This window comes from Nonomuraea sp. NPDC049725 (assembly GCF_040674795.1).
GTDB classification, from domain to species: Bacteria; Actinomycetota; Actinomycetes; order Streptosporangiales; family Streptosporangiaceae; genus Nonomuraea; species Nonomuraea ceibae.
In genome coordinates, this window is record NZ_JBFANJ010000004.1 from 57,380 (window position 1) to 283,662 (window position 226,283).

213 protein-coding genes, 1 tRNA gene, 1 pseudogene and 2 riboswitches (2 of these 217 running past the window's edge) are annotated in these 226,283 nt (G+C 71.3%); of the genes and pseudogenes, 130 read left to right on the forward strand and 85 right to left on the reverse strand.

Annotated elements, in window-relative coordinates; genetic code table 11:
• Positions 1-1,656 carry the 5' portion of a glycoside hydrolase family 15 protein gene (locus AB0J53_RS11405; protein ID WP_364171131.1) on the reverse strand. Its footprint begins 210 nt before the window's first position, so 1,656 of the gene's 1,866 nt are visible here — the first part of the coding sequence; the start codon lies at positions 1,654-1,656; the stop codon falls past the left edge of the window.
• A 127-nt stretch (positions 1,657-1,783) separates the two neighbouring features.
• On the opposite strand from AB0J53_RS11405, the gene AB0J53_RS11410 reads away from it, so the two are divergent.
• The 3 genes from AB0J53_RS11410 to AB0J53_RS11420 all read left to right on the forward strand — a co-directional run bounded on the left by AB0J53_RS11410 (position 1,784) and on the right by AB0J53_RS11420 (position 3,823).
• Positions 1,784-2,470 (forward strand): maleylpyruvate isomerase family mycothiol-dependent enzyme, encoded by a 687-nt coding sequence (locus tag AB0J53_RS11410; RefSeq protein WP_364171133.1) that lies wholly within the window; start codon positions 1,784-1,786, stop codon positions 2,468-2,470.
• Positions 2,471-2,540: 70 nt separating this feature from the next.
• A tRNA-Thr gene (locus tag AB0J53_RS11415) sits at positions 2,541-2,617 on the forward strand.
• Positions 2,618-2,800: 183 nt separating this feature from the next.
• Positions 2,801-3,823: a hypothetical protein gene (locus AB0J53_RS11420; RefSeq protein WP_364171135.1), complete on the forward strand. Its 1,023-nt coding sequence runs from the start codon at positions 2,801-2,803 to the stop codon at positions 3,821-3,823.
• A 118-nt stretch (positions 3,824-3,941) separates the two neighbouring features.
• Here AB0J53_RS11420 and AB0J53_RS11425 read toward each other — a convergent pair whose 3' ends face one another.
• Positions 3,942-4,622 (reverse strand): tyrosine-type recombinase/integrase, encoded by a 681-nt coding sequence (locus AB0J53_RS11425; RefSeq protein WP_364171137.1) that lies wholly within the window; start codon positions 4,620-4,622, stop codon positions 3,942-3,944.
• Between the two features lie 213 nt (positions 4,623-4,835).
• Here AB0J53_RS11425 and AB0J53_RS11430 point away from each other — a divergent pair, with 213 nt between their 5' ends.
• Positions 4,836-5,225: a hypothetical protein gene (locus AB0J53_RS11430; RefSeq protein WP_364171139.1), complete on the forward strand. Its 390-nt coding sequence runs from the start codon at positions 4,836-4,838 to the stop codon at positions 5,223-5,225.
• A gap of 75 nt (positions 5,226-5,300) precedes the next feature.
• Here AB0J53_RS11430 and AB0J53_RS11435 read toward each other — a convergent pair whose 3' ends face one another.
• Positions 5,301-5,636: a tyrosine-type recombinase/integrase gene (locus tag AB0J53_RS11435; protein ID WP_364171141.1), complete on the reverse strand. Its 336-nt coding sequence runs from the start codon at positions 5,634-5,636 to the stop codon at positions 5,301-5,303.
• 93 nt (positions 5,637-5,729) lie between these two features.
• Between AB0J53_RS11435 and AB0J53_RS11440 the strand changes: the two genes are divergently transcribed.
• Entirely contained in the window at positions 5,730-6,338 is a 609-nt protein-coding gene (locus AB0J53_RS11440; protein WP_364171980.1) for a DUF6461 domain-containing protein, read from the forward strand.
• 151 nt (positions 6,339-6,489) lie between these two features.
• Here the strand turns inward: AB0J53_RS11440 and AB0J53_RS11445 are convergent, their stop codons facing one another.
• Positions 6,490-6,840, reverse strand: coding sequence for a hypothetical protein (locus AB0J53_RS11445; protein ID WP_364171143.1), 351 nt, complete (start codon positions 6,838-6,840; stop codon positions 6,490-6,492).
• A gap of 65 nt (positions 6,841-6,905) precedes the next feature.
• Here AB0J53_RS11445 and AB0J53_RS11450 point away from each other — a divergent pair, with 65 nt between their 5' ends.
• The 6 genes from AB0J53_RS11450 (at position 6,906) to AB0J53_RS11475 (ending at position 10,893) form a co-directional block, all read left to right on the forward strand.
• Entirely contained in the window at positions 6,906-7,439 is a 534-nt protein-coding gene (locus AB0J53_RS11450) for a hypothetical protein (protein WP_364171145.1), read from the forward strand.
• Positions 7,440-7,493: 54 nt separating this feature from the next.
• Complete coding sequence (locus tag AB0J53_RS11455; protein WP_364171147.1) at positions 7,494-8,498, forward strand: hypothetical protein; 1,005 nt, start codon at positions 7,494-7,496, stop codon at positions 8,496-8,498.
• Positions 8,495-9,451, forward strand: a complete 957-nt coding sequence (locus tag AB0J53_RS11460) for a hypothetical protein (protein WP_364171148.1) — start codon at positions 8,495-8,497, stop codon at positions 9,449-9,451. Before AB0J53_RS11455 ends, AB0J53_RS11460 begins: the two co-directional genes overlap by 4 nt.
• A 145-nt stretch (positions 9,452-9,596) precedes the next feature.
• Entirely contained in the window at positions 9,597-9,830 is a 234-nt protein-coding gene (locus tag AB0J53_RS11465) for a hypothetical protein (protein ID WP_219501299.1), read from the forward strand.
• A 122-nt stretch (positions 9,831-9,952) separates the two neighbouring features.
• Positions 9,953-10,282: a hypothetical protein gene (locus tag AB0J53_RS11470; protein WP_246644216.1), complete on the forward strand. Its 330-nt coding sequence runs from the start codon at positions 9,953-9,955 to the stop codon at positions 10,280-10,282.
• Positions 10,279-10,893: a class I SAM-dependent methyltransferase gene (locus AB0J53_RS11475; protein ID WP_364171151.1), complete on the forward strand. Its 615-nt coding sequence runs from the start codon at positions 10,279-10,281 to the stop codon at positions 10,891-10,893. The genes AB0J53_RS11470 and AB0J53_RS11475 overlap by 4 nt, the downstream gene beginning before the upstream one ends.
• 15 nt (positions 10,894-10,908) lie before the next feature.
• Here the strand turns inward: AB0J53_RS11475 and AB0J53_RS11480 are convergent, their stop codons facing one another.
• Positions 10,909-11,301 (reverse strand): peptidase inhibitor family I36 protein, encoded by a 393-nt coding sequence (locus AB0J53_RS11480; RefSeq protein WP_219501304.1) that lies wholly within the window; start codon positions 11,299-11,301, stop codon positions 10,909-10,911.
• A 117-nt stretch (positions 11,302-11,418) separates the two neighbouring features.
• Between AB0J53_RS11480 and AB0J53_RS11485 the strand changes: the two genes are divergently transcribed.
• From AB0J53_RS11485 to AB0J53_RS11515, 7 genes are all read left to right on the forward strand, one after another.
• Positions 11,419-11,943: a DUF305 domain-containing protein gene (locus AB0J53_RS11485; RefSeq protein WP_364171153.1), complete on the forward strand. Its 525-nt coding sequence runs from the start codon at positions 11,419-11,421 to the stop codon at positions 11,941-11,943.
• Positions 11,944-12,006: 63 nt separating this feature from the next.
• The gene (locus AB0J53_RS11490; protein WP_219501308.1) at positions 12,007-12,708 is read left to right on the forward strand and encodes a FadR/GntR family transcriptional regulator; all 702 of its coding nucleotides are present in this window, start codon (positions 12,007-12,009) and stop codon (positions 12,706-12,708) included.
• A 17-nt stretch (positions 12,709-12,725) separates the two neighbouring features.
• Entirely contained in the window at positions 12,726-13,976 is a 1,251-nt protein-coding gene (locus tag AB0J53_RS11495; protein ID WP_364171156.1) for an ABC transporter substrate-binding protein, read from the forward strand.
• Positions 13,973-14,815: a sugar ABC transporter permease gene (locus tag AB0J53_RS11500; RefSeq protein ID WP_308125629.1), complete on the forward strand. Its 843-nt coding sequence runs from the start codon at positions 13,973-13,975 to the stop codon at positions 14,813-14,815. Before AB0J53_RS11495 ends, AB0J53_RS11500 begins: the two co-directional genes overlap by 4 nt.
• Positions 14,812-15,621 carry a carbohydrate ABC transporter permease gene (locus tag AB0J53_RS11505; RefSeq protein WP_364171158.1) on the forward strand — a complete coding sequence of 270 codons (810 nt, stop codon included), beginning with the start codon at positions 14,812-14,814 and terminating at the stop codon, positions 15,619-15,621. The genes AB0J53_RS11500 and AB0J53_RS11505 overlap by 4 nt, the downstream gene beginning before the upstream one ends.
• Entirely contained in the window at positions 15,621-18,626 is a 3,006-nt protein-coding gene (locus AB0J53_RS11510; protein WP_364171160.1) for a hypothetical protein, read from the forward strand. Before AB0J53_RS11505 ends, AB0J53_RS11510 begins: the two co-directional genes overlap by 1 nt.
• Positions 18,623-19,855, forward strand: a complete 1,233-nt coding sequence (locus AB0J53_RS11515; protein WP_219501322.1) for an enolase C-terminal domain-like protein — start codon at positions 18,623-18,625, stop codon at positions 19,853-19,855. The genes AB0J53_RS11510 and AB0J53_RS11515 overlap by 4 nt, the downstream gene beginning before the upstream one ends.
• A gap of 16 nt (positions 19,856-19,871) precedes the next feature.
• Here AB0J53_RS11515 and AB0J53_RS11520 read toward each other — a convergent pair whose 3' ends face one another.
• From AB0J53_RS11520 to AB0J53_RS11540, 5 genes are all read right to left on the reverse strand, one after another.
• Positions 19,872-20,663 (reverse strand): hypothetical protein, encoded by a 792-nt coding sequence (locus AB0J53_RS11520; protein WP_357583074.1) that lies wholly within the window; start codon positions 20,661-20,663, stop codon positions 19,872-19,874.
• A 65-nt stretch (positions 20,664-20,728) separates the two neighbouring features.
• Positions 20,729-21,148 carry a peptidase inhibitor family I36 protein gene (locus AB0J53_RS11525; protein WP_219501326.1) on the reverse strand — a complete coding sequence of 140 codons (420 nt, stop codon included), beginning with the start codon at positions 21,146-21,148 and terminating at the stop codon, positions 20,729-20,731.
• A gap of 110 nt (positions 21,149-21,258) precedes the next feature.
• On the reverse strand, positions 21,259-22,029 hold the full coding sequence (locus AB0J53_RS11530; protein WP_357583076.1) for an SDR family oxidoreductase: 771 nt from the start codon (positions 22,027-22,029) through the stop codon (positions 21,259-21,261).
• A complete protein-coding gene (locus AB0J53_RS11535; RefSeq protein WP_364171163.1) occupies positions 22,026-23,036 on the reverse strand; it encodes a DUF4432 family protein in 1,011 nt (336 codons plus the stop codon). Before AB0J53_RS11535 ends, AB0J53_RS11530 begins: the two co-directional genes overlap by 4 nt.
• Complete coding sequence (locus AB0J53_RS11540; protein WP_364171165.1) at positions 23,036-24,211, reverse strand: DUF4185 domain-containing protein; 1,176 nt, start codon at positions 24,209-24,211, stop codon at positions 23,036-23,038. Before AB0J53_RS11540 ends, AB0J53_RS11535 begins: the two co-directional genes overlap by 1 nt.
• A 110-nt stretch (positions 24,212-24,321) precedes the next feature.
• On the opposite strand from AB0J53_RS11540, the gene AB0J53_RS11545 reads away from it, so the two are divergent.
• The 6 genes from AB0J53_RS11545 (at position 24,322) to AB0J53_RS11570 (ending at position 31,555) form a co-directional block, all read left to right on the forward strand.
• Positions 24,322-24,885, forward strand: a complete 564-nt coding sequence (locus AB0J53_RS11545; RefSeq protein ID WP_364171167.1) for a hypothetical protein — start codon at positions 24,322-24,324, stop codon at positions 24,883-24,885.
• Between the two features lie 34 nt (positions 24,886-24,919).
• The gene (locus tag AB0J53_RS11550; RefSeq protein ID WP_364171169.1) at positions 24,920-26,323 is read left to right on the forward strand and encodes a serine hydrolase domain-containing protein; all 1,404 of its coding nucleotides are present in this window, start codon (positions 24,920-24,922) and stop codon (positions 26,321-26,323) included.
• A 61-nt stretch (positions 26,324-26,384) separates the two neighbouring features.
• Positions 26,385-27,995, forward strand: coding sequence for an ATP-binding cassette domain-containing protein (locus AB0J53_RS11555; protein ID WP_364171171.1), 1,611 nt, complete (start codon positions 26,385-26,387; stop codon positions 27,993-27,995).
• A 64-nt stretch (positions 27,996-28,059) separates the two neighbouring features.
• Entirely contained in the window at positions 28,060-28,860 is an 801-nt protein-coding gene (locus AB0J53_RS11560; RefSeq protein WP_364171173.1) for a hypothetical protein, read from the forward strand.
• 101 nt (positions 28,861-28,961) lie between these two features.
• On the forward strand, positions 28,962-30,398 hold the full coding sequence (locus AB0J53_RS11565) for a sigma-70 family RNA polymerase sigma factor (RefSeq protein WP_219501352.1): 1,437 nt from the start codon (positions 28,962-28,964) through the stop codon (positions 30,396-30,398).
• 59 nt (positions 30,399-30,457) lie between these two features.
• Positions 30,458-31,555 (forward strand): NlpC/P60 family protein, encoded by a 1,098-nt coding sequence (locus tag AB0J53_RS11570; RefSeq protein WP_364171175.1) that lies wholly within the window; start codon positions 30,458-30,460, stop codon positions 31,553-31,555.
• Between the two features lie 3 nt (positions 31,556-31,558).
• Here the strand turns inward: AB0J53_RS11570 and AB0J53_RS11575 are convergent, their stop codons facing one another.
• A complete protein-coding gene (locus AB0J53_RS11575; RefSeq protein WP_219501356.1) occupies positions 31,559-32,053 on the reverse strand; it encodes an inorganic diphosphatase in 495 nt (164 codons plus the stop codon).
• Between the two features lie 85 nt (positions 32,054-32,138).
• Here AB0J53_RS11575 and dacB point away from each other — a divergent pair, with 85 nt between their 5' ends.
• The 11 genes from dacB (at position 32,139) to AB0J53_RS11630 (ending at position 41,892) form a co-directional block, all read left to right on the forward strand.
• A complete protein-coding gene (dacB, locus tag AB0J53_RS11580) occupies positions 32,139-33,560 on the forward strand; it encodes a D-alanyl-D-alanine carboxypeptidase/D-alanyl-D-alanine-endopeptidase (RefSeq protein ID WP_364171177.1) in 1,422 nt (473 codons plus the stop codon).
• Between the two features lie 24 nt (positions 33,561-33,584).
• Entirely contained in the window at positions 33,585-34,661 is a 1,077-nt protein-coding gene (locus tag AB0J53_RS11585; RefSeq protein ID WP_219501360.1) for a zinc-dependent metalloprotease, read from the forward strand.
• Between the two features lie 201 nt (positions 34,662-34,862).
• Positions 34,863-35,819 carry a tRNA lysidine(34) synthetase TilS gene (tilS, locus tag AB0J53_RS11590; protein ID WP_364171180.1) on the forward strand — a complete coding sequence of 319 codons (957 nt, stop codon included), beginning with the start codon at positions 34,863-34,865 and terminating at the stop codon, positions 35,817-35,819.
• Positions 35,820-35,830: 11 nt separating this feature from the next.
• Positions 35,831-36,382, forward strand: a complete 552-nt coding sequence (gene hpt / locus AB0J53_RS11595; RefSeq protein ID WP_049568591.1) for a hypoxanthine phosphoribosyltransferase — start codon at positions 35,831-35,833, stop codon at positions 36,380-36,382.
• Positions 36,383-36,619: 237 nt separating this feature from the next.
• Positions 36,620-38,614 (forward strand): ATP-dependent zinc metalloprotease FtsH, encoded by a 1,995-nt coding sequence (gene ftsH, locus AB0J53_RS11600; RefSeq protein WP_219501365.1) that lies wholly within the window; start codon positions 36,620-36,622, stop codon positions 38,612-38,614.
• Positions 38,611-39,189: a GTP cyclohydrolase I FolE gene (gene folE, locus AB0J53_RS11605; RefSeq protein WP_219501367.1), complete on the forward strand. Its 579-nt coding sequence runs from the start codon at positions 38,611-38,613 to the stop codon at positions 39,187-39,189. Before ftsH ends, folE begins: the two co-directional genes overlap by 4 nt.
• 146 nt (positions 39,190-39,335) lie before the next feature.
• Entirely contained in the window at positions 39,336-40,142 is an 807-nt protein-coding gene (gene folP / locus AB0J53_RS11610) for a dihydropteroate synthase (protein ID WP_219501645.1), read from the forward strand.
• Positions 40,139-40,585, forward strand: a complete 447-nt coding sequence (locus AB0J53_RS11615; protein WP_219501370.1) for a nuclear transport factor 2 family protein — start codon at positions 40,139-40,141, stop codon at positions 40,583-40,585. The genes folP (AB0J53_RS11610) and AB0J53_RS11615 overlap by 4 nt, the downstream gene beginning before the upstream one ends.
• Complete coding sequence (gene folB / locus AB0J53_RS11620; RefSeq protein WP_364171183.1) at positions 40,548-40,940, forward strand: dihydroneopterin aldolase; 393 nt, start codon at positions 40,548-40,550, stop codon at positions 40,938-40,940. Before AB0J53_RS11615 ends, folB begins: the two co-directional genes overlap by 38 nt.
• Positions 40,937-41,440, forward strand: a complete 504-nt coding sequence (folK, locus tag AB0J53_RS11625; RefSeq protein ID WP_219501376.1) for a 2-amino-4-hydroxy-6-hydroxymethyldihydropteridine diphosphokinase — start codon at positions 40,937-40,939, stop codon at positions 41,438-41,440. The genes folB and folK overlap by 4 nt, the downstream gene beginning before the upstream one ends.
• Entirely contained in the window at positions 41,437-41,892 is a 456-nt protein-coding gene (locus tag AB0J53_RS11630) for a DUF3180 domain-containing protein (RefSeq protein WP_219501378.1), read from the forward strand. The genes folK and AB0J53_RS11630 overlap by 4 nt, the downstream gene beginning before the upstream one ends.
• On the opposite strand, the gene AB0J53_RS11635 is transcribed toward AB0J53_RS11630, so the two are convergent.
• A complete protein-coding gene (locus AB0J53_RS11635) occupies positions 41,889-42,581 on the reverse strand; it encodes a MarR family transcriptional regulator (protein WP_364171186.1) in 693 nt (230 codons plus the stop codon). The two genes, AB0J53_RS11630 and AB0J53_RS11635, sit on opposite strands and share 4 nt — an antisense overlap.
• Before the next feature lie 200 nt (positions 42,582-42,781).
• Between AB0J53_RS11635 and AB0J53_RS11640 the strand changes: the two genes are divergently transcribed.
• Entirely contained in the window at positions 42,782-43,834 is a 1,053-nt protein-coding gene (locus AB0J53_RS11640) for a serine hydrolase domain-containing protein (protein ID WP_364171188.1), read from the forward strand.
• Between the two features lie 7 nt (positions 43,835-43,841).
• On the opposite strand, the gene AB0J53_RS11645 is transcribed toward AB0J53_RS11640, so the two are convergent.
• Together AB0J53_RS11645 and AB0J53_RS11650 are read right to left on the reverse strand one after the other, a co-directional pair.
• Entirely contained in the window at positions 43,842-44,936 is a 1,095-nt protein-coding gene (locus AB0J53_RS11645) for an acyltransferase (RefSeq protein WP_219501382.1), read from the reverse strand.
• Entirely contained in the window at positions 44,933-46,078 is a 1,146-nt protein-coding gene (locus AB0J53_RS11650) for an NADH-quinone oxidoreductase subunit D (protein ID WP_364171190.1), read from the reverse strand. The genes AB0J53_RS11645 and AB0J53_RS11650 overlap by 4 nt, the downstream gene beginning before the upstream one ends.
• 101 nt (positions 46,079-46,179) lie before the next feature.
• Between AB0J53_RS11650 and AB0J53_RS11655 the strand changes: the two genes are divergently transcribed.
• Positions 46,180-46,884, forward strand: a complete 705-nt coding sequence (locus AB0J53_RS11655) for a DoxX family protein (protein ID WP_364171192.1) — start codon at positions 46,180-46,182, stop codon at positions 46,882-46,884.
• A 3-nt stretch (positions 46,885-46,887) separates the two neighbouring features.
• On the opposite strand, the gene AB0J53_RS11660 is transcribed toward AB0J53_RS11655, so the two are convergent.
• The gene (locus AB0J53_RS11660; RefSeq protein WP_364171194.1) at positions 46,888-48,177 is read right to left on the reverse strand and encodes an aminotransferase class V-fold PLP-dependent enzyme; all 1,290 of its coding nucleotides are present in this window, start codon (positions 48,175-48,177) and stop codon (positions 46,888-46,890) included.
• A 43-nt stretch (positions 48,178-48,220) separates the two neighbouring features.
• Positions 48,221-48,336, reverse strand: a riboswitch (SAM riboswitch).
• A gap of 106 nt (positions 48,337-48,442) precedes the next feature.
• Between AB0J53_RS11660 and AB0J53_RS11665 the strand changes: the two genes are divergently transcribed.
• A complete protein-coding gene (locus AB0J53_RS11665; RefSeq protein WP_364171196.1) occupies positions 48,443-49,171 on the forward strand; it encodes a TerC family protein in 729 nt (242 codons plus the stop codon).
• Positions 49,171-50,361, forward strand: coding sequence for a cytochrome P450 (locus tag AB0J53_RS11670; protein WP_364171198.1), 1,191 nt, complete (start codon positions 49,171-49,173; stop codon positions 50,359-50,361). Before AB0J53_RS11665 ends, AB0J53_RS11670 begins: the two co-directional genes overlap by 1 nt.
• Before the next feature lie 16 nt (positions 50,362-50,377).
• Here the strand turns inward: AB0J53_RS11670 and AB0J53_RS11675 are convergent, their stop codons facing one another.
• Positions 50,378-51,340 (reverse strand): SAM-dependent methyltransferase, encoded by a 963-nt coding sequence (locus tag AB0J53_RS11675; RefSeq protein ID WP_364171200.1) that lies wholly within the window; start codon positions 51,338-51,340, stop codon positions 50,378-50,380.
• A 146-nt stretch (positions 51,341-51,486) separates the two neighbouring features.
• Here AB0J53_RS11675 and AB0J53_RS11680 point away from each other — a divergent pair, with 146 nt between their 5' ends.
• The 5 genes from AB0J53_RS11680 to AB0J53_RS11700 all read left to right on the forward strand — a co-directional run bounded on the left by AB0J53_RS11680 (position 51,487) and on the right by AB0J53_RS11700 (position 57,195).
• Positions 51,487-51,720: a chaplin family protein gene (locus tag AB0J53_RS11680; RefSeq protein ID WP_364171202.1), complete on the forward strand. Its 234-nt coding sequence runs from the start codon at positions 51,487-51,489 to the stop codon at positions 51,718-51,720.
• A 321-nt stretch (positions 51,721-52,041) separates the two neighbouring features.
• Positions 52,042-52,932 carry a DUF2520 domain-containing protein gene (locus AB0J53_RS11685; protein WP_364171204.1) on the forward strand — a complete coding sequence of 297 codons (891 nt, stop codon included), beginning with the start codon at positions 52,042-52,044 and terminating at the stop codon, positions 52,930-52,932.
• A gap of 49 nt (positions 52,933-52,981) precedes the next feature.
• Positions 52,982-53,809, forward strand: a complete 828-nt coding sequence (gene panC / locus AB0J53_RS11690) for a pantoate--beta-alanine ligase (RefSeq protein WP_364171206.1) — start codon at positions 52,982-52,984, stop codon at positions 53,807-53,809.
• A gap of 77 nt (positions 53,810-53,886) precedes the next feature.
• On the forward strand, positions 53,887-56,409 hold the full coding sequence (locus AB0J53_RS11695) for an L-aspartate oxidase (protein ID WP_364171208.1): 2,523 nt from the start codon (positions 53,887-53,889) through the stop codon (positions 56,407-56,409).
• A gap of 3 nt (positions 56,410-56,412) precedes the next feature.
• Entirely contained in the window at positions 56,413-57,195 is a 783-nt protein-coding gene (locus tag AB0J53_RS11700) for a type III pantothenate kinase (RefSeq protein ID WP_219501408.1), read from the forward strand.
• A 51-nt stretch (positions 57,196-57,246) separates the two neighbouring features.
• On the opposite strand, the gene AB0J53_RS11705 is transcribed toward AB0J53_RS11700, so the two are convergent.
• Entirely contained in the window at positions 57,247-57,720 is a 474-nt protein-coding gene (locus AB0J53_RS11705; protein ID WP_364171211.1) for a hypothetical protein, read from the reverse strand.
• Positions 57,721-57,889: 169 nt separating this feature from the next.
• Here AB0J53_RS11705 and lysX point away from each other — a divergent pair, with 169 nt between their 5' ends.
• Positions 57,890-59,347: a bifunctional lysylphosphatidylglycerol synthetase/lysine--tRNA ligase LysX gene (lysX, locus tag AB0J53_RS11710; RefSeq protein WP_364171982.1), complete on the forward strand. Its 1,458-nt coding sequence runs from the start codon at positions 57,890-57,892 to the stop codon at positions 59,345-59,347.
• Here lysX and AB0J53_RS11715 read toward each other — a convergent pair.
• Complete coding sequence (locus AB0J53_RS11715) at positions 59,331-60,473, reverse strand: cytochrome P450 (RefSeq protein WP_364171213.1); 1,143 nt, start codon at positions 60,471-60,473, stop codon at positions 59,331-59,333. The genes lysX and AB0J53_RS11715 overlap by 17 nt on opposite strands.
• Before the next feature lie 222 nt (positions 60,474-60,695).
• On the opposite strand from AB0J53_RS11715, the gene AB0J53_RS11720 reads away from it, so the two are divergent.
• Positions 60,696-60,908: a LuxR C-terminal-related transcriptional regulator gene (locus tag AB0J53_RS11720; RefSeq protein ID WP_219501411.1), complete on the forward strand. Its 213-nt coding sequence runs from the start codon at positions 60,696-60,698 to the stop codon at positions 60,906-60,908.
• A gap of 24 nt (positions 60,909-60,932) precedes the next feature.
• On the opposite strand, the gene AB0J53_RS11725 is transcribed toward AB0J53_RS11720, so the two are convergent.
• On the reverse strand, positions 60,933-61,928 hold the full coding sequence (locus tag AB0J53_RS11725; protein WP_364171215.1) for an NlpC/P60 family protein: 996 nt from the start codon (positions 61,926-61,928) through the stop codon (positions 60,933-60,935).
• A 3-nt stretch (positions 61,929-61,931) separates the two neighbouring features.
• Positions 61,932-62,079, reverse strand: a riboswitch (cyclic di-AMP (ydaO/yuaA leader).
• 266 nt (positions 62,080-62,345) lie between these two features.
• On the opposite strand from AB0J53_RS11725, the gene AB0J53_RS11730 reads away from it, so the two are divergent.
• From AB0J53_RS11730 to AB0J53_RS11755, 6 genes are all read left to right on the forward strand, one after another.
• Positions 62,346-62,915 carry an amino-acid N-acetyltransferase gene (locus AB0J53_RS11730; RefSeq protein WP_364171217.1) on the forward strand — a complete coding sequence of 190 codons (570 nt, stop codon included), beginning with the start codon at positions 62,346-62,348 and terminating at the stop codon, positions 62,913-62,915.
• 85 nt (positions 62,916-63,000) lie between these two features.
• Positions 63,001-64,278: an RDD family protein gene (locus AB0J53_RS11735; protein WP_364171219.1), complete on the forward strand. Its 1,278-nt coding sequence runs from the start codon at positions 63,001-63,003 to the stop codon at positions 64,276-64,278.
• A gap of 112 nt (positions 64,279-64,390) precedes the next feature.
• The gene (locus AB0J53_RS11740) at positions 64,391-64,876 is read left to right on the forward strand and encodes an RDD family protein (protein ID WP_219501414.1); all 486 of its coding nucleotides are present in this window, start codon (positions 64,391-64,393) and stop codon (positions 64,874-64,876) included.
• 514 nt (positions 64,877-65,390) lie between these two features.
• On the forward strand, positions 65,391-65,723 hold the full coding sequence (locus AB0J53_RS11745) for an Lsr2 family protein (RefSeq protein ID WP_219501415.1): 333 nt from the start codon (positions 65,391-65,393) through the stop codon (positions 65,721-65,723).
• A 641-nt stretch (positions 65,724-66,364) separates the two neighbouring features.
• Positions 66,365-68,854 carry an ATP-dependent Clp protease ATP-binding subunit gene (locus AB0J53_RS11750; protein ID WP_219501418.1) on the forward strand — a complete coding sequence of 830 codons (2,490 nt, stop codon included), beginning with the start codon at positions 66,365-66,367 and terminating at the stop codon, positions 68,852-68,854.
• A gap of 353 nt (positions 68,855-69,207) precedes the next feature.
• The gene (locus AB0J53_RS11755; protein WP_219501420.1) at positions 69,208-70,146 is read left to right on the forward strand and encodes a TIM barrel protein; all 939 of its coding nucleotides are present in this window, start codon (positions 69,208-69,210) and stop codon (positions 70,144-70,146) included.
• A 14-nt stretch (positions 70,147-70,160) separates the two neighbouring features.
• On the opposite strand, the gene AB0J53_RS11760 is transcribed toward AB0J53_RS11755, so the two are convergent.
• Complete coding sequence (locus tag AB0J53_RS11760) at positions 70,161-70,631, reverse strand: MarR family winged helix-turn-helix transcriptional regulator (protein WP_219501422.1); 471 nt, start codon at positions 70,629-70,631, stop codon at positions 70,161-70,163.
• A 10-nt stretch (positions 70,632-70,641) separates the two neighbouring features.
• Complete coding sequence (locus AB0J53_RS11765; protein ID WP_364171984.1) at positions 70,642-71,400, reverse strand: A/G-specific adenine glycosylase; 759 nt, start codon at positions 71,398-71,400, stop codon at positions 70,642-70,644.
• Positions 71,401-71,596: 196 nt separating this feature from the next.
• On the opposite strand from AB0J53_RS11765, the gene AB0J53_RS11770 reads away from it, so the two are divergent.
• Positions 71,597-72,277, forward strand: a complete 681-nt coding sequence (locus AB0J53_RS11770) for a hypothetical protein (protein WP_219501426.1) — start codon at positions 71,597-71,599, stop codon at positions 72,275-72,277.
• A gap of 29 nt (positions 72,278-72,306) precedes the next feature.
• Here AB0J53_RS11770 and disA read toward each other — a convergent pair whose 3' ends face one another.
• The 6 genes from disA to AB0J53_RS11800 all read right to left on the reverse strand — a co-directional run bounded on the left by disA (position 72,307) and on the right by AB0J53_RS11800 (position 79,849).
• Positions 72,307-73,389 (reverse strand): DNA integrity scanning diadenylate cyclase DisA, encoded by a 1,083-nt coding sequence (gene disA / locus AB0J53_RS11775; protein WP_219501428.1) that lies wholly within the window; start codon positions 73,387-73,389, stop codon positions 72,307-72,309.
• 997 nt (positions 73,390-74,386) lie between these two features.
• On the reverse strand, positions 74,387-75,793 hold the full coding sequence (gene radA, locus AB0J53_RS11780; RefSeq protein ID WP_219501430.1) for a DNA repair protein RadA: 1,407 nt from the start codon (positions 75,791-75,793) through the stop codon (positions 74,387-74,389).
• Between the two features lie 358 nt (positions 75,794-76,151).
• Positions 76,152-78,362, reverse strand: a complete 2,211-nt coding sequence (locus tag AB0J53_RS11785; RefSeq protein ID WP_364171224.1) for a M28 family peptidase — start codon at positions 78,360-78,362, stop codon at positions 76,152-76,154.
• A 73-nt stretch (positions 78,363-78,435) separates the two neighbouring features.
• Positions 78,436-78,741 carry a thioredoxin gene (trxA, locus tag AB0J53_RS11790; RefSeq protein WP_219501434.1) on the reverse strand — a complete coding sequence of 102 codons (306 nt, stop codon included), beginning with the start codon at positions 78,739-78,741 and terminating at the stop codon, positions 78,436-78,438.
• Positions 78,738-79,106: a MerR family transcriptional regulator gene (locus AB0J53_RS11795; RefSeq protein ID WP_219501436.1), complete on the reverse strand. Its 369-nt coding sequence runs from the start codon at positions 79,104-79,106 to the stop codon at positions 78,738-78,740. The genes trxA and AB0J53_RS11795 overlap by 4 nt, the downstream gene beginning before the upstream one ends.
• 44 nt (positions 79,107-79,150) lie before the next feature.
• Entirely contained in the window at positions 79,151-79,849 is a 699-nt protein-coding gene (locus AB0J53_RS11800; RefSeq protein WP_364171227.1) for a class I SAM-dependent methyltransferase, read from the reverse strand.
• A 56-nt stretch (positions 79,850-79,905) separates the two neighbouring features.
• On the opposite strand from AB0J53_RS11800, the gene AB0J53_RS11805 reads away from it, so the two are divergent.
• The 7 genes from AB0J53_RS11805 to AB0J53_RS11835 all read left to right on the forward strand — a co-directional run bounded on the left by AB0J53_RS11805 (position 79,906) and on the right by AB0J53_RS11835 (position 86,587).
• The gene (locus AB0J53_RS11805; RefSeq protein WP_219501440.1) at positions 79,906-80,715 is read left to right on the forward strand and encodes a sugar phosphate isomerase/epimerase; all 810 of its coding nucleotides are present in this window, start codon (positions 79,906-79,908) and stop codon (positions 80,713-80,715) included.
• Positions 80,716-80,726: 11 nt separating this feature from the next.
• Positions 80,727-81,476, forward strand: coding sequence for a class I SAM-dependent methyltransferase (locus AB0J53_RS11810; RefSeq protein ID WP_364171229.1), 750 nt, complete (start codon positions 80,727-80,729; stop codon positions 81,474-81,476).
• Complete coding sequence (locus tag AB0J53_RS11815) at positions 81,473-82,054, forward strand: TetR family transcriptional regulator (protein ID WP_219501443.1); 582 nt, start codon at positions 81,473-81,475, stop codon at positions 82,052-82,054. The genes AB0J53_RS11810 and AB0J53_RS11815 overlap by 4 nt, the downstream gene beginning before the upstream one ends.
• Before the next feature lie 117 nt (positions 82,055-82,171).
• Positions 82,172-84,271, forward strand: coding sequence for a (Fe-S)-binding protein (locus tag AB0J53_RS11820; RefSeq protein ID WP_364171231.1), 2,100 nt, complete (start codon positions 82,172-82,174; stop codon positions 84,269-84,271).
• Between the two features lie 147 nt (positions 84,272-84,418).
• Positions 84,419-85,213: a hypothetical protein gene (locus tag AB0J53_RS11825; RefSeq protein WP_219501447.1), complete on the forward strand. Its 795-nt coding sequence runs from the start codon at positions 84,419-84,421 to the stop codon at positions 85,211-85,213.
• Positions 85,210-86,277: a glycosyltransferase gene (locus AB0J53_RS11830; RefSeq protein WP_364171234.1), complete on the forward strand. Its 1,068-nt coding sequence runs from the start codon at positions 85,210-85,212 to the stop codon at positions 86,275-86,277. Before AB0J53_RS11825 ends, AB0J53_RS11830 begins: the two co-directional genes overlap by 4 nt.
• 28 nt (positions 86,278-86,305) lie before the next feature.
• Positions 86,306-86,587: a metal-sensitive transcriptional regulator gene (locus AB0J53_RS11835; protein WP_049560737.1), complete on the forward strand. Its 282-nt coding sequence runs from the start codon at positions 86,306-86,308 to the stop codon at positions 86,585-86,587.
• An 82-nt stretch (positions 86,588-86,669) separates the two neighbouring features.
• Here the strand turns inward: AB0J53_RS11835 and AB0J53_RS11840 are convergent, their stop codons facing one another.
• Together AB0J53_RS11840 and AB0J53_RS11845 are read right to left on the reverse strand one after the other, a co-directional pair.
• Positions 86,670-86,831, reverse strand: coding sequence for a hypothetical protein (locus AB0J53_RS11840; RefSeq protein ID WP_020540796.1), 162 nt, complete (start codon positions 86,829-86,831; stop codon positions 86,670-86,672).
• 206 nt (positions 86,832-87,037) lie between these two features.
• Positions 87,038-88,375: a hypothetical protein gene (locus tag AB0J53_RS11845; RefSeq protein WP_364171236.1), complete on the reverse strand. Its 1,338-nt coding sequence runs from the start codon at positions 88,373-88,375 to the stop codon at positions 87,038-87,040.
• Positions 88,376-88,455: 80 nt separating this feature from the next.
• Here AB0J53_RS11845 and AB0J53_RS11850 point away from each other — a divergent pair, with 80 nt between their 5' ends.
• A complete protein-coding gene (locus tag AB0J53_RS11850; protein WP_364171238.1) occupies positions 88,456-89,331 on the forward strand; it encodes a hypothetical protein in 876 nt (291 codons plus the stop codon).
• Here AB0J53_RS11850 and AB0J53_RS11855 read toward each other — a convergent pair.
• A complete protein-coding gene (locus tag AB0J53_RS11855; RefSeq protein WP_219501455.1) occupies positions 89,303-89,824 on the reverse strand; it encodes a gamma carbonic anhydrase family protein in 522 nt (173 codons plus the stop codon). The two genes, AB0J53_RS11850 and AB0J53_RS11855, sit on opposite strands and share 29 nt — an antisense overlap.
• Before the next feature lie 177 nt (positions 89,825-90,001).
• Between AB0J53_RS11855 and AB0J53_RS11860 the strand changes: the two genes are divergently transcribed.
• Positions 90,002-90,964: a hypothetical protein gene (locus AB0J53_RS11860; protein WP_364171240.1), complete on the forward strand. Its 963-nt coding sequence runs from the start codon at positions 90,002-90,004 to the stop codon at positions 90,962-90,964.
• 155 nt (positions 90,965-91,119) lie between these two features.
• On the opposite strand, the gene AB0J53_RS11865 is transcribed toward AB0J53_RS11860, so the two are convergent.
• From AB0J53_RS11865 to AB0J53_RS11875, 3 genes are all read right to left on the reverse strand, one after another.
• Positions 91,120-91,350 carry a hypothetical protein gene (locus AB0J53_RS11865; RefSeq protein WP_219501459.1) on the reverse strand — a complete coding sequence of 77 codons (231 nt, stop codon included), beginning with the start codon at positions 91,348-91,350 and terminating at the stop codon, positions 91,120-91,122.
• 112 nt (positions 91,351-91,462) lie between these two features.
• Positions 91,463-92,215 (reverse strand): GntR family transcriptional regulator, encoded by a 753-nt coding sequence (locus tag AB0J53_RS11870; protein WP_308125632.1) that lies wholly within the window; start codon positions 92,213-92,215, stop codon positions 91,463-91,465.
• Positions 92,216-92,369: 154 nt separating this feature from the next.
• Positions 92,370-92,834: a VanZ family protein gene (locus tag AB0J53_RS11875; RefSeq protein WP_364171243.1), complete on the reverse strand. Its 465-nt coding sequence runs from the start codon at positions 92,832-92,834 to the stop codon at positions 92,370-92,372.
• Positions 92,835-93,018: 184 nt separating this feature from the next.
• Here AB0J53_RS11875 and AB0J53_RS11880 point away from each other — a divergent pair, with 184 nt between their 5' ends.
• The 8 genes from AB0J53_RS11880 to AB0J53_RS11915 all read left to right on the forward strand — a co-directional run bounded on the left by AB0J53_RS11880 (position 93,019) and on the right by AB0J53_RS11915 (position 100,197).
• Positions 93,019-94,455, forward strand: a complete 1,437-nt coding sequence (locus AB0J53_RS11880) for an aldehyde dehydrogenase family protein (protein WP_364171245.1) — start codon at positions 93,019-93,021, stop codon at positions 94,453-94,455.
• A complete protein-coding gene (locus tag AB0J53_RS11885) occupies positions 94,445-95,242 on the forward strand; it encodes a fumarylacetoacetate hydrolase family protein (RefSeq protein WP_364171247.1) in 798 nt (265 codons plus the stop codon). The genes AB0J53_RS11880 and AB0J53_RS11885 overlap by 11 nt, the downstream gene beginning before the upstream one ends.
• A 26-nt stretch (positions 95,243-95,268) precedes the next feature.
• Positions 95,269-95,673, forward strand: a complete 405-nt coding sequence (locus tag AB0J53_RS11890) for a RidA family protein (protein ID WP_308125642.1) — start codon at positions 95,269-95,271, stop codon at positions 95,671-95,673.
• Positions 95,670-96,185: a 3-hydroxyanthranilate 3,4-dioxygenase gene (locus tag AB0J53_RS11895; RefSeq protein WP_219501471.1), complete on the forward strand. Its 516-nt coding sequence runs from the start codon at positions 95,670-95,672 to the stop codon at positions 96,183-96,185. Before AB0J53_RS11890 ends, AB0J53_RS11895 begins: the two co-directional genes overlap by 4 nt.
• Positions 96,185-97,153 carry an amidohydrolase family protein gene (locus AB0J53_RS11900; protein WP_364171250.1) on the forward strand — a complete coding sequence of 323 codons (969 nt, stop codon included), beginning with the start codon at positions 96,185-96,187 and terminating at the stop codon, positions 97,151-97,153. Before AB0J53_RS11895 ends, AB0J53_RS11900 begins: the two co-directional genes overlap by 1 nt.
• 14 nt (positions 97,154-97,167) lie before the next feature.
• Positions 97,168-98,274 carry an ABC transporter substrate-binding protein gene (locus AB0J53_RS11905; RefSeq protein ID WP_364171252.1) on the forward strand — a complete coding sequence of 369 codons (1,107 nt, stop codon included), beginning with the start codon at positions 97,168-97,170 and terminating at the stop codon, positions 98,272-98,274.
• Between the two features lie 4 nt (positions 98,275-98,278).
• Positions 98,279-99,466 (forward strand): aminotransferase class V-fold PLP-dependent enzyme, encoded by a 1,188-nt coding sequence (locus AB0J53_RS11910; protein WP_364171254.1) that lies wholly within the window; start codon positions 98,279-98,281, stop codon positions 99,464-99,466.
• Between the two features lie 116 nt (positions 99,467-99,582).
• On the forward strand, positions 99,583-100,197 hold the full coding sequence (locus AB0J53_RS11915) for a LysE family translocator (RefSeq protein WP_364171256.1): 615 nt from the start codon (positions 99,583-99,585) through the stop codon (positions 100,195-100,197).
• Here the strand turns inward: AB0J53_RS11915 and AB0J53_RS11920 are convergent.
• A complete protein-coding gene (locus AB0J53_RS11920) occupies positions 100,177-100,551 on the reverse strand; it encodes an MmcQ/YjbR family DNA-binding protein (RefSeq protein ID WP_364171258.1) in 375 nt (124 codons plus the stop codon). The two genes, AB0J53_RS11915 and AB0J53_RS11920, sit on opposite strands and share 21 nt — an antisense overlap.
• The gene (locus AB0J53_RS11925) at positions 100,548-101,585 is read right to left on the reverse strand and encodes a DUF2293 domain-containing protein (RefSeq protein ID WP_219501484.1); all 1,038 of its coding nucleotides are present in this window, start codon (positions 101,583-101,585) and stop codon (positions 100,548-100,550) included. Before AB0J53_RS11925 ends, AB0J53_RS11920 begins: the two co-directional genes overlap by 4 nt.
• Before the next feature lie 92 nt (positions 101,586-101,677).
• Between AB0J53_RS11925 and AB0J53_RS11930 the strand changes: the two genes are divergently transcribed.
• Complete coding sequence (locus tag AB0J53_RS11930; protein WP_364171260.1) at positions 101,678-102,481, forward strand: FKBP-type peptidyl-prolyl cis-trans isomerase; 804 nt, start codon at positions 101,678-101,680, stop codon at positions 102,479-102,481.
• Here the strand turns inward: AB0J53_RS11930 and AB0J53_RS11935 are convergent.
• Complete coding sequence (locus AB0J53_RS11935) at positions 102,478-103,401, reverse strand: M23 family metallopeptidase (RefSeq protein WP_364171262.1); 924 nt, start codon at positions 103,399-103,401, stop codon at positions 102,478-102,480. The genes AB0J53_RS11930 and AB0J53_RS11935 overlap by 4 nt on opposite strands.
• Before the next feature lie 114 nt (positions 103,402-103,515).
• Here AB0J53_RS11935 and AB0J53_RS11940 point away from each other — a divergent pair, with 114 nt between their 5' ends.
• Positions 103,516-106,206, forward strand: a complete 2,691-nt coding sequence (locus tag AB0J53_RS11940; protein ID WP_364171264.1) for a BTAD domain-containing putative transcriptional regulator — start codon at positions 103,516-103,518, stop codon at positions 106,204-106,206.
• 556 nt (positions 106,207-106,762) lie between these two features.
• Here AB0J53_RS11940 and bla read toward each other — a convergent pair.
• Together bla and AB0J53_RS11950 are read right to left on the reverse strand one after the other, a co-directional pair.
• A complete protein-coding gene (bla, locus tag AB0J53_RS11945; protein WP_364171266.1) occupies positions 106,763-107,689 on the reverse strand; it encodes a class A beta-lactamase in 927 nt (308 codons plus the stop codon).
• A 113-nt stretch (positions 107,690-107,802) separates the two neighbouring features.
• Complete coding sequence (locus tag AB0J53_RS11950; protein ID WP_219501494.1) at positions 107,803-109,155, reverse strand: NERD domain-containing protein kinase family protein; 1,353 nt, start codon at positions 109,153-109,155, stop codon at positions 107,803-107,805.
• 60 nt (positions 109,156-109,215) lie between these two features.
• On the opposite strand from AB0J53_RS11950, the gene AB0J53_RS11955 reads away from it, so the two are divergent.
• Together AB0J53_RS11955 and AB0J53_RS11960 are read left to right on the forward strand one after the other, a co-directional pair.
• Entirely contained in the window at positions 109,216-109,842 is a 627-nt protein-coding gene (locus tag AB0J53_RS11955) for a type 1 glutamine amidotransferase family protein (protein WP_364171269.1), read from the forward strand.
• Positions 109,839-110,279, forward strand: coding sequence for a MarR family transcriptional regulator (locus AB0J53_RS11960; RefSeq protein ID WP_364171271.1), 441 nt, complete (start codon positions 109,839-109,841; stop codon positions 110,277-110,279). Before AB0J53_RS11955 ends, AB0J53_RS11960 begins: the two co-directional genes overlap by 4 nt.
• A gap of 290 nt (positions 110,280-110,569) precedes the next feature.
• Here AB0J53_RS11960 and AB0J53_RS11965 read toward each other — a convergent pair whose 3' ends face one another.
• Together AB0J53_RS11965 and AB0J53_RS11970 are read right to left on the reverse strand one after the other, a co-directional pair.
• Complete coding sequence (locus tag AB0J53_RS11965) at positions 110,570-111,127, reverse strand: class I SAM-dependent methyltransferase (protein WP_364171273.1); 558 nt, start codon at positions 111,125-111,127, stop codon at positions 110,570-110,572.
• Positions 111,128-111,136: 9 nt separating this feature from the next.
• A complete protein-coding gene (locus AB0J53_RS11970) occupies positions 111,137-111,628 on the reverse strand; it encodes a hypothetical protein (RefSeq protein ID WP_219501503.1) in 492 nt (163 codons plus the stop codon).
• A 408-nt stretch (positions 111,629-112,036) separates the two neighbouring features.
• Here AB0J53_RS11970 and AB0J53_RS11975 point away from each other — a divergent pair, with 408 nt between their 5' ends.
• Complete coding sequence (locus AB0J53_RS11975) at positions 112,037-112,288, forward strand: hypothetical protein (protein WP_219501505.1); 252 nt, start codon at positions 112,037-112,039, stop codon at positions 112,286-112,288.
• Positions 112,289-112,501: 213 nt separating this feature from the next.
• On the opposite strand, the gene AB0J53_RS11980 is transcribed toward AB0J53_RS11975, so the two are convergent.
• Positions 112,502-113,071, reverse strand: a complete 570-nt coding sequence (locus tag AB0J53_RS11980; protein ID WP_364171276.1) for a C40 family peptidase — start codon at positions 113,069-113,071, stop codon at positions 112,502-112,504.
• A 359-nt stretch (positions 113,072-113,430) separates the two neighbouring features.
• Between AB0J53_RS11980 and AB0J53_RS11985 the strand changes: the two genes are divergently transcribed.
• Complete coding sequence (locus AB0J53_RS11985; protein WP_219501509.1) at positions 113,431-113,682, forward strand: hypothetical protein; 252 nt, start codon at positions 113,431-113,433, stop codon at positions 113,680-113,682.
• A 341-nt stretch (positions 113,683-114,023) separates the two neighbouring features.
• Positions 114,024-114,356: an STAS domain-containing protein gene (locus AB0J53_RS11990; RefSeq protein ID WP_364171278.1), complete on the forward strand. Its 333-nt coding sequence runs from the start codon at positions 114,024-114,026 to the stop codon at positions 114,354-114,356.
• A 19-nt stretch (positions 114,357-114,375) separates the two neighbouring features.
• Here AB0J53_RS11990 and AB0J53_RS11995 read toward each other — a convergent pair whose 3' ends face one another.
• From AB0J53_RS11995 to AB0J53_RS12010, 4 genes are all read right to left on the reverse strand, one after another.
• Positions 114,376-116,526: a terpene synthase family protein gene (locus AB0J53_RS11995; RefSeq protein WP_364171280.1), complete on the reverse strand. Its 2,151-nt coding sequence runs from the start codon at positions 116,524-116,526 to the stop codon at positions 114,376-114,378.
• A 35-nt stretch (positions 116,527-116,561) separates the two neighbouring features.
• The gene (locus AB0J53_RS12000; RefSeq protein ID WP_364171282.1) at positions 116,562-117,926 is read right to left on the reverse strand and encodes a family 2B encapsulin nanocompartment shell protein; all 1,365 of its coding nucleotides are present in this window, start codon (positions 117,924-117,926) and stop codon (positions 116,562-116,564) included.
• Positions 117,927-117,962: 36 nt separating this feature from the next.
• The gene (locus AB0J53_RS12005) at positions 117,963-119,375 is read right to left on the reverse strand and encodes a family 2B encapsulin nanocompartment shell protein (protein ID WP_364171284.1); all 1,413 of its coding nucleotides are present in this window, start codon (positions 119,373-119,375) and stop codon (positions 117,963-117,965) included.
• A gap of 107 nt (positions 119,376-119,482) precedes the next feature.
• A complete protein-coding gene (locus AB0J53_RS12010; protein WP_364171286.1) occupies positions 119,483-120,532 on the reverse strand; it encodes a polyprenyl synthetase family protein in 1,050 nt (349 codons plus the stop codon).
• A gap of 211 nt (positions 120,533-120,743) precedes the next feature.
• Between AB0J53_RS12010 and AB0J53_RS12015 the strand changes: the two genes are divergently transcribed.
• The 6 genes from AB0J53_RS12015 (at position 120,744) to AB0J53_RS12040 (ending at position 124,985) form a co-directional block, all read left to right on the forward strand.
• Complete coding sequence (locus tag AB0J53_RS12015) at positions 120,744-121,925, forward strand: zinc-dependent alcohol dehydrogenase (protein WP_219501519.1); 1,182 nt, start codon at positions 120,744-120,746, stop codon at positions 121,923-121,925.
• Between the two features lie 42 nt (positions 121,926-121,967).
• A complete protein-coding gene (locus AB0J53_RS12020; RefSeq protein WP_219501521.1) occupies positions 121,968-123,020 on the forward strand; it encodes an NAD-dependent epimerase/dehydratase family protein in 1,053 nt (350 codons plus the stop codon).
• Between the two features lie 87 nt (positions 123,021-123,107).
• Positions 123,108-123,575, forward strand: coding sequence for an ATP-binding protein (locus AB0J53_RS12025; RefSeq protein ID WP_364171289.1), 468 nt, complete (start codon positions 123,108-123,110; stop codon positions 123,573-123,575).
• A 101-nt stretch (positions 123,576-123,676) separates the two neighbouring features.
• Positions 123,677-124,570 carry a dihydropteroate synthase gene (gene folP, locus AB0J53_RS12030; protein ID WP_364171291.1) on the forward strand — a complete coding sequence of 298 codons (894 nt, stop codon included), beginning with the start codon at positions 123,677-123,679 and terminating at the stop codon, positions 124,568-124,570.
• 16 nt (positions 124,571-124,586) lie between these two features.
• Complete coding sequence (locus tag AB0J53_RS12035) at positions 124,587-124,745, forward strand: DUF1992 domain-containing protein (RefSeq protein ID WP_364171293.1); 159 nt, start codon at positions 124,587-124,589, stop codon at positions 124,743-124,745.
• A gap of 24 nt (positions 124,746-124,769) precedes the next feature.
• Positions 124,770-124,985, forward strand: a complete 216-nt coding sequence (locus tag AB0J53_RS12040) for a hypothetical protein (protein ID WP_364171295.1) — start codon at positions 124,770-124,772, stop codon at positions 124,983-124,985.
• 61 nt (positions 124,986-125,046) lie between these two features.
• Here the strand turns inward: AB0J53_RS12040 and AB0J53_RS12045 are convergent, their stop codons facing one another.
• The gene (locus AB0J53_RS12045; protein ID WP_364171296.1) at positions 125,047-127,398 is read right to left on the reverse strand and encodes a glycoside hydrolase family 6 protein; all 2,352 of its coding nucleotides are present in this window, start codon (positions 127,396-127,398) and stop codon (positions 125,047-125,049) included.
• 266 nt (positions 127,399-127,664) lie between these two features.
• Here AB0J53_RS12045 and AB0J53_RS12050 point away from each other — a divergent pair, with 266 nt between their 5' ends.
• From AB0J53_RS12050 to AB0J53_RS12060, 3 genes are read left to right on the forward strand one after another with little or no spacing between them, the layout of a single operon-like run.
• Positions 127,665-130,616 (forward strand): glycoside hydrolase family 48 protein, encoded by a 2,952-nt coding sequence (locus AB0J53_RS12050; RefSeq protein ID WP_364171298.1) that lies wholly within the window; start codon positions 127,665-127,667, stop codon positions 130,614-130,616.
• A gap of 11 nt (positions 130,617-130,627) precedes the next feature.
• Positions 130,628-133,126 (forward strand): glycoside hydrolase family 9 protein, encoded by a 2,499-nt coding sequence (locus AB0J53_RS12055; protein WP_364171300.1) that lies wholly within the window; start codon positions 130,628-130,630, stop codon positions 133,124-133,126.
• A gap of 57 nt (positions 133,127-133,183) precedes the next feature.
• Complete coding sequence (locus AB0J53_RS12060; RefSeq protein WP_364171302.1) at positions 133,184-134,746, forward strand: cellulase family glycosylhydrolase; 1,563 nt, start codon at positions 133,184-133,186, stop codon at positions 134,744-134,746.
• Positions 134,747-134,888: 142 nt separating this feature from the next.
• On the opposite strand, the gene AB0J53_RS12065 is transcribed toward AB0J53_RS12060, so the two are convergent.
• On the reverse strand, positions 134,889-135,425 hold the full coding sequence (locus tag AB0J53_RS12065; RefSeq protein WP_364171304.1) for a hypothetical protein: 537 nt from the start codon (positions 135,423-135,425) through the stop codon (positions 134,889-134,891).
• A 21-nt stretch (positions 135,426-135,446) separates the two neighbouring features.
• Positions 135,447-136,514, reverse strand: a complete 1,068-nt coding sequence (locus AB0J53_RS12070) for a lytic polysaccharide monooxygenase (RefSeq protein WP_219501549.1) — start codon at positions 136,512-136,514, stop codon at positions 135,447-135,449.
• 222 nt (positions 136,515-136,736) lie between these two features.
• On the opposite strand from AB0J53_RS12070, the gene AB0J53_RS12075 reads away from it, so the two are divergent.
• On the forward strand, positions 136,737-138,107 hold the full coding sequence (locus AB0J53_RS12075) for a cellulose binding domain-containing protein (RefSeq protein ID WP_364171307.1): 1,371 nt from the start codon (positions 136,737-136,739) through the stop codon (positions 138,105-138,107).
• On the opposite strand, the gene AB0J53_RS12080 is transcribed toward AB0J53_RS12075, so the two are convergent.
• The 3 genes from AB0J53_RS12080 to AB0J53_RS12090 form a co-directional block, all read right to left on the reverse strand.
• On the reverse strand, positions 138,104-139,411 hold the full coding sequence (locus tag AB0J53_RS12080; RefSeq protein WP_364171309.1) for a serine/threonine-protein kinase: 1,308 nt from the start codon (positions 139,409-139,411) through the stop codon (positions 138,104-138,106). The genes AB0J53_RS12075 and AB0J53_RS12080 overlap by 4 nt on opposite strands.
• Complete coding sequence (locus AB0J53_RS12085) at positions 139,398-140,369, reverse strand: LacI family DNA-binding transcriptional regulator (protein WP_219501552.1); 972 nt, start codon at positions 140,367-140,369, stop codon at positions 139,398-139,400. The genes AB0J53_RS12080 and AB0J53_RS12085 overlap by 14 nt, the downstream gene beginning before the upstream one ends.
• A gap of 115 nt (positions 140,370-140,484) precedes the next feature.
• Positions 140,485-142,641, reverse strand: a complete 2,157-nt coding sequence (locus AB0J53_RS12090; RefSeq protein WP_364171311.1) for a transglycosylase domain-containing protein — start codon at positions 142,639-142,641, stop codon at positions 140,485-140,487.
• Positions 142,642-142,757: 116 nt separating this feature from the next.
• Between AB0J53_RS12090 and AB0J53_RS12095 the strand changes: the two genes are divergently transcribed.
• The 3 genes from AB0J53_RS12095 (at position 142,758) to AB0J53_RS12105 (ending at position 144,724) form a co-directional block, all read left to right on the forward strand.
• Positions 142,758-143,282: a MarR family transcriptional regulator gene (locus tag AB0J53_RS12095; RefSeq protein WP_364171313.1), complete on the forward strand. Its 525-nt coding sequence runs from the start codon at positions 142,758-142,760 to the stop codon at positions 143,280-143,282.
• 73 nt (positions 143,283-143,355) lie between these two features.
• Complete coding sequence (locus AB0J53_RS12100; protein ID WP_219501555.1) at positions 143,356-143,724, forward strand: STAS domain-containing protein; 369 nt, start codon at positions 143,356-143,358, stop codon at positions 143,722-143,724.
• Between the two features lie 67 nt (positions 143,725-143,791).
• Complete coding sequence (locus AB0J53_RS12105) at positions 143,792-144,724, forward strand: sporulation protein (RefSeq protein WP_364171315.1); 933 nt, start codon at positions 143,792-143,794, stop codon at positions 144,722-144,724.
• A gap of 12 nt (positions 144,725-144,736) precedes the next feature.
• Here AB0J53_RS12105 and AB0J53_RS12110 read toward each other — a convergent pair whose 3' ends face one another.
• Together AB0J53_RS12110 and AB0J53_RS12115 are read right to left on the reverse strand one after the other, a co-directional pair.
• Positions 144,737-145,894, reverse strand: a complete 1,158-nt coding sequence (locus AB0J53_RS12110) for a glycosyltransferase family 4 protein (protein ID WP_219501567.1) — start codon at positions 145,892-145,894, stop codon at positions 144,737-144,739.
• A complete protein-coding gene (locus AB0J53_RS12115) occupies positions 145,891-146,763 on the reverse strand; it encodes a sulfotransferase (protein WP_364171318.1) in 873 nt (290 codons plus the stop codon). The genes AB0J53_RS12110 and AB0J53_RS12115 overlap by 4 nt, the downstream gene beginning before the upstream one ends.
• A 120-nt stretch (positions 146,764-146,883) precedes the next feature.
• Here AB0J53_RS12115 and AB0J53_RS12120 point away from each other — a divergent pair, with 120 nt between their 5' ends.
• From AB0J53_RS12120 to AB0J53_RS12130, 3 genes are read left to right on the forward strand one after another with little or no spacing between them, the layout of a single operon-like run.
• On the forward strand, positions 146,884-148,242 hold the full coding sequence (locus AB0J53_RS12120; RefSeq protein ID WP_364171320.1) for a potassium transporter TrkG: 1,359 nt from the start codon (positions 146,884-146,886) through the stop codon (positions 148,240-148,242).
• Positions 148,235-148,894 carry a TrkA family potassium uptake protein gene (locus tag AB0J53_RS12125; RefSeq protein WP_364171322.1) on the forward strand — a complete coding sequence of 220 codons (660 nt, stop codon included), beginning with the start codon at positions 148,235-148,237 and terminating at the stop codon, positions 148,892-148,894. The genes AB0J53_RS12120 and AB0J53_RS12125 overlap by 8 nt, the downstream gene beginning before the upstream one ends.
• 40 nt (positions 148,895-148,934) lie before the next feature.
• On the forward strand, positions 148,935-150,026 hold the full coding sequence (locus AB0J53_RS12130; RefSeq protein ID WP_364171324.1) for a sialidase family protein: 1,092 nt from the start codon (positions 148,935-148,937) through the stop codon (positions 150,024-150,026).
• A 1-nt stretch (position 150,027) separates the two neighbouring features.
• Here the strand turns inward: AB0J53_RS12130 and AB0J53_RS12135 are convergent, their stop codons facing one another.
• The 5 genes and pseudogenes from AB0J53_RS12135 to AB0J53_RS12155 all read right to left on the reverse strand — a co-directional run bounded on the left by AB0J53_RS12135 (position 150,028) and on the right by AB0J53_RS12155 (position 154,331).
• Positions 150,028-150,864 (reverse strand): hypothetical protein, encoded by an 837-nt coding sequence (locus tag AB0J53_RS12135; RefSeq protein WP_364171326.1) that lies wholly within the window; start codon positions 150,862-150,864, stop codon positions 150,028-150,030.
• 28 nt (positions 150,865-150,892) lie between these two features.
• Complete coding sequence (locus tag AB0J53_RS12140; RefSeq protein ID WP_364171328.1) at positions 150,893-151,939, reverse strand: CU044_5270 family protein; 1,047 nt, start codon at positions 151,937-151,939, stop codon at positions 150,893-150,895.
• Positions 151,932-152,093 (reverse strand): sigma factor-like helix-turn-helix DNA-binding protein, encoded by a 162-nt coding sequence (locus AB0J53_RS12145; protein ID WP_364171330.1) that lies wholly within the window; start codon positions 152,091-152,093, stop codon positions 151,932-151,934. Before AB0J53_RS12145 ends, AB0J53_RS12140 begins: the two co-directional genes overlap by 8 nt.
• Positions 152,094-152,296: 203 nt before the next feature.
• Positions 152,297-152,536, reverse strand: a pseudogene (locus AB0J53_RS12150) (sigma factor); the annotation flags it as partial.
• A 73-nt stretch (positions 152,537-152,609) separates the two neighbouring features.
• On the reverse strand, positions 152,610-154,331 hold the full coding sequence (locus tag AB0J53_RS12155; RefSeq protein ID WP_364171332.1) for an HAD-IIB family hydrolase: 1,722 nt from the start codon (positions 154,329-154,331) through the stop codon (positions 152,610-152,612).
• 280 nt (positions 154,332-154,611) lie between these two features.
• Between AB0J53_RS12155 and AB0J53_RS12160 the strand changes: the two genes are divergently transcribed.
• Positions 154,612-155,745 (forward strand): esterase-like activity of phytase family protein, encoded by a 1,134-nt coding sequence (locus AB0J53_RS12160; RefSeq protein ID WP_357583173.1) that lies wholly within the window; start codon positions 154,612-154,614, stop codon positions 155,743-155,745.
• Positions 155,746-155,781: 36 nt separating this feature from the next.
• Here the strand turns inward: AB0J53_RS12160 and AB0J53_RS12165 are convergent, their stop codons facing one another.
• Positions 155,782-156,933 carry an MFS transporter gene (locus tag AB0J53_RS12165; protein ID WP_364171986.1) on the reverse strand — a complete coding sequence of 384 codons (1,152 nt, stop codon included), beginning with the start codon at positions 156,931-156,933 and terminating at the stop codon, positions 155,782-155,784.
• A 52-nt stretch (positions 156,934-156,985) separates the two neighbouring features.
• On the reverse strand, positions 156,986-157,975 hold the full coding sequence (locus AB0J53_RS12170; protein ID WP_364171334.1) for an endonuclease/exonuclease/phosphatase family protein: 990 nt from the start codon (positions 157,973-157,975) through the stop codon (positions 156,986-156,988).
• 189 nt (positions 157,976-158,164) lie between these two features.
• Here AB0J53_RS12170 and AB0J53_RS12175 point away from each other — a divergent pair, with 189 nt between their 5' ends.
• The 5 genes from AB0J53_RS12175 (at position 158,165) to AB0J53_RS12195 (ending at position 161,880) form a co-directional block, all read left to right on the forward strand.
• Positions 158,165-158,818, forward strand: a complete 654-nt coding sequence (locus AB0J53_RS12175; RefSeq protein ID WP_364171336.1) for a YdcF family protein — start codon at positions 158,165-158,167, stop codon at positions 158,816-158,818.
• A gap of 122 nt (positions 158,819-158,940) precedes the next feature.
• Entirely contained in the window at positions 158,941-159,498 is a 558-nt protein-coding gene (locus AB0J53_RS12180) for a sigma-70 family RNA polymerase sigma factor (protein WP_364171338.1), read from the forward strand.
• Positions 159,495-160,112, forward strand: coding sequence for a hypothetical protein (locus AB0J53_RS12185; RefSeq protein WP_364171340.1), 618 nt, complete (start codon positions 159,495-159,497; stop codon positions 160,110-160,112). The genes AB0J53_RS12180 and AB0J53_RS12185 overlap by 4 nt, the downstream gene beginning before the upstream one ends.
• Positions 160,113-160,795: 683 nt before the next feature.
• Positions 160,796-161,278 carry a metallophosphoesterase family protein gene (locus tag AB0J53_RS12190; RefSeq protein WP_364171342.1) on the forward strand — a complete coding sequence of 161 codons (483 nt, stop codon included), beginning with the start codon at positions 160,796-160,798 and terminating at the stop codon, positions 161,276-161,278.
• Positions 161,279-161,346: 68 nt separating this feature from the next.
• On the forward strand, positions 161,347-161,880 hold the full coding sequence (locus AB0J53_RS12195; RefSeq protein WP_364171344.1) for a hypothetical protein: 534 nt from the start codon (positions 161,347-161,349) through the stop codon (positions 161,878-161,880).
• A 338-nt stretch (positions 161,881-162,218) separates the two neighbouring features.
• Here AB0J53_RS12195 and AB0J53_RS12200 read toward each other — a convergent pair whose 3' ends face one another.
• Together AB0J53_RS12200 and ctaD are read right to left on the reverse strand one after the other, a co-directional pair.
• Positions 162,219-162,446 (reverse strand): hypothetical protein, encoded by a 228-nt coding sequence (locus AB0J53_RS12200; RefSeq protein ID WP_364171346.1) that lies wholly within the window; start codon positions 162,444-162,446, stop codon positions 162,219-162,221.
• A 74-nt stretch (positions 162,447-162,520) separates the two neighbouring features.
• Positions 162,521-164,095 carry a cytochrome c oxidase subunit I gene (gene ctaD / locus AB0J53_RS12205; RefSeq protein ID WP_364171988.1) on the reverse strand — a complete coding sequence of 525 codons (1,575 nt, stop codon included), beginning with the start codon at positions 164,093-164,095 and terminating at the stop codon, positions 162,521-162,523.
• Positions 164,096-164,329: 234 nt separating this feature from the next.
• Between ctaD and AB0J53_RS12210 the strand changes: the two genes are divergently transcribed.
• Genes AB0J53_RS12210 through AB0J53_RS12220 form a run of 3 tightly spaced genes read left to right on the forward strand, consistent with a single transcriptional unit; the run spans position 164,330 to position 166,871 of the window.
• Complete coding sequence (locus tag AB0J53_RS12210) at positions 164,330-164,839, forward strand: SigE family RNA polymerase sigma factor (protein ID WP_364171348.1); 510 nt, start codon at positions 164,330-164,332, stop codon at positions 164,837-164,839.
• Complete coding sequence (locus AB0J53_RS12215; RefSeq protein ID WP_364171350.1) at positions 164,836-166,017, forward strand: hypothetical protein; 1,182 nt, start codon at positions 164,836-164,838, stop codon at positions 166,015-166,017. Before AB0J53_RS12210 ends, AB0J53_RS12215 begins: the two co-directional genes overlap by 4 nt.
• A gap of 47 nt (positions 166,018-166,064) precedes the next feature.
• Complete coding sequence (locus AB0J53_RS12220; RefSeq protein ID WP_364171352.1) at positions 166,065-166,871, forward strand: DUF1206 domain-containing protein; 807 nt, start codon at positions 166,065-166,067, stop codon at positions 166,869-166,871.
• A gap of 6 nt (positions 166,872-166,877) precedes the next feature.
• Here AB0J53_RS12220 and AB0J53_RS12225 read toward each other — a convergent pair whose 3' ends face one another.
• The 4 genes from AB0J53_RS12225 to AB0J53_RS12240 form a co-directional block, all read right to left on the reverse strand.
• Positions 166,878-167,789, reverse strand: coding sequence for a D-ribose ABC transporter substrate-binding protein (locus tag AB0J53_RS12225; RefSeq protein ID WP_308125639.1), 912 nt, complete (start codon positions 167,787-167,789; stop codon positions 166,878-166,880).
• Between the two features lie 12 nt (positions 167,790-167,801).
• On the reverse strand, positions 167,802-168,764 hold the full coding sequence (locus AB0J53_RS12230; protein ID WP_357583190.1) for an ABC transporter permease: 963 nt from the start codon (positions 168,762-168,764) through the stop codon (positions 167,802-167,804).
• The gene (locus AB0J53_RS12235; protein WP_364171355.1) at positions 168,754-170,256 is read right to left on the reverse strand and encodes a sugar ABC transporter ATP-binding protein; all 1,503 of its coding nucleotides are present in this window, start codon (positions 170,254-170,256) and stop codon (positions 168,754-168,756) included. Before AB0J53_RS12235 ends, AB0J53_RS12230 begins: the two co-directional genes overlap by 11 nt.
• 96 nt (positions 170,257-170,352) lie before the next feature.
• Complete coding sequence (locus AB0J53_RS12240) at positions 170,353-171,867, reverse strand: N-acetylmuramoyl-L-alanine amidase (RefSeq protein ID WP_364171357.1); 1,515 nt, start codon at positions 171,865-171,867, stop codon at positions 170,353-170,355.
• Positions 171,868-172,056: 189 nt separating this feature from the next.
• Between AB0J53_RS12240 and AB0J53_RS12245 the strand changes: the two genes are divergently transcribed.
• Positions 172,057-174,006 (forward strand): family 10 glycosylhydrolase, encoded by a 1,950-nt coding sequence (locus AB0J53_RS12245; RefSeq protein ID WP_364171359.1) that lies wholly within the window; start codon positions 172,057-172,059, stop codon positions 174,004-174,006.
• A 26-nt stretch (positions 174,007-174,032) separates the two neighbouring features.
• A complete protein-coding gene (locus tag AB0J53_RS12250; RefSeq protein WP_219501617.1) occupies positions 174,033-174,179 on the forward strand; it encodes a hypothetical protein in 147 nt (48 codons plus the stop codon).
• Between the two features lie 12 nt (positions 174,180-174,191).
• Here the strand turns inward: AB0J53_RS12250 and AB0J53_RS12255 are convergent, their stop codons facing one another.
• Genes AB0J53_RS12255 through AB0J53_RS12280 form a run of 6 tightly spaced genes read right to left on the reverse strand, consistent with a single transcriptional unit; the run spans position 174,192 to position 180,166 of the window.
• Complete coding sequence (locus AB0J53_RS12255) at positions 174,192-174,782, reverse strand: ATP-binding cassette domain-containing protein (RefSeq protein ID WP_364171361.1); 591 nt, start codon at positions 174,780-174,782, stop codon at positions 174,192-174,194.
• 45 nt (positions 174,783-174,827) lie between these two features.
• Positions 174,828-176,183, reverse strand: a complete 1,356-nt coding sequence (locus tag AB0J53_RS12260) for a sulfatase-like hydrolase/transferase (RefSeq protein ID WP_364171363.1) — start codon at positions 176,181-176,183, stop codon at positions 174,828-174,830.
• Positions 176,184-176,193: 10 nt separating this feature from the next.
• Positions 176,194-177,000 (reverse strand): carbohydrate ABC transporter permease, encoded by an 807-nt coding sequence (locus tag AB0J53_RS12265; protein WP_364171365.1) that lies wholly within the window; start codon positions 176,998-177,000, stop codon positions 176,194-176,196.
• Positions 177,000-177,881 carry a sugar ABC transporter permease gene (locus AB0J53_RS12270; protein ID WP_219501623.1) on the reverse strand — a complete coding sequence of 294 codons (882 nt, stop codon included), beginning with the start codon at positions 177,879-177,881 and terminating at the stop codon, positions 177,000-177,002. The genes AB0J53_RS12265 and AB0J53_RS12270 overlap by 1 nt, the downstream gene beginning before the upstream one ends.
• Positions 177,878-179,143 (reverse strand): sugar ABC transporter substrate-binding protein, encoded by a 1,266-nt coding sequence (locus tag AB0J53_RS12275; RefSeq protein ID WP_364171368.1) that lies wholly within the window; start codon positions 179,141-179,143, stop codon positions 177,878-177,880. Before AB0J53_RS12275 ends, AB0J53_RS12270 begins: the two co-directional genes overlap by 4 nt.
• 15 nt (positions 179,144-179,158) lie before the next feature.
• Positions 179,159-180,166, reverse strand: a complete 1,008-nt coding sequence (locus AB0J53_RS12280) for a LacI family DNA-binding transcriptional regulator (RefSeq protein WP_357583200.1) — start codon at positions 180,164-180,166, stop codon at positions 179,159-179,161.
• Positions 180,167-180,356: 190 nt separating this feature from the next.
• On the opposite strand from AB0J53_RS12280, the gene AB0J53_RS12285 reads away from it, so the two are divergent.
• From AB0J53_RS12285 to AB0J53_RS12305, 5 genes are all read left to right on the forward strand, one after another.
• A complete protein-coding gene (locus AB0J53_RS12285; protein WP_219509780.1) occupies positions 180,357-180,956 on the forward strand; it encodes a TetR/AcrR family transcriptional regulator in 600 nt (199 codons plus the stop codon).
• The gene (locus tag AB0J53_RS12290; RefSeq protein ID WP_364171371.1) at positions 180,956-181,684 is read left to right on the forward strand and encodes a phytanoyl-CoA dioxygenase family protein; all 729 of its coding nucleotides are present in this window, start codon (positions 180,956-180,958) and stop codon (positions 181,682-181,684) included. Before AB0J53_RS12285 ends, AB0J53_RS12290 begins: the two co-directional genes overlap by 1 nt.
• A gap of 85 nt (positions 181,685-181,769) precedes the next feature.
• The gene (locus tag AB0J53_RS12295) at positions 181,770-182,117 is read left to right on the forward strand and encodes a DoxX family protein (protein ID WP_364171373.1); all 348 of its coding nucleotides are present in this window, start codon (positions 181,770-181,772) and stop codon (positions 182,115-182,117) included.
• Between the two features lie 98 nt (positions 182,118-182,215).
• Entirely contained in the window at positions 182,216-182,824 is a 609-nt protein-coding gene (locus tag AB0J53_RS12300; protein ID WP_364171375.1) for a dihydrofolate reductase family protein, read from the forward strand.
• A 33-nt stretch (positions 182,825-182,857) separates the two neighbouring features.
• Positions 182,858-183,736 carry an acyltransferase domain-containing protein gene (locus AB0J53_RS12305; RefSeq protein ID WP_364171377.1) on the forward strand — a complete coding sequence of 293 codons (879 nt, stop codon included), beginning with the start codon at positions 182,858-182,860 and terminating at the stop codon, positions 183,734-183,736.
• 5 nt (positions 183,737-183,741) lie between these two features.
• On the opposite strand, the gene AB0J53_RS12310 is transcribed toward AB0J53_RS12305, so the two are convergent.
• A complete protein-coding gene (locus tag AB0J53_RS12310; RefSeq protein WP_364171379.1) occupies positions 183,742-184,761 on the reverse strand; it encodes a LacI family DNA-binding transcriptional regulator in 1,020 nt (339 codons plus the stop codon).
• Positions 184,762-185,084: 323 nt separating this feature from the next.
• Between AB0J53_RS12310 and AB0J53_RS12315 the strand changes: the two genes are divergently transcribed.
• The 6 genes from AB0J53_RS12315 (at position 185,085) to AB0J53_RS12340 (ending at position 192,975) form a co-directional block, all read left to right on the forward strand.
• Positions 185,085-186,842 (forward strand): ABC transporter substrate-binding protein, encoded by a 1,758-nt coding sequence (locus AB0J53_RS12315; RefSeq protein ID WP_364171381.1) that lies wholly within the window; start codon positions 185,085-185,087, stop codon positions 186,840-186,842.
• A gap of 63 nt (positions 186,843-186,905) precedes the next feature.
• Positions 186,906-187,898, forward strand: a complete 993-nt coding sequence (locus AB0J53_RS12320) for an ABC transporter permease (RefSeq protein ID WP_364171383.1) — start codon at positions 186,906-186,908, stop codon at positions 187,896-187,898.
• Positions 187,895-188,779 carry an ABC transporter permease gene (locus AB0J53_RS12325; RefSeq protein WP_364171385.1) on the forward strand — a complete coding sequence of 295 codons (885 nt, stop codon included), beginning with the start codon at positions 187,895-187,897 and terminating at the stop codon, positions 188,777-188,779. Before AB0J53_RS12320 ends, AB0J53_RS12325 begins: the two co-directional genes overlap by 4 nt.
• Positions 188,776-189,717 (forward strand): ABC transporter ATP-binding protein, encoded by a 942-nt coding sequence (locus AB0J53_RS12330; RefSeq protein ID WP_364171387.1) that lies wholly within the window; start codon positions 188,776-188,778, stop codon positions 189,715-189,717. Before AB0J53_RS12325 ends, AB0J53_RS12330 begins: the two co-directional genes overlap by 4 nt.
• Positions 189,717-190,592, forward strand: coding sequence for an ATP-binding cassette domain-containing protein (locus AB0J53_RS12335; RefSeq protein ID WP_364171389.1), 876 nt, complete (start codon positions 189,717-189,719; stop codon positions 190,590-190,592). Before AB0J53_RS12330 ends, AB0J53_RS12335 begins: the two co-directional genes overlap by 1 nt.
• A 10-nt stretch (positions 190,593-190,602) precedes the next feature.
• Complete coding sequence (locus AB0J53_RS12340) at positions 190,603-192,975, forward strand: glycoside hydrolase family 2 protein (protein ID WP_364171391.1); 2,373 nt, start codon at positions 190,603-190,605, stop codon at positions 192,973-192,975.
• Here AB0J53_RS12340 and AB0J53_RS12345 read toward each other — a convergent pair.
• The 4 genes from AB0J53_RS12345 to AB0J53_RS12360 all read right to left on the reverse strand — a co-directional run bounded on the left by AB0J53_RS12345 (position 192,940) and on the right by AB0J53_RS12360 (position 196,830).
• Positions 192,940-193,416 carry a Clp protease N-terminal domain-containing protein gene (locus tag AB0J53_RS12345; protein WP_364171393.1) on the reverse strand — a complete coding sequence of 159 codons (477 nt, stop codon included), beginning with the start codon at positions 193,414-193,416 and terminating at the stop codon, positions 192,940-192,942. The two genes, AB0J53_RS12340 and AB0J53_RS12345, sit on opposite strands and share 36 nt — an antisense overlap.
• 62 nt (positions 193,417-193,478) lie before the next feature.
• Positions 193,479-194,897, reverse strand: coding sequence for an aspartate aminotransferase family protein (locus tag AB0J53_RS12350; RefSeq protein WP_364171395.1), 1,419 nt, complete (start codon positions 194,895-194,897; stop codon positions 193,479-193,481).
• Positions 194,894-196,216, reverse strand: coding sequence for an MFS transporter (locus AB0J53_RS12355; protein ID WP_364171397.1), 1,323 nt, complete (start codon positions 196,214-196,216; stop codon positions 194,894-194,896). The genes AB0J53_RS12350 and AB0J53_RS12355 overlap by 4 nt, the downstream gene beginning before the upstream one ends.
• Positions 196,213-196,830: a helix-turn-helix domain-containing protein gene (locus AB0J53_RS12360; protein ID WP_364171398.1), complete on the reverse strand. Its 618-nt coding sequence runs from the start codon at positions 196,828-196,830 to the stop codon at positions 196,213-196,215. Before AB0J53_RS12360 ends, AB0J53_RS12355 begins: the two co-directional genes overlap by 4 nt.
• A gap of 90 nt (positions 196,831-196,920) precedes the next feature.
• On the opposite strand from AB0J53_RS12360, the gene AB0J53_RS12365 reads away from it, so the two are divergent.
• A complete protein-coding gene (locus AB0J53_RS12365) occupies positions 196,921-197,952 on the forward strand; it encodes a LacI family DNA-binding transcriptional regulator (RefSeq protein ID WP_357583225.1) in 1,032 nt (343 codons plus the stop codon).
• Here AB0J53_RS12365 and AB0J53_RS12370 read toward each other — a convergent pair.
• Positions 197,949-199,439 carry an alpha-N-arabinofuranosidase gene (locus tag AB0J53_RS12370; protein ID WP_364171399.1) on the reverse strand — a complete coding sequence of 497 codons (1,491 nt, stop codon included), beginning with the start codon at positions 199,437-199,439 and terminating at the stop codon, positions 197,949-197,951. The genes AB0J53_RS12365 and AB0J53_RS12370 overlap by 4 nt on opposite strands.
• Positions 199,440-199,672: 233 nt before the next feature.
• Between AB0J53_RS12370 and AB0J53_RS12375 the strand changes: the two genes are divergently transcribed.
• Positions 199,673-200,095 (forward strand): ATP-binding protein, encoded by a 423-nt coding sequence (locus AB0J53_RS12375; protein ID WP_219509803.1) that lies wholly within the window; start codon positions 199,673-199,675, stop codon positions 200,093-200,095.
• 12 nt (positions 200,096-200,107) lie between these two features.
• On the opposite strand, the gene AB0J53_RS12380 is transcribed toward AB0J53_RS12375, so the two are convergent.
• Positions 200,108-200,608 (reverse strand): EF-hand domain-containing protein, encoded by a 501-nt coding sequence (locus AB0J53_RS12380; RefSeq protein WP_364171401.1) that lies wholly within the window; start codon positions 200,606-200,608, stop codon positions 200,108-200,110.
• A gap of 90 nt (positions 200,609-200,698) precedes the next feature.
• Here AB0J53_RS12380 and AB0J53_RS12385 point away from each other — a divergent pair, with 90 nt between their 5' ends.
• From AB0J53_RS12385 to AB0J53_RS12410, 6 genes are all read left to right on the forward strand, one after another.
• On the forward strand, positions 200,699-201,163 hold the full coding sequence (locus AB0J53_RS12385) for a hypothetical protein (RefSeq protein ID WP_364171403.1): 465 nt from the start codon (positions 200,699-200,701) through the stop codon (positions 201,161-201,163).
• A 132-nt stretch (positions 201,164-201,295) separates the two neighbouring features.
• On the forward strand, positions 201,296-202,843 hold the full coding sequence (locus AB0J53_RS12390) for an alkaline phosphatase D family protein (protein ID WP_357583233.1): 1,548 nt from the start codon (positions 201,296-201,298) through the stop codon (positions 202,841-202,843).
• Positions 202,844-202,850: 7 nt separating this feature from the next.
• The gene (locus AB0J53_RS12395; protein ID WP_364171405.1) at positions 202,851-204,458 is read left to right on the forward strand and encodes a discoidin domain-containing protein; all 1,608 of its coding nucleotides are present in this window, start codon (positions 202,851-202,853) and stop codon (positions 204,456-204,458) included.
• Between the two features lie 95 nt (positions 204,459-204,553).
• Complete coding sequence (locus AB0J53_RS12400) at positions 204,554-205,549, forward strand: ABC transporter substrate-binding protein (RefSeq protein ID WP_357583237.1); 996 nt, start codon at positions 204,554-204,556, stop codon at positions 205,547-205,549.
• Entirely contained in the window at positions 205,546-206,604 is a 1,059-nt protein-coding gene (locus AB0J53_RS12405) for an iron ABC transporter permease (RefSeq protein WP_364171408.1), read from the forward strand. Before AB0J53_RS12400 ends, AB0J53_RS12405 begins: the two co-directional genes overlap by 4 nt.
• A complete protein-coding gene (locus AB0J53_RS12410) occupies positions 206,601-207,362 on the forward strand; it encodes an ABC transporter ATP-binding protein (protein ID WP_364171410.1) in 762 nt (253 codons plus the stop codon). Before AB0J53_RS12405 ends, AB0J53_RS12410 begins: the two co-directional genes overlap by 4 nt.
• Before the next feature lie 363 nt (positions 207,363-207,725).
• Here the strand turns inward: AB0J53_RS12410 and AB0J53_RS12415 are convergent, their stop codons facing one another.
• The 4 genes from AB0J53_RS12415 to AB0J53_RS12430 all read right to left on the reverse strand — a co-directional run bounded on the left by AB0J53_RS12415 (position 207,726) and on the right by AB0J53_RS12430 (position 211,278).
• The gene (locus AB0J53_RS12415; RefSeq protein ID WP_364171412.1) at positions 207,726-208,634 is read right to left on the reverse strand and encodes a sigma-70 family RNA polymerase sigma factor; all 909 of its coding nucleotides are present in this window, start codon (positions 208,632-208,634) and stop codon (positions 207,726-207,728) included.
• Positions 208,635-208,668: 34 nt separating this feature from the next.
• Positions 208,669-209,052: a VOC family protein gene (locus AB0J53_RS12420; protein ID WP_364171414.1), complete on the reverse strand. Its 384-nt coding sequence runs from the start codon at positions 209,050-209,052 to the stop codon at positions 208,669-208,671.
• Positions 209,053-209,152: 100 nt separating this feature from the next.
• Positions 209,153-210,640 carry an ATP-binding protein gene (locus tag AB0J53_RS12425; protein WP_364171416.1) on the reverse strand — a complete coding sequence of 496 codons (1,488 nt, stop codon included), beginning with the start codon at positions 210,638-210,640 and terminating at the stop codon, positions 209,153-209,155.
• 65 nt (positions 210,641-210,705) lie between these two features.
• Positions 210,706-211,278: a DinB family protein gene (locus AB0J53_RS12430; RefSeq protein WP_364171418.1), complete on the reverse strand. Its 573-nt coding sequence runs from the start codon at positions 211,276-211,278 to the stop codon at positions 210,706-210,708.
• Positions 211,279-211,379: 101 nt separating this feature from the next.
• Between AB0J53_RS12430 and AB0J53_RS12435 the strand changes: the two genes are divergently transcribed.
• On the forward strand, positions 211,380-212,429 hold the full coding sequence (locus AB0J53_RS12435; protein ID WP_364171420.1) for a YafY family protein: 1,050 nt from the start codon (positions 211,380-211,382) through the stop codon (positions 212,427-212,429).
• On the opposite strand, the gene AB0J53_RS12440 is transcribed toward AB0J53_RS12435, so the two are convergent.
• Complete coding sequence (locus AB0J53_RS12440; protein ID WP_357583249.1) at positions 212,368-213,477, reverse strand: class I SAM-dependent methyltransferase; 1,110 nt, start codon at positions 213,475-213,477, stop codon at positions 212,368-212,370. The genes AB0J53_RS12435 and AB0J53_RS12440 overlap by 62 nt on opposite strands.
• A 265-nt stretch (positions 213,478-213,742) precedes the next feature.
• Here AB0J53_RS12440 and AB0J53_RS12445 point away from each other — a divergent pair, with 265 nt between their 5' ends.
• On the forward strand, positions 213,743-217,471 hold the full coding sequence (locus AB0J53_RS12445; protein WP_364171423.1) for a S8 family serine peptidase: 3,729 nt from the start codon (positions 213,743-213,745) through the stop codon (positions 217,469-217,471).
• On the opposite strand, the gene AB0J53_RS12450 is transcribed toward AB0J53_RS12445, so the two are convergent.
• The gene (locus AB0J53_RS12450; RefSeq protein ID WP_364171425.1) at positions 217,456-219,645 is read right to left on the reverse strand and encodes a glycoside hydrolase family 95 protein; all 2,190 of its coding nucleotides are present in this window, start codon (positions 219,643-219,645) and stop codon (positions 217,456-217,458) included. The two genes, AB0J53_RS12445 and AB0J53_RS12450, sit on opposite strands and share 16 nt — an antisense overlap.
• Positions 219,646-219,744: 99 nt before the next feature.
• On the opposite strand from AB0J53_RS12450, the gene AB0J53_RS12455 reads away from it, so the two are divergent.
• The 5 genes in view from AB0J53_RS12455 to AB0J53_RS12475 are tightly spaced (at most 12 nt apart) and all read left to right on the forward strand, a layout consistent with a single transcriptional unit that may run on beyond the window.
• The gene (locus tag AB0J53_RS12455) at positions 219,745-220,248 is read left to right on the forward strand and encodes a hypothetical protein (protein WP_364171427.1); all 504 of its coding nucleotides are present in this window, start codon (positions 219,745-219,747) and stop codon (positions 220,246-220,248) included.
• Positions 220,248-221,648, forward strand: a complete 1,401-nt coding sequence (locus AB0J53_RS12460) for a hypothetical protein (RefSeq protein ID WP_364171429.1) — start codon at positions 220,248-220,250, stop codon at positions 221,646-221,648. Before AB0J53_RS12455 ends, AB0J53_RS12460 begins: the two co-directional genes overlap by 1 nt.
• The gene (locus AB0J53_RS12465) at positions 221,645-222,946 is read left to right on the forward strand and encodes a VWA domain-containing protein (RefSeq protein ID WP_364171431.1); all 1,302 of its coding nucleotides are present in this window, start codon (positions 221,645-221,647) and stop codon (positions 222,944-222,946) included. The genes AB0J53_RS12460 and AB0J53_RS12465 overlap by 4 nt, the downstream gene beginning before the upstream one ends.
• A 12-nt stretch (positions 222,947-222,958) precedes the next feature.
• Positions 222,959-224,074 carry an AAA family ATPase gene (locus AB0J53_RS12470; protein ID WP_364171433.1) on the forward strand — a complete coding sequence of 372 codons (1,116 nt, stop codon included), beginning with the start codon at positions 222,959-222,961 and terminating at the stop codon, positions 224,072-224,074.
• A protein-coding gene (locus AB0J53_RS12475; protein WP_364171435.1) for a hypothetical protein crosses the window boundary here: on the forward strand, positions 224,071-226,283 show its 5' portion. Its footprint extends 571 nt past the window's final position; 2,213 of the gene's 2,784 nt are visible here — the first part of the coding sequence; its start codon is at positions 224,071-224,073; its stop codon lies off the right edge, out of view. Before AB0J53_RS12470 ends, AB0J53_RS12475 begins: the two co-directional genes overlap by 4 nt.

The following is a 226,283-nucleotide window of genomic DNA, read 5'->3' on the forward strand; positions in this document are numbered from 1 at the left end:
GGCCTCGACGTACAGGAAGCTGCACAGGTTGAACGTGCCCTCCGAGCCGAGCAGCCCGTCGGGGGAGGCGGCGGGATCGTACCGGTAGACGAGGCTGTCGCTGACCAGCTCCTTCTCCATCGCGTCGAGCGTGCTCAGCCAGGCCGGGTCGCGGGGCGAGATGAACCCGACGCGCGGCATGAGCAGCAGCGACGCGTCCAGCACGTCGGTGCCGTAGTGCTGGACGAAGGCCTGCCGCCGGGGGCTCCAACCGCGGTCGACGATCTGGTCGAAGACGGTGTCGCGAACGCTCGTCCAGCGGGTGACGTCGCCGGGACGCGAGTAGGCGGTCGCCATCCGGATGCCCCGGTCGAAGGCGACCCAGGTCATCAGGCGGCTGTAGGTGAAGTCCTGGCGCCCGCCACGGGTCTCCCAGATCCCCTCGTCGGGGCGGTCCCAGGTGTCGGCCAGCCAGTCCAGCAGCCCGGCGAACGACCGCCAGCCGCGGATGCCGCCGATCTCCTGCGCCTGGGCCAGGGCGTCGGCGGCCTCGCCGTAGATGTCGAGCTGGAGCTGCCCGGCGGCGGCGTTCCCGGCCCGTACCGGCTTCGAGCCCTGGTAGCCCTCCAGGTGGCCGAGGACCTCCTCGGTCAGGTGCGGGTCCCCGTCGACCCGGTACATGATCTGCAACGGCTCCTCCGCGTCGCCGGCGGCGTCCAGGCGTTCGCGCAGCCACGTACGGAACGCCTGGGCCTCCTCGACGAAGCCGAGGTCGATCAGGGCCCGGACGGACAGGGAGGCGTCACGGATCCAGGTGTAGCGGTAGTCCCAGTTGCGCTCGCCGCCGATCTGCTCCGGCAGGCCCATCGTGGCGGCGGCGATCGGCGCGCCCGTGGGCGCGTACGTGAGGAGCTTGAGGGTGATCGCCGACCGGGTGACCATGTCGTGCCAGCGGCCGCGATACCGGGACGAGCGCAGCCAGTCGTGCCAGAAGGCGCGGCAGGCGTCGAAGCTGTCGCGCACCCCGTCGAGGGTCAGCGGCGGCACCGGCGGGCCGGCCTCACCGTCGCTGTCGCTGGTCAGGACGATCGCGGCGATCTCGTCGGCCTGGAGGGTGAAGTCGGCGACCACGTCCTGGCGGTCCTGCCCGTCCTGGCTGTCCTGGCTGTCCTGGCGCAGGACGAGCGGCCCGGCGGCCTGGAGGTGCAGGCTCGTGCCGGGGCCTTCGAAGACGGCTGACCGGTCGTCCAGGATTCTGAGAGCGTGCGGCGCCCGGCCGTAGTCGAAGCGCGGACGGCAGACCAGCGTGAACGGCAGGCTGCCGCGGACCACCCGGGCGACCCGGACGAGGCGATGCCGGGCCGACGGGGTGGCGGAGGTGTCCGGCACCATGAAGTCGGCGACCTCGCCGACGCCTCCGGGAGCCATGTAGCGGGTGACCAGGATGGCGGTGTCGGGCAGGTAGAGCTGCCGGACGGTCGCCCCCTCGATCCGGTCCACGTCGGCTGCCAGCCGGCAGTGCCCGCCGCGTTCGCTGTCGAGAATGGACGAGAAGAGGCTCGGGGAGTCGAACCTGGGCGTGCACCACCAGTCGACGGTGCCCGCCCCGGACACGAGCGCGGCGGTCTGCAGGTCACCGATCATGCCGTGGTCCGCGATCTGCGGGTAGCCGTTCATGATCCCTCCGTTGTGCGCCGGACATACCGAGCGACTGCTCCCCGAGGGGATGGAGCAGCCATTTCAGGCTAGCTCCCGGCATATCCCCCCATGTCATCAGGGGTGACCCGGCCACTAGAGTGCTCGCATGCGCCCCGCCGAACTCCTCCACCACCTGCGCCGCGAGTCAGCCGCCTTCCGCGCCTGCCTCGACGGCGACCTGTCCGCCCCGGTCGAGCACTGCGGCGACTGGACGCTGTACGACCTGGCCGACCACCTCGGCGGCGGCAACCTGTGGGCGGCCACGGCCGTGACCGAACGCCACGGCGACCACCAGGCCCCGCCCGCCCCGCGCGACGACCTCGGCGCCTGGTTCGACCAGACCACCGCGACGCTGCTCGACGTCCTGGACCGCGACCCGTCAGCCGAGGCGTGGACCTTCTACCCGCCCCACACGGTCGGCTTCTGGCAACGCCGCCGCCCGCTGGAGACGCTCATCCACCGCTGGGACGCCGAACACGCCCTCGGCCTGACCCCGGCCCTCGACCCGACGCTGGCCGGCGAGGGAGTGGCGGAGGTGTTCGACACGATGGCCTACCGCATGATCAACCGAGGCATGGCGAAGCCGCCCGCGCACGCCATCCGCGTCCGCGCCACGGACACCGAGCTGACCTGCGTCTACGGCCCCGGCGAACCGGTCGCCGAGATCGCCGGCCCGGCCGCCGACCTGCTGCTGATGCTGTGGGGCCGGCTGCCCCGCACCCACCCCGGACTGTCCTGGGAAGGCGACACCCCCGCCGCCCAGGCCGTGCTCGACGGACCGCTGACCCCCTGAGCCGATTCGGGGGTTTCCGGGGAGCGAGGACCCCTTGGGCTCCTGTAGACTCTTTCAAGCTGTACGGCACGCCGCCTTAGCTCAGTCGGCCAGAGCACTTCACTCGTAATGAAGGGGTCTGGGGTTCGAATCCCCAAGGCGGCTCCAGGTCAGAGGCCCTTCGCGATCGCGCGGAGGGCCTCTGAGCGTCTAACTGGGTGACTAAGAGGCCCAGGACCGTGAGATGCATGCGGCTACGTGAGTCAGATCGGGTCTCACTGTCTGTGGAAGCTCGGGTCATGTGGGATAAATGGGAGCGACGGGGCGAGCCCTCTGGCTAGGATTACCTAGGTGGGGGACGTTACCTTTCTTTCTCAGCGGGAGCCCGTAGATGAGTACGGGCGCGCTTTGTATGCCGTGGCTCGGTCGATAATCCGTGCCCAGCTTGACCAGCTCACAAACGACGACCTTGCCGATCTGAACTGTGATCGGATTGAAGTCACCATGCGGCAGCTTTCCAAGGTTGCTCGCCTTGAGCGTGACAAAGGTATGAGGGGGGACGGCTTCGAATGGGCAGTCCATGAGGCTGTCCTGGGGAAGGAACCTACAACTCTCGATCTACTTGCAACGGCTCTGGCGAGGACATCACCTCGGCTCTTCAAGGGAGCATCTGAGCCCACCTCGCTGCTGTTTGGCTACGAGCGCGCCAAGTATCTGGGATTTCTAGATGCGGTGGTCGAGAACGCCGGCGACGAGGCTGTTCTTCTGCCGGACGGGAGCGGGAGGCCCTTCGCCTTCGGCCCCTGGGTCACTGTGGCTGCGGAGGGTAAGCTCGCGGAGCCGCGTCTGCCTGAGCGTGTGCAACAGGTGTGGAAGACTGATCTGTTCTTGAGTAATGCCGAGTCGCTCAAGTACGCAGCTACCACCATCAAGAGTAATTGGAGGCAGCTGGAGCCTGGTCGTGGGCTGCGCATCGGCATTGTTCCGGAGGCCAGGGATCTTCCCCCTGGCGTTCGCTACGATACTAAGCTGCGAATGTGGATTGCGGCATTCCCTGACCCTAATGGCTTCATGGGTCTGTTCAACGATGCTTACGCAGCTGTGGCAGCTGCAGTGTGCACCTTGGGAAAGCATGAGCGCCCGCCATATTATTTGAAGCCGACTGCTAAGGGACAGCGGCTGCAAGCGCAGATAGAGAAGTATCCGACAGCTAAAGTGATTGATATTGAGGGTGCCCTGAACGAGGCGGCGCAGCAAAACCTGGTGGGTGTCGAACACAAGCTTGTTTCGGTTGAGGCGCCGCCGTGGCTGCACATGAACGAGAAGAGGACGGCCGTGATCGCGCCGCGTCCGAGTTTCGAGCCGCTTGACTGAGCCTGGCTTGTGGGGGACAGTACGGCTCCACAAGCCAGTCATGTCTTGAAGATTCTGTCCATGGCCACCGCGCCCTCCTGGAGCACGGGACGGATCTGCTTGCGGTAGACCAGCTCGGTCACCGCCGTGCTGCTGTGCCCGACCAGCCGTGAGATCTCCTCCAGAGGGATGCCTTGGTCTGAAAGCAGGGACACGAAGCTGTGCCGCAGCTCTCGGGGGTCCACTTGTCGGGGTCGAGGTCAGTCTTGGCGATGACCGCGCGGAACGCGCGTCGCACGTTGTGGGAGTCGAGAGGCGTGCCCACGGTCGAGGCGAACACGAGCCCGTGTTCCGTCCACCGATCGCCTGCCGCCTGCTTGTCCGCCTCCTGCTGTGCCCTCTGGACTTTGAGCGCTTCCACGCAGCGCTGCGGGAGCGCCAGAGTGCGCCGGGACTTTAGGGTCTTGGTGTCCCCGCCGGTACGGACCGACCGCCACACGGCCACGTACGGCGGTACGGCCGGGTCAGCGTCAGGAGCGCCTTCCAGGTCCACGTGGTCCCAGGTCAGCGCGCGGAGTTCTTCGGTGCGTGCGCCGGTGAGCAGGGCCAGCACCAGATACCCATGCATCCGGGTCCCTTCGGCTGCCTTGAGCACCGCGTCCGCCTGAGCCAGCGTGAGCGCCTTTGACGGGCGGCCTTCCTTGCCGCGAGGGACTGAGCAGAGGTCCACCACGTTGCGCTTCACCAGGTCACGGGCCATCGCACGCTTGACGGACCGGTTGAGGTAGGACCTGATCAGGCGAAGCGTGCTCGTGCTCAACGTCTTGGCTTTGTCCGCCAGCCACTTACCCACATCCTGTGCACTGAGTTCGCGACGCTTCCGCTTGCCGTGCCGCTCCCTTCGCGAGGGTCAGGCCGTCCTCGTAGTCCCTGAGCACCTCCTTCCGGATGATTCGGGAGGGCCTTTTTGATCTCCGTACAACAGCGCCAGACAGCCGATACCTATCGATGGACTACGGATTAGGCTGATCCGGTGGATGTGACTGCCCTGGAGAGCCTGCGCTTGGCGGGCGTGGTGGCAAGTCAGTTCACACATCGATCCGAAGCCCCGGTCATAGGCGAGGTCTGGCTCAGATTCGAGACGCTGACTGTCAACCTAGGTGTTGCCGCTGGCTGGGAACTCAGGATCGCCCCCGCGGAGCCCGGGGAGGGCTACGTGATGGAGGAGCTGGGCAGTCGCATGGATGTGATTACCGCTCCCGATGACGTTCCCTTCGTGAGGTATATCGGTCAGCGGTTGCGGTGCTTGGTCGAGGAGTTCGATGACTTCTCCGGCCAACGCATGCGCATGGCCTTCGAGTTCGAGGGTGGAGCTGTCATCGCCCGGAGTTGGGGAGGCGACTTGCAGATAACCCACGCCTAGAGCTTCGGCGGAGATCATCCACAAGCCGTGGGAATGACCCCCGCTGATGTGTTGCATGGCCAGGGTTCTGTGAGGCTAGAAATCCAGGCTGGCGTTGAGCTGGTCGAGCGCCGTGCGGGTCTCCGGGCTGGCGATCTGGGTGTAGACGTTCATGGTCACGGAGATCTGCGAGTGGCTCAGGATGCGCATGGCGACGCGTGAGTGGACGCCGCGGGCGGCCAGCATCGAGGCGCAGGTGCGCCGGATGTCGTGGACACGGATGTTCGGGACTCCGGCGGCCTTGGCGCGCAAACTTGAACATGCGGTTGCCACAACCAAGGCGCAGGACGCGACCTGGCGGTCTTCTACGCTCGCCACCGTATCTTCGCCTCTGGCCGGCTCGAAGGTGGCGCGGGCAGCTGGCCGTCCCATGCCTTCTGGGTCAGAATCCGCAACGGTGCACCACCGTCATAGCTGGGAGAGGGCCTCGCCCTTTCCCGGCTCCTCCACCATCGGAAGGTGAGCATGCAGTCGCCGACGCACCTGCACGATCTTCTGGCCTCGACCATCTTCACCGAGGGGCTCGATGACGAGATGGACCTATGGACGCTGGGATTCAGCGCCCTCTGGGTCAAAGGAATGGATCGCGACGCCGTCGCCAAGGCCTTCTCCCTGGACCTCGCCACCAGCACGCCGAGCCACCTGAACAAATTGCTCGACAACAGCGAGGAAGGCGGGCCCACCTGGGTGGGCGAGGCCGGAGGGTGGACCTGCGTCATTCCGGGGCCGACCGACGACGATTTCCTGGTGCCATTGACGGCGGGTGGGCGGGAGGCGCTCTGCTTCAGTATGGATATGGGTGGCCATGACCATTTCAAGTATTTGAAGGACGGGGAGGTGGTTGTCGCCTTCCAGCCCACCTGGCCCGACCCCGTGCACGGGAGCGATCCGCACGCGCTCGACCACCTCATGGCAGGGCTGCGTTTCCAGACCAGTGGTGACGACGTCATCGAGGATCGCGTGGACGAGGGCGAGAGCATCAGCTCCGTCCTGACGCTGATCGGCCGGATCACGGGGACGGACATCGCCGCTGACTGGCTCGAGGCGACGCACTCGCTCATCCACCCTCGCTAGTGCGTTGACCACGATGGTCCGCCAGGTGCGGATGAGCAAGCTGCTCAGGACGGCCCCAGTGTTGCCGGCGTTCGCTGCGGATGCGGGCTCGTCCGATGGCCGTGGACAGCGGTGGACTGGCAGCTTGGCTCCAGCTTGAAGCGGGTGTGCGCTAGTAGCTGTCGCTCCAGTGGTACCAAGGGCCCTGGATGTGCTCGAAGGTGGAAGCGACCGCCGGGTTGGAGTCATCGACCGGAACGTGCTTGGGGCTCCATACGTAGCCGTAGGGGTCCACACTGGGCCCGTTCTCGCCCACCTTGAAATAGACGCGGTCGCCTTCTCGGTAGACAGCTTGGAACTCAGCCTCTCCGATCTCCAGCGGCCCATTCGTCAGGCTGCTTTCTGGCCTCATCGTCTGGGCGACCTGTTCCATCTTGGCGAATGAACGCGTGACGCGCTGCTCCCCGCCCCACCCGCAGGACGTCAGCGATGCCAGGGCAACGAAGATGATCAGTAATCTCACGCCCCGATTGTCCCTGCCCGCGGGCGTCGCGGGGCGTGTGCTTCCATGACGCTATGGGAGCGGTTGTGACAAGCATCGTCGCGGTACTGGGCACTCTTCTCGGAGCCACACTGAACCACCTGTTAGCCGCACGAACGGCGAACCGGGCGGAACACCTGGCGAGGGCCGACAGGCTCAGGGCGGAACGAATGGACGCGTACTGCACTCTCGGGGGCGCACTCACCAACTACCGGCGCGGGCAGCTTGATCTTTGGTACGCGAGGCAGGAGAGCCCGGAGCAGTCGAGCTGGATCGAGCTGCGCCGGGAGGAGCAGCGGCTGCGGTCCGCGGCTCTGGAGGCGCTGTACCGGATGGAGCTCCTGACGGACGACGAGTCGCTCATCGCCAAGGGCTGGGAGGCGCTGCAGGCCGTCGACCGCATGAACGAGCTGGAAACCGGTGAGGAGCTGGATCGGCAACGGGCCGTTTCCAGGACGCTCATCGCTGCCTTCATCCGTGCTTCGAAGCCGTTCGTCGCCCTTCGGATCGATGGCCCGAAGAAGATCGATGGGTCGAAGAAGATCGAAGGGTCGAAGAAGATCGAAGGGCCGAAGAAATAAGCCTTGCGGTGGTCGGCATACCGGGAACATACCGGGCTCTCATAGGGTCCTCCGGTGCGCCTGATGATCGCCCTGATGCTGTGGCTCAGCCCGCTGCCGCCGGGGACGCAGCCGAGGTTCCCCGCGCCGCTCGACCTGTGCGCGATGGTCGACGCGGACCTGGTCAAGCGGCTCGTGCCCGGCGGTGGGAGCAGGCTGGAGGGACGGCACTGCGTCTGGACGAAGCCGGGCAGCGAGCTGGTGGTCAGGTGGGTCAACGACGACGGGGAGCCCTGGGACTACACCTCCGCGCAGGCTCATGAGGAGTATCGCAGGAGCCTGGCCCGCGACCTCAGCCCGGACACGTCACCCCGTTCCCTCTGGGTCAACGGCGAGTTCCGCGACCTGCTCGGCGGGCGGGCGCGGGTGGTGCGGGGCGTGGGGGACGAGGGCTATCTGCTCGACCACGTCGCGGCGAGCACGGAACGGGTGGAGCTCGTCAAGGTGGTCTTCCGGGTCGGCAACCTGCTGGTGGAGGTCGAGCACTTCGGGCCGGCGCCGGGCGCCCGGCGGCTGCGTCAGGGGGCGGTGGCGGTGGCCCGCCGGATGGCGGACGCGCTGGTCCGGGCGAGCCCGGCCGATCCGGCTGCCGCTCCGGTCGCGCCCGGCACGTACGCGGAGCCGCCGATCGCGTGTGCTGTGCTCAGCCCCGCGCAGGTGCGGCAGCTCGTCGAGCCGTCGACGTACGCGCGGGCCGGGAACTCGGCGACCTGTTCGTGGGAGAAGCCGAACGAGTCCTCGGACCGGCTGCAGCTGAGGCTGGAGTTCTGGGCGCCGCGGCGCGGCCCGGCGGGTGACGGCGTCGCCCAGGCGAAGGAGATGTTCGCCGGATGGCGGGACGACGACACGCGGGCTCTGGACCTCGCGGACGAGGCGCTGGCGTTCCGCGAAGGGACGCCGCAGGTTCCCGGCCCGCCGGTGGTGGTCTTCAGGAAGGCGAACCTGCTCGGGTACGTGCGGGCGGGCGACGAGGCCAAGGCCGAGCGGGCCGCCCGGTGGATCCTGGAGGCGCTGTCGTGATCAGGGTCGTGCTGGCCGTACTCGTGCTGCTCACCGCCGCCGCCTGCTCGGCGGAGCCGGCGCCGCCTCGCCCGACCCGGGCGGCGAGCCCGCCGCCGTCGGGGCCCGGCAGGTTCACCGGGGTCGTCGACCCCTGCTCGCTGCTCACGGCCGAGCAGGTGGAGCAGCTTGTCACGCTCGCCGAGCAGAAGTACGACGAGGGCGGGTGCACCTGGACCACCTCCGGCCTGTCGCTGAAAGGGCAGGCGGTCCACGAGCTCAGCGTCGGCGTCCACCTGGCCGCGGACGTCGCGGCGGCACACGCCTTCTTCGTCAGGCCCCCGGACTCCGCCTTCCCCGCGATGGCGGTCAGGGATCGGCCCGAACCCCACGTCGACGCGCAGGTGGGCGACGAGTCGTTCGTCCAGGCCCCGGCATTGGGGAGGCACGCCACGGTCCTGGCCTTCCGGCTCGGCAACGCGGTGGTCAACATCAACTACGGCTGGCGGGCGAAGCCAGGGCCCCGGCATCAGGAGGGGGCGCTGAAGGCCGCGCGGTGGATCGCCGAGGCGATGGACCGGCCCGCCCCCGCCGTCGCGGACCCGGCGGACGGGCGGTTCGCGGTGGCACCGTACGCCTGCTCGCTGCTGCCGGAGGGGGTTCCCGAGTCGGCGACCCAGTGCGGCGGGCTCAAGCTGCGGCTCGGTCGGGCATGGCAGGGGCGGAGCGGGATCGCCGTGGCCAAGGACATCTTCGCCTACTACCGGAGAACGCAGTGGCCCGAGAAGCCGGCCAAGCCGGTGAAGGGCCTGGGGGACGAGGCGTTCGCGGAACGCGACGGGGCCCGGTTGACGGTGTGGGTGCGGGTGAGCAATCTTGTCCTGGAGATCCCGTTCACGAAGGAGGACGGCAGGCTCACGCCGGAGATGCGGGACGAGGTCGCCAACGTGCTGAGCCGCCTGCCCGCCCGATAAAGCCGGCTGGTCGAGGGGCAACCGCGAGCCGGACTGGGCGCGTACATGGGAGCTTTCTAATGCCCGTGCCATGTACTGAGTGTTACTTGAAAACTACCATCAGTGCTGAACGATGGTCGTTCACGTACACACCCATGGAGGTTCAGTGCGTACATCTCCCCGCAAGCTCGCCGCAGTCGTCGTGGTCGCCGGTGGGCTGGTGCTGCCGGCGTCGGCCGCGCACGCGGTCGTCGACCCGAAAAAGATCTCGGTCCTGGATTCGGTCCAGCGGATCGATCCCGTGCTGATGGCCAACTGCACCACGGGGGGCGCCGCCGATCCGCTCGGAGCCGTGGTCATTCCGCCCGAAGTCCCGCTCGTGGGCTGCCTGACGCTCTGATCGTCCGCCTGGGCCCCTCGCGGTTGCCCGCGGGGGGTCGCTTCGCGTCCGGGGGCAATCTCGTTGATCGCCGAGTGGGTGGAGCCTAGGATGACGACTGCTCCGGGAGGTGAGCCGACCACATGTCTCATGCGAAGACGTCCTTCGTCTGTCTCCCGTGCCGCGCCTCGTACAAGCAGCCCTATGCCGGCGGCTCCGAGCGGCGCTGCCCGCGCTGCGCGGGGGTGCTGATCCACGTCGGGACGGCGTTCGCGGCGCCGAGGCGGCGTGACGTCGCGGCGTGGCGGGTGCTGTCGGTGCTGCTGCACGCGGGCGTGCGCTTCCCCCGGAGCTGCTGTGGCGGGCCCGGCTACCGGCCGCGCACGCTCGGGGAGGTGAAGGCGCGGATGGTGTACGCGCGCCGCACCGGGGAGCCGTTCGCGCAGGCGCTGGTGCGTCCCGACCTGCCATGAGCGCGCGTTACGACGACGTGCTCGGGCCGCTGCGCGAGGCGTACGACCGCAGCGCGCGGCAGCGGGACGCGAGCGGCAAGGCGGCGTGGAAGCAGGCCGAGCGGGAGGCGTTCCTGGGCCGGCTGCCGGACGGCGGCAGGCTGCTGGAGATCGGCGCGGGCACCGGCCAGGACAGCGTCTACTTCCGTGACCACGGCCTGGACGTGGTGGCCGTCGACCTGTCGCCGGAGATGGTCGCGCGGTGCCGGGAGAAGGGGCTCGACGCCCGGGTCATGGACTTTCTGGGCCTGGACTTCGCGCCCGCCTCGTTCGACGCCGTCTATGCGCTCAACTGCCTGCTGCACGTGCCCGACCGCGACCTGCCCGCGGTGCTGGAGGCGATCCACCGGGTGATGCGGCCGGGCGGGCTGTTCTTTCTCGGGGTCTACGGCGGGGGCAGCCTGACCGGGGAGGGGGAGTTCGCGGACGACGAGCAGTGGCCGCCCCGGTTCTTCTCGTTCCGGAGCGACGAGGAGCTGGTGGAGCGGGCGAGCCGGGTCTTCGAGGTCGTGGACTTCCATGCCGTCGGTGCGGACCACTCCCGGTTCCAGTCGCTGACCTTGCGTGCGTGAAGACCCGGCCCGGCGTCAGCAGGCGCTGTGGAGGGCCACCGCGTCGATGCGCTTGCCGAAGTTGGTGTCGTACGCCTGCGCGTAGTCGCCGATGTTGACCTTGCGGAACTCGCGGGGGTCGTAGTCGATGAAGCAGCCCCGGACGTTGGCGTAGAAGGAATAGACGTGGTCGTGGAGGTTGGGCGGCATGTCGCGGTAGCCGTTGGAGGGCATCCAGCGCCAGGGGGTGCCCCGGTAGTCGCGGTCGTGCCAGAAGCAGATCTCGCCGGCCGCGCACTGGGCCGCGGCGCGCTGGAGCGCCGCTGCCTGCTGGACGGCGGCGTTGGCGGGGGCGGCGACGCCGCTGGCGGGCAGCGCGACGGCGGCGCAGAGCGCGACGGCGGCGGCTCGCTTGGTGAATGCCTTCATCAGAGACCCTTTCGGTCCGGGGACGACCTCTAACACCCTCAGTAAGGCAGTGATTACTTATCGTAGTCAAGCCCTGCCCGTGGACGGAGGGCTGCCGGCGTGTAAGGCTGGCGTGACATGAGGTACGTCTTAGCGGCCCTGGGACTCCTGCTGGCGGTCGCCTGCGGGCCGGGTGAGGCCGCGGCGCCTCCGGTCAACGCCGACGACGTGATGTTCGTGCAGATGATGGTGCAGCACCACCGGCAGGGCATCGAGATCGCCAAGGTCGGCGCCGACAGGGCGACCACGCCGGAGCTGAAGACGCTGACCGAGGCCATCGCCACCACGCAGCAGAGCGAGGTCGAGATGATGCTGCGCTGGCTGCACGCCTGGGGGCAGCCGCTGACGCCGCCCGACGGGGCGCACGACCATCACGGCGGGCTGCCGGAGACCGAGCAGAAGAAGATCGACGCGCTCCGGAGGGCGAAGGATCCGGAGCCGGAGTTGATGGCGCTGCTGATCGCGCATCAGGGCGACGCGGCGCGGATGGCCGGGACCGAGGTGCTCGACGGCGCCAATCCCGAGGTCATGCGGTGGGCGGCGCAGGTGCAGGCGTCACGCAGGGAGCAGATCGAGCAGTTGCGCAAGCTGCTCGAACGCTGAGAACCGGAAAAGTCGGCACTCCGTCATAGACGCCGTCCCGGAAAAGTGATTAGATCACTTGATATGTCCGAGGTAGCACGGCCCACTCTCTCCGACGCTCTCACCGAGCGCATGCTGGAGCTCATCCACGCGGGCGGGCACCGGCCGGGTGACCGGCTGCCATCCACCAGGGAGCTCTCCCAGCGCTTCGCCGTCACCACCCCGACGCTGCGCGAGGCGCTGCGCAGGCTGGAGGCCACCGGGGCCATCGAGCTGCGGCACGGCTCCGGCATCTATGTCGGGGCGGCGATCGAGCGGCTCGTGCTGCCCAACCCCAACATGCGCGAGATGCACGGCGCCCAGCTCCTCGACCTGCTGGACGCCCGGATCGTCATCGAGCCGCCGCTGGCGGCGATGGCGGCCGAACGCGGCTCGCCCGAGGAACTGGCCGCGCTCAAGCGGGTGCTCGCCGCCGCCGGCGACCACCTGCGCGGCCAGGACGCCGAGCTGCACGACGCCAACATGACCTTCCATCGGGCCGCCGCCCGGATGGCGGGCAACAGCGTGCTGCACGAGGTCGTGGACTCGCTGCTCACGATCCACGGGCCGGAGCAGCGCCAGATCCTGCAGATCTTCGACGACCGCCGCCGCGACTACGACGAGCACCTGTCGATCCTGGAGGCCATCGAGGCGGGCGACGCCGCGCTGGCCGGGGAGCGCATGCGGGCCCATCTGGTGGACGTGAAGACGGTCATCGAGCAGCGGTTGCACAACCCCCCCAAATGATCAAGGAGGCCGGGAACATGGTCCGGTCACGAGTGGCCACGCTCGGCGTGGCGGCCGTCCTTCTCGCCGCCTGTGGCGGGAACGGCGCCGAGACGGCGCAGAAGAAGACAGAGCTCACCCTCTACAACGACAAGGGCGCGTGGAGCAAGTACTTCGAGGAGATGGGCGCTGCCTCCAAGCAGAGCATCGGCCTGTCCGTGAAGCCCACCGGCTACACCGACTCCGCGCAGTATCAGGCGTTCATCAAGGCCACGTTCCGCACGAACGTCAAGCCTGACCTCTTCACCTGGCAGACCGGGGGGATGCTGCAGGAGATCGTCAAGCAGAAGCAGGTGGCCGACACCACGGCCGTCTGGCAGGAGGCCATCAAGGCCGGCGACCTGTCGCAGGACCTGGCGCCCTATTACACGATCGACGGCAAGCAGTACTGCGTGCCGATGAACGTCGCGTACTGGGGCATGTTCTACAACAAGAAGATCTTCGACGAGCACGACCTGAAGCCCCCGGCCACCTGGGAGGACCTGGTCAAGATCGCCGAGACGCTGAAGCGGCACGACGTGAAGGCGTTCTACCACACCAGCGTGCTGTTCTCGTTCGTCTGGTTCGAGCAGATCATGGCCGGGATGGACCCCGACCTGTACGACCGGCTGTCCACGGGTCAGGCGAAGTACACCGATCCGGGCGTGGTCGCGGTGATGGAGAAGTGGAAAGAGCTCATCGACGCCGGATATTTCATGAATCCGGGCGATAAAACAGACCCCGGCGACGTGCTGAAGACCGGCAAGGCCGCGATGGTCTCGTTCGGCACCTGGTTCAACACCAGCATGACCCAGCGCGACATGAAAGCCGGCGCCGACTACGGCTTCTTCGTCATCCCCAACGTGAACGCGAGCCTGCCCAAGACCTCGATGATCTTCGAGAGCGGCCCGCTGTGCTCCCTCGCCAAGGCCGCCGACCCCGACGCGAGCATGAAGTACCTCAAGTGGTGGACCACCGCCGAAGCCCAGAAGAAGTGGGCCGGCATCCGCGGCGACGTGAGCGCCAACCCCAAGGTCACCATCGAGGACGAGGCGCTCGGCCAGGTCACCAAGGACGCGGGCAGCGGCGAGTACCGCCTGGTCAACCGCTACTTCGAGGCCACCCCGCCGCCCATCCTGACAGCCGCCCTGGACGGTTTCAGCAAGTTCGTCACCGAGCCCGGGACGTACATGGAGGTGCTGGAGACGATCCAGAAGGAGGCCGACGAGTACTGGAGCACGCATCAGTGACGCGCGCCCCGATCCTCGGCAGGTTCAGGCACGGGTACGTCGCCCCCGCCGCGCTGCTCGTCGCCGGGCTGCTCTACGCGCCGTTCGTGTGGACCGCGTACCTGAGCCTGACCCGGTACGACGGGCTGGCGCCGCCCGAATGGGCGGGCCTGGCCAACTTCGCCAAGCTCTTCGACGACCCCGTGCTGCTGTCCTCGGCCGGCAACACGCTGATCTGGGTCGTCGGCACGATGGCGCTGCCCGTGGGCCTCGGCCTGCTGGTGGCGGTGCTGTCCTACGACATCAGGGGCGGCGCCTGGTACCGGGTGCCGTTCATGCTCCCGTACGCGCTCAGCGGCGCCGGGCTGGCCATGGTGTGGAGCCCGGTGCTGTCGCACGGCGGCGTCGCCAATCTGCTCCTCGGCGTCGACACCGCGTTCCTGCAGAAGGCGCCGCACAACACGATCGCGATGCTGCTCGTGTGGACGTGGCAGCAGCTCGGCGTCAACACGCTGCTGTTCGTGGTCGGGCTGCAGTCGATCCCGAAGGGGCCGATCGAGGCGGCCCGGCTCGACGGGGCATCCGGCTGGCGGCTGTTCCGCCACGTCATCTGGCCGCTGATGCGCCCGCTCACCGCGGTCGTGGTGGGGCTGGCGCTGGTGGCGAGCCTGAAGACGTTCGACATCGTCTGGGTCCTGACGCAGGGCGGCCCAGGGCGCAACTCCGAGACGCTCGCCGTGACCATGTACAAGGAGACGTTCGTGGCCGGCGACTACGGTTACGGCTCCACGGTCGCGGTGGCGCTCACCGTGGTCGCGGGGCTGGCGTCCTACCTCTACCTGAAGAGGCAGGTGCGATGATCCGGCGCGCCGTCCTCGTCGTGCTCGGGCTGATCTGGCTCGGGCCCACCTACCTGCTCATCGTCAACGCCTCCAGACCGGCCGAGTCGTACGACCCGGCGCGGGCCTGGGCGCCGCCGGGCGACTTCGCGCTGCTGGACAACTTCGCCCGCGCGCTGGAGGGCGCCGACCTGGGCGCCAGCCTGGCCAGCACCGCCCTCTACAGCGTCGTGTCACCCGCGCTCGGCGTGCTCATCGGCGCGCTGGCCGGTTACACGATCGTGGTGCTGCGGCTGCGGCACGGCTTCTGGTGGTTCCTGCTGCTGTTCGGCGGCACCGTCTTCCCGTCGCAGATGCTGCTCGTGCCGCTGTTCGTCGGCTACAGCGACGCCGGGCTGTACGACAGCCGCCTCGGCATGATCCTGATCTACACGGCGATCAACGTGCCGCTGGCCGCGTTCGTGCTGCGCAACTTCTACAGCGGGGTGGCGTTCTCGATCTTCGAGGCCGCCCGCATGGACGGGGCCTCCACCTGGCGCGTCTTCTGGCGGATCTACCTGCCGCTGGCCACCAGCGCGCTGGCCGCCGTGTTCATCCTGGAGTTCACCTTCATCTGGAACGACCTGATCTTCGGCCTGACGCTGACGCAGACGGCCGAGGTGCGGCCCGTCATGACCGCGCTCGCCGGCCTGATGACCGACGTGTACGCCGGGACGCCCGTCCCGGTCGGCCTGGCGGCGGGCCTGGTCGTGTCGCTGCCCACGGTCGTGCTGTTCCTCGCCACCCAGCGCCTCTTCGCACGGGGCCTGTCTCTAGGGAGTGTTTGATGACGAGCCGGTTGCTGCAGCGCAGCCTCGGATCCCCGGACTACGACGGGATCAGGCAGGCGCTGCGCGACGACACCTCGACGCCGGTGATCAGCGTGCGCGGGCTGGAGGTGCGGGTGGCGGTGCTGCCGCTGTTCACCCACGACGGCCGGCAGGCGGTGCGGGTGTCGAGCACGCGGGCGCTCACGCACGTGCTGGTGGGCGTCGACAGCGCCTCAGGGACCGACGTGACGCTGCTGGTGCCGGAGGTGAGCGCGCCGCGCGCGTTGACGCTGGAGTGCCGCGACGACGCCGGCGTGGTCGGCACCGCGCAGATCACGGTCGGGCCGCAGCGCAAGTGGAACGTGTTCGTCGTGCACCACTCGCACCTGGACATCGGCTACACCGACCCGCAGGGCACGGTGCTGCGCCACCACCTGGACTACCTGGACGCGGCCGTCCGGCTGGGCGAGGAGACCGCCTCCTGGCCCGATGACGCGAAGTTCCGCTGGTCGGTCGAGTCGTCCATGCCCGCGCTGAAGTGGCTGGAGGCCCGGCCCGCTGAGCAGGTCGAGAAGTTCGCCGCGCTGGCCCGCGCCGGGATCATCGAGGTCACGGCGCTGCCGTTCCAGCTCCACACCGAGGCGTGCTCGACCGAGGAGCTCTACCGGCAGCTCCGCTTCACCGGCGAGCTGCGGCAGGCGTACGGCATCCCGGCCCGCTCGGCCATGCACACCGACGTGCCGGGCGCGGTCGTCGGGCTGATCGACGCGCTGAACGCGGCCGGCGTGCGCTACCTGGCCGCCGCGCACAACTGGGCCGGGCGTTCGGTGCCGTACCTGCACGGCGGCGACAAGCTGACCAGGCCGTTCCGGTGGCGGGCGCCGAGCGGGAACGAACTGCTCGTGTGGTTCACCGACACGCCCCACGGCATGGCGTACATGGAGGGCAACACGGTCGGGCTGACCGACTCCTACGAGCTGGCCGACGACCTGCTGCCGCGCTACCTGGCCGCGCTCGCCTCGCGCGGCTACCCGTACGGGCCGGGCACGTTCGGGTGGCAGGGGCCGGACGCGCCGCGCGAGCCGTACGAGCTGGACGTGCTGCACCTGCGGGTGCAGGGCGCGCACGCCGACAACGCCGGGCCGTCGATCGTGCCCGCGTCGATCGCGCGGCGCTGGAACGAGCAGTGGGCCTGGCCCCGGTTGCGCTCGGCGGTCAACAGCGACTTCTTCGACCACGTGGCCGAGCGCTACCACGACCGGCTGGCCGTGCACGAGGGCGACTGGACCGACTGGTGGGCCGACGGGCTCGGGTCGGGGGCGCGCCCGCTCGGGTACGTGCGGCGGGCGCAGTCGGCGTTGCGGACGGCCGAGACGCTGCACACGCTGGCCGGGGTGGACGCGGGGGAGCGGATCGGGCTCGCCTACGACAAGGTGGCGCTGTTCAACGAGCACACCTGGGGCGCGGCCAACCCGTGGGAGGACGCCGAGGAGGCGGGCGACTCGGGCGGGCTGCAGTGGACGCGCAAGTCGTCGGGCGCCTACGACGCGCAGGACGACGCGGCGGACCTGCTCCAGGCGGGCGTGCGCAGGTTCGCGGCGGCGTTGTCGGCCGAGGGCTCGGGTGGCGAGGCGCTGGCGGCGTTCGCGGTGTTCAACCCGGGGACGGCGACGCGGACGGACGTGGTGCGGACGTTCCTGCCCAGGGACGTGGTGCCGGTGGACGTGCCGATCGCGCTGGTGGACGCGCGCACCGGGGAGACGGTGCCGCACCACGAGGAGTACGTCGATCCGGTGGACTGGCCGACGCGGCCGATCGGGCGGCACATCCACGCCGTCGTGCCGGATATTTCGGGATTCGGATACGTACGACTCGACGTCGTGCGCGGCGAGCGGCAGGCCCCCGAGCCCGTCGCCCTCGACCCCGGCGGCGTCATCGAGAACGAGTTCTACCGGGTCGCCTACGACGTCCGCGAGGGCTACATCGGCTCGGTGTTCGACAAGGTCGCCGGCCGCGAGCTGGTCAACCAGGACGCCGCCGCCGGATTCGGCCAGTACGTCTACGACCGCTACGCCACCGCCCCGCACTTCAACCACCTGTCCGGGCACGTCGGCGCGCACGACCGCACCCTGCTCGGCGACCGCGCCATCGCGGGCAACGCCACGATCGTCAGGGCCGAGCGCACCGCCGTCGGCGAGAAGCTGGTCGTCGAGCTGCGCGGCAAGGGCGTCGACTGGCTGCGCACCACCGTCGAGCTGCACCACGGCGTCGCCCGTCTCGACCTGACCTACCAGCTCGCCAAGCAGGGCACCCCGGCCAAGGAGGCGGTGTTCCTGGCCTTCCCGCTGGCCGCCGGGATGCCCACGGCCTGGGAGCTGACCGGCGGCGTCGGCGGGCCTGACGTGCCGCGCGTGCCCGGCTCGGCCGAGTACATGCTGCCGATCCGGCACTGGATCGCCTTCGAGGACCCGGAGCTGACCGTCGCCTGGGCCACCCTGGAAGCGCCGCTGGTGCAGCTCGGCACCATCCACATGCCGTACGCGCCGTTCCCCCCGACGCTCGACCAGGAGGACGGCACGGTCTACTCGTGGGCGCTCAACAACATCTGGGACACCAACTTCCCGGCGCAGCAGCAGGGCGAGACCACGTTCCGCTACGCCGTCAGGTCCGAGGCGGGCGCCCCGGGCAGGCGGCTCGGCGCGCTGGCCGCCGCCGGGCTGACCGACCCGTTCGTGGGCGCGCTGCTCACCGGGCCTGCCGGCGAGGCGGCCAGGACGTACGTGTCGGCCGACCACCCGGACGTGCTGGTGACCTCGCTGGGCAGGGACGGGGAGTCCACGCTGGTACGGCTGCAGTCGCTGGCCCCCGAGCCCGTCGAGGTGACGGTCACCCTGCCGGGCCTGCGCCGCGCGAGCGTGAGCGCCGGCCTGGGCCACGACGTGCGGCCTGCCGACGTGGACGGGGAATCGGTCAAGGTACGGCTCCCGGCCTGCGGGGTCGCCGTCGTCTGGGGGGACCTGTGAAGATCGTTGACATCCGGGCCACGACGGTCGCCGTGCCCCTGGAAGCGCCGCTGCGGCACAGCAACGGCGCGCACTGGGGCCGGTTCGTCCGCACGATCGTCGAGGTCGAGGCCGACAACGGGCTCGTCGGCCTGGGCGAGATGGGCGGCGGCGGCGAGAGCGCCGAGGCGGCGTTCCGCGCGCTCGTGCCCTACCTGAAGGACCACGATCCGTTCCAGCTCGAAGCGCTCCGCTTCAAGATCGCGAACCCGACGGCCTCGCTCTACAACAACCGGACGCAGCTCCTGGCCGCCGTCGAGTTCGCCTGCCTCGACCTGATCGGGCAGCACCTCGGCGTGCCGGTGTGCGACCTGCTGGGCGGCCGGGTGCGCGACGCCGTCCCGTTCGCCTCCTACCTGTTCTACCGCTACGCCGCCGACGGCTACGCCGAGGTGCGCACGCCGGACCAGCTCGTCGAGCAGACCCGCGCGCTCAAGGCGGCCCACGGGTTCACCGTCCACAAGCTCAAGGGCGGCGTGTTCCCGCCGGACTACGAGCTGGAGTGCTACCGGGCGCTGGCCGAGGCGTTCCCCGGCGACCGGTTCCGCTACGACCCGAACGCGGTGCTGTCGATGGCCGAGGCCGTCCGGTTCGGCCGGGCCATCGAGCACCTGGACAACGACTACCTGGAGGACCCGGTCTTCGGGCTGGAAGGGCTGCGGCTGGTCCGCGAGCAGGTCAGGGTGCCGATCGCGACCAACACCGTGGTGGTCAACTTCGAGCAGCTCGCCGCGAACGTGCTGCGCCGGGGCGCCGACGTGGTGCTGCTGGACACCACGTTCTGGGGCGGCATCAGGCCGTGCGTCAAGGCGGCGGGGGTGTGCGAGACGTTCCAGGTGGACGTGGCCGTGCACTCCTCCGGCGAGCTGGGCATCCAGCTCGCGACCATGCTGCACCTCGGCGCGGTGCTGCCCAACCTGACGTACGCGGCCGACGCCCACTACCACCAGCTGCGGGACGACGTGATCGAGGGCGGCCGGATGGCGTACGCGGAGGGCGCCATCGCGGTGCCGCAGGGGCCCGGGCTGGGCGTGCGGCTGGACCGGGAGCGGGTGGCCCGCTACGCCGAGCTCTACCGGGAGACCGGCGGCTACCCGTACGACCGCGACCCGGGCCGGCCCGGCTGGTTCGCCCGGGTGCCGAACGAGCGCTTCGCCGACCCCTCCGTGTCGGTCGAGGTCGCCGTCTGACGGTCGAGCGGGGCGGTCACTTGAGCAGGGCGGTCGCCCGGTCGAGCCGCCGGCCCAGGTTGTCGCGGAAGGCGGCGAAGCGGCGGTCGTTGTCGCGCACGACGGCCCGCTGCAGGTCGGCGTCGGCCGCGTACCAGGCGGCGACCAGGCCGGAGGACCACTTGCAGGCCACGTCCGCGCTCGCGGTCTGCTTCTCCTCGTCGCTGACCTCGGGCTTCTCCAGGTTCCAGCGCCGGTCGGCGATGGCGGCCTCCGGCGACGGGTAGGGGTGGCCGGCCCGTTCCATGCACGCCTTCCAGCGGTCGACGGCCTGCGACACGGCGGGCTCCCTGGCGGCCTGCTCCAGCGTGAGCGAGTCCTGGAGGGCCAGCCATGACCAGTCGGCCTTCGGGGTGTCGCGGCTGAGCTGGGCGTCGGCCCGGTCGAGGCAGCCCTGGCGGCCGTTGAGCTGCCTGCGCGCGGCCTTGGTCAGCTTGGCCGTCCACGGCTTGGCGGGCGAGCCGCCGGCCAGGTGGTAGCCGTGCTCGGCGGCCTGGCGCGGGTCGGCGACGCCGTAGCGGCGGGTGTTGCCGGGGTCGGCCGCCGCGATGGCCTCCTCGTCCTCGGCGGGCGGGTTCACGGTGACGCCGTGGCGGCGCATGCACCGCACGACCAGCAGGTTGTGCGCGTTGGCCAGGACCGCCCGCTGGCCGGGGGTGGGCTTGTAGGCGTCGAACGGCAGCACCAGGTCGGCCACCGAGGTGACGCCGGGCGGCGGCTCCGGGGTGGCGCAGCCGGTCAGGAGGAGGGCGGCGAGGAGTAGGGGCACGCGGCGCCCGGTTTCCGGAAAAATCCGGAAACCGGCGCTGCTTCGGCTCAGTGACACCGGAAAGCTCAGCGGCACCAGATGTCGACCGAGCTGGCGCGGTTGTTGCCGACCGCGTTGTTGGCCAGGAAGCCGTCGTTGGAGTTGTGCAGGAACGTGCTGTGCGCACCCGTGTAGTACGCGTGCTGCCACAGGGTCACCGGGCAGCCGACGCGGTTGCGGACCGAGCTGGTCTCGTTGTCCATGCTGTGCCAGGAGTTGCTGTAGTCCCAGGTCAGCCAGTTGTTGTCGGCGAAGTTGGCGTCGTCGTGGACGAAGTCGCGCCAGTGGTCGACCTGCCCGCGGTTGTAGTCGAAGCCCGCGTACAGGCAGAGCCTGCCGCCGTAGCAGGTGGAGCGGGGGCTCGCCGAGGCGGTGGCCGCGGGGGCGACGACGGTGAGCAGAGCCGCGGCGGCGACGGCGCCGGCGAAACGCTTGGACAGCCTCACAGGGGTCTCCTTGATCGGGGTGAGTCCTTCGGAACACCCGTAACCTAGCGTGAGGCTTCGCGTGCGCTGTGTTATCGACGCGCGTCCGAGGGTAAAAGTGAGCGGCGCCGCTATTCCGGCAGCGCGGCCGGGTTCCTGGCCAGCAGCCCGCCGTCCACCCGGTGCTCCGCGCCGGTGATGAACGACGAACGCGGCCCGGCCAGGAAGGCCACCAGCTCGGCGACCTCCTCGGCTCTGGCCACCCGGCCGAGCGGGTGCGCCCGGCCCCACTCGGCGACCTGCTCCTCCTGCGAAAGGCCGCCGCGCCACAGGTCGGCCGCCCACCGCAGCATCGGCGTGTCGACCGACCCCGGGCAGACCACGTTGACGCGGATGCCGTCGGCGGCGTGGTCGAGCGCCATCGCCCTGGTCAGCCCGTTGAGCGCCGACTTGCTCGCGGTGTAGGCGGCCACCTGCGCCTGCGAGGCGAACGCCTGCACCGACGACATCACCACGATCGACCCGCCGCCGCGCGCCTTCAGCCGGGGCACGGCCGCCTTGCAGGTCAGGAAGACACCCTTGAGGTTGACGTCCATCACCTCGTCCCAGACGTCCTCCGGCGTGTCGACCACCGTGCCGTAACGCTGCACGCCCGCGCACGTCACCACGACGTCCAGGCCGCCGTGCCTGGCCACGGCCAGGTCCACCAGGTCGCGCATGTCGCCCGCCCGGCGCACGTCCGCGACCACGCCCGTGACCTGCTCGCTCTCGAACGCCGACTCCGCGTCGGCCCCGCAGAACACCACCGACGCGCCGCCGTCGGCCAGCCGGTCCACGACCGCCCGCCCGATGCCCGTCGAACCGCCGGTGACCAGCGCCACCTTCCCGTCGAACTCCCTCACGCAAGCACCTCCGCGCGCCACTTCAGCGTCTTGGTCTCGTACGGCTCCAGGACGAGCGCGGTGCCGTTGGCCACGGCCGCCGCCAGCCCGTCGGTCGGCAGACCGGCGAACGGCTCCAGGCCGAGCACGCAGGCCCGGCCCCACCAGGGGTAGTCCGCGCTCGCGCCGAGCTCCTGCCACATCCACAGATACGGCAGCAGCGTGGCGTCCCAGGCGACCCGGATGCCGGGCCCGGCCCCGAGCTCGTACCACCCGTCGTCGCCGAACCCGGTCAGGTAGACGATGTCGCTCGGTCCGCCCCGCGCGGGCACGACGCTCAGGTCGGTGGTGCCGCCGCCGTCGGCCGGGACCACCGGCCACTCCCACGGCCCGCCCGCGCGCACCCGCCGCCCGAGCGGGTTGATCGGCGTGTCGTGCGGAATCACGCGCACCACCTCCGGCAGCCGGATCCGGGCGCCCGCCTTGAGGAACGGCGCCCCGTACACGAGGTGCTGTCCCCACATCGCGTGCAGCGCCACGCCGGACTCGTTCGCCGCCCGCCCCTCGACCTCCAGCGCGGCCCTGCCCGGCCGCAGCCGCATCGTCCGCTCCATCCGGTACGGCAGCCGCCTGGTGCGCACGGTCAGGCGGATCGCGACCTCCTGCTCGGAGTCGGCCACGACCTCGCAGCGCCACGGCAGGCCGGAGACCTCGCCGTGCTGGGCCAGCCGGGCGCCCCGGTACGTGCTGGGCGCGCCGCCGTTGGGGAACGCCTCCTGCCAGCCGCCCTCGTAGTGGTCGGCGAACGGGGCCACGTCGTCGGCGGCGCCCTGGAGGTGCTCGCGCGGGTCGCGCAGACCCTGCGGCGACAGCCAGACGAAGTCGGTGTCGGTCGGCTTGTGCAGGAACTCGACCACGTCGCCGCCCTTGCCGGGCAGCACGGTCACGCGCAGCAGCTCGTTCTCCAGCGTGACGCAGTCGATGCCGTCGAGCGTGCCCTGGCGCAGCCGCGCCGCCCAGTTGCGCATCAGCCGAACTTCACGTTGAGGAAGCGCGGCCGGTAGATGGACACGTCGCGGTAGTGGTCGGTGTTGACGAAGCTGTTGACGTTGTAGGAGACCACCAGGCCGTCTCCCTCGATGGCGGGGTGGGCGTGGGCGTTGTAGGTGAAGATGTTGCCGTTTGTCTCGGGGGTCGTGTAGACGACCTGCTTGCCGGTGAACGGGCCGGTCGGGGAGCAGGAGGCGTACGCGACGATCTTGGCGCTGAGTGCCTCGGTCGTGTCATGAGTTATCAGGACATAGCCGTTGCCGACCTTGCTGACGCTGTACTCGTTCGCCACGCCCGCCATCAGCCTCGCCGAATCCGCCTCGTCCCTCGACCAGGAGCCGCCGGCCGTGCGGAACTCCCACTCGCCGAGCAGGCTCTGCCCCTTCACCCTGGCCAGGTGCATGTACTTGGTGCCGCCCAGGTCCTCCACGCCGTAGACGTAGGTGTGGCCGCCGTCCTTCAGGATCGCCGAGGCCCACGCCACGCCGTGCCCTGACGGCAGGTCGTGCACGCTGACCGGGCGCTCCAACCGGCCCTGCGGGAAGCGCGCCACCACGTTGCGATGCCAGCGCCAGTCCCACGCGCCGGGGCCGAAGCGCTCGTACTCCTGGTAGGTGACCTCCAGCAGGCCGCCCGCGAGCGTCGCGTCACCGGCCCAGAACCAGTGGTCGCCGTCGCGGGGCTTCATCACGGCGGTGGGTGCGGCCGCCGTGCCGTCGTGGATGGTGCGCAGCCTGCCGTCGCGCTCGACGGCGAAGGAGTTGTTGAGGAAGACCGTCGTGCCGCCCTCCTCCACGACCGGCGGGCGGCTGCCGTCGGGGTTGACCCGGCCCAGGAACGTGTCGGAGAACACCCACACCTCCCGGCCGTTCGGCAGCCGCACCGAGTAGGTGCCGTCGGCGCCGGTCCAGTCGTCCAGGCGGCTGTTGTCGTTGCCGTAGTTGGTGAACAGGCTGGTCAGCCGCTGGTCGATCGTCGTCCCCCGGAACGCGGGGGCGCACGGGGAGGGCGTGGCCGGCTGCTCGGGGACGGCGGCGGCCGTCGACGGCACCGGCTTCGGCGGCGCCGCCACGGCCTGCTGCGGCGCGATCGCCAGGGCCGTCACGGCGACGAGGGACAGGAGGGCAGATCTGGCTGAACGCAGTCGCGCCATCGCACACGTCCTTGGGGGTGGGGGCTCCCGTACAGTTCTAGTGATTAGATCACTTGTTGTCTAGGCCCGGCTAGGCTCCTGGCAGATCCCCCGACCGCGCCGGAGCCGCGATGTCCCGCACCACCGCCGTCCTCCGCAGTGCCGCCGTGCTCGCCGCCGCCGTCCCTACCCTGCTGGGCAGCCTGATGCCGAGGCCGGAGTCGTTCGGCTGGTTCGCCTACGCGCCCCTCACCCCGGCGCTCGCCGGCGAGCAGGTGCGCCCCTGGCTCGCTCCGGCACTGCCGGTGGCGCTCGCGCTGCTCGCCCTCTGGGCGCCCCGGCTGCTGCGCCCCGCCGGTGTCGTCCTCGTCCTCGTGGGCCTCGCCGCCAGGCTGGGCCTTCCGCGCGGGCCCTTCGAGGACGACGCCGTCCACTGGGCGTCGGCGGGCGCGCTGGCGCTCGCGGCGCTGCTGCTCCTGGCCGCCCGGGGCGCGCCGCCTGACCGCCAGGCCGTCCTGCCCGCGCTCGCGTGGACGGGTGCGCTGCTGATCCTGCTGGTCCGGCCGGTGGCCGCCGGGACGACACCGCTGGGGCTGCAGACCCTCCTGGCCGCCGAGGCCACGCCGCTGGTCGTGGTCGCCTGGCTGGCCACGGTGGCGGTTCCCCGTAAGGAAGACGGCGGGGTTCCGCAATAGTCGCGGGGCAGGGGGCGTACCAAGCTTTCTGTACGTGTCAGTAAATTTCGTCATCGCGCTCTGTCTCGCCCTTTCGCCGGTGCCGCCGCCCGGCCAGGTCACACCGGCGGCCGTGGACGCGTTCGTGACGCGCTACCAGGAGGCGACGGGGCTGCCCGGCGTCGCCGTCGCCGTCACCAGGGGCGAGCGGGTCGTGCACGCCGCCGGGTACGGCCGGACCGCGGCCGGTGAGCCGGTCACGGCCGACACCCCGATGGCCGTCGCGTCGGTCAGCAAGTCGTTCACCTCGCTGGCCGTGATGCAGCTCGTCGAACGGGGCCTGGTCGAGCTCGACAGGCCGGTGCGCGGCTATCTGCCCGAGTTCGCGATGGCGGACCCGAGGGCGGCGAAGATCACCGTCAGGCAGTTGCTCGACCAGACGTCGGGCATGGCCGACTCGGCCTTCCGGGAGAAGAGCCTGCCGCAGCCCGGCACGCTGGAGGGCGCCGTGGCGCGGCTCAGGACGGCCCGCCTCGCCGCCGAGCCGGGCACGCGCTACAGCTACCACAACACCAACTACCAGGTCGCCGCCCGGCTCGTCGAGGTGGTCAGCGGCCGGCCGTTCGCCGGCTACCTGCGCGAGCGGGTGTTCGAGCCGCTCGGCATGCGCAACAGCACGACCATCGACACCGACCGCGACCTGCCCGGCAGCGCCCGCGGCCACCTGATGGTCCTCGGCCGGGCGGTCCCGGCGCCGGAGCCGGCCGGGTTCGGCAACGGCTCGGGCGGCGTCCTCAGCACCGCCGCCGACATGGCCCGCTGGCTGATCGCGCAGCAGGGCGGCATCCTGTCGCCCGGGAGCGTCAAGGAGATGCGCACCCCCTCCCGCCTGAACGACTCGTACGCGCTCGGCTGGTCGCTCGGCCGGACCGGGCGCGGCACGCCCGTCCTCGAGCACGGCGGCGACCTGTTCACCTCGACGGCCTACCAGCTCCTCATGCCCGGCTCCGGCTACGGCGTCGCGGTCATGGCCAACACCGGCATGGCCTTCGGCGACGCCCGCGCGCTCCTGGACGGGCTCGTCGCCCTCGTCGAGGGAGGCACGCCCGAGGTTCCCCCGATGCCGCCGACCCTGGTCACGGACGCGCTCTTCCTGCTGGCCGGCGCGGGGGCCGCGGCCCTGGCGGCGCGGGGCGTGGCGCGCTCCCGCCGCTGGGCGGCGCGGCGCAGGGGACGGCAGCGGTGGCGGCTGCTGCCCTACCTGGCGCCGATCGCGCTGTGCGCGGCGCTGGCCCCGATCTTCCGGGTGCTGGCCCGGGGCGCCGACATCATGTGGATCCAGGTGGCCTACCTCTACCCGACGTTCACGCTCTGCCTGGTGATCACCGCGATCGGCTGCGCGGTGGTCGTGGCCGCCCGGCTGGTCAGCGCGGTACGGCTCCGGGGGGCGGGGAAATAGGGATGACCGGTGCTGAAACCGGCGTGTAACCTGCGCGGGGATCCGTAGGAGGGGAAATGCCATGGGACACGTCGAGGTCGGCCACCTGACGTATGTGCTGCCCGACGGGCGGCCGCTGCTCAACGACGTGTCCTTCCGGATCGGCGAGGGGGTCAAGGCCGCGCTCGTCGGGCCCAACGGGGCGGGCAAGACCACGCTCATGCGCCTGGTCGCGGGGGACCTGCAGCCGGTCGAGGGGAGCGTCGCCAGCTCCGGCGGGCTCGGGGTGATGCGGCAGTTCGTGGGCAGCGTGCGTGACGGCAGCACGGTGCACGACCTGCTGCTGAGCGTGGCCCCGCCGGCGGTGCGGGAGGCGGCGGCGCGGCTGGAGAAGGCCGAGCTGGTCATGATGGAGCGCGACGACGAGAAGGCGCAGCTCCGCTACGCCCAGGCGATCAGCGACTACACCGACGCCGGTGGTTACGAGATCGAGGTGCTCTGGGACACGTGCACGGTGGCCGCGCTCGGCGCGCCGTACGACAACGTGAAATATCGCGACGTGTCCACCCTGTCCGGCGGCGAGCAGAAGAGGCTCGTCCTGGAGGCGCTGCTGCGCGGCCCCGACCAGACGCTGCTGCTCGACGAGCCCGACAACTACCTCGACGTGCCGGGCAAGGAGTGGCTGGAGGCCCAGCTCCGCGAGACGCCCAAGACCGTGCTGCTGGTCAGCCACGACCGGCAGCTGCTCGCCAACGCGGCCGACCGGATCGTCACCGTCGAGTCGGGCAACATCTGGATCCACGGCGGCGGCTTCGGCACCTACGCCGAGGCCCGCAGGGCCCGCAACGAGCGCCTCGACGAGCTGCGCCGCCGCTGGGACGAGGAGCACGCCAAGCTCAAGGCCCTGGTCAACATGCTGAAGAACAAGGCGCGCTACAACGACGGCATGGCCGCCCCCTACCACGCGGCCCAGACGCGGCTGCGCAGGTTCGAGGAGGCGGGGCCGCCCGAGCAGGCGCCCAGCGACCAGAACATCAGCATGCGCCTGCGGGGCGGCCGCACCGGCAAGCGCGCGGTCATCTGCGAGCGGCTGGAGCTGACCGGCCTGATGCGGCCGTTCGACCTGGAGATCTGGTACGGCGAGCGGGTCGCGGTGCTCGGCTCCAACGGCTCGGGCAAGTCCCACTTCCTGCGCCTGGTCGCCGGCGAGCCGGTCGCCCACACGGGCGTCGCCAGGCTCGGCGCCCGCGTGGTGCCCGGCCACTTCGCCCAGACGCACGCCAGGCCCGACCTGCTCGGCCGCACCCCGGTCGAGATCGTGATGACCGAGCACGCCAAGCTCAAGAACGAGGCCATGAAGGCGCTGGCCCGCTACGAGCTGGCCGGGCTGGTCGCCGAGCAGCGCTTCGACACGCTGTCCGGCGGCCAGCAGGCCCGGCTGCAGATCCTGCTGCTGGAGCTGTCCGGCGCCACGCTGCTGCTGCTGGACGAGCCGACCGACAACCTCGACCTGGCCAGCGCCGAGGCGCTGCAGGACGGCCTGAACGCCTTCGACGGCACGGTGCTGGCGGTCACCCACGACCGCTGGTTCGCCGCGGATTTCGACCGTTACCTGGTGTTCGGGTCCGACGGGGTGGTGTACGAGGCGCCGGAGCCGGTCTGGGATGAAAAGCGGGTCGTACGGGCGCGTTAAAGCTTTGGTACGGCAGGCGCGTGTCCCGGACCTGCCGTACCCATGAACGGGTTATCACGGCAAAGTGATCCCGCGTAGCCGAACCGTCAGCCTCCTCGCACTCGGGGCGATCTGCCTCACCGGGTGCTCGTCGGAGGAACGTCCGCAACAGCAGCTCAAGCCGCTCACGCTCAAGGAGCAGGCGTCGAACGTGGTCAAGTCCGCCGGCGGCTACACCGTCAACTGGGCGGGCGTGCTGACCAACCGCAACCCGTGGCACTTCGGCGAGCACGTGGTGGCCACGGTCGTCGGCAAGGACGCCGCCGGGCGCGAGGTCGTGCGGATGGACCAGCCGCTGGACGCGGTGCCGCCGGGCGGCTCGCTGGTGTTCACCGGCGAGGCCGGGGCGTCGGAGAAGCCGGTCAAGGTGAGCATCGACTACCGGCCGGCCCAGTGGCGGATGGCGGCCAGGATCGCCTCGGCGTTCCGGCCGTTCCCGGTGTCGCGGGTGCAGACGCTGCGCCAGAAGGACGGCTCGTACCTGATCACCGGGTACGTGTCGAACCCGTACCAGGTGCCGGCGGGCAGCCTGGTGGTGAACGCGCTGCTGCGGGACAAGGCGGGCAAGCTGCTCGGCGGCGGGAGCACGTTCGTGGACGACGTGAAGGCGGGCAGCCCGCCGCGCTTCATCCTGACGATCACCGGGCTCCCGCAGGGCAGCGCCGTGGGGCGGACCGAGGTGACGGCCCGCACGTGGGGCTCGACCGGCAGGCCGTACGAGGATCTGGCGCTCGGCGGGATCGTGCCGATGCACACGGTCAAGCCGACCACGGAGCCGTTCCAGATCGACCGGGGCAGCCAGGCGTTGAAAGCCCGGGCGCAATAACCCAATTAATGCGATAAATCGTAAAAGCGGCTGGCGACAACCTATGTTTATCCCGCGGAATCGGTAGAACTACAAGTTACCAATCCATTACCTTCGGTTACATGAGTGACCGTGACCTGGTCGAGGCCCTGCGCTCCGGTGACCCGGGCGCCGTGGCCGTCCTGTACGACACCTACGCCGAAGGCATCTACCGCTACTGCTGGACCCTTCTGCGCAATACCGACAGCGCCCAGGTCGCGCTCCGCGACGCCCTGATCGCCGCCGAGGCGCACGCCGCCGCGCTGTCCGACCCCGACCTGCTGCGGCCCTGGCTCTACGCGCTGGCCCGCGGCGAGTGCCTGCGCAGGCGCATGGCCGACCTGCCCGACGCCGGCGAGACGCTGGCCGAGGCGCCCGAGATCACCGACCCCGACGACGCCGACCTGCGGGTCGTGGCCTGGAACGCCGTCCAGAGCCTGCCCACGGCCGACCGCGAGACGCTGGAGCTGAACGCCCGGCACGGGCTGCCGATGCCGCACGTCGCCGCCGTCCTCGGCGTCACCGCCCGCCAGGCTGAGACGGCCCACGAAGCCGCCCGCGACCGGCTGCGCGACGCCATCACCGTGGAGTTCCTGGCCAGGAAGGGCCCCTACGACTGCCCGCGCCGGGCCCGCATCCTCACCGGCTTCGCCGGCGAGCTGACCGCCGGCATGCGCGAGCAGCTCGTCGCCCACGTGGCCCGCTGCGAGACCTGCGCCCCGCACCGCAACCGCCAGGTGTCGGCCGCCAAGGTCTACGAGCTGCTGCCGCAGATCACGCTGCCCGACGTGCTCAGGGTCCGGGTGCTGAGCTGCTTCGTCGACCCCGAGCTGCACCTCTACCGGCGCTACGTGGCCAGGCGCTCGGAGGCGCTGGACGCCGCCGGGTTTCCCGTTGCCGTCGAGCGGGGGCCGCGCAAGTGGCCTCGGGCGCTGGCAGGCGCGCTGGCGGCGGTCGCGACCCTGGTGGCGATAGCGACGATCTTCGACTACTTCGGCAAGGAGGTCGGCGGGTTGCCCGGCGTCGCCTCCGTCGCGTTTCCGCCGCAGGGCGAGCCGCCCGGCCTCACCCTGCCCTGGTCCGACCGGCGGCAGGTGCCCGGCAGCGTGGAGGTCGACAGCACGGCCACCCGCCCGCTCGGCGTGACCCCCGCGACGGCCGGGCAGCAGACGCCCAGCCCGCAGCCGCCCGTCTTCACCCCGATCGGCGGCGACCCCGAGCCCGTGCCGAGCACCCCGCCCCCGACCGGCCCCGACCTCGGCGACCCCACGCTCGACCCGGTCCACCCCGTCGACCCGGTGACCCCGCCGCCCGGCAAGCCGCGTCCCTCCGGCAAGCCGCCGGTGATGCCGTCACCGCAGCCCGACCCCACCCCGGCGCCCACGCCGACGACGCCCACGCCGTCGCCCAAACCGTCCCCGAAACCGACGGCGAAACCGACGGGCAAGCCGACGAGCACCGCCACGCCGCCCGCCACGGCGACCCCCACCGAGTCGGTATCACCCTCTGTAACGAGCTGAGAGTGTGGCATTCGTTACTGTTGGGAAGTGTGTGCATAGAGTGACCGCAGGGGGATTCTATGCACGTCAGAGCCGGATTCCTGGTCGCCACCCTGGTCGTCGCGCTGTGCCCGCCGGTTCACGCCGAACCGGGGCCGCGTGACGTCGCCAGAGCGCGGCAGGCCGTACGGGATCGTGCGAAGGAGCTCGGCACGGCAAGCGCCGAGCTGGCCGAGGCGCAGGGGCGGCTCGACCGGCTCGCGGCCGAGGCCGAGCGGCTGGTGGAGGCGTACAACGGGGAGGTCGTCCGGCTCCGCCAGGCCGAGCAGGCGCACCGGGAGGCCGCCGCGCGGCAGGGCGCCGCGACCACGGAGGTCGAGCGGGCCCGGCAGGCGGTGGCGATGCTCGCCGCCCAGAGCTACGGCGGGCTGCCGCTGCCCGCCGAATACCTCGGCATGCTCAACGACCACGGCGACCACGACGGCTACCTGCACCGGGCCGGGCTGCTGCGGCAGCTCGGCGGCGAGCGCGGCCTGCTGCTCACCCGGCTGCGCGACGCCGAGGAGGTCGCCGAGATCCTGACCACGCACGCCGCGAGCGTGCACGCCGCCCAGCAGTACGCCGCCGAGGCGGCCGAACGCGCCAAGATCGCCGCCCGGGAGGCGGTCGCCCGGCAGCGGCGCGAGACCAAGGAGCTCAGAGCCAGGCGCGACGAGCTGCAACGGCTCGTCGACGCCGCCCGCACCCGCGCCGAACTGCTCGCCAGGCGGCGGCAGACCCGCATCGGGCACGTGCCGCTCTCCAGCGGCTCCTCGATGGGCGACGTGGCCGCCAACTGGGCGCTGACCCAGCTCGGCAAGCCCTACCTGTGGGCCGCCGACGGGCCCGCCAGCTACGACTGCTCCGGCCTGACCATGCGGGCCTGGGAGCGGGCCGGCGTGCGGCTCGACCACTGGACGGGCACCCAGTGGACGTCCGGGCCGCACGTGCCGCTCGACCAGCTGCGCCGCGGCGACCTGCTGTTCTTCGGCTACGACAAGAACGACCCGTCGACCATCCACCACGTGGGCATGTACGTCGCGCCGGGGCTCATGGTGCACGCCCCGCAGACCGGCGACGTCGTGCGGATCGCGTCGATGTGGCGAGGGGACCTGGTGGGCGCCACCAGGCCCCGCTGAAGGTCAGTGGCCGTGGCCCTCGTCCTTGGCCCGCTGGAAGGAGCGCTCGATCTCGGCCTGCGCCTCCATGCGGCCCACCCAGTTGGCGCCCTCGACCGACTTGCCCGGCTCCAGGTCCTTGTAGACCTCGAAGAAGTGCTGGATCTCCAGCCGGTCGAACTCCGGGACATGGTGGATGTCCTGGATGTGCGCCATGCGCGGGTCGGTGGCGGGGACGCACAGGACCTTGTCGTCGCCGCCCTTCTCGTCGGTCATCCGGAACATGCCGACCGCCCGGCAGGTGATGTAGCAGCCCGGGAACGTCGGCTCCTGCAGCAGCACCAGCGCGTCCAGCGGGTCGCCGTCCTCACCGAGGGTGTTCTCGATGAAGCCGTAGTCGGCGGGGTACTGCGTGGAGGTGAACAGCAGCCGGTCCAGCCTGATCTTGCCGGACTCGTGGTCCACTTCATACTTGTTCCGTTGCCCCTTGGGAATCTCAACGACAACGTCGAACTCCACCGCGGTTCCTCCGCTCGGCCCCCCGGGCACCCCCGGGCGGGCGTTAATGTCTCGTAGGCGAACACCAGGAGAGAGGTCAGGCGACGTGGCGCGGCACGAGCGGTGGGTGATGCTGACCACTCTCGTCATGCTGCAGGTCGTGACCATCGTCACCGGCGTCTATGCGATGAACAACGACCTCGACCTGAGCGCGCTGACGAGGCGGCCGTCACCGGCCGAGACGAGCGCGTCTCCCGAAGGGGTTCCCCCCGTCCCCGTGGTCACCGCCGGGCCTGTGCTGGCCCAGCTTCCGGCGAGGTCAGGAGACGGACCTCTCCCGACTAAGGGTACTTTGACGCAGCAGCTCACCGATGCGCTGGGTGACGAAGCGCTCGGCAAGCGCGTCGGCGCCGTCGTCGTCGACGTCACGACCGGCGAGCAGATCTTCGCCGCCGACCCCGATACCGGCATCACCCCCGCCTCCACCACCAAGGTCGTCACCGGCGCCGCCGCGCTCGCCTCCCTCGGCCCCGACACCCGCCTGGCCACCCGCGTCCTCCAGGGCGGCTCCGCGAACGCGATCGTGCTCGTCGGCGGCGGCGACCCGATGCTGCGCGGCCCCCAGGCCAGGCCCGGCGACTTCACCGACCAGGCGTCGCTCACCACGCTCGCCTCCCGCACCGCCGCCGCGCTCAAGGCCCGCGGCGTCACCAAGGTCACGCTCACCTACGACGCCTCCCTGTTCACCGGGCCCGTCCAGGCGCCCGGCTGGAAGCCCAACTACGTGCCCGACGGCGAGGTCGCCCCCGTCCACGCCCTCACCATCGACGAGGGCCGCCAGATCCCCGGCCAGCGCCAGCCCCGCGTCGCCGACCCGGCCGCCCACGCCGCCGCCGCCTTCGCCGGCGTCCTGCGCAAGCACGGCATCAGCGCCGCCAGGTCCGTACGCCCCGGCAAGGCCCCCGCCGGAGCAGCCGAGCTGGCCAGGGTCGAATCCGCGCCGATCTACGCCCTCGTCGAGCACACCCTCACCTTCAGCGACAACGACCTCGCCGAGGCCCTCGCCCGGCACGTCGCCATCAAGGAAGGCCAGCCGGGCTCGTTCGCCGGGCTCGCCAAGGCCGTCCCCCAGGTGCTCCACCGGCTCGGCATCACCAAGGGCGTCCAGGTGTCCGACGGCAGCGGCCTGTCCATCCGCAACCGCATCAGCGCCTCCGCCATGGCCCGCGCCATCGCCCTCGCCGGCTCACCCCAGCACCCCGAGCTGCGCGCCGTCGCCTCCGGCATGCCCATCGCCGGCTTCACCGGCACCCTCGGCAACGGCCGCCGCTTCACCGGCGCCGACAGCAAAGGCCAGGTCGGCCTGGTCAGGGCCAAGACCGGCACCCTCAACCACGTCAACACGCTCGCCGGACTCGCCACCACCAAGGACGGCAGGCTGGTCACCTTCGCCTTCCTGGCCGACCGCGTCCCCGTCTACGCCGAACCCGTGCTCGACAGGCTGGCCGCCATCGTCGCGCGGTCTTGACGAGAAACACGTACGGTGGACGTTATGCAGGTGATCGACTGGGATCTGGCCGTCACGACCGGCACGCGCCTGGTGCGCCCCGGTCCCCAAGTGAGCCGGGAGGAGGCCAGGCAGGCCGTCGCCGAGCTCCGCACGCTTTCGCGCGAGGCCGAAGGCCACGTACGCGAGTTCACCAAGATCCACACCGAGACCGCGCCACAGCCCGCGACCATCGTCGACCGGCCCGGCTGGATCCGGGCCAACGTCGAAGGCTTCCGCGTCGTGCTGGAGCCCCTCACGCAGAAGGTCGCCAACGGCGCCAACCCGCCGCCCGCGATCATCTCCGCCGTCGGCTCCCGCATCACCGGCGTCGAGGTCGGCGCCGTCCTCGCCTTCCTTGCCACCCGGGTCCTCGGCCAGTACGAGCTGTTCCTGCCGCCCGACCCCAGCGGACGCGAGCCCGCCGGCCGCCTCACGCTCGTCGCGCCCAACATCGTCAACGCCGAGCGCGAGATGAACGTCAACCCGCACGACTTCCGCCTGTGGGTCTGCCTGCACGAAGAGACCCACCGGGTCCAGTTCACCGGCGTCTCCTGGCTGCGCGAGTACGTCCGGTCCCAGATGACCGACTTCCTGCTCGCCTCCGACCTCGACCTGCCCACGCTCGTCGACCGCCTGCGCGGCGCCGCCGACACCGTCGCCGACGTCGTCCGCGGCGGCGAGGGCAACCTCATCGACGTCATCCAGTCGCCCCAGCAGAAGGAGATCCTCGACCGGCTCACGGCCGTCATGACCCTCGTCGAAGGGCACGGCGACTATGTGATGGACGCCGTCGGGCCCTCCGTCGTGCCGTCGGTCGCCGACATCCGCGCCAAGTTCGCCCAGCGCCGCGAAGGCGGCTCCCGCCTCGACCGCACCATCCGCCGCCTGCTCGGCATCGAGCTCAAGATGAAGCAGTACGCCGAAGGCTCCGCCTTCGTCCACCGCGTCGTCGGCCAGGCCGGCATGGACGGCTTCAACCGCGTCTGGACCTCACCCAACACGCTGCCCACCCCGGCGGAGATCTCCGACCCGGACGCCTGGATCCGCCGCGTAATCGGCACCCCCGCCCTCCCCAGCTAACCCCCGGCGCGGCCGCCTGACGGCAGCCGGTCGTCCATTGGGAAGGGCGTGCCTTCAGTGGCGCACCCTCGAACGGCCCTCCGCCCTCCCCTCCGGCGCCGGGTCGGTGGGGTGGTGGTCGGCGCACTCGTACGGGTTGACGGTCCGGGCGGGGAGAATGGGGACGTGGGACCGCATCCGGCTGTAGCCGATGTTCGCAGGATGGTGCGTGAGGCGCTGGCGGACGTGCCCGAGGGGGCGCTGGTGCTCGTGGCGTGCAGTGGGGGCGCCGATTCGCTGGCGTTGGCGGCGGCGACGGGGTTCGTGGGGCCGAGGGCGGGGCTGCGTACGGGGCTCGTGAGCGTCGATCACCAGCTTCAGGAGGGCTCCGGGGAGCGGGCGGCGCGGGTGGCGGCGCTGGCGGGGGAGCTGGGCCTGGGGTTCGGTGAGGTGCGGGCCGTGGTGGTGGGCACGGCGGGCGGGCCCGAGGCGGCGGCCAGGGATGCGCGTTATGCCGCGCTGGGAGAGGCGGCCGAGGCTCATGGGGCGGCGGCGGTGCTGCTGGGGCACACGCGTGACGATCAGGCGGAGACCGTGCTGCTGGGCCTGGCGAGGGGGAGCGGGCTGCGCTCGATCGCGGGGATGGCGGCGGTGTCGGGCGTCTATCGGCGGCCGTTCCTGGAGCTTTCGCGGGCGACGACGGTGGCGGCGTGCGAGGCGCTGGGGCTGGCTCCGTGGCAGGATCCGCACAACGACGATCCGCGGTTCACGCGGGTGCGGGTGCGGGCGGTGGCGCTGCCGGTTCTGGAGAGGGAGCTGGGGCCGGGGGTGGCGGAGGCGTTGGCGCGTACGGCGGGGCTGGCGCGTGAGGACGCGGACGCGCTCGATCAGTGGGCCGAATCGGTGTACCAGGATTGCGCTCTAAGCGATATCGCCGGAAACGTGACGCTGGCCGTACGGGCTCTGGAAGGGGTCCCCGGGGCCGTACGGACACGAGTGCTGCGGCGGGCGGCGCTCGCGGCGGGAGCGCCCTCCGGGGCGCTCTCGGCGGGGCACGTGCGGGCGGTGGAGCGGCTGATCACGCGGTGGCACGGGCAGAAGGCGGTGGACCTGCCCGGGGGTCTGAGCGCCGTCCGGCGGTATGGCACCCTGATAGTCGCCATCCGTCCCATCGCGTAAGGAACCAACAGGTGGACGCTGCCGACATGGGCAAGGATCTGGAGAAGGTCCTCATCCCGGAGGACGAGCTCCAGGCCAAGATCAAGCAGCTGGCCGGGCGCATCGACGAGGACTACGCGGGCCAGGAGCTGCTGCTCGTGGGCGTGCTCAAGGGCGCCGTCATGGTGATGGCCGACCTGGCCAGGGCGTTGCACGTGCCGGTGCAGATGGACTGGATGGCGGTGTCGTCCTACGGGGCCGGCACCAAGTCGTCGGGCGTCGTGCGGGTGCTGAAGGACCTCGACACCGACATCATGAACCGCCACGTGCTCATCGTTGAGGACATCATCGACTCCGGCCTGACCCTCCACTGGCTGCTGGAGAACCTCAAATCGCGCAACCCGGCCTCGCTGGAGATCTGCACGGCGCTGCGCAAGCCCGACGCGGTCAAGGTGCCGATCGACGTCAAGTACGTGGGCTTCGACATCCCCAACGAGTTCGTGATCGGCTACGGCCTCGACTACGCCGAGCGATACCGGAACCTTCCGTTCATCGGGACCCTCGCGCCGCACGTTTACCGCTAGCAATCCTGACTGTGGCCGGGAACACCGCGTGCCTTGACGTACGTTGGTAGGGCAAGACCGGTGTAGCGGGCGGTCCCTCCGTGCGCTCCTCCGGTGTACCTTCTGACTCCGGGAGGGTGACCCTGCGTCCCCTTCGGGTAGTCAGAAGTCGCGGTGTCGGATGCCGCGGCCCCGGGATTTCCCGGGGTTCCAGGCCATGGTCAGGAAGGGACGGGCCCGCAAGGGGTTCCGCATCGGATGGATCTCAAGCGATTTACACGTGGGCCACTGCTGTGGATCCTGGGCATCGTCGTGCTGCTCCTGCTCGTCACCCAGCTCTGGAGCGGCGGCGGCAACTACAAGCAGGCCGACACGTCAACGGTGCTCCAGCAGATCCGCACCGGCAATGTCAGCAATGCCAAGATCATCGACAAGGATCAGCGGATCGAGCTGACGCTGCACAGCCCGATCCAGGTCGGCGGCAGCGGCACGCCGACGAAGACGATCCAGTCTGACTGGGTCACCGGCTACGGCGCAAAGCTGACCGACGAGCTGCAGGCGCAGGTCGACGCCAAGAAGACCAAGAGCTTCGCGACCGACGTGCCCCAGGAGAGCTTCCTGGTGAGCCTCCTGCTCAGCTTCCTGCCGATCGTCATCATCGTGCTGATCTTCCTGTTCATCATGAACCAGATGCAGGGCGGCGGCAGCCGGGTGATGAACTTCGGCAAGTCCAAGGCCAAGCTGATCACCAAGGACACCCCCAAGACCACGTTCGCCGACGTCGCAGGCGCGGACGAGGCCATCGAGGAGCTTCAGGAGATCAAGGAGTTCCTGCAGGCCCCGGCCAAGTTCCAGGCGATCGGCGCCAAGATCCCCAAGGGCGTGCTGCTCTACGGCCCGCCCGGCACCGGCAAGACCCTGCTCGCCCGCGCGGTCGCGGGTGAGGCGGGCGTGCCGTTCTACTCGATCTCCGGCTCCGACTTCGTCGAGATGTTCGTCGGCGTCGGCGCCTCCCGGGTGCGTGACCTGTTCGAGCAGGCGAAGGCCAACGCCCCGGCGATCATCTTCATCGACGAGATCGACGCCGTCGGCCGCCACCGCGGCGCCGGCCTGGGCGGCGGTCACGACGAGCGCGAGCAGACGCTCAACCAGCTCCTCGTCGAGATGGACGGCTTCGACGTCAAGGGCGGCGTGATCCTCATCGCCGCGACCAACCGGCCCGACATCCTCGACCCGGCGCTGCTGCGTCCGGGCCGGTTCGACCGGCAGGTCACCGTCGACCGTCCCGACCTGGAGGGCCGTAAGGGCATCCTCAAGGTGCACGGGCGCGGCAAGCCGTTCGCGCCGGGCGTCGACCTCGACGTCATCGCCCGCCGCACCCCCGGGTTCACCGGCGCCGACCTGGCCAACGTGATCAACGAGGCCGCGCTGCTCACCGCGCGCGCCGACGAGAAGCTGATCACGATGGACATGCTGGAGGAGTCGATCGACCGTGTCATGGCAGGGCCCGAGCGCAAGACGCGGGTCATGTCTGACAAGGAGAAGAAGATGATCGCCTACCACGAGGGCGGTCACGCGCTGGTGGCGCACGCGCTGCCGAACTCCGACCCGGTGCACAAGATCACGATCCTGTCCCGGGGCCGTGCGCTCGGCTACACGATGACGCTGCCGATGGAGGACAAGTTCCTGGCCACCAGGTCGGAGATGATGGACCAGCTCGCGATGCTGCTGGGCGGCCGCGCGGCGGAGGAGCTCGTCTTCCACGAGCCCACCACCGGCGCCTCCAACGACATCGAGAAGGCCACGGCCGTCGCCCGCCGCATGGTGACCGAATACGGCATGAGCGAGCAGCTCGGCGCCCGTAAGTTCGGCAGCGGCCAGGCCGAGGTGTTCCTGGGCCGCGAGATGGGCCACGAGCGCGACTACTCCGAGAAGATCGCCTCCACGATCGACGAGGAAGTCCGCCGGATGATCGAGACGGCGCATGACCAGGCGTGGGACATCCTGGTCGAATACCGCGACGTGCTCGACAACCTGGTGCTCGAGCTCATGGAGAAGGAGACGCTCTCCCGCGCCCAGGTGCTGGAGATCTTCTCCCCGGTGGTCGTCAAGGAGCACCGCCCCTCCTACGCGGGCTACGGCAAGCGGCTGCCCTCCGACCGGCCGCCGATCCTGACGCCGAAGGAGCAGTCGGCCAACGGCTCGCTCACCTCGGGCCACCAGGACGCGCTGCCATCCGGGGACAGTGCGTGAAGCCGCACGACGTAGATTTCGGCCGGATCGAGAAGGCCGTCCGCGAGATCCTGTACGCCATCGGCGAGGATCCCGACCGCGACGGCCTTCTCGAGACGCCCGCCCGTGTCGCCCGCGCCTACGCCGAGCAGTTCTCCGGCCTGCACCAGACCCCGGAAGACGTGCTCAACAAGGTCTTCGACGTCGACCACGACGAGATGGTGCTGGTCAAGGACATCGAGGTCTACTCAACCTGTGAGCACCATTTGGTGCCTTTTTACGGGTCGGCCCACGTCGGCTACATCCCGAACGACCAGGGTCAGGTGACGGGCCTGTCGAAGCTGGCCAGGCTGGTCGACGTGTTCGCCCGCCGGCCGCAGGTCCAGGAGCGGATGACGTCGCAGATCGCCGACGCGATCATGCGGGTGCTGGAGCCGCGCGGCGTCATCGTCGTGGTCGAGGCCGAGCACCTGTGCATGACCATGCGGGGCGTGCGCAAGCCCGGCGCCAAGACCGTCACGTCGGCCGTCCGGGGCGACTTCCGCACCAGCGACAAGACCCGCGCCGAGGCGATGGCGCTGATCCTGGGACGCTGACGCCTGACCGCGCCGCATGCATTCCGCCGGGGATGGATCGTTATCCACAACCAGGGACCCGCGATATCACCAGGTATGGGCGAGCGCCTAGGCTTGGCCTCATGACGAGAGTGCCGGGGCTGGGCGACGAGGACCGGTGCCTTGTCATGGGCGTCGTCAACGTGACCCCTGACTCGTTCTCCGACGGCGGCCTCTGGTTCGACGAGGGCGTGGCGATCCGCCGCGGCCTGGAGCTGGTCGCCGAGGGGGCCGACATCGTCGACGTGGGCGGCGAGTCCACCAGGCCGGGCGCCGCCAGGGTGTCGCTGGAGGAAGAGCTGGCCCGCGTGGTGCCCGTGATCAGGGCGCTCAACGCGGAGGGCGTGGCCGTCAGCGTCGACACGATGCGCGCCGAGGTGGCCAGGGCCGCCGTCGAGGCAGGCGCGCGGCTGGTCAACGACGTGAGCGGCGGCCTGGCCGATCCCGCCATGCCGCGCGTGGTCGCCGCCACCGGCGTCCCCTACGTGGTGATGCACTGGCGCGGCCACAGCCAGGACATGGACAGCCGCGCCGTCTACCACGACGTGGTCACCGAGGTGCGCGAGGAGCTCGCCAAGCGGGTCGACCTGGTGCTCGCCGAGGGCGTGTCCGAGGAGCAGATCGTGCTCGACCCCGGCCTCGGCTTCGCCAAGAACGCGGCGCACAACTGGGCGCTGCTGGCCGGCACGCAGCAACTCGCCGAGCTCGGCTATCCGCTGCTCATCGGGGCCTCGCGCAAGAGGTTCCTGGGGCGGCTGCTGGCCGGCGCCGACGGCACCCCCCGCCCGTTCAGCGGCAGCGACGACGCGACCCTGGCCGTGACCGCGCTGGCGGCCCGTGAGGGCGCCTGGTGCGTACGGGTCCACCACGTAGGTCCCAACGCCGACGCCGTGCGCGTGGCCGCAGCATGGAAGAGAGCCGGAGCCAACACATGAGCGTCGACACCGCCGCCATCGAGACGGTCAACCAGGACTTCTACACCGCGATCGAGGACGGCAACCTCGACAGGATGACCGAGATCTGGGCCGAGGACACTGCCGACGACCAGGTGAGCTGCGTGCATCCCGGCTGGACCCTGCTGACGGGCCGCTCGGAGGTGCTGAGGTCGTGGGCGCTGATCATGGCCAACACGACCTATATCCAGTTCGTGCTCACCGACGTCAACACCACGGTGCTGGGCGACGTGGCCGTGCTCACCTGCGTGGAGAACATCCTCACCGCGGGCGAGGAGGGCGAGTCGAGTTTCGCCGCCGGCAAGGTGGTGGCCAGCAACGTCTACATCCGCACGGGTCAGGGCTGGCGGCTGTGGATGCACCACGGCTCGCCGGTGCTGCAGGGCGATGACGACGAGGAGGAGGAAGGCGAGCTTGAGCGCTGACCGGATCGCGCTGAAGGGCCTGCGGGCCCGGGGGAGACACGGGGTGCTCGCGGCCGAGCGTGAGCTGGGGCAGGAGTTCGTCGTCGACGTGACGCTGTTCCTCGACACCGCGCCGGCCGCGGCCGGTGACGACCTGGCCAGGACCGTCGACTACGGCGAGCTGGCCCAGGACCTGGTCAAGGTGGTCGAGGGCGAGCCGGTCGACCTGATCGAGACGCTCGCGCAGCGGCTGGCCGACGTCTGCCTGGCCCGGGAGCTCGTCGAGTCGGTCGAGGTGAGTGTGCACAAGCCGGCGGCGCCGATCCCGCTGCCGTTCGGCGACGTGGTGGTGACGATCGAGCGGAGGCGCGCATGAAGGTCGTCCTCGCCCTGGGCGGCAACCTGGGGCGGCGGTTCCTGACGTTGCAGGGGGCCGTCGACACGCTGTTCGACGCGCCGGGGCTGGAGTTCGTCGCGGCGTCGCCGGTCTACGAGACCGATCCGGTGGGCGGCCCGGGGGGCCAGCGCCCTTATCTGAACGCGGTGGTCGTGGCGGAGACCACGCTGCCGCCGCGCACGCTGCTGGAGCGGGCGCAGAGCGTGGAGAACGCGTTCGGGCGGGTGCGCCAGGAGCGGTGGGGGCCGCGCACGCTCGACGTCGATCTGATCATGGTGGGTGACACGGTCAGCGACGACCCGGAGCTGACGCTGCCGCATCCCCGGGCGCACGAGCGGGCGTTCGTGCTGGTGCCGTGGGCGGCGGCCGACCCTGACGGTGAGCTGCCGGGGCGGGGCCGGGTGGCCGACCTGCTCGTGGGCCTGGACCGGCGGGGTGTGCGGTTGCGCGAGGACCTGAAGCTGCAGAGGCCGGATTGAGGCCGACCCGGCCCGGCGTGCTCGTCGGGCTCATCGTCGTGGTCGCGCTGATCGCCTGGGGCGTGGTGCGGCTGGTCTACGTCGATCTGGTGCTGGTGCCGTGGACGGCGATCCCGACGATGCTGCTGCTGGCGATCGGCGAGGCCTACACCGCCTGGATGACGAAGGCGCGGATCGCCCGCAAGCCGGGCACCAAGCCGGTCGAGCCGCTGGCGGTGGCCCGGCTGGCGGCCCTGGGCAAGGCGTCGGCCTACGGCGGCGCGGTGTTCGCGGGGCTGTTCGGCGGCTTCGCGCTGCACACGGTGCAGCTCTTCGCCAAGGAGACGCCGCGGTCGGAGTTCTTCGTCTCGACGGGGTCGTTCCTGTCGTGCGTGGCGTTGATCGTGGCGGCGCTCTTCCTGGAGCACGCCTGCCGCGTCCCGAAGGATCCGGAGGATCAGCGGCCCGGCTAGCCGCTCGTCCTCCTGGCGTTGTAGGTCTGGCGCCACTGTTCGGCGGCCTGCAGCATCGCCTGGCCGACGTGGTCGAAGAAGTCGCCGATGTCGCCTAGCCGGGCTCCGGCGGGCGAGGTGGCGCCGAGTGTCGCCGCTCCCCGGCGGGCGAAGTCGGCCAGCAGCGTGTTCTGGCGGGCGCTGGCCAGCCAGCCGCGGAACCAGGCGTCGGCGTCGATGACGTAGCGGTCGCGCCGCCGGCGGGGGTCGCGTTCGCGGCGGATGAGCTCCTGCTGTTCGAGCTCGCCGATGGCCTTGGAGATGGACGCGGGGCTGACCTGCAGCTTGTGGGCGAGCTCCGCCGCGGTGAGGCTGCCGCTGTCGGTGAGGTAGAGGCTGGTGAGCACGCGGGCGGTCATCCGCGACAGCCCGGTGTTGATCATGAGTTCGGTGAACTGCTCCTCCAGCTCGCTGACCGTCGCGTGGTCGCCGCCCTCGGGAGCCGGCGGACGTCTGCGGGCGCGCTCCCGGGTGGCCTGGTGGGCCCGGTCGGCCTGGTAGCGCTCGGGGCCGCCGTTGCGGGCGATCTCCCGGGTGACGGTGGACAGCGGCCGGTCCAGGCGCGTGGCGATCTCGGTGGGGGTGAGCCCCGCGGCCAGTCCGCCGGCGATCTGCCGGCGGTCCTCGTGGGTCAGCCTGCCTCCTGGCATGGGCGGCGCCTTTCCTGGTCGTACGCGCTGCGGTCGGGTGCAGTCTTGCATTCGTGCTCATCTCATTGCAAGTCAGTGGCTTGCATTCATGCTCACTGTCATTGCAATTACGCCTTCTATCTGGGCTTTAATGATTGACAGATTCACGAATGCAAATTAGCGTTTCGCATATCGTAAACAGTCTCTCGAAGGGAACTGACGTGATCGCAGACGTGCAGCGGGTGCTCGACCGGACGGTGGCGGCCGAGCTCGCGCCCGGCATGGTCGCCGAGGTCCGCGACGGCGACCGCTCCTGGTTCGGCTCGGCGGGGGTGTCGGACACCGCGACCGGACGCGAGCGACGGCAGGACGAGCGGTTCCGCATCGGCAGCGCCTCCAAGGCCTTCACCGCCACGGTGGTGCTCAAGCTCGTGGCCGAAGGCAGGCTGAGCCTCGACGACACCCTGGACAAGCACCTTCCCGGCCTGTTCGACGGCAGCGCCTACGAGCCCGGCAGGATCACCATCAGGCAGCTGCTCAACCAGACCAGCGGCCTCTACGCCTACTCCAACGACGAGAAGTTCTTCGCCAAGGGTGTCGGCGCGGAGTGGTTCCAGCACCGCGACGACGCCTACACGCCCGAGCAGCTCGTCCGGATCGCCCTGGCCCACCCGCCCGTCGACGAGCCGGGCCGGCGGTTCGGCTACTCCAACACCAACTACGTCCTGGCCGCGATGATCGTCGAAAGGGTGACGGGCCGGACGTTCGACCAGGAGCTCGTCCGTAACGTCAGCCGGCCCCTGCGCCTGACCGGCACGTCCCTGCCCGTCGCCGACCCCGGGATCGCCGGCCCGCACCCGGTGCACTACTCCACCCTGTTCTCCGCCGACCCCAAGCCCGAGATCCACGACGCGACCCGGATGAACCAGTCCTTCGCCTGGGCCGCCGGAGGCGTCATCTCCACCACCACCGACCTCAACCAGTTCTTCGCCGCCCTGTTCGGCGGGCACGTCCTGCCGGCCGAGCTGCTGCGCGAGATGCTGACCACCGTGCCCACCGAGGGCTGGATCCCCGGCACCCGCTACGGCCTGGGCGTCTTCGAGCAGGAGCTGCCCTGCGGCGCCACCGTCTGGGGCAACGGCGGCGCCACCTACGGCTCCTGGTGCTACAGCATGGGCGCCCGCGACGGCGGACACCGCCTCACCGCCCAGGTCAACGGCGACTGGGCGCCGCTCAGCGTCTTCGACGACGTGCTCGCCGCCGAATTCTGCTGACAGGCCCTCAGCCGGTGTCCGGCCGTCCGGCGCGGGGGCGGCGGCCGAAGAGATAGATGACCGGGAGGGTGCAGATCAGCGGTCCGGCGACGGCCAGGGGGCGCTCCAGCCACCACCACACGTCCGGCGGCACCTCGGGCGTGAGGCTGCCGAAGAGCCACCAGGACAGGCCGAGCGCGATGGCCATGCCGGTCGTGTGGAAGAGGAACAGCGGCAGCGCGAAACGGTTGATGACGGCGTTGACCCGGTTCCAGCCCGGCCGTTCCAGGACCCGTTCCATGGCCGGGCGCAGCACCTCCACCAGCCCGATCTGGAAGATGAGCAGCGCGACGATGACGAACGTCGGCGGCGCCATGTTGGACCACTTGTCCCCCGGCACGCCCACCATGGAGCCCGGGTAGATGCCCGAGTAGACGAGCCCGAACAGGGCGAACAGCCCGGTCCACAGGATGCCGACGTCGTAGCGGCGGGGCAGGGCGACGATGCGGTCGTAGAAGAAGCCGGCCTGGTGCGCCAGCCCCCACACGATGACCATGTTGAGCCAGCCGGCCCACTCGACGTCGTAGCGGAACCGGACCACGTCGACGACCAGCGCCGCCCCGCCCAGCCAGACGAGGGCCAGCACGTCGTACTTGCGATGCAGGAGGAGCGCGACGGGGAGGAGCGCGATGAGCACCAGGTAGACGCCGAGGAACCACAGCGGGCTGAGCACGAGCAGCACCACCCGCCACATCCACGGCACGTCGAACAGCCAGGTGACGACGGCGCCGACGGCGACCCACACGCCGATCAGGCCGAGCGCCGGGATCGACAGCGACCGCAGGCGGCGCCAGACGAAGCGGCCGAGGCCGGTGCCGCGCTCGCACGCCCGGCCCCACGACAGCAGGTGGACGTGCCCGCCGACGTAGAAGAACAGGGGTAAGACCTGGAGCAGCCAGGTCAGGATCCACAGCCCGGAGGTGAAGCCGAGCGGGCTGGTGGGCTCGGGGCCGTGCGGTTTCCACTGCAGGATGGTGAAGGCCCAGTGCCAGACCACCACCACGATCAGGCTCAGCGCCCGCAGCCAGTCGACGTACCTGTCGCGTCGCGGAGGGGAGGTCACTTGTCGATGTCACCCACCACGAAGAACATCGACCCGAGGATCGCCACCATGTCCGAGACCAGCTGCCCGGGCAGCATCTCGCGCAGCACCTGGATGTTGTTGTAGGAGGCGGAGCGCAGCTTCATCCGCCACGGCGTCTTGTCGCCCTTGGACACCAGGTAGTAGCCGTTGATGCCGAGCGGGTTCTCGGTCCAGGCGTACGTGTGGCCTTCGGGGACCTTGAGCACCTTGGGCAGGCGCTGGTTGATCGGGCCCTGGGGGAGCTCGCGCAGCCGCTGGACGCAGGCGTCGGCCAGGTCGAGCGAGACCTTGACCTGCTCCAGCAGCACCTCGAAGCGGGAGTGGCAGTCGCCGGCGGTGCGGGTGACGACGGTGACGGGCAGCTCGGGGTAGGCCAGGTAGGGCTGGTCGCGGCGCAGGTCGATGTCGACCCCGGAGGCGCGGGCGATGGGGCCGCTGACCCCGTACTGCAGGATCTGCTCGCGCGAGAGCACGCCGACGCCCTTGGTGCGGGCCTGGAAGATCTCGTTGCCGTGGATGAGGTTCTCGATGTCGGGGACGCGGCGGCGGGTGTCGGCGACGGCCTGGGCGACCCGGTCGAGCCAGCCGAGCGGCAGGTCCTCCTTGAGGCCGCCGACGCGGTTGAACATGTAGTGCATGCGCCCGCCGGAGATCTCCTCCATGACGGCCTGGATGCGTTCGCGCTCGTCGAAGGCGTAGAAGATGGGCGTCATCGCGCCCAGCTCCAGCGGGTACGAGCCGAGGAACATCAGGTGGTTGAGCACCCGGTTGAGCTCGGCCAGCAGCGTGCGCGCCCAGACGGCGCGGACGGGCGGCTCCATGCCGAGCATGCGTTCGGCGGCCAGCACCACGCCGAGCTCGTTGGCGAACGCCGACAGCCAGTCGTGCCGGTTGGCCAGCACGATGATCTGCCGGTAGTCGCGCACCTCGAACAGTTTCTCCGCGCCCCGGTGCATGTAGCCGATGATCGGCTCGGCGCCGGAGATGCGCTCACCGTCAAGAGTGAGCCGCAGGCGCAGAACTCCGTGAGTCGACGGGTGCTGCGGCCCGATATTCAGGATCATGTCCTCGGTGGCCAGCTCCTTGGCCCCGGCACCGATTCCGACCACGCGTTCCGTCATACGGCCCATGCTGCCACCGGCGGGTCGGTCAAGGAACGGTATGGGGGCGCATCGCTGGTCCAGCCAGGGGGATGAGTACTGGAAACGGGGGAGAAAAGACCATGAAAAGGGTTGTGTTCGACATCGCCGCCCTGATCGCACGGGTGGTGATCGGCGTCATCTTCCTGGCGCACGGGCTGCAGAAGTGGCAGGCCGGGCTGGGCGCCACGAGCGGCATGTTCGCCGAGTCGGGCGTGCCGATGCCGCAGCTCGCCGCCGCGTTCGTCACGGTGGCCGAGACGGTCGGCGGCATCCTGCTGATCCTCGGCCTGCTGGTACGGCCGGCCGCGCTGGTGCTGCTCATCGGCATGATCGGCGCGGCTGTGTTCGTGCACGCGCCGAACGGCATCTTCGTCCAGCAGGGCGGCTGGGAGCTCGTCGGAGCGCTCGGCGCGGCGTCGCTGCTGTTCCTGGCGCTGGGCGGGGGACGCTTCGGCCTCGACGGGATTCTCGGCGCCGTGTACAAGCGCCGGGCCGAGCGGCGGGCGGCCGAGCGGGACGCGGCGGCGGGCGCCACGACGACCGTGGACCGGCCGGCGCCCGACACGAAGGCCGCCTATCCGGACGAACGGCACTCGGTGCCCCGGCAGCCCGCCGAGCACGAGCGCACGCAGGCGGCCGACTACGACCGCACGCAGGCCGCCGAGCCCGCCGAGCGTCCGCACCCGGCCGAGCACCGGCCGGGCGGGCTGAGCGAGGAGGACATGCGCGACGTGGACGCGGTGGTGAACGACCAGCCGACGCGCCCGAAGCCGCCGAACCGCTGAGACCTAGCGGCTGACCAGGTCACGCAGCGCGCCGACCAGCCGGTCGACGTGCTCCTGGGTGGTGCCGATGCCGATGGAGGCGCGCACCGCCGAGGCCGTGTCGTCCTCGCAGCCGCCGTCGGCGGTGCCGAGCAGGTGCCGGACGAACGGGTGGGCGCAGAACTTCCCGTCCCGCACGCCGATGCCGTACTCGCTCGACAGCGCCTCGGCGACCTCGCGCGCGCTGTAGCCGTCGACGGTGAACGACACGATGCCCACGCGCGGGTGCTCCGGCCCCCACAGCGACAGCTCCCGTACGCCCTCGATGCCGGCGAGGCCGGCGCGCAGCCGGGCGATCAGCCGCTCCTCCTCGCGCAGCAGCGGCGTCCAGCCGGTGGCGGTGAGGGCGTCGCAGGCGGCGGCCAGCGCGATCGCGCCGAGCACGTTCGGGGTCCCGGCCTCGTGCCGGGGCTCGGCGTCGTCGTGCCACTCGGTGCTCTCCCCGACCGAGCGCACCGCGCCGCCGCCCTTCAGGTACGGCGTGCCCGCCGACAGCCAGTCGCGCCGGCCGACCAGCACCCCGGCGCCGAACGGCGCGTACAGCTTGTGGCCGGAGAAGGCCACGTAGTCGAGGTCGAGCGCGGTCAGGTTGACCGGCCGGTGCGGCACGAGCTGGGCGGCGTCGACGAGGATGCGGGCGCCGTGCCGGTGCGCGATGTGGGCCAGCGCGGCGATGGGCCACAGCTCGCCGGTGACGTTGGAGGCGGCGGTGACGACGAGCAGCTTGGGCCCGTCGATCGCGGCCAGCGCGTCGTCGGCGGCGCGCACGGCCTCGCCGGGGAAGGCGGGCGGGGCCAGCCGCACGGCGTCCGGCCAGGGCAGCAGCGAGGCGTGGTGCTCGGTGTCGAAGACGACCACGGTGGTGCCCTCCGGCAGGCAGCCGGCCAGCAGGTTCGTGGCGTCGGTGGTGTTGCGGGTGAAGATGACGGCGTCGTCGGTGCGGGCGCCGACGAAGGCCCGTACGGTGTGGCGGGCCTGCTCGTAGCGGGCGGTGGTGAGCTGGGAGGCGTAGCCCGCGCCGCGGTGGACGCTGGAGTAGGCCGGGAGCGCGGCGGCGACGGCGGCGCTGACCGGCTCCAGACAGGGGGCGCTGGCCGCGTAGTCGAGGTTGGCGTAGCCGACGAGCTTGCCGCCCTTGACCGGCACTTCCAGGTCGGCGCCGACGACGGCGGGGATGGCGCGGGCCTGCTGGACGGGGGCCGGCTTCTCGGCGGCGGTGGGGCGGGCGGCGTTGAAGATCGTCAGGGTGGACACGGCGAACCTCCTCGGGGTCATCGGACCCCTGGAGCAGCCAGTGAGCCCGCGCTTGCCCGCCACACCTCGTGACGGACCAGGTCTTCACCCGGGGCACCCCGCCGCGGACGCGAGGGTTGCCGGCCAGCGAGCCGGGGCTTGGCGCTGGCACTCATGACCTACGTCGGCACTATAACCGACACCCACCCGTAAAACGCAACCGCGAACTTATCGGCCCGTTGACTCGTTGCTTCCTCGGACATCCCCCGATAGCAGGAGGTAATCGATGTTGGACTGGGTGGCAGATCCCCAGATCTGGATAGGGTTCTTCACCCTTGTGGCCCTGGAGATCGTGCTGGGCATCGACAACATCATCTTCATTTCCATCCTGGCAGGGAAGCTGCCGCCGGAGCAGCGGGACAGGGCGCGGGTGCTCGGCCTGGCGGCGGCTCTGATCAGCCGGCTGCTCCTGCTGCTGGCCCTGTCGTGGGTGGTGCGGCTCACGGAGCCGCTGTTCGAGGTGCTGGGGCAGGAGATATCGGGACGGGACCTGATCCTGCTGCTGGGCGGGCTGTTCCTGCTCGCCAAGAGCGTCACCGAGATCGGCCACACGATGGACGTGGGCGAGAAGGACGGCAAGAAGGCCGTCGCGGCGTCGTTCGCCTCGGTGATCGTGCAGATCATGGTGCTGGACGTGGTGTTCTCGCTCGACTCGGTGATCACCGCGGTCGGCATGGTGGACGAGCTCGGCGTGATGATCGCGGCGGTGGTCGTGGCGGTGCTGGTGATGCTGTTCGCCTCCGGGCCGATCAGCCGGTTCGTCGACACGCATCCGAGCATCAAGATGCTGGCGCTGGCGTTCCTGGTGCTGATCGGCGTGGTGCTCATCGCCGAGGGGCTGGACCAGCACATCCCGAAGGGCTACATCTACTTCGCGATGGCGTTCTCGGTCATCGTGGAGCTGCTCAACATCCGGGTGAGGAGCAGGCGGGCGAAAGCTTCTAGTATTGAATAGTGCGCTTTGACCCGTGGAATCCGGATTTCGTCGCTCACCCGTACGGCGTCTACGCCGACCTGAGGCGCGAGGCGCCGGTGAGCTTCTTCGAGCCGACCGGCCAGTGGCTGGTCGCCCGGCACGCCGACGTGAACGCCCTGCTCAGGGATCGCCGCCTGGGCAGGTCGTACCTGCACGTGGCGACGCACGAGGAGTTCGGCAAGGAGCCCGAGCCGGAGTTCCAGGAGCCGTTCTGGCGGGTGATCCGCGCCGGCATGCTCGACGTGGAGCCGCCGGTGCACACCCGGCTGCGCCGCCTGGTCTCCAAGGCGTTCACGCCCCGCATGGTCGAGTCGCTGCGCCCCCGGGTGCGGGCGATCGCCGAGGGCCTGGTCGACGCGTACGTGGAGCGGGGCGGCGGTGACCTGATCGCCGAGGTCGCCGAGCCGCTGCCGGTGACGGTGATCGCCGAGATGCTCGGCATCCCCGACGCCGACCGCCACCTGCTGCGCCCCTGGTCGGCCGACATCTGCGGGATGTACGAGCTGAACCCGTCGGAGCAGGCGCAGCACACCGCGGTCAGGGCGGCGTCGGAGTTCGCGGCGTATCTGAAGGAGCTGGCCCGCGGGCGCAAGGAGCGGCCCGGCGACGACCTGATCAGCGCGCTCGCGGCGATCGACGAGCTGACCGAGGACGAGCTGGTCGGCACCTGCGTGCTGCTGCTCAACGCCGGTCACGAGGCCACGGTGAACGTGACGGGCAACGGCTGGTGGTCGCTGTTCCGCAACCCGGGCGAGCTGGCGCGGCTGCGCGCCGACCGCTCGCTGCTGCCGACGGCCGTCGAGGAGCTGATGCGCTGGGACACGCCGCTGCAGATGTTCGAGCGCTGGGTGCTGGAGGACATCGAGGTCGGCGGCGTCGCCATCCCGCGCGGCGTGGAGGTGGCGCTGCTGTTCGGCTCGGCCAACCGCGACCCCGAGGTGTTCGACGACCCGGACCGGCTGGACGTGGGCCGGGTGGACAACCCGCACATCTCCTTCGGTGCGGGCATCCACTTCTGCCTGGGCGCGCCGCTGGCCAGGATCGAGCTCATCGAGTCGTTCGGCGCCCTGCTGGAGCGGGCGCCGAAGCTGGAGCTGGTCCGCGAGCCGGTGTGGAAGCCGGGGTACGTGATCCGCGGCCTGGAGTCGCTGGACCTCAGTGTGACGTGACCGGTTCTGGCCGTTTTCACCGGCTCTGGCTGAGCCAGCCGAACCCGCCGAGGCCCCCCGGATCGATCAGCTCCGCCTCCTCGGAGGCGCGGGCCAGCGCGCGCAGATAACCCCGCGGATCGGTGCGGGCCAGGTCGAGGGGCGGGCGGTCGCCGGTGATGCCCAGAGCGCGCAGCGCGGCCCGCTGTGTGGACAAGCCTGTGGATATCCCGCCGGCCTTGCGGCCCGCCTCGGCGCACGCGTCGAGCGCGACGTGTGCCGTGATGTCGCAGGTGCCGTCGGGTACGGGCGAGACGACCGCTCCGTCACGGTATCCGGTGAGCGTGCCATGCATCGGCCGGTTATCCACAGGGTGTGCATAATCGATGGCGATCGCCCGGCCTCTGGAAAGCCGGTTCAGCACCGCCGCCCAGGCGGCGTCGCGCGGCCAGCCGATCTCCGCCCGCGAGCCCACGCACGACAGCGGCCACCATCGCGCCAGCCACTCCAGGTCGGCCCCCTGCGGCGGGTCGCCGAGCCGCTCCTCGCCGGTCTCGGTGTCGACCATCACCAGTCTCGGCCCGTCGGACGTCTGCTCGGCCACGTCCAGCGGCACGTTGTCGAGCCACTCGTTGGCGATCGCCAGGCCCTGGATGCCGGACGGCAGCCGCGGCTGCCAGGCGATCCGCTCGGGCAGCTCGTCGGGCCGGGGCGACAGGTCGACGGCGGTGATGCGCAGCCGGTCGCGCAGCGAGGGGCCGGCCGCGTCGAGCACGCGGCGGACCAGCGTGCCCTCGCCGGCGCCGATGTCGACCAGGTCGAGCCGGTCGGGCGAGCCGAGCCCGGCGTCGACCTCCTCCAGCAGGGCCAGGACCGCGTCGGCGAAGGCCGCCGAGGCGCTGACCGAGGTGCGGAAGTGCCCGGAGGGGCGTTCGCGCAGGTAGAAGCCGCTCTCGCCATAGAGCGCGCGTTGCATGGCGGCGCGCCAGGTGAGCCACATCCCAGGACTATCTCACGACTCCGGGCGAACACGTGGCGCGATTTCTTTACTACGCGGTGTTGCGATCTTGCGCTACCGTTTACATACAGTAGTCGAGTGACTGCTGATTGTCATCATCCGGCAGTCGTCCCGAAAAGGAGTCCCTCGTGTTCAAGAAAGCGATCGTCGTCGCGGGTGCGTTCGGCATGCTCTCGGTGGCCGCCCCGGCCTACGCTCACGGCCCCGGCGACATCACCAGCGGACGCAGCGGCGTGCTGTCCGGCAACCAGCTCTTCCTGCCCATCACCGCGCCGATCAACGCCTGCGGCAACGGGGTGGGGGTCGCCGGTGTCGGCATCGCCGGCTGCAAGGGGGGCTCCAGCGCTCACGTGCATCGCTGACATGCCGGAGCTCGGACCGGTTCGAGAGTGAACCGGTCCGAGCCCCGTACCCGGGCCGGCCAGTCGGCGATGGCGGCCAGGGTGCACCTCCAAGGAGTTCGTCACAGTGCGGGCGTCGGGTCCAGCTCAGGACTCGGCGCCCGCTGAATGCGATGTACCCCTCTCCTCATCATCATTCCCGACAGGGGGTGCACGGTTTATATGCCCTTGTCCGTTTTGTCGCTAACGCAACATGCGGCAAAGCCCAGGTCACGCCCCCGTGGTAACTCGGCCGTTACGCTGGGCGGCAGCGTCTTCCGGGGTGCTCGACAGGGGTGGGACATGGACGCAGCAGATCGCCCGGCACGGCTGGCCGTCGGCGTGCTGGGATCGGGCAAGGTCGGCTCCGCGCTCGGGGCTGCCCTGGCGCAGGCCGGGCACCGGATCGTGGCCGCCAGCGGGGTGTCCGACGCCTCCCGGCGGTGGGCCGCCGACCGGCTCGGCGTCGAGCCCGTCCGCCCCGAGGAGGTCGTCGAGGCGGCGGAGCTCATCCTGCTCACCGTCCCCGACGACGCGTTGCCCGACCTCGTCAGCGGCCTGGCCGCCACCGGCGCCGGCCTCCAGGGCAAGCTGCTCGTCCACACCAGCGGCGCCTACGGCCTGTCCGTGCTGCGACCGGCCGCCGAGGCGGGCGCGCTGCCGTTCGCCCTGCACCCGGTCATGACGTTCACCGGCAGGGACGACGACCTCAACCGGATCACCGGCTGCTCCTTCGGCGTCACCGCGCCCGAGCCGCTGCGTCCCATCGCCGAGGCGCTGGTCATCGAGATGGGCGGCGAGCCGGTGTGGATCGCCGACGCCGACCGCGCCCTCTACCACGCGGCCCTGGCCAGCGCCGCCAACCATATGGTCACGCTCATCGCCGAGTCGTCCGACCTGCTGGGCCGCATCGGCGTCGAGCACCCGGGCCGCATGCTCGGGCCGCTGCTCGGCGCCGCCCTCGACAACGTGCTGCGGCTCGGCATCGGCGGGCTGACCGGCCCGGTGGTGCGGGGCGACGCGGGCACCGTGCGCAAGCACGTCGACGCGCTCATCCTGGCCGCGCCGGAGGCGGCCGACGCCTACGTCGCGCTGGCCCGGCTCACCGCTGACCGGGCGCTGGCCGCCGGCCTGCTCAAGCCGGAGGAGGCCGAACGCTTGCTCGACGCCCTGGGTGGCAACATATGGACGTGACCGTGACCGGCATGGCACGGATCCGCATGACGCCCCCGGAGGCCGCCTCATGGACCCCATCGTCGCCAGGAACCGCACCGACCTGATCAAGGCTCGCGGTGACGGCTCCGTCGCCCTCGTGCCCACCATGGGCGCCCTGCACGAGGGGCACCGCTCCCTCATCAGGGCGGCCCGCTCGCGCGCCGACCACGTGGTGGTCAGCATCTTCGTCAACCCGCTGCAGTTCGGCCCGGGCGAGGACTTCTCCCGCTATCCCCGTACGTTCGAGGCCGACCTGGAGGTGTGCCGCGCCGAGGGGGTCGAGGTGGTGTTCGCCCCGGCCGCCGAGGACATGTACCACCCGGATCGGCAGGTGAGCCTGCGGTCCGGCGAGATGGGCCGGGTCGTCGAGGGCGCGGTGCGGCCGGGGCACTTCGACGGGATGCTGACGGTGGTGCTCAAGCTGTTCAACCTGGTCCAGCCGGACCTCGCGGTGTTCGGGCAGAAGGACGCCCAGCAGCTCGCGCTGATCCGCCGCATGGTGGCCGACCTCGACGTGCCGGTGGAGATCGTGGGCGCGCCGACGGTGCGCGAGCCCGACGGGCTGGCGCTGTCGAGCCGCAACCGCTACCTGTCGCCGGCCGACCGGGAGGTGGCCCTGGCGCTGTCCCGGGCGCTGCGCGCGGGCGCGGCCGAGAGCGCGCCGTCGCGCGTGGTCGCCGCCGCCCGCGAGGTGCTGGAGGCCGCCGCCCCCGAGCTGGCGCTGGACTACGTGGTGCTGGTCGATCCGGCCACGTTCGCCGAGGTCGCGGAGCCGTACAGGGGTGAGGCGGTGCTCGCGGTGGCCGGCCGGGTGGGCACCACCCGGCTGATCGACAACGCGGTGCTGTCGTTCTAGGCGAACCCCGGGGAAGGGAAGCGACGGCCGGGGCGTTATCGTCATATTGACGATATTCCCTCCTCCGAGGAGACCCCATGAGTGCACCGGCCATTCCCCTGCGGCTGGCGGCGCCCGAACCCGGGTGGAACGTCGAGGCCGACCTGGTCGTGGTGGGCTCCGGCATCGCCGGACTGACAGTTGCGCTGCACTACGCCGAGCTCGAACCCAGGGCCAGGGTCCTGGTCGTCACCAAGGACGTGCTGTCGGCCGGGTCCACCCGGTGGGCCCAGGGCGGGATCGCCGCCGTGCTGGACCCGGCCGACACCCCCGACGAGCACCTCGGCGACACCCTGGTCGCCGGGGTGGGGCTGTGCGACGCCGAGGCGGTCCGCGCGCTGGTGACCGAGGGCCCGGGCGCGCTGCGGCGGCTGATGGGCCGGGGCGCCGAGTTCGACCGCACCCCCGACGGGCACCTCCAGCTCACCCGCGAGGGCGGCCACCGGCGCGACCGCATCGTGCACGCGGGCGGCGACGCCACGGGCGCGGAGGTGCAGCGGGCGCTGGTCGAGGCGGTGCGGGCGAGCGGGATCGAGGTGATCGAGCACGCGCTGGTGCTCGACCTGCTGAAGGACGCGAACGGCCGGGCCAGGGGCGTGACGCTGCACGTGATGGGCGAGGGCGCCGTCGACGGGGTCGGCGCGGTGCGCGCCCGCGCGGTCGTGCTGGCCACCGGCGGCATGGGCCAGGTCTACTCCTCCACCACGAACCCGGTGGTGTCCACCGGCGACGGCGTGGCGCTGGCGCTGCGGGCCGGTGCCGTGGTGCGGGACCTGGAGTTCGTCCAGTTCCACCCGACCGTGCTGTGGCTGGGCGCGGGCGCGACCGGCCAGCAGCCGCTGATCTCCGAGGCCGTACGCGGCGAGGGCGCGTTCCTGATCGACCACGAGGGCAACCGGTTCATGACCGGCGTGCACGAGCTGGCCGACCTGGCGCCGCGCGACGTCGTGGCCAAGGCCATCACCCGGACGATGCGCGAGAGCGGGCGCGAGCACGTCTACCTGGACGGCCGCCACTTCGGCGAGGACAAGTGGCGCACCCGGTTCCCGACGATCTACGCGGTCTGCCGCGAGCACGGCATAGACCCGGCCGCCGAGCCGATCCCGGTGGCTCCCGCCGCCCACTACGCCAGCGGCGGCATCCGTACCGACCTGCGGGGCCGCACCAGCATCGAGGGCCTGTACGCGTGCGGCGAGGCGGCGTGCACGGGCGTGCACGGCGCGAACCGGCTGGCCTCGAACTCGCTGCTCGAAGGGCTCGTCTTCGCCGAGCGCATCGCCGAGGACATCCATCGCGTACGGCCCGAACCGGGCGAGCCGGTGGTGTCCGGAGCGCCCGCCGGGCTGATCGACCCGAGGGCGCGCGGCCGGATCCAGGCGCACATGAGCGCCGGGGCGGGTGTGCTGCGCAGCCGCGCGTCGCTCACCGCCACCGCCAAGGCGCTGCACGACGCCCGGTGGACCCCGGTCCACGTGGCGTCGTGCACCGAGTCGTGGGAGACGACGAACCTGCTCACCGTCGCGACCGTGCTGACCGGCGCGGCGGCGGCGCGGCAGGAGACGCGCGGCTCCCACTGGCGGGAGGATTTCCCCGACCTCGACGACGAATGGCTGGGGCACCTGGACGTGACCCTGACGGAGGAGGGCGTGCACATGACCTACACCCCGCACGGTGACGCGATGCCGCGGCGCCTGGCGCAGGAGCTGGCCGCCGCCGGCGTGGACCCGGCCGAGACCGACGCGGTGATCGACCGGGCGCTGGCGGAGGACCTGCAGGCGGCGGGCGACGTGACGAGCCTGGCGACGATCCCGGCCGGGCACCGCTCGGTGGCCGACGTGGTGGCGCGGGCCGACGGCGTGGTGGCCGGGCTGGCGGTGGCCGAGGCGGTGTTCGCGCGGCTGGGCGCGGGCCAGGCCGAGCGGCGGGTCAAGGACGGCGAGCGGGTGCGCAGGGGCGACGTGCTGATGACGGTGGAGGGTCCGACCAGGACCCTGCTGACCGCCGAGCGCACCGCGCTGAACCTGCTCACCCACCTGTCGGGCATCGCCACGCTGACCGGGCGCTGGGTGGCGGCGATCAGCGGCACCGGGGCGCGGGTGCGCGACAGCCGCAAGACGCTGCCGGGGCTGCGGGCGCTGGAGAAGTACGCGGTACGCTGCGGCGGCGGCGTCAACCACCGGATGTCGCTGTCGGACGCGGCACTGATCAAGGACAACCACGTGGTGGCGGCCGGCGGGGTCGCCGAGGCGTTCCGCGCGGTGCGCGAGCGCTACCCGGACGTGCCGATCGAGGTGGAGGTCGACAGCGTCGAGCAGCTTGAGGAGGTGCTCGCCGAGGGGGCCGACCTGATCCTGCTGGACAACTTCACGGTGGAGCAGACCGCTCAGGCCGTACAAATCGCTAAAAATGGGGCGAAAAACGCGGTTGCGCTGGAGTCCAGCGGGGGATTGACCTTGGAATTGGCGCGTGATGTGGCCGAAACTGGCGTGGACTACCTTGCGGTGGGAGCGCTGACCCACTCGGCGCCCGCCCTGGACGTCGCACTGGATCTACGGGGGTAATCGATGCTGCTCACGATCGACGTCGGCAACACGCACACGGTGCTCGGGCTCTTCGAGGGCGAGGACGTCATCGAGCACTGGCGGCTGGCCACCGACGCCCGCCGCACCGCCGACGAGATCGCCGTCGTCCTGCAGGGGCTGCTCGGCCAGTCGCCCCTGCTCAAGGGCGCCGACGTGGGCGGCATCGCGATCTGTTCCACCGTGCCCAGCGTGCTCAACGAGATGCGCGAGATGTGCCGCCGCTACTACGGCGACGTCACCGCCGTGGTCGTCGAGCCCGGCGTCCGCACCGGGGTGCCGGTGCGGATGGACAACCCCAAGGAGGTCGGCAGCGACCGCATCGTCAACGCGCTGGCCGCCATCGACCAGTACGGCGGGCCGTGCATCATCGTCGACTTCGGCACCGCGACCTCGTTCGACGCCGTGTCGGCCAAGGGCGAGTACGTCGGCGCCGTCACCGCGCCCGGCATCGAGATCTCCGTCGACGCCCTCGCCGCGGCCGGGGCGCAACTGCACAAGGTCGAGCTGATCCGCCCCCGCTCGGTGATCGCCAAGAACACCGTCGAGGCGCTCCAGGCCGGCATCATCTACGGCTTCGCCGGCCAGGTCGACGGCATCGTCGAGCGGATGGCCGCCGAGCTGGCCGACGACCCCGACGACGTGACCGTGGTCGCCACCGGCGGCCACGCCGCGCTCGTGGTGGGCGAGTCGCGCTGCATCGACGTGCACGAGCCCTGGCTGACGCTCATCGGCCTGCGCCTGATCTACCAGCGCAACACCGCGTGAAAGCGGGCGGCCCCCCGCTCGGGAAGGGAGCCGCCCGCCGTCCGGGGTGGATCACTCGCTCTCGGCCGCGTACAGGTGGTCCCAGTGGCCGCACTTGCTCACCCAGTGCTTGTACGGGTGCACCTGGCAGACCTTGACCCGCAGCGCGGAGACGTCGTCGACGCTGAAGCCGAACTTCTTCGAGCCCGGGTAGCCGCAGTGCTTCCTGCTGTAGACCTCGTCCCACTCGTGGTCGAAGCCGGCGGCCTGGAACTTGACGTAGGCGCACCTGCCGCCCTGCCCGTAGCCGCGCGGGTCCAGGTCGTACAGCCGGCCCTTGACGTGGACGGTGTTGGACTCCTGGTGCTCGTCCCACTCGACGCCCACCCAGCCCTTGGCTTTGGCCAGGTGGTGCCTGGCGTGGACGGGGCCCCACTGGTCGCTCTGGTCGTAGGGGCCCGGCGAGGCGGCGGCGGCCGGCGCGGTCAGAGCCAGCGTGCCGGTCGCGGCGGCGGCGAGGAGCGCGATCGCGATCTTCTTGAACATGATCTCTCCTTGAGCTCCTTCCCGACCCGGCGCCCTACCGGTTCCGCTGAGCTCGTGAGTCATGGGTAACTCCGCGTGGTTGCAGCACCCCTTCACCGGACCGACGAGAACTTGCAGGCGGCCGTATCCCCTACGCTTTGATGCTGTGAGCGACGAACTTCCCGAGCAGATGCGCATCCGGAGGGAGAAGCTCGACCGCCTTCGCAGCGAAGGCGTCGACCCTTACCCGGTGAACTTTCCCCGTACGGCCACCAACGCCGAGGTCCGGGAGAAATACCAGGGCCTGGAGCCCGACACCCAGACCGGTGACCGGGTGGGCGTCGCCGGGCGCGTCATGCTCAACCGCGTCGGCGGCAAACTCTGCTTCGCCACGCTGCGCGACGGCAGCGGCGACCTGCAGGTGATGATCTCGCTCGACAAGGTGGGCGAGGAGTCGCTGGCGGCCTGGAAGCGCGACGTCGACCTCGGCGACCACGTCGGCGTCGAGGGCGAGGTGATCACCTCACGGCGCGGCGAGCTGTCGATCCTCGCCGACAGCTGGCAGATCACCGCCAAGTGCCTGCGCCCGCTGCCGGAGAAGCACGTCGGCCTCACCGACCCCGAGGCGCGGGTCCGCCAGCGCTACGTCGACCTCATCGTCAACGACGAGGCCCGCGAGATGGCGCGCATCCGCAGCGCCACCGTGCGCGCGGTCCGCGACTTCTGGCACGAGGAGGGCTACCTGGAGGTCGAGACGCCGATGCTCCAGCCGATCCACGGCGGCGCGGCGGCCCGGCCCTTCAAGACCCACATCAACGCCTACGACATGGAGCTCTACCTTCGCATCGCGATCGAGCTCTACCTCAAGCGGCTCGTCGTGGGCGGCATCGAGAAGGTCTTCGAGATCAACCGCAACTTCCGCAACGAGGGCGCGGACTCCACGCACAACCCCGAGTTCACCATGATCGAGGCCTACGGGACCTACCTCGACTACAACGACATGGCCGACCTGACCCAGCGCATGTACCAGAAGGCCGTGGTGGCCGCGCTGGGCACGACCGTGGTGGTGCACGACGGCGTCGAGGTCGACCTGGGGCTGCCCGAATGGCCTCGGGTGAAGCTCTACGACCTGGTGTCCGGCGCGGTGGGCGAGGAGATCACCACCGAGACGCCGCTGGAGCGGGTGCGCGCGCTGGCCGACAAGCACGAGGTGCACTGGGACGCCAAGTGGGGCCAGGGCAAGCTGGTCCAGGAGCTGTTCGAGGAGCTGGTCGAGCACACGCTGATCCAGCCCACGTTCGTCATGGACTACCCGCTGGAGACCTCCCCGCTGACCCGGCAGCACCGCGACAACCCGCTGCTCACCGAGAAGTGGGACCTGATCGGGTTCGGCACCGAGCTGGGCACCGCCTACTCGGAGCTGGTCGACCCGATCGAGCAGCGCCGCCGCCTGGTCGAGCAGTCGCTGCTGGCGGCCGGCGGCGACCCGGAGGCCATGCAGCTCGACGAGGACTTCCTCCAGGCGCTGGAGTACGCCATGCCGCCGACGGGCGGCATGGGCGCCGGCATCGACCGGATGATCATGGCTTTCACCGGCAAGAACATCCGCGAGACGATCCTCTTCCCGCTGGTCAAGCCCTCCCGTTGAGCCGCACCGGCAGGGTGGCGAGCCCGCGCAGCACCAGGTTTCCCTTGTACGGCGGCGCGGGGTCGGCCAGCTCCAGCTTCGGGGCCGCCTGAGCCAGGGCGCGCAGCGCGATCTCGCCCTCCAGCCTGGCCAGCGGCGCCCCGAGGCAGAAGTGGATGCCCAGCCCGAACGCCAGATGCCGGCCCGGCGTCCGCTCCACGTCGAAGCGGTCCGGGTCGGCGAACGCGGCGGGGTCGCGGTTGGCGGCCCCGACCAGCGCCAGCACCGCGCTGCCGGCGGGCACGGCGGTCCCGGCCAGCTCCACGTCCTCCAGCGTCACGCGCATGGTGAGCTGCACGGGCGGGTCGTACCTGAGCACCTCCTCGACCACCTGCTGGGGCGCGTCGGCGGCGCGCCCGAGCACGCCGTGCCTGACCAGGTTGAGCACGCCGTTGCCGATGAGGTTGACGGTCGTCTCGTGCCCGGCCACGAGCAGCAGCACGCAGGTGCCCAGCAGTTCCTGCTCGGTCAGCTCCTCGACCTGGGCGAGCGCGCTGAGCAGGTCGTCGCCGGGCCGCTCGCGCCGCAGCGCGATGAGGCGGCGGAAATACGCGCGGAACTCCTCCCGGTCGTGCTCGGTCCGGGAGATCAGGTCCGGCGGCACGATCGGGTCGAGGCTCCTGGCGAGCGTCTCGCTCCAGCCGCGGAAGCGCTCGTGGTCCTCGGGCGGCACGCCGAGCATCTCGCTGATCACCATGACGGGCAGCGGGTAGGCGAACGCGCTCATCAGGTCGGCCTCGTCGGGCAGCGCGTCGAGGAGCCCGGCGGTGATGGCCTCGATCCGCGGGCGCAGCCGCCTGATCATGCCCGGGGTGAAGGCCCGGCTGACCAGGCCGCGCAGCCGGGTGTGGTCCGGCGGGTTCATCATCAGGAACGAGCGGGGCGGCTCGCCGTCGGGCGGGGGGCCGTGGCCGAACCGGGCGTCACGCAGCACCGCGGAGCAGAGCTCGTGCGTGGTGGCGACGAGGAGCCCGCCGCGGGTCCGCAGCAGCGCGTCGCTCTCGCGCAGCTCGCGGTAACGGGTGTACGGGTCGCGCAGGAAGCCGGGGTCGGATGGATCGAACCCGAGCATGTCCGTTGGCGTCAAAGGAGCGTAGTCAGGATCGCTGTGATCGATCATCATGCTCCGATAAGTGCCGACATATGGCGAGTACTTCACATACAACGGATCATGTCAACGGAGGAGGTCAAGTGCGGCGAATTTCGTGCTTGACGACCTTTCCTGGATGCGTTTACCGTCTGCGAGGATGTGCCGCTCCGGTCGGGCCCTAGACGTCTCCGGGTGGTGCTGGTGGGGGGAGGGCTCCCGATGGATGTGCTCACAGAAGGCGTTGAACTGAGCCGTGCCGACCTGGCGTTGCTGGCCGAACTGGCCAAGGGCGTCACCGTGGACCGGGTCGGCCGACGCCTTGACATCAGCGGTCGCACCGTGCGGCGAAGACTGCGCGGCATCTGCGACCGCATAGGCGTGGCCACCGCGATCGAGGCGGTGGCCTGGGCCGCCCGCAGGCAGCTCATCTAACGCCGCTGGCCGGCTCTGGCGCCGCTAGTCGGCGATGCGGACGGCTCCGGCGAAGGGGCGCCGGGCGATGGACGCGATCCGCACCACGTCGCCGGTGCGCGGCGCGTGCACCATCATGCCGCCGCCCAGGTAGATGCCCACGTGGTGCAGGTCGTTGTAGAAGAACACCAGGTCGCCCGCGCGCAGCTCCTCCTTGGAGATGTGCCGGCCGGCGGTCCACTGGTCACCGGTGTAGTGCGGCAGCGAGATGCCCACCTGCTGGTAGGCGGCCATCACCAGACCGGAGCAGTCGTAGCCGCGCGGCCCTTCGGCGCCCCAGATGTACGGCTTGAGCTGCTGGGTGAGCGCCCACTTGGCGGCCTGGGCAGCCTTGCCCGAGCCGGGGATCGGCAGGTTGACCTTGACCGCCGGGGTGCCCGGCCGGCCGGCCTCGCCGAGTGCGCGCCTGAACAGGCTGCTCTCGACCTTGCCGACGAGCTTGACGATCCGGTCGCGCTTGGCGTCGAGGTCCTTGACGATCTTCGAGACCTCGGTGATGCGGGCCTTGGCGCCGGCGCGGGCCCGCTCGGCCGCCTGCATCGCCTTGGTGAGCTGGAGGATCTCCTCGCCCTGCTGCTGCTGGATCGCGTAGTTGGTGGCCGCCAGGTCGAGGTAGCCCTCGGGGTCGTCGGAGTTGACGAACGCCAGGGTGCCCGACAGGCCGCCGTTGATGTAGGTGGTCTGCGCGAGCAGGATCGCCTTGGAGCGCTTGTCGGCCAGCTCGGCCTCGCTGGCGGCCAGCGTCTTCTTGGCGTTGTCGGCGGCCTTCTGGGCCGTCTTGAGCTTCTCCCGCTGGCCGTTGTACTGCTCGGCCAGCGTCTCGATCTCCAGGTGCATCTCCTCGACCTGCTCGGAGAGCTCCTTGAGCGAAGGCTTGGGGTCGGCGGAGGCTGGTGAGCCCAAGGGCAGAGCGAGGACCAGTGCGGCCACGGCGGCCAAGCCGACGACACCGAATCGCTTCTTGCCAGAGCGCCTGTCCAACCAAGCTCCTTCCGTTGACGCCTACCGGGTTAGCTGACGGGTTCGGGCCGGAGCAGCCCTACCGAGCGTGGCTCGGATTCACCCCTGGCAGCGGGTTGACGCCGCCGGCGGGTCCCCGGCTCCCCTCGCGGGGATTGGGCGTGTCGACCGCGCGGTGTGCGCGGGTGACATCGTCGCTGGACACTAATGCACTCCTGGTTCCTGCTCAACCGGAACTGCCGAGTCTGTAGAGGTTTCACAACCGACGGGTCACAAGGTGATCTCGTGGCGAGCCGTACAGAAAAGACTTTATGCCCTCTTTGCCCCAAGTTCGCCCGATCGTGAAACTGTAGGAATCGTGCAATCCGGAGCGTGCACGCACAGTGACGGTCCGGGAGTTTGGGTCGAGCCGTAATGGGGTCTGTACTCTGGATGGCCATGGAGCAGGTCGCCGAGCTAGCGGTCCCCGAGACCGAAGTGCTCGTCAGGCGCGCGCGGACCAGGGACGTCAGGGCGATCAAGCTCCTGGTCGACACCTACGCCGGCGTCGGGCGCAAGATGCTGGAGAAGGCCACCGTCACGCTGTACGAGGACGTCCAGGAGTTCTGGGTGGCCGAGCGGGGCGGCGAGGTCGTCGGCTGTGGCGCGCTGCACGTGCTCTGGGAGGATCTGGCCGAGATCCGCACCGTGGCCGTGCACCCCTCGGCCCGGGGTTTCGGCATCGGCCATCGCGTGGTCTCGGCTCTCATCAGGACCGCTCGGGAGCTTGGGCTGGAACGTGTATTTTGTCTCACTTTCGAGGTGGACTTCTTCGCGAGGCACGGGTTCCGTACGATCCAGGGCACGCCCGTCTCACCCGAGGTGTACGCCGAACTCCTGGCCTCGTACGACGAGGGCGTCGCGGAGTTCCTCGACCTCGAACACGTCAAGCCGAACACCCTGGGCAACACACGCATGCTGCTCCACTTGACAGCGGGTGACGCGGACCTTGACTGCCGAGAAAGGTGATTGTTGATACCTATGTCGATACGTTGGGCAGGACAGGCATGTGCCCTGACACGTGCCACATGCGCACTCGAAGCGAGGTGACACGGTGAGCACAGGACAGCCGCCGTATCCACAGGACGATTCCCCCGAGAACTCCCCTGAATACGGCCAGAACGCAGGACGCCCCCAAGGGCAGCCCGACCCCGACGCGACGGTCGTCGGCTACCGCGTGGACGACCCCTACGGCCAGCAGCCCCCCTACGGTCAGCAGCAGGGTTACGGCCAGCAGCCCCAGTACGGCCAGCAGCCCCAGCAGGGCTACGGCCAGCAGCAGGGTTACGGTCAGCAGCCGCAGTACGGCCAGCCGGACTACGGTCAGCAGCAGGGCTACGGCCAGCAGCCGCAGTACGGTCAGCAGCCGCAGTCCCAGCCGGGTTATGGCCAGCAGCCCCCGTCGGGTCAGCAGCCCCAGTACGGCCAGCCCGACTACGGCCAGCAGCAGCAATATGGTCAGCAGCCGCAGTCGCAGCCCGACTACGGCCAGGGTTACGCCCAGCAGCCGCAGTCGCAGCCGGGTTACGGCCAGCAGCCGCAGTACGGCCAGCCGGACTACGGTCAGCAGCAGGCTTACGGCCAGCAGCCCCAGTCCCAGCCTGGCTACGGCCAGCAGCCGCAGTCGCAGCCGGGCTACGGCCAGCAGCAGTACGGTCAGCCCGACTACGGCCAGCAGCAGGGCTACGGGCAGCAGCAGTACGGTCAGCAGCCCCAGTACGGGCAGCAGCAGTACGGCCAGCCCGCCTACGGTCAGCAGCAGGGTTACGGCCAGCCCCAGTACGGGCAGCAGTACGGCCAGCCGGTGGGCATCCAGCCGCCCGGCGCCCCCGCGCCGCTGGCGGAGTGGTGGCAGCGCCTGGTGGCGAGGATCGTCGACGGCCTGATCTTCGGCGTCGTCTACTTCATCATCAACCTCATCCTGGGCATCTTCTTCGTCGTCAGCTACAACTCGGTCACCGGCGTCACGACGGGTATCGCGAGCTCCTTCTTCGTCGGCGTCATCCAGTACCTCCTCCTGGCCGCGCTCTACGTGGCCTACGACTTCTTCATGACGAAGATGAGCGGCCAGACCGTCGGCAAGATGGTCATGGGCATCAAGGTCGTCCAGGTGGGTCATGCGATGCCGTCCGGCGGGCTGCCCAACGACGCCGCGCTCAAGCGGGCCGGCGGGACCTGGGGCGGCTACGTCCTGGGCGTCATCCCGCTTCTCGGTCCGCTTCTCGGTGGCGTCCTCGTTCTGCTGAACGCGGCTTCCCAGCTCTGGGACAAGCCGCTGCAGCAGACGTTCGCCGACAAGTTCGCGAACACCGTGGTGGTCAAGATCAAGTAAGTCTCAGCAACAGCGAAACAGGGGCCGGCATCCCGCCGGCCTCTGTTTTGTGTGTACGAGCCGTACCAGAATGGGGGGACGCCGAGGGCCGCCGAACGGACGAGGTGAGGTTATGGCCGCGACACCCGAGACCGGCGTGCTGCCGGCGGAATGGTGGGAACGGCTCGTCGCCCGCCTCATTGAAGCGCTCGTGTTCGGAGTCTTCTATTACATTCTGTTCATTGCGCTATGGGGCGTCTTCCGGACTGTCGGGGTGCTGGACGCGTTCGAGGGGCGGCTGCCCGGCGTGTTCGCGTGGGTGGGCGCCGGCCTGGGTTATACGGTCTATGACTGGGTCGCACTTTCCCGGGGTGGGCGCACCTTCGGCAAGGCGATCATGGGGATTCGGGTGGACCCGGAGGGTCTTCCGGCGCGGGTCCGGCTGAAACGCGCCCTGCTCTATCCGGCGCCTGCCATGCTGATGGGCATTCCGGTGGCCAATCTGCTGGCCGGAATGTTCGTGTTTGGTGTCGGCCTGCTCATCTTGATCGACAAGCCGCTCCAGCGCGGGCCGCATGACAGGCTGGCCGGAACGCTGGTCGTAAAAGATCTTCGTTGAGGGTTCCGTACCTGCGCTGATGGCTTTTCGCAAAATTTCCGCTTGATCCGGTAAGGAGCCTGGAGAGACTGGCATTAGGCTATGAGGCGTCCGGGTTGCCGGATGTTGGGGCGCCTGCCAGGCTATGGGCATCTCTGTGCCGCTATGGTCGTGTGTGGGCGTCTGTCGCCTCGAGTGACACGAGGTCCGCCAGGCTCGCGCCGGCCCTGCAGCCTGTGTATAAAGCGCCCCTGAAACCCCGTCAGCCGTGGAGGCGAGGCCGAATGGAAGCCGTAACAGAGGTATTGTCAGCGCTCATCCCGCCCGTCGTCGTGGGCGGCGCCTTCATCTTTGGCGTCGTGAAGTTGGTGCGGCACGAGGGCTCCGGCCGGCGGCCAAACCGCCAGGATCAGGCCGAGAACCGCAACTGATCGGCCGCTCAGCCGAATCCCGTGGCGCTGAATTGTCTTAACGTCTTTCCGGGTATATGTTTGGGCGAGCGAATGAAACAATGCTCCGGGAAAGGATTGCGTAGATGGCCAAGCAGATCCAGGAGATTCTCATCGATGACCTCGATGGGGGCGAGGCCAATGAGACGGTCAGCTTCGCTATTGACGGCTCCACCTATGAGATTGACCTCAGCGACCTTAACGCCAAGAAGCTGAGGGACGCTCTGACGCCTTTCGTGCAGCACGCCCGCAGGGCGGGCGCCGTATCCACGCGCCGTCGCGGGCGTGGCGGGCAGCGGGCGATGAGCCGCGAGAAGAGCGCCGAGATCCGTCAGTGGGCCAAGGCCCACGGCCTTCCGGTCAGCGAGCGGGGCCGCATCGCCTCCACCGTCGTCGAGAAGTACGAAGCGGCTCACTAAGGAGCCGATCTCCTGACCATGCGCTTATGCCGTTCGCCTAGGACCCCGGCGGCCGCCATAAGCGCATGATCATTTCTACCATTATCTCAAATGGTGGACATCGGGATTTGTTGATCTTCTGATCCGCCCCTTAAGTGGGCGTTTGGGTCCATTTACGCGGGCGTGGTGCCGGTTATGTCCCGGCTCCGCGCCCGTACTGATCGGTAACGCGGCTGACCAGATGCCCCGTTCCGGTCATGCCCTGCCCGGCATTGCGCCCCCTGTTCCGGTCACGCTTGGCCTGGCATTGGAGCAGGACATACGATGGAAGACAGGACGCGGCGTCCACCGCGATCGGGCGCGGCCGCCCCTGGCTCGCCCCCGCGTCCGCAGCCGATCCGTGCCGTTCCGGTCGCGCCGCTCCCGGCGAATTTCGAGCCACTTCACCCGGGCGCCCTAAACCTCGTTCGCTGGTGGCGTATCGGGAACACGTGACCCCCGAACAGTAGTTGGATGGAGGGTGAACGCCCTGCTCTCGGGGAACGTGTCTGCTATAGAGCGCGTCAGCGGCAGTGGGCACGGTTCGCCGAGCCAGGGCTAGCATGCGGGATGACGGGACCGGATTTACCGGCCTGACTGACCGCTCTGTGAGGAGCGACGAGATGTTCGAGAGGTTCACCGACCGAGCAAGGCGTGTTGTCGTCCTGGCCCAAGAAGAGGCCAGGATGCTCAACCACAACTACATCGGCACTGAGCACATTCTTCTTGGTTTGATCCATGAAGGTGAAGGCGTAGCCGCCAAGGCTCTGGAGAGCCTGGGCATCAGCCTTGAGGGTGTGCGTCAGCAGGTCGAGGAGATCATCGGCCAGGGCCAGTCGGCTCCGTCGGGGCACATTCCGTTCACCCCGCGGGCCAAGAAGGTCCTCGAGCTGTCGCTCCGTGAGGCTTTGCAACTGGGTCACAACTACATCGGCACCGAGCACATCCTGCTCGGGCTCATCCGTGAGGGTGAGGGTGTGGCGGCTCAGGTGCTGGTCAAGCTTGGAGCTGATCTCAACCGTGTCCGGCAGCAGGTCATCCAGTTGCTTCACGGTTACCAGGGCAAGGAGCCGGCCGCAGCGGGTGGCCCGCAGGAGTCGGCCCCGTCGACCTCCCTGGTGCTCGACCAGTTCGGCCGCAACCTGACCCAGGCCGCCCGTGAGGGCAAGCTGGATCCGGTCATCGGCCGTGAGAAGGAGATCGAGCGGGTCATGCAGGTCCTCTCCCGGAGGACCAAGAACAACCCGGTTCTGATCGGCGAGCCCGGCGTCGGCAAGACCGCCGTCGTCGAGGGCCTGTCGCAGAAGATCGTCAGGGGCGAGGTGCCCGAGACGCTGAAGGACAAGCAGCTCTACACGCTTGACCTCGGTGCCCTGGTCGCCGGCTCGCGCTACCGCGGTGACTTCGAGGAGCGCCTGAAGAAGGTGCTCAAGGAGATCCGCACGCGCGGCGACATCATCCTGTTCATCGACGAGCTGCACACGCTCGTGGGTGCGGGCGCCGCGGAGGGCGCGATCGACGCCGCCAGCATCCTCAAGCCGATGCTGGCCCGCGGCGAGCTGCAGACCATCGGCGCCACCACGCTCGACGAATACCGCAAGTACCTCGAGAAGGACGCGGCGCTCGAGCGCCGGTTCCAGCCGATCCAGGTGGCCGAGCCGTCGCTCAGCCACACGATCGAGATCCTCAAGGGTCTGCGCGACCGCTACGAGGCGCACCACCGCGTGTCGATCACCGATGGCGCGCTGGTCGCCGCCGCGCAGCTGGCCGACCGCTACATCAGCGACCGCTACCTGCCCGACAAGGCGATCGACCTCATCGACGAGGCCGGTTCGCGGATGCGCATCCGCCGGATGACCGCTCCGCCGGACCTGCGCGAGTACGACGAGAAGATCGCCAACGTCCGCCGCGACAAGGAGTCCGCGATCGACGCGCAGGACTTCGAGAAGGCGGCTGCGCTCCGCGACCAGGAGAAGCAGCTCCAGCTCAAGCGCGAGCGGCGGGAGAAGGAGTGGAAGGCCGGCGACATGGACGTCGTCGCCGAGGTCACCGAGGAGCTCATCGCCGAGGTCCTCGCCACGGCCACCGGCATCCCGGTCTTCAAGCTCACCGAGGAGGAGTCGCAGCGCCTGCTCCGCATGGAGGACGAGCTCCACAAGCGGATCATCGGCCAGGACGACGCCATCAAGGGCCTGTCGCGCTCCATCCGGCGCACCCGCGCCGGTCTGAAGGACCCGCGGCGTCCCGGTGGCTCGTTCATCTTCGCGGGCCCGTCCGGTGTCGGTAAGACCGAGCTGGCCAGGACCCTCGCGGAGTTCCTGTTCGGTGACGAGGACGCGCTGATCTCGCTGGACATGTCCGAGTTCATGGAGAAGCACACCGTCTCCAGGCTGTTCGGCTCGCCTCCCGGCTACGTCGGCTACGAGGAGGGCGGCCAGCTCACCGAGAAGGTGCGGCGCAAGCCGTTCTCCGTGGTGCTCTTCGACGAGATCGAGAAGGCGCACGCCGACATCTTCAACTCGCTGCTGCAGATCCTGGAAGACGGTCGCCTGACCGACGCCCAGGGTCGCGTGGTCGACTTCAAGAACACGGTCATCATCATGACCACCAACCTCGGCACCCGCGACATCTCCAAGGGGATCGGGGTCGGGTTCGCGAAGTCCAACGACGCCGACTCCAACTACGACCGGATGAAGGCCAAGGTCCAGGAAGAGCTCAAGCAGCACTTCCGGCCCGAGTTCCTCAACCGTGTCGACGACATCGTGGTCTTCCACCAGCTGACGCCGAAGGAGATCATCCAGATCGTCGATCTGATGCTCACCCAGGTCAGCGCCCGGCTGAAGGACCGCGACATGGGGCTCGAGGTCTCCCCGGAGGCCAAGCAGCTGCTGGCGGACCGCGGTTACGACCCGGTCATGGGCGCCCGGCCGCTGCGCCGGACCATCCAGCGCGAGCTGGAGGACTCCCTGTCGGAGAAGATCCTCTACGGCGACCTCCGTCCCGGTCAGACCGTCAAGGTGACGATCGAGGGCGAGGGCGACGACGCCAAGTTCATCTTCACCGGCGAGAACACCGCCAAGGTGCCCGACTCGGCCGCGGCGATCGCGGGCTGACGTCACAGGTTCGCGCAGAACCCCTCGTGTGATCTCTCACACGAGGGGTTCTTCGTTTTCCGGGGCTTCGCCGGACAAAAATTCAAGATCAGGGCTACTGTTGCCGAATTGTTGAGCGGCCGGGTGTACCGCCACCAAGAGTAGTACTACACTACGTAGAGCAGAGTCGAAGTCCCCTCCAAGTGACCCGCAAGAGCGCGTCCCTACGGTGGGGCCTGCTCCCTGAGGTGTAGGAGGCAATCAACTCAGGGCTGACGCGTGAGCCCACCGGAAGCAGCCATGCTCGTCCGGGTCCGCGCGACACACCGCGCGGGCGGGGGCCGAACAACCAGTGCAAGCCGTGGAGGAAGTCGATGCGCCTGCGTCACGATGACGGAACGCTCGTTCACCTCGCCTACAACGCAGGCGTTCACCCCGCAGAAGACCTGGAGAACCTGATCGCCCACCTCACCCGTTACGCCGTGCCGGTGCGCAAGCGGCTCGGCGTGGACCGGATGGGCATCGGCCTGTGGCTCTCTCCCGCCGTCGCCGACCACCTCACCGCCGACCGCATCGAGCTCGTACGCCTGCGCCGCTCGCTGGACGAGCGCGGTCTCGAGGTCGTCAGCCTCAACGGCACCGGCGGCCGCAACCAGGACGTGCCCGGCCCCGACTGGGCCAAGCCCGAGCGCTACCGCTACACGATGGCGCTGGCCAAGATCCTGGCCTTCCTGCTGCCCGACGACGTACGGTTCGGCAGTATCTCGACGATACCGATCGGCTGGCGGCGCGACTGGCCCGCCGACCTGCACGCCATCGCCACCCGGCGGCTGGAGAGGCTGGCCCGCGAGCTGCGCGGCATCTACAGCGTCACCGGCAAGACCATCCGGGTCGGGTTCGAGCCGTGGCCCGGCTGCGTCCTGGAGACGACCGAGCAGGCGCTGGAGCGCGTCGGCGGCATCGACTCCGAGCACCTGGGCGTCTGTCTGGACGCCTGCCACCTGGCGGGCGGCGCCGAGGAGGCCGGCGAGGCCCTGCGCGGCCTGGCGGCGGCCGGCGCGCCGGTGGTCAAGCTCGGCCACGTGCACAACCACGGCGCCGGCACGCCCAACACCGGCGCGGTGCTGCACGACACCCTCGCCGCGATGCTGTCGGGAGCCGTCAGCGGCAGCGCCCACATCGAGGTCGAGACGCACAACCTGGCCGTCCCCGGCCGGGCCAAGGGGCCGGGCGCGCTCGTGTCGATGCTCGCCCAGGAGCTCGACTGGGCCCGCACCAGCCTGACCGGCCTCGGGCTGCAGCTCGCCGCCTGACCCGCTGATTCGCCCTACATCGTGCCGAACCAGCCCGGCACGTCCAGCCGCCACAGGCCCTCGGGGGTGACCTTGCGCAGGTCGTCCTCCAGGGCCTCCAGGCGGTCCTGGCCCAGCTCCTCCGCCCAGCGGGCGCGCAGCGCGTCGAAGATGCGGGCCGACCTGGCCAGCGCGTCGACGCCGAACGGGGTCAGCCGGACGATCTTGCGCCGCGTGTCGTCCGGGTCGCGGGTGCGCTCCACGTAGCCGGCGCGCTCCAGGGTCTCGATCGTCTTGCCCGCCGCCTGCTTGGACACGCCCAGGACCCGCCCCAGGTCGACCGCCGTGGTGCCCCGGGAGCCGATCGCCTGCATGACGAAACCGTGCATGGGACGCATGTCCGGATGGCCCTGACGGGCCAGCTCCGCGTGCAGCTCGTCGATGAGCACACGGAAGGCCAGGAAGAGGCGGAGCGGCAGCTCGAAGCCCGGGGTCGCGCTTGGCACGCTGGACAGCCTATGCGTGGGGCAGCCGGTACGTCCCGTCGGGCAGGGGCTCCGCGAGCCCGTCAGCCACCAGGCCGTCCAGGGCCCGCTCCCGCTGCACCGCGTCGTCCCACACCACGTCCAGCGCCGCCTTCGGCACCGGCCCGTGGGCGTCCCGCAACACGGCCAGCAGACGGCCCCGGCACTGCCGGTCCGTCCCCGCGTACGTCTGCCCCTTGCGCGGCGGCCCGTCGTGCGGCGGCTTGCCCGCCAGCCGCCACGCGCACGCCGACGCGATCGGGCAGTCGGCGCACCGCGGCGCGCGGGCCGTGCACACCAGCGCGCCCAGCTCCATCACCGCCACACCCCACCGGGCCGCGCCCAGCTCAGGCAGCAGCGACTCCGCCAGCCGGCGCTCCGCCGCCGAGGTCGCGGTAGGCGGGTACTCCTCCGCCCGCACCGCCCTGGCGAACACCCGGCGCACGTTGGTGTCGAGCACCGCGTGCCGCCCCCCGTACGCGAAACTGGCCACGGCGGCGGCCGTGTACTCGCCGATGCCCGGCAGCCCGAGCAGCGTCGCGTGATCACTCGGCACCTCGCCGCCGTGCTCCTCCGTGATGGCCCGCGCGCACGCGTGCAGCCGCAGCGCCCGCCGCGGGTAGCCGAGCCTGCCCCAATGGCGTACGGCCTCCCCGGGAAGCTCGGCAGCCAGATCCTTCGGGGTCGGCCAGCGGGCCATCCACTCCAGCCACACCGGCAGCACCCTCGCCACCGGCGTCTGCTGCAACATGATCTCGCTGACGAGCACGCCCCACGGCGTCGCGTCCGCCGCCCGCCAAGGGAGTTCTCGGGCGTTGTTTTCGTACCACTCCAGAATGGGAATGTGTAGGAGTTTCGGCTCAACCACGGGCCCCAGCGTATGCCGAGATGGCAAGGTGCGGCGTGTCGTCACGCTAGGTGGCCGCACCAATGAACATGCTGTGCGTATGGACCCGGATGCGATGCGTGACGACCCTGGATTCGGAGGCGACGTCTACTGGCGGCGGCGCATGAGCGTGCTCGTCGCGGTGCTCGTGGTGGTCGCCGTGGTGGCGTGGGCCTGTTCGAGCAGCGCCGGAGGGCCGGAACGCGCCTCCAGCGCCCAGACCTCGCAGACCCCGGCCCCGGCCGCCGACCCGCTCCTCGCGGGCCTGCGCACGCTGGCCCTCGGCACCGCCACGCCCACGCCGACACCCAGCCCGGCCAAGGCCACCGAACAGGCGCGCACCCAGCGCCCCGGCGAACCCTGCGCCGAACGCGACCTGGTGCTGGGCCTCCAGGGCAAGCAGGAGATCTACGCCGGCGCCGCCCGCCCGAACTTCCTCATCACCGTCGTCAACACCGGCGACGTCATGTGCAAGGCCGACGTCGGCCCGCGCGCCATGGAGATTCGCATCACCTCCGGCGAGGACCGCATCTGGTCCACCTCCGACTGCGTCAGCGGCCCCGGCACCGAGGTCAAGGAGCTGCAGCGCGGCGTCCCGTACGTGCGCTCGCTCGACTGGGACCGCCGCCGCTCCAGCGGCGACTGCCGCGCCGACCCGCCCACCGCCCTGCCGGGCACGTACGTCGCGGTGGCCCGCATGGGCAAGCTCAAGAGCCCCAAGGGCGTCTTCCACCTGCGCTGACCCGCACGGCCGCGCCCCAGGAGACCGGGTCAGACGTAGCGCTCCAGGATCGACGACTCCGCCAGCCGCGACAGGCCCTCGCGCACGCTCCGGGCCCGCGACTCGCCGACGCCGCCCACCTCCTGGAGGTCGTCGATGCTCGCCGCCAGCAGCTTCTGCAGGCTGCCGAAGTGGTTGACCAGCCGGTCCACCACCGTCGCTGGCAGCCTCGGCACCTTCGCCAGCAGCCGGAACCCGCGCGGGCTCACCGGGCTGTCGAGCTTGTCCGTGCCGCCGTGCCCCAGCACGTTCGCCACCACCGAGAGGTCCAGCAGCTCGCTGCCCGACAACGCGTCCAGCTCCTGCATCGCCTCCGACAGCCGCCGCTGCCGCCGCCCCGCCGGAGCCGGCAGGTAGTCGCGGATCACCAACTCCCGATCGGAGTCGACCCCCGCCACCAGCTCGTCGAGCTGCAACGACAGCAGCCTGCCGTCGGTGCCCAGCTCCACCACGTAGCCCTTGATCTCGTCGGAGATGCGCCGGACCATCTCCAGCCGCTGCGCCACCGCCGCCACGTCGCGGACCGTCACCAGATCCTCGATCTCCAGCGCCGACAGCGTGCCGGACACCTCGTCGAGCCGATGCTTGTAGCGCTCCAGCGTCGCCAAAGCCTGATTGGCCTTGGACATGATCGCCGCCGACTCCTCCAGCACGTAACGGATGCCGTCGAGATAGAGGGCGATGATCCGCATGGACTTGCTGATCGCGATGATCGGCAGCCCCGTCTCCTTGGCCACACGCTGCGCCGTACGGTGCCGCGTGCCGGACTCGTCCGTCGGAATCGCCGGATCCGGCACCAGATGCACCGCCGCCCGGACGATCTTGTGGTCGTCGCTGACCACGATCGCCCCGTCCATCTTCGCGAGCTCCCGCAGCCTCGTGGCCGAGAACTCCACATCCAGCTCGAACCCGCCGCTGCACACCTGCTCGACGACCCTGTTGTAACCGAGCACGATCAGGCCGCCGGTCTGACCGCGCAGGATTCGCTCCAGGCCGTCGCGCAGTGGAGTGCCCGGGGCCACAGCCGCCAGGGCTTCGCGACGGCGGTCGTCAAGACTCCTGTCGTTAGGCACCTGACCCCCGTGTCGAATAGTCAAGCCCAGCTTATCCCCGCCGCCCGAGATCCATCCCCCCTCTTCCACCCCAACCACCCCACCCACCCCGGCCTCCGGCACCCTCCAACCACCCCACCCACCCTCACCTCTGACCCCCTCCAACGCTCCTCACGCCCTCCCCCTCCAACCGACTCGGACGCCCCTCCCCACCCCGGCCGCCACCGCCTACGGTGCCCCTCCCGCTCCCTGTGCGGATCCCATCCGCGGCGCGCCCGCCTCCCGCCGTAGGGGTCTCCCGGACGACCGGTCAATCCAACGACCACCCCTGAACGGCCGCCCTCCTGGAACCCGCCATCGCTGTGGCGACGTCCGCCTTTGGCGAGGTTTGGTGCAGCGGAGCCCGGCTGCCGGCGAGGCCAGGTGCAGCGGACCCGCCTTGCGGCGACGCGAACCGCTCGTCGAGCCGCTCGGCTGACAGGCTCCCGCCTGCAGGGAGGGGGCGCTGCGGGAGCGGCCCCGCTACGGACGGCTGCGCCTCCGAGGCGGCCGACGGCTCAACAGACCCGACGCCTCCCAGGCCCCCAGCACCCTCGGGGCGGTCGCCCCTGCGTCAGCCGCCGCGCGCCGCCGCCTCGCAGGTGGCTGGCGTCGCAGGGCTGACGCCCTCGGGAGTGTCTGCATCGCGCCGGGGCCGCCGGAGGAGGCCGACGCCTCTGAGATGGCGCGGCCGACGTCCCTAGAGGGTGGGCGTCGCGGGGCTGACGCCTCCGGAGGGCCGGTGTCACGCCGGAGGGTTGGCGTGGAGGGCTGGCGCTCCCGAGGTGGTGGGGGCGACTCCGCCGAAGGGGCGGCGTCGCGTCAGGGGTGGCGCCGCGCCGGCGCCTCCGGCGCGGCGGGCGCCCCACAGCGGGCTGGCCCTCGGCGGGGGGCCGGGGCCGACGAAGCGTCCTGGCCCTTGGGAGGGCCGGAGCCTGGAGGGCGCGGATCACGTACGGGCCGGACCGTGGAAATGGGGTCAGGTCACGTGGGTCAGGGCGTCCCAGACGTTTTCGGCTTCGACGACTTCGAAGCCCGGGGCGAAGGCGACCGGGCCGACCGGGACGAGGGAACGTTGGCCGTTCGGCTTGCGGGTGCCTTCGTTGAGGGAGCCGGCCGGGACGAGGCCGCGTTTGAAGCCCATGCGGGCGGCCTCCGAGAGGCGGCGGCGGACGTCCTTGACCGGGCGGAGCTCGCCCGCGAGGCCGACTTCGCCCAGGGCGACGAGGCCGGCGGGGAGGGGCTTGTCCCCGGCGGCGCTGGCGACGGCGAGCATGACGGACAGGTCCACGGCCGGGTCGGCGAGTTTGATGCCGCCGACCGTGGCGGTGAACACGTCGCAGCCGCCGAGCCGGGCGTTGAGCCGGCGCTCCAGGACGGCGAGGATCATCTGCACCCGGTAGGTGTCGAGGCCCGAGGAGGTGCGGCGGGGCTGCTGGGCCTCGGTGCGGGCGACCAGGGCCTGGACCTCGGCGGGGAGGGGGCGGGTGCCTTCGACGGTGACGGTCACGCAGGTGCCGGGCACGGGGCTGCTGCGCCGGGAGACGAACAGGCCGCTCGGGTCCGTGATGCCTTCGATGCCGCGTTCGTGCAGGTCGAAGCAGCCGACCTCGTCGGTGGGGCCGAACCGGTTCTTGATCGCGCGCACCATGCGGAGCCGCGAGTGGCGGTCGCCCTCGAAGTTCAGCACCACGTCGACCAGGTGCTCCAGCGTGCGGGGGCCGGCGATCGAGCCTTCCTTGGTGACGTGGCCGACGAGCACGGTGGACATGTTGCGCTCCTTGGCGAGGCGGACCAGGTTGGCCGCCACCTCGCGCACCTGCGTGACGCCGCCCGGGACGCCGGTGGCCTGGGCCGAGCCGACCGTCTGGACCGAGTCGACCACGAGCATCCGGGGCTGGACCTTCTCGACGTGGGCGATCAGGGCCGACAGCTCGGTCTCGGCGGCCAGGTAGAGGTGGTCGCGGATGGCGCCGATGCGGTCGGCGCGCAGCCGCACCTGAGCGGCGGACTCCTCGCCCGTCACGTAGAGGACGGTGTCGCGCTCGGCGATGCGGGCCGCGGCCTCCAGCAGCAGCGTCGACTTGCCGATGCCGGGCTCCCCGGCCAGCAGCACGACGGCGCCGGGCACCAGGCCGCCGCCGAGCACGCGGTCGAGCTCGCCGACGCCCGTCGTGCGCGCGGCCGCGATCTCGGCCTTGACCTGGCCGATCGGCATCGCCGGGGCGGTGGTGGCGCCGGCCTGGACGACGTGCGCGCCGCCCCGGGCGCCTTCCTCGTCGACCGTGCCCCACGCCTGGCACTCGCCGCACCGGCCCACCCACTTGGTGGTACGCCACCCGCATTCGGCACAGCGGTAACCGGGCTTCTGCGCTGTCTTGGCCATGCCGAGCAGGGTAGCGGCCAAGACCGACAATCGTCCCGGGTGGCGGGGCCGCCGACCGGCCTGCGGCGTCCGGTCCGCGACCGTCCCGCGGTGCCCGGCCGCCGACCGCCCCGCGCCGCCAGCCCCACGACGGGCCTGCGCTGCCGGCCCACGACCGCCCCGCGCCCCCGGGAGCCCGCGACCGTTCCGCACCGCCCGGGGAGTTGAGGCTGGCGGCTCGTACGGGGCGCGGGCCGCCGCCCCCAACGACGACAGGGCGGCCCAGGGCGTTGAGGGCCCTGGGCCGGGTGAGGGGGAGTCGGTGGGGTCATCAGGGTCGTTGAGGTCAGTGGGGCTGGTGGGGGCGGTGGGGCCGTGGTTAGAGGGGGTGGTCTTGGAAGACGGTGGCCAAGGGGTTCATGACGACGGTGTCGGGGGTGGGTTGGTAGCCGGGGAGGGACGGGAGGTTGTGGCTCTGCTCGAAGGCGCGGAGGCGGGCCGGGCCGGGGGGCAGGGTGAGGGTGACGCGCAGTTCGCCGGGTGGGGCGTGGTAGGCGAAGCCGGTGCTGGTCAGGTCGCGGCCGTTGACGGTCATGCGGGCGGGGGCGGCGCCGGGGGGCAGGCTGAGGCCGGTGACGGGGGCGTCGCCGGTCGGGGTCAGGCGCAGGGTGAGGGTGCGGCCGGTGGGGGTGGTCTGGTCGTCGAGCACCGACAGGGCCGGGGCGCGCAGGGGGGCGGGCTGGGCGGTGGTGGTCGTCCAGGCGCCCGTGGGGAAGAAGTGCTCGCTGCCGGGGGTGGCGGTGTCGGTGCGGGTGCCCCAGACGGCCCGCTTCTCGCCGGCGTCCATGGCGTACGCGAGCCGGAGCTGCCGGGGATGCGCGGCGTCGAAGCGGTCGGCGTACAGTCCGGCGGCCAGGAGGGCGACGGCGGCGGCCACGGCTACGAGCGGCGGCAGGAAGGCCCGGCCGCGCCGCCCGGAGCGGTCGGCGGGAGGAGTCTGCTTGAGGAGGGGGAGGAGGAGCAGGGCGAAGAGGGCGAAGTGGGGGGCGGCGATCATGCCGCCGACGCCGAGGCCGATGTCCAGGGAGGTCACGGCGTTGGCGGCGAGCAGGAGGACGGCGGGCGCCAGGCAGAGGGTGAGGGCGACGGTGGGCAGGGCGGTGCCCGGGAGGCGGCGGGCGATCAGCCAGCCGGCGGCGGCGAACAGGGCGGGCCAGGTGAACGTGTGGGAGCCGCCGGGGAGCAGCAGCGCCGAGAGCGTGCCCAGGACGGCGACCAGCAGCAGGGCGCCGGCGGCGAGCGCGGTGGCGCCGAGGCGGCGCAGGATCGCCCGCCAGGCCAGGACGACGGCGACGGTGAAGGTGAGCAGGGCCGCCTGGTAGAGCCAGGGGCGGTAGGGGTCGCCGGTGAACATCTGGTCGTATTCGGGCCTGATGAGGCCGAGCAGCGGCATCACGGCGAAGCCGGCGGCGGCCGACAGCAGGACGGGCACCAGCGCGAGCAGGGCGCCGGCCAGGGTCCGGGGCAGCGAGGCGGAGCCATCTCCGGCAGGGGAACGGGCTGGGCGGCGCAGGGTCCAGGTGAGGGCGACGGTCAGGGCGAGGGCGAGTGCGGCGATGGGGAGTTCGAGCCAGAGCGGGTAGCGGATCAGGGTGCCCGGAATCGTGAAATAGGCCGAATCGTCCCCGGTCCGCAGCTTGGTGAGGTCGGCGTCGCCGAGGGCGGCGGCGACGCCGAGGGTGTTGTCGCCCATCTGCTGCAGGCTGCTCAGGCTCAGGTGGGCGGGGTCGTCGAGCGGCGAGTGGTAGTAGGCGCCGCCGCCGACGAAGGCGGAGTCGAGGCCCAGCCAGCCCGCCTCGTCGAAGACGTGGAAGTCGGTGTTGTTGGGCAGGATGCTGAGCAGCGCGGCGAAGGCCGAGTCGGCCGACGGGTGCGGCGCGGCGGCGCCGTAGAGGTCGATGAGGGGTGCGGAGCCCGGCGAGGCGCGGAACATCTGGACGGCGCCGCGCACACCGCGGGCCTCGTTGTTGACGACGACGACGGTGCCCTTGGCCAGCGGGTCGTCGCGGGCGAACGTCTCGGCGCCGAGCAGGCCCTGCTCCTCGCCGTCGGTGAGCAGGACGACGAGGTCGTTGCGCTGGCCGGGCGGCAGTGACCCGACGACCTCCAGGATGGTGGCCACGCCGGCCCCGTCGTCGGCGGCGCCGGGCGCGGCCGGGACGGAGTCGTAGTGGGCGGCCAGGATGACGCGGCCGGTCGGGTCGGTGCCGGGGCGGACGGCGACGATGTTGCGCATCGTGCCCATCGGGGTGACGCCGTCGATGTCGAGCGGCAGGACGCCGACGCCTTCCTGGACGCGGGTCTCCAGGCCGAGGGCGCGCAGCTCCGTGAGCAGGTGGTCGCGCACGCGGGTGTGCTCGGCGGAGCCGGTGGGGTGGGGTGCGCGGGCGATGGCCTTGACGTGCTCGTGTGCCCTGACGGCCTGGAAGCCTTCGCCGGAGTCGCGTGGCGATGGAGGTGCGAGGCCCGCGATGGCGAGCGCGAGCAGGGCGGCCAGCGTGAGCAGGCCGATCAGGGCGGAGCGGATCATGCGGCCAACCTAGGCCGCGGGGGTGGGGCGGCGAATCAGTCCAGGGAACGATTCGCCGCGTAGATCCTTGTGATTACGCGAGCCCCAGCTCGTTGACGAGCAGGCGCTTGGGCTTGGCGCCGATCACCTGCTTGACCGGCTCGCCGCCGTCGAAGAGCAGCAGCGTGGGGATGCTCATGACGCCGTAGCGGGCCATGATCTCGGGGTGCTCGTCGGTGTTGAGCTTGCCGATGGTCAGGCCGTGCTCGGCCTCGATCTCGGCCAGGACCGGCGCGACCATGCGGCAGGGCCCGCACCATTCGGCCCAGAAGTCGACGAGCACCGGCTTGTCGGCCTTGAGCACCTGCTCCTCGAAGTTGTCCGTGGTCAGGGTGATCATCGCTTACCTCCAGAGAACGTGCAGGCGTCGGCGAGCTGGGCCGACACCTCGGCGCGGCGGGTGAGCAGGACGCGGATCTGCTCGTCGATCTCCGCCAGCTTGCGCTGGTAGACGGCGACCGACTCGGGACAGGACCCGCCCGTGCTGTGCCCGGCGCGCAGGCACGCGACGAACGGGCGGGTGTCGTCCAGCGTCAGCCCGACGGACAGCAGCATGCGGATCTCCGACACGAGCTTGACGTCGTCCTCGGAGTAGTCGCGGTAGCCGTTGGCGCTGCGGCGGGCGCTGAGCAGCCCCTGCTGCTCGTAGTAGCGGAGCGAGCGGGTGCTCACCCCGGTCCGTTCGGCCAGCTCTCCGATGCGCATGCCCTCAAGGTAAACGTTGACACTGACGTCAGGGTCAAGCCCGGTCAGTAGTAGCGCCAGCGCAGCACGTTCGGATAGGCCAGCTCCAGGCCGGGCGTCTCGGCGATGGCCTGCTCGGCCACCTCGGGCGCGAACTCGATGCGCAGCACGGCCTCCAGATCGGCCCGCCGTTCGAAGACCATCCGCAGGTCGAGCTCCTGCCGCTGCCATCCGTGGCGGACCCAGAAGTCCTCCACGGCCCTCGCCGAATAGGCCGGCACCGTCCGCTGGAACCACCGGCCGAACGCGCCCCTGGTGGCGTCGAGGTCCACGACGAAGGCCGCCCCGCCGCGCCGTACGACCCGTGAGAGCTCGCGCAGGCCCGGCTCGCAGCCGGGCCCGAAGAAGTACGCCCAGCGCGCGACGGCGACGTCGGCCGAGGCGTCGGGGAGCGGCAGGTCCTGGGCGCCGGCGGCGTGCACCTGGACGGAGGGGAGCGCCGCGCAGCGGCGGCGGGCCATAGCGGCCAGGTCGCCGTGGGGCTCGACGCCGATCACCCGGGCGGCGTGGCGCGCGTAGATCGGCAGGTGGAAGCCGGTGCCGCAGCCGATGTCGAGCACGGTGGCGCCCTCCCACGGGCGCAGCGCGCGCATGGCCGCGTCGGCGGCGCCTTCGGGATCGACGGCGCGATTCTCCAGCTCGTACACCTGCGGGGTGTTCCAGATGTTGGGACTGGGAATGGCGCCTTTCGCGATCCTGGGCATGGCCCAACCGTAGGGGGCGGCGCGCCATATCGCGTCAACCGGCTTAGGCTGGCAGCGTGGCTGATGTCATCCGCGTGCCCAATGCGAAGATCGCATTGTCCACCGCTTCGGTATATCCGGAACGCACTCCCGATGCGTTCGAGCTGGCGGCCCGCCTGGGCTACGACGGCGTCGAGATCATGGTCGGCGCAGACCCGGTGAGCCAGGACATCGACGTGATCGAGCGGCTTTCCGAGCACTACCAGGTGCCGGTCCTGGCCATCCACGCGCCCTGCCTGCTCGTCACGCAGCGGGTGTGGGGGCGTGACCCGTGGGCCAAGCTGGTCAAGGCGCAGAAGGCGGCCGAGCGGCTGGGCGCCTCGACGGTCGTGGTGCACCCGCCGTTCCGCTGGCAGCGGGATTACGCGCGCGAGTTCGAGACCGGTCTGGCCCGCATGCGCGACGAGACCGACATCACGTTCGCGGTCGAGAACATGTTCCCGCTGCGGGCCCGGGGCAACGACGTGGTGCCCTATTCGCCCGACTGGAACCCGACCGACTACGACTTCCCGCACGTCACGCTCGACCTGTCGCACACGGCGGTGTCCGGCAGCGACGCGATGGAGATGGCCACCAAGCTCGGCGACCGGCTGGCCCACGTTCACCTGGCCGACGGCCTCGGCGTCACCAACAAGGACGAGCACCTGGTCCCCGGCAGGGGCAACCAGCCGTGCGCGCCGCTGCTGGAGCGGCTGGCGGGCTCCGGCTACGACGGCCTGGTCGTGCTGGAGGTCAACACGCGCAAGGCGTCCAGCCGCACCGAGCGGATCGACGACCTGGCCGAGGGGCTGGCCTTCGCCCGGCTCCATTTGGCGGCCACGCGATGAGCGTGGGGCCGATGCGCGAGCTCGGCAAGGTGTTCGACCGGGTCGCCGACGCCTATGACGCGGCCCGCCCGACCTATCCGGATGAGCTGTTCCAGGCGCTGTCGGAGGTGTCGGGCGTCGACCTCGACGGCGCGACGGCGGTCGACGTGGGCGCCGGCACGGGCATCCTGACGCGCGCCCTGCGGGCCCGCGGCTCGCGGGTGGTGGCGGTCGACCCGGGCGCGGAGATGCTGGCCCGGCTGCGCTCGCGGGCCGGGTCAGGCGGTACGGCGGCCGTGCTGGCCGACGGCAACGCGCTGCCGCTGGCCGGCGGCGTGGCCGATCTGGTGACCTATGCCCAGTCCTGGCACTGGCTCGACCCGGTGGCGTCGATCGCCGAGGCCAGGCGGGTGCTGCGGCCCGGCGGCGCGATCGCCGGCTGCTGGAACCTGGCGCACGCCGCGCAGGCGGGCTGGCTGGCGGCCTACGAGGAGCGGCTGGCCAGGTCGTGCCCGACGTATTGGGGTCCGGCGCTGGAGGAGTGGTCGGTGCCGCCGATCGCGGCCGCGTTCGAGGTGGTCGCGGAGCGGTGGATCCCGTGGACCCGGCTGGTGCGCGTCGAGGACTTCCTGCTCGACCTGCGCTCCCACTCCTACATGGCGGCGCTGTCCGCGGGGGCGGCCGACGAGCTGGTCGAGCGGCAGCGGGCGGAACTGACGAGGGAGTTCCCCGGCGGCGTGCTGTCGGTGCCGATGCGCGTCTACCTGGCGGTGGGCCGGTGACGGTCAGGCGGGGGCCGGGGCGCAGGCCCGGGTCGGCCGACACGCGGGGTGAGATCCTCAGCGCGGCCAGGAAGGTGTTCGCGGAGAAGGGGTTCGACAAGGCGACGGTGCGCGGGATCGCGAGGGAGGCGCAGGTCGACCCGGCTCTCGTGCATCACTATTTCGACACCAAGGAGGGCATGTTCGCGGCGGCGATGCGGCTGCCGATCACGCCTGACGTGGTGATCCCGACGCTGCTCGACGGTCCGCGCGAGGATCTGGGCAAGCGGCTGGTCACGCTGATCCTGAGCGTGACGGCCGAGCCCGACACGCGCGAGCCGATGATCGCCCTGGTGCGCTCGGCCATGACGAACGAGCAGGCCGTGCCGATGTTCCGCGAGTTCATCACCAACGCGCTGCTGTTCAGGGTGGCCGACCAGCTCGACGTGCCGCATCTGCGGATCGAGGCGGCCTTCGCGCAGATGTTCGGCGTGCTCATGGCCCGGTACGTGCTCAAGCTGGAGCCGATGGCGAGCGCCGATCCCGAGGAGCTGGCCGAGCTGCTGGGGCCGACGATTCAACGCTACTTCACCGGGTAGAGCATTGTTCTGGACGCGGGCCTGACCGTAAGGTGAGTAGCGGGTTACCCTGTGAATGTTACCGGCGGGTAGGATTCTGGGGAGGCCGGTCAATACGCTGAGGTGTTGGGAGGATCCGTGCTCTGGGTAGCCATCATCGGGCTCGTGATGACCGTCGCGGCGGTCGCCATGGCGGGCCGCCGGGCGCTGTTCCTGGTCAAGCTCGCCACAGTGGGCCCGCCCGCGCCCGAGCGGATCGCCTACGCCAAGGCCAACGTCGGGCAGGAGATCAAGGCCCAGCTCGTCGAGGTGTTCGGGCAGAAGAAGCTGCTCAAGTGGACGCCGTCGGGCGTCGCGCACTTCTTCGTCATGTGGGCGTTCTTCATCCTGCTGACTGTCTACATCGAGGCGTACGGCGCGATCATCCAGGGCGCCATCACCGGCAGGCCGAACTTCCACATCCCGCTGATCGGCACCTGGGGGGTCCTGGGCTTCCTCCAGGACTTCATCGCGGTCGCCTGTCTGCTCGGCGTGGTCGCCTTCGCCGTCATCCGGGTGAAGAACTCGCCGAAGACGCTCGGCCGGGACTCCCGCTTCTCCGGGTCGCACCTGGGCGGCGCGTGGCTCGTGCTGTTCATGATCTTCAACATCATCTGGACGCTCTTCCTGGCCAGGGGCGCGGCGGCGGCCAACGGCAACTTCCCCTACTCCTCGGGCGCGTTCGTCTCGCTGGCGCTCGGCGACGTGCTGCCGCACAGCGAGCTGCTCGAGGAGATCGGGCTGCTGCTGCACATCGGCTTCATGCTGGTGTTCCTCGTCATCGTGATGAACTCCAAGCACCTGCACATCTTCACGGCGCCGCTCAACGTGCTGTTCTCCCGCCGCCCCGACGCCATGGGCGCGGCCCCCGAGCTGCGGGTCGACGGCAAGACCGTCGACTTCGAGGACGAGGACCTCGACCCGGAGAAGCTCGGCCGGGGCAAGATCGGCGACACCACGTGGAAGGGCTTCCTCGACTTCTACTCCTGCACCGAGTGCGGACGCTGCCAGTCGCAGTGCCCGGCGTGGAACACCGACAAGCCGCTGTCGCCGAAGATGCTCATCATCGACCAGCGTGACCACGCCTTCGCGGTGGCCCCGTACCTGATGGCGGCGAGCAACGAGCACGCCGGGCAGGACGTGCTGGCGCTGCTGGAGAAGCCGCTGGTCGGCGAGGACGGCGTGATCCACCCCGACGTGCTCTGGTCGTGCACCAACTGCGGCGCCTGTGTCGAGCAGTGCCCCGTCGACATCGAGCACATCGACCACATCCTCGACATGCGCCGCTACCAGGTGATGGTGGAGTCGTCGTTCCCGTCCGAGGCGGGAGTGATGGTGAAGAACCTGGAGAACAAGGGCAACCCGTGGGGCATGTCCGAGATGAAGCGGGCCGACTGGATCGAGGAGCTGGACTTCGAGGTCGAGCTCGTCGAGGACAAGATGCCCGAGGACGCCGAATACCTGTTCTGGGTGGGCTGCGCGGGCGCGCTGGAGGACCGGGCCAAGAAGACCACCAAGGCCGTGGCCGAGCTGCTGCACATCGCGGGCGTCAAGTTCGCGGTGCTCGGCCCGATGGAGGCGTGCACCGGTGACCCGGCCCGCCGCCTGGGCATGGAGTACCTGTTCAACATGCTGGCCCAGCAGAACATCGAGACGCTGAACGAGGCCGGCGTCAAGAAGATCGTCGCCACCTGCCCCCACTGCTTCAACACGCTGGCCAACGAATATCCGCAGCTCGGCGGCACGTACGAGGTCGTGCACCACACGCAGTTGCTGGCCAAGCTGGTGGACGAGGGGCTGCTCACGCCGATCACGCCGATCGAGGAGAAGATCACCTACCACGACCCGTGCTTCCTCGGCCGCCACAACAAGGTCTATTCGCAGCCGCGCGACATCATGTCGAAGGTGCCCGGCGTGCAGACCCAGGAAATGCACCGGCACAAGGATCGCGGCTTCTGCTGCGGCGCCGGCGGCGCCCGGATGTGGATGGAGGAGCGCATCGGCAAGCGCATCAACACCGAGCGGGTGGACGAGGCGCTGACCACGAATCCCGACACGGTGTCGACCGCGTGCCCGTTCTGCATGGTGATGCTCGGCGACGCCATCAACGAGAAGAAGAACAGCGGCGAGGCCAAGGAGTCGCTGGAGGTCGTGGACGTGGCCCAGCTCTTGATCAAATCGGTCAAGAGCCCTTCCTGACCGGGATAGTCGGACTCCTCCACAGTCGTCTGTGGAGGAGTTTCGCACGTCAGAAGGGGCGATCCCCGTAAATCTGCCATCCACATAACGGGAAAATCACGGTAACCTCAACGTCGCATGGCTCTATTCGACGGGGAGGGGGCACGCATGAGCGTCGTCGTGACGGATGCGGAAGTCACCCTGGCCGACGTGCTCTCCCTGCGCCTGGCCATGCGCGAGCCGCTGAAGGCCGGCACCGAGCTGGTGCTGCGCCACCGCACCAGCGGCGTCGAGCGTGACGTGCTGCTCGGCACCCCGGGAGCCGTGGCCCGCGAGGCCAGCCTGGCCGTGTCGCTGGCCCCGTTGCTGCTCAGCGCCGGACGCTGGGACGCCTACCTGCGCCACGACGGCAAGCGGGTGCGGCTGCGCAGCATCGATCCGGGCTTCTCGCTCGACCACCTCGACGCGTACGCGCTGTGCAAGCGCACGCTCGCCTACCGCTCCTACCGCACCCGCAACGGCTATCTCGCGCTGAAGATCGACGACGCCGAGCCGGTGGCCGAGGTGCGCGCGGTCTGGTTCAGGGAAGGCCGCTTCGAGGTCACCGGCCTGCTCGCCTACACCGGGCTGGAGGACGACGACTCCCGCCACGAGGCCATGCTGGCCCTGCAGCGCAGGCAGACGGGCGCGCGGGTGTGCGCCACCGCCACCGTGCAGGGGGTGCGCTTCCACGCCGCGTTCTCGCTGGTGGACGTGCTCGCGGCCGACCCCGAGGGGTCCGGCACCTGGGAGCCGTCGCTGGAGGTCGACGGCGTGCCCGAGCCGCTGCGGCTCGGCGCCTGGCTCGACGACGTCGACGGCAAGCGCCGCCGCCTGCACTACCCGTCGGCGCGGGTCGACGGCATCCCGATCCGGCCCTCCTACACGGCCGACGACGAGCTCCGCATCGAGGTGGGCGGGTGAGAGTCAGCCTGATCCTCTCCTCCGCGTACGGCATGCGCGGCGACGTCCGGTCCACGCTCAACCTGGCCACGGCGCTCGCCCAGCGGCACGAGGTGGAGGTGATCAGCCTCAGGCGGCAGAAGGAGAAGCCGTTCTTCCCCGTGGGCCCGAACGTGACCATGCGCTCGGTCATCGACGCCAGGCCCGGCGTGCGCCACCTGCTGCCGCGCGGGCAGGTGCGCACCGAGGTGGCGCTGTGGCGGGCGCTGCGCGGGCTCAAGAGTGACGTTCTCATCACCACCAGGCCCGGACTGAGTGTCCAGGCCGCCAGGCACGCGCCGCGCGAGATCCTGCGCATCGCCCGCGAGTGGGCCCGCCCCGCCGTCCCCGGTCCGGTCAGGAAGCTCTACCCGCGCCTCGACGCCGTCGTCACCGCCACCGAGTCGGCGCAGGAGGAGTGGCGCAGGCTGCTCGACGGCGGCCCGTCCGTGCACAGCGTGCCCGACGCGCTGCCCATCGCGCCCTGGCCGCGCTCCCGGATGGACAACCGCATCGTGGCGGCCGGCGGGCGCTGGGTGCCCGCCAAGGCGTACGACCGGCTGATCAACGCCTTCGCCATCGTCGCCGACAAGCGCCCCGACTGGAGGCTCAGGCTGTACGGCGGCGGTCCGGAGGAACGCAGGCTCCGCGCCCTGGTCAGCGAGCTGGGCCTGCACAACCACGTCTACTTCATGGGCACCACGCCCGACCTGGCGGGGGAGTTCGCCAAGGCGTCGATCGTGGCCAACAGCTCCCGCAGCGCCGACCTGGGCATGACCGTGCTGGAGGCGATGGGCTGCGGGGTGCCGGTCGTGGCGTTCGAGGGAGCCAGGGGGCCGGCCGAGTTCGTGGCGACCGGCTACAACGGCGTGCTCGTGCCCGAGTCGGCCGGCGAGGCCGAGATGCTGGCCGCCGCGCTGCTGTCGCTCATCGACGACGAGCGCAGGCGGCGCTCGCTCGCGGCGGGCGCGCTCGACACCGCGATCAGGCACGCGGCCGACGAGGTCAGCGTGCAGTGGGAGAAGCTGATCGCGGACCTCCGCTGACCATACGGGTAACGGGTACCGTAGAACCATGCATGGGTACAGCGGAGACAAGCAGGCTTATCTCACCCGGCTCAGGCGCATCGAAGGCCAGATCAGGGGCCTGCAGCGGATGGTTGACGACGACGCCTACTGCATCGACGTCCTCACCCAGGTCTCCGCCGCCACACGCGCGCTGCAGGCCGTGGCGCTCGGGCTGCTGGAGGAGCACATCTCCCACTGCGTGGCCGACGCCATCGCCACCGGCGGGCCGGAGGCCGACGCCAAGGTCAAGGAAGCGTCGGCGGCCATCGCGCGGCTCGTACGGTCCTGAAAGAACTAGTCAGGATGAGCCATTCCAGATAAGCACTGTCCCGGACCCCTGGGGAGTCCGGGACCAGGTCATGTCATCTTCTTCAGCGGCTCGCCGAAGTCCGCAATCCGAGCGCGTCGTCGAGCTCATCCAAGGTAAGCCGCCGCTCGCTTACAGCGACGGCGGTGAGCACCTCGGCGTAGAGCGCAATCTCGTCCAACGCGACACGGTCGTGGACCCGAGAGTCCAGGTCATCGTGCCCCACCGCGTCGTCCTTCCTTCCGCAGCCCACACCCTCTTCGAGGTTACGGTGCGGTCCCTTCGGGCGACATGGCCCATCGGAGTCATTCCTTCCGGCGCCACCCGGGCCACAGGAGGGTCATTTCCCCAAACCCAGATCACAATTCAGCGAATGGGCGGTTCGATGGAGTGATTGCGGGATATGGGCGGGGTTGGAGTGAAAAATTGGGATTAGTGGTTTTGGGGTGGTTCGTCGTCCCGTTCGTGGATGAGCCTGCGCACCAGCGCCGCCGCCCCCGCGAACCCCCGCTCCGGCACCCGCGCCCCCGACACCCTGCTCCAGGCGAGCCCCACGGCGTACGCCGCCCCCAGCACCGCCGCCACCCGCCCCCGATCCCCGCTCTCCCCCAGCACGGCGTACGGGCCCGTCCCGGTGGCATGCCCCAAAGCGGGCGGGCGGATGGGGAAGCCGTCGGGCTGGGTGCGCTCGGCGGCCGAGGTGCTGGTGAGGCCGGCGCGGTGGAGGTCGTCGTAGGCCCGGCGCAGGCGGTGGTCGAGACGGCCTGGCAGCAGGCCGCGCGAGTCGGACAGGTCGGCCAGGTGGGCGGCGGCGGCCCGGGCCGGGTCGGGGGTGTGGGCCAGGGCTTCGAGCAGGTCGTAGACGGTGTGGGCGAGGTGCGCCTCGGGGTCGGTGTCGCACAGGAGGGCGCGGGCCAGGCGGGGCGGGCAGCGGGCGAGCCAGGCGCTCCGCAGGGCCTGGTCGTCGAGGAGGTGGTCGTCGAGGCCGGGCTGTTGCAGGGCGGGCTCGGTCATGGTGAGCAGCGCGAGCGCGCGGGGCCGGAAGCGGGCGTCGGCGAGCAGGAACTGGGCGGTGTCGGCGATGAGCGCGGTCAGGCGGAGGGCGGCGCGCGGGTGGCCGGCGCGCTGGCGTTCGGCGACGAGGTGGACGAGGTCGGCGAGCGGCGGCGCGGGCAGCCAGCGCACCCACTCGTCGCCGGGCAGCGGCCGGCGCAGGAACTCCCCGAAGGCCGTGAGCAGCCGCTCGTTGCCGTCGAACGCGGGCGCGTAGGCGCACCACATGATCGTGCCCCAGACGGCGGCCACGGTGCTGGGCACGTCGGCGGCGAAGATCTCGCCGAAGGCGGTCAGCGGGTATTCGGGCTCGGACTTGCCGCAGTTGGCCCGCAGCAGCTCGCGGATGTGCCCGCACAGCCGGTCGGGCACGTCGGGGCCGACGAACGCCTGGGTGGAGCCGGGCTCGGCGGCGAAGTCGGGGCCGCGCGGGACGAGGTCGGCGGGCAGCGCGGCGGCGGCGTGCTTGACCCGGCGGGCGGGCAGGTGGCGGGGCGGCGGCGCGGGGTGCCAGCGGCCTCCTGCCGGGTCGTGCAGGTGCCAGCGGGCGTGGGCGGCGAACAGCCATCGGTCGCCGTCGGCGGTGACGAGGGCGCGGGAGGCGATCTGGTGGGCGCGTGCGGGCTCCGGGAGCTCCGGCCAGCGCGGGCCGGTGACCACCGCGCGGACCTCCGCCTCCACGGCGGTGAACGCATTCCACGGGCGCACGGCGGCCATCGTACTGGGCGAACTCGAATCAACCACGTCCGGAACACGGCAGAATGGCCGCTATGAGGGCAAAGATGGCGGGGAGCGTGATGGCCTTGTGTGTCCTGGCGGGGTGCGGCACGGCGACGACGGCACAGCCGCCGACGCCCACCCTCGGGGTCCTCACCCTCGCCAAGGCCTCGCCCCCGGCGCCCGGCGGTGAGGTGGGCGGAGCCTCGACCGAGTTCGGGGCCGCCACCGACCTGTCGATGTGGACCAAGCTGAGCGACACCGAGAAGGACGTCGACCGGATCGCCGTCCTCGACGTGAACAAGACCGCCAAGGGCGCCCTCTACCTGGAGCCGAAGACGTCCGCCTGGTTCGACGGCTTCCGCGGCCCGTTCGTCTACCAGGAGCTGGCCGGCGACATCGTCATGCACGCCCGGGTCAAGGTCGAGGGCAAGCGGGGCGGCAAGCCCAAGCGCAAGTTCTCGCTCGGCGGCCTGATGGCCCGGGTGCCGGGCTCGTACGAGAACCCGAACTGGATGTCCGTCACCACCGGCACGGGCGACAAGAGCAGCCAGGTCGAGGTGAAGTTCACCAGGGACGGCAGCTCCAAGCCGCAGGAGCTGGCCGTCAAGGGCGCCTGGGTGGAGCTGGTGCTGGCCCGCGTGGGCCGGGTCGCGGTCGCCCTCTACAAGGACGAGGGCGGCGCGTGGAAGGTGGGCAGCCGCTGGCCGTCGGAGCTGCCCGAGGTGCTGCAGTGGGGCGTGACCGCCTACACGGACTGGGACAGCTACAGCACGCTCAAGAAGGACGTGACCAAGGGCAACGCCAAGCAGGTCAGGGGGCTGCCCGATCTGAAGCTGACCGTGGACTACGTCCGCTTCCTGCGGCCGGAGATGCCCGAGTACGCCGACCCGCTCAACACCGCCTCGGTGTCGGACGAGGTCCTGATCAAACTGCTGACGCCTGCCGGTGCCTGAGAGCCTTGGCCATGTAGTTGTCCGGCGTGCGGGCGAAGGACGCCCGGTCGTCGTCGGTGAGCTCGCGCACGATCTTTCCGGGCACGCCGGCGACCAGCACGCCGGACGGGATCTTCTTGCCGGGGCCCACGAGGGCTCCGGCGGCCACCAGCGTGCCCGCGCCGATGCGGGCGCCGCCCAGCACGATGGCCCCGATGCCGATCAGCGCGCCCGACTCCACGTGGGCGCCGTGGACCATCGCCTTGTGCCCCAGGCTGACCCGCGACTCCAGGATCGCGGGCTCGCCCGGATCGGAGTGCAGGCAGCACAGGTCCTGCACGTTGCACTCCTCGCCGATCTCTATCCGCTCGTCGTCACCTCGCAGAACGGAGCCGTACCAGATGCTCGACGCCCTGCCGATCGAGACCCTGCCGACCACGACCGCACCGGGGGCGATGTAGGCCTGAGAATGGATGTCCGGAACAGCGTCGCCGTCCAATGCCGCGATGTACATCTGCCCCATCGTAATTCCCGTCTCTCCTCAGGCGTTCCGGTTGCGGAGGGGGGCAGATGGCAGGAAAGTCGATTCTTAACGTCTCGTCGTCAGACCCTCACAACCCGCAGTTTTCCCCGCCTTACGCAACCCCTTAGGTAGAGCATGACAAACCGGCACGAGAGCATTCCCGATCTGATGCAAGAGGACACGTTCGAAGTCGTGATGCGCGGCTACAACCGCCGTCAGGTCCACGACTACATGATCCGCACCCGTAACCAAATCAGGGATCTCGAAGAGCGGCTGGCGCGCGCGATCGACCAGGCCGAGCAGGGCCGGATCGAGCTCGCTGAGGCCAGGCGGCAGATCGCCGAGGTGCCGCAGAACTTCAATCCCAGCACCCGGCTGGAGCAGATCCTGAAGCTGGGCCAGGAAGAGGCGACGGCGATGCGCGAGGAGGCCGAGGCCGAGGCCAAGGCGCTGCGCGACGCCGCCAGGTCGGAGTCCGAGCGGATGACGAGCACGGCCCGCGAGACGGCAGACAAGATCCTCACCTCGGCGCAGGCCGAGGCCGAGCGGCGCGTTGGCGAGGCCACCGAGGCCGCCGAGCGGATGCTGGCCCAGGCGGGCGCCGACGCCGAGGAGACCCGCGGCACCGCCCGCGCCGAGGCCGAGAGCCGGCTCCGCGAGGCGCACGCCGAGGCCGAGCGCATGGTGACATCGGCGCAGGCCGAGGCCGAGCAGACGGTCGGCGGCGCGCGCGCCGAGGCGGAGCGGCTGATCACCACCGCCCAGGCGGAGGCGGACAAGCTGGTCAAGGCCGCGAACGCGGAGGCCGAGGCGGCGCTCCAGGCCGCGCAGCAGCGGGTCGCCGCGCTGGACGAGCACGCCGGCCGGCGGGTGGAGTATCTGACCAACACCCACACCGAGGTGGTGCGCCGGCTCAACGAGGTCACCAGCGTGCTGGGCGACCTCATGCGCAACGAGGCCGCCGCAGGCGCCCTCATCGCCGACGCCACCCAGCCGGCGGTGGGCCCGGCCCCGCAGGACGACGTGCGGATCGTCGTCGAGCGGGAGGACGTTCGGGAGGACGTTCAGGAGCCGCAGAACGCCGACGACACGGACGTGAACCTCGGCCGGCTCTCCGAGGCCCGCAAGTAGGACAGAAGGATCGAAGTGGAAGCCTCCGCCCCCGATCGGGTCGGAGGCTTCCACGTCAGTGGCCCCGTTTGGTTGCCCGGTGCCGGGGCCGCCGAGACGCTGGACCCGGCACCGGGCGGCTCTAGGGCGTGGACCGGCCAGCACCGGCCCACGCCTCAGGGAGGGGCGCGCCCCTCCTCCTCGCCTGCGCGCCTCTCCTGGTCCCGGAGCTGCTCACGGAGTTGCTCCGGGTCGTCCGCGTCGATGGTCATCGCGCATCCGGCGTCGCGCTGGGCCGCGTCCAGCGGGTGGTGACGGGTGGCCCACCAGCGGCCGGCGTCGCTACGCCAGATGGTCCACTTCGGGTACTCCCGGGCGATCTCTGCTAGATGCCGGTCAAAGGTCATCCGGTTCAACCTTCCAGGGGCCCCTGTACGAGGTTCCATCTCCTTCGAAGGTGCGCCACATCTCTAGAGACGTCAATGATCGGGAAGGACAGGTCAGCGTTGCCTTCTTGACTCAGGCGTCGAAGTCGTACTGGAGTACGTAAGCCGCCGAGTCGAGGACCATCTCGTTGAGCTCGACGGGGAGGCCGCCGGCGGTGTAGGCGGTGCGGTCGATGACGATGACGGGGGTGCCGCCGGGCAGGCCGAGCATGACGCTCTCGCGGGGGCGGGGCATGCGGGCGCGGACCTCCTCGGTGAAGTGGGCGGGGGGCAGGCCGAGGTCGCCCAGCCTGGCGTAGACGCCGCCGGGCCCGGTCTCGGCGGCGGTGATGGCGCTGCCCTCGACGAGCTGCGCCGGGAAGTAGGAGGTGGCGAGCTGCACGGGCCGCGAGTCGACGGAGTAGCGCCGGCGGCGCACCCAGACCTCGCGGCTCTCCAGCACGCCGGCTATCTCGTCGGGGGCCTGTTCGCGGGCCACCTCGACCTCGTCGACGGTGAAGGGGCGGCCGCGGGTGTCGGCCTCCCAGATGGATCGTCCCTGGCCCCACTGCTCGCGCGCCAGACGGCGGGAGCCGTGCCGGCGGATCGGTTTGAACAGTCTCACGTAGACCCCCGAGCCTCGCTTCGGCACCGCCAGCCCTTCGTTGATCAGTACCGCAAGCGCCTGCCTGGCGGTGGCCCGTGCGATTGCGTAGTCGGCCATGAGCGCGTTCTCGCCCGGCAGCCGTTCCCCGTCGCGCAATTCGCCGGACAGGATCCGGGAGCGGAGGCCGTCGGCGATGCGTCGATAGATAGGGGGCTCGTGGGGTACCGGGGATTCAGACACTGTTTGATCACCCTCTGTCACCAAGCGGGTTTGGCGTCTCCAGAGAACTTGCCCCGTCTTGTCCACGATCGCACAGATACGGAGGTTGGTCCCGAGCATTCTTTTGAGCGGTGTGTGCCTGTGTGTCGATTAGTGCCCGTTTTTAGTTGCCTATTTATCGGGAAATCGGGCTGACCGAAATATGAGACGCCCACCAGCGGCGAGTAACCAAAGCCGCCGCCACCGCGCCGAGCGTGTTGATCAGCACGTCGTCCACGGACGAGAACCTGCCGAGCCGCAGCGCGTACTGGAGCACCTCCACGAGCGCCGAGGCTCCGGCCGCGACGGCGGCCACGCGGGCCGCGGAGGCCATCCTGGCGGTGCGCACGGGCAGCAGCGCCCCCAGCGCCGCGAACACCAGCAGATTGCCCCCGACCTGCACGAACACCGTCTCCCACGGCGCGCTCGCGATCCAGGCGAGGTCTCTGAACGGGACGAGACTGACACCTTCCTGACCGGTGGCCGGGGTGAGGATCATCCAGATCCACGGCGCCGTGCCGACCACGATCCCCACGTCGGCGAGCGCGGTGCGCAGCGGCGCGGGGTGGCCTCGGCGGGTGCGGCGCCGGGCGAGGAGCATGATGGCGAGCACGCCGAAAAACAGCGCAAAGGTACCAGCAATAATGACGTTTCCCCACAAAACCCACGTCTGCCTCACCGGACCATGATGTCGGCCGATTCGTGGCTACGAGAAGATGACTCCCAGGACAGGTCTCCGCGATCATGCAGGAGCGGCATGGCGCGGCGCCCGCCGGCGAGAGACGATGCAGAGCGAGGAGGCGAGCTCGGTGCTGAACCACTTCATCGGCGGCCGGCGGGTGGCCCAGGGGCCGGCGTTCGGCGTCCATGACCCGATGACGGGCGCGCGGGCCGGGGAGGCGCGCGAGGCGGACGAGGAGGTCGTCCGGCAGGCCGTCGAGGCCGCCGCCGCGGCCGCGCCCGGCTGGGCGGCGCTGCCCGCGGCCGAGCGCGCCGGGTGGATGCGCAGGCTCGCCGACGGCATCGAGGCCCGCTTCGACGACCTGGTGGCCGCCGAGATCGCCGACACCGGCAAGCCGCTGGAGCAGACCCGCACGCTCGACATCCCGCGCGGCGCCGCCAACTTCCGGGCGTTCGCCGAGATCGCCGCGCAGCGCCCCGACGAGGCGTTCCACCTGCCCGGCGTGCTCAGCTACACGATCCGCAGGCCGCTCGGCGTGGTCGCGGTGGTCGTGCCGTGGAACCTGCCGTTCCTGCTCATGACCTGGAAGCTCGCGCCCGCGCTGATGGCGGGCAACACCGTGGTGGTCAAACCGTCGGAGAACACCCCCGGCTCGGCGTCGCTGTTCGCCGACATCTGCGCCGACGCCGGCCTGCCCGACGGCGTGGTCAACGTGATCTTCGGGTACGGGACCAGCGGCCGGCTCCTGGTCGAGCACCCCGGCATCGACGGCGTGACGTTCACCGGCTCCACCCGCACCGGCACGGCCATCATGCGCTCGGTGTCGGACCGGGTCAGGCCGGTCTCCTTCGAGCTCGGCGGCAAGAACGCGGGCCTGGTGTTCGCCGACGCCGACCTCGACAGGGCGGTCGAGGGCTGCGCCAGGTCGGTGTTCACCAACGGCGGCCAGGTCTGCCTGTGCACCGAGCGGCTCTACGTCGAGCGGCCGGTGTTCGAGGAGTTCTGCGCGCGGCTGGCGGCGCGGGCGCGCGAGGTTGAGCCGCAGCCGATGATCTCGGCCGAGCACCGGGACAAGGTGCTCGGCGCCTACACGCTGGCCCGGGACGAGGGGGCCAAGTTCGTGACCGGCGGCGGCGTGCCGGAGTTCGGCGACGCGCGCGACGGGGGCTACTTCGTGGAGCCGACCGTGGTGACCGGGCTGCCGGAGTCGTCGGCGTTCAACCGCGAGGAGATCTTCGGGCCGGTCTGCCACGTCGCGCCGTTCGACACCGAGGGCGAGGCGGTGGCGCTGGCCAACGACAGCGACTACGGGCTCGCGGCCACCGTGTGGACGGCGAACCTCGACCGGGCGCACCGGGTGGCGCAGCGGATCGAGGCCGGGCTCGTCTGGGTCAACACCTGGTATCTGCGCGACCTGCGCACCCCGTTCGGCGGCGTCAAGCTGTCGGGCATTGGCAGGGAAGGTGGGACACGGTCGCTCGACTTCTATTCCGAGCCCACCACGATTACGATCAAGCTGGAGTACCCCGATGCACGATGAATGGTCGCAGGCAGTCGATGCGCGTGGCCAGGCCGCCGACCGACTGCTGGAGGCGGCCCGGTCGGGCAAGCCGTGCGCGCCCATCCGGGACCTGGTCAGCACCCTGGCCCAGGGCTACGCCGTACAGGAGATCAACACGACCCGGGCGCTGGACGAGGGGCGGCGGCTGGTCGGGCGGAAGATCGGCGTGACGAATCCGCTGATGCAGAAGCAGTTCGGGATCGACACACCCACCTACGGCATGCTTTTTGCGGATATGTCCTACCTTGATGGGCTGCCCGTGCCGGTGAGCAGGTTCCTGCAGCCCCGGGCCGAGGCGGAGATCGCCTTCGTCATGGGCGCCGACCTGGTGGGCGGGCCGTTCACCGTCGCGGAGGTCATCCGGGCGATCGACTTCGTGCTGCCCGCCGTCGAGATCGCCGACTCGCGCGTGGCCGACTGGGACATCACGCCGGCCGACACCGTCGCCGACAACGCCTCCGCGGGCGCGTTCGTGCTGGGCAACACGCCCGTCCCGCTGGCCGGGACCGACCTGCGGCTGGCCGTCATGCGGATGACGCGCGCCGGGCAGGAGGTGTCGGCCGGGTCCGGCGCGGCCTGCATGGGCCACCCGCTCAACGCCGCCGTGTGGCTGGCCGGGGCGCTCGGCCGCACCGCGCACCCGCTGCGCGCCGGTGACGTCGTGCTGACGGGCGCGCTCGGCCCCGTCGTGCCGGTGGAGCCCGGCGACGCCTTCGAGGCGCACATCGACGGGCTGGGCTCGGTGCGGGCGGTGTTCTCCCAGTGAGCCTTGATCGGGGCGAGGCACTGCAGGTGCGTGGCAAGGCGACACCGCTCGGCAGGTTCCCGCACGTGAAGCGGGCAGGCGACTTCCTGTACGTGTCGGGCACGAGCTCGCGGCGGCCCGACAACACCTTCGTCGGCGTGCGCGTCGACAAGCACGGCGCGCCGGAGCTCGACATCCGCGAGCAGACCAGGGCGGTCATCGAGAACATCGGCGACATCCTCAAGGCTGCCGGAGGCTCGCTGGCCGACCTCGTACAGATCACCACGTACCTGGTCAACATGAACGACTTCAAGGGCTACAACGAGGTCTACGCCGAGTTCTTCGACGAGGAGGGCCCGACGCGGACCACGGTCGCGGTGCACCAGCTGCCGCACCCCCACCTGCTGATCGAGATGCAAGCCGTCGCCTACCACCCCCAGGAGCGATCATGATCCCGCCCATCGACTTCACCAAGTGGATCGACGAGCACGCCCATCTGCTCAAGCCCCCGGTCGGGAACAAGGTGGTGTTCGAGGGGGCCGAGGACTTCATCGTGATGGTCGTCGGCGGGCCCAACGCCCGCACCGACTTCCACATCGACCCGTACGAGGAGCTGTTCTACCAGGTCCGCGGCAACATGCACGTGAACGTGATGACCGACGACGGGCCCGACACCGTGCACATCCGGGAGGGGCAGATGTGGCTGCTGCCGCCCGGGATGCCCCACTCGCCGCAGCGGCCCGAGGAGGGCTCGGTCGGGCTGGTGGTGGAACGGGTGCGGCCGGAGGGGGTCCTGGAGCGGTTCCAGTGGTACTGCCCGCAGTGCGCCGCGCTGGTGCACGAGGTCGAGCTGCAGGTGCGCGACATCGTCAAGGACCTGCCGCCGGTCTTCAACGCCTTCTACACCGACGAGAAGGCGCGTACCTGTGACTCCTGCGGCACGCTCCATCCTGGCAAGGGCTGATGATCACCGACATCCACACGCACTACGTGCCCCGAGGCTGGCCGGAGCTGGGCTGGCCGGGGGCGCCCCGGTTGCGGATCGAGTCGGAGCGCGAGGCGACCATCCTCGTCAACGACCGGAACTTCCGGAAGATCCAGGATGACTGCTGGAACGCCGACGTCCGCCTGGCCGCGATGGACCGCGACGGCGTGGACCGGCAGGTCGTCTCGCCGACGCCGGTGTTCTTCGCCTACGACAGGCCCGCCGCCGAGGCCGTACGGGTCGCGAAGATCTTCAACGACCTCGCGCTGGAGATCTGCGACGGCGACCGGCTGATCCCGTTCTGCCAGGTGCCGCTCCAGGACCCCGACCTGGCCTGCGCGGAGCTCGACCGGAGCATCGCGGCCGGGCACCGGGGCGTGGAGATCGGCAACCACGTCGGCGACCGCGACCTCGACGACGCCGGGATCGTGCAGTTCCTCCAGCACTGCGCCGAACGCGGCGTGCCGGTCTTCGTGCACCCGTGGGACATGCCCGGCGGCCCGCGCGTCGAGCGGTGGATGGCGCAGTGGCTGGTGGGGATGCCCGCCGAGACGCACCTGTCGATCCTGGCGCTGATCCTCGGCGGCGTCTTCGACCGGGTGCCGGAGACGCTGCGGATCTGCTTCGCACACGGCGGCGGGTCGTTCGCGTTCTGGCTGGGCCGGTTCGAGAACGCCTGGCACCGGCGCGACGACCTGGTCGGCGTCTCGGAGCGGCCGCCGTCGGCCTACCTCGGCAGGTTCGCGGTCGACACCGTGGTCTTCGACGAGCGGGCGCTGCGGCTGCTCGTCGACACGATCGGCGAGGACCACGTGATGCTCGGCTCCGACTACCCCTACCCGCTCGGCGAGTCGCCCGTCGGCGCGCTGGTCCGCAAGGCGGGCTTCCTGTCCGACGAGGCGCGGGCCAAGCTGCTCGGCGGCAACGCCGGAGCGTTCCTGGGCTGACGAAGGGAGCACCCATGCGCCTGCCCGTGGCCGGGTTGCTGGTGCTGCTGGCCGCCGGCTGCGGCGGGCCGGCCCCGACCGAGGCCCGCGACGACGGCGAGCTCACGGTGGGCGCGATCATCTCCCAGACCGGCGTGTACGCGATGCTCGGCGACGAGATGGAGGCCGCCATGCGCCTCTACCTGGACGAGCACGGCGGCAGGCTGGGCGGCAGGCCGGCCCGGCTGGTCGTGGCCGACGACGCGGGCGCCGCCGACCGGGGCGGGCGCGAGGCCCGGCGGCTGGTGAGCCAGGAGCGCGCTGACGTGATCACCGGCCTGCTGGCCTCGCCGGTCGCCGTGTCGGTCGCCGAAGCGGCGGACGGCACGCCGGTGGTGATCGCCAACGCGGGCGCCGACGAGCTGGGCGGCCCCGGCGTCTTCCGCGTCTCCTACACCAACCGCGAGCACGGCGAGGCGGCCGGCCGCTACGCCGCCGAGCGCTACGGGCGGACCGGCGTGGTGCTCATGGCCTCCGACTACTCGGCGGGCGTGGAGACGCTCGACGGGTTCGAGGAGGGGTACGGCGCGGGCCCGCTCACGCGCATCCTGACGCCGTACGGGAAGGTCGGGGACCTGGAGCCGTACCTGGAGAGGATCCCGCCGGAGGCGGAGCTGCTGTACGCGTTCTACGCGGGCGGGGAGGCGGTCACGTTCGTCAAGGCGTTCAGGCAGCTCGGCTACGACGCCCGGATCGAGCTGCTGGCCTGCCAGCAGCTCGTGGACGAGGACGTGCTGGCGGCGATCGGCCGGGACGCCGAGGGCATCACCAGCGTCGGCAGCTACTCGCCGGCGCTGGACAACCCGGCCAACACCGCGTTCGTCGCCACCTGGCGGGCGCGTACCGGCAAGAACCCGTCGGTGGTGGCGTTGCAGAGCTGGGACGCGATGCGGCTCATCGACCGGGCGGCGGCGCGCGGCGGCGACCTGGGGGAGGCGCTGGCCGGGGTGGAGGAGCTGGAGAGCCCGCGCGGCAAGCTCAGGCTCGACGACACCTCGCACAACCCGGTCCAGAACTGGTATGCCAGACAGTACGAAAATGGCATCAATCGGGTGATTGCCACAATCCCCCCGAAGGAGTGACGCGTTGCAGGACCGTGACCGCTGCCTCGCCCTGGACGCCGACGACCCGCTGCGCGACTTCAGGGACGAGTTCGCGCTGCCCGAAGGCGTCATCTACCTCGTGGGCAACTCGCTGGGCGCGCTGCCGCGCCGCACTCCGGAACGGGTGAACCAGGCCGTGACCGACGAATGGGGCGTCCAGCTCGTCGGCGGCTGGAACAGCGCGGGCTGGTACGACCAGCCGCTGCGCGTGGGCGACCGCATCGCGCCGCTCATCGGCGCCGGGCCCGGCCAGGTCGTGGCCGGCAACACCACGTCCATCGCGGTCCACCAGGCCGTCTCGGCGGCCCTGCGGCTGCGCCCGGACCGCCGCGTGATCGTCTCCGACGTCAACAACTTCCCCACCGACCACTACATGATCGAAGGGCTGGCCGGCGGCTACGAGATCCGCGACTTCGCCGAGGGCCGCTTCGACGACGCCGCCGTGGTGCTGCTGTCGGAGGTCGACTACCGCACGGCGGAACGGCACGACGTCGCCGAGGTGACTGCCCGGGTGCAGGCGGCGGGCGCGCTCATGGTGTGGGACGTGTGCCACAGCGTCGGCGCCCTGCGCGTGGACGTCTCGGCCGCCGACTTCGCCGTCGGCTGCACGTACAAGTACCTGAACGGCGGCCCCGGCGCCCCCGCCTTCCTGTACGTGAACCCGCGCCACCACGCGACGGCCGTGAACACGCTGTCCGGATGGCACGGCCACGCCGACCCGTTCGCGTTCGAGAGCGGATACCGCCCGGCCGAGGGCATCAGGCGGTTCGCGATCAGCACGCCGCACGTGCTGTCGTTCGCGGCGCTGGAGGCCGCCCTCGACATCTGGGACCGGGTGCCGCTCGACCAGCTGCGGGCCAAGAGCGTGGCGCTCGGCGAGCTGTTCGTCGAGCTCGTCGGCGACGCGCTGGAGCTCGCCTCGCCCGCCGACCCGGAACGGCGCGGCAGCCACGTCAGCTTCCGCCACCCCGACGGCTACCCGGTCATGCGGGCGCTCATCGACCGGGGCGTGCAGGGCGACTTCCGCGCCCCCGACATCCTGCGCTTCGGCCTCGCGCCGCTCTACACGCGCTACACCGACGTGTACGACGCGGCCACCACGCTGCTGGAGGTGCTGGAGAAGGAGCTCTGGCGCGACGACCGATACGCGCGGCGGCTCGCGGTCACCTGACCAGGTAACATCGGCTTGCCCACAAGGCACTTCACCGATGTTCGCCCGCGTCACCGTGCGGCCTGCGCACGAGCGGGTCGACCGGAGCGCGCCTCCAGCTCCGGGAGACCCCCGCCATGCTGCTGACCTTCGTGGTCACCACGCTTGTCATGATCATGATCCCCGGGCCCGACGCGGCCCTGATCATGCGCAGTTCGCTCGCCCACGGCCGGATGGCCGGGCTGCTCACCATGCTCGGCGGCCTGCTCGGCCTGTCCGTACACGCCGCCGCCGCCGCGATCGGCCTGTCGGCGCTGCTCGTGGCCTCGCCTACGGCCTTCACCGTGGTGCGCGGGCTGGGCATCTGCTACCTGCTCTGGCTCGGCGTCCACGCACTGCTGTCGAGCCGCGGCAAGACCGCCGAGACCGCCGAGGCGGCCGAGTCGGCGCCCGGCGGCTCGCCGCTCGTCCACGTGCGCAGGGGCCTGCTGTCCAACCTGCTCAACCCCAAGGTGCTGCTGCTGTTCGTGACGTGGCTGCCGCAGTTTCTCCCGTCGCACGGCGACACGCTGAGCAGCGCGCTGCTGCTGTCGGGCATCATCGCCGTGCTCTACGCGCTCTGGTTCAGCCTCTACAACCTGATCGTCGACCGGGTCGGCGCGCTGCTGCGCACGCCCCGGGTGCGCGCCCGGGTCGAGCGGGTCACCGGCGTGCTGCTGGTCGGCTTCGCGCTACGGCTGGCCGTCCAGTAGCTTGACCGCCCGCTTGGGGGCGATGGCCCGGTAGCTCTCCTCGACCCAGTCGAGCAGCACCTCGGTCTCCGGCAGCTCGGCCAGGAACGGCACCGTCACCCAGCCGGCCTTGCCCAGCCCGTAGCCGCTCGGCGCCGCCCCCGGCACGGTCAGCGCGTGCCCGTGCGTCTCCGACAGCAGCTTGACGCCGAAGGTCGGGTCCCACTTCTCGGTCTGCTCGTCGATGCCGAGGAACAGGAACACCTTCTTGTTCACCTTGATCACGGTCTCGCCCCACGGGTGGTCCTCGTGGGTCTCGGGGAGGCCGAGCGCGAACGCGCGCAGCTCCTCGCGGACGTCGTGCCAGTCGGTCATGTCCGGAACTCCTCAAGCTTGCGGTCGATCGCGGCCCTGATCCGGTCTCGGGCCACCATACGAGGCACCCCCGACATAAGCAGCTCGTCGTAGTCGGTGTCGCGATGACGGATGGACGCGATCACGGCCAGCGTGATCGCGTTCTCGTCCAGGACCTTGGCCGCCGCCGTGCGGCCCACCCGGCCGCTGCCGCGCAGCCCCGCGTGCTCGGCGATCTCCCGCGCCCTGTCCGGCGGGCAGCCGGGGAACAACCGGGCGATCTCCGCCGCCATCCGCGCCTGGAACTCCACGTCCTGCTCGGCGCGGCGCACCGCGTCACGCTCGCGGCGGCGCAGCCGCACCTCCTCGTCGGCCAGGCAGCGCTCCTCGGCCCGCGCCAGCGCCTCCTCCTCCACCAGCAGCCCGGCCCGCTGGTAGACCTTGCGCCGCCGGTTGTAGCGGACGACCACCGCCGACAGCCGGCTCTCCTGCTTGGCCCGGCGGCTCAGCGCCGCGTCACCCGACGGCAGGAACGTCAGATGATCCAGATCCGCGCACGTCAGGCAGTGCGGCCGGTCGTCCTCCATGATCAGATAAGGCCCGGTGTCGCGGCACGACGCGCACGTCCACGCCTCCAGCGGCGCGACCACCACCAGATCCGGCGCCTTGCTCTGCCGCTCGGTGAGCTGCCGCACCCGCGCCTCGCTCAGGTCCGGCGACAGCCAGTGCACCCGGAACGCCTCCTGCCCGCCCCCGCCCGTGAACCGCAACGGCCGCCGGTCACGACTGCCCGACACGTACGGCGTCTCCACCGGGCGCAGCCCCCTGGCCCGCGCCCAGTCGCCGAGCAGCGCGGCCGTGGCCACCAGGCGGTCCTCGTCGACGGCGGCCAGCTCCGCCAGCGTGGCCGCCCGGCCCTGCCGCCAGGTGTCGACATGACGCGAATGCAGCCAGCGCAGACCCGTCACCACGTCCAGGAACGTCACGTACTTGTTGCGGGTCAGCGCGAGCTCGGCGGCTTCGGCGACCCTGCGGGCCAGGTTCGGCTTGCTCACGCCCCTTAGTGTGCCGCGCCTTTGTCAGCAGGTGGGCATGCCTTGTGGTGATCCCGGCAAGGAAGCGGGCGGATCTCGCACCGGGAGGAATCGTGCGCCTGCTCTGGCCCGCCGTACTCGTGCTCGCCACCTCCTGTGGCGTCGCCGACAGCGGCACGCTGCCCGTCGTCGCCGGCCCCTTCGGCGCCCCGCCCGACGTCACCATCCCGCCCGGCAAACCCGGACGTACGCCTCGGGTGGTTCTGATCTCCCACGGCGCCGGACGGCGCACGATGCCCGGGGACGTGGTGCTCGCCGACGTCGAGATCCGCCGCTGGTCGGGCAACGAGCCGCACCTGAGCACGTACGAGGTCAACCAGCCCGTCACCGTCGTCTTCGACGGGCGCGCGGTGCCCCGCACCTGGCAGGAGGCCCTCATCGGGCGGGCGGCGGGCAGCCGGGTGCTGCTTGTCGGCCCCGCCGTCCAGACGCTCGGACCCGACATGCGCCTCGACGGCGTCCCGCCCGCCGAAACACTCGTCGTGGTCTTCGACATCATCGGCGGCTACCCGCCGGACGCCCGCCTGGTGGGCCGGCCGCTGCCCACCGTCCCCGCCGACCTCACGCCGGCGGCCCCGGCCCGCACGCTCATCGGCGGGTCCGGGGCCGAGGTCATGCCCGGGGACAAGATCGTCATCCAATACGTGGCGGCCTCCTGGCCCACACGCGAAGTCGTGGACTCCTCCTACAAGCGCGGCGGCCCGAGCGCCTACCGGCTGACCCCCGACACGGTGCCGCCCGGCTGGGTCGACGGCCTGCGCGGCCAGCGGGTCGGCGGCCGGGTCGCCATCGGCTCGCCCACCAGCTCACGGGGCGAGCCGACGCTCTACGTCATCGACATCCTCGACGCGCTCTAGGAGCCGCAGTGCTCGAACGGGCTGTCGTACGTGGACGAGCCCGCCTTGCCGCCCCACCGGACGCACTTGCCCGGCGCGTACGCGTACACCGGACCCGCATAGTAGGAGTAGCTGCCCGAATCGGTCTTCCGGGTGCTGCCCTGCACCTCCAGATACGCGGTGGTGGCCGTGGGCGTGCCCAGCGAGGTGTGCTTCATCGTGACGACGCAGTTGTTGCCGTTGCCGTTGTTGTACAGCAGGTAGACCGTGCCCGACGTGCCCAGCCCGGCCGAGTCGATCACGTCGTAGCCCGATCCGCACGCCTCCTGCGGCGTGTACGGGTTGCTGGAGCCGCCGCAGTTGCGCGAGGTCAGCGTCTGGACCGGATAGCCGAACGTGACGCCGTTGAAGACCGCCTTGCGGATGTTGTCCGGGTAGCCGGTGCCCTGCCGCACCTCGTAGTGCAGGTGCGGGCTGATGTTGTTGCCCGGCTTGCTGGTGTTGCCGACCGTGCCGATCTTCTGGCCCTGCGAGACCGACTGGCCCGCGCTGACCGACCGCGTGTTGAGGTGCGCGTAGTAGGTGGACCAGCCGCTGCCGTGGTCGATCCTGACCAGGTTGCCATAGCCGTTCGCCGAGCCCTGGTGCGCCGAGATGCCCACCGTGCCCGACGCCGCCGCCACCACCGTGTCGCCGAGGTCGGCGCCGGCCGTGCTGCCCCGGTTGAAGTCGATCTCCCACGACTGGTGCGCGCTGCTCGCGCTGGAGTTGCCGTTCCAGGACTGCCCGCAGGGGAACGGCAGCTGGAAGTTGGTGGCCAGAATCCCGACGCTGTCGGACGACGGCTCCGGGTCGAGCGACGGGTCGGCCGAGGCCGTGGACGCCGTTCCGATGCTGAGTAAGAGTGCGACACCCGCGACCATTGCTCCGCTGAACCTCATCGGGTGATCCTTTCCGGGAGGGGCTCTGAACCCAGGGTCGAGATTCACCGCACAAAGAACATCCAGAACCGATACAAAAAGCTGTCAGGCCTCCAAAGAGGAGCTGATGCGGTCATGACGGTCACTTTTCACGTGCTCGGGCCGCTGGAAGTCCGGTCAGCGGGACGTCCCGTCCGGATCTCCGGCAGGAAGCCACGGCTGCTGCTCGCCACCCTGCTGCTGGACGCCGGCCGGGTCGTCGGCGGCGACCAGCTCGCCGAGGTCCTCTGGCCGCAGCGCCCGCCCCGCTCCGCCCAGGCCAACCTGCGCACCTACGTCAGCTCCCTGCGCGCCGACCTGTCCCGCGCCGCCCGCGCCGGCGACGCCCTGCGCGGCGCCGGATCCGGCTACGCCATCGACGTCCCCGCCGGCGCGCTCGACCTGCTCGTCTTCCAGGACCACGTCGAACACGGCCGCTACGCCGACGCCCTCGCCCTCTGGCGCGGCGCCCCCCTCGCCGACCTGCCCGGCAGCCCCCTGTGGGAACGCCGCCTCGACCCCCTCCACGAAGCACGGCTCCGCGCCGCCGAACAACTCATCGCCCAGCGCCTCGACCGGGCCGACCACGCCGGAGCCGTCCGCGAACTGCGCGCCCTCCTCGCCGAACACCCCTACCGCGAGGACCTGTGGGGCCGCCTCATCCTCGCCCTCCACGCCGGCGGACGCAAAGCCGAGGCGTTACGCGCCTACGCCGGCATCCGCGCCCGCCTCGTCGACGAACTCGGCGTCGAACCCGGCATCGAGCTCCGCCGCGCCTACGAGACCGCCCTCGCCGACGACTCCCTCCCCACCACCCCGCACCAGCTCCCCCCGGACATCCCCGACTTCACCGGCCGCGAGCCCGAACTCGCCGCACTCACCCGCCCGCGCCCCGCCGCCGTCGCCGTGATCACCGGCCCGCCCGGCGCCGGGAAGAGCGCCCTCGCCGTACGCGCCGCGCACCTCCTCCGGCCCCGCTTCCCCCACGGACAGCTCCACCTCGACCTCGGCGGCAGACACCCCGCCGACCTGCTCGCCGAAGCCCTCCGCGCCCTCGGCGCCGAACGCCCCCCGCCCACCCTCCACGAACGCTCCGCCCTCCTCCGCTCCCTGCTCGCCGAACGCCCCATGCTCATCCTGCTCGACGACGCCCTCGACGCCGCCCAGGTACGCCCCCTGCTCCCCGGCAACGACAGCGCCGTCATCATCACCAGCAGACGCCGCATCACCGAACTGCCGGGCGCCCGCCACGTCACCCTCGCCGAACTGCCCGAGGACGACGCCCTGCGCCTCCTCGCCCGGATCGCCGGCCCCGACCGGGTCGCCCGCGAACGCGCCGACGCGCTCGCCATCGTCACCGCCTGCGGCCGGCTGCCCCTCGCCCTCCGCAGCGCCGGCGCCCGCCTCGCCGGACGCCCCGGCTGGTCCCTGTCCGTCCTGCGGCAACGCCTCCAGGACGACCGCCTCGGCGAGCTCGAAGAAGTACGCGCCCGCCTCGACCGCAGCTACAGCCACCTGCCCGCCGAGGCCGCCCGCACCCTCGCCACCCTCGGCCTGCTCGGCGCCGCGCCCCAGCCCGGCTGGGTCGTCGCCGCCGCCCTCGACCGGCACCGCGCCGACGACGTCACCGACCTGCTCGTGGACGTCAACCTCCTCGAACTCGTCGGCACCGACCCCGTCGGCCAGCCCCGCTACCGCCTGCCCGATCTCATCCGCCAGCACTCCACCTCACGCACCCCCCACCGCGACGGGCTCGCCCGCGTCCTCGCCGCCTGGACCGCCACCACCGAACACGCCCGAGCCCGCCTGCCCACCACCGTCTTCGGCCTCACCGCCGCCGACGCCCCCCGCTGGCGGCTCCCCGAACCCCTCCTCGACCGGCTCACCGCCGACCCGCTCTCCTGGTTCGAAGCCGAACACGACACACTCGCCGCCGCCGTCACCGTCGCCGCCCGCACCGGCCTCGCCGCCTCCGCCTGGGGCCTGGCCGCCGCCATGGTCCCCTACCTCGACCTGCGCTGCCACCTCGACACCTGGCAGCGCACCCACACCGCCGCCCTGGCCGCCGCCCGCGCCGCCGGCGACACGTACGGCGAAGCCGCCATGCTCCGCGGCCTCGCCCAGGTCGCCCTCTACCGCGACCGGTACGAGGAGGCCGCCGACGGCTTCACCCGCTCCCGCCGTCTCTTCCACGACCTCGGCGACCTTCGCGCCGAAGCCACCTCCGTCTGCGGGCTCGGCGCCGTCCACCAGTTCCGCGGCCGCCACGCCCGCTCCCTCGGCCACTTCCGCCGCGCCCTCGCCATGTTCCTCGCCGCCGGCGACCAGCACGGCGAGGCGTTCGCCCGCCAGGCCATCGGCCGCGCCTGCCTGCGCGCCGGTGACCTCGCCCAGGCGTCCGAATCCCTCACCCAGGCCATGCGCCTCGCCCAGGAGCTCGGCGACTCCCACCGCGAAGGCTGCGTCTGCCTCCAGATGGGCCACCTCCACCAGGCCATGTCCTTCCACCGCCACGCCCTGGAGATCTTCGAGTCCCTCGGCGACCGGCACTGCGGCGCCTACGCCCTGCAAAGCCTCGCCGGCCTCCAGGTCGCCCGCGGCGACCTCGCCCCCGCCTCCGCCGGCCTCGAACGCTCCCTCCTCGTCTTCCGCGAACTCGGCGACCGCAGCGGCGAAGCCTCCACCACCCAACTGCTCGCCGACCTCCACCTCTCCGCCGGCCGCACCGGCCTCGCCCTCGACTACCAGGCCCACGCCACCGCCCTCCGCCGCACCCTCCCCGCCTAACCCGTACGACCCACCGCCCAACGCCCCAGCCCCGACGCGGCCACCCCGCCGACGCGGCCACCCCCGCCGAAGTGGCGCACGTTCCCGAAAGGGCCACCACCCGCCCACGCACACCCTCGGCCCCACCCGGCCCCCACGGGAGCGCGCGACCCAACGGGACAGCCCGCCCTTCCACGAGGGCGAGCCGCCGCCCAAGGCGCGGCGCCCGCCCTCCCGGGGGTCGTACCGGCCCTCCCGGGGGCGTGGCTCCACCATCTCCGCGGGGCATGCGGCCCTTCCGGCAGGGGCCCCTTCGGGGAGGTGGCCCGTCGCCCGCCCTCCCGAGGGCCGCGTCCGTCCCTCCCGGGCGCGCTGCCCCACCATCTCCGCGGGGGCATGCGGCCCTTCGGGCAGGGGCCCTTTCGGGGAGGTGGCCCGTCGCCCTTAGGCACGGCACCCGCTTCTCCCGGGGGCGCGCCCGCCCTTGCGGGGGCGCTCGCCTCTCCCGGGGGCGCCTGCCCTCCCTCGGGCGCGGCGCCGCGCCTCCGGGGGTACGGGGCCCCTTGTCGGCCAGGGGTCAGAGGGTGTTGAGGGCGCGGGCGAGGATGGTGGCCGTGGAGGCGATGACCTTGTCGTCCACCGGGTCGGCCGGGTCGGTGCGGTTGGTGTAGATGGTCATGATGATCGGCGCGGAAGCCTTGGCGGGCCAGATGACGGCGATGTCGTTGGCGAGCCCGCGGGACCCGTTGGTGCCGGTCTTGTCGCCGATGCGCCACGTCTTGGGGAGGCCGGCGCGGATGCGGGTGTCGCCGGTCTGGTTGGCGATCAGCCAGGCGTTGAGCTGGTGCCGGTCCTTGGGGTGCAGGGCGTCGCCGACGGTGAGGGCGCGCAGGTCGCGGGCGGCGGCGGCGGGGGTGGTGGTGTCGCGCTTCTCCTTGGGCGTCCAGTCGTTGAGCGTGGGCTCCGTACGGTCGAGCCGCGAGATGGGGTCCTTGAGCGTGCGCAGGTAGCGGGTGACGGCTGCGGGGCCGCCGATCTCCTTGAGGAGCATGTTGGCGGCGGTGTTGTCGCTGTTGGTGATGGTGGCTTCGCACAGGGCGGCCACGGTCAGGCCGTCCTTGACGTGCTTCTCGGTGACGGGGGAGTGCGTCACGAGGTCGTCGGCGGTCCAGTGGAGGCGCTTAGTGAGCAGCCCGGGCTCGGCGGTGCGCGCCTGGTGGAGGACGGCGCCGCAGAGCAGGGCCTTGAACGTGGACAGCAGCGGGAAGCGTTCGCCCGAGCGGTAGGCGACGGTCCGGCCGGTGGCGGTGTCGACGGCGTACGCGCCGATGCGTCCCTGGAAGGCGGCTTCCAGGGCGCGCAGTTCCTTCTTGGCCGTCGCGCCGGGTGCGAGGTGCACGGCGGCGGCGGTCGCGGGCGCGGCGGTGGCCGGGAGGGTGGCGCCGCCGGCGAGGAGGGAGAGCGCCAGGGCGGCCGATCGCAGGGCCTGCCGGGAACGGAGCATGTCAAGTCCTTCGCGGTTCGCTGTCAGAGGGCAGGAGCAAACCAGACGTGATCAGCTCATGTCTAATAGCGATATCGCGAACGTACGAATATCAGGAAATGTATGTATGCAGGTCAAGAGCCCGGGACGAAGCGGCGGACGAGGCGTCTGAGCCGGGATTCGGGGGCGGGCGCCGGCGGGTGGCGGAGGATGTCGAGCGCCTCGGCGGCGGTGGGGCGCTTGGCCGGGGTGTGGTCGAGCATCCGCCGCACCACGTCGGGCACGTCGGGCCCGTGCGCGTCGGGGCCGGCGGGCAGGTCGCCGGTGAGGAGCTGGTAGGCGATCACGCCGGCGGCGTAGACGTCGGAGGCGGCCGTCATCCGGTCGGGCCGTTCGTGGCATTCGGGCGCGACGTAGTGGGCGTCGAGCACGTTGTGCAGCTCGTGGGCGACGGTGTAGTTGCGCGGCCCCGGCTTGGCGTAGTCGAACCCGGTGAGCACCGCGTGCCCGTCGTCGGTCACCAGCACGCTGGCCGGGGTGAGCGCGCGGTGGATGACGCCGTGGGCGTGCGCGTGGGCCAGGCCGCTCAGCATGTCCTGGATCACGGTCAGGCGTACGCCTTGACCGAGCCGCAGGTGGAGGGCCTGGCCGTGGACGTCGTCGAGCACCAGCACGAACCGGCTCTCGTCGTCGATGGCGAAGAAGTCGCGCGGGCGCACCAGGCTCGGGTGGGGCGGGATGCGGGCCAGCGACTGGTAGGCGTTGGCGATGCGCTGCCGCTCGGCGGCCCGTGACTCCTGGTCGGCCAGCGGGTCGGCCTGGTAGACGCGCAGCAGCACGGTCTCGCTGCCGGGCAGGGTGGCGTTGAAGGCGCGGTATTCGGTGATCCTGGCGTCGCCGCCGAGCTGCTCCTCGACCTCCCAGTTGCCGTAGCGCGGGGGCGCGGTGCTGCGCCGTACGGTCTGGTTGAGCGCGTCGAGGATCGCGGCGAAGTAGGGCTTGGCGTCGGGGCTGCACCCGCGCCTGACCCGGGAGACGTCGCTCAGCGTGGCGATGAGCCGGGGCAGGTCGGTGACGTTGACGGCGTCGCGCCCGGCGGGGTCGACGAGCTGGGCGTCGGGCGAGGTGAGCACCACGAGGCTGTCGACGTAGACGCGTTCGAGCTGTGTGGCTCTGGAGACGAGCAGTCCCTTGAGCGCCTTGGCGGTGCCGCGCAGCTTGGCCACCGGCGAGCCGAACGCCTCCCGCCGCGGCGGGAACCACCGCGAACCCGACACCTCGATGCGGCCGCGGGTGCCTTTGACGTCGACGACGACGAGCGAGTGGCCGGTGAGCACGAGGAGGTCGACCTCGAAGACGTCGTCTCCGCGCGGAACCTCGACGTTGTGCAGCAGCAGCCAGTCGGCCGGCGCGTGATCCCGGAGGTAGGTGATCACCCGCCGCTCGGCGTCGTTGACCGGAGGTCCCCCGCCGACGATCTCTGCCATGCGCCTATCCTCGCACGGGTTAGAGTTGACAGCATGTTGTCGTTATGACAGTATGTTGTCATGACGACGAAGACAAAGCCCGTGCATGTAGCCGTTTACGACACCCTGGCCGACTGGGAGACCGGGCACGCCACCGCCCACCTGCGCAGTGGCCGCTTCCACCGGGAGTCCGGCAGTTATGAGATCGTCACGGTCGGGCTCACCGGCGAGCCCGTGACCACCGCCGGCGGCATGCGGATCGTCCCCGACCTGACGCTCGACGCGCTCACGCCGCAGGACAGCAGCCTGCTCATCCTGCCCGGCGCCGACCTGTGGGACGCCGGCGACGACCTCGCTCCCTACGCCCGCAAGGCACGCGCGTTCCTCGACGCCGGGGTGCCCGTCGCCGCCATCTGCGGCGCCGTCGCCGGGATCGCCCGCGAAGGGCTGCTCGACGACCGCGACCACACGAGCGCCGTGGTGCAGTACCTGGAGGCCCAGCAGGGGTACGGGGGCGCCAAGCGCTACCAGGACCGCGACGCGGTGCTCGACGGCGACCTGATCACCGCCGGGCCCACCGAGCCAGTCGCCTTCGCCCGCGAGATCTTCCGCCGGCTCGACGTCTACACGCCCGAGGTGCTCGACGCCTGGTACCGGCTCTTCGCCAAGAGCGACGCGTCGGCGTACGAGGTGCTGATGGCGGCATGAGCGAAACGGGCGAGCTGCTGTCGGGCAGCGCGTTGACGGTCTTCCGGCTCAACGGCCAGTTCCTCGACGTCGCCGAGAAGCTGGCCAGGCCCGCCGGGCTCACCGCCGCCTGGTGGCAGGTGCTGGGCGCCATCCTGCACGAGCCGCTGCCGGTCTCCGGGGTGGCCAGGGTGATGGGCATGAGCCGTCAGGGCGTCCAGCGGATCGCCGACCTGCTGGTGGAGAAGGGGCTGGCCGAATACCTGCCCAACCCGGCGCACCGGCGGGCCAAGCTGCTCAACCCCACCCCGGAGGGGCGGGCCGCCATCGCCCGTATCGATCCCGCCCACCAGGAGCTCGCCGACCGGCTGGTGGCCGAGCTGGGGCTGCCCGCCGCCCGCGACACCCTCGCCGCCCTCCGCCGCCTCTCCGAAGCCCTCGACCACCTCTCCGACTGACCCCGGACGGCTTCCGCGCGGCTTCCGGGCGGGCTCCCCGGGCGGCTCCCGGGCGGCTCCCGGGCGGTTCCAGGGCGGCACCCAGGCGGCTCCGGGGCGGCTCCGGGGCGGCTCCGGGGCGGCTCCGGGGCGGGGTTCCGGGCGGGCTTCCCGGGAGGCTCCCAGGCGGTTCCCGGGCGGCACCCAGGCGGCTCCCGGGCGGCCCGCCGGGGGTGTGGGCCGCTCCCCACCCGCACTCCGGCTTCTCGGCTGAGCGGCGAGTGCCGCGCAGGGGAGGCGGGTGGCAAGGGTCAGCGGGCGGTGGCGAGGACGAGGCCGGAGGCGTGGTCGAGTTCGACCGCCACGAGCCGTTCGTGGGCGAGCAGGGCGTCGCGGACGGCGCGCTGCTTGCGGATGAGGTCGTCGTCCCAGCCGGGTGCCGGGGCGAGGTCGTCGACGAGGAGGATGCCGCGCGGGCGGAGGGCGGCGATGGTGCGGTCGAGGCCGACGTGCTTGCCGCCCGTGGCGTCGGCGAAGATCAGGTCGAAGGCGCCGAGCCGACCGAGCAGGTCCAGGGCGTCGCCCGTACGGAGGTCGACGAAGGGGGGCCAGCCGTCGCGGGCGGCGAGTGCGGCGCGGTCGGGGTCGCGTTCGACGCTCGTGACCGTGACGTCGGTGCGCGGCAGGAGGCCGCTGACGAGCCAGGCGAGCCCGACGCCGGCGCCGGTGCCGAGCTCCAGGACGCGCCCGCCTTCGGGGACGGCGGCGGCGAGTGCGGCGAGGAGGCGGCCGACGCCCGGATCGCACGAGTAGGCGAACGACGCCTCTTCGGCCCGGGCCACGGCCGCCGTGACCAGATCGGTTTCCATGGTCCTGTCCTACCTCGCGGGGCGCAGCCGGGGCATCCGGGTTCGCGGCTTGAAGACGGACAGGCCGGTCGCGAGCATCAGCATCGCGAGCTGGCAGCCGAGCGAGGCCACCTGGGCCCACTGCCGTGAGGAGGCCACCTGGGCGGCGCCTTCGGTGGCGGCGGCCATGCCCTCGGGGTCGAACAGGAACATCCCCGCGCAGATCGTGGCGAGCAGCAGCGCCAGCTTGGCCGCGACCCAGACGTGGCGCAGCACCCCCCAGTGGCTCGTCAGCCCGAGCAGGACGCCGGTGACGAGCGACAGCATGCTGAGCGGTATTCCGCCCGCGAAAACGAGCGCGGGCATCAACCGGTAGGCGGCGTGCGCCAAAGCGAGGTCATTCGTGAGTGTCGCCGCAGTATTGAGCACCACGAGTCCCCATACCTCGCCCAGCAGCGCGACCGAGGCGACGATGTGGATGACCAGCAGTGACTTGCGGGTACGCGGTCGTATCGCAGTCATCTTTACCTCCGGTTCCCGAACGAACTCCTGGCCATCGTGACCCGCGTCCCGGGCGGTGCGCGTCGGACCAGAGGCGGCACCGCCGCTACACCTCACGGCGTATTGCGGGCGCGCGCGATTCCCAAGCGGCGGGTGATCGTCGGTTTCCCGCTGGTGCGTGAACGGCTACGTCATCACCGGGTGAGGCCAAAAGAAATGCCGTTTCGATTGCGCGGATCGGCCGTGGCATTTGTGTTCGACGGCGGTGTCGATCGCCAAGAAACCGAGGCCGCCCCTTGACCTCGGTCTGAGAAGATCCGGTTGCGGTTCCGGCGCGCTGCCGCAATTGTTATCCGCGGCACCTCACAGCCCTGCAGAAACGACTAAGGCGCTGGAATTCTCAGGCGCCGATCAATGGAGGAACGAAACATGATCCGTCGCATTCTTGCCGGTGCAGCCATCGTGGGCGCCGCGCTGGGCTTCTGTGCCGGCGCCGCTTCGGCCGACGTCGGCCCGAGCGCGAGCAACACGGGCCAGAGCATCATCGGCCAGTTCAGCGTCATCGACGACGTCACCGCGCTGAACAACGTCCTGAACGACTCGGTCAAGTACATCGACCTGGGCACCGTCGGTCACCTGCAGGACGTCGAGCTGAACCTGCTGGCCAACGTCGAGGACTAGGAGCGACGGGAAATCGGCGCTCGACCTGAAAAGCTCGCCGGCAAAAGCCGGTGAACCGTCACCCCGCCCGGGTCCCGGTTGAAACGCCGGGACGTTTCCCGGAAGGGCGGCCGTGGATACTCGAGGCCACGGCAGCCCGGTGCGCACCGACGGGCCGGGTGGCGGGCGGCCCGGAGGGCCTGCTCCATCGAGCAGGCCGTCCGGGGCCGCGCGTCAGAGGCCGGCGTCCGCCGCTCTTTCCTCGGTCGGCCGGACGGCTCCCATGAACGTCGGCCGGTCCAGCGGGTCGAGCCGGACGAACGCGCCCGTATAGGGGGCGTGGACCATACGCTCGCGATCGACGGCCAGGCCGACGTGCTCGGGGCCGGAGCGCCGCGGATCGTTGTCGTAAAAGACGAGGTCCCCGGGCCGCACCTGTTCCTTGGGCACGCGGGCACCTGATCGCCACTGCTCCTTCGTGGTGCGGCCGATCAGTTCCCCGGCCGAGGCCCACGCGTACTGCGTGAGGCCGGAGCAGTCGAATCCTTTGGTCTTCGCACCCTTTCCGATGCCGAATCCGGGGCCGTCCACCCCGCCGCCGCCCCATGAGTACGGGACGCCGATCATCTCGATCGCGGCCCGCACCGCGATGGCGCCCGCGGCGGCCCGGTCCACGTGAAAGGTTTCGGAATAACGCGGCCCGCATTCAGGGCCGCAGTCGCGAGCCACTGCCGGCGCGCAATCCAGCGTGCCGGTGAACACACACGCCAGGGCCATCACGATAAATGTGCGTCTTGCCTCCATGGTCAATCCACCGCTTCTGCGACTCGTTTCACCGGCTCTCGATGCCGGCGCTGCTGTCCCAGAGCTTTCCTCTCGACCGATGGGGACAAAACACCCTTTTGGGGAGGCGAGAGGCGCATATGGCCATAACGTGAAAGAAAATCCGTCAAAGCCACCAGACGAATCCTGATAAATCCGGACATATGGTGGCGCGATGCCCACGACGATTCTCGTGAATCGGTTTTGACCTAGGTTTAGGCGCCTCGCCTTGCCCGTCGAAGCCGCGATACACGATCGTTGTCCGAGGCATCTCGAAAGCACAGCGAACACAATCGCGATGACGCGCTTTCCGCGCCGATTCCTACGAAGGAGTTCTACAAATGATGCGTCGCATTCTCGCCGGTGCCGCCATCTGCGGTCTCGCGCTCGGCTTCTCCGCGGGCGTGGCCTCGGCCGACGTCGGCCCGAACGTCAGCAACACCGGCCAGCAGATCCTCAGCCAGTTCTCCATCATCGACGACGTGGCGCTGGCCAACGACGTCCTCAACGACTCGGTCAAGTACATCGACGTGCTGACCTTCCTGCACCTGCAGGACGTCGAGGGCAACGTCCTGAGCAACGTCGAGGACTGATCCCGCGGCGCCGGTGGCGCGTACGGCCCGGCCGGCCCGCACCTCCCCGGACGCGGGGAGCCCCGGAGCCGCCGGGTCGTGGCACCAGCGTGTGACAGGCGTACGGGCAATCTGATCGGCCCCGGCACCACCAGTGCCGGGGCTTTCGCATGCCCGGCCCCGATCAGCGGTCCGATGGGGGTGAAACGCTCATCGGACCATTCCTTCTATAAAAGTGCTGTAAACGGTCATTTTTCTCGCGAACATTACAAAGAGAAACATAGTTCGTGTAACCTGGTTCTCGGTTGCCGCTGCTGCGGTGACCGACCCCCGGACTCGGAGCGATGGGGGGTGTGCACCAGATGGAGCGACTGCTCTACCAGGACCAGCAGCTACGGATCGTCGTGCTGGCCGCGCCGCCGGACCCGGCCGTCAGCCTCTGCGGCGAGGTCGACATCACCAACAGCCCCGCGCTCGCCCGCGCGCTGGCCCTGTGGCGTGACGGGTGCCCGCATCTGACCGTCGACACCGCCGCCCTCACGTTCGTCGACCTGTCGGGCATCCGGGTGCTGGCCCTGCCCGCGCTGCCCCCGGCCGAGCGGTGGATCCGCCTGCGCAACGTCACGCCGTGCCAGCGCCGCATGCTGGAGCTGATGGGCTGGTTCGACGGATCCCACCCGGTGGCCGTGCCCTGAAGACCACTCCAAGGACCGGCTAGACGATCAGCGCGGCCGACGTGCCGATCCCCGTGGGCCCGGCCAGCTTGGGCCGAGGCGGCCGGTGGTGACGGCGCAGCGACTCCTCGTCGTAACGGCGGCAGTCGCGGTGCCACACGTAGATGCCCGACATCCAGTTCTCCAGCTCGGTGACGTACTCGGCGACCGCCTTCCGCCCGTCGTCGCCCAGCCCGAGATCGTCGAACACGACCGGCAGCTCGTGCGCGGCCACGTGCTGGAACTGCCGCATCCGCGACTCCAGCAGGTCGACCACGATGCGCAGCGCCGTGTCGCGGTCGCAGCCGAAGAAGCACTGCGTGACCAGCACCCCGTTGTGCAGCTCGCCCTCGTACTCGATCTCCTTCTGGTACGAGTAGACGTCGTTGAGCAGGGTCGCGTAGTCCTGGGCCGAGTTCTCCAGCGAGCGCATCGGCCCGCTGTCGTAGACCTCCTGCGGGATCCGGTCGGCCCGGGCCAGCCGGCACAGGGCCATCGTCAGGTCCGATCCGAAGGTGAGCCGCCGCATCTCCACGTAGTCGACGGGGTCGGGCACCCGGTTCTCGGCCTGGTTGGCCAGCTCCCACAGCCAGCTCGACGCCATCTTCTCAATGGCCGCCCGGAACGTACGCCGCGCGCCCTGGCTCATCGGCCGGGCCGAGCGCCCCCACAGGTCGGCCAGCGACAGCTCCAGCGGGCTGACGGGCGCCGGGTAGGTGACGCCGTCGAGCGGCATGAACAGCGACAGCCGCTCCACGGTGGCCCGCGCGGCGGCCAGGCTGCGCCCGTGGCCGAACACGACGGGGAAGTAGTCGTCGCCGTAGGTCCCCCACGCCAGCCACGCCGAGGACAGGTCGAGCTCCTCGGGCGTCGCGTCGGGGTCCAGCCCGGCCGCGCAGAGCGGCAGGTCGTAGTCGATCAGCTTGTCCTCGTCCCACACGGCCGAGCCGGTGATGCCGGGCTGCGCCTCCAGCAGCCCCATCCGGTGCGCCCACGTGACCACGTTGCGCCGGGCGGCCTCCAGGTGCGGTGACAGCTCCGGCGTGAACGGCTGGTAGAGGTCCGGCACCGGCAGCGGCCCGACCTTCTCGTACGGCACGTGCGCGTAGGACCTGACGCGCTTGAGCCCCAGCAGGTCGACGACCGACTTCATGCCGAGCGCCGGGGCGGAGGCGTTCTGGTTCATGTAGCGGCTGGAGCGCAGGTGCCAGGCGTGACCGCCGGACTGCCAGTCCTGCAGCCCCTTGACGTAGGCCAGCACGCCGGCGCAGGTCAGCGGGTCGATCCCGTGCTCGACGAACAGCGGCCCCAGCTCGACGGCGACGGTGTGCTCGAACTGCTGCAGCCGCGAGGTGAGCAGGTCGTTGACCGCGTCGGCGGCCTCCTGCGTCGAGCAGCCGAGGAACGTCTCCAGCACCAGGATGCCGTTGCTCAGCTCGCCCTCCTCCTGCGTCTCGCGCTGGTAGGAGAAGATGTCGTTGCGCAGGTGGACGGCGTCGGAGAAGGCGTCGCGCAGCACCCGCATCGGCCGTGAGGCGGAGATCACGGCAGGCACCTCGGCGCCCGCCGCGTGCTCGATCAGCCCCGCCGACCAGGGCGCCCCGCCGACCTTGCGGCGCATCTCGATGTACTCGACCGGGTTGGGCACCCGGCCCGCGTTGATGTTGGACAGCTCCCACAGCGACTCGTTCAGCAGGTTGAGGGTGCTCTCCGTGAAACGCGCCTGCCAGTCGGCCGACGTGCCGGGCACCGTGCGCGCCCACAGGTCGGCCAGCCCCGCCTCGACCGGGTTGACCGGCTCGGGGCCCGCGGTGCTCATGAAGGCGGGCAGCCGGTCCAGGTACGCCTTGCCGCCCTCGCGGTCGCCCGTCCGCTTGAACACGTCGAGAAAGTGGTCGTCGAAGAAGAAGACCCACACGTACCAGTCGGTGATCAGGCTGAGCTCGGTGGCGTCGCAGTCAGGATGGGTGTACGCGCACAGCAGCGCGTAGTCGTGCGCGTCGAGGTCGGCCTCCTCCCAGATGCCCGAGCCTTCCAGCATGCCCATCTTCCTGGCCCACTGTTTGGAGTGGGTCCTGGCCTCCTCAAGGTGGGGGTTGAGCCGGGCCGGATACGGGACGTAGAAGTCCGGCAGGTCAAAGGGTTGCGCCATCGTGGCTCCGTTCGGCTGTGAAGATCAGGTGAAGGTCAGCTGTGTACCTCGACGTCCCCGAGCACGCCCAGCGCGTCGGGCACGAGCACCGCGGCCGAGTAATAGGCGCTGACCAGGTAGGTGGTGATCCCTCGCTCGTCGATGCCCATCACCTTCACGCTGAGGCCGGGCCGGTGCTCGTCGGGGACGCCGGTCTGGTGCAGGCCGACGACCCCCTGCTCGTCCTCGCCCGTGCGGATCGCCAGGATCGAGCTGGTGCCGGCCCGGCTGACCGGGATCTTGTCGCAGGGCAGGATCGGCACCCCACGCCAGGCGGCCAGCGTGCTGCCGTCGAGCACGACGCTGTCCATGCAGACGCCGGCGGCGCTGCACTGCCGGCCGAACGCGGCGATGGCCAGCGGGTTGGCCAGGAAGTAGCGGGTCTTGCGCCTGCGGCAGAGCAGGTCGTCGAGGTCGGCGGGGGTGGGCGGCCCGGTGCGGGTGGTCAGCCGCTGGCCCGGGGCGACGTTGTGGAGCAGCCCGAAGTCCGGGTTGTTGACCAGTTCGCGCTCCTGCGCCTCGCGCACCGCCTCGATCGTGAGTCTGAGCTGCTCCTCGGTCTGGTCCATCGGGCTGCTGAACAGGTCGGCGACCCTGGTGTGCATCCTGAGCACCGCCTGGGAGACGCTCAGCTCGTACTCGCGGGGGCCCGGGTCGTAGTCGACGAACGTGCCCGGCAGCACGACCTCGCCGCGGTGCCCGGACAGCAGGTCGATCGCCGCCTCGCCGTACTTGTTGGCCGGGCCGGCCGGTCGCCGCGCGAGGTGCTCGCCCAGCGACGGCCGGCGCGCGGCCAGGTCGTCCAGCGCCTGCCAGGGCAGGGCCAGCACGACGCAGGCGGTGCGTGCCGCCAGCGTGACCTCCCACGGCGTCGATCGGCTGTCCGCACGGCTGCCGGCGTGGTCGCCGGTCGACAGCATGCCCCGCGCGACGCTGTTGCCGTACGTGCTCGTGCACAGCTTGGCGATCTTGCCGTGGGCGAGCAGGATCAGCTCGTTCTGCGGCGATCCCTCCCTGGCGATCACCTCGCCGCGCACGTACTCGCGCTGCTCGAACATCCCGGCCAGGGACTCCAGCACGGCCCGGTCCTCGTACCCGTGCAGGAAGGGCAGCTCGGTGAGGCTCGGCGGCACCACCCGCAGCCGCGTCCCCGTATGGGAGAAGGCCACCCGGCCGCCGCCCGTCTCGTAGGTGAGGCGGCGGTTCACCCGGTAGGTGCCGGCCGTGAGCTCCACCCAGGGGAGCGCGCGCAGCAGCCAGCGCGGGGAGATCTCCCGCATGTGCGGAGCCGTCTTGGACGTCGTGGCGAGCTTGCGCGCCGCCGCCGTGTCCAGGCTCAGCCGTGCCTCCAACTCCGACAACCGAAACACCACCAATCCCTGGCCGGAAATGCTCTGTTAGTCCTCGCGCCCGATCTCGACGTCCTCCAGCACGGCCAGCGCGTCGGGCACCAGGACGGCGACCGAGTAGTAGGCGCTGACCAGGTAGGACACGACGGCCTTCTCGTTGATGTTCATGAACCTGACCGACAGGCTCGGCTGGTACTCGTCGGGGATGCCGGTCTGGTGCAGGCCGACCACGCCCTGGTTCTCCTGGCCGGTGCGCATGAGCAGCACCGAGCTGGTGCGCCGGCCGGAGACCGGGATCTTGTTGCACGGGAAGATCGGCACGCCCCGCCAGGCGGGCACCCGGTGGCCGTTGACCTCGCTCGACTGCGGGTAGAGGCCGCGCTTGCTGCACTCCCGGCCGAAGGCGGCGATCGTCTGCGGGTGGGCCAGGAAGAACGCCGGCTCCTTCCACACCTTCGCCAGCAGGTCGTCCATGTCGTCGGGGGTGGGCGGGCCGGTGCGGGTGCGCACCCGCTGGCTGAAGTCGGCGTTGTGCAGCAGGCCGAACTCGCGGTTGTTGACCAGCTCGTCCTCCTGGCGCTCGCGCAGCGCCTCGACGGTCAGCCTGAGCTGCTGGTCGAGCTGGTTCATCGGCTGGTTGTAGAGGTCGGAGACCCGGCTGTGCACGCGCAGGACGGTCTGGGCGACGCTCAGCTCGTATTCACGCGGGCTCAGTTCGTAGTCGACGAACGTGCCGGGCAGCACGGGCTCGCCGCTGTGCCCGGACGACATGTCGATCGCGGCCTCGCCGTAGTCGTTGCTGGCCCGATCGCTGGCCGCCTGCCACGCCTCCAGGTGCTCGCGCAGGCTTGGCGAGCGGTCCAGCAGTTGCTGGAAGTCCTCCCTCGACAGCGTCAGCACGGTGGTGGCGGTCTTCGCCTTGGCGGAGAACTCCCATTGGCCGCCGCCGGACAGCAACTGCTCGCCGAGGTAGTCGCCGTCGGCGAGCACGCCCAGGTTCTGCGTGTCGCCGTAGGCGCCCTGGGCCTCCTTGCCGACACGGCCGTGCGCGATGAGCACGAGCTGGTCGACCGGCTCGTCCTCGCGCACGATCTCCTCGCCGGGCTCGACCTCCCGCTGGGCGAAGCGGTAGGCGAGCGCTTCGAGGACCTCGATGTCGTCGTAGCCGCGCAGCATGGGCAGTTCGGACAGTTCGGCGGGGACGACCCGGACCTCGGAGCCGGTGGTGCTGAAGGTGATGCGGCCGTCGCCCAGCGTGTAGGTCAGGCGGCGGTTGACCCGGTAGACGCCACCGGAGGTCTGCACCCAGGGCAGCAGCTTGAGCAGCCACCGGGAGGTGATCTCCTGCATCTGGGGCGCGGTCTTGGTGGTCGTCGCCAGGTTGCGCGCGGCGTCGGTGCTCAGGCTGAGCTGGTGCCCGTTGCCGTTGACCGGTGCGGTCGATTCTGTCGTTTCTGTCACGTGCTCCACCAATCAGGAGAAGGTTGGACGTTACTGAGAGGAAAGTTCAGTTACGGTCGGTGACCGTCAGCGGGCAGCACGAAGCGCCCGCCGTGCCCGGGGCCGGTCTAGCTGTCGCGGTGCGCCAGCTCGGCTGCCAGGACGGTGAGCGCGACGCGGGCCTCGGCCTCGACGGCCGTGGCGTCGAGGACGCGGACCGCGGTGCGGACCCGATCGTCGATCATCGACTCGACCTCGGCGAGCGCGCCGGTGTCGGTCATGATCTGGCACACCTCGGCGGCGTGCTCCTCGGTCAGGTCGGGGTTGCCGTGCCAGGCGCGCAGGTAGGCGAGCTGGGCGGGCGTGGCCCGCTGGACGGCGTGCGCGTAGAGGACGGTCTGCTTGCCCTCGCGCAGGTCGTCGAGCGCCGACTTGCCGGTCTCGCCCGACGAGCCGAACATGCCGAGCACGTCGTCACGCAGCTGGAACGCCTCGCCCAGCGGCACCCCGAACTCCGAGTAGGCGCGCAGCAGGCCGGGCTCGGCCCCGGCGAGCGCGCCGCCGATCTGCAGCGGCCGCTCCACGGTGTACTTGGCCGTCTTGTAGCGGATCGTGGTCAGCGCCTGCTCGACGCTGACGCCGGCCCGGAGCTGGGCGAGGATGTCCAGATACTGGCCGCTGATGACCTCGGTGCGCATCGTGTCGAACAGGTGGTGGGCCGCCCGCAGCCGGACGGGCTCCACCCCGCACGACGACAGCAGCGTGTCGGACCAGGCGAGGCTGAGCGTGCCGAGCAGGATGCCGCCCGCCCGCCCGAACGCCTCGGCGCCGGGCCCGGAGTGCAGCCGGGCCAGGCTGCGGTGGACCGTGGCCTGGCCGCGGCGCAGATCGCTGCCGTCCATGATGTCGTCGTGGATGAGCAGGCCCGCGTGACACAGCTCAAGGGCGGCCGCCGCGCTGATGATCTCGTCGCAGTCGTCGCCGCCGGCTCCCCGCCACCCCCAGTAGCACAGCTGCGGGCGGATGCGCTTGCCGCCGCCCAGGATGAACTCGACGAGCAACCGGTAGGCCGCCACCACGTCCGGGTCCGAGACCGGCGCCTGCCACTCGTCGAGGAAGCCGATCAGGCGGTCGTCGATCCGCGGCCCCAGCAAGTTGGGGGTGAAGCTCACCGTCATGGTGCCGGGCTCCTTCTGTCTACCGTTCGCTACCAGTAGTTACTCACCGAATACGGAGGGTGTAAAGCATGTTTACCGGATGGAGTTTTTCCGGACTGAAGAACGCCTGGTCCGAGGGTTTGTCATGACACATGGAGGCGATTCGCGCCCCCCGGCCTAGGGGTGCTTTGTGGGGGTATGCGGCTCGTGAAGCCGATCCTGAGGAGTTGCCATGAAGGCCGTCACCTGGCACGGCAAGCGCGACGTCCGGGTCGAGGACGTCCCCGACCCGCAGATCAAGGAACCGAACGACGCCGTCATCAAGGTCACCACGACCGGCCTGTGCGGCTCCGACCTGCACCTGTACGAGGTGCTCGGGCCGTTCATGACCCAGGGCGACATCCTCGGCCACGAGCCGATGGGCATCGTCGAGGAGGTCGGCTCGCAGGTCACCACGCTCAGGCCGGGCGACCGGGTGGTGATCCCGTTCAACATCTCCTGCGGCCACTGCCACATGTGCGGCATGGAGCTGTACGCCCAGTGCGAGACCACCCAGGTCCGCGAGCACGGCATGGGCGCCGCGCTGTTCGGCTACACCAAGCTGTACGGCCAGGTGCCGGGCGGCCAGGCCGAGTACCTGCGGGTGCCGCAGGCCCAGTTCGGCCCGATCAAGGTGCCGAACGGGCCGCCCGACGAGCGGTTCGTCTACCTGTCGGACGTGCTGCCCACCGCCTGGCAGGCCGTCCAGTACGCGCACCTGCCCGACGGGGGCAGCCTCACGGTCTTCGGGCTCGGCCCCATCGGCCAGATGTGCGCCCGCATCGCCCGCCACCTCGGCCACCGGGTCATCGGCGTCGACGGCGTGCCCGAGCGGCTGGAGATGGCCCGCCGCCACGGCGTCGAGGTCGTCGACGCGAGCGAGACCACCGACGTGCCGGAGGCGGTCAGGCAGCTCACCTCCGGACGCGGCACCGACTCGGTGATCGACGCCGTCGGCATGGAGGCGCACGGCTCGCCCGCCGCCAAGCTGGCCCAGACGATGACGGGCGCGCTGCCCGACGCGCTGGCCGCCCAGCTCATGAGCCACGCGGGCGTGGACCGCCTCGCCGCGCTCAACCAGGCCATCGACACCGTACGGCGCGGCGGCGTGATCTCCGTCATCGGCGTCTACGGCGGCATGACCGACCCGATGCCGATGCTGCGCATGTTCGACAAGGGCATCTCGCTGCGGATGGGCCAGGCGCACGTCAGGCGGTGGGTCGGCGCGCTGATGCCGCTGGTCACCGACGACGCCGATCCGCTCGGCGTGATGGACCTGGCCACGCACCGGGTCCCGTTGCAGCGGGCGCCGGAGGCGTACGAGATGTTCCAGAAGAAGCGGGACGGCGCGATCAAGGTGCTGATCGAACCCTGACCAGCGCGTTTCGTCCCTTTCTGACGGGGCAGGCGGTGCGCCATGAGAGTCGTGGTGGTGGGTGCGACGGGCAACGTCGGCACGAGCGTGATCCGGGCCCTGGAAGCCGACGAGAGCGTGACGTCCATCGTCGGCGTCGCCCGCAGGCTGCCCGGCTGGCGTCCCGGCCGCACCGAATGGGTCAAGGCGGACGTCGTCACCAGCGATCTCGCGCAGATCTTCGACGGCGCCGCCGCGGTCGTGCACCTGGCCTGGCTGTTCCAGCCGACCCGCGACGCCACCGCGACCTGGCGGGCCAACGTGCTCGGCAGCATGCGGGTCTTCCAGGCCGTCGCCCAGGCGGGCGTGCCCGCGCTGGTCCACGCCTCCTCCGTCGGCGCGTACTCGCCCGGCCCGAAGGAGGTGCGGGTCGACGAGACCTGGCCCACCCACGGCTACCCGGGGGCCGCGTACGGGCGCGAGAAGGCGTACGTGGAGCGGGTGCTGGACGTGTTCGAGCACGACAACCCGGGCGTCCGGGTGGTGCGGATGCGGCCGGGCTTCATCTTCCAGCGGCAGGCGGCGACCGAGCAGCGCAGGCTGTTCGCCGGGCCGCTGCTGCCGCGCAGGCTGGTCAGGGCGGGCCGGATCCCGTTCGTGCCCGACATCCCCGGGCTCAAGATGCAGATTCTGCACGCTGACGACGCCGCCGAGGCCTACCGCCTGGCCGTCACCAAGCCCGTTACCGGCGCGTTCAACCTGGCCGCCGAGCCGGTGCTCGGCCCGGCCGAGCTCGCCGAGCTGCTCGGCGCCAGGACCGTGCCGATCCCGGCCGGGGTCGCGCGGGCCGCCGTCGCCGCCGGCTGGCACCTGCGGCTCATCCCCGCCGCGCCCGGCCTGCTGGAGCTGGCGCTGCGCATCCCGCTGATGAACGTGGACCGCGCCCGCCACGTGCTCGGGTGGACGCCCAGGCACTCGGCGCCCGACGCGATCAAGGCGCTGCTGGAGGGCCTGCACGACGGCGCCGGCATGGACACCGCGCCGCTCGCCCCCGACAGCGCGCCGAGGCGGCTGCGCGAGTTCGCCACCGGGATCGGCGGGCGGTCGAAGGTGTGAAGCCCGGCTGTCAGGGCAGTGGGGAAACCCTGTGAGGTCCAGCAGCGCGGCCCGCCGACGACGAGGAACAGCGCGAGGAAAGCTGCCATGCGCACGCTCATGACCCAGCCCTTCACCCGCCGGGAGGTCACCCGGATCCGTCAGGCCGTCGCCCGGCACGCGTCCGGGGCCGGACTGGCCGGCCCGAGGCTCGAGGACTTCGTCCTCGCCGTGCACGAGAGCGTCATCAACGTCGTGACGCACGCCGGCGGGCACGGCACGCTCAAGCTGTGGACGGCCGACGGCGTCCTGCGCGCCGAGACCGCCGACCGGGGCTCCGGCATCCCCCACGACTACGTCGAGAACCGTCAGCGTCCGCCCGACACCTCGGCCGGCGGCCGGGGCATCTTCCTGATCAAGCGGCTGTGCGACGACGCCGACTTCCACACCGGCCCCGACGGGACCGTCGTGGAGCTCGCCATGCGCCTGCCCCGGCGCCCGTGCGCGTCCCGTCCCCGGATGCGGCGCATCCGCGTCGCCACGGGGTGCCCCCACCGCATGCGCTTCACCGCCTGACCCCGTACCGCCTGACACGGCCGGGACCCCGGGCTCCCCGGAAGGTAGGCTGCCAAGCAGGTGGCCCGAGCTCGTAAGGGGATGGTGTCGTGACCGGTGGAGTGAGCACTGCCCCGTCCGAGATGTCCCACCCCGTGCGGCGGATCGGGCGGCGCGAGTTCGACTTCCGGCGACAGGTGGCGATCATGGCGATCGTCAACCGCACCCCCAACTCCTTCCACGACCAGGGCCGGACCTTCGCCCTCGAACGGGCCGTCGAGGCGGCGTCGCGAGCGGTCGAGCAGGGCGCCGACTGGGTCGACATCGGCGGGTTCGCCTTCAGCGCCGCCCAGGCCGAGATCGGCGTCGAGGAGGAGATCGACCGCGTCGTGCCGGTGATCTCCGAGGTGCGGCGCGTCACCGACGCGGTGATCAGCGTCGACACCCACCGCGCGGCCGTCGCCGAGGCCGCGATCGCCGCGGGCGCCGACGTGCTCAACGACACCAACGGGCTGCGCGAGCCCGGCATCGCCGAGGTCGCCGCCCGCACCGGCGTCACCGTGGTCGTCACCCACAGCCTGGGCGGGCCGGGGCGCCGGGTGTTCAGGCCCGACTACGCCGACATCGTCGCCGACGTCACCGCCTACCTGCGCGAGCGGGTGGAGGCCGCGCTGGCGGCCGGGATCGCCCCCGACCGCATCGTCATCGACCCGGGCCACGACCTCAACAAGAACACCTACCACTCGCTGGAGCTGATGCGCCGGCTGGACGAGGTCGCCGCCGTCGGCTACCCGCTGCTGGTGGCGCTGTCCAACAAGGACTTCATCGGGGAGAGCATCGGCCGCCCGCAGGGGGAGCGGACCGAGGGCACCATCGCCGCCAACGTGATGGCGATCCTGCGCGGGGCGCGGATCGTCCGGGTGCACGACGTGCCCGCGACCGTGGCGTCCGTGCGGATGACCGAGGCGATGCTGGGCTGGCGGCCGCCCGCCGCCCCGCACCACAACCTCGCGTAGGGAGAAGGGACCAGGGGTGACCGAGCGCAAGCCGGGCGGGATGCAGTTCGAGAGCTGGGTGGACCGGCAGATCAGGGAAGCCCAGGAACGCGGCGAGTTCGACGACCTGCCGGGCGCGGGCAAGCCGCTCCCCGGGGCCGACAAGCCGTACGACGAGCACTGGTGGATCAAGTAGAAGCTGGAGAGCGAGGGGCTGTCGATGCCGCTCCCGCCGAGCCTGCAACTGCGCAAGGACGCCGAGCAGGCGCTCGCGGCCGCAGCCGAGGCCAGGTCCGAGGGGGAGGTCCGGCTGATCGTCAACGAGATCAACGACCGGATCCGCGAGGCCATCAGGACCGGGCTGTCCGGCCCGCCGCACAACCTTGTCCCGTACGACGTCGAGCGGATCGTGTCGGAGTGGCGCAGCAGGGGCTGACACATGGTTACAGGGCCCAGGCCGGGGGTTGATCCGGCGGCCTGGGCCCTGTGATCAGGGGTTAGGACAGCGGCGGGTAGGCGTTCTGCACGAGCTGGCGGAACTGGGCCGAGAACCACTGGCCGGAGATCGGCGCGTCAGCGAGCGCGCCGGACATGTTGTGACCGTTGAGGTCGTTGCCGGTGTAGGTCGGGTCGCACATCCGGTCGAACCTCTTGCCCTCGGTGTTCGGGATCTCCTTGCTGGAGCCGTCCGACTCGCCCGGAGGCTTGATCCACACGTAGGCGTCGAAGCCCGGCTCGGGGTTGGCCGTCGGCCGCATTCCGATGCCCGCGCCGCTCTGGTTGCACCAGTTGCCGGCGTGCAGGCGGCGGTCGACGCGCGACTCGTTGACGAAGGTGTCCACGTTGGTCGCGGTGCTCGGGCCGGACGGGCGGGCGCTGCCGCCCCAGCCGTTGCGCGAGGTGTCGACGAGCATGCCGAGCCCGGAGCGGAAGCCCTTGGCGATCAGGGCGTTGCGCAGGGCGGTGGCGAAGGTGTGCTCGTCGACGTAGTAGTTCCAGTCGACCCACTTGGACTGGCGGACCGTGGTGCCGTTCACCGTCGTGTTGATGGTGAAGTGCGGCTCCTTGAGCGCGGAGTAGTTGGCGGTGTTGACGATGAAGCCGTCCACGCTGTCCACGCCCGCCGCGGTGCCGGTGACGGTGCGGTGGAACAGGTCGACCGACGGCTGGAAGTTCGAGTCCCAGCCCAGCCAGGCGTGGTGGGCGGCGTCGACGTAGGTGTAGACGTTGGTGATCGCGTGCAGCTTGTCGAGCGCGTAGCGGACGCCGTCGACGTAGCCGCCGGGGCCGTTGGCCTCGCGGCAGTCGGCGAAGGTGTTGATGTTGGTCACCAGGTTGGGCAGTGAGTCGGGCTCGATGATCGTGACGATGCGCAGGTTGGCGTACTGCGGGTCGTCGAGGATGTCGGCGATCGGGTCGATGTACTCGGCCTTGTAGCGGTTGAAGCCGTTCTCGGAGATGCGCAGCTCGCCGTTGGAGGCCAGGGCGGAGCAGTCGCGGTTGGGCAGGTTGTAGACGACGACCTGGATGGTCAGCGGCGTGGCGCCGTTGGCGGCGTCCTGCCGCACGGCCTCGTCCATGTGCTCACGCAGGCCCAGGGCGTCGCCGGGGCCCTCGATGGCGGCGATGCGGTCCATCCACACGGCGGTCGAGGTGTTGGCGATGGCGGCGCCGCCCGGCTCGGCGGCGGCCTTCGTCGACCAGCTCGGGTTGACGTAGCCGGTGGCTCCGGCGTACGGGTTCTCGACGTGGACGGGGGTGGTGTCGCCGTCGTCGTCGGCCTCGGTGGCGGTGACCGTGCGGGAGGTCAGGCCGGTGGAGGCGACGGTGAACGTCCGGGTGCCGTTGACCTCGTCGGAGTCCTGGGCGGCGGCCAGGGTCACGGTCTGCGGCGTGTTCCAGTTGGCCGTGCTGAACGACAGGGAGGCGCCGGAGCTCACGGTGAGGTCGGCGTCGCCGCTGCCGGCCGTCGTGGTGACGGTGACGCCGGAGGACGGCTGGGTGGCCAGGCGGACGGTGTAGGCGCCGGTGGCGCCCTCGGGGACGGTCACGGACGTCGGGGTGACGATGAGCGACTGCTCCTGGGTGCTGTCGTCGTCGACCTCGGTGGCGTTGACCGTGGTCGAGGTGACGCCGGTGCCGCCGACGGTGAAGACCGCGGTGCCCGCCGTCGTGTCGGCGTCCTGCGCGGCGGCCAGGGTGACCGTCTGCGCGGTGTTCCAGTTCGACGGGGTGAAGGTGAGCGAGGCGCCGGAGGTGACGCTCAGGTCGGCGTCGCCGCTGGTCCGCGAGGTGCTGACGGTCACGTTCGAGGAGGGGGCGGCCGACAGCCTGGCGGTGAAGGTGGCGGTGCCGCCCTCGTTGACGGCGACGGAGCTGGCGGAGGTGACGACCGCGGGGGTCTCACCGCCGGGGCCGCCGCAGGTGGTGCCGTTCACGGTGAACGTGGTCGGGTTGGGGTTGGTGCCGGACCAGGTGCCGTTGAAGCCGATGGTGGTGCTGGCCCCGGTGGCGAGGGCGCCGTTCCACGGCATGTTCTTGGCGGTGACCCGGGTGCCCGACTGGCTGATCTCCGCGCCCCACCCGCTGGGGGTGTACTTCTGGGTGGTGGTGGGGAAGTCGAAGGCCAGCGTCCAGCCGTTGAGGGGGTCGCCCAGGTTCTTCAGCGTGAGGTTCGCGGTGAAACCTCCCTGACCAGGGCTGGATGTCCACGAGTTGGGGGTGTACACGACGTCGCAGGAGACCGCGGCGTGGGCGGCGGTCGTCTGCCCGGCGACGAGACCGGCGGCCGCGACACAGGTGGCTGTCGCGGTGACGGCCCATCTCCGAAGGCCGCGTAGGAGTTTCACGGATCATCATCTCCTGTGGTGAGTGGGAGCGCTCCCATAGTGGGCGGCCATTCACAAATGTGTACAGCGACCGGTGGCCCGCCGAGGCCCCGGCGGGCCACACGCTCGCGCGATGCCAGGCAAGCACCGTGAAACTTTCATGCCACGCAGGCAGGTGAGAGGAAATCCGGCCGTCACCCGGACGCCATTTCGTTGACATCTCCTCCTCGCCGAAGCGCACAATGCGGCATGGGAGCGCTCCCACCCCCTACTCCCATGGAGAAACCGTGAGTCACAGACCCCGCCCCTTCCTCACGCGCCTGGCCAGGCGGTTATCCGCGGCCGCGGCGCTGGTCCTGGTGGCGAGCACCACCACGGTGCTCGCCCAGACCCCCGCCAGCGCGGCCGTCGCCTGTGAGGTGACCTACACCGCCAACCAGTGGAACAGCGGCTCGAACCAGGGCGGCTTCACCGCCAGCGTGGCCATCAAGAACCTCGGCGACCCGCTCACGAACTGGACGCTGACCTTCGACTTCCCGACCACGGGACAGAAGTACGACCAGGGCTGGAGCGCCACCTGGAGCCAGTCGGGCACCCGGGTGACCGCCAAGAACATGCCGTGGAACGGCGCCCTCGCCACCGGGGCCAGCACCTCCATCGGCTTCAACGGCTCCTGGACCGGCAGCAACCCGGCCCCCACCTCGTTCGCGATCAACGGCACCACCTGCGGCGGCGAGGACGACAACGAGGCGCCCACGGTCTCCCTGACCTCGCCCACGGCCGGCCAGACGTTCACCGCCCCGGCCACCGTGCCGATCGCGGCGACCGCCGCCGACTCCGACGGCACGGTCTCCAAGGTCGACTTCTACCAGGGCTCCACCCTGCTGGGCACCGACACCAGCGCGCCCTACACCTACAACTGGCAGAACGTGGCCGCCGGCAGCTATTCGATCACCGCCAGGGCCACCGACAACGACGGCGCCACCACGAACTCCGCGCCCGTCGGCATCACCGTCGGCTCCGACAGCACGCCGGCGCTCGTCGTGAGCCCGCAGTCCGTGGCCGTACCGGAGACCGGCACCGCCACGTTCTCCGTCAAGCTCTCGCGCCAGCCGGCCGCGAGCGTGACCGTGAACACCGCGCGGGCCAGCGGTGACGCCGACCTGACCGTCAGCGCCGGCGCCAGCCGCACCTTCACCACGGCCAACTGGAACACCGCCCAGAACGTCACGCTGTCGGCCGCCGACGACGCCGACACCTCCGCCGGCACCGCGGTGTTCAGGGTGAGCGCCACCGGCTACGACCCGGTCGACGTCACCGCCACCGAGGCGGACGACGACCTGCCCGGCGGCGACAACGAGTACATCCAGCGCTTCACCGAGATGTACAACGACCTGCACGACCCCGCCAACGGCTACTTCTCGCCCGAGGGCGTGCCGTACCACTCGGTGGAGACGTTCATGGTCGAGGCGCCCGACCACGGGCACGAGACCACCTCCGAGGCCTACAGCTACTACCTGTGGCTGGAGGCGGTCTACGGCCAGGTGACCGGCGACTGGACGAAGTTCAACGACGCCTGGGAGTCGATGGAGACGTACATCATCCCGGCGACCAGGGACCAGCCGACGAACTCCTTCTACAACCCGGCCAAGCCGGCCACGTACGCGGCCGAGCACCTGGAGATCAGCAACTACCCGTCGCAGATCGACCAGGGCGTCAGCGTGGGCTCCGACCCGATCGCCAACGAGCTGCAGACCGCGTACGGCACCCGTGACGTCTACGGCATGCACTGGCTGCTCGACGTGGACAACACCTACGGCTTCGGCCGCTGCGGCGACGGCACCACCAAGCCCGCCTACATCAACACCTACCAGCGCGGCCCGGAGGAGTCGGTCTTCGAGACGATCCCGCAGCCGTCCTGCGACACGTTCGCGCACGGCGGCACCAACGGCTACCTGGACCTGTTCATCAAGGACTCCTCCTACGCCAAGCAGTGGAAGTACACCAACGCCCCGGACGCCGACGCGCGCGCGGTGCAGGTGGCGTACTGGGCGCTGACCTGGGCCAAGGCGCAGGGCAAGGCGGACCAGATCTCCGCGACCGTGGAGAAGGCCGCCAAGATGGGCGACTACCTGCGTTACGCCATGTACGACAAGTACTTCAAGCAGCCGGGCTGCACCAGCCCGTCGTGCCCGGCCGGCAGCGGCAAGAACTCCGCCAGCTACCTGCTGTCCTGGTACTACGCCTGGGGCGGCGCGACCGACTCCAACGCCGGCTGGGCCTGGCGGATCGGCTCCAGCCACAACCACTCCGGCTATCAGAACCCGTTCGCGGCCTGGGCGCTGTCGAACGTGGCCGAGCTGCGGCCGGAGAGCGCGACCGGCGCCACCGACTGGAGCACCAGCCTCACCCGGCAGCTCCAGTTCTACACCTGGCTGCAGTCGGCCGAGGGCGCCATCGCCGGCGGCGCGACCAACAGCTGGAACGGACACTACGCCACGCCTCCGGCGAACCTGCCCAAGTTCCACGGCATGGCCTACGACTGGCAGCCGGTCTACCATGACCCGCCGTCGAACCAGTGGTTCGGCTTCCAAGCGTGGACCATGGAGCGGGTGGCCGAGCTGTACAACGTCACCGGCAACGCCGACGCCAAGGCCCTGCTCGACAAGTGGGTGGCCTGGGCGCTCGACAACACCACGGTCGGCGCCGGCGGCGACTACCAGATCCCGTCCACGCTGCGCTGGACCGGCCAGCCGGCGGGCAACTTCAACGCCACGTCCGGCATGCCGCCGGCCAACCCCGGCCTGCACGTCGAGGTCGTCAACCACACCCAGGACGTCGGCGTGGCCGGCTCCTACGCCAAGGTGCTGATGTACTACGCGGCCCGGGCGAACCACGCCGAGGCCCGTGACACGGCCAAGGCGCTGCTCGACGCCGTGTGGGAGAACCGCGACGACAAGGGCGTCTCGGTCGAGGAGACCAAGACCGACTACCAGCGCATCGACGACCCGGTCCACGTGCCCGCGGGCTGGACCGGCACGATGCCGAACGGCGACCCGATCAACTCGGACTCGACGTTCCTGTCGATCAGGTCCTTCTACGAGAACGACCCCGACTGGCCCGAGGTCAAGGCCTACCTGGACGGCACCGGGCCGGCTCCCACGTTCAACTACCACCGCTTCTGGGCGCAGGTCGACGTGGCCGTCGCCCTGGCGGAGTTCGGACGGCTCTTCCCGTGAACAACCCGCTCGTGAAGAGGGTCGCCGCCGTCGCGGCGGCGGCCCTCGCCGTGCCCCTGATCGTCGCCGCGCCGCCCGCCTCCGCCGCCCCGGCGTTCGCGTACGGCGAGGCGCTGCAGAAGTCGCTCTGGTTCTACGAGGCCCAGCAGTCGGGCGAGCTGCCCGACTGGAACCGCGTCAACTGGCGCGGCGACTCGGGCCTCGACGACGGCGCGGACGTCGGCCTGGACCTCACCGGTGGCTGGTACGACGCCGGCGACCACGTGAAGTTCGGCTTCCCGATGGCGTTCTCCGCCACCATGCTGGCCTGGGGCGCGGTCGAGTACCGCGACGCCTACGCCGCCTCCGGCCAGCTCACCCATCTGCTCAACAACCTCAGGTTCGTCAACGACTACTTCGTCAAGGCGCACCCGTCGCCCAACACGCTCTACGGCCAGGTCGGCCACGGCGGCAGGGACCACGCCTGGTGGGGCCCGGCCGAGGCCATGGCGATGGACCGGCCGGCGTACAAGATCGACGCGTCGTGCGGCGGGTCGGACCTGGCGGGCGAGACGGCGGCGGCGATGGCCGCCTCCTCGATCGTCTTCCGGCCGACCGACCCCGCGTACGCGGACAAGCTGGTGACGCATGCCAAGCAGCTGTACTCCTTCGCCGACACGGTCAGGAAGAAGTACAGCGAGTGCATCACCGACGCCCAGGGTTACTACAACTCCTGGAGCGGGTTCACCGATGAGCTGGTCTGGGGCGCGATCTGGCTGTACAGGGCCACCGACGACCCGGCTTTCCTGACCAAGGCCGAGTCGACCTACGACAGCCTCGGCACCGAGCCCCAGACCTCCATCAAGTCGTACAAGTGGACCATCGCCTGGGACGACAAGTCCTACGGCGCCTACGTGCTGCTGCACAAGCTGACCGGCAAGCAGAAGTACCTCGACGACGCCAACCGCTGGCTCGACTGGTGGACGGTCGGCGTGAACGGCTCGAAGGTGCGCTACTCGCCCGGCGGCCAGGCGGTGCTGGACCGGTGGGGGTCGCTGCGGTACGCGGCCAACACGGCGTTCGCGGCGCTCGTGCACAGCGACTCGATCAGCGACGCCACGCGCAAGGCCCGCTACCACGACTTCGCGGTGCGGCAGATCAACTACGCGCTCGGCGACAACCCACGCAACTCCTCGTACGTGGTCGGTTTCGGCACCAACCCGCCGAAGGCGCCGCACCACCGGACCGCGCACGGCTCGTGGACGGACCAGATATCCACACCTGTGGAAAGCCGTCACACGCTGTACGGCGCGCTCGTCGGCGGGCCGCCCGACCCGGACGACGCCTACACCGACAAGCGGGACGACTACGTGATGAACGAGGTCGCCACCGACTACAACGCGGGCTTCACCAGCGCGCTCGCCCGGCTCTACAAGGAGTACGGCGGCGCGCCGGCGGCGGGCTTCCCGGTCGCCGAGACGCCCGACGGGCCGGAGATCTTCGTGGAGGCCGGGGTCAACGCCTCCGGCACGAACTTCACCGAGATCAAGGCCATCGTGCGCAACCAGTCGGGCTGGCCCGCCCGGGTGCTGTCCGACGGGTCGTTCCGCTACTACTTCACGCTCGACGGGTCGACCACCGCGTCGCAGATCACGGTGTCGTCGGCGTACACCCAGTGCGCGGCGCCGACCCTGCACGCGGCGGGCGGCAGCACCTACTACGCGGCCATCGACTGCTCCGGGCAGGACATCGCGCCCGCCGGGCAGTCGCAGCACCGCCGTGAGGTGCAGTTCCGCATCGCCAGCGCGGGCACCTGGGACCCGGCCAACGACTGGTCGTACCGGGGCATCCCGACCACGCCGGGCACGACGCCGGCCCGTACCTCCAACATCACGCTCTACAGCGGCGCCACCAAGATCTGGGGCAACCCGCCGGGACCCGAGGAGGAGGACGACACCCCGCCCGGCACCCCGGGCAAGCCGGCGGTCTCCGCGATCACCGGCTCCACGGCCAGGCTGTCGTGGACCGCGGCCACCGACAACGTCGGCGTCAGCGGCTACGACGTCTACCTGGACGGCGAGAAGGCGGGCACCGCGCCGGGCACGACCTTCGAGCTGACCGGGCTCGACGCCGACACCGAGTACACGGTCCACGTGGTGGCCAGGGACGCCGCAGGCAACAGCTCCGAGCCGTCGGCGAGCACGTCCTTCGCCACCACCGACACGCCGCCGCCCACCGGCGGTTGCACGGCGACGTACAAGCTGGTCAACTCCTGGAGCGGCGGCTATCAGGCCGAGGTGACGGTGAAGAACGCCGGCACGTCGGCGATCGGCGGCTGGACGGTCTCCTGGGCGCAGTCCGGCACCGTCAGCCAGCTCTGGGGCGGCAAGCACAGCCAGTCCGGCGGCACGCTCACCGTCGGCAACGAGGCCTGGAACGGCGCGCTCGCTCCCGGCGGGACCGCCTCGTTCGGCTTCATCGCGTCGGGCAGCGGGGCGACCCCTGACCCGATCACCTGCACCACCGCCTGAGAACACGGGTCCCGCCCTCCCCGGTGGGGGGCGGGACCTCCCAGCGAAAGGCACCACATGAGATCCCGGCTCGCCGCGCTGGCGGCACTCCTGCTCCTCCCCGTCGTCCTGATCGCCTCTCCCGCCCACGCCGCGACCGGCCTGCACGTCAGCGGCACGAAGATCGTCGAGAAGGGCGGCCAGGAGTTCGTCATCCGTGGCACCAGCCACGCCCACACCTGGTACACCTCGCAGACCCGGGCGTTCGCCGACATCAAGTCGCTCGGCGCCAACGCCGTCCGCGTGGTGCTCAGCGGCGGGCGCTGGACCGCCAACGGCGTCGCCGACGTGGCCAACGTCGTGTCCCTGTGCAAGCAGAACAAGCTCATCTGCATCCTGGAAAATCACGACACGACGGGCTACGGCGAGCAGAGCGGCGCCGTCACCCTCGACGCCGCCGCCGACTACTGGATCAGCGTCAAGAGCGCGCTGACCGGCCAGGAAGACCACGTCATCGTCAACATCGGCAACGAGCCCGTCGGCAACAACGCCGTCACCCCCGGCTGGGCCGCCGCCACCACGGCCGCCATCCAGAAGCTGCGCGCCAACGGCTTCGACCACGCGCTCATGGTGGACGCCCCCAACTGGGGCCAGGACTGGCAGTTCACCATGCGCGACAACGCCCGGGCCGTCTTCGACAGCGACCCGGACAAGAACACGATCTTCTCCGTCCACATGTACGGCGTCTTCGACACCGCAGCGGAGATCACCTCCTACATGGACGCCTTCCGCACCGCCGGGCTGCCGCTGGTCGTCGGCGAGTTCGGGCACAACCACTCCGACGGCAACCCCGACGAGGACACGATCATGGCCCAGGCCGTCAGCCGCGGCCTCGGCTACCTCGGCTGGTCGTGGAGCGGCAACGGCGGCGGCGTCGAGTACCTCGACCAGGTGACGAACTTCGACGTCGACCAGCTCACCCCGTGGGGCCAGCGGCTGTTCAACGGCGCCGACGGCATCGCCGCCACCGCCCGCGAGGCCGCGATCTACGGCGGCGGCGGCCCGGACGACACCACCCCGCCCACCGCCCCGGGCGCCCCGGCGGCCTCCGGCATCACCACCACCGGCGCCACGCTGACCTGGACCGCCTCCACCGACAACGTGGGCGTCACCCGCTACGACGTCCACGACAGCGGCGGCGCCCTGCTCGGCAGCTCGGCCACCCCGTCGATCAGCCTGACCGGGCTCACCCCCGGCACCGGTTACACGGTGTACGTGCGGGCCAGGGACGCGGCGGGCAACCAGTCGGCGCCCTCACCCACCACCACGTTCAGCACGCTCCCCGGCGGCGGCGAGGGCGACTGCGAGGTCACCGCGACCGTCGGCAGCCAGTGGGGCAACGGGTACGTGGTCTCGCCCGTGTCGGTGACCGGCACCGGCTCCGGCTGGACCGTCACGTTCACCCTGCCCGCCGGGCACACGATCGTCGGCTCCTGGAACGCCGCCGTCACGGTCGACGGGCAGAAGGTGACGGCCAGGAACCTCGGCTACAACGCCTCGCTGCCGGCCTCGTTCGGCTTCCAGGCCAGCCGGCCCAGCGGCTCGACCAGCGTGGCCTCCGGCTACGCCTGCGCCGGCTGAACCCCCGCACCACGCCCCCTGAGGAGGTGAGGCCCGTCCCCCTGCTGTGAACCGCCCCTACGACACCATCCCGCCCGGATGGCGTGAACGCGGCCGGCCCGGAGAGTCCTCCCCCTCTCGCCGGCCGCGTTCGACCTGCCCGCTAACGCGCCTCGGTGAACCGCCGGCGTGCCGCCTCGATCACCTCGTCATCGGCGAACTCGGCGAACGCCTCCTCGTGCAGGCGCGGCGGGATGACCAGCCTGACCCGCTCCGGATAGCCGGCGCCGGGCTCCGGCACCCGCACCTCGACCGGGTCGTGCAGGCGCACGGCCAGCGGGCCCGACACGCGCACCGACATCGCCCACTCGGCGCCCGCGCCGGTGATCGCGCACATGTGGCGGGCGTAGACCCACCGCACCTCGGACACGGTGGCGGCGTTCTCCGGCGCGACGCCGAACGGCTCGACGGCGCACACGACCCGCCCCGCGTCCTCACCGAACTCGTGGCCGTGCTCGTGGTGCTCGGCCGGGGACGACTTCTCCAGGATCTCCGTCACCCGGGCGGCGAGCGGCTCCCTGAGCTGCGACGGCAGCCCCGGCCGCCACAGGTTCGCCGCCAGCGCCGCCCCGGCGACGGAGGCCACGACCACGGCGGTGACGGCGATGACCCGTCCCCGCCGCGCCCGCGGCCTCCGCACGTCTTCCAGCATCCCGATGACCTACGCGGGCGTGCAGGTCAGCGCGGGCACGGGACTCGGCACGCTGCCCGTGCCGTTGAAGCCGAACGTGGTGGAGCCGTTCGGCGCGATCTGCCCGTTGTAGGAGGCGTTCTTCACCTCGACCGACGGCGGCTGGCCGCTCAGCACGCCGTTCCAGGGCGAGCCTTCGAAGCCCTGGCCGCCGCTGAAGGTCCAGTTGACCTTCCAGCCGTTGATCGCGGTCGTGCCGGTGTTGCGGACGGTCACCTCACCCTGGAAGTGGCCGGCCCAGCCGGTGTCGGTGGCGCGCAGCGTGGCCGTGCAGCCCCCGGGAGGCGGCGGGTCGGTCGGGGTGATGGTCGGGTCGGGGCTGGGGCTGGACGTGCTGCCGCCGGGGCCGACCCCGGTGACCTCGCCGTTGCCGCCGTCGAAGGTGACGTCGGAGCAGCTGTAGAAGTTCTCGTTGCTGTCCGACCTGATCCAGTGGACGAAGATCATGTGCCGGCCGCTCTTGCCGGAGGGCAGCTGCACGTTCCAGTAGTAGTAGCTGAGCCCGCCCGGCCCGCCCGACTGCGGCGGGTTGCTGACGCTGCCGAACTGCTCCAGGTCGGACCACTTCAGCGGGGCGTTCGGGTTCCAGCCGTTCTTGGTGACGTAGTAGACGAACGAGCCCGGGTGCGCGGCCCAGTTGCTGTGCCGCATGGTGATGCTGGCGCCCGACGTCAGGTGCGTCAGCGGCCAGTCGTTGCGCACGGCGTTGTAGGCGGTGAAGTCGTACGGGCCGCCGGTGCCGGCGCTGCAGATCTGGCCGTCGGGGATGAAGCCGGTGGTCCGGCCCCCGGCGTCGGAGCGCAGCACCGCGAACCAGTTGTAGAGCGGCGTGGTGCCGCTCTGCGCGACGGCTGCCGCGCAGGCCGGGTTGTAGGGCTGGATGGCGCCGTTCTCGCGCAGGCCGTCCTGCCAGCACAGGAACGTGCGACTGCCGGGGAACATGGTGACGCCGTGCGCCTGGGCCGGGACGACCAAGGCCGCGGTGATCAAGGCCAGGGCCGCGGCGACCGCCACGGCCGCCGAACGGAAGACTCTCATGGGTGATTCCTTTGCTCGCATGACGAAGGAACCCGCCACGACCCGCCCGCCCGGCAGCACTCGCGTGGCCGCATTACAACACGTCTTCACTTCGTTCGACAACGTGGCGTGAAACTTTCAGCCGATCACCGTGCAGGTTTCCCCTGGTGCGCGCTGTGACGGCCAGGCCCGCCGCCCCCGGCCGGTTGCCGGGCGTCCGGACGCTGGCGAATCCTGCGTGCCATGAGGCGCTTATACCTGTTCGTCGGCTTCCTGCTCGCCACCTTCATCGTCGCCGTCCCGGCCGAGGCCGCGCCGGTGATCTGCGAGAAGTACGGCTCCACGAGCGTCCAGAGCGGGCGCTACATCGTCCAGAACAACGTCTGGGGCGCCGACACGGCCCAGTGCATCGACGTGGACCAGAGCGGCGGCTTCACCGTCACCCAGTCCGCGCACAACAACTCCACCAGCGGGGCCCCGGCCGGCTACCCGTCGATCTACGCGGGGTGCCACTACGCCAACTGCACCACCGGCAGCGGCCTGCCGATGCAGGCGAGCGCGAGCGGCTTCGGCAACCTGCGCTCCAGCGTGCGCATGACCTATCCGGGCAGCGGCACGTACAACGCCTCCTACGACCTGTGGTTCGATCCGACGCCGCGCACCGACGGGCAGAACACCGGCGCCGAGCTGATGATCTGGCTCAACCGGCAGGGCTCCATCCAGCCGATCGGCAACCGCGTCGGCACCGTCAACCTGGCCGGGTCCTCCTGGGAGGTCTGGTTCGGCAACATCGGCTGGAACGTCATCTCCTACGTCCGCACCTCCCCGGCGACCTCGATCGACTTCGCGATCGACACGTTCTACGCGGACGTGGTCAGCCGAGGCTACGGGCAGCGCTCCTGGTATCTGACGAGCGTCCAGGCGGGCTTCGAGCCGTGGATCGGCGGCGCGGGCCTGGCCGTGGACGACTTCTCGTTCACCACCACGGGCGGCGGCACCGACACCACCCCGCCGACCACCCCGTCGGGCCTGCGGACCGCGAACACCACCGCCACGGCCACCACCCTGTCGTGGAACGCCGCCACCGACTCGGGCGGCAGCGGCCTGGCCGGCTACGACATCCTGCGCTCGACCGGCGGCGGCGCCTACACCCAGGTCGGCACCACCGCCTCCACGTCGTTCACGAACACCGGCCTGACCCCGGCCACGACCTACAGCTACCGGGTCCGCGCCAGGGACGGCGCCGGCAACACCTCGCCGGAGTCGGCGGCGGTCACGGCCACCACTCTGCCGGGCAGCGGCGGCGGCGACTGCGAGGTCACCCCCACCACCCAGACGAGCTGGTCGACCGGTTACGTCATCCAGCCGGTGACCGTCACCAACGGCAGCTCGTCCGGCGCGAGCCGCTGGTCGGTCACGTTCACGCTGCCCGCGGGCCACGCGATCGCGGGCTCCTGGGGCGCGACGCTCACCACGAGCGGCCAGACCGTGACGGCCACCAGCCTGCCCTACAACGGCACGCTGGCGCCCGGCGCGAGCACCACGTTCGGCTTCCAGGCCACCCGCCCGGCGTCGAGCACCCAGCTCCCCTCCGGCTACACCTGCGCCTTCTAGGGCGCCCGCCGGGCGGCGGTGATCTCGTTGAGCGACACCTCCAGCGCCGACCGGCACCCCGGGGTCAGCCTCCCTTCGCGCTCGCGGTCGGTGAGCTTGCGGCGCAGGGAGGCCAGCCCGGTCTCCTCCTGGCCCGGCGTCACCAGCACGCCGCGCAGCACCTGCTTCAGGTCGAGCGCCACGTCACCGTCGGTGGCCCCGCACACGGCGGTCTCCAGTGCGCTGTGGAACCCGTCGACCGCCTGCCGCATGGTCTGCGCCTCGACCGGCGGGCTCTCGGACCCGGGGAACGGCTCGGCCTGCGGGATCGGCTCAGACTGCGTGAACAGCTCGGACTCCGGGAACGACGCCGCGGCCGTGGGCGAGGGGCCCGCCTCCGGCCCGGCCCGTTCGGCGGGGGGCTGGAACCACACGAGCACGGACATGGCCAGCGACGCGGCGACCGACATGACCGCCGCCGCGCCCACGACCGCCAGGCCCTTGCGCAGCCGCCTGGGCAGCGTGAGCGCGGCGGCCAGCGCCGTGGCCACCTCGTCGGCCGTGGGCCTGCGGGCCGGGTCCGGGTCCAGGCAGCGCTGGCAGAGCGTGGCGACCGCGTGCGGCGCCCCCGCCGGGCGCGGCGCCGGCGAGGTACGGCGCGCCGCCTCGATCTCCTCCCACGTGGTCTCCGGGTACGGGGTCCGCCCGGTGATCATGGTGAAGAGCAGCACGCCCAGCGCGTACACGTCCACGGCCGGATGCGTGGGGGCGCCGTCGAGCCGCTCCGGGGCGACGTACGGCGGGGTGCCGCGGTCGTCGTCGGGGTCGCCGGCCCAGGCCGCGATGCCGAAGTCGAGCAGCTTCGGCCCGTCGGCGGTCAGCAGCACGTTCTCGCCGGTGACGTCGCGGTGCACGAGCCCGCGCGCGTGCCCGGCGGCCAGCACGCGGGCCAGCCGCACGCCGATGGCCGCCGCGCGCGGCCACGGCAGCGGCCCGCCGGCCACCCGCTCGGCCAGCGGCGTGCCGTCGAGCAGCGGCATCACGACGTAGGCCGCGACCTCCCCGTTGGCGGTCACGGCCTCCCCGTAGTCGTAGATCTCGATCGCGTCCGGATGGATGAACCGGGCGGCGGCCCTGGCCTCGCTCCGCGCGCGCATCCGGTCGACAAGACCGGTCTGCAGGGACGAGGTCAGCACCTTGACGGCGACGACCCGCTGCAGCGACTGGTCGAAGGCCCGCCAGATGACGGACATGCCGCCGGTGGCCAGCGGGTCCAGCAGCAGGTACCTGCGGGCGAGGATGTCCCCGGGCTCATGCCGAGTCACGGATGACCAGTTCCGTGGGGAGGATCGGGTCGATGCCCGTCGTTCCTGACAGCAGGAGCCGGGTGGCGATGGTGGCGACCTCCTCAACGGGCTGGCGGACCGTGGTCAGCGTCGGATTGGTGTGCCTGGCGACGGGCGCGTCGTCGAACCCGATCACCGCGACGTCGGCGGGCACCCGGCGGCCGGCCCGCCGCAGCGCCTGGATCGCGCCGGCGGCCATCAGGTCGGAGGCGGCGAAGACCGCGTCCAGGCCGGGGGCGTGGCGCAGCAGCCACTGCATGGCGTGGGTGCCGGAGGCCGCGGTGAAGTCGCCGTAGGCGACGGGCACCTCGGCCATGCCGGCCTCGCGCAGGGTGCGGACGAGCCCGTCGAGCCGGTCGCGGGCGGCGGGCAGCGACGGCGGGCCGCCGATGGCCGCCACGGCGCGGCGGCCGGTGAGCAGCAGGTGCTCGGCCGCCTGCCGGCCGCCGTCCTGGTTGTCGACGTCGGCGAACGGGAGCTTGAGGTCGTGGGGCGGGCGGCCGATGTTGCGCACCGCGATGCCGGAGGTGCACAGCTTGATGGCCAGGGGATGGCGCTCACGGGCGCCGATGAGCAGCACCGCGCCGGACAGCGTGGGCAGCGTGGACGAGGCGGGGTTGACGGTCGTCACCATCAGATGGGTGCCGTGCTCGGCGACGACGGCGCCGGTGGCCGACAGGAGCCGCGCGTAGTACGGTTCGGAGAATAATCGCGGCAGATGATCGCAGACGACCGCGGTCACGCCTGTCGCGGCGGCTCTCGACACCGATCCCCTGGGGGCTCGTTGGCGCACGTAACCCATCCGGGACACCGCTTCGTAGACCTGCCTGCGGGTCGACGTGCTGACCCGGACGGAGCCGGTGAGAACTCGGGAGGCGGTTGCCGGGGAAACCCCAGCGGCCGCCGCGACCTGTGCCAAAGTGGGCTGCTCGGACATTCTCAGCACCTCGCGCCGAAGATCCCTGGGAGCGCTCCCACGTTATCAATGTTTCGCCGCCGTTAACAGGCCCTCTGTACTGGGCCATTGGCAGCGAGTAAGGAAGACGGTGAGCTCAGCGGCCGATCCCGTCGTCGAAGCGCACGGTGCCGTCACCCAGCTCGATGTCCTCCCGCTGGCCGGCCTCGTCCCGGTCCCGCTGCACCGGCGCGCAGCTGGAGCCGCAGCCGCCGAAGCGCGCGGTGTTGATCGGGTGGAACGGCGTCGCCTTGGTGCCCTTGAGCGCCGCCATCATGGTGTCCTTGAAGATCGGCCCCGGCACGCTCGCGCCGAACACGGAGCCGTAGTACTTGCCGCCGATGGTGACGCCGTTCAGCTTGTACTTCTGCGCCCCGCGCGGGTCGCCGATGCTCACCGCGCCCGCCAGGTCCGGCGTGAACCCGGCGAACCAGGCCGTCGCCTGCGCGTCGGAGGTGCCGGTCTTGCCCGCCACCGGACGGCCGATCCCGCCCACGCCCCGCATCGTGCCGTGGGTGAACACGCCCTGCAGCACGTTCGCCGCCGCGTCGGCCACCTCGGGGTCCAGCACCTGCTTGCACTTCGGGTCGTACTTCTTGACCTTGCCGTAGCGGTCGGTGATCTGCGTGATCACCATCGGCTCGCAGAACTTGCCCCGGGCGCCGATCGCCGCGTAGGCGTTGGCCACGGTGACCGGGTCCATCTCGTTCGTGCCGAGCGTGAACGTGGAGAACTCCAGCAGCGGCAGCCCGTCGGCCCGCTCGATGCCCAGCGACTTGGCGGTCTTGATCGTGTCGCAGAGGCCGACCTTCTCCTCCAGCTTCATGAAGAACGTGTTGACCGAGCCCCAGGTGCCGGTCTGCAGCGTCTTGAAGCCGCCCGAGCCCTCGTCGTTGGTGACGGTGTGCGACGGGTCGCCGATGCTCTCGCCCTTGCAGTTCTTGAACGTCGAATAGCCGGGCGCCCGGTAGCCGGCGCCCACCGAGAGGCCATCGTTGATCTTCATGCCCTCCTTGAGGGCGGTGAGCAGCGTGAACGTCTTGAACGTCGACCCCGGCTGGAAGCCCACACCGCCGCCGTGCGCCGCGTTGGCGACCACGTTGTACGACATCTCGTTCTTGCGCTTGTTGTTGCCGTACTTGCGGCTGGCCGCCATCGCCTTGATCTGGCCGGTGCCCGGCTCGACCAGCGCCTCGGAGGCCACCGGGCGGTCGGAGGCGTGCACGTGCTTCTTGATCGCGGCCTCGGCGGCCTTCTGCATCTTGGGGTCGAGCGTGGTCCGGATCGTCAGGCCGCCCCGGCTGAGCAGCTGGGCGCGCTCGGTCTTGGACTTGCCGAAGATCGGGTTGCCGAGCACCTCGGCGCGCACGTACATGCAGTAGTACGGGTACTTGCTGGTCTCGCAGCCGCCGGGCAGCGGGGTGCCCTTGTAGCCGAGCTTCTTGGCCTTGGCCTCCTCGGCCTGCTGCGGCGTGATCTTGCCGAGCTCCGCCATCCGGTTGAGCACGATGTTGCGGCGCTCCAGCAGGGCGGCGCGCTGCTTCCTGCCGAGGTTGGGGTCGGTCCTGTTGGGGTTCTGCACGGCTCCGGCCAGCGTGGCGGCCTGGGCCAGGTCCAGCTCGGAGGCCGAGACGCCGAAGAACCGCTTCGCCGCCGCCTCCACGCCGTTGGCGCTCGCGCCGAAGTAGGCGATGTTGAGGTACTTCTCCAGGATCTGGTCCTTGGTGTACTTCTCCTCGATCGCCATCGCGTAGCGCAGCTCGTTGAGCTTGCGGGCGTAGCTGGCCTCCGTGGCCGCGGCCTTCTGCTCGTCGGTGACGGCGGAGTTGACCAGCACCTGCTTGACGTACTGCTGGGTGATGCTGGAGCCGCCCTGGGCGATGCCGCCGGAGCTGAGGTTCTTGGCGAGGGCGCGGATGGTGCCCTCGATGTCGATGGCGCCGTGCTCGTAGAAGCGGAAGTCCTCGATGGAGATGATCGCGGTCTTCATCACCTCGGCCACCTGGGAGAGCGGGATGACCTCGCGGTACTCCTCGTAGAAGGTGGCGATCTCGTTGCCCTTGGCGTCCTGGACCGTGGTCTTCTCCGCCAGCGGCGGCTCCTTGAGGTCCTCGGGCTTGAGGTTGAGGTCCTCCGAGGCGCTGACGAACATCGCGCCGGCGCCGCCGATGGCCGGCAGGGCGATGGCCGCGGCCAGCACGCCCGCCGCGGCGGCGGCTCCGGTCAGACGAAGGATGCTCGTACCCCGGCTCATGGTGCAGGAACCTCCCCGATAGCCAATTCAACCCCGTCCCAAACCATATAGGCCTCACGAATGCCGCGTATCCGGATCGATGTGATCGTGGTCTCACCTCCGTAGAATCGTTGACCATGACCGCCGAACCCGACCCCATGGACGCCGTCCTGCGACAGTGGCGCCGGGAACGGCCCGATCTCGACCTGGAGCCGCTCGGCCTGTTCGCCCGGCTGGTCCAGGTCACCAGGCTGCTGGAGGCGGACGTCGAGCGCGTCTTCGCCCGCCACGGGCTGCGCCCCGGCGAGTTCGACGTGCTGGCCGCGCTGCGCCGCGCCGGAAGCCCGTACACGATGATCCCGTCGGAGCTGTCGGCGGTGCTGCGGCTCTCGCGCGCCGGGATGACCAACCGGCTCGACCGGCTGGAGGCCGCCGGGTTCGTCGAGCGCAGCCTCGACCCCGACGACCGGCGCAGCTTCCGCATCGCGCTCACCGGCGAAGGCCGGCGGGTGATCGACGCCACGCTCACCGACCACGCCGCCAACCTGCACCGGCTGGCCGCCCTGGTGCCGACCGGCGAGAGCGCCGCGCTCGACCGCGTCCTGCGCTCGATGCTGCGGGACCTCACGGGCGAGTTCACCGGCGATCCGGGGGGCGACTGAGGGGGCGGTCACGGCCTACGTCCTACCCCCGAGTCACCGGACTAACGGCAGGACCCCGGGGAAGGCGTAGTGCGTGGCCGCTTTGCGCATCGAGACGGTCCGGCACCGGGAGTGCACGGTCCTGGTGGCGGCCGGCGAGCTGGACCATGCCGGGCGCGAACGGTTCAGCGCCCACGTCGACGCGGTGTGGGACTGGTCGCCCGGCCCGGTGCTCGTGTTCGACCTGGCCGACCTGATGTTCTACGACTCCTCCGTCATCGGCGTGCTGGCCGCGGTGCTGCAACGCATGCGGGCCGAGGGCAGCGGCGAGGTCATCCTGGCCCGGCCCACCCCCCACCTGGTCAACGTGCTGCGGCAGACCGACCTGCTCGGCCACGTGTCGCTGAGCCAGAGCGTCGACGTCGCCGTGGCCGAGCTGATGCTCAAGACCGCCAGGGAATGACGGGAACCGCGCCGCACCGGTGATCGTTCTCCGGTACGCCAGCCGTACCGGAACGGAGAGTAATCACGTGGTTTTCAAGCGGATGCTGGGCGCCTTCGGCGTCGGAGCCCCCTCGGTCGACACCGTCCTCACCACCCCGCGGGTGCGGCCCGGTGGGCTCCTGGCGGGTGAGGTGCGGCTGAAGGGCGGCGACTTCGACGCCGAAATCGAGCACGTCACGCTCGGCCTGGTCGCCCGGGCCGAGGCGGAGATCGGCGACGGCGAGGCCCACGGGCTCGCCGAGCTGCACCGGATGCGGGTCTCGGGGCCGTTCACGCTGGCCAAGGGGGAGGAGCGGACGATCCCGTTCGAGGTCGCCGTGCCGTGGGAGACGCCGGTGAGCGAGGTCGGCGGGCAGCCGCTGACCGGGATGGGGCTCGGCGTCCGCACCGAGCTGGCCATCGCCAAGGCCGTCGACAAGGGCGACCTCGACCCGCTGAGCGTGGAGCCGCTGCCGTCGCAGCAGCGGGTCATGGAGGCGTTCCTGCAGCTCGGGTTCGCGTTCAAGTCGGCGGACGTGGAGGTGGGCCGCATCCACGGCATCCACCAGGAGCTGCCGGTCTACCAGGAGATCGAGTTCTACGGGCCGCCCGGGCAGGTCAAGGAGGCGGAGCTCACCTTCGTCGCCGACGCCGAGGGGATGCACGTCGTCATCGAGGCCGACAAGCGCTCCGGCGGCTACGGCGACGCCATCGGCCGCTTCCGCGTCGGGCACGACGAGGCCCTGCGCATGGACTGGGCGGCCGAGATCGGCGGCTGGCTGGCCGGGCTGAGCGCCTACGGCGGCGGCCACCACCACCAGGGCCACCACTACCACGAGGAGCGCCACCACCACGGGGGCGGCGGGCTCGGCGGGATGGTCGCCGCCGGGGCGATGGGCGTGGTCGGCGGCATGGTCGCCGGCGAGCTCATCGAGGAGGCGCTCGAGGGCGGCGAGGAGGAGGGTGACGGCGACTGGTAGCCGCCGTCACCGTCAGCGGCGGGCCGGTTCGCCGAGCAGCTCGGCGAACAGGTCCGCCCACTGGGGCATCACCACGTCGGGGCCGTAGGCGCGCGAGGTCACCACGGCGGCCTCGCCCATCTCCAGGCGCTTCCTGCGGTCGGCGACGACCTCCTTGAGCGCGGCGGCGAGCGCCTCGGTGTCGCGCGGCGGCACCAGCACCCCGTCGACCCCGTCGGTCAGCACGTCGCGCGGCCCGGTCGGGCAGTCGAAGGCCACGACCGGCAGCGCGTGCGTCATGGCCTCGATCATCACCATCGGCAGCCCCTCGAACCGGGAGCTGAGCACGTAGACGGAGGCGTCGGCCAGCTCAGCGTCGAGCCGGTCGGTGCGGCCCATGAGCGAGATGTGCCCGGTCATGCCGAGCTCCTCGATGCGGGCGGCGAGCTGGGGCTTGCGCGGGCCGGTGCCGAAGATGCGCAGCCGCCACTCCGGGTGCTCCCTGACGACCTCGGCGAAGGCCGGGATGAGCATGTCGAACCCCTTCTGGGGCACGAGCCGCCCGGCGGCGAGGACGACCGGGTTCTCCTGGCGGGAACGTTCCTGGTCGACCTTGTGCACGGCGTTGGGGATCTGCACGATCCGGGCGCCCGGCAGCAGTTGCTGGTATTCGCGCTGGTTCGTCTTGGTGAGCACGGCGACGGCGTCGAACCTGCCGTAGTAGCGGGCGATGTCGCGCCGGATCGTCTCGGGGTAGGCGGTCAGGTTCATGTGCTCCTGGGCCACCTTGACCACGCCCTTGCCGGCCCGGCGGGCGGCGATCAGGTTGAGCGCGGGCCTGGTGGTGACCAGGATGCCGTGGTCGAGCCCGGCGACGTAGTCCATGACCGCCTTCTCCACCCGTTCGGTGAAGTAGTCGGCGGCGAACTCGCCGCGCGGCACGATCTTGCCGCGCACCCGGCGCCACGCCTTGCGCGGCAGCGAGTCGGCCTGCCTGCCCTGCCGCTGGTCGACGAGCGTGCTGACCCGGACGCCCGGGTGGATGGCGAACTGAGCCTTCTCCCGCCGCCGCACCACACTGATGATCTCCACGTCGTGCCCGTACTCGGCCATCGCGTTGGCCTGGTTGATCACGGTGCGGATGGTGCCGCCCATGCCGTAGGCGTGCAGCATCAGGTAGCGGATCTTCACGGGAGGTACCCCCAGCTCCGGCACATCGGCTTGAGCGATTCGGGGACGGACTCCTCGGGCGGGAGATCGCGGCCCGGCTGGACGGTGCCGGTGCGGATCTTGTCCCGCCAGTCGCCGAGGCCCTTCTGGATGACCGTCTGCTCGCCGTAGGAGAGCATCCCGGCCTCCCACTCCACGCCCAGGAACTCGCAGATCTCCCGGGTGACCTTCTCCGGCTCGGCGCTGAGGTCCTCGTAGCGCACGGTGAGGCCGGGGAGCGCGGACTTGGCCCGCTGCACGGCCTTCATGTAGCGCAGCGCGTCGAGCGCGGCCTCCTCGGGGGTGCGCTTGTCGGGGCTGGCCTCGTGCCAGGAGGTCGCGATGGAGGCGGGGTGGCGCAGCAGGAAGACGAACCGCGCGTCCGGCCAGCAGGTGGCGAGCCGCTCGTAGGCGAAGGCGTTCGCCGGGGTCTTGTCCACGATGTAGCGCTTGCCGCTGCGGACCAGCTCGCGGTGCAGGACCCGGTCCCAGAGCAGGTGCTCCAGATCGGCCTGGTTGTGGCCGAGCGCCGCCATCGCCTTGCTGGCCAGGGTCGTGCCGAACTCCACTCTGAGGCGCCGCACGTGGAGCTCGTGCGGGGCGTGCAGTGCCGAATGAGCGTTGAGGATCGAACGAAGCAGGGTGGAGCCGGACCGCACCGGCGAGATGATGAAGACGGGGGCGGTGAGGAGCCGGTCCGCCGCCGGGTCCGCCGGCGGCCGGATCTCGACCTCGGCCGGCTTGGCGGGCGCGGGGGCCGCCGCCTTCGTAATACCCTGGTTCCCTACTCGATTGACCTGGAATCCGGTGAACCTGACCAGCGCCTTGTTGATCTTACGCTGCCAGCTCATGCAGAGGGAGACTACTCATCCTTCCTGGTAGTTCCCTGGGAATCGGGGGTCGATACGGAACCGTGACGGCGCCGTATATCCTCGACCATCTCATTGCTTCCTGCTGGAGCCTCGCACCTGATGAGACGTGTTCGAGCCGCCTCTTTCTCACTCGGCGGCTACAGCCACCCCGCGCAGGTCATCGCGACGGGATTCAGCACGGCCGCGCTGATCGGCACGCTGCTGCTGATGCTCCCTTTCGCGACGACCGAAGGGGTGTCCCCGGGCTGGCTCACCGCGGTGTTCACGGCCACCTCGGCCGTCTGCCTGACCGGGCTCGTCGTCGTCGACACGCCCACGCACTGGTCGACGTTCGGCGAGGTGGTCATCATCGGCCTGGTGCAGATCGGCGGCCTCGGGATCATGACGCTGGCCACGGTGTTCACCGTGCTGGTGTCGGGCCGGCTGGGCCTGCGCGCCCGGCTGTTCGCCCAGGCCGAGACCAAGACGCCGACCATGGCCGACATGCGCAAGGTGGTGCGCAAGGTCGTCGTCTTCAGCCTGGTGTGCGAGGCGATCGCGGCCGTGGTCTTCACGCTGCGCTTCCTGATCGGCTACGACGAGCCGATCGGTGAGGCGCTCTACCTGGGCGTCTTCCACGGCATCTCCGCCTTCAACAACTCGGGCTTCACGCTCTGGTCCGACAACGTCATCGGGTTCGTCACCGACCCGTGGATCTGCCTGACGATCGCCGCCGCCGTCACCGTGGGCGGGCTCGGCTTCCCCGTCGTGTTCGAGCTGCTGAAGTCCTGGCGGCACCCGAGCAGGTGGAGCGTGCTGACCAGGATCACCGTCGTGGCCACCATCGTGCTGCTGATCCTCGGCACCCTGGTCTACCTGGCCACCGAATGGCGCAACCCCGGCACCCTGGGCGCGCTGGACGACTCGGGCAAGCTGCTGGCCGCGTTCTTCCTGTCGTCCATGGCGCGCACCGCCGGGTTCAACAGCGTCAACATCGGCGAGCTCTACCCGTCGAGCTGGCTGTTCACCGACCTGATGATGTTCATCGGCGGCGGCAGCGCGGGCACCGCCGGCGGCATCAAGGTGACCACGCTCGGGCTGCTGGCCTTCGTCATGTGGGCCGAGCTGCGCGGCGAGTCCAAGGTGAACATCGGCCACCGCCAGATCTCCGAGTCGGCCCAGCGCCAGGCCGTCACGATCACGATGATGAGCGCCGGCCTGGTCGCCGTCTGCACCTACGTGCTGCTCGTCCTCACCCCGCACAGCCTCGACCGGGTGCTGTTCGAGGTCGTGGCCACGTTCAGCACCGCGGGGCTGTCGACGGGCATCACCGCCGACGTGACGGTCCCGGGCCAGGTGCTGATGGTCCTGCTGATGTTCGTCGGCAGGATAGGCCCGCTGACGATCGGCTCCGCGCTGGCGTTGAAGGAGCGGACCCGGCATTACGAACTACCTGAGGAGCGGATGATCGTTGGTTGAGAAGAGCAATGACCCCGTGGTGGTCATCGGGCTGGGCCGGTTCGGCAGCTCGCTCGCCCTGGAGCTGACCCGCCGGGGCACCGAGGTGCTGGCCATCGACCACCGGCCGAAGATCGTGCAGGCGCTGGCGGGCCACATCACCCACCTCGCCACCGCCGACGCCACCGACCTGGACGCGCTCCAGCAGCTCGGCGTGCCCGACTTCTACCGGGCCGTAGTGGCGATCGGCGACCTGGAGGCGAGCATCCTGTCCGCCTCGCTGCTGGTGGAGCTGGAGATCGACGACATCTGGGCCAAGGCCGTCAGCCAGCAGCACCGGCGCATCCTGAGCCGGGTCGGCGTGCACCACGTCGTGCTGCCCGAGTTCGACATGGGCGAGCGGGTGGCGCACCTGGTGAGCGGCCGGCTGCTGGACTACATGGAGGTCGACGAGAACTTCGCGCTGATCAAGACCCACCCGCCCAAGGAGTACGTGGGCACCCCGCTGGGAGAGTCGGGCCTGCGGCGCAAGTACGGCGTCACGGTCGTCGCGGTCAAGAAGGAGGGCGAGGCGTTCACGTACGCCACGGCCGAGACCGAGCTGTCCTACGGCGACATCATCCTGGTGTCCGGCCGCACCGACCAGATCGAGCGCTTCTCGGAGCTCAGCTGACGGACACCCGCCGTTCACCCGTCCCTCCTACCGTGGCCGGATGGCGTACGCGACGTCCGTGCCCTACCGGGCGGGCACCGAGGGCTTCCACACGTTCCGCATCCCCGCCGTCGTGGTCACCCGGGCGGGGACCGTGCTGGCGTTCGCCGAGGGGCGGCGCGGCTCGGCCGGCGACTCCGGCCACATCGACCTGGTGGTCAAGCGCTCGGCCGACGGCGGTGACACCTGGAGCGAGGCCCGCGTGGTGGCCGAGGAGCCGCGCGGGGGCACCGTGGGCAACCCGGCCCCGGTGGTGACCTCCGACGGCCGGATCGTCCTGGTGTCGGTGCGGCAGGGCCCGGCGGCGACCGAGGCGAAGATCCGGCGCGGCCAGGTGCCCGCCGCCGACGGCCGCCGGGTGTTCGTCCAGGAGAGCGCCGACGACGGCGTCACCTGGACGGCCCCGCGCGAGATCACCGCGAGCGTGAAACGGCCGGAATGGCGCTGGTACGCCACCACTCCCGGCCACGCGCTCCAGCTCCGGCACGGCCCCCACGCGGGCCGGATCGTGGTGCCCGCCAACCACTCGCTGCCGCCGGCCGCCGGCCACGACGGCACCGAGGGCGCCTACAACGGCGGCCACTGCCTGCTCAGCGACGACGGCGGCGCGACCTGGCGGATCGGCTACGTCGACGACAACCCCGACGGCTACGTCAACGTCAACGAGACCACGGCCGCCGAGCTGCCCGGCGGCCGCCTCTACCTCAACACCCGCACCGACTCGGCCGCCCCCGGCACCCGCGCCGACGCCTACTCGGCCGACGGCGGGCAGAGCCTGGAGCTGCCCTTCCGCCCGCAGGCCGGGCTGAGCGGGCCGGTGGTGGAGGGCAGCGTCCTGTTCTGGGAGCCGACGGGGACGCTGCTGTTCTCCGGCCCGGCCGCGCCCGACGCCCGCGCGCTCATGACCGTGCGGGCCAGCGACGATTTCGGCGTCACCTGGCGGGTCGCCCACACCGTGTCGGGGCTGCCCGCCGCCTACTCCGACCTGACGGCGCTCGACGCCGCCACGGTGGGCCTGCTCTACGAGACCGGCGACTTCGGGCCGTACGAGTCGATCGCCTTCCGCCGCGTCCCGGCCGCGGAGCTGGCCTGAGTCAGCCCGCCGGCGCGGTGGGCGCCTGGTCGGTCCAGCCGGACTTGATGACCTTCGTCCAGGTCTTGTTCGGGAACGGCTTGCCGCCCATCCAGGTGTCCAGCTTCTCGGCGACCAGCAGCATGGCCGAGGTGTCGACGGTCACGCTGCGCCGCATCCGCCAGTCGCCCTTGCCGTCGGTCACGGTGAGCTGCTTGCGGTTCGCGCCGTCGCCGGTCACCTCGGTGCCGGGCTCCGCCGACAGCAGCGCGAACGCGGCCGCGCGCACCTGCTGCGGCACGGGCAGTTCGTGCAGAAGCTCCTCGTACGTGTGCCCGAGCTTGATGTGCTCGCGGCGCGGCGGCTCGGGGGCGGCCAGGCGGATCTCGACGAGCCGCTCCTTGAGCGCGGCGGGCTCCGACGGCAGCGCCTGAAGCTCCTCGTAGGACATCTTCCGCCCGGCCAGGATGAACCCGCTCGGCCTGATCTTGGTCAGCCTCGCCCTGCCCGGCTCCGTGGACAGCTTCACCAGCATGCCCTCGGTCCGGTAGCGCCACGAGGCGGGCGAGCCGTCACGCTTCCAGGCGGCCCGGTCGGCCGCGCTCTTCGGCTTGACGCCCAGCTCGCGGAAGCCCATCCACCGGTCACCGGTCGACGCCGACGTCGACTCGCTGATCCGCCGCTGCACCACCCAGTACGTGTTCGGCGCGGCGCCGACCTTGCGCGGGTGGGTCATGGTGAACGTCGTCCGGGTCTGCCAGAACTTGCCGCCGGCCCCGGGGTCGGCCTCGGCGGCCTGGGCCGGGGTGGCGGTCGCCGTCAGGGTCAGGACCGCGACCATCATGATCGTCTTACGCATTGTGTGCAGTCACCTTCCGGTTCGGGGGTCAGGATGCGGGTTCGGGGTTGGGCAGGTCGGGCCGCCGGTCGGCCCAGACGCTCTCCGCGACGGCCGTGAACCCCGTCAGCTCGCCCGAGGGCGCCAGCGTCTCCAGCGCGAGCGGCGCCCCGGTCGCGTCGTCGACGATGAGCCGTCTGGCGGAGCCGTCGGCCGGGTCGCGGTAGGCGATCGCCTCCCCGGTCCTGCCGAGCGCGTCGGTCACCCGGCCCTGCGCGGTGACGCCGGGCAGCGAGGCCATGAGCCGGTACGCGGCGGCCCTGGTTCCGGCGGGCACCGGCATCTCCAGGACGAACGAGCCCAGGTTGGTCATCAGCTCCCTGTCACCGGGCCCGAGCAGGGCGCGCAGGCCCTCCGGCGTGGCGGGCAGCTCGGCCATCCTGGTCAGCGGCCTGCCGGCGGCCAGCAGCCGCCAGTCGACGTCCTCCTGCTCGAACGACCTGGCCTCGCCGGGCGCCGCCTCCACCTCGTAGGAGTCGCCGCCGAGACCGCCGCCGGTGCCGTACGGGTAGGACCAGTGGGTGGGGGAGCCGTCGGCCCGCCAGGCCGCCTCGTCCTCCGGCGTGGCCGGCTTGACGCCCAGGTAGCGCAGGACGAGCCAGTGCGGGTCGGTCATCTTGCCCGTGGGCAGCCAGGTCTCCTCGGCGGCCGTCTGCTCCAGGGTGTAGCGGTCGCCCGGGTCGCGGAACCGTACGCCCCTGATCAGCTTGTTGCCCCACCAGGCGCCCTCGGCGGGCTGCCGGGCGGCGGACGTGGCGGCGGCCAGCAGGACCGTGCGGGCGTCGGGCGGCGGGGCCTCGACCGGCGGCGCCGACGAGAGCACGACGGCCACCGCCGCCCCCGCCGACGCCAGGCCCAGCCCGAACGTCGCCCACCGTGCCGCCCGCACCCGCTTGCGCGCGGGCCTGTCGTGCGCGCCCCTCGGGGGGCGGTCGCGGGCGATCTCCGTCAGGAGCCGGTCGCGCCCGCGCGCCACCGTCTCCCGGGACGGGCCGGGCGGGGCCAGCAGCTCCCGCACCGCGGACAGGTCATCCATCTATGTCTCCGATCACCGGGTTGACCGCGCCGAGCGCCTTCCGCACCTTCTTGCGGGCGCGGTGCAGCCGGGAGCCGACCGTTCCGTAGGGGATGCCGAGCGAGGCCGCGACCTCCTCGTAGCTGAGCCCGGCAACGGCGACGAGCAGCAGCACGTCGCGGTCGCCCGAGGGCAGCGCGGCCAGCGCCGCCGCGAGCGGCCCCGCGCGCCCGCGGCGTCCAGCCGCGTGGGCACCCGCTCCTCGGGGCCCGCCTCGCTCCGCTCGGCCGCCGGGGCCCGGCGGAAGGCCGCGAACATCCGCGACAGCCCCCTGCGGTGCTGGGCGGCCACGTTGGTGGCGATGCCGTACAGCCAGGGCCGGACGCCGCCGCGTGCCGGGTCGAACGTGTGCCGCTTGCGGAAGGCCGCCAGGAACGTCTCCGCCGTCAGGTCGTCGGCCGCCTCCGGGCCGAGGCGGGCCGCCAGGTAGCGGTAGATCTCCTCGACGTACCGGTCGTAGAGGACCGCGAAGCGTTCCGGCTCCCGGACGGACTCCTTGATCACGGCCGCGTCGTCGGCCGCGACCGGAGGGTCGCTCACCTCGGGGGGCGCGGTCATTCGGGGTGTCCCTTCTGTTGCTTACACCCCTACTCCACCGATCGTCCCCTTCCCCTTCACGGTCCCCGCGTGATCAGTCGTCGTGGTCCGGGTCGTAGCGGGTGGGCTCGGCCGGCAGCGTATAGCGCCGGTCGATGAGGCCGACCACCTGGCTCAGGCTGTCGTCGGGCTCCTCCCGCTCCACCGCCTCGACCTCGCCGGCCAGCTCGTCGTCGCCGAGCCGGTCGCGGATCCAGGCCGAGTAGTCGCCCCGCTTCAGGTGGTACGTCCACGTCTCCTGGTCCACGCCCTCGGCCAGCTCCACGAACGTGTGCAAATTGCGCGCCCGCAGGTGCAGCCGCTCGTCGGGGCCGGTGAAGTAGAAGCTCTTGTCCTTGGACATGGTGCCGGCGGCGTACTTGCGGCGATGGCGGGTGCGCTCGGCGCGGGCCTCCGAGGGCTGGATCCGCGTGGCGGCGTCCAGCGCGATGTGCCACAGCACGACGCTGCCGTCACCGCCCTCGCCCTCGACGGCCGGCAGGGGCCGGCCGAGGGCGTCGGCGAACGCGCCCAGCGTGTCGGCGGGCTCAGGCCCGACCGCGATCACGCCGTTCAGCAGGTCGAGCGCGGCCGGGCTGAGCGCCTCGGGATGCACGGTGATCAGCATGATCGACCCCAGGTCGCCGGGGTCCTTGAGCGGCACCTCCTGCAGCTCGGCCGGCATCAGGTGGTGCGCCTCGTCCACGACCACCCAGTGCGGGTGCCCCAGCTTGGCCCGCATGGCGACCAGGCGCGGCACCAGCTCGGCGAAGAACGCGGGCCGGTCGCGCAGCGGCATCCCGATCATGTTCACCACGGCGCTGTGCTGGGGCGACTCCAGCAGCCGCAGCACCTCCTCCACCGCGGGCGGCCGGTCCGGCTCGCCCAGCACGGCCACCCCCGGGAACTCGGCGTAGTCGCCCTCCGGGTCGATCACCACGCACTGGTGCTCGCTCTCCACCAGCCGCTCCAGCAGCGCCGTGGTGACCGTGGACTTGCCGCTGCCCGACGGCCCCGCCACGGCCAGCCCCGTCCCGTACGGCTTGAGCCGTGCCTCGCCGCCGTCACCGTGGCCCAGCAGCACGTCGTGACGCGGGATCTCGATCTGGTCCAGCTCGCCCGTGAGCAGCAGCTCGGCGAGCTCGACGACGCCGTGGCCCGCCTGCCGGCCCAGCGGCAGGTCGCACTGGCGCAGCAGCGCCGGCACCGCGTTGGCCACAGCCGCGCCGCACTCGGCCGCGTTCAGGAACGCGTGGTCGTTCTCCGCGTCGCCGACGGCCACCACGTTGTGCCGCGACAGGCGCAGCCGGTCGAGCGCGGCGGCCAGGCCGGTGGCCTTGTTCACGCCGGGCGGCAGCACCATGACCGCGCCCTTGTTCCTGATCACCTGCAGCTCCAGGCCCAGGTCCCGGATGACCTCGTGCACCTGCGCGTCGTACGGCTCGCGCGTGGCCACCACCACCGAGCCGACGCCCAGCGGCGTGACGCCCGCCGCGCGCAGCCGGTCGGCCAGCTCCGGCGGCGGCGCCTCGGCCAGCGCCTCGGCGCTGCGCCTGCCGGGGTCGTAGAGCAGCCCGCCGTTCTCGGCCACCACCAGGTCGAACAGGTCGGCGTGCGGGAACACGGACAGCAGGTCGTCGAGCTCCCGCCCGGTCACCAGCAGCAGCTTCCTGCCCGAGCGGGAGACGCGCTCCAGGACCCGGACGGTGTGCTCATGGACCCGTCCGTGCCTGGCCAGCGTGTCGTCGTAGTCGCAGGCGAGCACGTGATACCTCATGTCGCGCACGTACCCCCGAGACCCCGGCGAAATCTGGATCACCCCGTACGGACGAGTGGAAACGGTCGCACGACCCGCTCCGGGCGAAGCGGGAAAGCCGCAGATCTGCGGCGGTTCTCTCACGTATCCCGCGTGACGCTGACACTTCGCCCCGCGTTTTCAGGGGAAACGCGGCCTTCGCCGGTGCGCGAACTTTCGCCTGCCCCGCTACCTGGAAATCCGCCCTCACCCGCGATCTCATGTCCCCCGGTTCGCAGGCCCTACACGGACAGGGGAACACATGCTGTATCCACGGCGGATAGCGCAAGTCACGGTCGCCTTCGCGCTGGCCATCGGATTCGCGCAGCCGGTGATGGCGGCCGAGCGGGTGCGCGTCACCCGCTTCCTCGGCGAGCAGCGGCTGCCGCACAAGATGGAGTTCGCGGGCACGGTCGTCGGCGGCTTCTCCGGGCTGGACCGTGACCCGCGCACCGGCACCTGGTACTTCATCTCCGACGACCGGTGGCGCTACAACCCGGCCCGCTTCTACACCGGCAGGCTGGACTTCGACCGGCGCACCGGCAGGTTCACCGGAGCCCACCTCTCCGGCGTCAAGACGCTCATCGGCCCCGACGGCGAGCCCTACCCCGGCTACGGCAAGCCGCGCTCGGCCGACCCCGAGACGATCCGCTTCGACCGGCGCACCCGCCACCTGGTCTGGGGACACGAAGGCGACCGGCCCGACACGCGCAACCCGGACATCCCCGTCTCCCAGCTCTTCGTGCGCCGGATGGACCGCCAGGGCCGCCACCTCGGCTCCCTGCCGATCCCGCGCAACCTCCGGCTGACCACCACCGACAGCGGCCCCCGGCGCAACTTCGGCTTCGAGGGCCTGGCGCTCGGCCCGCGCACGATCGCCGCCGTGGCCGAAGGGCCGCGTTACGAGGACGGGCAGCCGCCCACCGTCGAGCGCGGCGCCCCGGCCAGGATCACCGTCTGGAACCGCGACGGCCGCCTGCTCGGCCAGTACGCCTACCCGATCGACCCGCTCCCGGCCGCGCCCGTGCCGCCGACCGGCGCGACCGACAGCGGCGTCTCCGAGCTCCTCGCCATCGACGACCACCGCTACCTGGCGTTGGAACGCTCCTGGATCGAGGGCGTGGACTACCGGGTCAAGCTGTACGAGATCGACCTGCGCGGCGCGACCGACGTGCTGCCCCGGCGGAGCCTCGCGGACGGCCGGTCGTACCGCCCGGTCCGCAAGCGGCTGGTCTACGACTTCAGCGACCTGCGCGGACCGGTGCAGAACCTGGAGGGCCTGGCCTGGGGTCCCCGGCTGCGCACCGGCGAGTGCACGCTCGTCGCCGGCTCCGACGACAACTTCGACGAGCGCGAGGTGACGCAGTTCCTCGCCTTCGCCGTCCGCGGCTGCTGACGCCGCCCGCCTGACCGCCCGCGCCCCTGCCCTCCATCAGGGGCGCGGGCTCCTGCGTCCCCACACCAGCGCGACGACCACGTACGGCACCGCGAACAGGGCGAACGTCAGGCCGTGGCCCGCCATCGTCGACGCGGCGCCGTACGACGCGTAGACGAGCAGCGTGACCGCCTCCTTGCCGAGCCCCGCGACGGACGTCACGGTGGCGCGGCTCGGCCCGTCGATGCTCTCCTGGAGCCGCGCGTCGGCCACCACGTCGGCGAGCTGGAACGCCCCGAAGGCCAGCGCGATCAGCGCGAACCCGGCGAGCTCCCCGCTCAGCGCGCCGCCCGCCAGCGCCAGCGCCGCGGCCAGCAGCATCACCGCGAACGGCCGCTCCGCCACCCGCTCGGCCCGGCCCGCCAGCAGCCCGCCGGCCGTGGCCGCGGCCCACACCAGCAGGACGAGCGCCGGCACCCAGGCGACCGGTGTCCCGAGCTCCTTGCCGAGATACGGGACGTACTCCTCCAGCGCGCCCCAGATCGCCCCCGCCACCGCCGACAGGACCAGCCACCTCGACACGTGACGATTGCCGCGCGCCTCCGACAGCCCGCTCTTGAGCACCGCCCAGTAGCCGGGCTCGTCGTCGTCATCGGCGGCCGCGGCCGTGCGATGCTCCGGGAACGCCAGGGCGGCGAGCGAGCACAGCAGGCAGGCCACGACGCTGGCCGCGCCCACCACCGGATAACCGCCCACGGCGAACACCGGGATCGCCAGCCCGATCGCCGAAGCCGTCGCCGCCAGCCCCACCGAGGAGGCCCGGCCCATCAGCCCGGCATAGCGCTCGGCCTCGCCGGCGCGCTCCAGCTCCTCGTACACCAGGGCTTCCAGCGAGCCGGACGTGAGCGCGCCACGCACCCCCCACAGCACGAACCCGGCGGCGAACACCCAGTAGGACGGGAAGATCACCCACAGCGCGAAGCCCGCGGCGGCCAGCAGCGGCCCCACGCACAGCAGCAACCGTCTGGAGAGCACGTCGGCCAGCGCGCCGGAGGGCACCTCCAGCAGCAGCCCGGTGACCGACCAGATCACGAACAGCGAGGTGGTCTCGGCCACGGACAACCCGGTCTCGCTGAACAGCAGCGCATAGACCGGATAGAGCAGGACGAACTCATCCAGGAACGAGTAAAGATAAAGCGTGCCCGCCAGCCGGGACGGGCTTCCGTCAACGAATCAATGTCGCCACTTCATGCGGGCGAGTCTAGCCGGGCAGCCTAAGCTCCGCGTAAACCCCCCGGTGGTCCGTACGCGGCACGTCCACCACCTCGACCTCGCGCACCCCGGCCCGCTCGTCGACCAGCACGTGATCGATCGTGATGAACGGTGGCACGGCCCGGTTCGGCCACGTCGGCGTCAGCCCCATGCCCACCTGCCGGGCGGCGTCCACGTAGCCACGGTCGAGCAGCTCACGGAAGGCGCGGTGGTCCAGGCTCGCGTTGAAGTCGCCCGCCAGCACCCGGACCGCGTCCGGCGACGGCCCGGGCAGGGCGGCCAGCGACGCGTACCAGCCCGCCGTCTTCCGGCCCAGCGGCGGGTTCGGATGGACGGCCACCACCTCCACCCTGCCGCCTGACGGCAGCGTCAGTGCGGCGGCCGGCATGTTGTGCCCGATCGGCGTGAACAGATCGGGCAACGCCGTCAGCGGATGCCGCGCGTACAGCCCGCTGCCCGTGGCGCCGTGGTCCGCCTCCAGCACCCGGTGCGGCATCAGCTCCGCCAGGCCCGCCGCGTCCAGCGCCGCCACCGCGCGCGGCGTGAGCTCCAGCGCGCTGAACACGTCCGGCCGCAGCCGCCGCACCAGCTCCACCACCGTCTGCGGGTCCGCCCGTCCGAACAGGTTGATCGTCAGCACCCTGAACGGCACGCCGCCCACCGGGCGCTCGCCCACGGCGAACGCCCTCGGCGCCACCACGGCCGCCATCAGCACGCACGCCACCAGAGCCACCAGCGCCGCCGGCCGGTTGCGCCGCACCACCAGCAGCGCCACCAGCAGCGCCAGCACCGCGCCGAGCGGGGTCACGGTCACGAGCTGCGTCAGGAACGAGCCCGCCTCCAGCCCGCCCACGCGCACCACCGCCCACCCGGCCAGGCCCGCCACGACCGTCCACGACAGCCAGCGCCTGCGCCGACGCCGGCGCGGCGGCGCCCCGCCGGCCTCCTTGTCCTCGACGTCCTCGACCGAGATGCCCACGTGCTTCCGCCGCTCCGAATCGCGCTGAACGTTCTGAGGTGGAGCCTACGCATCCTGAGCGGTCGCTCAAGATGGGATCCGGTCGCCGTGGAAGCGGGCCGCTCACGGGGCTCCGTAGATCGTTAGTGCCATCATGGACACGGCAACGAGCCCATGGAAGGAACCTGACCACGAGGACCGGGAGCAGCCTTGGCGGGCATCACCGACGAGCAGTGGAGGCAGGCCGGCTCGCTCTGGGACTACCTCCAGATGCACCACCCGCTGCGCCACTGCGATGCCGCGATCGGCCTGGGCAGCCACGACCTGGGCGTCGCGTCCACCGCGGCGGCGCTCCACCACGCAGGCTGGTTCCCGCGCCTGGTCTTCTCGGGCGCCACCACGCCGACCACCGCCGCCCGCTTCCCCCGGGGCGAGGCCGTCCACTACCGGGAGCACGCGATCGGGCTCGGCGTGCCCGACGAGGCCATCCTCCTCGAACCGCGAGCCACCAACACCAGCGAGAACATCGTCCTGTCCCGCCAGGTCCTGCACGAGGCCGGCATCCGCCCCCGCTCGGTGATGCTCATCTCCAAGCCGTACATGGAACGCCGGGCCTACGCCACGACCCGCAAGGTGTGGCCCGAGGTCGAGGTGGTGTGCGCCTCGGGAGCCCAGCGCCTCGACGCGTACGTCCGGGCGATCGGCGACGGCGAACTGGTCGTCGACATGCTGGTGGGCGACCTCCAGCGGGTCATCGAGTACCCGGCCCGCGGCTACAGCGTCGAGCAGGAAGTCCCGCCTGCCGTACGCGACGCCTACGAGTCGCTGCTGCGCGCCGGGTTCGACAGCAGGGTCATCCCATGAGGCCCCGGACGCGCACCCGGACGCTCGGGAGGTGACGAGAGAAGCGCCGCCTTCGTCGCCCTTCGCGGTGTAACCCTTCGCCCGGTTCTGCCCAAAAGGGGATGTCAGATGACGAAGGGGGCATGCCGGTGCATCGCAAACGGGCGGAGATCGCTACAGATCAGGTGGCGTTCGAAGCCTTCTACCGGCGGCACGTCGACGCGATCACCCTTTTCCTCGCTCGGCGGGTCGACGATCCCCACACGGTCGCCGATCTCGTGGCCGAGGTGTTCCTGGCGGTGCTCGACTCCCCCCGCACCTACCAGCCCGGGCTCGGACCCGAACTGGCATGGCTGTACGGCGTGGCACGCAACACGCTGTCGAGCGAGCGGCGCCGGGCGTTCAAGGAGTCGCGGCTGACGAACCGCGTGGGCGGACGCCGCGTCCTGGACGCCGACGACCTCGCCAGGCTCGAAGAACGCATCGACGCCGAGAGATCGGCCAGGGAGGTCTTCAAGGCCCTGGCCGACCTGTCCGAACGCGAACGCACCGTGCTGGAACTGGTGGTCGTCGACCAGCTCACGGTCACCGAAGCGGCGATCGCCCTCGGCATCCGGCCGGGGACCGCCAAGGTGCGGTTGCACCGCGCCCGCCGCAAGCTGCAGGCACTGCCCTTGGTCATGGAGGGAGCACCAGGATGAGATTCGAGGAGCAGATACTGATGGAGCTCAAAGCCGAGATGACCGCCCGTGCCGAACGGCGTCACCGCACCCGTCGCCGCCTGTTCACGGGGGCGGCGGTGGCCGGCCTGGCCGCGGTGACGGCGATCGCGGTGCCGCTGCTGACCGGGTCGGAGCAGCCCGCGTACGCCGTGGCCGAGAACGCCGACGGCACGATCAACGTCCAGCTCAACGAGTTCAGGGACGCCGACAAGCTGGAACGGGACCTGGAAAGGATGAAGGTCCCCGCCGACATCACGTACCTCAAGCCCGGCAAGTCCTGCGAGGGGAACCGAGGCAAGATCGTCGGAGGCGCGTCCCCGGAGGAGTGGGAGGGCTCCGCATCGGACAAGGCCGTACGCCTGCGGCCCGGTAAGGGGCTCACCATCGACCCCCGGCACGTCGGCACCGGGCAGACCCTGGTGATGGCGTTCACCGAGAGGAACGACGGGGCCGCCGAGGCGGCGAAGCCGGCGGTCCAGTGGCAGCTCGCGGCCTACGTGGTCGAAGGCCCGGTCAAGCCCTGCGTGGTCGTCGACGACCCGCTCTGGGACGATGCCGACCACCCCGGCCGGCCTTCCCCCGCGAGCAGCTGACCCACCGAAACCGCACCGCCCGACCAGGGCCATGACCACCAGGGGCAGCCCGCGAACCCAGGCGACCGGGTTCTGCGACCTGCTCCCCTCCGAGCCGAACGCCCGGCCCGCCCGCTGACTCCGGGAACCCGGCGAACGGGCGCGGCCGGGTGGCCGGTCCCCTCTGCACCGAGCGCCCGGCCCGGCCGGCTGGCCTTCGGAAGTCCGGCAAGCCGGGGCGCAGTCCGGCGGTCGGCGCGCCTTGAGCCGAGGGCCGCTCCGGCCCCCTGGCTCCGTGACCCCGGCGGGTGGGCGCAGCCGGGTGGCCGGGTCCCTCTGCACCGAGCGCCCGGCCCGGCCGGCGGCCGGGCCCCGGGCCCGAGCGTCAGTCCCTTCCTGCGGGGCTCCGGGATTCCGCGTGGGCGGGCGCGGCCGGGTGGCCGGTCCGCCTTGGGGCGAGGGCCCGTCTCGGTCCGCCTTGGGTCGAGGGCCCGGCCTGCGGGCCTCCGGGACTCCGGTGAGCGGGTGCTGCCGGGTGGCCGGTCCCTCTGGACCGAGCGCCCCGGCCCACGCCGGGGGTGCAGGGGGCCGGGAGGCCCCTTGCCGGGGGTGTGGGGGGCTGGGCCCCCCACTGGAGGGAGCCCGAGCAGGGGAGCGCGGAGCGCCGCGGGCGAGGACCGTGCCGTTGGGGGTAAGGGCAGGGGATGAGGGTGGTGGTGCTGGCCGACACGCACGGTCCGCGGCGTTGGCGGTCGTGTCCGCCGCGCGTGGCCGAGCAGTTGCGCGGCGCGGAGGTGATCCTGCACGCCGGGGACGTGTGCGTGCGGCCGGTGCTTGACGAGCTGGCCGAGTACGCGCCCGTGCACGTGGTCAAGGGGAACAACGACGGCCCGGACGTGGTGGCGCCGGAGACGCTGGAGCTGGAGCTGGCCGGGTTGCGGGTGGGGATGATCCACGACAGCGGCCCGGCGAAGGGCAGGCTGGGGCGGATGCGGAGGCGGTTCCCGGCGGCGGATCTGGTGGTGTTCGGGCATTCGCACATTCCGTTGGACGAGTCGGCCGGTGGGTTCCGGATCTTCAATCCCGGGTCGCCGACGGATCGGCGGCGGCAGCCGTACGGGACGGTGGGGGTGTTGGAGGTGGACGGCGGGGAGCTGGTGGAGGCGAAGATCGTCGCGGTGACGTGACCGGGTTTGCCGGGGAACGTTGTGCGGTATGTCGGTTACACACAGTGATGTATCGGACGGGGCTGACGATGGACGACCATCCGTGGCAGACGCGGACCCAGTGCCTGATCGAGGCCGGCCCGGCCGACACCGTGGACGTGCGCGTACGGTTCCTGCAGGTGGTGACCCGTGAGGTGGCTCGTGCTCGGGGTGACGAGCTGGAGCCTGCGCCGGAGTTGACCGTCGACGGTGTCCGCTATCTGGCGGGGCAGGAGTCGCGGGAGCGTGAGGTGGCCGTGTCCGGGGTGACGCTGGGTGAGCTGGCGGCGGCGCCGAGCGTGATGGAGGTGGACGTCCCCGCCGATCAGGAGGCCGTGTGGCTGATCGACGTGAGCGGCAGGGCGGGCGCGGTGTTGCGCGGCTGGGAGGCGTTGTACGGCCGGGCGGAGGTTCGGGCGGAGCCGTTGCGGGCGGGGGTGTTCCAGCTTTCGGTGCTGGTGGGGTGCACGACGGAGTGTGGCAAGCACGCGTTCGTGTCGGTGCTGGCGGGCCGGGAGGGTGAGCGTCACTCGGTGCTGTCGGCGCCGGTGGTGCTGGCGGAACGGGCGCCGGTCGCCCGGTAGCCCCAGGGCGCGGCCTCGGGGGTGCCGTCCTGCACGGGCATGAACGCCACCCACTGCGCCCACGGTCTGCGTCACGCGGGCTGCGCCGGCTATCGCGCGGCGCTGGCGATCGGCCGGCGGCTCTCGCCGAACCTGCTGGACATAGGCGTGTGGCACCACCTCGGCTGCGCGGGCTGGCCGGCCCCGGCCGCGAACCCGCCGGCGCCGCTGCCGTCGAACGGGCTGCCACCGTTCCTGGGCGCGGGCACCTGGACGGACCACGCCGACACGGCCGACCTGATGCGGCGCGGGCACCTGGACGGATTACGCCGACACGGCCGACCTGATGCGGCGGGGGGTCAGGCGGGGGTGCGCTCGGCCGCGATGACGAGCACGACCCCGATCGCGGCCAGGGCGAGGTTGGCGAAGAGCTCGTACCCGGTCAGGAAGTCGACCCGGGGGATGATCACCCGGTTGAAGAAGTTCAGGAAGACGCCGAAGAACGGCTGCACGGCGAGGTGGTCGATGGCCCCGCTGGCGCCCTGGAGCGCGAGGACGAGCCCCACGACCTGGATGGTTTTCCGCATGCCGGCAACGCTAGGCACGCGGGCCCCGGCGGACGATCGGTCATCCGTATCGGCCGGGGTGACCAAAGTAGGGGTCAGTCGTCGCGCCCGGAGGTGTGCGGGTAGTGCAGGTCGAAGGCGGGCCGTTCGGAGCGGATCGCGGGCATGAAGGTGAAGTTGTGCCGGGGCGGCGGGCAGGAGGTCGCCCATTCGAGCGAGCCGCCGTAGCCCCACGGGTCGTCCACGGTCACCCGGGGCGCCCGCCGCGCGGTGATCCACACGTTGTAGATGAAGGGCAGCGTCGACAGCCCGAGCAGGAACGCGCCCAGCGAGGAGATGAGGTTGAGGTCGGTGAACCCGTCGACGGCGCTGTAGTCGGCGTAGCGGCGCGGGAACCCGGCCATGCCGAGCCAGTGCTGCACGAGGAACGTGGTGTGGAAGCCGATGAACAGCATCCAGAAGTGGACCTTGCCGAGCGGGTCGTTGAGCATCCGGCCGGTCATCTTGGGCCACCAGAAGTAGAACCCGGCGAACATGGCGAACACGACGGTGCCGAAGACCACGTAGTGGAAGTGCGCGACGACGAAGTACGTGTCGCTGATGTGGAAGTCGAGCGGCGGCGAGGCCAGGATGACGCCGGTCAGCCCGCCGAGCAGGAACGTCACCAGGAACCCGATCGCGAACAGCATCGGAGTCTCGAACGTCAGATGCCCCCGCCACATGGTGCCGATCCAGTTGAAGAACTTCACACCTGTCGGCACCGCGATCAGGAACGTCATGAACGAGAAGAACGGCAGCAGCACCTGCCCGGTGGGGAACATGTGGTGCGCCCACACCGTCATCGACAGCCCGGCGATCGCGATGGTCGCGGCCACCAGCCCGATGTAGCCGAAGATCGGCTTGCGGCTGAACACGGGCAGCACCTCGGTCACGATGCCGAAGAACGGCAGCGCGATGATGTACACCTCGGGATGGCCGAAGAACCAGAACAGGTGCTGCCAGAGGATCGGCCCGCCGTTCTCCGGGTCGTAGATGTGCGTGCCGAGCCGCCGGTCGGCCTCCAGCGCCAGCAGCGCGGCGGCCAGCACCGGGAACGCCATGAGCACGAGCATGCTGGTCAGCAGCACGTTCCAGGTGAAGATCGGCATCCGGAACATCGTCATGCCCGGCGCCCGCATGCACACGATGGTGGTGAAGAAGTTCACCGACCCGAGGATGGTGCCGAGGCCGCTGAGCACCAGGCCCATGATCCAGTAGTCGCCGCCGACGGTCGGCGTGTACTCCGACGTCGACAGCGGCGTGTAGGCGAACCAGCCGAAGTCGGCCGCCCCGCCCGGCGTGAAGAACCCGGCCACGGCGATCAGCCCGCCGAACAGGAACAGCCAGTAGCTGACCATGTTCAGCCGGGGGAAGGCCACGTCGGGCGAGCCGATCTGCAACGGCATGATCACGTTGGCGAACCCGGCGAACAGCGGCGTGGCGAACAGCAGCAGCATGATCGCGCCGTGCATGGTGAACAGCTGGTTGTACTGGACCGTGTTCACCAGTTGCAGGCCCGGGTGCATGAGCTCGGCCCGGATGAGCAGCGCCATGACCCCGGCCGCCAGGAAGAACCCGAACGAGGTGATCAGATACAGGTACCCGATGACCTTGTGGTCCGTCGTCGTCATCCACCTGACCAGCACCGCCCCGGTGCGGTGGCTCTTGACCGGGGCGAGCGGCGAGGTCAGCGGCTCGCCGCTGGACGGCTTGTGGATCGTCACCTGGTTCCCCCTAGTACACGGGCCGTACGTGCGTGACTACCCGGGGTAATGCCACGCTAGGCCCACGAAAATCCCACAAGAGGCATAGTGGGGCGCGTTCGGGAGCGTCTCAGGGACGAAGGACGATCTCTGGGAGGTGACGTGGACGCCGAGGACGAAACGGTCTTCCGCGAGTTCGTCGCGGCGCGCTCGCCCGCGCTGATGCGGCTCGGCTTCCTGCTCACCGGCGGGGACCAGCACGCGGCGGAGGACCTGGTGCAGGCGGCGCTGGCGAAGCTGGCGGGCCGGTGGCGGCGGGTGGCGGCGCCGGAGGCCTACGCCCGGCAGACCATGTACCGGCAGAACATCAGCTGGTGGCGTACGGCGGTGCGGCGCGGCGAGGTCGTCCGGGACGCGGTGCCCGACGTGCCGGGACTCGACCGCACCCATCAGAGCGAGCTGCGCATGGTGCTGCGGGACGCGCTGGCGAGGCTCACCGCCCGGCAGCGCGCGGTCCTGGTGCTGCGCTACTTCGAGGACCTGCCGGACCACGAGGTGGCGCGGCTGCTCGGCTGCTCGGTCGGCACGGTCAGGAGCACCGCGCACCGCTCGCTGGCCCGGCTGCGGCAGCTCGCCCCGGAGCTCGCACAGGAACTGGAGGCCGCCGTATGAGCAGGCTGCTGAGGGAGACGATGCGGGAGTGGGCCGGGCAGGCCCGGGTGCCGCACGACCTGGTCGACCGGGCGCTGCGCAAGCGCTCCAGGAAGCCCGCCGTCGCGGCTGCGGTGCTGGCCTTCGCGGTGGCGGTCGCGGTGTTCGCGGTCGTGCTGACGGGCCGGCCGGCGACCGTGCGGCCCGCCGACGGGGTCACGCTGCCGCCCCGGCCCTCACCTGCGCCCACGGACGTGCGCGGCGACCCGGGCAACATGCGGCCGACGAAGCTGGTGGCCGCCGGCCGGGTGGCGGTCTCGGCGTACTCCACGCACCGGGTGGAGAAGCTCGGCGGCGACCGGGAGCGGCTGCGGCGCACCTGGTGGCTGTACGACCCGCGTACCGGCGGCTACGAGCGGACGTCGTACGCCTGGCTCGACGTGGCGCCGGGCCTGCGGGTGGCGGCGGTGCTCGAAGGGGACGTGATGGGCCGGCGGGCCGGCATCCTCGACATGGAGACGCGGCAGTTCATCACCTGGATCGACCTGGGCCGGGACATCGCGTCGCTCTCCTGGTCGCCCGACGGCACGCGGCTGCTGGCGACGAGCTACGCCGACTACCCGGACACCTGGCAGCGGAACGGGCCGAACAGCCGGCTGCTTCCTCCCAGCACCCGCACCGGCTACGTCATCGCCGACGTGCCCGCGGGCACGGTCGAGTTCCACGCCATGCCGCCGCTGGAGCGAGGCGCGCAGCCCGGCAACGGCAACACGCGCCAGGACCTGGGCTGGAGCCTCGACGGCTCGCTGATCTGGGCGCCGATCAGCACCAGCCCCGGCAGGCTCTACCACAGCCCGGACGGCACGCCGCAGGCCGCGCCGCCCGACCTGGTCAGCCAGGGCGGGCTGTCGAAGGTGTCACCGGACGGCAGGCTGGTGCTGGGCGACCCCGGCCTGCCGACCTCGATCACCGACAGGCGGACGGGCGCGGTCGTCGGCCGGCAGCGGGTCCTCCAGCTCCTCGCCTGGGCCGACGACGGGCACGCGCTCGCCCTCGCCTGCGCCGGCGCCTGCGAGAACGAGTTCCGCGCCGCTCTCGCCCTGGTCAGCGTGGACGGCCGGGACGTGGTGCGGCTCACCGGCGACCACGACGCGCGGGCCGAGGAGGAGGGCTGGCAGTGGGTGCTCACGCCTAGATGACGCGTTCGCGGGCAGGTGGAGGTCCCCCGACCCCCGAGGAGGACCCCTTGACTACCGCGCAGAACGCCAGGGCCGCGGCCAGAAGGGCCGCGGACACCCCCGCGCTCGACAGGCTCGCCCGTGTGGGGCTGGCCTGCCGGGGCGTGCTGTACGCCCTGATCGGCGTGCTCGCGATCCAGATCGCGTTCGGCAGCGGGGGAGAGCAGGCCGACAAGGGCGGCGCGATCACCACGGTGGCGGAGCTGCCGTTCGGCTCCGTGCTGCTGTGGGTGATGGTGGCGGGCTTCGCCGCGCTGGCTCTGTGGCAGGCGTCCGAGGTGCTGTTCGGCCACCTGCGCCCGCTGGACCGGGCCGAGGCGGCCTGCAAGACGGTCGTGTACGCGCTGATCGTCTTCACGTTGTGGAGCGTGCTGACGGTGGGCCGCGCCGCCTCGGAGGACCAGAAGTCGCAGGATGTCACCGGCAAGCTGCTCGACCTGCCCGCCGGGCAGCTGCTCGTCGGCGTGATCGGCCTGGGCATCGTCGGGCTGGGCGTCTACTGGATCCGGCAGGGCGTGACCAAGAAGTTCCGGGAGGAGCTCGAACTGGGCCGCATGTCGCCGCGCACCCGTTCGGTGATGGAGAAGCTCGGCGTGGCCGGCTACCTGGCGCGCGGCGCCATCGCCGGGCTGGCCGGGATCTTCGTCGTCCAGGCGGCCCTCACCCACGACCCGGACAAGGCGGGCGGCATCGACGCGACGCTCCGCGCGTTCGCCGACACCCCCGTCGGGCCGTGGCTGCTGGTGCTGGTGGCCGTGGGGCTGATGCTGTTCGCCGGCTACTGCTTCGGCGAGTCGCGCTACCGCCGCACCTGACCGGGGTCAGGACGTCTCGAACTCCCCGACGTTCGCCTTGGTCGCCACCTTGACCGGGACGGCCACCGTCTTCTCCACCTGCTCTCCCCTGGCGAGCTTGACCGCCGCCTCCACCGCCTGCTGGCCGAGCAGCCTCGGCTGCTGGGCGATGGTGGCGGCGAGCGTGCCGTCCTTGACCGCGGTCAGGCCGTGCGGGGTGCCGTCGAAGCCGACGACCTTGACCTGCTTGCCGGCCCGGCTGCCGAGCGCCCGGATCGCGCCCAGCGCCATCTCGTCGTTCTCGGCGAACACGCCGGTGACGTCCGGGTGGGACTGGAGCAGGTTCGTCATCACGTCCAGGCCCTTGGCCCGGTCGAAGTCGGCCGGCTGCCGGGCCACGACCTGGATGTTCGGGAACGCCTTGATGCCCTCCTCGAAGCCCCGGCCGCGGTCGCGGGAGGCGGAGGTGCCCGGGGTGCCCTGGAGGACGACGGCCTGGCCCTGCTCGCCCATCTGCTTGGCGAGCTCCTGGGCGGCCAGCTTGCCGCCGGCCACGTTGTCGGAGGCGACGGTCTGCGCCACCTCGACGCCGTTGACGCCGCGGTCCACCGCGATCACCGGCACGTTGACGCGCTCGGCCGCGGTGACGGCGGGCGCCGCCGCGTCGGAGTCGACCGGGTTGAGGATGATCGCCTTCATGTTCTGGCTGGTGAAGTTCTGGACCTGGTTCACCTGCTGGGAGGCGTCGTTCTGGGCGTCGGTGACGGTGAGCGTCGCGCCGAGCTTGTCGGCCTGCTCCTGGGCGCCGTCGCGGAGCTGGACGAAGTACGGGTTGTTCAGCGTCGAGACGGACATGCCGAGCTCCAGCCCGTCGCCGCCCCCGCCGCCGCACGCGGCCAGGCCGAGCGCGAGCGCCATGACTATCGCGGGAATCCGCATGATCGTGCCTTTCTAGTTCGTTCCCCGGCGGCGCAGGGTGTCGACGAGGACGGCCAGCGCGATGACCACGCCGATCACCACCTGCTGCCAGAACGCCGAGACCGACAGCAGGTTGAGCCCGTTGCGCAGCACGGCCAGGATGAGCGCGCCGACGAGCGTGCCGAGCGCCCGGCCCTTGCCGCCCGACAGGCTCGCGCCGCCGATGACGACGGCCGCGATGGCGTCGAGCTCGTAGCCGGCCGCCGCCTGCGGCTGCGCCGAGGCCAGCCGGCTGGCCAGCACGACGCCGGCGACCGCCGCGAACGCGCCGGACAGCGCGTAGGTGATGAGCTTGATCCGGCTGACCTTGATCCCGGACAGCCGGGCGGCCTCCTCGTTGCCGCCGATCGCGTACATGGCCCGGCCGGGAAAGGTCCGGTTGAGGATGATCGCGGCGACGACGCCCATGACGAGCATCACCAGGACCGGTATCGGCAGGAACCGGCCGACGGTGTCGCCCAGGTGGGAGACCGCCTCCGGCATGGAGATCGGGCTGCCCTGGGAGATGACCAGGGCCAGGCCGCGGGCGATGCCGAGCATGGCCAGCGTGGCGATGAACGGGGGCAGCTTCCCGTACGCGATCAGGACGGCGTTGACCAGCCCGCACGCCACGCCGGTGGCGAGCGAGAGCACGACGGCGGCCGGCCACGGCAGGCCGCCCTCGGTGGCCGTCCACGCCAGCGTGATCGCCGACAGCGCCGCGACCGAGCCGACCGACAGGTCGATGCCGCCGGTGACGATGACGAACGTGGAGCCGAACGCCAGGATGGCGGTCACGGCCGCCTGCACGCCCACGTTGAGCAGGTTCGTCAGGCTGAGGAAGTCGGACGACAGCAGCGACAGCGCGATGACGAGCACGACCAGCGCGGCGATCGCGCCGTTCTCGGCGAGCCAGGCCGACGACCGGCTGTCGGTCCCGCCCTGTTTACTCCGCACGGGAGCCCGCCACGTCGGCGACGGCCAGCGCCATCACGCCGTCCTGGGTGGCCTCGTCGGCGCGCAGCTCGCCGACGAGCCGGCCGCGCGCCATGACGAGGATGCGGTCGCTCATCCCGAGCACCTCCGGCAGATCGCTGGAGATCATCAGCACCGCGTGCCCCGAGTCGGTGAGGGCGTTGACGAGCTGGTAGATCTCGACCTTGGCGGCCACGTCGACGCCGCGTGTCGGCTCGTCCAGGATGAGCACGCCCGCCTGGGCGGCGAGCCACTTGCCGATGACGACCTTCTGCTGGTTGCCGCCGGACAGCGTGCGGACCTCCTGGTCGAGGCCGGTCATGCGGATGCCGAGCTGCTCGGCGACCCGGGCCGCCGCGGTGCGCCGGCCCTTCAGGTCCACGAACCCGGCCCTGGTGGCGTCGCGCAGCGTGACCAGCCCCAGGTTCTCGCCGATGCCGGCGCCCAGCACCAGGCCCTGCCCCTTGCGGTCCTCCGGCACCAGCCCGAGCCCGGCCTCCATCGCGGCGTGCACGTCGTGCGGCGGCAGCCGGCGCCCGCGCACGAACACCTCGCCGGCGTCGTAGCGGTCGGCGCCGAACACCGCCCTGGCGACCTCGGTGCGGCCCGCGCCCACCAGCCCGGCCAGCCCCACCACCTCGCCCGCGCGCACCTCGAACGAGACGTCGTCGAAGGCTCCCCTGCGGGTCAGCCCGCGCACGCTGAGCAGCGGCTCGCCCAGCTCGGCCGGGCGGCGCGGGAACTGCTGGTCGACCGGCCGGCCCACCATGAGCCTGACCAGCTCGTCCTGCGGCGTGTCGGCGGGCACCTCGGCCACCGAGCGGCCGTCGCGCAGCACCGTCACCCGGTCGCCGATCTCGGCGATCTCCTCCAGGTGGTGGGTGATGAACACGATCGCCACGCCCTCGTCGCGCAGCCGCCGGACGATCGCGAACAGCTTGCCGACCTCGCCTGTGGTGAGCACCGCCGTCGGCTCGTCCATGATCAGCACCCGGGCGTCCAGCGACAGCGCCTTGGCGATCTCCACCATCTGCATGCGGGCGATGCCCAGCCTGCGGACCGGCGTGCGCGGATCGACCCGCACGTCCACGCGCTCAAGCAGCTCGCGGGCCCGGCGCTGCATCGCGGCCGTGTCGACGAGCCCGAACCGGCGCGGCAGCCTGCCCAGCGACAGGTTCTCCGCCACCGACAGGTCCGGCACCAGGTTGAACTCCTGGTAGATGGTCGAGATGCCGAGCCGGCGCGCGTCACCGGCGTCGCGGATCTCCACCGGCCGCCCGTCCATCAGCACGCGGCCCTCGTCCGGCCGGTACGCGCCGGACAGGATCTTGATCAGCGTGCTCTTCCCGGCGCCGTTCTCGCCGAGCAGCACGTGCACCTCGCCCGCGCGCAGGCTCAGATCGACCCCGTCCAGCGCGCGCACGCCGGGGAAGGACTTGGTCAGCCCTTCCGCCCGGAGTATCGCCTCGCTCACCCAGAGGGACCTTTCCGCCCCCGCCGACGTCAAACCCGCAGGTGGGAGCGGTGAAGCCCCCGGCCCGCGCACGGGCCGGGGACTTCCCGTCAGGAGTCAGACGCGCGAGATGCGGACCGCGTCCGCGATCACCAGCCCGGTGCCGGACGTCCATCTGCTGACGCCCACCACGTTCTGCGTTCCCGCGTTGAGCGAGAAGGTGCCGATGCTGCGCCAGGCGCCTCCTCCGGATCTCTGGTCGACGTACACGGTCTGGTTGCCGCCCGCCGCGGCCACGATGTACGGGGCCGAGCTGTTGTATCCCGGATCGCTGGGATACCAGACCTCCACCCGGTACGTGCCGGCGCTCGGGATGGCGGCCGAGTACCAGGCCGGGTCGCTGGCGGCGACCGGTTCGGCGAAGCGGTAGTCGGTGCCGTGCCGCTGGCTGGAGTAGGCCGAGGTGCCCCAGTTGGCGCTGGCGGTGAAGCCGGAGCTGGAGTTGTCCACGGTCGTGGTCCACGTCGGAGTGCCGCCTCCGCCGTTGACGTAGTTCATGAACGTGGTCCAGTTCCAGTGCCGGCCCGGGTCGGTGTGCGTGGCGCCGGGGACCTCGTTGTGGCCGATGATGCCGGTACGGGTCTTCGGGATGCCGTACTTGTCGCACAGGTGCTTGGTCAGGGCGGCCGAGGCGCGGTACATGGCGTCGGTGAACCAGGAGGCGTCGTCGACCCAGCCCTCGTGCTCGATGCCGATGGACCGGGTGTTGTACGTCCAGTTGCCCGCGTGCCAGGCGATGTCCTTGTCGCGGACCATCTGGGTGACGGCGCCGTTGGAGGACTTGATCACGTAGTGGGCCGAGACGTTGGCGCTCGGGTTCTGGAACCAGGAGATGGTGCCGGCGTACGAGCCCTGGGTGACGTGGATGATCACCCGGTCGATGTTGTAGCTGGACTCGCGGCTGGAGGCGGTGTAGTTGCCGGAGTTGGCCGCGACCCAGGCGGCGGGCGGGTAGTCGGCGCTGGCCACGGTGGCCTGCGCGTTCAGGTCGCGGGCGTCGGCCAGCGCGCCTCGGTCGGCGGTGACCTCCTGCGGGGCGACGGTCACGCCGCGCGCCTGGAGGCCCAGGCCGAGGCTCTCGTAGACGGCGTCGGCGTACAGGCGGGACAGCTCGGGCGAGGTGGCGTTGCCGTACGCGGCGACGGCCTGGTACCAGCGGCCGATGTCGTCGCGGGCGGCCTCGTCGAGGCCGAGCTTGTCGGCGTGGGCGCGGAGCACGGCGGCGCCGCCGAGGATGTTGGCCGCGTCGTCCTTGCGGAGCTTGGCGACGGGCTGGCCGGTGAGTTCGGCGGCCTGTTCGAGGCTCTTGTTGGTGGGGTTGCTCACCAGGTGCATCACGCCGTACCCGCCGCTGGCGCTGGGCTCGCCGTTGTGGCCGTCAAGGTGGGTTTCGGCGTATCCGAGCGCGACGAGCAGGTCCCGGGGGACGTCGTGGGCGGCGGCTGCCCGGTCGAAGGCTTCGGACAGGGGGTTGGCGGTGTGCTGGGCCAGGGCCGGCTGACCTGCGAGGACCATGAGGGAGGTGATGACCGCGGCCGTGAGGGCCACTAATCGCGTTCGGGCGAGAGTCATGGGCGCTCCTCGTTGGGGGGTATCGGTCGCACAGTAAGGCCGTTCCATGACAGATGTCGATAATTGACATTACTTAGGTATTAAAGGAAACTTTCCGCCCGCGCGAAGGGGATGGCGGGCTAGGTTGGGCCCCCGCCAATGTGGTGAAAACTATTGCGCTCTACGGGAAGTCGGCTGAAACTTCCCTTCGTGACCACGCTTCTGCGTCTCGTCCTGACGACCCTGCTGGCCGTCTTAGCCGGCGCCGTGGCGCCCGCGACCGCACCCGCGGCGGCCTCCTCCGCCTGCACCGTCGACCCCGCCACGCCCAAGCGTCAGCTCAGGGCCATGTGGATCTCCAGCGTCGCCAACATCGACTGGCCCAGCCGCACCGGACTGAGCGTGGCCGCCCAGCAGGCCGAGTTCCGCTCCTGGCTCGACCTGGCCGTACAGCGCCGGATGAACGCCGTGGTCGTCCAGGTGCGGCCGACCGCCGACACGTTCTGGCCCTCCAGCCTCGAACCGTGGTCGCAGTGGCTCACCGGCACCCAGGGACGCGACCCCGGCTACGACCCGCTCGCCTTCATGGTCGCCGAGGCGCACGCCCGCAACCTGGAGCTGCACGCCTGGTTCAACCCCTACCGCGTGGCCAACCACGACGACCCCAGCCGCCTCATCTCCACCCACCCGGCGCGCCGCAACCCCGCCTGGCGCTTCGCCTACGGCGGCAAGCTCTACTACAACCCCGGCCTGCCCGAGGTCCGCGACTTCATCGAAGACGTGATCATGGACGCGGTCAGCCGCTACGACATCGACGGCGTCCACCTCGACGACTACTTCTACCCCTATCCCGTCAGCGGCCAGACCATCCCGGACTCGGCCGCGTACTCCCAGCACGGCGGCGGGATGAACGTCCACGACTGGCGCCGCGAGAACGTCAACCTCCTCGTACGCGAGCTCGACCAGCGCATCCACGCCGCCAAGCCGCACGTGACGTTCGGCATCAGCCCGTTCGGCATCTGGCGCAACGCCTCCGCCGACCCGCTCGGCTCGCGCACCTCCGGACTCCAGTCGTACGACGCGATCTACGCCGACAGCCGCCGCTGGGTCAAGCAGGGCTGGGTGGACTACATCTCGCCGCAGATCTACTGGCACATCGGCTTCAGCACGGCCGCGTACGAGGTGCTGACCGCCTGGTGGGCCGAGGTCGTCCGGGGCACCGGCACCCAGCTCGTCATCGGCCAGGCCGCCTACCGCGCGGGCGCCACCGGCCAGGACGCCGCCTGGCAGGACCGCAACGAGCTGAGCGACCACCTGCACGTCAACCGGCAGCACCCCGAGGTCGCCGGCGACGTGTACTTCAGCGCCAAGGACGTCAGGGCCGACCGCATCGGCTCGTTCTCCACGCTGGCCGCCGCCCACTACGGCAAGCCGGCGCTGCTGCCCGCCCGCGGGTCCGCCGCCGCGCCCGCCGCGCCGTCGATCACCTCGGCCACCCGCGTCACGAACGGCGTCTCGCTGGCCTTCCAGGGCTCCGGCGCCCGCTACTACGCGATCTACCGCACCACCGGAGCCGCCGGCGAGTGCGCGTTCGCCGACGCCCGCAACCTGGTCGCCACCACGACGAAGACCGCCTACACCGACACCACGGCCGCGCCCGGCACCGCCTACACCTATTACGCGACCGCGCTCACCCGCACCCACCAGGAGAGCGCCCCCAGCGCCGGCAGGTCCGTGACCGGCTCCGGCGAGACCTTCAGCGTCACCGTCGACAACGCCGACGCCGCCTTCACCGCGAGCGCCGCCTGGGGCACCTCCACCTACTCCCCGCAGCTCCACGGCACCGACTACCGCTTCGCCGACCCGGTCTCGGCCAGCGACCCGGCCTGGTTCCGGGCCGCGATCCCCGCCGCGGGCAGCTACCGCGTCGAGGTGTGGCACCCGGCCAACGCCGGCTACAGCAGCGCCGCGCCGCACATCGTGGCCGCGGCGGGCGGCAACCAGACCGTCACCGTGGACCAGCGCTCGGGCGGCGGCGCCTGGCGCGTGCTCGGCACGTTCTCGCTGGCCGCGGGCACGTACAACGTGGTGGGGGTGAGCCGCTGGACCTCCGCGCCCGGTTACGTCATCGCCGACGCCGTGCGCATAACCCGCGTGTGACCCGCGGTTCTGGGTAGGGGGCGCGCATGACCCTCATAGACCGCGTGCGCGCCTACCTCCGCAGCCCCCAGGGCAGGCAGACGATCGAGAAGGCCAAACGGATGGCCCGAGACCCCCGCAACCAGCACAAGGCACGCCGGTTCCTGGACCGGTTCCGCTCCCGCCGCCACTAAGCAGCCACCAGCTCACGGCCGGCCGAAGCGGATGCTCTCCAGCAGGTCGGCCTCCGCCCGGTCCAGGATTCTGGCGCTGTGAGCGGGCGCCGGCCGGCCCGCTCGGGCGCGCGCCAGCAGAGCGTGGCAGCGGCGGTGGTGCCGGGCGAACGTCCGGTCCGGCACGACGCGGCCCCTGGCGTGCTGGCCCGCCTTCGCCACCTCCGGCGTGACGTCCAGCAACACCAGGTGGAAGCCGCCCCGCCGGCCCATCCAGGCGAACGCGCGCAGCACGAACGCGCCGCAGCCCCGGTTGTGGGCGACCACGGACCGCCCGGCCCGCACCGCCGCGCGAATCCGCCACAGGTGCGTGCAGAACACCACGAACGTCCGCACCGGCTTCGGGGCCCAGCGCAGCCCGCCGGCCCAGTGCAGGCGTGACTGCATGGAGTCGATCACCGCCGCGCCGCCCGCCGTGACCGGGCCGCTCTCGGTCCCGGTCAGGCCGTACAGGCGGCGCAGCAGCGTGGTCTTGCCCGCGCCGGGCAGGCCGGTGAGGATCACCAGCGATCCGGCGGGGAAGTGCAGGGACGTCTCCCGGGCAGCGGGCACAGAGATGGACAAAACCGCTCACCTTCCCACGAACCCTCAGACGCACGTCCCCCCAACCTAGCGAGCTTGGTGGCCGAATCGGGCCGGAGCGGGACCGCCGAGGCGGACGACGGGATCGGCGAGCACGTCGGAGTCGCGTTCCGGAGCCGGGTCGATGACCGGTTCGGCCTCGCCCGCCTCGGCGATCCGGCGCAGCAGCCGCTCGCGCAGCTCCGCCGACACCTCCAGGTGCGAGCGCAGCCCGGCCAGGTTGACCAGCTCGTGCGGGTCGCTGTCGAGGTCGTACAGGGCCTGCTCGCGGTAGCGCGGCGAGCCGGCGTCGTGCCACGGGTCGGCGTCCTCGGCCACCGCGTAGTACTTCCACCGGGACGTGCGGATGCCGCGCCCCACCTCCGACTCGCTCACCTGGAAGAACACCTCGCCGGGCCACTCGGCGCGGGAGTCGCGCAGCAGCGGCAGGAACGAGCGCCCCTGCATGTCGCCCGGCACCGGCAGCCCGGCGGCCTCCAGCAGCGTCGGCGGCAGGTCGAGGGTGCTGACCGGCCGCGCGATCGCGCCCCCGCCGTCGAAGCCCGGACCGCGTACGGCCAGCGGCACCCGCAGCGAGGCGTCGTGGCAGGACCGCTTGTACTCGTCGTTGCGCGTCTTGAAGTGGCTGCCGTGGTCGGAGGTGTAGGCCACGATCGTGTCGTCGAGCAGGTCCATGCTGCGCAGCGCGTCGAGCAGCCGCCCCAGCCCCTCGTCCAGCCGTTTGACCTGGCCGAGGTAGCCGCCGAGATGCCGATGCGCGGTGCCGCCGAGCGCCGCCAGGTCGGGCGGCAGCCAGCGGCCCTGATAGCGCTCCTCGTAGCCGTCGGGCGCCGGGTAGTTGTCGACCTCGTTCTGGTGGTGCGGCTCCAGGAACGACAGGAACAGGAAGAACGGCTCCTCGTGGTGGTCGGCGACGAACCGGACGGCGGCGTCCACCAGCGCGTCGGAGCGGTAGCCGGGCAGGAAGACGGGCTCCTCGGCCTCGTCGTAGACGATCGTCCGGTAGGCGTCGGAGGTGAACTCCAGCGTGTTGGCCGCCAGCCAGCTCCGGTAGCCGCCGCGCTGGTCCTCCGGCACCGGGTCGCCCTGGGCCAGGTGCCATTTGCCGATGTACCCGGTGGCGTAGCCGGCCTCGCCGAACCGGTGGGCCAGCGTGCGCTCCTCCGCCGGCAGCGTGAGCCCGTTGCGGTGCACCCCGACCGTCGTCGGGTAGCGCCCGGTCTGCAGCGCGGCGCGGGCGGGCGCGCACACCGGCTGCGGCGTGAGCGCCACCGTGGCCTGGGTGCCGTGCCTGGCCATCCTGTCGAGGTTGGGGGTGAAGGGGCCGACGGTGTCCCACCGCTGCTGGTCGGTCAGGATCACGATCACGTTCGGGCGTGCCAAGAAGAAGCTCCTAACGAAGGCCGGTCAGCGCGATGCCGCGGACGAAGTAGCGCTGGGTGACGATGAACAGGACGGCGATGGGCACGAACAGGATCACCGAGCCCGCGGCCGTCAGGTGCCAGAGCGTGAAGTACTCCTGGTTGAACAGCGTGAGCCCGACGGGGATCGTCCGCATCTCGGGCGTCGTGGTCGCCACCAGCGGCCACAGGAACTCGTTCCACTGGAAGACGAACGTGAACAGGCCGAGCACGGCCAGCGCCGGGCGCGTCTGCGGCAGGATGATCCGCCGGTAGATGGCGAACTCCGACGCCCCGTCGATGCGCGCGGCGTGGATGAGGTCGTCCGGGATCGGCTGGATGAACTGCCGCATGAGGAAGATCCCGAACGCGTCCATCAGGAACGGCGTGATCAGCCCCTGGTACGTGTTGATCCACCCGAGGTGCGCCATCAGCACGTAGAGCGGGATCATCCGCACGAAGAACGGCACCATCAGCGTCGCCAGCAACGCCACGAACAGCGTGTTGCGCAGCGGGAAGCGGAACTTGGCGAACACGTAGCCGACCAGCGGGTCGAACAGCAGGTGCGCCAGCGTGATCCCGCCGGCCACGACCAGGCTGTTGACGATGAAGTCGCCGAACGGCGCCCGGGCGAACAGCTCGGCGTAGTTGCCCCACTGCGGCGACTCCGGCCACACCACGGCCTCGGCCGACAGCGTCTCGGCCTCGGTCTGCAGCGACAGCGAGAGCATGTAGAGCAGCGGCAGCACCATCACCAGCGAGGCCACGGTCAGCAGCGTGTAGAGCAGCGCGCGCCGCATCAGTACTGCACCTCCCCGCGCCGCCCGGCCCGGAGCTGGACGAGCGTGAAGGCGACGATCACGATCAGCAGCAGCACCGACTGCGCCGAGGCGTAACCGAAGTCGCGGGCCCGGAAGGCGACGTTGAAGATGTGGAACACCGACAGGTCGGTGGCGTCGCCCGGCCCGCCGTTGGTGATGATGTACGCCTGCCCGAACGCCTGGAGCCCGGAGATCACCGCCATCACCGACACGAACAGCGTCGTCGGCGCGAGCAGCGGCAGCGTGATCCGCCAGAACCGGTGCCACGCGTCGGCCCCGTCGATCTTCGCCGCCTCGTGGAACGTCTCGGGGATGCCCTGCAACCCGGCCAGGAACAGCACCATCGTGTAGCCGACGCTCTGCCACAGCGTGACGGCGGCGATGGTCAGCAGCGGGCTGGTGTTGAGCCACTGCTGCTCCGGCAGCCCGAGGGCGGCCAGCGTCCGGTTGAGCACGCCGAGCTCCGGGTCGAGGATGTTGCGCCAGAGCAGCCCGACGATCGCCACCGACGTCAGGTAGGGCACGAGCAGCATCACCCGGAACGCCACCCGCCCCCTGAGCGGCTGGTCCAGCGCCATCGCCAGGCCCAGCCCGAGCACGATCGACCCGGCCACCACGATCAGCGCGAACCCGCCGGTGACCAGGAACGAGTGCCGCACCGCCGGATCGGCCAGCGCCTGGGTGTAGTTGCCCAGCCCGGCGAACCGGTCCGCGGACGGCCCTGTCATCAGGCTCGTGGAGACCACGTTCCCGATCGGCAGGTAGAAGAAGGCGGCGAAGAACAGGATCGCGGGCAGCAGGAACAGATAGGCGGTGCGGGCATACCGGGCGGAGAGCGTACGCGGGCGGAGCACGCTCATTTCAGGTAACCCCGGGCCGCCTCGGCGAACTTCTCGACGGCCGCGTCGGCGGGCTCGTTCTGGATGAGCACCGACTGGTACATCTTCTTCAGCTCGTCGTCGAAGCGCCCGAACTGGCCGGTCAGCCGGATCTCCTGGCTGGCGTCGCGCGCCATGCCGAGCGCGTCGGCGAACGCCTTGATCCCCGGGTCGGCCTGCACCTCGGGCAGCTCCGCCCAGGAGAGGCGCGGCATCAGCATGCCGACCTCCTTGGTGGCGGCCCGCTCGACCTCCAGCGCGGTGATCCGCTTGACGAAGTCCCACGACAGGTCGGGCCTGCGTGCCTTGGCGGGGACGAACACGCTGGTCCCCGCCGCGTTCGTGGCCTGCTCGCGGCCCTTGAGCGGGGCCGCGTAGCCGACCTCGATGTCGGGGCTGGTCTGCTTGATCGGCCCCAGGTCCCACGGCCCGGTGATGATCATCGCGGCCCGCTTGGCGGAGAACAGCTTCTGCGGCCCCGAGTAGTCGGTGCCCGACACCGGCACCGGCGCGACCTTGTGCTTGTGCACCAGCTCGGCCTGGAAGCGCATCGCCTCCACGGCCGCGTCGTGCGGCACCAGCACGCCCTTGGTCGCCGGGTCGTAGTAGCGCACGCCGTTCTGCATCAGCCACGGCCCTGCGTAGCCGTGGTCCTGGTTGAGCGCGATGCCGTACACGTCGCCCTTGGTGAGCTTTCCGGCCGCCTCCAGCAGCTCCTCCCAGGTGGTGGGCGGCTCGACGCCGGCCGCGTCCAGCATGCCCTTGTTGTAGAGCAGCAGCGTGCACGTCAGGTGGAGCTGCACGCCGTACACCTGGCCCTGGTACGAGTTCCGCTCGACGGTGACGGGACGCCAGTCGGACGGGAAGCCCATCGCCTGGCCGTCACGGTCGACGTACTCCTGCAGCGACAGGGCGTTGCCGGAGATCGCGAAGTCCTGGACCCAGCCGCCGGGCTCCTCGACCACGTCGGGCACGCTGCCGGAGGCGAAGTCGGCCAGCAGGCGGGTGCGCAGGTCGGGCCACTGGTACTTCTGGAAGTTGACCTTGACCTGGTGGGCCTGCTCGAACTCGGCGATCACCTTGCGGTAGGCCTGGTAGTCGTGGCCGGCGTTCCAGTAGACGGTGAACGTGCCGGGCTCGGCGGACGGAACGGGCGGGGCGCCGGCGCAGGCGTTCAGGAGAGGGACGGCGGCGGCGGCCGACGCCAGGCGGAGCAGGTCGCGGCGGGAGAGGGCGGGGGACATCTCATCGGTTCCCTTCTAGGAAGAGCCCCGGCGCAGGAACGCCCAGGAGCGGACGATCTCGCGGTCGGGCAGTGGCTCGTCGGCCTGGAGGCGGTCGAAGAGCAGGCGCACGACGTCGGTGTAGTCGTGCCTGAGCGGGCCAACGGTGCTGAGCTGCGGGTTGGCGATGAGTCCTTCGTCGATGTTGCCGACGCCGACCACGGCGACGTCGTCGGGCACGCGCAGCCCGGCGTCCCTGGCGGCCCAGATCGTGCTGATCGCGGCCCGGTCGCTGGCCGCGAAGATCGCGTCGGGCGGCTCCGGGCCGCGCAGCAGCGCGGTGGCCGCCTGGTAGGCGCCGACGCGGTCGTCCGCGCCGGGCACCACGATCCGGCGCGCCGGGTCGACGCCGTGCCGGTCGAGCGCGGTGGTGTAGCCGAGCAGCCGGCCGGCGGGCCGCTCGCGGTAGAGCTCGTAGCGCTGGGCCAGGAACGCGATGCGCCGCCGGCCCTGCGCGATCAGGTGCTCGACCGCCTCGGCGCACGCCTCGGCCTCCGGCGTCCGTACGACGTCGCAGCCCGGAGGCACGTTCTCCTGGCCGATGACCACGGTCGGCATGCGGGTGGCGACGACCGATGACAGCAGGTCCTCGGTGAGGTGGTCGCCGACGGCGTGGATCAGCACGCCGTCGGCGATGCCGCCGCGCAGGACGTCGACCGCCGCGACGGCGCGCGCCTCGGAGTAGACGGTGAGCGTGACGACCGAGTAGCCGTGGCCGTCGGCCATCTCGTGCAGGTCGCGGGCCAGCCGCTCGTCGGTCGGCACGCCGCCGAACGACGACTGCACCAGGCACACCCGCTGGGTGCGCCGCCGCCGCAGGCTCCTGGCGGCCTGGTTGGGGGTGTAGCCGAGCTGGGCGGCGGCGTCGATCACGCGCTGCCTGGTCTCGGCGGCCACCCGCCTGTCCCGGCCGCCCAGCACGTACGACACGGTGGCGATCGACACTCCGGCGAGCTCTGCCACCTGTTTGGCGGTAGGTCTCATGTTATACGAATAACATAGTATTTCCTGCATGTAAAGTAGGTTTTTATCCGGGCCCTTTGTGGAGCGACGTGATGCTCGGCCGGAACGACGAGTGTGTGCTGCGTCATAGTGGTTAATCGTTTAACACACGAAAGCCCATTGCGGGAGGCCCTATCTTGCAAGTTGAGTTGAGCTCAACCAACATGGAGGCGTGGAACCGTTGTCCGAACGCGCCGCCGCCAGCCGCCGCCGCCTGCTCGAAGCCGCTGCCGACGAGCTCATCGCCACCGGTGACGTCGAGGTGGCGGCCGTCGCCCGGCGCGCCGGCCTCAGCGTCGGCCTGCCTTACCGCTACTTCGGCACCCGCAGCGGCCTGATGAGCGCGCTACTGGAGGACTTCTACGAGCGGCTGGTGGCCGACACCGTCCTGGTCAGCTTCGACGGCGACACCTGGCTCGACCGGTGGCGGGCCCAGCTCACCACCTGGGTCGACCGCGTCTACGACGACCCGCTGGCCCCCGTCGTCCTCGGCCGCATGGTCGGCGACGCCGAGGTGGCGGCCATGGAGGCGCGCTGCTTCAAGCTCGTCATCACGCTCGGCGCCAAACACGTCGCCGCGGGCCAGGCCGAAGGCGCCGTCGTCGCGGGCCGCGACCCCGAGCTGCTGGCCACGGCCGTGGTGGGCGGCATGCGCGCCGTCTTCACCGTCGTCCTCGACCAGGACCCCCGGCCCGAGCGGGCGACGGTGCTGCGCGAGCTGTGGGAGTTCAGCACCGCCGCGCTCGGCGCCCGCCCGCGAGGGGACGGCTGATGGCCGCCGGCGCCCTGTCCGCGCTGCACCGCGACGGCTTCCTCGTGCTGCCCGGCGTGCTCGCCCCGGCCGCCTGCCGGCGCATCCGCGCCGACCTCACCCCGCTGCTCGGCCCCGCCGGCCGCGACCCCTTCCGCACCGGCCACCTCCGGCAGGTCTTCGGCGTCCTGACCAACACCCGGGCCGTCGACCCCCTGCTCGACCACCCGGCGGCCCTCGCCTTCCTGGACCGCCTCCTGCTGCCGAACTTCCTGCTGTCCCAGCTCGAAGTGATCGAGGTGCGCCCCGGCGCCCCGGCCCGCCCGCCCGCGCCGGACGACCGGCACTACCCGCTGCCCCGCCCGCGCCCCGCCCTGTCGGTGGCCGCCCTGTGGCCCCTCGACGACGCCGCGATCACCGTCTGGCCGGGCAGCCACCGCTGGCCCGACGACCGCACCCCGATCGGCTCCGGCGTCCCGCTGCCCGTCGAGGCCGGCTCGTGCGTGCTGCTCCTCGGCACCCTCTGGCACGCCCGCCCGCCGCTCCCCGACCTGGCCGCGCCCCGGCTGACGGTCACCGCCCACTACTGCGAGCCCTGGCTGCGCACCCGCGAGGCGTTCACGCTCTCACCGGGCCGCGAGGTCGCCCGCCAGCTCACCGGGCGGGTCCGCCGCATGCTCGGCTACAGCGTCCACCCGCCCGACACCGGCCTGGTCGACGGCATGCACCCGGAGCGGCTGTTCGCCTAGAAAAAATCTCTCCTCCCTCTGTCACACCTCCCCGCCGGGGCGGGTCGGGGTGATGAAGGCAGAAACACACAGAGGAGCGTCACCCATGTCCACCACCTACGTGATCATCACCCTGCTGGCCGCCGCCACCACCGGCTTCTCGGCCGTCTCCGTCTTCATGCGCGCCAAGTGGGTCGTGGAGCCGCTGGCCGCCTACGGCATCCCGCGCGGCTGGTGGCCGTGGCTCGGCGCGGCCAAGGCGGCGGGCGCGCTCGGCCTGGCCGCCGGGCTGCTCGTCCCGGCCGTCGGCGTCGCGGCGGCGATCGGCCTGGTGCTGTACTTCACCGGCGCCGTCGTCACCGTGGCCCGCGCCCGCTGGTTCTCGCACCTGCCGTTCCCGATGATCTACGCCGCCCCGGTGATCGCCTCCCTGGCGCTCGGCCTCGCCGGCTGAACGGCGCGCCTTCAGGAGCGGAGAAGGAAAGCCGTAAGGATTCCGTAAACGGCCCCCGCGATGCTGAAGGCACATCGAAAGCGAGAAGGAGCAGGAACATGGCGAGCAAACTGGTGGTGTCGGCGTTCGTGTCGCTCGACGGGGTCATGCAGGGCCCCGGCGGGCCGGGCGAGGACGACTCCAACGGCTTCACCCACGGCGGCTGGCTGGCCCCGCACGTCGACGAGGTGTTCGGCCAGATCATGGGCGACCAGCTGGAGCAGGCGTCCGGCATGCTGCTGGGCCGCAGGTCCTACGACATCCTCTCCTCCTACTGGCCCGGCGTGCCCGACGAGGAGGGCGGCGCCCGGATCAACAGCATGCCCAAGTACGTCGTCACCCGCACGCCCAGGACCGCCGACTGGCGCAACACGACGGTCCTGGCGGGCGAGGCCGCCGAGACCGTCGCCGAGCTCAAGCGGACCACCGACGGCGAGATCATGACCCAGGGCAGCACCGACCTCATCCACACCCTCCAGCGGGCCGAACTGGTCGACGAGTACCGGCTGCTCGTCTTCCCCGTCGTCCTCGGCGAGGGCAAGCGCCTGTTCGCCCCGGGCACCATGCCGGCCGGGCTGAAGCTCACCGGCTCCACCACCACGGGCGCCGGAGTCCTGTACGTGACCTACGCGTGGGAGGGCAAGCCCCGCACCGGGTCCGTGGCTTGAGTCGCGGCGCGGCACCCTCTAGCGTTCGGGCACATGAAAGACCTCCTCCCGCCCGACCCGGTCCCCGAACTCCTGCGCCTGACGGTGCCCCACGAGGACGTGGCCGGCGTCCTCGCGGCCCGTCCCCGGCCGGGCACCGAGGCGTGGCGGCTGCTGGAAAGCAACGTGCACACCCTGGTGTCGGCCATGGGCGACCTGGACGACCCGCCGCGCTTCCCCGACCTGCCCGACCCGTACTTCTACGTGCACGTGTTCATGGCCGCCGCGCCGCACGTCCGCGAATACCACCGCTCCCGCGGCATCCCGGACGACGTCTCCTCGCGCACGCTGGCCGACCTGGGCCGCAACATGGCCGTCTACCGCAAGAGGCTCGGCACCGGCGGGCTCAACGCGCCGTTCTGGCTCATGCTGCACTTCCGCGGCATGATCTACGAGCTGGGGCGGCTGCAGTTCGAGCGCGCCACGCTCGACGAGCGCCTGGCCGAGTCGATCAAGGCCGCCGGGCTGCCGTGCGAGCCGGGCGAACCGGCGCTCTCCGTGCACATCCCCGACTTCCTCGGCCCGATGACGCCCGAGGCGTGTGACGCGGCCTTCGCCGAAGCCGCCGCGTTCTTCCCGCGTCACTTCCCCGAGGAGCGGCCGCGCTACGCCTTCTGCGGCTCGTGGCTGCTCGACGAGCAGCTCGCCGGTTACCTGCCGGAGAAGTCCAACATCATCCGCTTCCAGCGCCGCTTCCGGCCCGCGTACCGCTCGGACGACGACGGCGGCATCGTCCCGTTCGTCTTCGGCGCCGACGCGCGGCTCGCCCCGGACCTGCCCCGCCGCACCAACCTGGAACGCGCCGTCGGCGACCACCTCCGCGCCGGCAACACCTGGCACGCCACCACCGGCTGGACCCCCCTGGCGGGCTGAGCCGGTCAGGCGGGGCGGGGTGGGGCGGTGCTGCCTCGGGGGACGAGGCGGGCGGATTCGTCCTGGATGCCGGTGACCTCCTCGCCGGCGATGAGGGCGAGCAGGGCGCGGGCGGCGTGGGCGCCGTAGGCGGGGATGTCGCGGGTCAGGGCGCTGAGGGCGGGGCGGACGACCTGGGAGAGCGCCGAGTCGTCCCAGGCGACGATCGACAGGTCGCCGGGGACGTCGAGGCGCATCTCGTGGGCGGCCGACATGCCCGCCACGGCCATGATGTCGTTGTCGTAGACGACGGCCGTGGGCCGGGTGGCGGCGCTGACGAGGCGGCGGGTGGCGCGGGCGCCCTCCTCGCCGGTGTAGTCGGTGTGCATGATGGCGGGCCGGTCGAGGCCCAGGTCGTCGCAGGCGGCGGTGAACGCCTGGTCGCGCAGCACGGTGTGGACGAGCTCGGGCAGGCCGGCGACGCGGGCGATGCGGCGGTGGCCGAGTGCCGCCAGGTATTCGACGGTCTCCCGGATGGCGACGGCGTCGTCGGACCAGACGGGGGTCAGGGTGCCGGCCTCCGACGGGTGGCCGATGACGACGGCGGGCAGGCCGAGCTCCTTGAGCGCGGTGACGCGGGCGTCGGAGAAGCGCAGGTCGACGAGGATGGCGCCGTCGACGCGGCCTTCGCCCCACCAGCGGCGGTAGATGTCCATCTCCTGGTCGGGTGAGGCGGCGACCTGGAGCATCAGCGCGTAGGAGTGGCTGGCCAGCTCGCTCTCGATGCCGCTGATCAGCTCCATGAAGAACGGCTCGACGCCGAGGATGCGGGCGGGGCGGCACACGGTGAGGCCGACGGAGCGGGCGCGGGCGCCGTTGAGCGCGCGGGCGGCGGAGTTGGGGCGCCAGCCGATCTCCTCGGCGATGGCCTTGATGGCGGCGCGTTTGGCGGGGGAGACGCCGGGGCGGTCGTTGAGGGCGTAGGAGACGGCCACTTTGGAGACGCCCGCTCGCCGGGCGATGTCGGCGATCGTCGGTCGCTTCACCGAGCCTCCACTTGTGAACCGGTTAGTCAGTGCACCCGAACTTTACTACCGCCCTCCCCAACCGCACTTCGGCGGCCCCATCGTCTCAAACGCATCACGACTCTTGACGCCGTCGTCACGCCGTATTTACCGTCACGGTACTTCACCGGTTCAGCGACAGCGCTCGGCACGGCCGGTCGCGGGAGCGCTCCCAAGAGGCTCCTGTGCAGGTCAGCGGGCTTTCGCCGGGCCCGGGGAAGCGGCGGCGTCACACGTCCCGGGCCGCCGATCTCGGGGTTGGACAGGACGGTCGACCTCCGCTTCGGTGGGGGAAGGAGAAACAGATGCAGACCCGGGCGCGGATCCTGATACCGCTCCTCGCGGCTGGCCTGACGGCCACCGCCTGTACGGGCGGCGGCGCCACACCGGCGGCCACCCAGAACACCCAAGCCGCCCCCGCCGCCACCGGCCAGGGCGCCACGGGCGAGCTGCCGCGCAACGAGACCCTCTACACCACCGGCACCCAGTGGGGCCCGCCGGCCAACTTCAACCCGATCCGCGAATGGGACTCCGCCACCGGCACCAAGGGCCTGGTCTACGAGAGCCTGTTCCACTACGACCCGAACGCGGCCAAGCTCACCCCGTGGATCGCCGAGAGCGGAAGCTGGGTGGACGACACCACGTACGAGGCCAAGATCCGCACCGGGGTCACCTGGTCCGACGGGAAGCCGCTGACGGCCAAGGACGTGGCGTTCTCCTACAGCCTCGGCAAGATGGAGACGATCCCGTACCACAACATCTGGGACTGGCTGAAGAGCGTCGAGGCGGTCGACGACCAGACCGTGCGCTTCACGTTCTCCCAGGCCAACTACCAGGAATGGGACTTCAACCTCTACAGCCGCGTCATCGTGCCGGAGCACGTCTGGAAGGACCGCTCCGAGGAGGACGTGCTCAACGGCGTCAACGAGAACCCGGTGGGCAGCGGCGCGTACATGTATCAGAGCCACGACCAGGACCGCGTGGTCTGGGTCAAGCGCGACGACTGGTGGGGCAAGACGGCGCTCGGCATGGAGCCCAAGCCCCGGTACATCGTCGACGTCGCCACCCCCAGCAACGAGGTGGCCATGGGCATGCTCCTGCAGAAGGGCATGGACATGAGCAACAACTTCCTGCCCGGCGTCGCCAACCTGGTCAAGGGCAACTTCGGCATCACGACGTTCTACAACGAGCCGCCGTACATGCTGTCGGCCAACACCGCCTGGCTGGTGCCCAACACCACGAAGAAGCCGATGGACGACCCGGCCTTCCGCAAGGCGCTGGCCGCGTCCGTGGACGTCAAGAAGATCGTCGAGGGCGTCTACGGCAACCTGGTCAAGGCGGCCAGCCCGACCGGCCTGCTGCCGCAGTGGGACCAGTTCGTCGACCAGGGCGTGGTGGCCTCCGACGGGTTCACCTTCGACACCGCCGCCGCCAAGAAGGCGCTGGCCGACGCCGGCTACAAGGACACCGACGGCGACGGGCTGGTGGAGAACAAGGACGGCTCCAAGATCAGCCTGACCATCGAGGTGCCCGCCGGCTGGACCGACTGGATGGAGGCGGCCCGCGTCATCTCCAGCAGTGCCAAGGCGGCCGGGATCGACGTCAACCCCGAGTTCCCCGACTTCAACGCGCTCGTGCAGAAGCGCGGCGAGGGCAAGTTCGACCTGGTGGTCAACAACGAGCGGCAGCTCTCCAGCAGCCCGTGGACCTACTACGACTACATCTTCCAGCTCCCGATCAGGAAGCAGCAGAACACCGTCAACTTCGGGCGGTACGAGAACAAGAAGGCCTGGGAGCTCGTCCAGCAGCTCGACCGGGTCAAGACCGACGACATCGAGGGCATGAAGAAGGTCATCTCCGAGATCCAGAAGATCCACCTCCAGGAGATGCCGATCATCCCGCTCTGGTACAACGGCCTGTGGTCCCAGTCCAGCACCAGCGTGTGGAAGAACTGGCCGTCGTCGGCCGCCGGGACGCCCAAGTCGGCTCCCGTGATGTGGCGCAACTGGCTTGAGCTGGGCGGGTTCGAGACGCTCACCCAGCTCCAGCCGGCGGCCGGCTGACCGGATGACGGGTGCCCCCTCCGCTCGCCCGCCGGGCGGAGGGGGCCGCTTGGGAGACCTCACGTGCGCCAATACTTCGGCAGGAAACTGCTCATCTACGGGCTGACCTTCGTGGTCGCCGTCACCGTCAACTGGATGATCCCGCGCTTCATGCCCGGCGACCCCGTCGCGAGCATGCTGGCCAGGGCCCGCGTGTCGCAGCCGGCGGCCGTCGAGGCGATGCGGACCTACTACACGAACCTGTTCGGCTTCGACCAGCCGATCTGGCAGCAGTACCTGAACTTCTGGGGCGCCCTGTTCCAGGGTGACTTCGGCATCAGCATCTGGGTCTTCCCGACCCCGGTGGCCGACGTCATCCTCGGCGCGGTCCCGTACACGCTGGGGTTGATGATCCCGGCGGTGCTGCTCAGCTACTGGATCGGCAACCGGCTGGGCGCGTTCGCGGCGCGGCGCAAGCTGCTGGACAACACGGTCCTGCCGGTCGGCTACGTCCTGACGGCGATGCCGTACATGTGGCTGGCCGTGATCCTGGCGTGGGGGCTGGGCGTGACGGCGGGCTGGTTCCCGGTGGCCGGCGGCTACAGCTTCGCGCTGCAGCCGAGCTGGAGCTGGGCCTTCCTGGTCAACCTGCTGCACCACTGGACGCTGCCGTTCCTGTCGCTGTTCGTCGTGGCGCTGGGCGGCTGGGCGATCGGCATGCGCAACATGATCATCTACGAGCTGGAGTCGGACTACTCCAACTACCTGGCGGCGCTCGGCGCGCCGACCCGGCTGATCCGCCGCTACGCCTTCAGGAACGCGATCCTGCCCCAGATCACCGGCCTGGCGCTGCAGCTCGGCGTGCTCGTCGCGGGGGCGCTGGTGACCGAGATCGTGTTCTCCTACCCGGGGCTCGGCAGCCTGATCCTCAAGGCCATCCAGAACCAGGACTTCTTCCTGCTCCAGGGCACGTTCATGTTCATCGTGATCGGGGTGCTGCTGGCCAACTTCATCATCGACATCGTGTACGTGATCGTCGATCCCCGGACACGAGCGGGAATGGCGGGTGCCGCATGACCACGACCACCACCCTGCCCGCGGAAGAGCGGGTGGTGCGCCGCGAGGCGCTGTACTTCGCGGTGCGCAACACCAAGCTGCTCATCGGCTTCGGCATCGTGCTCGTGCTGCTGCTCGTCGGACTGCTCGGGCCGCTGCTGCTCGGCTCGGCCCCGCCCAACGAGTACGTGGCCGGGCCCATGCTGCCGCCCTCGGCCGAGCACTGGTTCGGCACGACGACGTTCGGCCAGGACGTGTTCACCCAGTTCGTGTACGGGCTGCGCACGACGTTCCTGGCCGGGGCGATGGGCGGCGGGATCGCGGCGGTGATCGCGATGGCGATCGGGTTCGTCGCCGGCTACCGGGGCGGCCTGGTCGACGAGGTGCTCAACATGCTGACGAACGTCGTGCTGGTCATCCCGACGCTGGCCGTGCTGCTCATCATCAACGCCTACCTGGGCATCAGGAGCGTCGGCCTCCAGGCGCTGTTCATCGGCCTGACCTCGTGGCCGTGGGCGGCGCGGGCGATCCGGGCGCAGACGTTCTCGCTGCGCAGCCGCGAGTTCGTGGACCTGGCCAGGCTGAGCGGCGTGAGCACCCGCAGGATCATCATGCGGGAGATCGCGCCCAACATGAGCTCGTACCTGTTCATGACCTTCATCCTGCTGTTCGGCGGCTCCATCCTGATCGCGGCCTCGCTCGACTTCATCGGCCTCGGGCCGACCGAGGGCGTCTCGCTCGGCCTGATGCTGCAGAACGCGACCCAGTGGAGCGCGCTCCAGCTCGGCCTGTGGTGGTGGTTCGTCCCGCCGGGCGCGGCCATCACCGCCGTCGTGGGCGCCCTGTACGTGGCCAACGTGGGCCTCGACGAGGTCTTCAACCCGAAGCTGAGGGAGACATGAGTCTGCGGGTCAACGATCTGAGGGTGCACTACCGCACGCTCAGGGGTGAGGTGAAGGCGCTCGACGGGGTCTCCTTCGGCATGGCGGACGGCGAGATCCTGGGCCTGGCGGGCGAGTCCGGCTGCGGCAAGACGACGCTGGGCAAGAGCCTGATCCGGATGGACGGCCGGATGCGCCACGCGGGGGGCACGGTCGAGCTCGACGGCCGCGAGCTGCCCGTCGGCGACGACAGGGCGATGGTCGCCTTCCGCTTCCACGAGGTGTCGCTCATCCCGCAGTATTCGATGAGCGCCATGAACCCGACCCGCAGGATCGGCAGGATGGTCGGCGAGCTGCTGCGCTCGCGCGGGGTCACGCTCGACGTCAAGGAGCTGGAGAGCCGCCTCGACCTGGTGGGCCTGCCGCGTGACGTGCTCGACCGCTATCCGATCGAGCTGTCCGGCGGCATGAAGCAGCGCATGGTGATGGTCATCTCCACGCTGCTCGACCCGTCGCTGCTGATCGCCGACGAGATCACCTCCGCGCTGGACGTGTCGACGCAGCAGGCGGTGGCCAAGGCGCTGCTCGGCTTCCGGGAGAGCGGCTACGTCAAGAGCATGATCTTCATCACCCACGACCTGGCGCTGACCTCGCACATCGCCGACACGATCATGGTGATGTACGCGGGCCGGCTGGCCGAGAAGGCGCCCTCCGACCGGCTCACCAGGGCCCCGCGGCACCCGTACACCCGGCTGCTGATCAACTCGCTGCCGGAGATCGGCGTGCGCCACCAGGACCGCAAGCTGACCGGCATCCCGGGCAGCCCGCCGTCGCTGCTCGACCCGCCCAAGGGCTGCCGGTTCCGCGACCGGTGCCCGATGGCGGGCGAGGAGTGCGCCGAGGACCCGCCGCCGGTCGAGATCGAGCCCAACCACTTCGTCGCGTGCTGGAAGGCCTGATGCTGAAAGTCGACAACGTCACGAAGGTGTACAAGGTCGGCACCTTCGGCGGCAGGACCATGACGGCCGTGGACGCGGTGAGCTTCGACGTGCGGCCCGGCGAGGTCGTCTCGCTCATCGGCGAGAGCGGCAGCGGCAAGAGCACGCTCGGCAAGATGATCCTCGGCCTCGTCCCGATCACCAGCGGTTCCATCACCGTGGACGGCGTCGCGGTCCGGCCGGGCAAGGAGTACTACCGGTCCGTCCAGGGCGTCTTCCAGGACCCGTTCAGCTGCTACAACCCCGTCTTCAAGGCCGACCGGGTGTTCCGGCTCATCAAGGAGAGCTACTACCCGGCGGTCCCCGAGGCCGAGTGGGCCGAACGGGTCCGCTCGGCCGTCCGCGACGTGCGGCTCAACCCGGACGAGGTGCTGGGCAAGTTCCCCCACCAGCTCAGCGGCGGCCAGTTGCAGCGGCTGCTCATCGCGCGGGCGCTGCTGCTCGACCTCAAGCTGCTGATCGCCGACGAGATCACCAGCATGCTCGACGCCTCCACCCGCATCGACGTGCTCAACCTGCTGGCCGAGCTCAAGGGCCGGGGTCTCGGCGTGCTGTACGTGACGCACGACCTGTCGCTCGGGCACTACCTGGCCGAGCGTACCGTCGTGCTGCGGCGCGGCACGGTGGTGGAGATGGGCGTGACGGCGAAGGTGTTCGACGACCCGTTGCACCCCTACACCAGGCAACTCCTGTCGGCCGTCCCCCGGCTGCACGCGCCCTGGGAGGAGGCCGCGCCGGTCACCACCTGCCTCTACCACGAGCGCGGCGCCACCGGCGGGCTGCTGGAGGCCGACCCCGGGCACTTCGTGGCATGTGCCCAGCTCAGCGACTGCTAAGGAGACCTACTTGAGCGCGTACCGACCGTTGCACGACGGCTGGACCCTGTCGGCCGTCCCGCGGGACGCCGGACCGACGGACGTGCCCGCGAGCGTGCCCGGCTGCGTGCACACCGACCTGCTGGCCGCCGGCCTCATCGACGACCCCTACCTGGACGACAACGAGAACCGGCTGGCCTGGATCGGCGACACCCGCTGGGCGTACACGACGGTCTTCACCTGGCAGGGCGACGAGCACGAGCGCACCGATCTGGTGTGCGACGGCCTCGACACGGTCGCCACGGTCACGCTCAACGGCGTCACCGTGGGCAGCACCGCCAACCAGCACCGCTCCTACCGGTTCCCGGTGCGCCACCTGCTGCGCGAGGGCGCCAACACGCTCACCGTGACGTTCGAGCCGGCCGTCGCCCACGCCGAGGCGCTGCGCGAACGGCTCGGCTTCCGGCCCGGCGCCTACGCGGCCCCGTACTCGTTCGTGCGCAAGATGGCCTGCAACTTCGGCTGGGACTGGGGGCCCGCGCTGGTCACGGCCGGGATCTGGCGGCCGATCGGGCTGGAGAGCTGGAGCGGCGCCCGGCTGGCCGAGGTCCGCCCGCAGGTGCGGCTGGACGGCCCGGCCGGCGTGGTGGACGTGCACGTGCGCGTCGAGCGCGCCACCGAGGCGCCGCTCACGCTCACCGCCGACGTGGCCGGGGTCAGCGCCGAGGTGCCGCTCGCCGCCGGGCAGCGCACCGCCGTCGTCTCCCTGTCCGTGCCCGACCCGCTGCTCTGGTCGCCGCGCGGGTACGGCGAGCCGCACCGGTACGAGCTGACCGTGCGGCTCGGCGGGTCCCGCTGGCAGCGGAAGATCGGCTTCCGGAGCGTCGAGCTGGACCGGGACGCGTTCCGGCTGTCGGTCAACGGGGAGCCGGTGTTCGTCAAGGGCGTCAACTGGATCCCCGACGACTGCTTCCCCAGCCGCGTCACCCGCGAACGCCTGGCCGCCCGGTTCGCCCAGGCCGTGGACGCCGGGGTCAATCTGCTGCGGGTGTGGGGCGGCGGGCTGTACGAGAGCGAGGACTTCTACGACCTGGCCGGCGAGCTGGGGCTGATGGTGTGGCAGGACTTCCCGTTCGCCTGCGCCGCCTACCCGGAGGAGGAGCCGTTCCGCGCCGAGGTGACCGCCGAGGCCCGCGAACAGGTCACCCGCCTGGCCCCGCACCCCGGCCTGGTGCTGTGGTGCGGCAACAACGAGAACCTGGAGGGGTACGCCGACTGGTCCTGGCAGGAGCCGCTGGAGGGCCGGAGCTGGGGCGGCGGCTTCTACCACGACCTGCTGCCGTCGATCGTCGCCGAGCTGGACCCCACCCGCCCGTACATCCCGGGCAGCCCGTTCTCCGCCGACCCGGGCAGGCACCCGCAGGACCCGTCGAGCGGCACCATCCACATCTGGGACGTGTGGAACCGCGAGGACTACACCCGCTACGCCGCCTACACGCCCCGGTTCGTCGCCGAGTTCGGCTTCCAGGGCCCGCCCGCGTACGCCACGCTGCGCCGCGCCGTCTCCGGCGAGCTGGCCGCCGACGCGCCGCTGGTGCTGCACCACCAGAAGGCCGACGACGGCAACGCCAAGCTGCTGCGCGGACTCGGCGACCACCTGCCCCGGCCCGGCTCGTTCGACGACTGGCACTACCTGACCCAGCTCAACCAGGCCAGGGCCATGACGTTCGGCATCGAGCGGTTCCGCGCGCTCGCGCCGCACTGCATGGGCACGATCGTGTGGCAGCTCAACGACTGCTGGCCGGTCACCTCGTGGGCCGCCGTCGACGGCGATGGCCGCCGCAAGCCCCTCTGGTACGCGCTCCGCCGCGTCTACGCCGACCGGCTGCTCAGCGTGCAGGGGGACGAGGTGGCGGTGGTCAACGGCGGCGGCGCGGCGTGGCGCGGTGAGCTGCTGCTGGTCCGCCGGACCCTCGCCGGCGAACCGCTGGCCAAGGAGTCGGTCCCGGTCGAGGCCGGGCCGCGCTCGGTCGTCCGGGTGCCGCTGCCGCCCGCGCTGTCGGCGCCGGACGATCCGTCGGGCGAGCTGCTCACGGTCTCGCTCGGCGACCGGCGCACCGTGGCGTTCTTCGCCGAGGACCCGGCCGTGGCGTTCCCCCCGGCGGCCTACGACGCGAGCGCCGAGCCGGTGGACGGCGGCTACCGGGTCACGGTCACCGCCCGCACGGTCCTGCGCGACCTGGCGCTCTTCCCCGACCGCCTCGACCCGGCGGCCTCAGTGGACGATCTGCTCGTCACCCTCCTGCCGGGCGAGACGGCGACCTTCCACGTGACGTCGGGCGAATCGCTGGACGCGGACGCCCTGACCTCACCCCCGGTCCTGCGCTGCGTCAACGACCGCTGACCCGAGCGTCCGCTGGACGAACTCGTCCACGGTGCGCTCGACCCGGCCGAGGTCGACGCCGAGCTTGACCAGCACCTGGGCGCCCGGGCTCGCACCGTCGCGGACGAGGCCGAGCAGGAGGTGCTCGGTGCCGACGTAGTCGAGGCCGCGCCGCACGGCCTCCTCGTGCGCCGCCTTGAGCGCCTGCTCGGCCGGCGGGGTGAATGGCAGGTAGCCCTGCGCGGGCTGCCCGCCCCGGCCCCTGCTCTCCGCGACCTGGGAGCGCAGACCCTCAAGGGTGAGGCCCAGGCTCTTGAGGACATGGGCGCCCAGGCCCTCGTTCTCATGGATCAGGCCGAGCAGGAGATGCTCGCCGCCGATGGAGTCGTGGCTGAGCATCCTGGCCTCTTCCTGGGCCAGGATGAGGACGCGCCGCGCCCGTCCGGTGAACTTCTCGAACATGCCGCCACTCCTCGCAGGTGGATCAGGTCTCGTCGCTGAGCATGCTAGTGAGCGCGGCGGCGTCAGCCGTAGATCACCGACAGGAAGCGGACCAGGACGGACTCGCGGACCGGGGCCGGGAGGGCGTCCAGGACGGTGTTGACCACGGCCATGCGGGGCTGCCCGGTGCCGGGGCGCAGGTCGACGCCGACGGAGGCGGCCAGTTCGGCGAAGGCGGCGTCGTCCAGGGCGTCCAGGTCGAGGCCGGCGATCAGGTCGACGAGGCCGTCGGGCAGGGTGGCGGGGCCGATGCGCCGGGCGGCGGCGGCCGATTCGGCGATGACCTCCAGCATGGCGTCCACCCCGGCGAGCGTCACGCCGGTGACCGTGATGTGCAGGTTCGCCGGGATGCCCGCGTAGGAGAGCTGCGGTTGCAGGAACCAGCCGCGCGCCCGCGCCTCGTCGGCCAGGACGAACACGTCCACGTCGTCTCCGGTGAAGGCGATCAGCGTGGACTCCGGCTCGCCGAGCACCCGCAGCCCGTCGATCCCGGCGAGCCCCTTGCGCAGCCGGGCGGCGGCCTCCAGCGTGGTCCGGCCGAGCTCCAGGTAGCCGTCACGGCCGAGCGCCTGGAGGGTGGCCCAGGCGCCGCCGAGCGGCCCGGCGGTGCGCGAGCTCTGCACGGTGGCGTTGATGATCGTGTAGCCGGGCCAGGCGGCGGATGCGAAGTAGGCCTTGCGCCGCAGCGCCGGGTCGGCGAACAGCACCACCGACGCCCCCTTCGGCGCGTACCCGAACTTGTGCAGATCGCACGAGATCGACGTCACCCCCGGCACCGACAGGTCGAACGGCGGCACGTCCGCCCCGGCCTCGCGCAGCCACGGCAGCAGCCATCCGCCCACGCAGGCGTCGACGTGGCAGCGCACCCCGGCCGAGGCGGCGACGGCGGCGACCTCCTCGACCGGGTCGATCACCCCCTGCGGGTAGGCGGGCGCGGACACGACGACCAGCACGGTGTCCTCGTCGATCGCGTCGGCGACGGCCTGGACGGGCACCTTGTACGTGCCGAGGTCCACGGGCACCGCCCTGACCTCCAGCCCCAGGTAGTGGGCGGCCTTGTGGAAGGCGGGGTGCGCGGTGACGGGCGCCACCAGGTTGGGCCGGGCCCGCCCGGCGGCGTCGCGGGCGGCCTTGACCGCCAGCATGATCGATTCGGTGCCGCCGCTGGTGAAGATGCCGTGGCCGCCGCCGAGCAGGTCGGCGACGGCGCCGACGACCTGCTTCTCCATCTCCACGATGCTCGGGAAGGCGGTCGGGTCGAGGCTGTTGACCTCCAGCATCTCCAGGTAGCCGCGGGCCGCCGCCTCGTGCACCTCGGGCCGCCCGGTGTCGTACACGTACGACGTCACCTGGCCGCCGCGCACCGGCAGGTCGTGCTCCCTGAGCGTGGCGAGCTCGGCCAGCAGGTCCTCGGGCGTGCGTCCGGTCGCGGGCAGGTTCACAGGGTCTCCTTGATTCGGGCGAGCCGCCCGTAGCGGGCGATGAACGGCAGGCTGAGCAGCATGAGCACGGCGGGCAGCGCGGTGAAGCCGAGCAGCAGCCCGGTCAGCGCGGCCGGCTCCTGGGCGACGGGCGTCTCGGCGGGCGCGGAGGCGAACCCGGACAGCGTGAGCACGAGCGCGAACAGCCCGGGGCCGAGCGCCAGCCCGGCGGTCTCGCCCGCCGTCCACAGCCCGGTGAACGCGCCCGCCTGCGCGTGTCCCGTACGGGCGCTGTCGGCGTGCACGGTGTCGGGCAGCATGGCGAGCGGCAGGAGCTGCAGCGCGGCGTAGCAGACGCCGGCGACCGCGACGAGCGCCAGCGTGGCGGTGAGCGAGCGGGCCTGGACGGCGGGCACGAGCGCGAGCGTGACCAGCCCGAAGCCGACCGTGGCCACCAGGTAGCAGCGCACCGGGCCGTGCCGCCGGGACAGCCGGGCCCACACCGGCACGGCGGCCGTGCTGGGGGCGACGAGGCAGACGAACAGCACGGTCGTCAGCCCGTAGTCGCCCAGCCGGTAGGAGGCCACGTACGGCGCGCCCGCGAGCATGACGGCCACGCCGAGCGCCTGCGTGACGAACGCGGCGAGCAGCGCGAAGAAGGCGGCGTTGCCGCGCGCCAGCCGGAAGGCGGCCACGACGCCGAGCGGGCGCGGGCCGGGCCGCGAGTCGACCCAGCGGGTGGACAGCGTCGCGGTGACCAGCGCGACCGCCATCACCGCGGCCACGGTGACGCCCATGACCGCGTAGCCGCCCCGGCCGCCGCCGGCCAGGTCGACCACGGCCGGGGCCAGCCCGCCCGCGACGAGGATGCCGACGGTCAGGCAGACCACCCGCCAGGACATGATCCGGGTGCGTTCGGCGGGGGAGGCCGACATCTCGGTGGGCAGCGCCACGTACGGCACCTGGAAGCAGGCGAACGCGGAGGCCGCCAGCAGGAACGCGCCGCCCGCCCACAGCCAGCCGGGTACGTCGCCGGGCACGGCGAACATCAGCGCGAACGTCACCGGCAGCGCCGCCGAGCCCGCCAGCAGCAGCCGGGTCCGCCGCCCGGTGCGCACGGCCTCGCGGTCGCTGGCCGCGCCGACGAGCGGGTTGAGCAGCACGTCCCAGATCTTCGGCGTCACCAGCACGGCGCCGGCCACGGCGGCGGGCACGCCGAGCATGTCGGTCAGGTAGTAGAGCAGCAGCAGTCCCGGCACGGCGGAGAAGACGCCGGTGCCGACCGAGCCCGCGCCGTAGCCGAGCAGCCGCCCGCGCCCGAGGCGTCCGGCGGTCGTCACGGCGCCTGGCCAGGCAGGCCGAGCGTGCGGTGCAGCGACAGGTGCAGGTGGGCGCGGAAGCGGCGCAGCGCCTCGCGGTCGCCCGCGCCCCGGCGGCGGCCGTCGGCGTCGAGCACGCCGCCCTTGGCGAACCCGTGGACGCACCAGACCACCGACCACACCGCGTACTCCAGGTCGAGGCCGGGGTCGATGAGCCGCGACTCGACCGAGGGCCGCAGCGCGGAGGCGACTGCGCCGACCAGCGGCAGGACGTAGCGCCGCTCCAGCTCGTTGACGTCGCCGGCGTCGGACAGCCACCGGTGCATCCACAGCGCGGGCACCTCGGGGCGGGCCACGCAGAAGTCGAGGTAGGCGTCGATCAGGTCGTGGATGGCGGCCACCGGGTCGTCGCCGGGCAGCTCGGCCAGCGCCGCCTCCAGCGCCTCGCGTTCGGCCCGGTGGGCGTGCTCCATCACCGCCAGGTAGAGCTCCCGCTTGCCGCCCACGTGGTAGTTGACGGTGGCGATGTTGAGCCCGGCGGCCTCGGCGATCCGCCTGGTGGAGGTGCCCGCGTAGCCGTGCGCCGCGAACAGCTCCGTCGCGACCTTGAGGATCGTCTCCGCTGGGGTGGTCATGGCCCGAACTTATCAATCGATTGATGGAGATAACAGGGCGCTGAATCCGGCCCTGTCCTGTTAGCGTTATCGGCAAGGGGGTGAGCGGCCATGGCCGGGAAGTCCGACGAACGCAGCCCGCGCACCAGGCCGGCGGTGCTGGGGGACGTCGCCGCACTGGCGGGGGTCTCGGCGATGACGGTCTCCCGGGTGCTCAACAAGCCCGACCGGGTGCGCGCCGAGACGCGCGAGCGCGTCCTCGCCGCCGTGCGCGAGCTCGACTACTGGCCCAACTCGGCCGCGCGCCAGCTCGTCACCGGCCGCTCCGGCGTGCTCGGCGTGGTCAGCATCGACACCACCCTGTACGGCCCGGCGTCCACGCTCTACTGCATCGAGCAGACCGCCAGGCTCAGCGGCTACAGCGTGAGCATCGCCAGCCTGAGCCTGCTGAGCCGGCACTCCATCGAGGAGGCCGTGCACCGGCTGCGCTCCCAGTCGGTCGACGGCGTCGTCATCCTCGCCCCGCACGAGTCGGCCGCCGACGGCCTGCGCCACCTGCCGCCCGACCTGCCCGTGGTGGCGGTCGACGCGGGGGAGGACATCCCGGTCCCGGTGGTCACCGTCGACCAGCGGGCCGGCGCCGAGCACGTCACCCGCCACCTGCTCGACCTCGGCCACGAGAGCGTGTGGCACCTGGGCGGGCCGGTCGACTGGCTCGACGCCAACTACCGGATCGACGGCTGGCGGGCGGTGCTGGAGGACCACGACCGGCCGGTGCACGAGCCGCTGCGCGGCGACTGGTCCCCGCGCTCCGGCTACGAGCTGGGCAGGCGGCTGGCCGCCGACCCGGCGGTGACCGCCGTGTTCGTGGGCAACGACCAGATGGCGCTCGGCATGCTGCGCGCCCTGCGCGAGGCCGGCCGCCGGGTGCCCGAGGACGTGAGCGTCGTGGGCTTCGACGACGTGCCCGAGTCGGCCTACTACTCGCCCCCGCTCACCACCGTGCGCCAGGACTTCGGCGAGGTCGGCAGGCACGCCTTCCACCTGCTGCTGGACCGCATGGCGGGCAAGGGCGAAGGGGCGCGGCGGCTGGTCGAGCCGCAGCTCGTGGTCCGCGAGAGCACCGCGCCCCCGCCCCGCTAGGCCAGGTGGATCACGTTCCACGACACCGGCGGCAGCAGCACCCGCATCGGGTCGTGCTCGACGTCCGGGTTGGCGCGGGGGGCGATCCGGTCAGGGTCGTCGGCGGTGTTGCGCGCGTACACGTCGTCGTCGGTCAGCGTGGTCGCGGCCGTGATGCGGGCGCCGTCCAGCGCGCGGGCGTCGATCTCCAGCGAGAGCGGCGCGTCCGTCGAGCGGTTGACCGCGAACACCGTCACGCCCGCGTCGGTGCGGGTGGCCACCGCGTGCAGCAGCGGCACCTCGCCGTACTCGGCGGTCTCGTAGCTCGGTGAGACCGGCTCGACGCGCAGCACGTCGCCGGCCGCGTGCCGCGACGCCTGGGCGAACGGGTGGAAGGTGGTCTGCCGCCAGGCCCGGCCGCCCGGCTCGGTCATGATCGGCGCGATCACGTTGACGAGTTGGGCCAGCGAGGCGGCCGTCACCCGGTCGCTGTTGCGCAGCAGCGTGATCAGCAGCCCGCCGAGGGCCACCGCGTCGGCCAGGTGGTGGTGGTCCTCCAGCAGCGGCGGCGCCACCGGCCAGTCGGCGGGCGGCTCGGCGGCCTGGAAGCGCGACATGTACCAGATGTTCCACTCGTCGAAGGAGATGTCGATGCGCTTGCGCGACTTGAGCCGGGCCCCGACGTGGTCGGCGGTGGCGACGACCGAGCGGATGAAGTGCTCCATGTCGGTCGAGCAGGCCAGGAAGCTGCCCAGGTCGCCGTTCTTCTCCTCGTAGTAGGCGTGGCAGGAGACGTAGTCGACCACGTCGTACGTCTCCTCCAGCACGGTCGCCTCCCACGCGCCGAACGTGGGCATCCCCGAGCCGGAGCTGCCGCAGGCGACGAGCTCCAGGTCGCGGTCCAGCACGCGCATGGCGCGGCCGGTCTCGGCGGCGAGCCTGCCGTACTCGCGGGCGGTCTTGTGCCCGGTCTGCCAGGGGCCGTCCATCTCGTTGCCCAGGCACCACATGCGGATGTCGTGCGGCTCCTTGGCGCCGTTAGCGACGCGCAGGTCCGACAGGGCGGTGCCGGACGGGTGGTTGCAGTATTCGAGCAGGTCGAGCGCCTCGGCGATGCCGCGCGTGCCGAGGTTGACGGCCATCATCGGCTCGACGCCGGCCTTGCGGCACCAGCGCATGAACTCGTCGACGCCGACCTCGTTCGTCTCGGTGCTGTGCCAGGCCAGGTCGAGCCGGCGCGGGCGCCGGGACCTGGGGCCGATGCCGTCCTCCCAGCGGTAGCCGGAGACGAAGTTGCCGCCGGGGTAGCGGACGGTGGTGACGCCCAGTTCGCGGGTCAGGTCGAGGACGTCGCGCCGGAACCCGTCGTCGTCGGCGCGGGGGTGGCCAGGCTCGTAGATGCCCTCGTAGACGCATCGGCCCAGGTGCTCGACGAAGGCGCCGAAGGTGCGGCGGCGCACGGGGGCCACCCGGAACGCGGGGTCGATCGTCAGGTGTGCCGTCTGCACGTGGCTGCTCCTCAATACCGGGTCCCCCGATTGTTAGCGTTATCAGCAGATGGGGTCAAGGGTGCGGAAAGCGGTTGCAGGGACGCCCTGACGGCGTCGTTCCTTACACGGGCCTGGCCGGACAGTAGCGAAGTTGTCACTTCCCCGGGACAGCCGGGGGTTCAACCTGGCAACCTCCTGTGTTCGTACAGGTTGGGGACGGCACCCTCCGCCCGGTTGAGGAAAGGGACGACATGCTGCGATCCGCTCCGCAGAGCCGAATCCAGTACGCATGGCCGCTGCCCGGCGACGCCTTGGCCGTGCGCCACGCCCGCACCACCATCCGGGACCTGCTGACCGGGCTCGGCCTGCCCGCCGACCTCGTCGACGACGCGGTGCTGATGACCAGCGAGCTGGTCACCAACGCCCTGCTGTACGGCGACGCGCCGTACGAGCTGGCCGTGAACGCCGGGCGTAAGGAGATCGTCTGCGTGGTGGTCGACAGCGGCAGGCCGCTGCCCGCCCAGCGTCCGCCTGACCTGGACGCCGAGCGGGGGCGCGGCCTGCACATCGTGGCGGCGCTGTCCGACGGCTTCTACGGCTGCCATCCGCAGCGCTACGTCACGAGCCCCGACCGGACGGGCAAGGCCACCTGGTTCGCCCTGCCCCGCGGCTGACCGCCGCGCGCGTCAGGCCTCGCCGACGAGCAGCCGGTGCCGCACGTCCGCGTACTCCTCGTAGCTGATGCGGCCGTCGCCGTCGGCGTCGGCCTCCTGGAAGGCCGCCGCCAGGCCGTCGGCGGGACGGCTCCACAGCGCCCTGAACTCCTCGGCCGCCAGGGCGCCGTCGCCGTCGCGGTCGGCCAGCTCGAACGTGGCCCGGAACATCGGCGCGAGCACCTGCGACATCGTGCCGCTGCGCACCATCGACTCGAAGGACCGGACGTACTCGTCCAGCGAGATCTGCTCGTCGTGGTCGAGGTCCATGGCCCTGGCGTGCGACGCCCAGGTGGCCGCGTACGCCTCGACGACGGACCGGCCCTGGGGGCTGTCGGGGGCGACGCCGGCCGCGGCGCACCGGCGCTCGGCCAGCGCCACGTAGTCGTCCCTGGTCAGGGCGCCGTCGCCATCGGTGTCGAGATCCTTGAAGTTACGCTCGGCACACCTGCGGAGCACATTTCCGTCGTTCACCGCGACTCCTCTCGAAGAGTGATTGCTTCACTACTCACAGTAACCGATACTTGATCAGCTCCCCCCGAAACGCCGACGATGGGGGAGAACATGAGGCTGTTCGTTGGGATCGGAATCGTCATGGCGCTCGGCCTGGCCGGCGGCCTGACGGCCGAGGTCACCGCCCCGGCCCCGGCCCGTGCCGACCACGGCCCGCTGCGCTGGACCGACGAGTGGACCGGGGTGAAGATCAGGCCGCGGCGGCCCCGGCAGGACAGCGACGTGCGGGTGCTGGTCCGCTGCCCGTTCGAGGCCAACCGGGCCATCGTGGCGACCAAGCCGTTCAACCCGCCGGGCTCCTTCAAGTTCCGCCGCGAGCTCGGCATCGGCATCGACGACGGGCGCGGCTTCGACACCGAGACGATCGCGTTCGACGCGCTGCGCGGGCCGCGCCGGGTCACGCTGAAGTGCCTCAAGGTCACGATGTACGAGCATCCGCGCCGCCGGAAGGTCGAGGTGCTCAGCCGCTCGCACACGCACATCTTCGTGCGCAGGTTCAAGAAGGGGCGTTTCTAGCCCTTAGGGGTCATTCGTTCACCTGTCGTCTCGCCTGTGGTGTGTCGGCGTTCCTCGGTGTTTGATCACCGCATGAGAGGTTTCGCCTTCCCAGCCCCCGAACGGCCCAGGAACGACGAAAAGGCACACCGGATGACCCCCGCCTCCCGAAGACAACTCCTCTCCTACGCCGCCGGCCTCGCCGGGCTCGCCGCCCTGAGCCAGGCGCCCAGCGGCTGGACCGACTCCGCGCCCGCGCTGCCCGCCAACCCGTTCACGCTCGGCGTCGCCTCCGGCGACCCGCGCCCGGACAGCGTGGTGCTGTGGACCAGGCTGGCCCCCGAGCCGCTGGCCGACGACGGCTTCGGCGGCATGCCACGCGAGCGGGTGCCGGTCCGCTGGGAGCTCGCCGAGGACGACGGCATGCGCCGGGTGATCCGCAAGGGCACCGCCACCGCCCACCCCGACCTCGCCCACTCCGTGCACGTCGAGGTGAACGGGCTGCGGCCGGGCCGCGAATACTGGTACCGGTTCGCCGTCGGCGGCGACACCAGCGCCGTCGGCCGCACCAAGACCGCGCCCGACCCGCGCAGCGCCCCCGAGATCCGCTTCGCCTTCGCCTCCTGCCAGCAGTGGGAGGCCGGCTTCTACACCGCCTACAAGGACCTGGCGGCCCAGGACCTCGACCTGGTCGGCCACATGGGCGACTACATCTACGAGTACGGCATCGGCGCCACCGGCGGCCAGCGCAGGACGCCGCTGTCGGCCGCGCACAACGCCGCCGTGATGACGCTCTCGCAGTATCGGCTGCGCTACGCGCTCACCAACTCCGACCCCGACCTCCAGGCCGCCCGCGCGGTCGCGCCCTGGTTCTTCATGGTCGACGACCACGACGTCGAGGACAACTGGGGCGCCGACCTGTCGCCCACCCGCATGGTGCCGGAGAACTTCCTGCGCCGCCGCGCCGCCGCCTTCCGCGCCTACTTCGAGAACCAGCCGGTGCGCCCCTCGACCCTGCCCGAGGGCCCCGACATGTCGCTGCACCACCGGCTCCGCTACGGCCGGCTGGCCACCTTCCACATCCTCGACGAGCGGCAGTTCCGCAGCCCCGCCAACATCACCCAGCGCCTCGACCCGAACCGCACCATGCTCGGCCACGAGCAGGAACGCTGGCTCGCCGACGGCCTGGCCTCCTCCCGCAGCACCTGGAACCTCATCGCCAACCAGGTCCAGATGTTCCAGCTCGACCGGCTCACCGACCCCGGGCTCCAGCAGCTCAACCCCGACACCTGGGACGGCTACGCCGCCGGCCGCGACCGCCTCTGGGCCGAGATCGCCCGCCGCCGCGTCTCCAACCCGGTGGTCATCACCGGCGACGCGCACGTCAACTGCGCCGCCGAGCTCAAGGCCGACTGGGCGAACCCCGACTCCGCGACCGTCGGCGTCGAGTTCATGGGCACCTCCATCAGCTCCGGCGGCAACGGCGCCGACATGACCGCCGGAGGCCAGGAGTGGCTGGCCGCCAACCCGCACCTGAAGTTCTTCAACAGCCAGCGCGGATACGTGCGCTGCACCCTGTCCCGCGACCTCCTGCGGACGGACTTCGTGGTCGTCGACCGGGTCACCACGCCCGGCGGCGGCGCCTCGGTCCGCAGGTCGTTCGCCGTCGAGTCCGGCCGCCCGGCCCTCCAGGACGTGTGAGGCCCCGATGAGACACCTACGGATCGCCGCCGCGACCGCCCTCGCCCTCGGCGCGCTCGCCGTCCCCGCCACCGGCGCCCCGCGCCTGCCCGCCACCCCCGCCGGCCAGGTGCTGGTCGTCCAGGCCGGCCTTCAGGACTCGGTACGGCCCGCCGACGCCCGTGACACCCGGGACCTCGACACCTTCGCCCGCCGCCTGGCCGGGAAGGTCCCCGCCGCGCCCGACGCCCTGGTGCTCACCGAGGTGCTCGGCCCCGGCGCCCGCCGCCTGGCCACCAAGCTCAGCCAGGCCACCGGCTACCGCTACCGCGTCATGGCCGCCGGGGAGCGCACGGCCTTCCTGCCGGACGGCGCCGTCCGCGAGAACGCCGTCATCCTCAACACCGACACCATGCTCGCCGAACAGCCCGGCGGCTTCCACCGCGTCCAGGACGAGGACCAGGCGTACGTGGCCGCCGCCCGGCGTGACGGGACGCTGCGGGTGCCGCTGCTCGCCGCCCACCCCGGCGGCGACCCGGCCACCGCCGTGCCCCAGCTCGCCGACCGCTTCCCGCGCGCCCGAGGCCAGATCACGGTGCTCGGCGGCGACTTCCGGGCGGGCCGCTGCGCCACGCCGAGCAAGGACCAGGCGGCCGGCTGCGCGCCCCAGGCGTTCTGGTCGAGCCTGACCGGGCCCGGGGCGTACAGTGACGCGCTCTTCGACAAGGGCGACGCGCACGCGCGGCCGCTCACCGGCTACCTGTTCGCCCGCGGCGACGTGCTGGCGGCGGGCTACGACCGCGACCTGCCGGACGTGGCCGCCTGCAAGGCGGCCTTCGACGCCGGGCGGTCCGGGACCGCGCCGCCCGCGTGCCGGTCCGACTACTACGCCGACGCGCCGTTCAGCTGGGCGCTGCTCGCGGCCGGGCGGGACGTCCAGCAGGCGGTGACGCCCGCCCGCATCGCGCTCGACCACTGCGAGCTGGCCGTCCGCGTCGCCGACGTGGTGGTGCGGGCCGTCAACAACACCGGCGAGCCGGTGTCGCTGCCCGTCACCGTCGACGCCCCGGCGCCGCTCGCGGCCACCGCCCCGGCCGCGCTCGACGTGCCCGCCGGGCAGGGCGGCGGCGTCGTGGTCAAGGTCACCGCGCCCCGCGACACGCCGCCCGGCGAGCACCGGCTGACGGTCCGGGCCGGCTCCGAGACCACCGAGGTGCCCGTCACCGTCACCGAGACCTGCTCCGAGCCCGCCGTGTACGCCACCAGCTTCCACGCGGGCAACGGGCCCGAGCTGGCCGTGGACGGCGACATCGCGACGTTCTGGCACTCGGAGTATCAGCCGCTCACCCCGCTGCCGCAGTCGATCACGCTCAACCTGGGCGAGACCAGGCAGGTGAGCGCGCTGGACTACCAGCCGCGCTTCGACGGCAACCTGAACGGCACCATCCTCGACTACCACGTCTACGTCAGCGCCGACGGCAGGGAGTTCACCAAGGTCGCGAGCGGGTCGTGGGCACTGGACGCCCGGCTCAAGACGGCCGACTTCCCCGCCGTGACCGCCCGTTACGTACGGCTGGAAGGGACGCGCGGGCACAACGGCCAGTACCTGTCGGCGGCGGAGATCACGCCCCGATAGCTGCGAATAGTTCGCAATTGCTAGATTGGTGCGAGCTATGCGGCAGGGCGGACCCGTCCGCCCTGCCGCGCCGTACCACTCTGGAAGGTCCTCGCATGCGCTACTGGCTCGCCGGTCTGCTGCTCCTGGCGACGGGCTGCGCGGCGGCGCCCGCCCCGCAACCCCAAGCCGCCGGCAAGCACGTCACCATCGAGAACTGCGGCCGCACCCTCACCTTCGACAAACCGCCGAGCAAGGTCGTCACCGGCTACCACCCCGCCCTGGAGACGCTGCTCGCCCTCGGGCTCCAGGACAAGGTCGCCGCCCGCACCAACTTCACCGAGCTCGGCCCCGACGGCTTCCTGCCCGGCCAGAAGCAGCACTACGACGCCATCCCCGAGATCTCCAGCACGATCATGCTGCCGCAGAAGGAGATCATGCTGTCGCAGGGCGCCGACTTCGTCCTCGACAACAGCATGGCCAGCTTCGACGCCGCCGGCGGCTACGCCACCGTCGAGGAGCTCGACGCCGCCGGCGCGCCCGTCTACATCATGGGCGGCTGGTGCAGCCCGCAGGAACAGCTCGAGTTCACCGTCGAGGACACGCTCACCGACCTGCGCAACCTCGGCAAGATCTTCGGCGTCGAGGAGCGGGCCGAAGCCGTCGTCGCCGACCTCCAGGCCCGGCTCGACGACGTCCGCGACCGGGTCAAGGACCTGCCGCCCAAGCGCGTGCTCGCCACCGACGGCGGCGAGGGCCCGGTCAACGCCTTCGGCGGCGCCGGCATCATGAACCAGCTCATCACCCTGGCCGGCGGCGTCAACGTCCTCGCCGACGTCAAGGCCGACTACACCGAGGTCAGCGTCGAGAAGGTCGCCACCTCCGACCCCGAGGCGCTGCTCGTCCTCGACTACGCCAACCTGCGCGGCGAGAACATGCCCGCCGCCAAGGCCAAGGCCGACCTCGCGTACGGCATGACCAAGGGCAGCCCGCTCGCCGCGAAGAAGGAGTTCCTGCCCGTCCCCGCCGCCGCCGCGCACCCCGGCTACCGCAACGTCCTGGCCGTCTTCGACATCGCCCGGCACCTGCACCCCGAGGCGTTCAAGGAGTGAGCACCGAGGCGTTGACCGCCGCCCCGCCCACCGGCCGGCGGCGTACCGGATTCTCCCTGCTCGTCCTCGGCCTCGTCGCCGCCATCGTGGTGGCCACACTGCTGTCAGTCGGCATCGGCGCCGTCCCCGTCGGCGTGGCCGAATGCTGGGGAATCATCGTGAACCGGCTGATCCCCGGCGCCGTCGAGCAGACCTGGACCGCCGCCCAGGAACAGATCGTCTGGACCTACCGGCTCCCGCGCGCCCTCCTCGCCCTGCTCGTCGGCGCCGGACTCGCCGTCGTCGGCGCCGTCCTCCAGGCCGTCGTGCGCAACCCGCTCGCCGACCCGTTCCTGCTCGGCGTCTCCTCCGGCGCCTCCTTCGGCGCCGTCGTCGTGCTCATCGCCGGGCCCACCGTGCTCGGCGGCCTCTCCCTGCCGACCGCCGCCTTCCTCGGCGCGCTGCTCGCCCTCGCCCTCGTGTACGCGCTGGCCCAGCGCAGCGGACGCCTCACCCCCGCCCGGCTCGTGCTGGCCGGAGTCGCGCTCGCCTACCTGTTCCAGGCGCTCTACAGCTTCGTCCTCCAGCAGGCCCAGAGCGGACGCGCCGCCCAGCAGGTGCTCTTCTGGCTCATGGGCAGCCTCGGCGGCGCCCGCTGGGAGAACCTGCCCCTCCCCGCCGCCGTCATGATCATCGGCCTCGCCCTGCTCCTCGTGCAGCACCGCGGCCTCAACGCGCTCACCGCCGGCGAAGAGACCGCCCTCTCCCTCGGCATCCCCGTACACCTCTTCAGAGCCCAGCTCTTCGTCATCACCTCACTGCTCGTCGGCGTCATGGTCGCCGCCACCGGCGCCATCGCGTTCGTCGGCCTCATCGTGCCGCACGTCGCCCGCATGCTCGTCGGCGCCGACCACCGGCGCATGCTCCCGGTCACCGCCCTGCTCGGCGCCGTCTTCCTCCAGCTCGTCGACCTCGCCGCCCGCACCATCAGCGCACCCCAGGAACTCGCCCTCAGCATCGTCACCGCCGTGCTCGGCGTGCCGTTCTTCCTCTGGCTGCTGCGGAGGCGCGCATGAAACTCACCGTCTCCGGCGTCCGCGTCGCCCTCGACGGCCGCCCCATCGTCCAAGGCGCCGACCTCGAAGTAGGCGAACGCGAACTCGTCGGCCTCATCGGGCCCAACGGCTGCGGCAAATCCACCCTCCTGCGATCCGTCTACCGCGCCCTGCGCCCCACCGCCGGCCTCATCGCCGTCGACGGCGACGAACTCACCCGCCTCCCCTCCCGCGAAGCCGCCCGCCGCGTCGCCGTCGTCCCCCAGGAAACCCCCGACGACCTCGACTTCACCGTCTCCGAAGTCGTCCACATGGGCCGAACCCCACACAAACGCGCCCTCGACCGCACCACCCGCGACGACGACCGCATCTGCGCCGACGCCCTCGCCCGCACCGGCATGGCCCACGCCGCCGACCGGCGCTATGCCGTCCTGTCCGGCGGCGAGAAACAGCGCGTCCTCATCGCCCGCGCCCTCGCCCAGCGCAGCGGGCTGCTCCTCCTCGACGAGCCCACCTCACACCTCGACATCCGGCACCAGCTCGAAGTCCTCCACCTCGTACGCGAACTCGACGTCAGCACCCTGGCCGTGCTCCACGACCTCAACCAGGCGGCGGCGTACTGCGACCGGCTGTACGTGATGTCGGCCGGCCGTATCGTCGCCGGCGGGCCGCCGGGCGAGGTGCTCACGGCGGAGCTCATCGAGGAGGTGTTCGGGGTGCGCGCCTCACTGGTGCGCATGAACGGCTCCCTCGGCTTCGTCTTCGACCGCCTCCCCTGACGGCGCGGCCCTCACCGGGAGGCGCTTCGGGCGGGACGGCGCGGCCCTCACCGGGCCGGGAACAGCGCGGCCCTCACCGGGGGGCGCTTCGCGCCCGACGGGTTCGGGCTGTGTCCAGTGGGGGAGCCGAGCTCCCCCACACCCCCTTGGCAAGGGGCCTCCGGCCCCCTGCACCCCCGAGCGCCGCGCGACCGCCGCATGGCACACCGCCTGGGCGGAGAGCCGCTGGCACAGTGCACCGCGGCCTTTGAAGCACCGGCGGAGACGGGCGGGCGCGGTCCGGATGGATTGGCCGCCCCCAAGGCTGGCCGCCTCCCAAGGGGGCCGCCCCGAGGGCCGGTCGACCTGGAGGCCGGTACCGGCTCAGGCGGGGTCGGGGTCGGAGGCGGGGGCGGGGTCGGGGGCGGGGAGGGGGATGGATGCTAGCCGGGGCGGGTCGGCCACGATGGCGATGGCGGTGATGCGGTCGTCGGTGACCGCGAAGGAGATGATCGAGAGCGGCGTCCCGTCCTCGCGCCACGAGACGTACCCGGGGAGGCCGTTGACGAGGACCGCCCGGTGGCGGGCGACGGCGCCGGAGAACAGCCGGGCGCCGGAGGCGACGGCGGTGGCGCCGAGGGTGACGACCTCGCCGCCGGGGGTGTCGACCGTCAGCCTCACGTCCGGGTCGAGCACGCGCAGCAGCGCCTCGAAGTCGCCGTCCGTGACGGCCTCACGGAAGGCCTTGATCACCCGCCGCTGCTCGCGCCGGGCGAGCATCGGCCGTTCGGCGGCCCGTACCTTCCTGCGGGCGCGGCTGGCGATCATCTTGGTGGCGTCGGCCGACTTGCCCAGGATCTGCCCGATCTCGGCGAACGGCACCGCGAACAGGTCGTGCAGCACGAACGTCAACCGCTCGCCGGGCCCGAGCACGTCCAGGACGACGAGCAGCGCGAGCCCCACCGAGTCGGCGACCGACACGGTCTCGCCGGGCTCGTCGCCGTCGTCGACGGTGATCACGAGCTCGGACAGCCCGTCCCCGTAGGTCGCCTCGGGGCGGGTCCGGCGGGACCGCAGGACGTCCAGGCTGATCCGGCCGACCACGGTGGTGAGCCAGCCAGGCAGGTTCGCGATGGCCGTCGTGTCCTGGCGGGCCAGCCGCATCCACGCCTCCTGGACCACGTCCTCGGCGTCGGCGTGCGAGCCGAGCACGCGGTACGCGACCGCGCCCAGCCGGTCGCGCTCGGCCTCGAAGGCCGCGGCCAGCAGGTCCGTCCGGCTGGTGTCAGTCATCCTGTGGCGTTCCTCGGGTCGGCTTGCTGGTGGGTCATGGGCGGCGCTGCTGGCGGAGGGAGATCCGGTTGCCGTCCGGGTCCACCGCCTCGATGCGCACGCCGAACGGATAATCCTCCGGCTCGGGCTGGTCGAATGTCACGCCCCGCCGGCGGAACACCTCGAAATCCTTCCGCAGATCGTCCGACTCGAGGATGAGCAGGCCCGCCTCGGCGTCCGGCTGCTTCTCGACCGGCTGCCCGGCGTGCGGCCAGAGGAGGAGCTGCACCGGGCTGTCGGCCACGGCCACGGTGAGGAAGCGCCCCTCCGGCCCCGGGAAGTCGATGCGCTTCTCCAGGCCGAGCCCTTCGGTGTAGAACGTCAGCGCCCGGTCCTGGTCGGTGACGGGGATCGTCACGTACATGATGTTCGTCAGCATTCCGGTGTCCCATCTCGTCGTCGGCCCGCGTCCGCGGCCGTTGCCCGTATGACGGGGAGGGGCGCCGGAAGGTAACAAGGCGGGGGAGTGTCCGAGCGTCTCAGTTCTTGGCGGGTGACGGGTAGAGGTCTTCGGCTCCCACCAGGACGATGCCCGGATCGGAGGCGGCGCGGGCCCGGAGTTCGGTGGTGAAGCCCGTGGCGCTGTAGAGCAGGAGGCGGGCGGTCGCGGCGCCGGGCCGGTTCTGGGCGGTGAGCAGGGCGCGGATGCGGGTGAGCCGGTCAAGGTGGCCGAGGCCCATGACGTCGCCCCATTTGACCTCGCCGATGCCGAGCAGGGGTTGCCGGTCGTCCTCGTCGAGGCCGTGGGCGACGACGTCGAGTTCGTGGCTGGTGCGGGCGGAGGGGTCGTTGACGGTGCCGGATCCGACCCGGTGCGGGAAGTCGCCCAGCAGGCTCTCGGGCGCGTAGTGGCGTGTCCAGTGGCGGCACAGGTGCTCGAAGTGCGGGCCGAGCACGTTCGCGGTGAAGCGCCGTTGCGAGCGCTGCCACAGGCGGGAGGCGTCCCTGGTGTGTTCCAGGTCGGACCAGATCGGGCGCATCACGGCGTGGTGGAAGGTGATCAGAGGCTCGGCGATGCGGAAGCTCGAGCGGTTGTCCTTGAAGACGTCGGGTTCGCGGCTGACCAGGCCGCAGTCCTCCAGCACGGTGAGCGGGTGCGCGAGGTCGCCGGACTTGCGGCCCATGAACGAGGCGATGCCGCCGCGGGTGGTGTTGCCTGCCGCGATCGCGGCGAGGACGGAGTGGTAGAGCGCCGTGTCGCGCAGGTCGGGCTCGTCGGCCAGGAGGTAGCGGGCCTCGCGGAAGAGCGGGCTGGTGGGGGACAGGACGGTACGCACCACCCAGGCGTCGAAGTCGTCCGGCCCGGCGGGCGTGTCGTCCCTGGCGAACTCCCGGCGGTAGGCGGGGGTGCCGCCGACGATGGCGTTCAGCTTGAGCGCGGTGCGCGCGTCGGTCGCGCCCCAGAACTCGGCGGCGAGCTGATGGTCCAGAGGCGGGACGACGAGCTCCAGGGCGGCTCGGCCCCGCAGCGGGGCGCTGCCGCTCAGCAGCCGTCCCATGAACGACATGGCGGAGCCGCACAGCAGCAGCCTCGTGCGGCTCGCGTCGCGTTCGCCCCGTAGCGGAGCGAGGGCGTTCTGGATGATGGAGGGCAGCCGGGGATTGGCTCTGGCGAGGTAGGGGAACTCGTCGATGACGACGGGGACGACCCTGTCGCGCCCCAGCGCGAGAAGCGCGTCGACGACGTCGCCCCAGTCCTGGAAGGCCAGCGGCGCCGGAGCTCCGAGATGCTGGGAAAGTGCCGCTCCGATGCGGTGGAGTGATTCGCCGTCCGTGGCTTCCTCGGCCGCGTGGTAGAAGCCGCCGGTGGCCTGACACAGGGCTCTGAGCAGGAAGGTCTTGCCCTGACGGCGCCGTCCGGACACCACGCCGAGTGACGCCCCGGGCGAGTCGTCCGTCGCGAAGGTCGTGAGGGCGGCCCACTCGCGCTCACGGTCGAACATCTCGGCGGGCTTCGGCAGCGACACCGTGCCATCTCCTCGCAGTTATGATAAGTGCAATTATCATAACTGTACTCATGTCGAAGTCCGGGTCAGGTGGACTTCTGGCCGTCGAGGGATTCGCGGAGGATGTCGGCGTGGCCGGCGTGCTGGGCGGTTTCGGCGATGACGTGCAGGAGGACCAGGCGGACGCTGCGCACGGCGCCCGGCTGGTGCCAGGGGGCTTCGGGCAGCGGGTGGGTGGCCGACAGCGAGGGGACGGCGGCGACGATCTCCTCGGTGCGGGCGGCGACCTCCTCGTAGCGGGCCAGGATGCTCGCGAGCGTGTCGCCGGGCAGCATCCGGAAGTCGTTCTGGTGGTCGATCATCCACTGCGGGAACTCGCGGGCGGTGCCGGCGGCGATGTCGGCCCAGGTGACGCCGTCGGGCAGGTCGTAGCTCATGGCCGACGGGCCGTCGGTCGCGAAGCGCAGCCACTGCTCCTCCATGGCGGCGACGTGCTTGATCACGCCGCCGAGGCACAGGGCGCTGACCGTGGGGCGTTCGGCGAGCTGCTCGTCGGTCAGGCCGCGGACGGTGGCGGTCAGGGCGGAGCGGGCGGCGGCGAGCTCGGCGAGGAGGTCGGCGCGCTCGGCGTCAAGAGTGGGGGTCGCGGGAGTGGGCATGGTGGTGGACCGGCCTTTCGGTGGGTGGTTCTCGGTACGGGGTCAACAGTCGCAGCAGTACAGGCCAGGGTGTGGCCGCTATTTGGGGCACCATGGAGAACATGCCGAAGACTTCAGCGCGACTGCTGGCGTTGCTCTCGCTGCTGCAGGCGCGCCGCGACTGGCCGGGGGCGCTGCTGGCCGAGCGGCTGGACATCAGCCCGCGGACCGTACGGCGGGACGTCGACCGGTTGCGGGAGCTCGGCTATCCGATTCTCGCGATCAAGGGGCCGGACGGCGGTTACCGGCTCGACGCGGGGAGCGAGCTGCCGCCGTTGCTGTTCGACGACGAGCAGGCCGTGGCGCTGGCGATCGCGCTTCAGGGGGCCGCCAGGTCGGGGGCGGGGATCGAGGAGGCGGCGGCGCGGGCGCTGCACACGGTCCGGCAGGTGATGCCCGCTCGGTTGCGGCACCGGATCGACACGTTCCAGGTCACGGCCGCCGACGCGGTCCGGCCGGAGACGCGGGTGGACAGCGGGGTGCTCATGACGCTCAGCGCGGCCGTGCACGCCCGCGAGGTGCTGCGGTTCGACTACAGGAGGCGGACCGGCGAGCGCGATCCTGGGCCGGCGCGGCGCGTGGAGCCGCATCATCTCGTCACCTGGGGCGGGCGCTGGTATCTCGTCGCCTGGGATCTCGACCGGGGCGACTGGCGTACGTTCCGGGCGGACCGGATCACGCCGCGCGTCCCGGCGGCGGGGCCCCGGTTCACGCCGCGCGCGTTGCCCGGGGGTGACGCGGCGGCGTTCGTGGCGGGCAGGTTCCGGGGGGCCGGCGGGCCGGGTGACTGGCCCTGCCGGGGCGAGGTGATCCTCGGCCTGCCGGCCGCCGAGGTGTCGCGGTTCGCCGGTGAGGCGCTCGTGGAGGAGCTCGGGCCGGACCGCTGCCGGGTCGTGCTGGGTTCGTGGTCGTGGCCGGGGCTGGCGGCGGCGCTCGGCAGGTTCGACGCCGACATCGAGGTGGTGGGGCCCGCCGAGCTCAGGGACGCGTTCGCCCGGCTGGCCCGCCGCTACGCCGCCGCCGCGGCCGGCCCGGGAGCGGGCCCGGAGGTCAGTGGCCCGCCGACTCCAGCGGGGCCGAGGCGGGGGACTCGCGCAGCCGCCGGACCTTGAGGGCGCCGCCCCACCGGGAGATCGCCTCGTCGTCGGCGAACGCCATCGCCCGCATCATGTTGCCCCCGTCCGTGGCCTCGACGGCGCGGCGCAGGCGGGCGCGGAGCGGGCCGGGCAGGCGGGACGTGCCGGCCTCGACGGTGTCGCCGTAGTGCGGGGCGTAGCCGACCCCGGCGAACCCGGTGCGCCTCAGCAGCGTGGGCAGCGTGTCGGACGAGTAGAACATCAGGTGGTTCTTGGTGAAGCCGCTCCACGCCGACCCGTACGCCTTCAGGAGCAGGGAGCGGGCGTTGACGGTGAGGATGAGCAGCACCCCGCCGGGAGCGAGCAGGCTGCGGAAGCGGGTGAAGTCGTCCAGCGGGCGGGGCAGGTGGGCGAGCACCGACCAGAGGGTGATGACGTCGAAGCCGCCCTCGGCGATCTCGGGCACGTCCTCGGGCGCGCCGTAGAACGCGCGGGCCTTGGTGAGGCGTTCGTTGGCCTGGGCGACGGAGTCGGGTGAGAGGTCCACGCCGTAGGCGTCGAAGCCGCGCTGTTCGGCGAGCTCCAGGAAGAGGCCGGCGCCGCAGCCGAAGTCGAGCAGCCGCCTGCCTTCGCCCGCGTCCAGGATGGGGGAGAACGCCTGCATGGTGAGGGTGTAGCGGCGTTGCCGGTTGGCGGCGTACTTGCCGGTCAGGAACTTGCTGTAGCCGGTGGCGTACAGGTCGCCGAGGCGTTCGGGGCGGATGTTCGGGTTGCGGTAGAGGAAGCCGCAGGAGGGGCAGCGGACGACGCGGTAGCGCCACTTCTCGCCGGCGGGCCGGAAGAGCGGCTGCTGGCGTTCGTCGCCGCACATCATGCAGGCGAGGAACTCCTCGATCTCGCCCAGCGGCAGGTCGGCCTGGTAGTCCTCCAGCGGCAGGACGGGCGCCCGGCGCAGTCGCCAGCGCCACTGCGCCTCGCGGACGAGGCGTTCGCCGGGCCGGACGTAGACGCGCTGTCCCCAAGGGACGCGGTCGTAGCGGGTGCCGTACGCCAGCCGGCCGAGAACTCGCCGTGCAGAGACCATCACATACCCCTAAGCAGCCGAATGCCGCAGGTATTGCCTCGCCTCCTTCCGACTATTCCATCGCAATCCCCAAATGAACACCGAGAACGACCGCCGCGCGGGCCGGAATGGGTGGCGGATTCATGACAAGTCCGGTTCCAGCCACGCCGATCTCATGGACACCGGCAGATCGCGCCCCTTAGGAATTATTCGGTAGTTGGGCTTACCACATGCGTTGGAGGACGGTCGAATGTCTGGTTTGGGGCGATGGCGCCGAGGGGCGGTGGTGGGCGTCTCGGCGGTTCTGGCCGTGTCGGCGCTCAGCGCGCCGGGCGCGCGAGCCGAGAGTGTCCCGGCGGCCACCGCGTTAGGCGCCGCCGACGAGATCACCTTGATCACCGGTGACCGGGTGCGGGTGCGGGCGGTCGACGGCGGCCACCGGACGGTGGCGGTCACCCCGGCGCCGCGCGCGGACGGGCACGTCCCGGCGTTCCGGACGCTGGAGTCGGACGGCGAGCTGACCGTGATCCCGGACGACGTGGCGGCCCTGGTGCCGGACCGGCTGGACCCGGCGCTGTTCAACGTCACCGACCTGGCCAGGGACGGATACGGGGCGACGATCCCGCTGATCCTCACCTACCGCGACAGCGTGCCGAAGGCGGCGCTCCCGGCCGTCAAGCAGGCCCGCACGCTGGAGAGCATCGGCGGCGCCGGCGTGGAGCTGGCCGCCTCGGAGGCGGCCAGGCTCGGCGCCGAGCTGGTCAAGCTCGCCGGGGCCGGTCCCGCGGCCCGCGGGGCGGGACCGCTGGCGGCGGTGGAGAAGATCTGGCTCGACCGCAAGGTGGAGCCGTCGCTGGAGCACAGCGTGCCGCAGATCGCCGCGCCCGAGGCGTGGGCGGCGGGCTTCGACGGCACGGGCACGACCGTGGCCGTGCTCGACACCGGCGTGGACGGCCGGCACCCCGACCTGGCCGGCAAGGTCGCCGACCGGCGCGACTTCACCGGCGAGAACGCCACCGGCGACCCGCACGGCCACGGCACCCACGTGGCGAGCACGATCGCGGGCAGCGGCGCGGCCTCCGAGGGCCGGGGCAAGGGCGTGGCGCCGGGCGCGACGGTGGTCGACGGCCGGGTGCTCGACGGCGAGGGCAGTGGCCAGCTCTCGTGGATCATCGACGGCATGGAGTGGGCGGCGGGCGAGAAGCGCGCCGGCATCGTCAACATGAGCCTCGGCAGCCCGGAGCCGGGCGGCCCGCTCACCGAGGCCGTCGGCGCGCTGACGCGCCAGTACGGCACGCTGTTCGTGGTCGCGGCGGGCAACGACGGCTGTGACGGCTGCGTCGGCACGCCCGGAGACGCCCCCGAGGCGCTGACCGTCGGCGCGGTCGACCGCGAGGACAAGCTCGCCGGCTTCTCCAGCCGGGGCCCGATCGCGGCGACGCTCGCGGTCAAGCCGGACGTGACCGCGCCGGGCGTCGGCATCGTCGCGGCCCGGACCGGCGGTACCGCCCAGGACCGGCCGTACACCCCCATGTCGGGCACCTCGATGGCGACGCCGCACGTGGCAGGGGCGGCGGCGCTGTTGCGGCAGGCCCGGCCCGGCATCACCGGCGCCGAGCTGAAGGCGCTGCTGATGGGCACGGCGAAGCCGGGCCAGGACATCGCGGCCGACGCGCAGGGCAACGGCCGGATCGACGTGGCCGCGGCGATCAAGGGCACGGTCCTGGCCTCGACCGGCTCGGCCGGGTTCGGCAAGGTCAAGCCGGGCGAGACGAAGACCGCCACCGTCGCCTACCGCAACCTCGGGCAGACGCCCGTGGAGCTGGACCTGGCGGTCAGCGGCCCCTTCACCGTGGAGCCGGCCAAGCTCACCGTGCCCGCCGCCGGGACGGCGGAGGCCACGGTGACGCTGAAGGGCGACACCCCCGCCCTGCTGCGCGAGCACCTCACCGCGACCGCCGCCGGCGGCGCGACCGTGCGCACGCTGCTGGCGGCGAGCGTCGAGCCCAAGCGCGTCGAGCTGCGGGTACGCGGCATCGCCCGCGACGGGCGCGACGGGCGCGGCGGCTTCACCGTGCTCAACCTGGACGAGGGCACGCTCGCCGGGCGCGTGCTGCCCGGCGACCCGGCCCAGCCGTGCACCGAGCAGAAGTACGGCCAGGGCACCTGCCTGCTGGTGACGCCCGGCACGTACTCCGTTCTCGGCCACATCTGGACCATGCCCGCCGGCCAGGACAGCACGTCGGGCGGCAAGCCGCTGCACGAGAGCCTCGTCGGCGACCCCGAGATGGAGATCACCGAGAACACCGAGGTCGTGCTCGACGCCCGCAAGGCCGTCGAGGTCAATATCAAGACCCCTGACCACCGCACCAAGCGCAACGTCGGGGCCGCGGCCCAGCTCATGTGGTACCGCGCCGCGGACAAGGGCACGGCGCTGCGCGGCGGCACCCACATCTCGCCCGGCGGCCAGATCGAGGAGCGGCTGTTCGTGCAGCCGACGAAGAAGGTCACCAAGGGCACGTTCGCCGTGGCCACCCGGTGGCGGCTGGAGGCTCCTGCGATCACGCTGAGCGCCCCCGGCCTCGACCTGGAGCCCTTCTACTACGACCCGGTCCACTTCAGCGACTTCTCCACCGACTACCCGCGCCTCGACGGCACCGCCCTGCTGATGGCGGCCGACGCCGGCCGGGGCAGCGCCGAGGAGATCGCCCGGGCCCGCCTGCGCGGCAAGCTCGCCGTCATCCGCCGCACCCCCGGCGTGCCCGTGTCCACCCAGTCGAACGCCGCCGCCGCGGCCGGGGCCAAACTGGTCGCCATCTACAGCGACACGCCCGGCTCCGACGTCAGCTCCGGCGGCAACGGCGTCAAGCTCGCCGTCCCGACCGTCCGGCTCAGCCACGAGGAAGGGCTCAAGCTGGTCGAACGGCTCAAGCGGCTGCCCGTGCCGGTGCTGGCCAAGGGCATCGTCGCCAGCCCGTACGCCTACGACCTGTATCTGCGCGAGGTCGGCCGGGTGCCCGGCTCGCTGGACTACGTGGTGCGCGCCAAGTCGCTGGCCAGGGTGGAGACCGACTTCCGCAGCCAGCTCGCCGACGACGTGACGGTCAACGAGGCCCGCTACGTCTTCGAGCCGTGGGACACCTTCGCCATCACCACCAACCGCCCGCTGGCCAAGGCGCCGCGCACCCGCGTCGACTACGTCAGCCCGGGCGCCGACCTGCGCTGGACCACCAGCGCCGGGACGCCGGAGCGGCACTACAACAGCATGTGGCCGCACCCCGACACCCCGTACGTCACGCTGACGCTGCCCGGTTTCGCCACCTTCGAGGCGGGCCAGAAGGTCAGCCGGAGCTGGTTCCGGCATCCGCTGCTGCCCGGCACCAACCCGCGCAACCCGTTGCGCCGCGACGGCGACCGGCTGTCGATCTCGATGCAGGGCTTCGTGGACGCCGACGGCAACTTCGGCGACACGTACACGAGTGACTTCGAGCGCGGCATGAAGACCGACTTCCGGCTCTACCAGGGCGAGACGCTCGTCACGCAGACGAACTACCTGCCGACGGGCACCGTCGACCTGCCCGCCGAGCAGGCGTCCTACCGGATCGAGTACGACGTGCGCAACGAGGCGGAGTGGGCCAGGCTGTCCACCCGGACGAAGGGCGTGTGGACGTTCGGCTCGGCGCACACGGCGGACACGACCGTGATCCCGCTGCTCATGGCGAGCTTCGACGCCCCGGTCGACCTGAAGAACCGGGCCACGTCCACCAAGCTCGGCGTGCGGCTGTTCCACCAGGAAGGGGCCGAGCAGAGCGACGTCAAGGACGTGACCCTGGAGGTCTCCTACGACGACGGCGCCACCTGGAAGCCGGCCAAGCTGAAGAACAAGGGCGACAAGCGGTACGAGGCCAAGGTGGAGCGGCACCGGTCCGGGTTCGTCTCGCTGCGGCTGACCGCCGCCGACGTCCACGGCAACGGCGTCACGCAGGAGGTGATCAGGGCCTACGCGACGCGGTAGGAGCCGCCCGCCTCGGTGGGCACCGTCAGGATCCCGGACCCTGGATACCGGAGCCTGGCGGTGCCGCCGAGGTTGGAGGTCAGGCGGATCTCCGTCGGCCGGCCGCCGGCCCAGGTGACGCCGACGGTGAAGCCGCCACGCGCCCGCAGGCCGTCCACCGACCCGTCCGGCCAGGCGGACGGCAGCGCGGGCAGCACGTCGATGACGCCCGCGTGGCTCTGCAGCAACATCTCGGCCATCCCGGCGGTGGCGCCGAAGTTGCCGTCGATCTGGAACGGCGGATGCGTGTCCCACAGGTTGGCCAGCGTGCTGTCCTTGAGCTGCTCGGTCAGCATCCGCAGCGCGTGGTCGCCGTCACGCAGCCGAGCCCAGAAGCTGATCTTCCAGGCCTTGCTCCAGCCGGTGCCGCCGTCGCCGCGGGCGCCGAGCGTGACCCGGGCGGCCTCCAGGTGCGCGGGCTCGGTGAGCTGACGTCCCGGGTGCAGCGCGTACAGATGGGAGACGTGCCGGTGCTCGTCGTCCGGGTCGTCGAGGTCGGCCTTCCACTCCTGGAGCTGGCCCCACGAGCCGACGCGCACGCCCGGGTCGAGCCGGTCCAGCGCCGCCCGCAGCCGTTCGCGCAGCTCGCCGTCCGCGCCGAGCACGTCCGCCGCCTCCAGCGTGGAGGTGAACAGGTCCCACACGATCTGCTGCGGCATCGCGGCCCCGGCGGTGAAGCCGCCGTGCTCGGGCGAGTAGCTGGGGGAGACGACGAGCAGCCCGTCACGCGGGTCCGTCCGCAGGTTGGCCAGCCAGAACAGGGCCGCCTCGCGCATCGCCGGGTAGGCCCGCTCGCGCAGGAAGTCCACGTCGCCGCCGAACAGGTAGTGCTCGTACAGCTCGCGCACCAGCCAGCCGGCCGCGTCCGGCATCCAGAACGAGGTGGCCCAGTCCTGCACGCCGGTGAAGCCGAACGGGTTGGTGTTCTGGTTCACCACCCAGCCCTCGGTGCCGAACAGCTCCTTCGCGGTCCGCCTGCCGGGCTCGCGCAGCGCCTCGACGAAGGCGTGGTACGGCTCCGCGGTCTCGGCCAGGCCGGTGACCTGGGCGGGCCAGTAGTTCATCTGGAGGTTGATGTTGGTGTGGTAGTCGCAGTCCCACGGCGGCGTGTTGGACTCGTTCCAGACGCCCTGGAGGTTGGCGGGCAGCGAGCCGGGCCGCGACGAGGCGATGAGCAGGTAGCGCCCGTACTGGAAGTAGAGCGCCTGCAGCCCCCGGCACCGCCCGGCGAGCGCCTGGTCCGTGGGCACGTCGGGCAGCGGTTCGCCGAGGTCGAGCCGTACGCGGTCGAACAGCTCCCGGTGGTCGGCGACGTGCGCCCGCCGCAGTTCCTCCCACGGTGGCGCGCCGTCCACGGCCGCCGTCACCCGCGCGTGCGGGTCCGGCCCCCGGTAGTGCGGGTACGCGGGCGCGTAGTCGGTGCCGGCCGAGAACACGAACGTCGCGCCGTCGGCCCCGCTGACCGTCACGCACCCGTCCCCGTCGGTACGGGCGCCGCCGTCGGCGAGGACCTGGACCTGGCCCTCGTAACGCAGCCCGTTGCCCGGGAGCGCGCCCCGCACGACCAGCCGCCCGTCGCGTGCCGTGACCCGCTCGCAGCCGGGGTGCGCGCCGGCGAAACGCAGCGTGAAGCTCACGCGGCCCGGCCGGTCGGCGGTGATCCGCCCGGCGATCACCCCGGCCGGATGGCTGGCCAGGTACTCGCGCGTGAACGTGACCCCGGCGGCGTCCCGGTAGGTCACGGTGGCGACGGCGTCGCCGAGGTCGAGCGCGCGCCGGTAGCCGGCCGGCTCGGCGGGCGCGCCCGGCACGTCGAGCAGCAGCTCGCCGAAGGTCTGGTACGCGCCGAACCCGGTGGGCGGCGCGCCGAGCTCGGCCGCGACCTCCTCGGGCGGCAGGCTGCCGCGCTCGTCGATGTCCCGCTGGATCCTCTCGACGGCGCCGGGCCGGGGGTGCGGCCAGTTGCCCGACAGGTAGCCGTCCTCGCCGGGGCCGCCGGTCCACAGCGTCTTCTCGTTGAGCCGCAACCGCTCGGTCGCCACGGTGCCGTGGACGGTCGCGCCGAGCGCGCCGTTGCCGATGGGCAGCGCCTCGCTCTCCCAGGTCGCAGCAGGTCGGTCGAACCAGAGGATCACCGCCAAAGCCTAATCATTCTGCGTGAACCGCCCACTCTTGTCGGTGGCCTCCGCTACATTTCCGGTTCGTTGATCAAGAGCCCTGGAGGTCAGAGGATCGTGAACGCGGACCCAACCGCGTGGGAGCGGCGCAGCGTCACCCTCGTGGTGCCGCCCGTCCAGCCGCGCAAGCTGGCGAAGGTGCCCTTCGTCGAGCTGGCTGACGGACGCCTGCAGGGCGTCGTGTCGAGCGGATCGGACATCGGGCGGGTGTACGTGTCCTTCATCGCCGCCGGAACCCACGACTTCAACTGCAGCACCAACAACAACCGGCCCTGCGGCGGCCTCTACAGCTCGCCGTGCAAGCACCTGAACTCGCTGGTGGCCGAGGCGATCGTGCAGTACGGCGCCGGCCGCGTCGCCCGCTACCTGCGCGTCGACGGCGCCGAGACCGTCGAGACCAGCCACGACCTGATCAGGCGCCTGACCGGCGGGCACGAGCCGGGCTCGGCCGCCGTCGTGTTCAGCCGGTTCCTGCGCCACCTCGGCTACCTGGAGCTGCCGGCCGGCACCGCGCCGCTCGCCGAGATGCACTGGTTCCCCTCGACCGGGGCGGTGCGCTGATGCTGGACGTGCAACTCGGCGCGCTCGACGCCGGCCTGCCCCCGGGCGTCGAGGAAGCCCTCGACCTGGTCGCCGCCTTCGACGAGACGCTGGGCACCGGGCTCGGGCGGCTCAGCGAGCAGGGCGCCCAGGCGATCACCGGCCTGGCCGCCGCCGTGGCCGCGACCCCGCTCGGCGACCGGGCCGTCGAGGCCGCCGACAAGATCGCCACCGGCTCGGTCGCGGGCGACCACCTGACGATGCTCGCCGGGGCGCGTGCCGCGCTGCTCGGCGCCGTCGCCGACGCCCTGCTGGCCCGCTTCGACGAGGCGCTCGGCCGGACCCGGGCCTCCTGGGAGGAGCCCGCAGCCGGTCCGGTCGAAGCTCCGGAGAACCTGCTCGTCGGCTGCCGGTCCTGGCTGCACGAGGTGGCCATCACCGGCTGGCGCGGCGTCGGCCACGACCTCGTCGCCGCCTCCGACCAGGCGATCGAGGCCATGTTCGGCGAGCCCGCGCTGCGCCGGGCCGCCGTGCTGCTCGACGGGCTCGCCGCCGAGCTGCGCGCCTCCAGCCCCGTCGCCACGATGGAGAGGCTGCCGGAACGCCGCTGGGCCGACCTGTGGACCCGCGCCCTGATGCTCACCCAGCCCGGCCGCGCCGGCGCCGACCCCGGCGTCCCGGTGTCCGGGCGGCTGCTCATCCTCGGCGCCGACGTGCACGAGCACGCCACCGCCGTCCAGGTTCAGGTGCACGGACTGCTGGAGCCGAAGGACGGCGGCACGCCCCGGCTGGTGCGCACCGCGATCTCCGCCACCAAGGTCGACACCGTCGTCGGCCCCGCCGTGTGGGGCGTCCTCCAGGACTACCCGGCGCTGCTCGGCGCGCTGGCCAGGCATCTGTCGCTCGACCTCACCGACATGCCCCTGCTGGCCAGCGGCGACCTGCTGTGGGACGACGCCAAGGCCGCCGCGGGCGAGCTCGCCGCCCCGTTCGCCGTCGCCCGCGTCCAACTCGCCGGGGCGCTCGCGCCCGCCGGGCCGCCGATCGACCGGCACCCCGTGGCCATCGCCGAGCCGGTGTTCGTCGAGGGCTACAAGGCCGTCAAGGTGGACGAAGGGATCGAGTTCCGGCTCGGCGACCAGGCGATCGCCGTCACCACCGACCGGCTGCCCGGCTGCGGCCCGCTCACGCCCCAGCTCCTGGCCACCTCCACCGCCTGCATCGGCCTGCTGCGCTGGGACGGCCGCTGGCTGCTCCAGCCGCTCGCCGTCCAGTCGACGGTCAAGCGCCAGCAGGTCGCCGTGCACAACGGCGACTGGGCGCTCGGGCCCACCGACCCCAAGGTCGTCAAGTCGCTGGCCAGATCGGGCGACGCGGTGGCCGTACTCCGCGAACGAGCAGGACGGCTGCTGAGGAAATGACCGATACCCGCGCCGAGGAGAACCGGCGCCAGGTGCTGCTGTGGCGGCTGCTGGCCCGCGTGTTCGAGACCGACGAGCAGCCGGCGCTCGAAGCGGCCAGCGTGGCCGCCGTCGACGCGCTCGGGCTGCCGCCCGCGCTGCTCGACCCGTCGGTGTCCGTCGACACGCTGGTGCAGCGCTTCCCCGAGCTGGCCGAGGAGTTCCGCGGCCTGATGGCGCCCGGCGAGGACGACGAGGAGCCGCGCGACCGGGCCCGCACCGCCGCGCTGGCGTCCAAGCTGCTGCTCAACCTGTTCGCCACCGGCAGCGGCGACGTCTCCGCCACCAAACTGGCCGCCTGGCAGCAGGACGCCGGCTGGTTCGAGCAGGCGCTCGGCTGCGAGCCCGGCGAGCTGCGCGCCCAGCCCGGCCGCAACGGGCTCGGCGGAGTGCTCGCCGGCCTCGAAGGCGACCTGGTCAAGCGCATGCGGCTGCGCGAGGTGCTCGCCGACCCGGCGCTGTCGCGGCAGCTCACGCCCAGCATGTCGCTCATCGAGCAACTGCTGCGCGACAAGGACAACCTGTCGGGCGTCGCCCTGGCCAACGCCAAGGCGCTGATCCGCCGCTACGTCGACGAGGTCGCCCAGGTGCTGCGCACCCAGGTGCAGCAGACCAGCGCCGGCACCATCGACCGGTCGGTGCCGCCCAAGCGGGTGTTCCGCAACCTGGACATCGAACGGACGATCTGGAAGAACCTCACCAACTGGAGCCCCGACGACGAGCGGCTCTACGTGGACCGGCTCTTCTACAAGCACACCGCCAAGCGCACGGTCCCGGCCCGCATGATCGTGGTCGTCGACCAGTCGGGCTCGATGGTGGACGCGATGGTCAACTGCACCATCCTGGCCTCCATCTTCGCCGGGCTGCCCAAGGTCGACGTGCACCTGATCGCCTACGACCACCGGGCGCTCGACCTGACGCCGTGGGTGCACGACCCGTTCGAGGTGCTGCTGCGCACCCAGCTCGGCGGCGGCACCAACGGCATGGTCGCGATGAGCCTGGCCCGCCCCAAGATCATGGACCCGCGCAACACCGCGCTGGTGTGGATCTCCGACTTCTACGACAACCGGGACGTGCAGACCGAGTTCGAGTCGCTGCACCGCTCCGGCGTGAAGCTGATCCCCGTCGGGTCCGTCAGCAGCTCCGGACATCAGAGCGTCGACTCCTGGTTCAAGCAGAAGCTGAAGGACCTGGGCACGCCGGTGATCTCCGGCCACATCCGCAAACTCGTGTTCGAGCTCAAGAACTTCCTCAACTAGGAGAATCCCCGAATGACCGACGAGATGCTGCGCGCCCCCGCCGAGGTCAAGTACGCAGAGGAGCTCGACTGGCTGGAGTCGATCGACGACGGCCCCAAGCCGTTCTCCTGGCGGCTCAGCCCGCGCATGGTCCGCCTGTTCGTGCTCGGCTCCGAGCGCTCCGACGGCCTGGACCGGGAGATCGCGCAGAAGTGGTTCGGCGACCGGAGCTTCGTCGAGCGTGCCATCGTCACGCTGGCCTCCGACCGCGGCCTGCTCCTGATCGGCGACCCCGGCACCGGCAAGAGCTGGCTCGCCGAACTGCTCGCCGCCGCCATCTCCCGCAACTCCACGCTGGTCGTGCAGGGCACCGCGGGCACCACCGAGGACCACATCAAGTACTCGTGGAACGTCTCCATGGTGATCGCCAAGGGGCAGTCGCGCGAGTCGATGATCCCCTCGCCGATCATGACGGCGATGGAGCAGGGCGTGATCGGTCGCTTCGAGGAGCTGACCCGCTCCACCAGCGACGTCCAGGACGCGCTCATCTCCATCCTGTCGGAGAAGTACGTGTCCATCCCCGAGCTCGACGACGACAACATCGTCTTCGCCCAGCCCGGCTTCTCCATCATCGCCACCGCCAACAGCCGCGACCGGGGCGTCAACGACCTGTCGTCCGCGCTCAAGCGGCGCTTCAACTTCGTCCGCATCCCCGTCGTGACGAACAAGAAGAGCGAGGCGGAGATCGTCCGCTTCCGCACCACCGAGCTGCTGCGCCGCCACAACATCGACCTGGAGCTGCCGCCCACGCTGCTCGACATCCTGCTGCAGAGCTTCGCCGACCTGCGGGCCGCCGCCGCGTCCGCGCAGAGCGACGACGGCAAGCTGGAGTCGGCGCTGTCCACGGCCGAGCAGATCGGCGTGCTGGAGGACGCGATCCTGCACAGCAACTTCTTCGGCGACCGCACGCTCAGGGCCGAGACGCTGGCCGGCTCGCTCGTCGGGTCGCTGGCCCGGCGCACCCCCGAGGACCTGGCCATCCTCAACAAGTACTGGCACGGGGTCATCGAGCCGCGCAGCAAGAAGGACGGCGGCGAGTGGCAGGGCTTCCTCGAAGGCGGCCGCCAGGCCATCGCCACCCTGTCATGAGCCTCTTCGGCGCGCTGCGCGAGCAGCTCAACGATGCCGCCGAGATCTTCGCCGGGTCGCCCGGCGCCCTGTCCGAGATTCTCACGGGCATGGTCGACGACGTCGACCGGGCGCTGGGCGAGCGGCTGGAGATCTTCCCGGTGTGCCACCACTCGCCGGCCTCGGCCCTGGCCATGGCCAGGCGGCTGCGCGAGAAGCAGCCGCAGGTCATCTACCTGGAGCTGTGCGAGGACCTGCGTCCGCTCCTCGACGAGCTGCGGACCTGCAAGCTGCCGGTGGCGCTCCAGGCGTTCGCCACCGACCTCGACGGCTTCCCGGAGAGCTGGGGGCCGCTCAGCGTGGTCGCCCCCATCACCGAGGCGTCCGCCGAGTATCAGGCCATCGCCTACGCGCTCGACACGCCCGGCGTGGAGCTGGTGCTGGTCGACCGGTCCTCCGACCACGTCTTCCAGTGGCATCCCCGGGAGGAGCCCGGCAGGCCCGCCGAGGAGGCCGGCCTGCACGGCGACGCGGTCGGCGTCGAGATCGGCGACCTGCGGCCCCGCTTCGCCGAGCTGGAGGAGCACCTGCTGCATCACGGCAAGGTCCGCCACTGGTCCGAGTGGTGGGACCAGTACGTGGAGCAGCCGCTGTCCGGCGCGGACTACGACACCTACCGCCAGGTCATGGTGCTGATCGGCAGCCTGTTCAGGCGGCTGCGCCCGCACGACTCGGCCAAGCTCGACCGGGACGAGGACCGCGAGCGGTACATGTGGACGCGCATGCGCGAGCACCTGGCCGCGACCGGCGCCGCCCCCGAGCGCTGCCTGTACGTGTGCGGCGCCTTCCACGCGGCCAGCCGGGTGGAGGAGTTCGGCCTGGACGCGACGCGTACGGACTTCGACATCTCCCCGCGGACCGCCACGAACTGGCTGTACGGCCTCATCCCGTCCAGCCACTCGGCCATCGAGGCCCAGTTCGGGCTGGCCCCCGGGTCGGTGTCGATCGCCGCCGCCACGTACGCCAAGGCCGTCACGCGCGGCGGAGTCAAGCCATACGCGCTCAAGGGGCAGCCGTCGAGCAAGCGGCCCGCCAAGGCGAAGCCCGCCGCGCCCCTGGTGCCCGCCGACCAGCTCACCGGGTTCCTGTCCCGGCCGCCCGAGCGCGACCCGCTCGACGAGGCCGAACTGCTCGGCTGGTGCGTCGACATCGTCCGGCTGGCCCGGCGCAACGGCTACCTGTCCAGCACGGCCGACGCCATCGCCGTGTACGAGACGTCCATCCTGCTCGCCGGGATCCGGGGCAGGGCCAGGCCGACGCCGTACGACTTCCAGGACGCGGCCGTCACCTGCATCGAGAAGGACACCGTGCCCGGCCGCCGGGACGTGCGGCGGCTGTGCGAGATCCTGCTCGGCGGCGACCGGATCGGCGAGGTCGGCTACCAGTCGCTGCCGCCGCTCGCCCAGGACGTGTTCGAACGCCTGGAGCCGCTCGGCTTCGACATGAAGAAGCGGGCCGTGCACCGGGTGCTGCTCGACCTGAACGCCACCCCCGAGCTGCGGCCCTGCTCGCAACTGCTGTGGGTGCTGCGGCGGCTGATGCCCGACGACCACGCCGTGCGGCCCATCATGGGCAGCAGGCAGCTCGGCGAGCGCTCCATCCAGGAGAGCTGGGACGTCGCGCTCGGCCACCACCAGCGCGCGCTCATCGAGCTCGGCTACGAGGGCGTCACCGTCGAGCAGGTGCTGGAGCAGCGGCTGCGGCGCAGCGTGTGGGAGCCGAAGGCGACCGCCGCCGACGCGTTGCAGGCGGTCGAGGAGGCCATCCTGTTCCTGGGCGGCCGGCGCGTCGCCGACGAGCTCGGGGCGCGGGCCGTGGACCTGCTCGCCGCCGAGCGGAGCGTCGACGACGCGCCGGACGTGCTGCGGCGCATTCGGCGGCTGCTGGCCCACTACCGGGCCACCGAGCCGGCGCTGCCCGAGTGGTGCGAGCGGTTCGTGACCACCGGCTACGCGCAGTACTGCACGCTGCTGCCCACGGCGTTCGTGGCCGAGGACGTCGGGGTGCGGCAGGTGGCCGCCATGCTCGGGTTCCTGTCGTCGATGGAGAGCCTGGCGCTGTCGCTGGGCTGCGACCGGGCGCAGCTCGAACTGGCCGTGCGCCAGTCGCACCCGGAGACGCCCGGCAAGATCGCGCTGCTGTGGGCGGCCCAGTTCCAGCTCGGCGTGCT

Coding starts and splice junctions, on each gene's coding strand:
- AB0J53_RS11855 (WP_219501455.1), bottom strand. CDS start 89,824: ATGTACATCGCGGCATTGGACGGCGACGCTGTTCCGGACATCCATTCT.
- AB0J53_RS11435 (WP_364171141.1), bottom strand. CDS start 5,636: ATGGGACGGCCAGCTGCCCGCGCCACCTTCGAGCCGGCCAGAGGCGAA.
- AB0J53_RS12070 (WP_219501549.1), bottom strand. CDS start 136,514: ATGAGAGTCTTCCGTTCGGCGGCCGTGGCGGTCGCCGCGGCCCTGGCC.
- AB0J53_RS12360 (WP_364171398.1), bottom strand. CDS start 196,830: ATGACCACCCCAGCGGAGACGATCCTCAAGGTCGCGACGGAGCTGTTC.
- AB0J53_RS11980 (WP_364171276.1), bottom strand. CDS start 113,071: ATGGAGGCAAGACGCACATTTATCGTGATGGCCCTGGCGTGTGTGTTC.
- AB0J53_RS11480 (WP_219501304.1), bottom strand. CDS start 11,301: ATGAAGGCATTCACCAAGCGAGCCGCCGCCGTCGCGCTCTGCGCCGCC.
- AB0J53_RS11800 (WP_364171227.1), bottom strand. CDS start 79,849: ATGCCCAGGATCGCGAAAGGCGCCATTCCCAGTCCCAACATCTGGAAC.
- AB0J53_RS11695 (WP_364171208.1), top strand. CDS start 53,887: ATGAGTGCACCGGCCATTCCCCTGCGGCTGGCGGCGCCCGAACCCGGG.
- AB0J53_RS11885 (WP_364171247.1), top strand. CDS start 94,445: ATGCACGATGAATGGTCGCAGGCAGTCGATGCGCGTGGCCAGGCCGCC.
- AB0J53_RS12010 (WP_364171286.1), bottom strand. CDS start 120,532: ATGACGGTGAGCTTCACCCCCAACTTGCTGGGGCCGCGGATCGACGAC.
- AB0J53_RS12060 (WP_364171302.1), top strand. CDS start 133,184: ATGAGATCCCGGCTCGCCGCGCTGGCGGCACTCCTGCTCCTCCCCGTC.
- AB0J53_RS12270 (WP_219501623.1), bottom strand. CDS start 177,881: ATGAGCGTGCTCCGCCCGCGTACGCTCTCCGCCCGGTATGCCCGCACC.
- AB0J53_RS11960 (WP_364171271.1), top strand. CDS start 109,839: ATGAGCGAAACGGGCGAGCTGCTGTCGGGCAGCGCGTTGACGGTCTTC.
- AB0J53_RS11750 (WP_219501418.1), top strand. CDS start 66,365: ATGTTCGAGAGGTTCACCGACCGAGCAAGGCGTGTTGTCGTCCTGGCC.
- AB0J53_RS12390 (WP_357583233.1), top strand. CDS start 201,296: ATGACCCCCGCCTCCCGAAGACAACTCCTCTCCTACGCCGCCGGCCTC.
- AB0J53_RS12375 (WP_219509803.1), top strand. CDS start 199,673: ATGCTGCGATCCGCTCCGCAGAGCCGAATCCAGTACGCATGGCCGCTG.
- AB0J53_RS11720 (WP_219501411.1), top strand. CDS start 60,696: ATGGATGTGCTCACAGAAGGCGTTGAACTGAGCCGTGCCGACCTGGCG.
- AB0J53_RS11990 (WP_364171278.1), top strand. CDS start 114,024: ATGGAGCGACTGCTCTACCAGGACCAGCAGCTACGGATCGTCGTGCTG.
- folB (WP_364171183.1), top strand. CDS start 40,548: ATGACGACGAGGAGGAGGAAGGCGAGCTTGAGCGCTGACCGGATCGCG.
- AB0J53_RS12330 (WP_364171387.1), top strand. CDS start 188,776: ATGAGTCTGCGGGTCAACGATCTGAGGGTGCACTACCGCACGCTCAGG.
- AB0J53_RS11510 (WP_364171160.1), top strand. CDS start 15,621: ATGACGAGCCGGTTGCTGCAGCGCAGCCTCGGATCCCCGGACTACGAC.
- AB0J53_RS12395 (WP_364171405.1), top strand. CDS start 202,851: ATGAGACACCTACGGATCGCCGCCGCGACCGCCCTCGCCCTCGGCGCG.
- ctaD (WP_364171988.1), bottom strand. CDS start 164,095: ATGACGACGACGGACCACAAGGTCATCGGGTACCTGTATCTGATCACC.
- AB0J53_RS11825 (WP_219501447.1), top strand. CDS start 84,419: ATGAGCGTCGTCGTGACGGATGCGGAAGTCACCCTGGCCGACGTGCTC.
- AB0J53_RS12335 (WP_364171389.1), top strand. CDS start 189,717: ATGCTGAAAGTCGACAACGTCACGAAGGTGTACAAGGTCGGCACCTTC.
- AB0J53_RS12435 (WP_364171420.1), top strand. CDS start 211,380: ATGCCGAAGACTTCAGCGCGACTGCTGGCGTTGCTCTCGCTGCTGCAG.
- AB0J53_RS12130 (WP_364171324.1), top strand. CDS start 148,935: ATGGCGTACGCGACGTCCGTGCCCTACCGGGCGGGCACCGAGGGCTTC.
- AB0J53_RS11440 (WP_364171980.1), top strand. CDS start 5,730: ATGCAGTCGCCGACGCACCTGCACGATCTTCTGGCCTCGACCATCTTC.
- AB0J53_RS11685 (WP_364171204.1), top strand. CDS start 52,042: ATGGACGCAGCAGATCGCCCGGCACGGCTGGCCGTCGGCGTGCTGGGA.
- AB0J53_RS11995 (WP_364171280.1), bottom strand. CDS start 116,526: ATGGCGCAACCCTTTGACCTGCCGGACTTCTACGTCCCGTATCCGGCC.
- AB0J53_RS12365 (WP_357583225.1), top strand. CDS start 196,921: ATGGCCGGGAAGTCCGACGAACGCAGCCCGCGCACCAGGCCGGCGGTG.
- AB0J53_RS11655 (WP_364171192.1), top strand. CDS start 46,180: ATGAAAAGGGTTGTGTTCGACATCGCCGCCCTGATCGCACGGGTGGTG.
- AB0J53_RS12075 (WP_364171307.1), top strand. CDS start 136,737: ATGAGGCGCTTATACCTGTTCGTCGGCTTCCTGCTCGCCACCTTCATC.
- AB0J53_RS12305 (WP_364171377.1), top strand. CDS start 182,858: ATGAAAGACCTCCTCCCGCCCGACCCGGTCCCCGAACTCCTGCGCCTG.
- AB0J53_RS11650 (WP_364171190.1), bottom strand. CDS start 46,078: ATGACGGAACGCGTGGTCGGAATCGGTGCCGGGGCCAAGGAGCTGGCC.
- AB0J53_RS12280 (WP_357583200.1), bottom strand. CDS start 180,166: ATGAGACCTACCGCCAAACAGGTGGCAGAGCTCGCCGGAGTGTCGATC.
- AB0J53_RS11635 (WP_364171186.1), bottom strand. CDS start 42,581: ATGCCAGGAGGCAGGCTGACCCACGAGGACCGCCGGCAGATCGCCGGC.
- AB0J53_RS12415 (WP_364171412.1), bottom strand. CDS start 208,634: ATGACTGACACCAGCCGGACGGACCTGCTGGCCGCGGCCTTCGAGGCC.
- AB0J53_RS12155 (WP_364171332.1), bottom strand. CDS start 154,331: ATGAGGTATCACGTGCTCGCCTGCGACTACGACGACACGCTGGCCAGG.
- AB0J53_RS12120 (WP_364171320.1), top strand. CDS start 146,884: ATGAGACGTGTTCGAGCCGCCTCTTTCTCACTCGGCGGCTACAGCCAC.
- AB0J53_RS12400 (WP_357583237.1), top strand. CDS start 204,554: ATGCGCTACTGGCTCGCCGGTCTGCTGCTCCTGGCGACGGGCTGCGCG.
- folK (WP_219501376.1), top strand. CDS start 40,937: ATGAAGGTCGTCCTCGCCCTGGGCGGCAACCTGGGGCGGCGGTTCCTG.
- AB0J53_RS12185 (WP_364171340.1), top strand. CDS start 159,495: ATGAGATTCGAGGAGCAGATACTGATGGAGCTCAAAGCCGAGATGACC.
- AB0J53_RS12160 (WP_357583173.1), top strand. CDS start 154,612: ATGCTGTATCCACGGCGGATAGCGCAAGTCACGGTCGCCTTCGCGCTG.
- AB0J53_RS11880 (WP_364171245.1), top strand. CDS start 93,019: ATGCAGAGCGAGGAGGCGAGCTCGGTGCTGAACCACTTCATCGGCGGC.
- AB0J53_RS11940 (WP_364171264.1), top strand. CDS start 103,516: ATGACGGTCACTTTTCACGTGCTCGGGCCGCTGGAAGTCCGGTCAGCG.
- AB0J53_RS11745 (WP_219501415.1), top strand. CDS start 65,391: ATGGCCAAGCAGATCCAGGAGATTCTCATCGATGACCTCGATGGGGGC.
- AB0J53_RS11740 (WP_219501414.1), top strand. CDS start 64,391: ATGGCCGCGACACCCGAGACCGGCGTGCTGCCGGCGGAATGGTGGGAA.
- AB0J53_RS11895 (WP_219501471.1), top strand. CDS start 95,670: ATGATCCCGCCCATCGACTTCACCAAGTGGATCGACGAGCACGCCCAT.
- AB0J53_RS11570 (WP_364171175.1), top strand. CDS start 30,458: ATGCACGTCAGAGCCGGATTCCTGGTCGCCACCCTGGTCGTCGCGCTG.
- AB0J53_RS11920 (WP_364171258.1), bottom strand. CDS start 100,551: ATGACCGACTGGCACGACGTCCGCGAGGAGCTGCGCGCGTTCGCGCTC.
- AB0J53_RS12180 (WP_364171338.1), top strand. CDS start 158,941: ATGCCGGTGCATCGCAAACGGGCGGAGATCGCTACAGATCAGGTGGCG.
- AB0J53_RS11485 (WP_364171153.1), top strand. CDS start 11,419: ATGAGGTACGTCTTAGCGGCCCTGGGACTCCTGCTGGCGGTCGCCTGC.
- AB0J53_RS11770 (WP_219501426.1), top strand. CDS start 71,597: ATGGACCCGGATGCGATGCGTGACGACCCTGGATTCGGAGGCGACGTC.
- trxA (WP_219501434.1), bottom strand. CDS start 78,741: ATGATCACCCTGACCACGGACAACTTCGAGGAGCAGGTGCTCAAGGCC.
- AB0J53_RS11555 (WP_364171171.1), top strand. CDS start 26,385: ATGGGACACGTCGAGGTCGGCCACCTGACGTATGTGCTGCCCGACGGG.
- AB0J53_RS12085 (WP_219501552.1), bottom strand. CDS start 140,369: ATGTCCGAGCAGCCCACTTTGGCACAGGTCGCGGCGGCCGCTGGGGTT.
- AB0J53_RS11410 (WP_364171133.1), top strand. CDS start 1,784: ATGCGCCCCGCCGAACTCCTCCACCACCTGCGCCGCGAGTCAGCCGCC.
- AB0J53_RS11475 (WP_364171151.1), top strand. CDS start 10,279: ATGAGCGCGCGTTACGACGACGTGCTCGGGCCGCTGCGCGAGGCGTAC.
- AB0J53_RS12460 (WP_364171429.1), top strand. CDS start 220,248: ATGCTGGACGTGCAACTCGGCGCGCTCGACGCCGGCCTGCCCCCGGGC.
- AB0J53_RS11495 (WP_364171156.1), top strand. CDS start 12,726: ATGGTCCGGTCACGAGTGGCCACGCTCGGCGTGGCGGCCGTCCTTCTC.
- AB0J53_RS12040 (WP_364171295.1), top strand. CDS start 124,770: ATGCCGCTCCCGCCGAGCCTGCAACTGCGCAAGGACGCCGAGCAGGCG.
- AB0J53_RS12295 (WP_364171373.1), top strand. CDS start 181,770: ATGTCCACCACCTACGTGATCATCACCCTGCTGGCCGCCGCCACCACC.
- lysX (WP_364171982.1), top strand. CDS start 57,890: ATGCGCATCCGGAGGGAGAAGCTCGACCGCCTTCGCAGCGAAGGCGTC.
- AB0J53_RS12420 (WP_364171414.1), bottom strand. CDS start 209,052: ATGCTGACGAACATCATGTACGTGACGATCCCCGTCACCGACCAGGAC.
- AB0J53_RS11615 (WP_219501370.1), top strand. CDS start 40,139: ATGAGCGTCGACACCGCCGCCATCGAGACGGTCAACCAGGACTTCTAC.
- AB0J53_RS12385 (WP_364171403.1), top strand. CDS start 200,699: ATGAGGCTGTTCGTTGGGATCGGAATCGTCATGGCGCTCGGCCTGGCC.
- AB0J53_RS11505 (WP_364171158.1), top strand. CDS start 14,812: ATGATCCGGCGCGCCGTCCTCGTCGTGCTCGGGCTGATCTGGCTCGGG.
- AB0J53_RS11470 (WP_246644216.1), top strand. CDS start 9,953: ATGTCTCATGCGAAGACGTCCTTCGTCTGTCTCCCGTGCCGCGCCTCG.
- AB0J53_RS12325 (WP_364171385.1), top strand. CDS start 187,895: ATGACCACGACCACCACCCTGCCCGCGGAAGAGCGGGTGGTGCGCCGC.
- bla (WP_364171266.1), bottom strand. CDS start 107,689: ATGCTCCGTTCCCGGCAGGCCCTGCGATCGGCCGCCCTGGCGCTCTCC.
- AB0J53_RS11985 (WP_219501509.1), top strand. CDS start 113,431: ATGATGCGTCGCATTCTCGCCGGTGCCGCCATCTGCGGTCTCGCGCTC.
- panC (WP_364171206.1), top strand. CDS start 52,982: ATGGACCCCATCGTCGCCAGGAACCGCACCGACCTGATCAAGGCTCGC.
- AB0J53_RS11665 (WP_364171196.1), top strand. CDS start 48,443: ATGTTGGACTGGGTGGCAGATCCCCAGATCTGGATAGGGTTCTTCACC.
- AB0J53_RS12200 (WP_364171346.1), bottom strand. CDS start 162,446: ATGCGGAAAACCATCCAGGTCGTGGGGCTCGTCCTCGCGCTCCAGGGC.
- ftsH (WP_219501365.1), top strand. CDS start 36,620: ATGGATCTCAAGCGATTTACACGTGGGCCACTGCTGTGGATCCTGGGC.
- AB0J53_RS11755 (WP_219501420.1), top strand. CDS start 69,208: ATGCGCCTGCGTCACGATGACGGAACGCTCGTTCACCTCGCCTACAAC.
- AB0J53_RS12345 (WP_364171393.1), bottom strand. CDS start 193,416: ATGTTCGAGAAGTTCACCGGACGGGCGCGGCGCGTCCTCATCCTGGCC.
- AB0J53_RS11875 (WP_364171243.1), bottom strand. CDS start 92,834: ATGCTCCTCGCCCGGCGCCGCACCCGCCGAGGCCACCCCGCGCCGCTG.
- AB0J53_RS11765 (WP_364171984.1), bottom strand. CDS start 71,400: ATGTTGCAGCAGACGCCGGTGGCGAGGGTGCTGCCGGTGTGGCTGGAG.
- AB0J53_RS11675 (WP_364171200.1), bottom strand. CDS start 51,340: ATGTGGCTCACCTGGCGCGCCGCCATGCAACGCGCGCTCTATGGCGAG.
- AB0J53_RS11845 (WP_364171236.1), bottom strand. CDS start 88,375: ATGGCCGCCGTGCGCCCGTGGAATGCGTTCACCGCCGTGGAGGCGGAG.
- AB0J53_RS11490 (WP_219501308.1), top strand. CDS start 12,007: ATGTCCGAGGTAGCACGGCCCACTCTCTCCGACGCTCTCACCGAGCGC.
- AB0J53_RS12265 (WP_364171365.1), bottom strand. CDS start 177,000: ATGCGGCGCGCGCTGCTCTACACGCTGCTGACCGTGGCCTCGCTGGTG.
- AB0J53_RS11935 (WP_364171262.1), bottom strand. CDS start 103,401: ATGAGGTTCAGCGGAGCAATGGTCGCGGGTGTCGCACTCTTACTCAGC.
- AB0J53_RS12430 (WP_364171418.1), bottom strand. CDS start 211,278: ATGCCCACTCCCGCGACCCCCACTCTTGACGCCGAGCGCGCCGACCTC.
- AB0J53_RS12315 (WP_364171381.1), top strand. CDS start 185,085: ATGCAGACCCGGGCGCGGATCCTGATACCGCTCCTCGCGGCTGGCCTG.
- AB0J53_RS12140 (WP_364171328.1), bottom strand. CDS start 151,939: ATGGATGACCTGTCCGCGGTGCGGGAGCTGCTGGCCCCGCCCGGCCCG.
- radA (WP_219501430.1), bottom strand. CDS start 75,793: ATGGCCAAGACAGCGCAGAAGCCCGGTTACCGCTGTGCCGAATGCGGG.
- AB0J53_RS11850 (WP_364171238.1), top strand. CDS start 88,456: ATGGCCTTGTGTGTCCTGGCGGGGTGCGGCACGGCGACGACGGCACAG.
- AB0J53_RS11950 (WP_219501494.1), bottom strand. CDS start 109,155: ATGGCAGAGATCGTCGGCGGGGGACCTCCGGTCAACGACGCCGAGCGG.
- AB0J53_RS12410 (WP_364171410.1), top strand. CDS start 206,601: ATGAAACTCACCGTCTCCGGCGTCCGCGTCGCCCTCGACGGCCGCCCC.
- tilS (WP_364171180.1), top strand. CDS start 34,863: ATGGTGCGTGAGGCGCTGGCGGACGTGCCCGAGGGGGCGCTGGTGCTC.
- AB0J53_RS11705 (WP_364171211.1), bottom strand. CDS start 57,720: ATGTTCAAGAAGATCGCGATCGCGCTCCTCGCCGCCGCCGCGACCGGC.
- AB0J53_RS11975 (WP_219501505.1), top strand. CDS start 112,037: ATGATCCGTCGCATTCTTGCCGGTGCAGCCATCGTGGGCGCCGCGCTG.
- AB0J53_RS12240 (WP_364171357.1), bottom strand. CDS start 171,867: ATGACTCTCGCCCGAACGCGATTAGTGGCCCTCACGGCCGCGGTCATC.
- AB0J53_RS12135 (WP_364171326.1), bottom strand. CDS start 150,864: ATGCGTAAGACGATCATGATGGTCGCGGTCCTGACCCTGACGGCGACC.
- AB0J53_RS11585 (WP_219501360.1), top strand. CDS start 33,585: ATGCAGGTGATCGACTGGGATCTGGCCGTCACGACCGGCACGCGCCTG.
- AB0J53_RS11565 (WP_219501352.1), top strand. CDS start 28,962: ATGAGTGACCGTGACCTGGTCGAGGCCCTGCGCTCCGGTGACCCGGGC.
- AB0J53_RS12465 (WP_364171431.1), top strand. CDS start 221,645: ATGACCGATACCCGCGCCGAGGAGAACCGGCGCCAGGTGCTGCTGTGG.
- AB0J53_RS11545 (WP_364171167.1), top strand. CDS start 24,322: ATGTCCCGCACCACCGCCGTCCTCCGCAGTGCCGCCGTGCTCGCCGCC.
- AB0J53_RS11795 (WP_219501436.1), bottom strand. CDS start 79,106: ATGCGCATCGGAGAGCTGGCCGAACGGACCGGGGTGAGCACCCGCTCG.
- AB0J53_RS11905 (WP_364171252.1), top strand. CDS start 97,168: ATGCGCCTGCCCGTGGCCGGGTTGCTGGTGCTGCTGGCCGCCGGCTGC.
- AB0J53_RS12470 (WP_364171433.1), top strand. CDS start 222,959: ATGACCGACGAGATGCTGCGCGCCCCCGCCGAGGTCAAGTACGCAGAG.
- AB0J53_RS11900 (WP_364171250.1), top strand. CDS start 96,185: ATGATCACCGACATCCACACGCACTACGTGCCCCGAGGCTGGCCGGAG.
- AB0J53_RS12250 (WP_219501617.1), top strand. CDS start 174,033: ATGACCCTCATAGACCGCGTGCGCGCCTACCTCCGCAGCCCCCAGGGC.
- AB0J53_RS11700 (WP_219501408.1), top strand. CDS start 56,413: ATGCTGCTCACGATCGACGTCGGCAACACGCACACGGTGCTCGGGCTC.
- AB0J53_RS11955 (WP_364171269.1), top strand. CDS start 109,216: ATGACGACGAAGACAAAGCCCGTGCATGTAGCCGTTTACGACACCCTG.
- AB0J53_RS12115 (WP_364171318.1), bottom strand. CDS start 146,763: ATGAGCTGGCAGCGTAAGATCAACAAGGCGCTGGTCAGGTTCACCGGA.
- AB0J53_RS12225 (WP_308125639.1), bottom strand. CDS start 167,789: ATGCGGATTCCCGCGATAGTCATGGCGCTCGCGCTCGGCCTGGCCGCG.
- AB0J53_RS12020 (WP_219501521.1), top strand. CDS start 121,968: ATGAGAGTCGTGGTGGTGGGTGCGACGGGCAACGTCGGCACGAGCGTG.
- AB0J53_RS11915 (WP_364171256.1), top strand. CDS start 99,583: ATGCTGCTGACCTTCGTGGTCACCACGCTTGTCATGATCATGATCCCC.
- AB0J53_RS12290 (WP_364171371.1), top strand. CDS start 180,956: ATGGCCGCCGGCGCCCTGTCCGCGCTGCACCGCGACGGCTTCCTCGTG.
- AB0J53_RS12195 (WP_364171344.1), top strand. CDS start 161,347: ATGGACGACCATCCGTGGCAGACGCGGACCCAGTGCCTGATCGAGGCC.
- AB0J53_RS12025 (WP_364171289.1), top strand. CDS start 123,108: ATGCGCACGCTCATGACCCAGCCCTTCACCCGCCGGGAGGTCACCCGG.
- AB0J53_RS12275 (WP_364171368.1), bottom strand. CDS start 179,143: ATGTCCCCCGCCCTCTCCCGCCGCGACCTGCTCCGCCTGGCGTCGGCC.
- AB0J53_RS11965 (WP_364171273.1), bottom strand. CDS start 111,127: ATGGAAACCGATCTGGTCACGGCGGCCGTGGCCCGGGCCGAAGAGGCG.
- AB0J53_RS12095 (WP_364171313.1), top strand. CDS start 142,758: ATGACCGCCGAACCCGACCCCATGGACGCCGTCCTGCGACAGTGGCGC.
- AB0J53_RS12015 (WP_219501519.1), top strand. CDS start 120,744: ATGAAGGCCGTCACCTGGCACGGCAAGCGCGACGTCCGGGTCGAGGAC.
- AB0J53_RS11535 (WP_364171163.1), bottom strand. CDS start 23,036: ATGCGCAACTGGGCGGCGCGGCTGCGCCAGGGCACGCTCGACGGCATC.
- AB0J53_RS11540 (WP_364171165.1), bottom strand. CDS start 24,211: ATGGCGCGACTGCGTTCAGCCAGATCTGCCCTCCTGTCCCTCGTCGCC.
- AB0J53_RS12300 (WP_364171375.1), top strand. CDS start 182,216: ATGGCGAGCAAACTGGTGGTGTCGGCGTTCGTGTCGCTCGACGGGGTC.
- AB0J53_RS11970 (WP_219501503.1), bottom strand. CDS start 111,628: ATGACTGCGATACGACCGCGTACCCGCAAGTCACTGCTGGTCATCCAC.
- AB0J53_RS12215 (WP_364171350.1), top strand. CDS start 164,836: ATGAGCAGGCTGCTGAGGGAGACGATGCGGGAGTGGGCCGGGCAGGCC.
- AB0J53_RS11810 (WP_364171229.1), top strand. CDS start 80,727: ATGCGCGAGCTCGGCAAGGTGTTCGACCGGGTCGCCGACGCCTATGAC.
- AB0J53_RS11730 (WP_364171217.1), top strand. CDS start 62,346: ATGGAGCAGGTCGCCGAGCTAGCGGTCCCCGAGACCGAAGTGCTCGTC.
- AB0J53_RS11865 (WP_219501459.1), bottom strand. CDS start 91,350: ATGACCTTTGACCGGCATCTAGCAGAGATCGCCCGGGAGTACCCGAAG.
- AB0J53_RS11835 (WP_049560737.1), top strand. CDS start 86,306: ATGCATGGGTACAGCGGAGACAAGCAGGCTTATCTCACCCGGCTCAGG.
- AB0J53_RS11860 (WP_364171240.1), top strand. CDS start 90,002: ATGCAAGAGGACACGTTCGAAGTCGTGATGCGCGGCTACAACCGCCGT.
- AB0J53_RS11785 (WP_364171224.1), bottom strand. CDS start 78,362: ATGATCCGCTCCGCCCTGATCGGCCTGCTCACGCTGGCCGCCCTGCTC.
- folP (WP_219501645.1), top strand. CDS start 39,336: ATGGGCGTCGTCAACGTGACCCCTGACTCGTTCTCCGACGGCGGCCTC.
- AB0J53_RS12190 (WP_364171342.1), top strand. CDS start 160,796: ATGAGGGTGGTGGTGCTGGCCGACACGCACGGTCCGCGGCGTTGGCGG.
- AB0J53_RS12440 (WP_357583249.1), bottom strand. CDS start 213,477: ATGGTCTCTGCACGGCGAGTTCTCGGCCGGCTGGCGTACGGCACCCGC.
- AB0J53_RS12090 (WP_364171311.1), bottom strand. CDS start 142,641: ATGAGCCGGGGTACGAGCATCCTTCGTCTGACCGGAGCCGCCGCCGCG.